Source organism: Ruegeria halocynthiae (assembly GCF_900106805.1).
Lineage (GTDB): Bacteria > Pseudomonadota > Alphaproteobacteria > Rhodobacterales > Rhodobacteraceae > Ruegeria > Ruegeria halocynthiae.
On record NZ_FNNP01000002.1, the window covers coordinates 57,116 to 287,801 of the forward strand.

A 230,686-nucleotide genomic window follows, 5' to 3' on the forward strand; every position below is an offset into this window, starting at 1 on the left:
CTGGTTGCGCTAGGTGTAGTTAACTCGCTTTCCATGGTGGTGCCGCAAGGCGGCGTTCGCCCGGTTTTTGGAACCAACCCGATGTCTTTTGCCTGCCCTCGACCAGGGGGTGAGCCAGTCGTATGGGATCAGGCTTCGTCGATGGTAGCACTGATGGATATCCGCTTGGCTGCCGCCGAAGGGCATGATCTGCCACGTCCTGCCGGGCTCGACCCGGACGGGCAGCCGACCCAAGACCCCAATGCCATTTTGGAATCCCGCAGCCTGCTGCCATTTGGCGAACACAAAGGCGCTGCGATCGCCTTTCTGATCGAAGTTCTGGGGGCGGCTCTGGCAGGCGGAACCCTGTCCGTCGATAACGCCAACCGCGAAGCGTATGGAGCGCTGAACATTAAGGGTGGGCACACCTTGATCGCAATTGATCCGGCACGTTTTGGCAACGAAACTTTCGGAGTTTATGTTCAACGCATCTGTGCCGAGATTGAAGGCAACGGAGATGCGCGCGTCCCTGGAGATGGCAGGTTAAAAAATCGCGCCGCTGTCAAGGCGGATGGGGTCCGTGTCACTGCCGATTTGATGGCGCAACTGCGCGAACTGCAATAAAGGTTTCCGGAATGGCACAGGTGGTTGTGATCGGTGGCGGTGTCGTTGGAATATCCTGCGCCCTGACACTGCAATCGCAAGGACACGATGTCACGGTTGTGGAACCGGGCCCGGTGGGCGAGGGCGCAAGCTGGGCCTCATGCGGATGTATCGCGGTGGGCGAGATTGTGCCTTTGTCGCAGCCAGGGATGCTGATGAAGGTGCCGGGCTGGTTGCTGGATTCTGAGGCTCCGCTTGCCTTGCGCCCAGCCTCGGCATTGAAGTTGCTGCCCTGGTTTGCGCGGTTCACGGCCAATGCGCGCCGTTCGAAGATGCGGGCGATTGCGGCCGATCTGGCGCGGCTCACCTTTGCTGCCACCGATGATTTCAAAGCGCAGCTCACAGATGTTGGTCACCCGGAACATTTGGTTGAGCGACCGGTGATCAAGCTGTTCGATGATGACAATGACCTGGCAACCATGCGTACAGCCTTTGACCTGGCGCGTGAGTTTGGGTGCACGATTGACGAAGTTACGGGCCATGAAGCGCATGAGATGGATCCCGCGATTGCACCTGATTTCAAACATGCTGCTTTGCTACGGGACTGGAGCTTTGTGACTGATCCAAAGCTGTTGGTTGAAACTCTGATGCAGAGTTTTATTGGCCGGGGTGGGGTGGTTGTCTCGGATGCGGCGGTCGATTTTGCACGAGATGGTCGACATATCCACGGCGTGCACATCGGCGATGGGCGCACGCTTAGCGCAGATGAGTTTGTAATTGCTGCTGGTACGCATTCGCGCGTCTTGGCGAAGGAACTGGATGTTCCATTGCGCATGGAAGGAGTGATGGGATATTCAACCGCTTTGCATGACAGTGGGATCGATCTGCGTCACACAGTGTTTTATGCGAAGGGCGGGTTTGGCATCACGCCTTATCAGGATGCGCTGGCGGTGGCTGGCACTGCAGAGTTTGCGGGACTGAATGCAAAGCCCGATTGGAACCGGGCCGATGTACTGGTCAAACGTGCGCACCGTGTATTGCCTGGCTTGAAGGTCAAGAAATCTGAGCGCCGCATGGGCCGTCGCCCCTTTACTCCGGACACGCGCCCGATCATTGGCCGCAGCAGGCGTCTGGCAAATGTTACCTTCGCCACAGGCCACGGTCAGCTTGGTTTGACATTGGGGGCAACAACGGCGCGGCTCGTTGCGGATGTGATTGCGGGAAAGGCACCGGGCATTGATATTCAGGCTTTCAGCCCGGATCGGTTCTCGGCCTGAGCCAAAGCCCGCCCAATTCCTTTTGGGCAACGTAAGATGCCACCAGAAGCCCGATCATCCAACCGGTGATCACGGCACAGGCGGTTCCGAACCAGACGCCAATCTCGTTGAAACCAAGCACGCCGATGAATATCCAGACAAAGAAAACAACGCCAAATCCCTGGCGATAGAGGCTGATCCATACGGTCCAGATTGGGCGTTTCAGGGCTTGCAGCAGCGAGTTGATCGAAAACAGCATCATGTAGAATGGAAGGATCAGGCTATCGACACGCAGATAGCTGAGTCCAACGCGGGTGACTTCGGGGTCATCGGTGAAGAGACCCAGCAGAAAGCGACCGAAAATCCACAGTATAGGTGCTGCAATAGCGGTCATAACGAGCCCTACTTTCCAGCAATAGAACAGAGCTTCGCGCACCCTTTCATAATTTCGAGCCCCAAAATTCTGAGATGCGATGGGAAGCAGCGCGCCGGTAACCCCGAGTACTGGTAAAAGCAGAATCTGCTCAAGCCGAACGGCTACTCCGAAACCTGCGATCGCGTGCTCTCCATAGATTTTCAGAGCGAATTGGATCACGAAACCTGACAGTAACATCACGACGAACGAAGTGGCGGTGGGCAGAACCTGCACCGAAATTTCCCTGAACCGGTACAGCCGGGGAATGAAGTTTCGGGATCGCATTCGCCTCATCCTGCGGCGTCTGAGAACCTGTCGGATCAAGAACGCCATCACGCCGGTCTGGCTGATCACCGTCGATACGGCGAGGCCATCGAAACCGATGCCGGGGATCAGGCCCGGAATGCCATAGATCAACAGTGGATTCAGGCCGATATTGGCAAAAAATGCAACGATGAGAGCGCGTTGCATTGAAACCGCATCCCCATGGGCCTGAAGGATTCCATTACACCCAAAGGCCAGAAGGAACCCAGGCAGGGCCAGCAACAGCCAGTAGAAATAACGCAACCCCGCATCACGATATAGCCCTGGTTCTGAAACCAAATGTATCAGAGCAGGACCATACCAAAGCCCTGCCAGTGCCAGAACACAGGCCGCGATGAAGCCATAGATTATCCCTTGTGCCGCAAACCGCCGGGCTGCGCGCGTGTCGCCGGCCCCCAGCGCGTTGCCGACAAGCGCGCTCATCGCGGCGCCTAATCCAACACCTACCGAGATAGCGATAAAAAAGGCCTGAAAACCCAGCGCCAAACCAGCCTGAGCGCTGGTCGAGAGGAGCCCGGCGAAGAACATATCAACGACGTTGTAAAGCGTATTGAACAACATTCCGATCGCAGCGGGAATGGCCAAGGTTCTGAAATGAGTTGGGATAGGTCCTCGGGTCAGATCAATTTCGGTAGGGTCGGCCATATCTCTATGGACGCTCGGCCTGAACGGTCAGGAAAACGAACTCGGGCGTCAAAACCTCTTCGAAGCCGTGGTTCAGTTCCGCATCAACGCTGATGCTGTCCCCCGCTGACAGGTTGAACCGGGCCTCGCCGTAGCGATAGACCGCCTGTCCTTCGAGAACCTGAACAAAAACAACGCCGTGGCCGACATATGTGGGTGGCTGCCCCTCATCCCGCAGCAATGTGACGCGGCGGGCCTGAAAGCGCAGGTCTTTCCGGGCGTGCATTGACAGGTTGACGTACTCGTGTGAATGCCCACCTGCCAGCCGGGTGGATTTCAATCCCTGCCCATGACGCACCAGCGTAAAATCGGTGTGATTCGTCCGTGCTTCCCTAAATAGTGAAACGATAGGAACTTCGAGAGCTTCGGCCAATGCTGCCAGCGTATCGATTGACGGAGACACCAGCCCATTTTCGATACGGCTGACCATAGCCGCCGATATGCCCGATTGTTCGGCCAGTCGGCGGGCGGACTGTTTCCGGCTTTGGCGCAGCTCTCTCAGCGAAGCGCCAATGGCACGGTCAATCCGTCTTCCGGGTGTGTCATCCTGCATGAAACATTCTGTCAGTCTTCGGCGTAATAGCCTACGACATCTCCTTCTGTTGTGACCCCCAAACCATTCAGCAATCGGTTGGCATAGTTGAAATATCCCACGATCTGGTTGATTTCGAGGATTTCACCATCTTCCCATCCTGCATCTCTCAGCGCGCTCACATCGGTCTTAGCCATCGCGCCCGGTGACCGCGTGAGCTTTCCCGTGTATGTCAGCGCAGCCAGATGCGCGCCGTCAAACGCATCTTGCGGGCGATGTGCTTTGAGCGCGGCCTCAACGGTGTCGGCGCGCGTGTCATCACCAATCAGATGACGGGCATTGGCCCAGTGGTTGGCATAGGAATAGGGACAGGCGTTCAGCGTTGAGACGTAAGAACTGATCACTTCCTGAAACCACATAGGCACTGAATTGGCGTCATCGTGTAGACAAGCCCGGTACAAAACGACGTGGCCTTTCATGGTGTTGGGGCGCAGCGAATGTACGCGCATCACATTGTCGACGGTCCCGTGCGGTGTACGTGCCAGATCCAGAGTGGCCCTCAGGTTCTCGTCGGCATCTTCGTCAGATATCATCCGAATCCAGGCGGACATTCACGTTCCCTTCCACGTTTTCTGTTCGAGTTTTGGCGGCGTGATGCAGCCCAGTGAGTTTTTTATTGACGAGAATTGCACATTAAGCAACCATATTGAATAGTGCGCAACAGGTTTGACATGACCCAGCTGAACCCAATGATCGAAGTGACCAATCTGGATAAGTTCTATGGCACATTCCATGCGCTCAAGAACATTGATCTGACCGTTCGACAGGGTGAAAAAGTGGTGATCTGCGGTCCGTCCGGATCTGGGAAATCCACGCTCATCCGCTGTTTCAACGGGCTGGAGTGGCACAATTCCGGGCGCCTCGTGATCGACGGGATCGAAGTCTACGAAGGGGCTAAGGAAATCCGTGAATTGCGTCAGGAGGTCGGCATGGTCTTCCAGCAATTCAATCTGTTCCCGCATCTGACCGTGCTTGAAAATCTGATGATAGGGCCGATGAAAGTGCGCAAGATTTCCAAAGCCCAGGCTGAAGAAACCGCGCGAAACTATCTGGATCGCGTTCATATTCCCGAACAGGCCGACAAGTACCCGGCGCAATTGTCGGGGGGTCAGCAACAACGCGTCGCCATCGCGCGGTCCTTGTGCATGGAAACCCGGATCATGCTGTTTGATGAGCCGACCTCCGCGCTGGATCCCGAAATGATCAACGAAGTGCTGGATGTGATGGTTGAATTGGCTGACACGGGAATGACCATGGTCGTTGTGACGCATGAGATGGGATTTGCCCGCAAAGTCGCCGACACCATGGTGTTTATGGAGGCCGGGCAGATTGTAGAAATCTCGCCCCCCGAACAGTTCTTTACCAACCCGTCCAGCGAGCGCTGTCGCCTGTTCCTGAACCAGATATTGGAACATTGACATGACTGATCTGGGTATATCGCGGGGGACAGGACAGCCGCTGCCGAAACCGCCCTATTACAAGCGGTTCTTTGGTTCGTCGCTTGTTTCGGTCGTGATCTATGCGGTTATTGTCGGACTAATCGCCTATGGCTCATACTCTGGCGCGCAGGGTATGGGGTATAATTGGCAATGGTACCGGGTGCCCCAGTTCCTTTACCGCAATACCGAGATCGGGTTCGAGTGGGGCGAAATTCCCATTGGGTTGGTCGCCACGATCAATCTGTCCGTCATTTCCTTTTTGTTGGCCACCGCTATCGGATTGCTAGTCGCATTGCTGCGTCTGTCCGGCTTGGTGGTTGGTACGTCGGTCGCAGTGGCGTTCCTTGAACTGATCCGAAATATCCCGCTACTGGTTCTGCTTTATCTGTTTTACTATGTACTGGGGCCGATCTTCGGTTTTAACCGATATACCGCCAGTATTCTGACCTTGGCGGTGTTTCATTCGGCACTGATATCCGAAATCCTGCGGGCCGGGATCAATGCTGTCCCGACTGGTCAGTGGGAGGCGGCCAAATCCATCGGGATGACCCCCTATCAGACCTATAAGTATATAGTCTTACCTCAATCCGTTCGGTTTATGCTGCCACCAATGACGGGTGAGGTGGTTCACCTGATCAAGTCTTCGGCCATCGTCAGCGTCATTGCCGTGGCCGAACTGACCACATTTGGGCGTAACATCATTTCGGATACCTACATGAGTTTTGAAATCTGGTTCACCATCGCACTGGTCTATCTGGTGGTGACCCTGATCCTGTCGATCGGCGTCAGCTATCTGGAGAAGAAATATGCAGTCGATCAGTAACCACAAGAATTCAACCGGACAACAAGGAGAACCAAGATGAAGCTATCTCGCAGAATGCTCGGGGCAGCCCTGGGCGCGGTCGTGGCAACAGGCATGGCGACCTCAGGCTGGGCTCAAAGCGCGACCCAGGATCTGTCCCGTGAAAGTGTGATCGAAACGATCAAACAGGATGGGGTAGTCCGGGTTGGCCTGTCGTTGTTCGTACCATGGTCGATGCGCGACAAGAACGGTGATCTGATCGGGTTCGAACTGGATGTCGGGCGCAAACTTGCCGAAGACATGGGCGTCGAGGTCGAATTTGTCCCAACCGCCTGGGATGGGATCATCCCTGCGCTTGTATCCGGTAATTTCGACGTAATCATCTCGGGGATGTCGGTGACTGCGCAGCGGAATCTGACAATCAACTTCACCGATCCTTACGCGTATTCGGGTATGGCTATCTATGGCAACAAAGAACTAATCGAGGGGATGACAGCCGAAGATCTAAATTCACCGGATGTGACATTTGCGGCGCGTCGCGGAGCTACCCCGGCAACGGTCATCGCTAAGGCTTTTCCCGATGCAACCTTGCTTCTGTTTGATGAAGATGGCGCTTCTCGTCAGGAAGTTCTGAATGGCAACGCACATGCGACTATGGCGTCACAGCCAACTCCAAACCGGGACGTCGCACAGTATCCGGATGTCCTCCGACTGTTCGATGGCGAACTGTTCGATCCACGTGGCGAGGCGTTTGGATTGCGCAAAGGTGATCCGGACGCGATGAACTTCTTCAACAACTGGATTGCACAGAACTGGCGGTCCGGCTGGCTGAAAGAACGTCATGATTACTGGTTTGCCACCGAAGAGTGGGCAGACCAGGTTGCCCAATAACCACTCTGACCGGGGGCGGGTCAACCGCCCCCGGTCCTGATGCGGAGCGCATTGGTGCAGCATTTTCTTAAGAAACTCAGATGGCCAGATTACCTGATCGTTGCGGTCTTGATCGCGTTCTTCGGGTATGTCTGGCTATCGATCGAAGGCACACTGAATTACAAGTGGCGTTGGGAGTTGATCCCCAGCTATATCGTTGGCTGGCATTCCACGCGTGAAGAGTATTTTGCAAACCTGCTGTTGCAGGGTTTGGCAGCCACTATTCGCATCAGCATTTATTCTGGGATTCTGGCGCTCATTCTCGGTACAATTCTGGGAGTTGCACGCTGTTCAGCCAATCTGACAATACGGATGCTGGCACGTACTTATCTCGAGTTTCTGCGCAATGTGCCGCCTGTCGTCGTCGTCTTCATTTTTTTCTTTTTCTTATCTCAACAATTGATCGACGCATTGAACCTTGAACGCTGGGCGCGCGGTATTGCACGACAGGAAAATAATCAGATTTGGACCTTTTTCTTCGGCGAAATGCGGCGCTTTCCCTCATTGGTTTCAGGTGTCATCGTTCTGGCGCTGTTTGAAAGCGCCTTTGTAGGAGAGATCGTTCGCGCCGGGATTCAGTCAATCCCGAAGGGTCAGCGCGAGGCTGCGCGTTCGATCGGGATGAGTCGCCTTCAGGAAATGCACAATGTGGTGCTGCCGCAGGCTATGAAAAAGGTTGTGCCACCGCTGGCAAACCAATTCATTTCGTTGATCAAGGACAGTTCGATCCTGTCACTGATCTCGGTGCAGGAGCTGACCTACAAAACCGTCGAACTGGTCGCCTCGTCCCGGATGATATTTGAGGCTTGGATCACAACGGCGGCATTCTATTTTATTGTCTGCTTCGGTCTCAGCCGCATCTTCGCGCGCCTCGAGAAACGATCCGACAAGCGTTAGGTTCAGGTCACATTCGGACCTGAACCATCCCGTCCTGAACCCGTGTTTCAAACACCCGCATGGCCCGGGTCGCCGGGGCTGAAACCGGCTTGCCGTCGCGGACATCGAACGCACCCTGATGCAACGGGCATTCGATCACATGACCGTCGAAGTAGCCATCGCACAGATCGGCCCCGCCATGATTGCACAATGCCAACGAGGCGTAGACACCACTGGGCGTATCGTACACAGCTATCAAACGCGGCCCGATTGCGACCCGCGTAACCCAGTTCTCTTCCAGCTTTGATACTTCAACCACATCACGCCACGGTTTTTCCGCTCTCATCTCTCACGCCTCCACTTTGCGCTGCATGATTTGACGCAGAATGTCGCGATGTGCGGCAAGATATCCGCCCTTTTCAACGAATATGTGGTCCTTCAACTTCTCGTGCAGACGGGGCAAAGCGTGGAACGGAACCGAGGCGACATAGTGATGCTCGGCATGATAGTTCATGTTCCAGCACAAAAAGGACACCGGTTTTGAAACCAGATTGGTGCGTGTGTTTTCCGACATCTGTGCCACAGTGGGCCGTCCGACATGTTCGGTCATGCGCACAAAGCGCATCACCGGTTCACCCAGAAATAGGGGTATGATCCAATACCAGATCAATCCCCACCACCCGGTGATTGCCATGGCTAGAATGATCGCGGCGTAAATGGCCAGCATGCGGCGCGCGTCCCAATAGGCCGATTGATGCTCTTCTTTAGGAATGAAGCGCAGCTCAGCTTCACTTAGGTTTCCAAAGGCATGCCGAAACAGCTCGGTAAACTTACCACGCCAATAGGGTAGTGCAGACAGATACAGAAGATATTCGCCAAGCGTTTTGGGCAACGGGATCAGTTCGGGGTCTTCGCCGGTCAGTTGGGTGTAGGTGTGATGGTCGCAATGTTCGTAGCGAAAGAACCGGTGCGGCAGTATGATGATCAGCCCGCAAATCTGCCCAACCAGATCGTTCAGCCAGCGGGTGCGAAACACCGTATAGTGGACGCATTCATGTTGTAGCGAGAAATGGTGTGCCAGAACGACGCCCTGCAGAAACATCGCTGGCCAGATCAGCCAGCTGTTCCAGGACAAGGTGATCAGTGTTGTTGTGCAAGCCAGAACCAAAATCCAAATCGCGAGATGGCGCAATCCGGGTTTGTTCGAACGTTGCATGAAGCCTTTAAGTTCTTCGCGCGTCAGTTTTCCTTCGGCCAGAGCCTGAGTCAGCGGCGTGACGATAGCTTGTGACATGTGAGTTCCATGATTTTTGCCGGAGCGGGGGTATAACCCTCTGCGCATGTTCCGGCACCGGAGACGGGAGTGCTCCGCACCATAGGGCCATCTCGGACTGGTCCTATTAACATCAGATTATTTCGACAGGCTGCGATTCGATCAAGCCGGGATTGATCATCCTACCGCACGCAATCCGATATCCGGATCAGGATTGGCAAACAACGATGCCGCGCAGGGGTGTCGATCCAGTATGCGTGCCCCACCGGGCAACCGTTCGGCGTGGAAGACACCATTTTCCCAGTAAGTCATCCCATCAATCAAGATGGTCGGGTCAATGACGTTCCAGCTGATTTCACCGGGCGCATATGCGCCACAGGTATGGAAGTGCAGGATGCGGGGATTGCCAAAAGCAGATCCGCCCCAACGCTCGTAGTTGTCGCGCATATCCCATGGATAGCCGCAACCCGGGTGAATGCCCGCGTGCCATGAATGCACGAAGTTGCGGTCGATATCCAGTTTTGCGGCAACCCTGTCATAATGTGCCTCAGCCTTTGCAGCGTTGGCGGGATCACCTTCAAACCGGGTCAACCGACCGCTTTCCATCATCGCAAAAACGGGTTGATCAAACTCGATCGTATAGTCGTCATAGTACTTTGATCCTGTTCCGGTCAGGAAACTGATGGCCACGCGACCGGAAAAACTGTGCGCCGGGACCGGTGTGAAAACCGACATCGGAAAGCGTAGGATCGAGGTATCACCCGAAGGTTGCAGGTCCATCACTGGCCGACCGCGAATATCGGTGCCCAAGGGGCAAGTGATCCGCACGTCCTCGGCCACGTCCAACACTGCGTTGATATCAGCCTTAAGCTCCATAAATGCGTCGTGATGCCCGTTGGAAAAGCCCGATCCAAGCAACTCTTTGGTCAGGGCAAAGCTGACGATGATCTTTTTGCCCGGCGGCATGTCTGAAAAACGCAGCTGGTCGCCAAGTCGGGCCAGGAAAAGAATGATGTCAGCAGCCTCGAACCGGGCGAGAAGTTCGGGCTGCAAATGCGGGTTGTCGGGGTTGAAGCCCACGTCGACCGTATCGACGCCAAGCCCAAGTTGGCGGGCGGCACGGCTGACTATGTCCACGCTATCTGAATCGAAATAACCAAATTCCGGAGATTCGTAAGCGATCAACAGCCTGTCACCTGCTGCTGCGCGGGCACAATTAACCAACAGATTGTAGGCGCCTCGCTCTGGCGTCATGTCGGACATCGACATCTCCCGATTGCTTGGTGCTTCAAATTTACGGCGCGGGCCTATGGTCAATCCATTTGAAAGTGATAATGGCTGACATTAGGGTGGCTAATATGATCTTGAATTTACCTTACTCGGCACTTCGGGCCTTTGAGGCGGTCGTGCGTCATTCCGGCTTTTCACCCGCAGCCGAGGAGCTGGGGGTCAGCCAAAGTGCAGTCAGTCAGCACGTAAGAACACTTGAGGAATGGCTTGGGCGGGACCTGCTGGTGCGGGGCGCGCGGCAATCCCGACCAACCCGGGATGGTGAGCAGTTAGCGCTGGCCATCACTGAGGGGTTGGGGCGTATTTCGGATGTGTGTGCTCAGCTGCGCGACCGAACGCGAACTGACCGAACGATCGTGATCTCTTGCCTCCCGGGTTTCGCGTTCAACTGGTTGTTTCCAAGACTTTTGCATTTTGATCTGGCCCATCCAGACCTTTCGATCTCAATTGCAACGGATACAGGGCGTTATCCGTTCTCAGGGACGGATTCCGACATCGGAATTAGATATGGCATCGGAGAGTATCAGGGTTTTCAGGTGGATTTGCTCATGGGAGAAAGGTTGTTTCCCGTATGCGCACCCGCGCTTTTGCCGAAACTGACCTGTATTGAGGATCTGTCGCAACACACACTGCTGGTTGATGAGAATCTGCACCATGGTGCATCCAGTCCGACATGGGAATTCTGGGCCCGACAAACCGAGCTGACCTTACCATCTACAGTCCGCACACGCCGCCTGGGTCAGTCGAACATGGTCGTGCAGGCTGCAATAGAAGGGCTGGGCGTTGCACTGGGGCGCGAGTCGTTGGTTATCGATGCGCTATGCGACGGGCGATTGGTGCGACCGTTCCCATATCTGACGCAATCGCCGCTTTCGTACTGGTTGGTGCGGCGCCCTGAGACGCAAGACAGCCCTAAAGTTGGTGAGTTCCTGAAATGGATCAAATCCGAAGCCAATTCGCAGCCTGACCTACCGCCGCTGGCATCGCAATCAAATTAGCCTGCCTTATATATATCATAACCAATCCGGCATGGCGTATAGTCTTGGCCCTGTCATAATGCCTTCAGCCACCTGATCACAAAGGAGAGCAGAAGATGTACCTCAGGAATTGCTGGTATGTTGCCGCCTGGAGCAAGGATATCGGGCGCGAACTGAAAGCAGAGACTTATCTTGGCGAGAATGTTGTGCTGTATCGCCAACAGGACGGAACGCCGGTCGCTCTCGAGGATGCCTGTCCACATCGTAAGCTTCCGCTTTCCAAAGGCAATCTGAAGGGGAATCTGGTTGAATGCGGCTATCACGGGCTGACGTTCGATTGCACGGGTCAGTGTACCGACAGCCCAACTCAGCGTGGGATGACCCCGCGACGTGCAGTGGTAAGATCCTATCCCGTCGTGGATCGCTATCGCCTGCTCTGGATCTGGATGGGAGATCCCGCACTTGCCGATCCGGACATGATTTTCCCGATCGAGAAATTTGATGACGTCAGCTGGGGCCTGACCGATGGCGGGGTGATGGACATTGATTGTCATTACCTTTGGGTTTGCGACAACCTGCTTGATCCCAGCCACGTGGCATGGGTGCACGTCTCTTCTTTTGCCGGGGCAGGCACGGATGAAGAGCCGCTGAATGTTGAAAAGACGGATCGTGGCGTGATTGTTTCGCGCTGGATTGCGAACAAACCCCCATCGCCCTATTACGCTAATCTCGTCGCGTTCGAAGGTGATTGCGACCGTTTGCAGCACTACGAGATGTGCTTGCCCGCAATCGGATTGAACAAGTCGATTTATACGCCGGTCGGCACCGGCGGTTATGATAAGGAACCGGTTGCCGAGACCTTCATAAACATTTCCTACAATTTCATGACTCCGATCAACGAAGATCAGACCAGATATTTCTGGTTCCAGCATCGCAACTCTGCCCCGAACAGCGCTGAGGTTTCGAAATTCATGAATGATGGCGCCCGAATGGCATTTCTTGAGGACAAGACTGTGCTGGAAGAGGTGCACAAGGGTATGAAACACGCGCGAACCCCGCATATCGATCTGGGGCTGGACGCTGGCGCCAAGTTGTTCCGGCGTGTATTGGATCGGGTGATCGAAGCCGAGACATCATCGTCGGAAAGCGCTTTGCAACAAGCCTGATTTTTGAACCAGAGAGCCATGCCTCACGGCATTGGAGATCTTGCGGCCATTCTCCTAGCGTATTCCGCCGACTTCCAACTGGCGTTGGGCGCGTGGGCAAGAGTGGTTTCAAATCAAGGCGACACCATTGTAGCTTTCTAACCGCTGCTTCTGAAGCATACAGAGAAACTGATTTCATCTCACCCTCCGCGGCGGCGTGTCCTAGTTGAATAATCTGACTGTTTTTGTCATGATATTGTCGGCTCAGTCAGATTGCGAAGAATCACGCCCGGCCTTTCTTAGAAACAGCTTCAACCGACCCGGTGTTTGACACCGGGTTCTGCTTAGCAAGGGCCACAAATTATGAAATCAATCGTGAGCACGCTGCTTTCCATAGACAATGTGGCGAGTCCTTTCGGATGCAGGCTGAAACCCGCGCTGCGCACTGCCGTCGAGGCAGATCATCGATTTCCCGCTCATGCGGCCTCACCGCGCCCACTGGAAGGCCACATGCAAGGCAAACTGCCTGAGAATGTCGTGCGGCTGCCTGCGAACCTGCCCGTAAATCAGAGGTCATCGGCATGAATGTCGAATATCTGGGCGATCTCGATGACTCGACGCAAACCATCGACAGTTTTGCATTTGACAGCTTTGAAAAAGGCATTCTGATCGTTGCTCGCCATCATCTGGATGCGCTGCGATGCCCGGAATCACAGGCCTGGCATCTGGCTTACTCCATCGCCGCAGAACGATGGGGTGACAGGATTGGGTTTCCTGCTGCACATTTGCTGGCGAGGTTCCTTAAACATGTCTCGCTTTGTCGTGACGGGGTATTGGGCCATATCGATCCGTTTTGTGAGCACAGCAGGGATCTAATCGCGCTGGATGAGGTGGAACTGTTGTACGTGGTTCACTTTATGCGTCGCGACAATACCTCTGCGGCCCGAAACGCGGTCGAAGATTTGACCCGTGGCCGAATGGACCCTGACGTGATCCGCAGCGGCCTGACTTTTGCCAACCGCTTTCCTGCCGGAGCGGAGCCACAGGAACGTCAGGTATTGGGGGCTAAGCTGCGCGTCGTATCCTGAACACAGTCGTCCATCCTGCGTAACGTGCGAACCGTCAATTCATACAATACCTATGAATAACCGCCGCAGACATCCTGCGGCGGTTCGCGTTTCATCCAGGCGCAGGCCTAGAATGTGGTGGTAACGAACAGGCTCACGCTGCGCCCTGAGGCAGGGATCTGATCGCTGGCGCGATAGGACTTGTCGAGTATGTTGTCCAATTCGAGCGTCAGACGTGCATTCTCATTCAGATCAACACTGCCGCGGAAATTGAGGGTGGTCCATCCAGAGGTCGGGTTGAGGCCAGTGGGGGTTCCGCTATCCACGATGTCTCCGTTCTCGTCTTCCAGGCTCGAAGAGCTTTCACCGCGCAGGAAAACATCCCAGGTGCCGCCGAAGTTTGCTGCTTGCCAGTTGGATCGCAGACCAATCGTACCGGTCCATTCTGGTGTCCCGCTATTTTTGGTTTTTTTACCATTTCCGTAGTCAAACTCACGGGTCACGTTAGAGAGCACCGCATAGGGACGTACGCCGCCCCAACCCGGATCGAATTCAGCGGCAATTTCGAACCCCCAACTCTTTACCCTGTCTATATTGCCATAGGTTGATTGGGTTGGCGTAACTGGGTCGGGCACGATCGCGATATAGTCTTTCGACCGTGTATAGAAAATAGCTGCGTCCAGGGTCAGGTTTCCACGATCAATTCGACCACCAATCTCATAGTTAGTTGCTGTTTCAGGCTGCAAATCTGAGTTGCCGGTCACACGTTGGCCGTTGACCTGTGTGTCGATATACAGTTCCGCCAGCGATGGATAAGTGTACCCCTGGGAGATATTGGCACGAAGAATGGTGCCATTTGAAAGATTGTAGACCAACCCTGCAGAGCCGAGCCAGCGATCATCTTTGTTGCTCTCATTCGGGATGTTGGCGCCATTCACCTCACGTTTGTTGATTTGACTTTTGACGCTGTAATAGCGCGCGCCCAGAGTTGCCGTCAGAGCGCCAAACGTCATTTCGTGTTGACCGAAGACGCTTGTCGTTTTGGTTTCGGCGTCGGTGAAAGATGGGATTGTAACCTCGATAGGAGGGCCAAATGGCGGCGTTATGTTGATCCCGGTGCTCTTGTTTGTTTCAAGGCGATCATCTTCATATTCAAGCCCGAGAACAGAACGATGCCCCGGAGCAAACTCGAAGTTGGCAGTCGCGAGGAACCCTTTGGTGGTCTGCTCGTCATCTGAGGTTGCGGTTACATTGTCCGGATCAAAGGGTGCCACTGGCACCAGATCAAATGAGCTTTCGAACCTCCGCTCAACTTTTTGCTGATAAATGCTGAATCTCAGCATCGACATCCATGGTGTCAGGTCTTCCCCCTCGTAGAATGCACTGTATTTACGCAGATCCCGTTTGGGCAGATTGATCCGCGTGTCCGGATCGCCAGTGAACACTTCGGTCGAGGCGTCGTAGTCCTGGGCGCGGAAGCCGACATAGCTTTGCCCGAAATCATAACCCAAATATCCAAGCAACCCGCGATCATCGCTGCCCGAGGGCACCAGATCACCATCGGGAGTGCTGCGGTCGCCAAGATCTGATTCCGAGTAGGACAGGCGGTAGTCGAAGTTATCGATGGTTCCAGCGGCACTAACTGCAGCGCGGTAGCCGTTATTGGCGCCGATGTAGCCCACGGTGCCCGACACTTCGAGGGGTTTGTCGGCGCCCCGTTTGGTGATGATGTTGACGACCCCGCCGATGGCGCGGTTGCCCGACACGACCGAGGATGGCCCACGGACGATTTCGATCCGTTCGATCTCGGTAGGTGAGATCAGCAGTGGCGTTCCATAACGGTTGTGGTCCGACAGGCGCTGGCCATCTAGCAGGATGGCGACACGTTGAGAGTCTTCGCCGCGGATACGGATGCGGTCCAGATCGTTTTCAGACACCTGAATGCCTGGGACATCCGACAACAAGTTGGCAACCGAGGTCGGAGGAATCTCGCTGATCTCATCCGAGTCAACTACGGTCACCGAACCTGGGCTCTTGAAGACTTCGGTTGGGATGCCTGTTCCGGTGACGATGATGTCGTCTAGAACGATCACCTCGTCATCGGCCTCCTGCGCCACCAATGGCGATGCAGTGATAACCGAGCCAAGCAAGGCGGCTGCAGCGGTTGAAAGCTTGAGCGTTGATTTCATTGAAACCCCCAGAGTTTCTAAAGGTGCAGTGAGCACTGCACTAGCCCGTCAAGGGCGACAGATATCCACTACCTTGCAGTCTGCTGGGTGTTCCTGATGGCCACTGCGCGCAGGCTTTCTGCGCACGGCCTTCGAAAAAGGTCCTTATTGGATTGGCTCCAAAAATACCATAGTATTTTTGTCGGAAAATGGATGCATGGTCTTGAAGCCACAGGTTCAAGGTTGTAGTTCCGATGCACTTGCAAATGTAATACGTGCATAGCCCGGTCTCTTGACTCCAGCCATCAGCGCACTCAGCAGATCGATTGAGAGACCCTATGGCACATCCGACCCCATCCGAAATCCGTGCGGCCCGGCTGGAAAATCCAAATATGCGCCCCCGCGATCTGGCCGATCAGCTTGGCATATCCGAAGCGCAGCTTGTTGCAGCGGATACCGGGCGAGATGTTGTAAGGATCACAGCCGATATGGATCAGTTGATGCCGCTGGTAAACAGGCTGGGTGAGGTCATGGCCTTGACCCGGAACGAAAGCTGCGTGATCGAAAAGGCCGGCATATACGACGATTATCGCGGCGGTCCTCACGCAGCTCTTGTAGTTAATCATGAAATTGATCTGCGGATGTTCCCGAAACACTGGGTTCATGGTTTTGCGGTTTCAAAAACGCTGGAGGACGGTAGCGAGCGTTTGTCGATCCAGATTTTTGATGCTGCAGGTGACTCGGTTCACAAGATATTCCTACGCGACAACTCGGTGGTTGAAGAATGGGACTCGATGATCGAGGTACTGAAACTGCCGGGTCAGTCCGACACACTTACTGTTGAGCCTCGGGCTGATGTCGAACCGGCCAGAACCGACCTTGCAAAGACAGACCAGCTGCGCGACAGCTGGGATGAAATCACCGATACCCATCAGTTTCTGCAAATGGTGCGCAAACTCAAGCTTAACAGGCTGGGTGCTTATCGTATGGCCGGCGCGCCGTATGTGCGCCCGTTGCCGAATTCTGCGGTGGGTACAGTTCTGCACCGGGCGGCTGAAACCGGTCTGCCTATCATGGTGTTTGTGGGTAATATGGGGTGCATCGAAATCCACACGGGCCCGATCAATGAGGTCAGGCAGATAGGCCACTGGCTGAACGTGCTTGATCCCGGTTTCAACCTGCACCTGCGCTCGGATCACATCGCCGAGGTCTGGCAGGCGAAAAAGGCCACGCGCCGCGGTGATGCAATCTCGGTCGAGGCCTTTGATGCGCACGGTGCTTTGATCCTGCAGATCTTCGGCGTTCTGGCCGATCCGAAAGCGGCGGAATCCTGGAACAAGCTGGTGCTGTCGCTTGACGAACATTCACAGGAGATTCCGGCATGATGCGGCCTTACATCTACGCTCTTGGTTTTGTGTTCCTGGCCTCTGGCGCGCTGAGCGCAGAGCCTGCGCAGCGGATTGTTTCAGCTGGTGGTTCCATCACCGAGATCATCTATGCGCTGGGGCAGGAACACCGGTTGGTGGCTCGCGACAGTACCTCAAACCATCCCGCTGAGGTGAGCGAACTGCCCAGTGTGGGTTACGTTCGCCGCTTGTCTGCCGAGGGGCTGTTATCGGTCAATCCCGATTTGATTCTAACCGAAGAAGGGGCCGGGCCGCCAGAGACGCTTGAGGTTCTGGCCGAAACCCAGATTCCGTTGGTCAGTGTTCCCATGGGTCATGACCGTGAGGCGGTAATAACCAAGATTCGTACCGTCGCCATAGCGCTCGACATGCCGGAAGAAGGCGAAGAACTGGCCGCTCGGATCGGAGCCGCAATTGACGCAGCTTCAGAACAGAGCGATCTGGCCGAAAAACGAGTGTTGTTTGTGTTGTCCATACAAGGGGCGCGCGTGTTGGCAGGCGGCAGCAATACTGCATCTCAGGGCATCATTGAGATGGCCGGAGCGATCAATGCGGTTGAAGGCTTTGAAGGCTATAAGCCCCTCGGGGATGAGGCCATCATTACCGCCGCCCCTGATGTCATCTTGATGATGGATGCGGGTACTGCGATGTATGTTACGGATGAAGAGGTACTATCCCATCCCGCCATAGCTGCAACACCTGCCGGTCAGAACAAACGGGTGCTGCGCATGGATGGAATGCTGTTGCTGGGGTTCTCGGTTCGCACAGGACAAGCCATCATCGATTTGGCCGCCGGATTGCGCGGCGCCAATGGTTGACAATACAGGCGGCGCTGTACGGCTGGACGGAGACCGAAGCGTAACGGCCCGCCGCTTAAGCTGGCTATTGGCTTTTCTTCTTTTTGCGTCGGTGATTGCTGGGCTTGCAACGGGCGCGGCTGGAACTTCTCTGTGGCAGGCGATGGCCGACCTTGTAAACGGGCGCTCGCTCGCTCTGCGAGACCGTGTGGTTCTATGGGAGATACGTGCCCCTCGGGTACTGATGGGGTGCCTTGTCGGCGCCGCTCTGGCGGTGTCGGGGGCAGCTTTACAAGGCCTGTTCCGCAACCCTCTGGCTGACCCCGGTATCGTGGGTGTCAGCGCCGGGGCAAGTCTTGGAGCGGTCAGCGCGATTGTGCTAGGCGGTGCGTTGGCTTTCAATGCCGGGTTTGCCGCCTGGCTAGTTCCAATTAGCGCGTTCATCGGGGCCTGGGTAACAACGATTCTGCTGTATCGTATTGCCACCCGCCGTGGGCGAACTTCGGTTGCCACGATGCTGTTAGCAGGTATAGCACTGACCGCTATGGCGATGTCGTTGACCGGTATCCTTGTCTACATGGCAGACGATGCGCAATTGCGCGATTTTACATTCTGGTCGATGGGGTCGCTGGCGGGTAGCAACTGGAGCAAGATGGCGGTGGCCGCGCCGATCATCGTGTTTCCCTTGTTGCTGACGCCCTTGCTCGCGACCGGTCTGAACGGGCTCTCGTTGGGTGAGGCTGCGGCCGGGCATATCGGCATCCGGGTGCAGCAGCTAAAGGCCGGCGCCGTGCTGATCGTTGCCGCCTCAACCGGAGCGGCGGTCGCAGTTAGCGGAGGGATTGGTTTTGTCGGGATCGTCGTGCCGCATCTGTTAAGATTGGTTTCGGGTCCAGATCACAGGTATCTTATTGTCAATTCGGCACTTTTAGGCGCCACACTTCTGGTCTCAGCCGACCTGATCAGCCGGGTCATTATCGCACCTTCGGAACTGCCGATCGGGATCATAACCGCCGTAATAGGTGCGCCCTTTTTCCTTTGGATCTTGCTGCGTCAGCGCGGCGTCGTGGATTTGTAAGGTGATGCTGATCGCCAATCAGGTTTCAGTTCGTCTGGGCCGCCGCACGATCTTGCTCGACTTGTCTTTCAATGCGCTGGCGGGACAGGTCACGGCCGTTGTCGGCCCGTCAGGGGCAGGCAAATCCACGCTGTTGGCCGCGCTGACTGGTGATATCGAATATGCTGGAACAGTGACCCTCTGCCAACGCGATCTGGCGCAGGCGAGCGTTGCCGAACTAGCTGAAATGCGAGCGGTTCTGCCGCAGGCCACACCGATAAGCTTTCCGTTCACCGTATTGGAAGTGGTTCGGATGGGTCGTTTGCGCCGGGCGAGTGATGATCGGGCTGCGTCCGAGGCGTTATCCCAAGTTGGGTTGCGCGGGTTCGAAGGCCGCTATTATCAGGAGCTGTCCGGCGGCGAACAACAACGCGTTCAGTTGGCCCGAGTTCTTGTTCAGGTGTGGGAACCTGTCGGACCCGTGGGGCCGCGCTGGTTGTTTCTGGATGAGCCTGTTTCGAGCCTCGATATTGGGCATCAGTTACAGGTCATGCGGATCATTCAGAATTTCGCAGGGGCAGGGGGTGGCGTGATGATGGTCATGCATGATCTGAACCTGACTGCGATGTGTGCCGATAGTGTTATCCTGATGGCTGACGGCGCATTGGTACATCAGGGGACTCCGCAGGAAACGCTGCGGGATCAGTTGCTCAGCACGGCCTATGGATGCCGGATCGCTGTCAACCGGGCACCGAATACTGGGGTCTTCCTACTGCCGCAGGTAGCTACAGTATTGGATTGACGCACCAAAGTGCCCGCAAAGTCTCATGATGAGTTTAAAAATCATGTTTCTTCTGCAAAGAGAGCTTGACTTCCAATCAAAATAGACGAGTAAAAGGATCAGATTAATAATTCCGATTATTTTAATCGGATATAAGAGGAGTCCTCATGCTGAAATCCAACTTCAAACTCACCACAACTGTTGTTGTTGCTTCCCTGCTCAGCAGTGCGGCCATCGCCGACCAAGCCTATGGCCCGTTCCCGGTTACCGTCAAAGGTTACGAGGGCGACAAAACCAACTCGGTTTCTTATTCCGGTCAGATCGCGCGCCACGTGCTACACGACAGCCTGAAGAAGGCTGCGGGCAAGGGCGACGGCGGCAACAATGCCGCTGAGGTCGAAGCGTTGATGCTGGCGTATTTCAATGGGTCCGAAGATGATCTGACCATCATCGCTCCGGCTTCGAAAGACGGCTTCCCCGTCAAGCAGTCGACCGTGAACGAGATTTCCAAAGGCAAGAACATTTCGGGCAAGTTCTACAACGGTGCGATGTCTGCATGGCCGGGCAATCAGTCGGGCGTCGACGTTGCACTGCAAATGATCAAAATGGCTGCTGCCTCGAACCAGGGCTATGACCCGGTGAATGGAATGGATTGGGGTCAGCTGATCTCGAAATTCACGCTGGGTGCAATGGCGTATAATCAGGCAGTCGACAACTATCTCGACGAGAAACTGGAAGCCGACAACAAGCCCAATGACCAGCCTTACAAAGATGGTGCGCATTACACAGGCAAAGAACACAGCTGGGACGAGGCCTTTGGCTACTTTGGGGCCGCCGCGCATTCGGTCAGCCTGTCTCCTGAGCAGAACTATGCCGTGTCTAAGCAGAAAGATCTGGCTGCAGCGGATGCCAATGGCGACGGCGTGATCGACCTGAAAACCGAGTTTGTCTTTGGTCCCGCTTACTATGCGGCCGGAGCTGACAAAGGTGGCAACAAGAACACCCAGTACATGACCACGATCTTCAACGCCTTCCGCGATGGGCGTGCGCTGATTGCCTCGGCCAACGGTGAGGCGCTGACTGATGATCAGCGCGCTGAGCTGAAGAACTATGCCGGCATCATCGAATCCAACTGGGAAAAAACGCTGGCGGAAGCCACGTTCAAATATGCCGGTTCGGTCTACGAGGATATCGACAAGATTAAATCGGGTGAGGACTCGGGCGAGGCGCTGCGCAACTATGCCAAGCATTGGGGAGAACTGAAGGGCTTCTCGATGGCTCTGCAGTCGGGAAAGAACAACCTCGGCGCAACAGCGATCGACATGAACTGGCTGATCGGTTTTGGCCCGGCTATGCCTGATGGGCTGATGGTTTCAGAGATCGACGCGGATGGGAACTTTGTGCGTGGTCGTGAGATGACGTTGGATGATTATCAGGTCAACATGCTGAAAGTGCAGAAACTGTTGATTGACACATTCGGCATCGAGTCGCGCGCCAATGATGCGACCGCTGATCTGGCGGCACTGGCTGAAAAGCTGGGTGAAGGCGCCTCGGCTGAAAACGACTAAGTATCTCGTGATCCACACCCGGCGGCCTCGTCGCCGCCGGGTCTTTACCCGAAAGACGACCTTTGGAATTTTTTGACCAGCTCGGCTCGATCCTTTCAGATTTTTCCAACCCCCGAAAACGTGTTTTTGTCGGGTATCTATTTGTGACTGTCCTGATCGCTTTGGTCTGGCTGGTCGCCGTACGCAGATCGTCGGTCAAATCCGCGTTTAAGGACGTGTTCGACCGCCGAATATTGTTCTCTCGCTCGGCTTTGGCGGATTATCAGATTTTCCTGATCAACCGCGCGTTTACTTTGTTCATTTCGCCCTTGCTGGTGTCTCAACTGGCTATTGCAACTCTACTTTACTACGCGCTTCATGATGTGGATTTCCTGCAGCGGGGGCTGTTCAACGATACCCCAACCGGCGTGATTGTCGCGTTGTTCACGATCACGATATTCATAGTAGACGATTGCACCAGATACCTTGTGCATCGCTGGATGCATCGGTGGCCATTGCTATGGGCCATACACAAAACGCACCATTCTGCTGAAACGATGACGCCGATCACCGTATACCGGACCCACCCGCTGGAAGGCATCCTGTACAGCCTTCGCGGAGCGATTGCGCAAGGGTTCACAATGGCGGTGTTTTTGTTTTTCTTCGGAAATGCGGTCGACCTTTATACGGTTTTGGGGGTCAACGTCCTCTCATTCGTATTTCACGTAACTGGATCAAATCTGCGCCACTCGCATATCTCGATCCGGTACTGGCCGTGGCTGGAACATATTCTGATGTCACCGGCACAGCATCAGGTGCATCACTCGATCGCACGCGAGCATCACGATAAGAATTTCGGCGTTGCTTTTGCGGTTTGGGACTGGCTGTTCGGCTCGCTGCACCTGTCCGAGCCTGGCCGAGAACTGACATTTGGCCTGCCCGCCTCCGAGGCACACCCGTCGCGTCTGCTCGACATTTATTTTCGCCCGTTTGCGGACATGGGTCGCTATGTGCGGCGCAGAGCCAAAACTCTGTGCATCCCGACATTCGGTGCGCGTATCAAATCAGATCAGGATGGTGACAATACCGGTTATTCGAAACAAAGCCTTTAAAGGCGCCGTAAGCATCGAATTGCCGTTGGATCGAAAGGTTGGACAGTGTGCTTCGAATTCGACAGAATGCAATCTGCTCTAATTTTCAAGCGTCAGCGTCACCCTATCTCCGACAAACCAGGTTCGGCCAAATTCGACTGGCAACCGCTGTTCATCCACATTTACGCCCGATGATCTGAGAAGCGGGTCACCTTCAGCAACTTGTAGATGTAATGCTTGGGTGGCGGTGGCGTGGGTAGCTGTCAGTCGGGTTGAGGCGCGGGTATAATCGCTGACGCCTGACTTGATCAGCGCCGCGGTGACGCTGCTGTTCTCTTGCAGCGCGGCGGTAATGCCCGGCAGGCGTTTTAAGGGAAACATGCTTTCGAAAACTGCGATGGGAAGGCCATCGGCAAACGAGAGTCCGTGATAGCTGCAAATCTGATCGCCGGGTGCAAGGGCCAATGCGCCCGCCTCGCCGGCCGTTGCGGCGCGTTCTTCAATATCAAGCACTCTCTTTTCAGGTCTGCGACCTGCGGCAATCAGGTTTTCGTGGAAGCGAACGCGTGTGCCGATGGGGTAATCGGTGGGCGTGGCGGCAACAAACGCTCCTGCGCCCCGGCGCGTACGGATCAGACCCTCGTCCACAAGGGCAGAGATCCCGTGGCGCACGGTATGGCGGTTCACACCAAACCGTTCTGCCAGCGCGGCCTCGGTCGGCAGCCTGTCACCGGGGCCATAGCGCCCTTCGGCCAGATCAGAGCGCAAGGCGTCCGCGATTGCCTTCCAGATCGGTGTTTTGGTTGGTGCGTTACGCAAGTTTCACAAATTTCCTCTGTTTCGAAGCGGCAAATGTGGTATGATGTGTATAGTTGTATAGTATATGGAAAAGTTGTCGAGATGAAAAACGGTTTCGACGAGAATGCAGACCGGAAAGCTTGGATGGGTCTGCTGGCCAAAGCCCCGGCAGGACGAGTTGCCACCCTGTTGGATGCGGCCATGACCCGCCCGGGTTTTACCTGGTTGCGTACGCCTGAAATTGGCAGCGCAATGGTTCGCGCCCGAGCGGGTGCGACCGGTGCACCGTTCAATCTGGGTGAAATGACGGTGACCCGTTGTACACTGAAACTGGAATCCGGCGAGGTCGGGCACGCCTATATTCAGGGACGACGCAAAAGCGATGCTGAGGCTGCCGCCGTGGTGGATGCACTTATGCAGACGGGCATCGCTGACAGATTGCGCGCTCAACTCCTGGAACCTCTGCACGATGAGCTGTCGGCAGCAAAAGCGACGCGTGCCGCCAAGGCAGCCGCGACCAAGGTCGATTTCTTCACCCTGGCACGAGGAGAGGGTTGATGCAGCCCCAAGCCCTTACCGGCGGCTTTACCGATCCCGCAGTTCAGTCCGCCCATGCCTTTCGCAGTGTGATGGAAGCGATGGCCCGCCCCGGTACGCTGCGCGAAATTTCCGGTGCTGAACCTCCCGCCCCTATGTCTCGGGCGGCAGGTGCGGTGTTGTTGACGCTTTGCGATTCTGACACGCCCATCTATCTGGCGGGCGCGGTGGATTGCCCCGCAGTGCGCAACTGGCTTTCATTCCACACTGGTGCACCGCTGGTGGGTCCAGCTGAATGCATGTTTGCCGTTGGTAGCTGGTCGGATCTCGGACCCTTGTCGATCTACCCGATCGGGACGTCCGAATATCCTGATCGTTCAGCCACACTTGTTGTGGAATGCCCGCAGCTTACAGCGTCAGGGGCCATCCTGACGGGACCGGGGATCAAAGAAACTGCCGCGCTTTCGCTACCTGAACTGGCGGCGTTTCAAGACAATCGAACACTCTATCCGCTGGGGCTCGACTTCATTTTTACCAGCGGTGTGCGAGTTGCGGCCGTGCCAAGAACAACTGAGGTATCCTGATGTATGTGGCCGTAAAAGGTGGCGAGCGCGCGATCGAAAACGCCCATGCCTGGCTCGCCGAAGAGCGCCGTGGGGATACCGAGATTGCTGAACTGAGCGTCGCGCAAATCCGTGAACAGTTGAGCCTGGCGGTCCATCGGGTGTCGGCCGAAGGATCACTGTTCGACCCGGATTTGGCTGCGCTGGCGATCAAGCAGGCGAGGGGGGATCTAATCGAAGCGATTTTTCTGATCCGCGCCTATCGCACCACATTGCCCCGTTTTGGTTTTTCTAAGCCCGTCGATACCGGGGTCATGACTTGTGATCGCCGTATATCAGCTTCGTTCAAGGACTTGCCGGGCGGGCAGGTGCTGGGTCCGACATTTGATTATTCGCACCGATTGCTGGACTTCAAATTGGCCGCTGAAGGCGAAGTGCCCGAGGCCCCGTCACAGGAAGCAGAAGCGGGCGATGTGCCCCATGTCACCGATTTCCTCAACCGCGAAGGTTTGATTGAGGAACCGCCGCATGGCGATACTCCGCCCCCAGACCTGACCCGCGAGCCGCTTGAGATGCCCGCCGATCGCGCCTTGCGCCTGCAGGCGCTGACCCGTGCGGATGAGGGCTTTGCCCTCGGGCTCGCGTATTCGACGCAACGTGGTTATGCGCGCAACCACGCTTTTGTTGGCGAGCTACGGATCGGGTCTGTGCCGGTCGAGATGGAAATCCCCGAGCTGGGTTTTGCCATCGAAATCGGAGAAGTGGTTTTGACCGAATGCGAAACGGTCAATCAGTTCAAGGGCTCAAAGGCTGAGCCACCGCAATTCACCCGTGGCTATGGGCTGGTGTTCGGACAATCCGAACGCAAAGCGATCTCGATGGCGCTGGTTGATCGCGCGCTGCGATGGGAAGAACTGGGTGAAGATAATATCGGCGCACCTGCTCAGGATGCGGAGTTTGTCCTATACCACGCTGACAATATTCAGGCGACCGGGTTTCTGGAACATATCAAGCTGCCGCATTACGTCGATTTCCAGTCTGAACTGGAACTGGTGCGTAAATTGCGCCGCGAGGCGGGCACGGATCAGGTGCAGGAGGCTGCGGAATGAGCGCTTATAACTTCGCATATCTGGACGAACAGACCAAGCGGATGATCCGCCGCGCGATCCTGAAAGGACTTGCGATACCGGGGTATCAGGTTCCATTCGCCTCGCGTGAGATGCCTATGCCTTATGGCTGGGGCACGGGCGGTGTTCAGGTCTCGGCCGCGGTACTGATCCCGGATGACACCTTCAAGGTAATTGATCAGGGCTCGGACGACACTACAAACGCGGTATCGATACGCACGTTTTTTGAACGCACGGCGGGTGTTGAGACGACCACGGTGACCCGCGACGCGTCGGTCATCCAGACCCGTCACCGTATCCCCGAGGAGCGTCTGCACGAAGGCCAAATCCTCGTCTATCAGGTTCCGATCCCCGAGCCGTTACGTTTTCTGGAACCACGAGAAAGCGAAACGCGCAAAATGCACGGCCTTGAGGAATACGGTCTGATGCACGTCAAGCTGTACGAAGACATCAGCCGCCACGGACATATCGCGACCTCCTACGCCTATCCCGTGAAGGTAGAAGGCCGTTATGTGATGGACCCGTCACCCATCCCCAAATTTGATAACCCGAAGCTTGGCGATATGGCCGCGATCCAGCTATTCGGCGCGGGTCGTGAACAGCGGATTTACGCGCTGCCGCCCTACACTCAGGTCGTTTCTTTGGATTTTGAAGATCACCCGTTCGAGGCGACCAAAGCCGATCATGCCTGCAGTTTATGCGGGTCCGAGGACAGCTATCAGGATGAGGTGATCATCGATGATGCGGGAAGGCGGATGTTTGTCTGCTCGGACGCCGACTATTGCAAGGCGCGCCAGGCGGCGGGCCACCATGGAAAGGACGCAGCATGACGCCCTTGCTGTCTGTTCGGGGGATCACTAAGCGCTATGGCACGCATATCGGCTGTGCAGATGTTTCGTTCGACCTCTATCCCGGTGAAGTCATGGGAATTGTTGGTGAAAGCGGGTCGGGTAAATCGACGCTTCTTAACTGCATGGCCGGGCAACTGGTCCCCGATGCCGGCGAGGTCGTGTTCGACACCCGCGCCAACGGTCCACAAAACACGGTAACCATGTCCGAGCCTGAGCGCCGGATGCTGAGTCGCACCGACTGGGCGTTTGTCCATCAACACGCTTGTGACGGTTTGCGCATGGGCATCAGTGCAGGTGGTAATGTAGGTGAACGGTTGATGGCTGTGGGTGAACGGCACTATGGCGACATCCGCGGCGATGCCAAAGACTGGCTTCAACGGGTCGAGATTGATGCTGCCCGCGTGGATGATCGACCCACGACCTTTTCGGGGGGAATGCAGCAACGTCTGCAGATTGCGCGTAATCTGGTGACCGGACCTCGGCTCGTGTTCATGGATGAACCCACCGGCGGGTTGGACGTGTCTGTTCAAGCAAGGCTTCTCGACCTGCTGCGCGGCTTGGTGCGCGACATGAATCTGTCAGCCATCATCGTTACCCACGATCTGGCCGTGGTGCGCCTGCTTGCGGATCGGTTGATGGTGATGAAGTCGGGCCGCGTGGTCGAAGCAGGCCTGACAGACCAGATTCTGGATGACCCACAACATGCCTACAGCCAGCTTCTTGTCAGCTCCGTTTTGCAGGTATGAGCTATGATTGAGCTTAACAACATTTCCAAAACTTTCACCCTTCACAATCAGGGCGCGGCAGTGATTGAGGTGTTGAGCGATGTATCGTTCTCGGTCGAACCGGGTGAATGCGTGGCACTGACGGGTGCGTCGGGCGCGGGCAAGTCTACCTTGATGCGGATGATCTATGGAAACTATCTGGCCCGGAGCGGAGAAATTCGCATCGGCGACGTGGATATCGTGCGGTCTGAACCTCGCACCATCATTGCCCTGCGCCGTGAGGTTCTGGGGTATGTCAGCCAGTTCCTGCGCGTCGTACCCCGCGTACCCACCGTCAATGTGGTTTCCGAACCACTGCGGGCCGTGGGCGTTTCCGCCACGGATGCGAAAGCACGGGCAGAAGCTCTGCTGCTGCAGCTGAATATCCCCGAGCGTCTGTGGGCTCTTTCACCGACCACGTTTTCCGGCGGGGAACAGCAGCGCGTCAACATCGCACGCAGCTTTGCCCATACTTACCCCGCGATGCTGCTGGATGAGCCCACTGCCAGTCTGGATGCAACCAATCGTGAGGTTGTTCTGCAGCTTATCGAAGAGGCAAAAGCCCGTGGAACGGCGATCATCGGTATATTTCACGATAAAGCTGCGCGGGCGCGCGTCTGTGATCGTGAAATCGACGTAAGCCAATTCTCACCGGAGGTCGCGGCATGACCCAAGGGCGTCTCATCGCGGTGGTCGGACCGTCGGGCGCTGGAAAAGACAGCGTGATGCTTGGTTTGTGTGGTGCGCTGCCCGATCTGCATCTGGTGCGCCGTGTTATCACGCGAGCACCGGAATTGGGTGGAGAGAACTACGAGGCTATATCATTCGCCGAATTCGAGGACTTGGCGACACATGGTGCCTTTGCCGTGCATTGGAGCGCCCACGGGCTGCAATACGGGATTCCGTGCTCTGTCAATGACCAGTTAAAAAGGGGCCGCGATTGCCTGGTCAATCTCTCTCGTAAGGTTCTGCCTGGCGCTGCGGAAAAGTTTCCGCGCTTTGTGGTGCTGAATATCACCGCAAAGCCAGAGACTCTCTTGCGACGTTTGACCGCGCGAGGGCGTGAAAACAGAAGCGAAATTGCAGAACGACTGGCTCAAGCCGAAAAGCCGCTGCCCGAGGGGCTGAAGGTTGCCACCATTTCCAACGATGGCCCGTTGACGGAAACGGTCGCGCGCGCGGCATCGGCGCTTCAACCAGTGAGCGTAAATCGATGAAGCAGTTCAAACCGCCCATCCTCGCGCTCACCGCACAATGCGATCTGGTCGATGATGAAGGGTTCCGTCAGGCTTGGCATATGGGTTTGCAGCACCTCGATCCATGCCGGGATATCGTTTTTCGGCAGCCGCCCTGTCAGTGTCATATGGAACCGGAATTCATCCATCACATAGGGGTATCCCCACTCTGTCAGCAGCGCCTCCTGACGCGGGCTCAGCCGTGCGTTTCGGCGGCGCGCCAGTTCTGCCTCACCTGGCGGCGCGCGAAACATATCGAGTTCCCGCACGCAAGCCGCTGCGATGCGCCGCAATCCATCGATATCGCCCCTAGGGGTCAAAGCCAGAAACCGGCCCAGCGTCGTCAGGCACAGCCCATCGCAGCTGGCCGGGGCAAGACCTGCGGCCAATTTGGCCGCCGCGGCCTTCACGTCATCAAACGTCAAACCTTCGGCCAGATTAAAGGGTGGTTTCAGCGTACCATGAAAACCGTATTTGCGCGGTGCCATCGTGACATCATGCAACTCAGGCAGATCGGGTTGATCCACTTTGCAGCCCTGTACAATATCCCAGCCCAACCAGCGCGCGCCGAACCTTTCCAAAGAGCCTTCGGGCGGCACATAAAAAATTGCAAATCGAGAATATGACATGAATTCCTCTTTTCTCGCGTCCTCTTTGGCAAAGGCTTGTGACAGCGACATATCCGGTGATTTGTGCCTTGCAAATGCCCGGCTTGTGCTGCCCGACCGGGTAGTAACCGGTTCGGTGACAATCGAACAGGGCGTTATTACCGAGATTGCGGAAGGAGATCGCGTTCTGGTCGGCGCCGATGATTGCACTGGTGACTTTGTTCTTCCCGGGTTGGTCGAACTGCATACGGATAACATCGAACGCCATATCGAACCCCGCCCCGAGGTTGATTGGCCTCATCTACCGGCCCTGATTGCCCATGATGCAGAACTGGCTTCAACCGGCATCACAACCGTGTTCGACGCGATGCGAGTGGGTTCCATTCATGGTGGCAAGGGGCGATATATCGACTATGCCCGCAAACTTGCGGACGAACTGCTGTCAGCGCAGGCCGAAGGCTTTTTCAAGATCAGCCATTTTCTGCACTTGCGGGCTGAGATTTGTTCCGAGACTTTGCTGCAAGAGTTGGCCTGTTTTGGGCCGGAAGATCGGGTCGGTATTGTCAGTCTGATGGATCACACTCCGGGTCAGCGCCAGTTCCGGAACCTCAGCAGATTGAAAACCTATGTGTCGAAGAAGCGCGGCATGAATGACGCCGAGTTTGCAGCACATGTCGAAAACCTGCATGGTCTGCAAAAGCGTTTCGGTAGGAAGCACGAGGCAGGCGCAGTGACCGAAGCTGCTCGTCTTGGCGCAACATTGGCAAGCCATGATGATACCACTGCGCAGCACGTTGACACATCGTCTGAGAATGGCGCGGCATTTGCTGAGTTTCCAACCACTTTCGAAGCGGCAGCGGCCTGCCGTACCAAGAATATCGCCGTCATGATGGGGGCCCCGAACCTGATCCGGGGCGGTTCGCATTCCGGCAATGTCGCAGCCAAAGATCTGGCGATGGCTGATCTGCTGGATATCGTTTCATCTGACTATGTGCCCTCGGCACTGTTGTTATCTGCCTTTCATCTGGCCGAGCTCTGGGATGATCTGCCCCGTGCGGTTGCTACGGTCACACGCAATCCGGCCAAGGCAGTCGGCCTTGACGACCGCGGCGCCTTGAGAGTCGGATGGCGTGGCGATGTCCTGCGTGTACGCCGCATGGCACACACACCAATTTTGCGCGGCGTTTGGAGCCGGGGCAACAAGGTTAGTTAATGGTCATACGGGTCGATTTTGAACAGGTGCGGTTTTTGGTGTTCCAGTTGTTTTAGGCGGGGCATCAACTGGCCCAGATGAGCGTGCATAGCGTCGCTTGCGCGCTGTTCATCCCGGGCCGAGATCGCGTCAAATATTGCCCTATGCTCTGCCAACGTTTCCGCAATTCGTCCCGGGGTTGGCAACAGCAGTATACGGGCGCGGCTGACCTGCAGGGAAACCGTTTGGGCAAAGTCCGCAAGTCGGCGATAGCCTGTAAACTCCATCAATAAACCATGGAATTCTTCATCCGCCTGATAGAAGCCGGGACCGTCTTGGTCTTCAAGCAGTAATTCTTGCAGGCGCATGTTCCGGCTAAGTCGCTTGTGTTGCGCGACGGTGATATCACAGGCCACCTTGGCGACCGTCGCAAGTTCCAATGCTTCACGCAAGAAAACGCCTTCACGGATTTGCTCCATAGAAAGGTAAGACACCCGTGTGCCCGACTGTGGCACGACATCCACCAACCCTTCTGCGGCGAGCCGCGCAATCGCTTCGGCAACAGGCGCGCGTGAAACGCCAAGCCGTTCACACACGGATGCCTTTCGCACATTCGCGCCGGGTGGGAAAATCAGTGTCAGAATTGCCTGCTTCAGGGATTGATGAACTTGTTGGGTCAACGACCCCTCAGCCCTTGTAATCTTGGGCAACAAATTGGTGTCGATATCTTGGCGCGTGTTCATGCAATGTGATATAGCAGACTAACATGTTAGTTACCAAGAATCGATATTCCTCCTGACAGCAATGGCCAGGCAGGCAAGAAAGTGATGCAAGCACAGATGGGCGCAAACAGATTGAAAGCATCAACACGCGATGCCGTGAAGCTCAACCCACACGATAATATCGTGATTGCACTGCGTGATTTGGAGGCCGGTGAGAAACCCACACTTGTTCCCGAACCTCTAGCAGCATGTGTTCCGCGCGGTCACAAAATTGCTGTGGCGTCAATCCGGGCTGGCGAAAACATCATCCGCTATGGGCAGATCATTGGCCAGGCTAAATCAGATATCGCGCAGGGCGAGCATGTTCATGTACACAACCTTGGAATGGGTGCACATCAGCAGGATTATGCACATGCCAGTGCAAACACTCCATTGCCATCTCTGATCGAGGGCCGGACATTCGACGGCTATCATCGCTGCGACGGCAGCGTCGGCACACGCAACTATATCGGCATTCTGACCACCGTGAACTGTTCGGGATCGGTGGCGCGTTTCATCGCCGAGGCGGCAGAAAAATCTGGTCTTTTGGACAGCTTTCCTAATGTCGATGGCGTGGTTCCGATCGTGCACGGCACTGGCTGTGGGATGTCCGGCAAGGATGAAGGTTATGCCACTCTGTTCCGCACGTTGGCCGGATATGCACAGCATCCGAATTTCGGGGGCATTCTACTGATCGGGCTGGGATGTGAAGTCATGCAGATTGCAGACCTTGTTGATGGCCGCCCGATCCGCGCCGATGGCGTCCTGCGCTATATGACCATTCAGACCGAAGGCGGAACCCGCCGCACAATCGAGCGGGGGCTGGATGAGCTGCGGGGCATTGCGGAACTGGCCAATCAGGCAGAACGCGCCCCGGCCCCGGTCAGTGCCATCACGGTTGGCATGCAATGCGGGGGGTCGGACGGGTATTCTGGGATCACCGCGAACCCGGCTCTGGGATATGCCTCGGATCTGCTGGTGCGCCACGGTGGTACGACCATCTTGTCGGAAACCTCAGAGGTCTATGGGGCAGAGCACCTGCTGACCCGCCGAGCCGAGACAGTTGATGTTGGTGAAAAGCTGATCGAGCGCATCCATTGGTGGGAGGATTACACCGCCCGCAATGGCGGTGAGATGGATAACAACCCCAGCCCCGGAAACAAGCGGGGCGGATTGACTACCATTTTGGAAAAATCGCTGGGTGCTGTTGCCAAGGGCGGCACTGCGCCGCTTCGGGATGTCTACAAGTTTGGTCAGAAGATTGATAAGCAAGGCTTTGTCTTCATGGACAGTCCGGGGTTTGATCCGTGTTCGGTCACGGGGCAGGTGGCTTCAGGGGCGAACCTGATCGTCTTCACCACTGGCCGGGGCTCGGTTTCGGGCTATCAGCCGACGCCTTGTATCAAACTTGCCACCAATTCCGAGATGTATGCACGCATGGCCGAGGACATGGACCTGAATTGCGGCGACGTCGTTACCGCCGGGACCAGCATCGAAGCCAAAGGCGAGGAGTTGTTCGAGATGTTGATCCGTGTCGCCTCGGGAGAAAAGACAAAAAGCGAGGAACTGGGCTTTGGTGGCGTCGAGTTCGTGCCATGGCAGATCGGCGCGGTGATGTAGCCAGCACGTCGATCATGGGGTCATTGCCGACAGGAAGAATGATGAAGTAAGCTCCCGGGCTTGGATGTAACCGATGTTAGGTTCTGGCCCTTCTTCTACCTTCGGCCCTGAGGCGAACCGTTGCTGTCGTCAGGCACTCCAATAGGCTGCAATGTAAGCGTTTGCCGGATCGCCATCATTGTTTTTGAACGCAGCGCGGAGCTTTTGCACCTCAACTTTCTCACAGGCAAACCACATGAAATGATCGGGGAATTCCTGATGCGCGGAATCGGCAAGCTGAGACAGTGATTGCGTGTTCTCGGATTTCATCCACGTGATGGATACGCCCTCAGGGGCGCTCAGCGAATAGGCGCACAAAGCACCTTGAGCGGCCTGAATGGCCACGTGGCCCTGCGCATCATGGGGAAGCGATTCAAGAATGCGCGCTGCTGCGGGTAGGGCAGTTTCGTCTGCATAAATCAGGATGCGTTTTGTGTTGGGCAGGCCACCTCCGCCCGGGCCGACGACGGCAACCAGGTCACCTGGTTGTGCGCCTGTCGCCCAGCCCGTTGTACGCCCGCCTTCATGCAAGAAAACGTCAAAATCCATAAGGCCCTGAGAGTGGTCAATCCAGCGGGTGGTGTAGACTGGCCTATGCAGAGCTTTCTCGCCCTTTGGCCAGATTGTTGATCCGTTTTCCGAGACACTTGGCCACTCAATGTCTTCCAGCCCGGCAGGTGGAAGAACCAGTCGGAAATGGATTGCATCGTCCTGGAACGAAGACAGATTGCGCGCCTTGATACGAACGCGGAGAAAACATGTACCGACCGGCTTTACAGAAATCACCGTGGCAAAATGAAAATTGGGAGGCAGCGCACCAGTCTTTGGCCCGTCCGACCAGCGCACTCCTTCAACAATATGAGGGAGGAAATGGGCCAGATGTTCAACAAAACTCTCTTGCAGCATGAACAGCCAGTCAGGTTTCGTAGCATAGATACGAGCCAACACACCCTCGGGCGCCGTTTGAAAACAGTAGCTGCCAAAGGGTGTCTCTGTGATAACCCGCGTCTCGGTGTTTTCGATGATTGCTAGATCGTGCTCCTGCGCCTCGTGCAGGATCACTTGTTTCAGCGCGGAAAAATCAATGCCGGGCAGTATTGTTTCGCTTTGCAGTGGAAAGCTGGAGAGTACGGTCATCAAGACCTCCTGTCAGGCCGGAATAACGTGCGGAGTTCCGTGGATCGGATCGGCGATGACCGAACAGGGCAGGGAGAAAACTTCACCCAGTGTCTTTTCAGTGATCACCTCGGTCGGAGAACCCTCGCAATGCACCCGACCGTTTTTTAGTGCCACGACATGATCCGCGAAGCGCGCGGCCAGATTGATGTCGTGCAACACCATTGCGACGGTACGGCCAGTTTCACGGTTCAGATTTTGCACCAGGGTGAGCAGTTCGATCTGGTGTGGAAGATCCAGATAGGTCGTCGGCTCATCCAGCAACAGAATGTCCGTATTCTGTGCCAGAGCCATGGCAATCCATGCGCGCTGACGTTGGCCACCGGATAGCGCCTCGAGAGGGCGGCAGGCATTCTGGGTCATCCCGGTTTGCTCCAACGCAAGGGCTACGGCCTTCGCATCGTCTTTTGACCACTGGCGTAGGGCGGATTGATGCGGTGTGCGGCCCCGGATCACCAGATCGCGAACCGAAAGCCCTTCGGGCGCGGTCGGCATCTGCGGCAGGATCGCAAGACGGCGGGCGACCGAACGACTGTTTTGCTTGTGAATGGATTTACCATCCAGAATAACCTGCCCCGTGCCGACGGGCTGCAGCCGCGCCAATGCCCGCAGTAATGTTGATTTTCCGCAGGCATTTGGTCCGACGATTACGGTAAGCTTTCCATCAGGAATGCAGACAAAAAGCTCATCCAGCACCGCGGGTTTTGCAAATGCGACCGAAATATCCTTGGCCATGAGGCGGGTAGCGCGGGTCATGTCAAAGAGTCCCTTTCCTGAATTGCACCAGAAGCAGCCACATCAGAACGGGCGCGCCGATGATTGCGGTGAAAACACCTGCTGGGAGTTGAGCGATTGGAACCGAGCGCGCCGCAATATCGGCCAACAAAGTTACGATGGCGCCAACCACCGCCGAATGCAGAACCGCAGGGCTGCCACCGCGCACCAATCGTCGTGCAATCGGTCCTGAAACGAAGGCTACAAACGGCAGTGGCCCTGCCACGCTGACCGCCAGTGCAACCAATGCCACGGCGGTTGCGGTGATCAACATGCGCATCGGCGACAATGTAAGGCCCAATCCAGTGGCAATATCATCGGCCATGCATATCCGGCTCAGTGGAAACTGCAGCCATATCACCAAGGGCGTAAGCAGCGCCAACCCGGTCCAAACCAAAAAGACATCATCCCAATCTCTCGTATTCAAAGTGCCGACCAACCATTTTGCCATTTCAGCAGCAGTGAGCGCGTCGAGTTTTGTCATCAGGACGTCGGCGCAAGCCATCAGCGTCAGGCTCGCGCCGATCCCGATCAGGATCAGGCGATAAGGGTGCAGGCCGTTGTTCCACGCCAACGCAGACACGGCGATCGCGGTGATGATGCCTCCGGTCATCGCACCCGGCAGAACAAAGTCACCGGTCAGGGCCATTGCCAGCAAAGCGCCGCAACTGGCGCCAGCATTGAAGCCGATGACATCGGGTGATGCCAGTGGATTACGCAGCATGGTCTGGAACATGGATCCGGCCATCCCGAACGCTGCCCCGGCCCCGATCGCCGTCAGGATACGGGGCAAACGATGTTCAATCACGATCATCCGCTGAACGCCCTCCGAGTTTCCGGAGAAAGTTGACCATGTCTGTTGCAGACTTAGCGGGAAGGCTCCTAACTGAACAGAAGCTACGAAAGCGATCAACAGCGCCAGAAACAGGCCGCTTCCAACCGAGGCTGCCCGTTGTGAGAAGTGCAGTGAAAGAAAAGGAAGACGCAGGATCATAACTTGCTGACTCCGTTGCGGCGCACAAGCCAGATCAGAACCGGGCCGCCGATCAGGGCAGCCATGACACCAGCCTGCATGTTCCCTCCAAACAGCGGCAGACGACCCAAGAGATCCGCTGCAACCATCAGCAGCGCCCCTATGCCTGCCGAAAAGAAAAGCATCCACCGCATGTCTGACCCGCCAATTCTGCGCGCGAGATGCGGCACGATGAGGCCAACAAAAGCTATCGGACCTGCCATCGAAACCGTGGCGCCGCACAGGATGACGATGGCCAGTCCAATGAGCCCCTGAGCCAGCCCCACCCGGACCCCAAGCCCCCGGGCCATGTCCTCGCCCAACATCAACGCGTTCAGGACCAGACTGCCAGGTATTGCAAGCGCCAGCCCGAAGGCAATAAAGGGCAAGAGGGTCAGAATGGTGCTGAATTCAATGCCGTCAAAACCGCCCAGCACCCAAAAGCGATAGACATCAAGCGTCTGTTGACTGACCAGCAACAGGGATCGGCTGAGTGCCAGAAACAGTGCTGATACCGCCGCGCCGGCAAGGATCAACCGCGCGGGGTTGGCCTGATTTCCACCACCCAGTAGATACACCAGCAATGCAGCAACCAAGCCCCCGCCCAGGGCAATCCAGACAAAGTCCGCCGGATCGGTCATGCCAAAAATCAGAATGCAGACCACAACGCCCATGGACGCACCGGCATTGACCCCCAACAATCCTGGGTCGGCCAGCGGGTTGCGGGTCATGCCCTGCATCAAGGCCCCTGCCATACCGAGGGAGGAACCCGCCAGGATCGCACCGATCAGCCTTGGCAGACGGATTTCACGGATGACAATGTGTTCGGGGTTGAGAGGCTGGAACGCTGTGAATGCAGACCAGATCTGCCCCCAGCCCGTCGGGCGCACTCCGAACCGCAGCGCGAACATGGACAAAACAATAAGCCCCAGCACCGATGCACCGAGCCAACGGCCCCTCGCATCAGTGCCGGGATGTTCCGAGGGAACGGAAGCTGTGTGTGCTGTCATACTATTGCCTCTCTGGCAGGATGCCTGCATCGCGCGAAGATGGGACAACTGTTCCAGGATTACCGTCCATTGCCGCCTCGATCAGCGGAACAATTCGGTCCAGGGCGTAGTCCAGGCTCAGCGGACTGGAATGTGACAACGCGGCGGATAGCATCGGATCAGCATAGACTTCGCGTCCTTCTGCAAAAGCGCGCAGGGTGGGCCGCAAGTGCATACGGTTCAGCACTGGCGCAGAGCCGCCCGCGTCAATCCAAACCAATGCGTCGACGTCTATGGGCGACAAATCCTCGGCAGAGATCAGCACATAAAAGTTATCCAGTGTCCCGCGTTCGTTGATGGACTCGGGAATTCTAAATCCCAAGTCCTCAAGAAACCGCCCGCGAATGTCGCGATCTGTATACGCGCCAGTTTGGCCGGCCCAAACCATAACCGAGGTCGCCCCCTGCCAGTCCGGATGCGCATTTCGGATGGTTTCGAACCGGGTCTCGATCCGATCAATAAGGGCCTCAGCTTCGGCAGATTTTCCGGTGGCCAGACCTACTGTCCGCTGCATTTCCTGCCAAGGCGTACCGTAGTCGCCAAATTCCACCCTTGGCGCGATGGTTGGCGCAATCTGCGAAAGCAACGCGTAGTCACGGGCCCTCATGCCGGACCATTGACCCAGAATAAGGTCCGGCTCCATCGCGGCGATCTGTTCGATATTGATCTCGCCTTGCATGACAATGGGTTGTGCGTCCCCAAGCGCGTCGTGGCCCCATTCCCACACGCCGTAAGGGTCGGTGCCATACCATTTGCGCAGCGCGTATGGCTTGACGCCCAAAGCAAGCAGAAAGTCGTGGCCGATAAAGCTGAGCGAGACGGTTTTTTTCGGTGCGCTTGCGATGCGAGCGGTGCCGAACCGATGCTGGATTTCGACCGGGAATGAATCAGCACCCGCCCCAGCGGGGCAAAGTGTCAATGCAATACAGGTCAGTATTATACGCAACATTACAGTACCTTGGAGCTTAGCGCCCGGACAGAGAAAACCGCCCGGGCAGTACATGGGTCAGAAACGTCGACTCAACGTCAATTCAATCGATCGGGCAGCGCCATAGGCGCAACCGCCCGCTTCTGCGGCGTTGATGAACGGGAACAGGTCAACGATGCCGGTATTGTCGATCTGGCAATAGCTCACATACTCGTTGTCCGCGAGGTTCCGGGCCGCAAGCGTTGTGACCCATCCGTTTCGTTCGTAAGTGACGGAGGCGTCGAAGACAGTGACGTCGCTCACTTCGAATTCGGCCGAGTTTGCGTTGTCCGAGAAGCGCTCGCCAATATAGCGCGCGCCCGCGCCCACACGCAGACCGGGAACCTGGGCTACATCATAGGCCAGCCACAAGGATGCGGAATGTTCAGGGATGCGCGCCAGGCGGTTGCCCTGATTTGACGCGTTCTTTGTGATCTTGGCGTCGATGTAGTTGTAGGCACCGAGCACCGACAGGCCATTTGCGAACGCATAGTTTACGCCCACTTCGATACCTTTTGAACGAACCTCACCCACTTGTTCAAACGCACCGGGACGGCCTGCTATAGCTTGCGGCGTATCCTTCTTGGCGATGTCATAATATGCAATCGACAGGAGTGAGTTCGTGCCCAACGGGCGAAATTTTGCGCCAACTTCCCAAGATTGCGAATGTTCAACGTTCAGTTGCGCGCCCGACGCGTCCACACCGCTTGGCGGCAAGTTGAATGAGCGCGCAAGGGCTCCGTAAACGCTTATACCGTTGTTGAAGTTGTACGAGGCGCCCAGATTACCGCTGGTGAAGTTCTGTTTGTTGTCCAGATCAGTCGATGTGCTGGGCAGCAACGGCGTGGCCGATATCGTGGCAGCCTCACCACTGATGTCCAGCCAGTCATGGCGCAGGCCTGCGTCGATGATCAGATTGCTGCCAATCTCGAAGTTGCCAAGCAGGTACAGGCCGGTTTGCTTGATCTCCTGTGAGATCGTGTTTGTGACCAGTGGATCATTCGAAACGCCCGGCAGGCCAAAAATATTTCCGGCTCCGTATTCCCGAATCCCACCAAATGCATAGGATTGCGATCCGTCATAATCGCTATGGTAATAGTCCAGACCGGCAATCACGGTTGCATGGACATTCCCAAACGAAAGCTCTTTGGAAATAGCGTTGTCGAAGGTTGCTTGCTTGGCACTGTTGTCCACGTCAAAGTTGACCAGGGCACCTGCATTGATCGAACCCGGGATGCTTGGTTGCGGGAGGAACGGCAGGGTCGAAGTCGAGAAAAACGCTGCCGCGTAGCCGGTCTTGTTCGTCCAGTCATTGTCGGCATAGCGCGCGCGCGAGCGGAAGGTAAAACCATCGCCGAACTCGTGATCCAACTCATATCCGACATAGCTTTGCGTGGTTTCGATGTCGTTTCGGCTGGGATTGTTGGTATAGAACTCGTTGTCGTAGCTCATTCCCGGATTGGGTAATTGTGATCCATATTGGGGGACTAGAACATACGAATCCGGAACTTCATCGCGCTGGTATTGCGCAAAGACGGATAGATTGGTCGCGTCGGTGGGGCTCCAGGTAACAGACGGCGCAAAATACACCCGGCCCTGATCGGTTTCATCATACTGGGTTCCGGTTTCGCCACCGAGAAAAACCAGACGATACGCCAATTCATCGGACACGACTGTATTGATGTCTACACCAAGATCCAGCCCACCATATCCTGAAGCGCGGGCGTAGAGTTCAGTGCTGTCTACAAATTTCGGACGTTTGGTGATCGAGTTCACCAGACCGCCGGGCTGTGCCGCGCCATACAGGCTGGAAGTCGGGCCACGCAGTACCTCGATGCGTTCAAGACCGAAGGTCTCAGTGCGCCAGCCGGCAAAACCATAGAGGCGCATTGGCATACCATCCCGATAGCTGTTCGAGTTCTGAACTTCGAAGCCACGGATGGCGAACTGGTCATAGCGTCCGTCCAGACCAAAGGTCTGTGCTGTCACACCCGGTGTGTACGAGATCGCCTCTTCCACAGTTGTCGCGCCCTGATCGTCAAACTGTTGAGAAGTGATAACACTGACTGACCGGGGCGTTGTGGCCACGTCTGCCGGAAGACCGCGTGTTCCTGTAATAGCCGCTTCTGCTGCGTAGCCTTCAACATTGTCAGTCAGGTTTCCTTCGTTGCCCTCTACGACAATCGTGTCGAGGACAACTTCGTTCGGTTCAGCCGACGTTTGCGCATACGCTGAAAACCCGGTCGATATCATCAACGGCCCTGCCATCAGAACCCTGTTTCTTGTCGACATACTACTTCTCCGTACGTCAACGGATCACGTTGACGTATTATGTTTTGAAACACGAAAGCACGTTGTCTGAAGGCGGTTTTTCGCTCCGCTATCAGAGTGTGCTGTCCCTCAATGTCTGGCTTGACGTCTGGCCGGTGATATCGGCGAATTGGCCTTGCTGAACCACGTGAAAACACGTTCGCGACGGGTGTTAGATATTCCGAGTATTATTGTCAAGTTATCGTGAAGCAAAATTGTTTCAATAGGATAGAAGTTCTCGCTGCGTCATCATGGTTGGTCTGTGCAATTGTATTTTCGGGCGATCGCGCCGAATATACTGACACGGCGTTGTTTAGCCTTTCGTGAGGTTTTGACGTGAGCCGGGACATCGCGCCACAGGGCTAAGCCTTGAAAGTATTTTCGATTTAGTATACCGCCGCATACAAACGGGATTGACCGGCGTTCAGCGTATCACCGAACCCCAGCAATCGAGCCACAATTACCGGAATGAGCCATGAGCCTGTATACTGAATATCTCGATGAAATTGAAACACGCAAAGTACAAGGTTTGCATCCCAAGCCGATTGATGACGGCGCGCTTGTCAAAGAACTCGTTGAGCAGATCAAGGACAACGATCATGCACATCGGGCGGATTCGCTGAATCACTTCATCTACAATACGCTGCCAGGTACGACCAGCGCCGCCGGTGAAAAGGCCAGCTTTTTGAAAGAGATCATTCTGGGGGATGTCTCGGTCGAAGAGATATCGGTGCCATTTGCCTTTGAACTTCTGTCGCACATGAAAGGTGGCCCTTCGGTCGAAGTTCTTCTTGATCTGGCCCTGGGTGATTATCCCGGCATCGCCGAGCAGGCGGCCGAGGTTCTGAAAACTCAGGTCTTTCTGTACGAGGCCGATACCGATCGCCTGAAAGAGGCTTTTGCGGCCGGAGACCCAATGGCACGCGATATCCTTGAAAGCTATGCCCGGGCCGAATTCTTCACTAAGCTTCCCGATATCGAGGAAGAGTTCAAAGTCGTGACCTATGTCGCCGCCGAAGGGGACATTTCGACCGATCTTCTGTCACCGGGCAATCAGGCACACTCGCGGTCGGACCGCGAATTGCACGGCAAGTGCTTTATCTCGCAGCAGGCGCAAGATGAAATTCAGGAATTGCAGCGGCAGCACCCGGATAAACGCGTGATGTTGATTGCCGAAAAGGGAACAATGGGTGTTGGGTCGTCCCGGATGTCGGGCGTCAACAACGTGGCACTGTGGACAGGCAAGCAAGCAAGCCCTTATGTGCCCTTTGTCAACATTGCCCCAATCGTGGCTGGTACAAATGGCATCTCTCCTATTTTTCTGACCACAGTTGGCGTGACCGGCGGAATCGGGATCGACCTGAAGAACTGGGTCAAAAAGGTGGATTCCGAGGGCAAGCCGATCCTCAACAACGATGACAGTCCTATCCTTGAACAGAAATACTCGGTCGAAACCGGAACCGTGCTGACCATCAACACCAAGGACAAAAAGCTCTATGACGCAGCGGGCGACAAAGAGTTGGTTGAAATTGCCTCGTCGTTCACGCCGCAGAAGGTCGAGTTTATCAAGGCCGGTGGGTCTTATGCGATCGTGTTTGGTAAGAAGCTTCAAACTTTTGCGGCACAGACCTTAGGAATTGAACTGAAATCCGCTTTTGCCCCGGCCAAGGAAATCTCGCACGAGGGGCAGGGCCTGACCGCAGTTGAAAAGATCTTTAACCGAAATGCTGTTGGTGTGGCGGATGGGGCGGTGCTGCACGCTGGTTCTGATGTCCGGATCAAGGTGAACATTGTCGGATCGCAGGACACGACAGGTTTGATGACCTCTCAGGAACTGGAATCGATGGCGGCGACCGTGATTTCTCCGACCGTGGATGGCGCCTATCAGTCGGGCTGTCACACGGCTTCGGTCTGGGACAAGAAGGCGCAAGCCAACATCCCCAAGCTGATGACGTTCATGAACAATTTTGGCTTAATCACGGCGCGCGATCCCAAGGGCGTCTATCACTCGATGACGGATGTAATCCATAAGGTTCTGAACGACATTGCCGTGGATGATAGGGCTATCATCATCGGGGGCGACTCGCATACGCGCATGTCGAAGGGTGTCGCATTCGGTGCGGATTCGGGCACTGTTGCTTTGGCTCTGGCCACGGGTGAGGCGACCATGCCAGTCCCGGAATCGGTTAAGGTGACCTTCAAAGGTCAAATGGCTGATCACATGGATTTCCGCGACGTGGTTCATGCAACGCAGGCGCAGATGCTGCGGAAATTCGGCGATAACGTATTTCAGGGGCGTATTATCGAAGTGCATATCGGCACCCTTCTGGCGGATCAGGCGTTTACCTTTACGGATTGGACTGCCGAGATGAAGGCGAAGGCGTCGATCTGTATTTCCGAAGACGAGACTTTGATTGAATCGTTGGAAATCGCCAAAAGCCGTATACAGATCATGATAGACAAGGGCATGGATAACGAGGCGCAAACCCTCCAGGGTCTGATCGACAAAGCCGACAAGCGCATTGCCGAGATCAGGTCCGGCGCCGTGCCCGCGCTGAGGCCGGATGACAATGCCGAGTACTTTGCCGAACTGGTGGTCGATCTGGATGAGATTGACGAACCCATGATTGCCGACCCGGATGTGAACAATGCGGATGTCTCAAAGCGCTATACTCACGATACCATCCGGCCTGTTTCCTACTACAACGGGGAAAAGAAGGTGGATCTGGGTTTTGTAGGGTCGTGCATGGTTCACAAGGGCGATCTGATTATCGTGTCCCAGATGTTGAAAAACCTCGAAAAGAAAACCGGCAAAGTCGAATTCAAGGCACCTTTGGTTGTCGCCGCGCCAACCTACAACATCGTTGACGAGTTGAAGGAAGAGGGCGAGTGGAGCGTTCTGCAGGAGTATTCGGGTTTCGAATTCGACGATCTGTTCCCCAAAACATCGGCCCGCACCGAGTATGAGAACACCCTGTACCTCGAACGTCCGGGTTGTAACCTGTGCATGGGCAATCAGGAAAAGGCCGAAAAAGGGGATACCGTTCTGGCAACGTCCACCCGTCTGTTCCAGGGGCGTGTTGTCGAGGATTCGGAAGACAAGAAAGGGGAATCCCTGCTGGCATCGACGCCGGTCGTGGTGCTTTCTGCTATTCTCGGTCGAACACCCAATATGGAGGAGTACAAGGCCGCGGTTGAGGGGATTGACTTGACCCGGTTCGCGCCGGCCGTGACAAAGCCGGAAAACACCAACTCCATGCATTTCTAAAGTTATCGGGCCGGTCGCCTATCAGGCGCACCGGCCCGTACAACTGCTTCAGTCGGCGTGCCCTGTGGCTTCGCGCCGGTTCAGCAGGTGTAGCGCACCAAATGTGACAATTGCTCCGGACAGCAGGTACAGCCCTGCCGCCCATAGTCCCAATAGTGCTGTCAGGCCGATGCCAACCAAGGGTGCAAATGCTGCGCCGATGATCCATGACAGGTTGGTTGCCATTGCCGAGCCCGAATATCGATATCGCTTGGGAAATCGTTTCGGAACGACAGCGCCGGCCTGACCATAAGACAGCCCAAGGATCATGAAGCCAAACAAGATGAAGACATAAGGGTAATGCGCCAGTGTGCCTATCATCAGGCTCAGGATAACGATCAGCAGGGTGCTGAGGGCAATCACCGTGCGGCGATTGTAGAGATCAGCCAGAATGCCTGATGCGATCACGGTCAGAATCGCCAGCGCGCCACCAATCAGCTGAATTGTCAGAACCTCGGTGATCTCAAACCGCTCATAGATTGCGGCGAAGGCCAGTGGAAAGACTGTTACCATGTGGAACAGCGCGTAGCTGGCCAGAGGCAGACAGGCAGAGAGGAAGATGGTTTTACCCTCATTCCTGACCAGTTCGGGCAGGGGGGCCGAGGTGATGACCTCGGGATCAACACCCAGATCCGCATTCAGTAACCGAACACGGGCATAGAGCGAAACCACGTTCACGGCCATCACGGCGAAGAAGGCAAAACGCCAGCCCCATTTCAGAAACTCTTCATCTGTCAGGAAACCGTTCAGGACAAAGAAAATCGATGCGGCGACCACAAACCCGATGGGTCCACCCAGTTGAGGCACCATTGCATAGAGACCTTTGCGATGCTCAGGCGCCGCGTTTTGCAGTTGCAGCGTCAGCCCGTCCCAGGCACCGCCTAGACCCAGCCCCTGAAGGATTCGTAAAACCGCCAGAAATACGGGGGCAAGCCAGCCGATCTTTTCATATCCGGGCAGCAAACCGATGGCTACGGTGGATGTACCCAACAGCAAAAGGGCCAGTGTCACCTTGCCGACGCGGCCGATCTTGTACTGCAATGTCCGACCAGCAAGGCTAGCTACGGGCCTTGCCAAAAACGCCAGCGAGAATATTGCAAAGGATGCCAGCGTGCCGTTCAAGGGATCGAGCATCGGGAAGAACAGTCGCGGAAACACCAATGCAGACGCGATTGCATAGACAAAAAAACCAAAGAAATCAGTTACACGCGCCATAACGACCGTGGTTATAACTTCGTCAATTGTCGCTGTGTGTCGTTGTGGGTTGTCAACGCTGGACATGCTATACTCCTGTTTCGACCCATGGTTTCCGGAGCGTCACGCCAAAGGTATTTTCGTGGGTCATCTTTTGTCGCATTGCAGCACGGAAGAAAAACCCGCACAAGAGGCCGCGCACGCGGAGGTCTATAAATTGTCTCGCCAGCCTAGCAATCTTTCAGTCAAAAACCGAGCCAAGAGACGCAAAACATGAAGCGTTCAATGCCTGCAATAGTCCTGCTGTCGTTATTTGCCCTGTCCGGATGCGATATGGTCGTTCTAAATCCGTCAGGAGACGTCGCGACCCAACAGGCCGATCTGATTATCTATTCAACGGTCCTGATGCTTATCATCATTCTACCTGTCATGGCGCTGACCGTGTTCTTTGCCTGGAAGTATCGTGAATCGAACAAGAACGCGACGTATGAGCCCGACTGGGACCACTCTACCAGTCTCGAGATCATTATCTGGTCTGTGCCTCTTGCCATCATCATCTGCCTTGCTGGCCTGACTTTTGTCGCGACACACCGGCTGGACCCGTTTGAGCCGCTGCGCCGTCTTTCTGACGGGCAAGAGATTGATCCGAATGTTGAGCCCATGGTGATTCAGGTTTCGGCCATGGATTGGAAGTGGCTGTTTATTTACCCTGAACAAGGTATCGCCACGGTTAACGAGGTGGCGGCGGTTGTGGACCGTCCGATCAAGTTCGAAATCACCTCGACCACCGTTATGAACTCTTTCTTCGTACCCGCACTGGCCGGACAGATTTATGCGATGTCCGGAATGCAGACCGAATTAAACGCTATCATCAACGAGCCTGGTACCTACAAGGGGTTCTCGGCCAACTATAGCGGCGAGGGGTTCTCGCAGATGCATTTCAAATTCCACGGGAAATCGGAGGCAGACTTCGATGCCTGGATCCAACAGGTGCGCGCGCAGGGGACCATTCTGGATCGAGACACCATCGCACAGCTGAATCAACCCAGCATCGCGCATCCGGTGACGTATTATAACTCGGTCGAAGAGGGCCTCTGGGATAAGATTGTCAATCTTTGCATTGATGATAACTCACTGTGCGTCAACGACATGATGATGGTGGATGCGCTGGGTGGCGGCGGCCTTGAGGGACTGTGGAACCGTGAGTTGTTCCGCGGCATCTGTTCGGCAGATGATCCGGGTGCATTGATGGCGATGATCCGCCCCGAGATGCGCATCCGTCAGGATGAAATCATTACTGCAATGACGCTGGTGCCCCCGGCTGTGGCAAATTGATCTGAAACGAATAAGATACGGAAAGATAACGCGATGTCGCTATCTCATGAAGCTGCTGATGGAATTACCCACGTTTCGGGCGTCGATCCGATCTTTGGCAAGCTGTCCTGGGGGGTGTTCCCCTTTTACGAGCCGGTTATTTTCTACACTTTTATAGCCGTTGCTCTGGGTGGCATCGCTGTGGTTGGGGCGCTGACCTATTTCCGGCTCTGGGGGTATCTGTGGAAAGAATGGTTCACCAGCATCGACCACAAGAAGATCGGGATCATGTATATGGTTCTGGGTCTGATCATGCTGTTGCGCGGATTTGCCGATGCGCTGCTGATGCGGTTGCATCAGGCTATGGCCGCCAGCGGGGGTGAAGGCTATCTGAATGCGCACCACTATGACCAGATTTTTACCGCGCACGGCGTGATCATGATCTTTTTCGTGGCAATGCCTTTTGTCACCGGCTTTATGAACTATGTTATGCCGCTGCAGATCGGTGCACGTGATGTGGCGTTTCCGTTCCTGAACAATCTGAGTTTCTGGCTGACGGTCTCGGGCGCCGTGTTGATCATGATTTCGCTTTTTGTTGGCGAGTTTTCCACTGCAGGTTGGCTGGCCTATGCCCCATTCTCGGGGCTGGATTACAGCCCGAGTGTGGGGATGGACTATTACCTCTGGTCGCTGAACATCGCCGGGATCGGAACGACACTATCAGGAATCAACCTTGTGGTGACCATCGTCAAGATGCGCGCGCCAGGCATGACGCTGATGAAGATGCCGGTCTTTGTCTGGACAGCTTTGTGCACCAACATCCTGATTGTGGCGACCTTTCCTGTGCTGACAGCAACTTTGGCGTTGCTGACAGCGGATCGCTATCTGGGCACTCATTTCTTCACCAATGATCTCGGCGGCAATCCGATGATGTATGTAAACCTGATCTGGATCTGGGGCCACCCCGAGGTTTACATTCTGATTCTGCCCATATTTGGAATCTTCTCAGAGATCGTACCGACTTTCACAGGCAAGCGCCTGTTCGGTTATACCTCAATGGTCTATGCGACTTGTGTGATCATGGTGCTCAGCTACATCGTCTGGTTGCACCATTTCTTCACCATGGGCGCAGGGGCAAATGTGAACGCGTTCTTTGGCATCACCACGATGATCATTTCGATCCCGACGGGCGCCAAGATCTTCAACTGGCTGTTTACCATGTACAAAGGCCGCATCCGGTTCGAAACACCGATGTTGTGGGTCATGGGATTCATGTTGACCTTCGTTATCGGAGGCATGACAGGTGTTCTGCTGGCAGTGCCGCCTGCGGATTACGTCCTGCATAACTCGTTGTTCCTGATCGCGCATTTCCACAATGTGATCATCGGTGGTGTCGTCTTCGGCATCTTTGCCGGCATCATCTATTGGTGGCCTAAGGCGTTTGGCTTTCAGCTGGCGCCGTTCTGGGGCAAGGTCAGTTTCTGGTGCTGGCTGATCGGCTTTTATCTGGCCTTCATGCCGCTTTACGTCCTGGGCCTGATGGGGGTGACCCGCCGTATCAGCCAGTTCGAGGATACGTTCTATTCCGTATATTTTGTCCTCGCGCTGATCGGAGCGCTGTTCATCGCCGCCGGAATCGGTGCCTTCATCATCCAGATCATCGTTTCGATCCTGAAACGAGACGAATTGCGCGATGCCACGGGTGACCCATGGAACGGACGGACGCTGGAATGGTCGACCTCATCACCGCCGCCTTATTACAACTTCGCCTTTACCCCGCGTGTTCATGAGTTGGATGCCTTCACCCAGATGAAGCGTGAGGAGTTTGTTCGCCCTATCGACGGGTTCATACCGATCCATATGCCGCGCTATACGGCGACGGGGATCGTTATGGCCGGGTTCATGACCGTGATGGGCTTTGCATTGGTCTGGCATGTATGGTGGCTGGCAATCCTGAGTTTTGCGGCAACGTTGCTCTATGGCATCGGGCATACGTTCAACTACAACCGCGACTACTATGTCCCTGCGGACGAGGTGCGTGAAATTGAAAGCCAGCGGACTCAACAGCTGACAGGGGCTGCGGAATAATGAGCGATACAACAATCGAAACGCCAAAAGAGTTCTACGTGATTGAGGACTCGCATCACGATCATGCGGAACACCACGAAACCGGAACCATGCTTGGGTTCTGGATCTATCTGATGAGCGATTGCCTGATCTTCGGAATCCTGTTCGCCACATATGCGGTATTGGGCCAGAACTATGCGGCCGGTCCCGCTCCGGTGGACTTGTTCGAAGTTGACATGATCCTTGTGGCAACTTTTATGCTGCTGTTTTCGTCAATCACGTATGGGTTCGCAGTACTCCGCATGGATGTGAATGACCTGCGTGGTACGGTCTTGTGGCTGATCGTTACCGGGTTGTTCGGAGCAGCTTTCCTGTTTCTGGAACTGAAGGAATTCATCCACCTCTGGCATATCGGAGCAACCCCGATGGCCAGTGCATTTTTGTCATCGTTCTTCTTTCTGGTCGGCACACATGGTCTGCACGTATTGGGTGGAAGCATCTGGCTGGTCGTCCTGCTGACCCAACTTGGGCTACACGGGCTGACCCATGAAAACAAACGTAGGGTCATGTGCCTGAGCCTGTTCTGGCACTTCCTTGATCTGATCTGGATCGGTGTTTTCTCTTTGGTCTACCTGACGGGGGTTCTGCTATGAGCGATCACGCGCAAGGGGGCCACGGCACCTTCAAATCCTACATGATTGGCTTTCTTCTGTCGGTTGTCCTGACCCTGATCCCGTTCTGGATCGTGTTGGGTGACGTGATGGACAGTACGGGCTGGGCGGTAGCGATCATCTTCACGCTGGGCGCGATGCAGATGCTGGTTCACATCCACTATTTCCTGCATGTCTCGCTGAAGGTCGAGGCAGGCTGGCAGGCGATGTCGATGGGCCTGACGGTCCTGTTGTTGGTCATTGTGATGGCGGGGTCGATCTGGGTGATGTTCAACCTCGATGAAAACATGATGCCTGCGCATGAGCAGATAGAACGGGTCCGCAACCTACCATGAGCGCACAAACTGTGCCCCGGAGACCCCTTTGGGTCACGGTTGTGCTGCTGGTTCTGTCGGCAGCGCTAATTGTTGTCTTTGTACTGTTGGGCAATTGGCAAATGCGTCGGCTCGGGTGGAAACAGGACCTGATTGCCGTGGTTGGTGCCCGTGCATTCGGCGATCCGGCAGATATGCCCGCGCAGTTTGATCCTAATCTGCACGCCTATCTCCGTGTCTCGGTGGACGGCGAATTTCTGGATGCCGCTCCGATACTGATCAAGGCGGTCACCGAGATCGGGCCAGGGTATTGGGTGATGTCACCGATGCAGACCGAAGCAGGTATCCTCTGGGTGAACCGGGGTTTTGTTCCGCCCGATCGCAGAGACCCTGCGCAATGGGCAGCACCGTTGGCTCCGATTACTGGCTTGCTGAGACCCGATTCCCCCGGCGGCACTCTGATGGAGCGCAACAGGCCTGACGCAGATCGCTGGGTGTCACGGGATACGCAGGCCATGTCAGAGGCGCGCGGGTTTAGGAGCACTTTGCCTTATTTTCTTGATGCCGACCATCTGACCGGAACGGGCGATTGGCCGCGCGGAGGGCTGACGGTGGTCCGATTCAGCAACTCTCATCTATCATACGCGCTGACCTGGTACGCTATGGCTGTCCTGTTTGCCGCGGCACTGGTCTATGTTGTCAGATCCGGGCTGAAAGACACTGATTAACTTTATCTGCCTATCGTAAGATCCAAAATTGGATCAGCCGGATTATCAACTTAGGTTCGATCTTGATCCAATGTGCATTTCACTGCCGTCTGGCGAGTTTCATTGGGACTCTGAACCTGAAAGCATTACCTACAAGTTCTTTTGGCGCTTTGGGAAACCGTCTCGCGCGGGCCACAGCATCCATTGCCGCCTTGTCGAGTTCAGGCACACCTGAGGATTTTCTCAATCGATAGCTGATCAGTCGACCGTCACGCGAAACCTGCAGCTCGATCGTTACATCACCGCTGGTTTTCGATCTACGCGGATAGCGTTTGTTACGATCAATACGCGCCCGGATTTTAGCGCCCCACACAGCCTGCAACTTAGCCATTTTGCCCGGGTCGCCGGTTGTAACCTTGGCATTACCTGCCCCGGCCTGCGTCGATCCGCCAGACCCGGCTGCGATTTCCTTCCGCCGTCCCACCGAGGTCTGTTTGGCCTTCAAACCTTCATTAGATTGTTTCTGCTCAGGTCGGGGTTCGGGGCGCGTGTCGGCCCGGGGCTTAACCTCGACCTCGGGTTCCGGCGGTGGGGGTGGAGTAATGTTGACCTCAATTTTCTGTTCTATCTCGGGCTGCACAATTGCCGTGCGCACTGTCGCATTTGGCGCGGGAGCCAGCTCGATCTGCGGTACCATTGGTGTTTCAACTTTGATCGGCTGGGGTGCGGCAAGTTGATCTTGCAGGATTGGCATGGCCACAGGTGACCGCTCCCAGGCTTTGACCATATCGACCACAGTGGGGGCAGCGGCCTGGATCGAAACCATCGCATCTCCGTTGCTGCCAGCGGCTTGTTGACCGGATCGCGCGCCGTGCACGAACGCCAGAACGTGCAGGGTGATGGCAAGGATCACAAATATGCAAAGTTCGAGGCCGTGTTTCATCGTGCGGTCACACTCAATTCAACGCGTGACAGGCCTGCAGCCACAAGCTTTTGTAACAGCCCGGCCAGCACGCGTGCTTCTAGTTCTGCATCGGCGCGAACTTGAATGACCTGATTGGTGGCACTCAGGGCGCTGATAGCTGTCAACGCCGCCACCCCTTCGGCACCTTCAAATGATGTTTTGCCCGATTTATCGACATAGAGGACATGTTCAACTTCGGGTTCAGTGTCCGATGTTGCGGCGGGTGGAGTGACATCAAAGGGTTCGGGTCTGGCGAGGTTTGAAGTCATCAGGAAAAAGATGAGCAGCAGGAACACCACGTTGATCATCGGCACGATTGACTCGGTATGCGGACGGCGGGGCGGAGTTGAAAAATCCATCACTCTACTCCACCAGAACGGCCGAACTGTAACCGGCCTTTCGCAAATTCTCGGTCACAGTCACGATGCGCTGCAGGCTGGCGCCGTCCTGGCCGCGCAGGATCAGCATATCTGTCGGCGATTGTATCAACGGTGCCAGCGCTTGTGGCAGATCAGCCGTTTCGACCCCGTTCAGTGTCACCCTGTCCGGGTAGACATCGATCAGCCGCGGAGGGCCGGTGTATTCCCCACCTGTCGACGTCAGCGGAAATGGCAGCATGGCGTCTGCTCCGAACCGGGACGCCAGCATGAAGAATACCAACAGCAGAAACACCACGTCGATCATCGGGGTGAGGCTGGGCTTACGCTTTGGTCTGCCGGGCGGTGCGAACTGCATGGATCTATTCCGCAGCCAGTTTTAGGTCAATACGAGCTCCGGCCACGAACAAACGCGTAGCGCCATCTTCGACATCGCGGCGGATGCGCTCGATCACCGCTTCGAACCATGTCAGCGCCGCTGAGGCGGGAATGGCGACCGCCATACCGGCGGCTGTGGTCAGAAGAGCCTCCCAGATGCCACCGGCCAACAGCGCCGGATCGGCGCGATTTCCGGCCTGCTGAAGGGCCTGAAAAGCAGTAATCATGCCCAGAACCGTGCCAAGAAGACCCAGCAAGGGCGCAATGGTGGCAATCAGTTCCAGCGCCCGTAAACCAATCCCTGCCTGCGCGATCTCGCGCTTTGCAACACGGGCGGTTTCCTCACGTGCGCGGTCTTCTGGCAGGTAGTGGATCGCACGGATCGCGTTTGCGACAACCTTTGATCGGATACCTCTGCGATTGTCGACAATGGCCAGTGCCGCATTGATATCTCCGCGCTCGAACAGCTTTAATGCTTGTCCGGCCTTACCGCGGGACCAGGCACCGATCAGTGCCAACCGCCAGATCTTCCACAGGATCAGAGCTGCCGTAATCACCGACAGTGCCGCGATGACCCAGATCGAAGGCCCACCGTTTTGCAAAAAGGCAGTCGCCCGTTCCGAGGCATCCTGTGCGGTTTGCCAGACCTCTTGCTGCGGCGCGAGGGGTTCGGTTGGCGGAAGGAGAGTTGGTGTTTCACCAAGTCCGGCATCTGTTGCGTCGACGGGCAACGGCGCCGGGGCAATGGTCGGGGCGGCGACCTCTGCTTGCGACGGTATCGTATCCGCCAGAGCGGGGCTTTGCGTCGACACTTTGGGCTCGGTTTGCGTTATTTGCGCAGCAAGAGGGGCAGGGATGGTCACAAGGGTGGCCAGAAGAATCATTCGCAGGTTCATGAGCGGCTCCAATAGGCCAAGATATGGGATTGAGCGGGAACACTGCTGGTGTTTTTGAAGACCCCGCGCATCCGCAGAGCGTCACTTTTCTCGCAGGCGACCCAAAGGTAATGGTCGGGCGTTGTTAGGGCCCCGTTGATCGCAGGCGCTGCGAAGTCTGTACCCTCGGAATGATTGTGCCAGATTATCGAGACTCCGCCCGGCGCATGGATCGGATATGTCCAATCCGCACTTTCATCCGCCAGAAGGATAACTTGCCCGATGGTATCGGGTGCGGAATTCCCATGGGCCAAGACATCCTCGTTGGTTGGCGAGAATGAAAGCATACCCCTCTTGATCTGAACCGTTATCTCTGCATGGGTATCTGTTTGGTCCATCATATTACGGGTGGTTGCCTCATGCTTCAGGGCCATCCGGATGGCGTCGTATGTCAGACTTGGAATAGGTGTTTCCGAGCGTTGGGGAAATTCAGGATGTACTGTCATCACATTTGATTTCCAGCTGGTTCTGCAAGCGCCATTGAGCCATCCACCTCATATGCCGGCACAGTCTTGATGACCGCAGCGGATATTTTGATTGTTCATGAGAATTGGCTGGATCACGTAATAGGGAAATCAAACGCAATCTGGCTGACAAGCCAAGTGGCCAGTCATCGCCTCGCCCTATAATTCCCGTGTAAAATTGTCAATATTATCCGCCAAAGAGCTTTCAAGCGACTAAGCGTACCAAAACCGCGCTGTGGGTCAGTTGACAGAACCTAAACAGGTTTTTTGCGATTGCAGATACGTTAGTGACCAAGCCCGGCCAAACACTATAGTCGGTTATGGTTTCCAAGGCACTGAGGCTGCGCCAATGCCGCAATCGTGGCAAGAATTGAGGCGCCGCTAAGCAGTGCACCCTGCATACCGTACATGAATGGTTGGATTGTCCCCAACCAAGCTCGATTGAACAATCGGTTCGCGCTTATCCAAAAAGCTTCAAGATACTGCGCGCATCTCTATTTGACGATAACACCTTCTGTGACCCATTTGTCGAACTGTGCCAGAACGCTATCGCAGAACTCTGCATCGTTGATATGTGCATTGACCTCGGTCATCGAAACCCGACCCGGCATGACCTTTTGGGCTTCTTCCACCATGTCCGCCAAAGCTTGTGGATCATGCGCCTCTTCGCCTTCCTTGTCCCAGGCTTCGACGCCTTGAACCGGCAAGAAGAAATGAACAGGACCGGTTGCTGCCTCCAGCCGATTGGCAAGCTCGCGTATCCAGGCGCGACGCTCATCCCCATTGAAAACCGCGCTTTTGATCAGGCGGTTATGTTCATGGAATGGTCGATCAGCATATTGATCTGGAATATCCTGCCAACCCGCAAAATCCAGAAGGTCCAGCGCGCCCGGAGCGACCAACTGCGGAGTGCCCACACGTCCGGCATTGGTAACGCGATCTTCACCGCTGGAGACAACAGAGCCCGCCATAAGGTTGCCGAACTCCTGCATACAAAAATCCATCACGCAGGCAAATGTGCCTTCGCCAGCCAGTTTCTCGAATGCCATGCCGCCCATTCCAGTCGAATGAAAAACGGCGACCTCAAATCCGCGCTCTTCCAGTGCGGGTTTGAGTGTTTTCATATAGCGAAGGCAGGAAGAGCCCAGGCTGGTCATTCCAACCAATGGCTTGCTGCGATCCGACGTAATGGCGGCTTTGGCAGCACCGACAACAGCCCCGGCCGCCTGCATGAGCGAGGATTGGCAGATCGAATTCATACCGTACAGCCCCCCGGCCCAGAGGATCATCTGAATGTCGGGAGCCAACCGACGTGGCGGGATCAGCGGAGAGAAACTGACCGTTGAGACGATGTATTTCGGCACACCCATCGGCAACGCCTGCGCACAGTCGAGGGCCAGATCGGTACCCATGGTGCCACCGGTGGCCAGCATCCCATCAAAGCGGCCATCGGCATAGGCTTGTGCAACGGTTTTCGCCGCACCGGCGGACATCACGCGAAACGCTTTGTTTTCATCTCCTTGCGCAATGACCTCATCGATGCTCATCCCACCTGCGCGGGCAACGTCGTGCTTAGAGATGTCAGTCGGCTCCGAGGGATCACCCAATACCGAGACATCCATCGTCAATACATGTGCGCCCTGCGCTTTGATCGCCTCTTCGATGAACCGCATCTCGGGTTCCTTGGTATCGTAGGTCCCAATCAGCAGGATTGTCTTTGTGGTCATTGGTTCCTCCCATTTATGCGAGTTGTGTCGAGATATCGGGTCAACAGGTTCCGGGCGGTTTCGATGAACCGCGTGTTGCGCAGATCTGATCCATCTTCCTGAAGGCGGGATGATATCCATCCAACATATGTCGCAGCACGCAAAGCCATGAACAGATCAAGATGCTCGGTGCAGATTTGCCGTTCAGTCCGGTACCCGGTCAGCAAAGCCTCGCGCAGCAAGTCACAATCTGGTTCTTCAAGATTCTTGAGCAGGGTGGTCACTATGTCGAACAGGCGGAATCCAAATCCTGCATCATCGAAATCAATCAGCCATACCCGATCGCTATCAACCATGACGTTTTCGCGGACAAGATCGGCGTGGATCAGGCCATAATCCAGTTTACTTTCCAAATGCCGAAGCTTGTGATCTGCGACCTTGCGAAACTGCAGAAACAGCGCCTGATCCTCCGCAGTAAGTGTCGGATTTTCCCAGAAGCGATCCCAGAGAGGTGTTTTGCCCAGTAGTCCGGGTCGATCCCACGACCAGCGAGAAAATCCCGGCGGAGGTGACCAATCATCGCTGATTTTATGCAGTCGGGCCATTTCCCGGCCAATCGTATGAAAAACCCCAGTGCGGTCTTCGTGATCTATCCCCGATCCGGTCGCCCCTAAAGGACGCCCCGGCAACCAGCCTAGCATGTCGATCTGAATGCCTTGCAGAAGATGCAGATACAAACCTTCCGTGCTGAGTACAGGCGTTGGAACGCCGACGCCTTTTTCCCCGAGTGCGGCCATCCATTGCAGTTCTGAGCGAAGTTCTGCGTCAGAGCGCAGGCCCACGCGATGCAGACGCAAGGCATAGGCGGTCTGCCCCAGATCAATTCGATAGACGTGGTTCTCCCGAGCCGCCACAAGCGACCATTTGGCATCTCGCATTCCCCACAGGGCCAGAGCCTGTTCCACAATCTGTTTCATGAGATCAGTGGCGTTTCCGCCAGAACGCCATCCAAAGTATCGAACAGAAGATCAGCGTTTTCGACCGAGAACGGCATGGGCGGGCGGATCTTCAGCGTGTTTTTGTGACGCCCCAGCTTGGAGTGAATGATCCCACGATGACGCATCGCGTTGATGACGCGATCGGTAAATTCGCTGGCTGGCTCTTTGCTGGTGCGGTCCAGAACCATTTCTGCCCCGAATATGAGCCCCGAGCCGCGCACGTCGCCGATAAAATCGTATTTCTGCTGCAGCTTGTTCAACCGCGTGCGGGCGTGTGTCCCAACAGTTCGAGCGTTTGTGACCAGATCCCGGTCTTCAATTTCCTGCAACACCGCCATCGCAGCCGCGCAGGATACAGGGTTGCCACCGAAGGTGTTGAAGTAACGATACCCCTTTCGGAACGTTGCCAGAATCTCGCTGCGGGTTGCCACGCCGCCCACCGGATGGCCGTTTGCCATGGGTTTGCCCATGGTCATGATATCGGGCACCACGCCCATCTTCTGATGCGCCCACATGTGTGTCCCGGTGCGACCAAAACCAGATTGAACTTCGTCACAGATCAACAGACCACCTGCTTTGCGCACCACCTCGGCCACAGGTTTCAGCCAGCCATCCGGGTGATCGGGAAAGCCTTCGTTCAGAAAATATGGACAGACGATTAGCGCAGCAAAGCCCGTTCCAGCCTTTTCATGTTCGGCAATCTGTTCGGCGACGGCTTCGGCAAATCTTGTGCCATCCGGGTCGGGGTTGCGATAGCTGTCGGGCGCTTTCACAAATCGGAAATAGTGGTCCAATCCAAACCCGACGGTTGGAACATTGGATTGGCTCAACTGACTGACCAGCGCGGTATTGCCATGATAGGTCGCGTCGGTGGCAATGATGCCTCGTTTGCCGGTCATGCCTTCGGCCATGCGCAACGCGATGTCATTGGCTTCGGAGCCGGTGCAGGTCAGGATGGCCGTATCCAGCGAAGCATCCATCGTAGCGGTCAATTTTTCAACGTAGTCCAGAATGCCGTCATGCAGATACCGCGTGTGGGTGTTAAGGGTTGAAGCCTGACGGCAGATCGCCTCGACCACCCGAGGATTACAGTGGCCCACATGCGGTACATTGTTATAGCAATCCAGATACTTGCGCCCATCGGCATCCCACAGCCAGACGTCTTCGCCTTTCACAAAGTGCACAGGCTCATCATAAAAAGTCGAGACATTGGGCCCCAAGAATCTGGACCTGCGTTCGATGAGTTCGGCAGATTTCGCAGGAAGCGTCATACAGTCATCCCCTGATCAGAGTTTTATCCACGCGGTTTTCAGATCGAAGTATTTCTCCAACGCGTGCAGAGACTTGTCATGCCCGTTCCCGGACTGGCCCACGCCCCCCAGTGGAACAGTCAAATCCGAGCCGCCATAGGTGTTGACATGCATGACCCCGGTCCGCACTTCAGCTACCATGCGATGCGCCCGGCTGAGGTTCGAGGTCCAGACGCCTCCCGCCAAACCATAGACGGTGGCGTTGGCCAGACGGATCGCCTCATCCTCATCCTTGAATGGGGTCACGGCCAGAACCGGCCCGAAGACCTCGTTCTGGAATAGGTTATCTGTTTCCTTGACGCCCGCCATTACCGTTGGGGCCATGTAATAACCGCCGGTTTCGGCCAAGATACGCTCACCGCCGGTGCGCCGTTCGGCACCCTCGGCTTCGGCCTTTGTCACGAAATCCAGATTGGCCTCCAGTTCTCGCAGGCTGTGAACCGCACCAATCTGGCTGGTCAGGTCCAACGGGTCACCAACCCGGAAGTTCTTGGCATGGCGGGCGATCTCGGCGACGAATTCTTCATAGATGTCTTGCTGCACCAGCAGGCGAGATCCGGCGACGCAAACTTGCCCCGAATTGCGGAAAATTCCGGCTGCTGACACTTTGGCTGCCTCGGCCAGATCGGGGGCATCGGCAAAGACGATGTTCGGAGATTTGCCGCCCAGTTCCAGATAGCAGCGTTTCAGATTAGATCGCGCCGAATATTCCAACAGGCGCCGACCTGTCGCACCCGATCCGGTAAAGACCATGATGTCCACATCCATGGACAGAGCCAGCGCTTCCCCAACGACCGAACCGCGCCCGGTCACCACGTTGAACACGCCGTCAGGAACACCTGCTTCGGCCACCAGCTCAGCGATTTTCAACAGGCTGAGCGACGCGCTTTCTGCAGGTTTCAGGACTATGGAGTTCCCCGCCGCAAGGGCTGGCGCGATTTTCCAGCTTCCGATCATGAGCGGGAAGTTCCATGGAACAATTGCCCCAACAACGCCAACCGGGGCATGATGCACAAGACCCAGAATGTCGTGACTGGTTGGCGCGATCTGGCCGTATATCTTGTCGATGGCTTCAGCATAATACCGGAAGGTAGCGGCAGCCGAGAGTGCCTCGGCCTTATACGCCATGTTGATTTCGGTGCCATTGTCACGCACACCCAGAACCGCGATTTCAAGCGCGTGGGCTTCGATCAGGTCGGCCAGCTTCAGCAGAACCTTCTTGCGCCCTGCCGGGGGCATACGGGACCATCGACCATCATCAAACGCGGTCCGCGCGGCGTGAACGGCACTACTGACATCCGCAGGGCTGCCTTCGGCGATATGTGCCAGAGGCTGGCCATCGATGGGCGATAACACCTCGTGCAGAGCGCCAGTTTCTCCGGCATGGAATGTGCCGTTGATGAAGTGTCCGCGTGGGGCGATCTCCTGCACGCGCAAGGCATCGATGGAAGACTGATCCATGAAAGCTATCCTTGTTGGTTCGGGTGGTCGGAATCCACAGCGGGTACTTTGGGTTCGGGTCTGAGTTTGTTCTTGAACTCGAAGTACAGCGTGCGGAAATGAAGGATCAGGATCAGTATGATCAGACAGAACAGAATTGCCGCAATGGGCCGGTCAATGAAATCCAGCGGCGTTTTGACCCGCGCCATGGCGCTGCGCAGCTTGGTTTCCATGATGCCGCCCAGAACCATGCCGAGTATGATCGGTACGATCGGCAAATCTAGCCGTTTGAGGATCAGGCCGAAAACACCAAATCCCGCAGCAATGGCGCAATCGGTAATCGAATTGCGCAGACTATAGACGCCGACAAAAGCCAAAATCAGAATCATCACGCCCAGAAACCGTGTGGGAATCTGGATGATCTTGAGCAGCAAGTTTGTCGAAAACAGCAGGAATACCAGAACGATCACATTCAGGATGATCAACGCCATGTAAAGCGCCATAACAAAATCCATCTGATGTTCGAACAATTGCGGACCAGGAATCACGTTATGGACATAGAAAACCGACAACATCATTGCAGTCAGTGCTTCTCCGGGGATGCCCAGAGCAAGAAGGGGGATCATTGCCGCGCCCGGAACCGCGTTGTTTGCAGCTTCTGATGCGACGAGACCCTCGGGTGAGCCATCGCCGAATTTTTCGGGGTCTTTCGACGTTTTCTGAGCATAGGTGTAGGACAGGAACTGCGAGGTAAACTCACCCGTTCCCGGCACCATGCCCATAAGCACACCAATGCTTGAAGATACGGTTGCAACCCTTTTCAGGCCCAGCAATTCTTTCAAACCGGCAAAGATATTGCCGTTGACGTGGGTGTCCTGTGGTGCGTGGTTCTTTTCCAGAAGCAGCAGAAACGCCTGGCTCAGCGCAAACAGACCCAGAACGACAACAATCAGGTCAATGCCCGATGCCAGCCAGCTTTGATCAAAAGTGAAACGACGGGTGTATTTGACCGGTTCGAGGCCGACCGTGTTCAGGAAAACACCGAAAGCTGCCAGCATGCCCGCAGAAAAAATCTGACCGCGATGCGCAAGCACGACCAGAATAATGCCTAACAGTGCGGCCAGGAAAATCTCTCGGCTACCGAATTGTGGTGCAATCAACGCCAGCACTGGCGAGAGCACCATCAGGCAGATGATCGCAAAGACACCTCCGAAGAATGAGGCCGAATAGGCCAGCGACAGCGCCCTGTGGCCCTGACCACGTTTGGTCATGGGATAACCGTCATAGGTGGTGAGCGCATTGACAGCTGTGCCCGGCGTATTGATCAGAATGGCCGGGATCGCACCGCCATACATGGAGGACCCATAAATGCCCAGCAACAGGGTCAGGCCTACGATGGGTTCGAAAGAAAAGGTGGCGGGCAGCAGGATCGCGATGGCAACGGCTGCCCCTACTCCTGGCAGGGCGCCAATAATGACACCGCCAATTGAACCGATCAGCAGCGCGACAATGACCTGCCACTGCAGCAGGATCGAAACACCGGACAGAAGCGTTTCCATGATGGTCCCTTTACAGATAGGTCAGCGCAAAGGCGCGGACAGAGTCTGGCAAATATTCATAGACGGCGCCCGCAGGGATTTTCACTTGCAGAAACCCTCTGAACACGATGGTGACGACAAACCCGAACAATGCCGCGATGCCGATTGCACCCGATCCGCGAAACCCTGAGCGCATGGTCAGGAAGACCGCGAATAACATGGTGGATGGCAGATATCCCAACTTAGGCACCAGCAGCACATAGATCAGGAAATAGGCGACATATTCCAGCGACCTTACCCAGAACCCGACCTCGCTCCAGCGACCGTCGATCCGGTCGGAAATGGCCGAGCTGAGCCAATGCAGAAAGCTGAACAGGACCATGCACCATACAGCCACTGTGGGCCACAAACCTGGTTGCGCGAACCATTTGGTGCGCTTGACGACCTGCGTCTGTTCGCCAAGTTGAGATAGCAGAAACACCGAGAAGACCATGAATAGTACGGCAAACACAACGTCACCTGGTCGGCGATATCGCTTGAACATGTCCTGAAGCGTTTTTGCGATCATTTTTCCCTCCCATCCCAAAACAAAGGCGCGGGGATTTCTTCCCGCGCCCTGATCTGGGGGTTATTCGCCCAGAATTTCCGTGATCTTGCCGATCGTCTGCGTATCGGCCTCGATCTGCGCCTGCGATTCCTCGGCGTTCTGCCAATAGATCAGAACACCGGTTTCACCGATCAGGTTTTGTGCTTTGTCAGACTGCAGCGCCTTTTGGGCAGCAGCTGAAATCTTTTCGCGCGCATCTACCGGTACGTCCTTGTGAACAAACAAACCGTTCCACAGCGCCAGATTCAGCTCCGGGTGGATTTCTGCAACCGTGGGAGCATTGGGCGTCAGGCTGATCCGTTCATTGCCGATGGAAGCAAGGACGTTCACCTTGTCCATGCAGGGCAGGATCAGTTGTAGCGTGGTGTTGATGACGTCCACATCGCCCGAGGCCAGCGTATTGCAATCCAGCGCATCAAACGCGGCTTCGCTGGCAAAGTCGAACTCTGACTGGATCGCTGCCGAGAATGTCACCTGGGTGGGTGGCAGGAACGAGCCGAAGTGACCCAGCGCCACATCGTTTTCTTTGCCATAGGCGACCAGTTCATCCCAGTTCTGGAACGCGGCGTCCTTGCTGGCGGCAATGACGAACGGATAGGTCATGAAGATGCCGATCGGCTCGAACGGGTTCGGGCTGAGTTCCGGAATACCGATCTCGGGCCCGCCGATCGGAACGTCGGTGACGAAAGAGCCCACCGTATATCCATCTGCCGGGGCAGTCGCGACCTCGACCGCGCCGGGGAATGGGCCGCCGCCACCGCCGGGTTTGTTCACAACAGCGGCAGGAACACCATACATCGCTTGGAATTCATCGGCGATCATACGGGTCAGAACGTCCTCAAGATCGCCCGGAGGCCAAGGAACCACAAAGGATACGGGCTTCTCAGGATATTCCGCCATAGCGGCGGTTGCCGAGGCTGCCATCAAGGTTGCCGCAATAATTTTTTTCATTTGCTCCTCCCAGTAAAGGTTCATTATTTGAACCGTGTTAGCAATAATAATCTTGCTTTGTTAAGTTCATTCTGTCAAGTATAACCTCAGCTGGAGGAGGCAAAACACATGGGTACCGCGCTTAACGCGTTGAAAATGCTGGACCTGTTTTCAAGCTCGCTGGCCGAAATCGGCCTGAGTCAAATCGCGCGCCTGTCCGGATTGAACAAAGCGACAGCCCTGCGTCACCTGCGTGCGCTCGAAGAATTCGGACTGATCGAACAAAACCCGCAGTCGAAAACATACACCATCGGACCTGCAGCAGTGCGACTTGCAGCACTGCGTGAAATTGCCAGGCCTGGCCTCGAAGGCGCACGTCAGAAAATGCAGGCGGCGATGCTGGAGGTCGGTGAAAGCCTGCATCTTACTTTGCTGGAAAAGGATACTTTGCAGACCGCTGTGGTTGTTGAGACGACGCGGCACAGTGTCCGGGTCAGCCTGGACCCCAGCGAAGTTATTCCGATCAACGCAACCGCCGCGGGCCTGTGTATGCTTGGGTTTGGCCCGTCATACCTGCGAGACCATCTGGACATGGAAAAGCAGGAACGCTTCACCGCCACCACGCTGACAGATCCGGATCAGATCAGAGAAAAGGTGACGCTGATCCAGAGGGCGGGGTGGTCTAACAGCAATGGTAGTTATGAAGAAGGGGTGTTTGGATTTGCTGCACCAATCTTTGGCATCAGCCAAGTCGCCCTAGGGACAATCTCGATTGCCGTTCCAGAAATTCGGGCCACCAGCGATCGCTTGCCCGTGATTCTGAACTCGCTTCAATCTCTCTCGCGCGATCTGACCGCAAATTTTGGCGGCCAGATGCCCGAGACTTTCCCAACCGAGTTCCACCCCTGAGCAATGGTGGACAATTCCCCGGAGAATCGTGACATGAAAGACTCCAACTTCCTCAAGGAAAATAACGCCCGGTATTTCTGGCACCCGATGGCGCACCCGGCGGACAGCCGGAACAATCCGCCTACCATTCTGACGGGTGGTGAAGGGGTCAGCATCATCGATGTGGATGGTCACAAGGCCATCGACGCCGTGGGTGGTCTGTGGAACGTAAACTTGGGCTATTCCTGCGATCCGGTAAAACAGGCCATCACGGATCAGTTGATCACGTTGCCTTATTACTCGACCTTCCGCGGCACCAGCAACGACAAGGCCATCGAACTGTCATATGAACTGGCGCAGTTCTTTGCCCCGGATGGCCTGACGCGCGCTTTCTACACCTCGGGTGGGTCGGATTCCGTTGAGATCGCACTGAAACTGGCGCGTCAGTATCACAAACTGCGCGGCGAAGCAGGCCGCACCAAATTCATCAGCCTGAAGCAGGGGTATCACGGCACCCATTTCGCGGCCGCCTCGGTCAATGGAAACCAGAAGTTCCGTGCAGTTTACGAACCCATGATGCCCGGTTGTTTCCACGTGCCCGCCCCATGGACCTATCGCAACCCGTTCGACGAATCCGATCCTGCGCGTTTGGCACAGCTTTGCGTCAAGGCGCTTGAGGCTGAAATCGCATTTCAAGGCGCCAACACGATCGCCGCCTTCATAATGGAGCCGGTTCTAGGCGCTGGTGGGGTGATTCCGCCGCACAAAAGCTTTATGCCGATGGTGCGCGAGGTTTGTTCAAGACACGGAATTCTGCTGATCTCGGACGAGATCATCACTGCATTTGGCCGTACCGGAAGCGAAAGCGGTGCGCGGCATTGGGGTGTTCAACCCGATATCATGACTACGGCCAAAGCCATCACCAACGGCTATTTCCCGTTTGGCGCCGTGATGATTTCAGGTTCGGTCGCGGAAGTGTTCGAAAGTGATACCTCTGGCAAAGCGTCGATTGATCAGGGCTACACCTATTCCGGCCACCCCGTAGGTGCGGCAGCAGCACTTGCTGCGCTGTCAGAAATCAATCGTTTGAGAATCTGGGAAAATGCAGCTGCCCGTGGGGATGAGCTGTTTGAAGGACTTAGAAAACTGGCGGATAAGCACGACATTATTGGGGATGTGCGTGGTGGAGAGGGCCTGATGTGCGCACTGGAGCTGGTGTCGGATCGGGCAACCAAAGCACCGATTGCCAAACATCTGCCATTGCAGGTGCAAAAAGAGACCTATGAAGATGGTGTGATGGTCCGTGTATCCGGCAACAATATCATCCTGTCACCCCCGCTGATTGTTACATCGGACGATGTAGCAAAGATCCTGTCGGCACTGGACAGCGGGCTGGCTAGTCTTTGAGGGATTTTGAGACCCTGCCTTCCGAGGCGGGGTCAAACTTTGACGGCTTGCAGTTCTTCAAGCAGATCCAGCAGGTTATCCAGCTTTTCCCGACCCATCTGCGCCTCGATACTGTTGGAAATGGATAGAGACGTTGCAAGGTTTTCTTTCAGGATCTGACGGCCCACATCAGTGATCATCACCATAGTGCGCCGCTTGTCCCGATTATCCTGTCGGCGTGTGATCTGCTCATCAGCCTCCATTGTGCGCAGAATGCGTGTAAGGCTGGGCAGCAACAGGCAGGCCTCATTGGCGATGGCACTCTGCTCCACTTCGCCCATTTCATCTAAAACCCGCAGGATGCGCCACTTTTGCTCGGTCAGCTGAATGCCCTGCAGCATATCCCTGACGGGTGCCATGACGGTTTCTCGGGCGCGCAACAACGCAATCGGAAGGGATCTGGATGTGCTTTTGGTGTGGCTTTGTGTGTTCATGCTGCCTTCTATTGTGTCAATTATGGAATTGCAAAGATTAACAAAGCAAGCTCTTGACGGGGGTGACTTTTAATAGTAAACATGTTAACTATAAGGAGAGGAAACATGCCGCATTTTCATGTCGAGTATTCTGGCAATCTTGACGATTGTGTCGACATCGCTGGGCTATGCGAATGCATCCGAAAAACCGCAGCTGGGATCGAGACATTCCCGATGCCGGGCATTCGCGTCCGCGCAACACGTGTTGATCATTATGCGATTGCCGACGGCAATCCTGCGCATGGCTTCGTCGATATCTCGATCCGTCTGCGCGCGGGCCGACCCGACGACGTAAAGAAAGACGCGACACGCCGCATTTTCGAAGCGGTCCGAGCCTACCTGGATCCCGCCATGACACGACATTCCATCGCGCTGTCGCTCGAGATGCGCGACATCGACCCCGACCTTTCCCCTAAAACTGGAACGATCCGAGACCATCTGGAGGCACGATCATGAGTGATCTGAACAAGAACGTAGAAAAGCTTGCTAGCTTCCTCGCCCGCTTCAGGGAAACAGGTATCAAGAACCGGATCGCGGGTGAGGATCGGGATGGGTCGGCTGGTGTGTTCCAATCAATCTCTCCGGTGGATAAATCAGTGATTTGCGAGGTTGCCTATGGCACAGCGGGTGACGTTGATGCGGCAGCACAAGCCGCGCATGATGCCTTTGCTGATTGGCGTGACCTGCCTGCCACTGAACGCCGCCGCATCCTGTTGAATGTTGCGGATGCCATCGAGGCCAGAGCGGAAGAAATTGCCCTCTGTGAGTGCTGGGATACCGGTCAGACTCTGCGGTTTATGTCAAAGGCGGCACTGCGCGGCGCCGAAAACTTCCGTTATTTTGCTGATCAGGTGGTTCAGGCGCGGGATGGCCAGCACCTGAAATCGCCGACGCTGATGAACATCACCACCCGCGTTCCGATCGGCCCCGTTGGGGTGATCACCCCATGGAATACGCCGTTCATGTTGTCGACCTGGAAAATTGCTCCGGCACTGGCCGCTGGCTGCACAGTGGTCCACAAACCAGCGGAGGATTCACCGCTTTCTGCCCGTCTGCTGGTGGAAATTGCCGAAGAGGCAGGTCTGCCCAAAGGAGTGTTGAATACGGTGAACGGCTTTGGTCCGGATGTCGGCAAACGGTTGACCGAACATCCGCTGATCAAAGCCATCGCCTTTGTCGGTGAAAGCCGCACGGGTAGTATCATCACGAAACAGGGCGCCGATACTCTTAAGCGGATGCATCTGGAACTGGGCGGCAAGAACCCGGTCATCGTCTTTGACGATGCCGATCTGGATCGCGCGTTGGATGCAGTCATCTTCATGATCTACTCGATCAACGGTGAACGCTGCACATCTTCGTCACGCCTGCTGGTACAGGATACAATCAAGGCAGAGTTTGAGGCCAAACTGATTGAGAGAGTGAACAACATCAAGGTTGGTCACCCTCTGGATCCCGCGACCGAAATCGGCCCACTGGTGACAGAAGAGCACTACAACAAGGTGAGCTCTTATTTCGACATCGCCAAAGAGGACGGTGCTACCGTCGCCGCCGGAGGCGTGAAGATTGGCGACGAAGGCTACTTCGTGCGTCCCACCTTGTTTACCAATGCCAACAACCAGATGCGCATCGCGCGTGAAGAGATCTTTGGTCCTGTCCTGACTTCGATCCCGTTCTCGACCGAAGAAGAGGCCCTGCAGATCGCCAATGATACACAATACGGTCTTACCGGCTATGTCTGGACCAACGATCTGACCCGTGCCTTGCGATTCACCGACAGGCTTGAGGCCGGTATGATCTGGGTGAACTCGGAAAATGTGCGTCATCTACCCACGCCGTTTGGCGGGGTCAAAGCATCCGGTATCGGCCGCGACGGCGGTGAATGGAGCTTCGAGTTCTACATGGAGCAGAAGCATGTCGGCTTTGCCACCGGCCAGCACAGGATTATGCAGCTAGGCAAGTTGTAAGAACCAGCCCGACTAAAACGCGCGATAAACACCAACTCCAGGAGGAGAAAATGGGAGAAATTGTTCTCGCCGCCAAAATGACCCACGTGCCGACAATGCTCATGTCCGAGCAGGAAGGCCCAGTCAAAGGTAAGCGCCAGCCCGCCATTGACGGTCATAGGGAAATCGCGCGCCGCGCCAGAGAGCTTGGCGCTACTACTGTGATCATCTGCGACACCCACTGGGTGATCAATGCAGGGTTTCACATCAACGCCAATGCAAAATTCGAAGGTCTGTTCACCTCGAACGAATTCCCGCAGTTCATTCAGGATTTGCCTTACTCCTACACGGGCAATCCGGAAATGGGCGACGCGATTGCAAAGATCGCATCGGATAAAGGGGCCTATACACTGTCGCACCACCTTGACAGTCTCGAGTTGGAGTACGGCACATTAGTGCCGATGCGATTTATGAGCCGCGAGCATGACATGAAGGTTGTTTCGGTTGCGGCCTGGGCCACGGTGCACAGTCACGATGAAAGCAGCATCATCGGCGAGGCGATCCGCGAAGCGGTGGAGGCCAGTGACGAGAAAGTGCTGCTGGTTGCATCAGGTTCGCTGTCGCACAAGATCTGGGCGAATAAAGACTATGCCGCCAATAACGGCACCTTCACCATCAGCTCGGAATTCAACCGCCAGATGGACCTGCACGTGCTGGAAATGTGGAAGAACGGCGATCACGCAACGTTCCTGAAAATGCTGGGCGACTATGCCAGTTTCTGCTGCGGGGAAGGCTCGATGCATGACACATCGATGCTGTATGGCGCGCTGGGGTGGGATGCCTATGACAAGAAATGCGAAGTCGTGACCGAGTATTTCCCAAGCTCCGGCACAGGCCAAACCAACGTAATCTTCCCCGTGTAACAGGAGGCTTCCATGCCCGTACCAGCTCCTAACCTGTACCCTGATTTCAACACGATCCGGCTGAGCCACGTTTGCCTGAACGTAAGCGATCTGGCGGCTTCGCGTAAGTTCTACTCAGAAGTTCTGGGCCTGCAGGTCTCGGACGAAAGTGACAGTCATGTCTATCTGCGCGCGATGGAGGAACGTGGGCATCACTGCGTAATCCTGCAGAAATCTGATCAGCCGGGTACCGTGGAAGTCATGGGTTTCAAAACTTTTGACGAAGAGGACCTGGATCGGGCCGAGGCCTATTTTCAATCCAAAGGCCGCCCAACCGCCTGGGTTGACCGCCCATATCAGGGCCGAACTTTGCTGACCTCGGACAATATGGGCATTCCGCTAGAGTTTTATCACAAGATGGACCGATTGGGGCCGATCCATCAAAACTACGCGCTCTATCGTGGTGTAAAACCGTTGCGGATTGATCATTTCAACTGTTTTTCGACCAATGTTGACAACAGCGTTGCCTTCTACAGCGATTTTGGATTTCGTGTCACTGAGTACACAGAAGATGAAGACAGCAAGAAATTGTGGGCCGCCTGGATGCACCGCAAGGGTGGGGTGCATGACATGGCTTTCACCAATGGCAAAGGCCCACGAATGCACCACGTTGCCTTCTGGGTGCCCACCCCGCTGAATATCATTGATCTGCTCGATCTGATGTCCACCACTGGATATGTGGACAACATCGAACGCGGCCCGGGGCGGCACGGTATTTCGAATGCCTTCTTCCTGTATATCCTCGACCCCGATGGCCACCGGATTGAGATCTATTGTTCAGATTATCAGACCGTTGACCCTGATCTGGAACCGATCAAGTGGGATCTGAAGGACCCGCAGCGTCAGACGCTTTGGGGTGCACCGGCACCGCGCAGCTGGTTTGAACACGGTACGTCCTTTGTGGGTGTCGATGTAAACGAACCGGATCTGTCCGCATCCCCGATCATCGCACCGTAAGAAGAATAATATGATCGAACTGAGCGACCTCGGTCTGTTACGTGAGGCTACCCTTGTTGACGCAGGCTGGGTTGCGGCCGATGCCGAGACAGGAATTGCTGCAGCCGACCCGGCAAGCGGAGTGGTTATCGGTCATGTTCCCAATCTGGGCGCGCCCGAGACCACACGAGTCATAGAGACAGGTGGCGACGTACCTTCACCGTGCTCGACAATGATGAACTAGACGCCACGGTCGAGGGAGCGGTGTTGAGAAGTTTCGCACCAATGGACTAGATGATTTCATGGAACTCAAATATCTCTGCATGGGCGGGATTGATGCCGCCGAGGAGGCCTAATGCGCTTTGCAACTTACACCGCCAACGGAAAAACTCATTTTGGTGCGATCACCGATGAGGGCGCGATAGCGTTGAACAACGAATTTCCCGATCACAACAGTCTTTATGAAGTTGTCGCGGCAGGGGCATTCGATCAGTTGGCTGCCGCCGTCGAAGGAAAATCGGTCACACATACGGATTTCACCTATGAAATGGTGATGCCGGATGTACGACGTATCCTCTGCGTTGGCGTGAACTTTCCTGACCGCAACGCGGAATACAAGGATGGAAGTGCTCAACCCAAATACATGTCGCTGTTTCCGCGTTTCGCCAGCGGCTTTACCGGGCACGACTGCCCGCTGATCCGCCCACCAGAGAACCATACGCTGGATTACGAAGGCGAAGTGGCTATCGTGATCGGCAAGGCGGGCCGCCGGATTTCGCAGGATGACGCATATGACCACATCGCGGCCTTGACCCTATGCAACGAAGGCACGATCCGCGATTGGGTCCGCCACGCCAAGTTCAACGTTACTCAGGGCAAGAACTGGGACAACTCCGGCGCCATCGGTCCATGGCTGGTTCCCTTTTGCGACGCCGCCCAACTGGACGACGCTCGCATCCAGACCCATGTGAACGGAGAGTTGCGCCAGGACGATACGCTGAACCGCATGATGTTCCCGATCCGGCGCGAGATCGAATACATTTCGACCTTCATGACCCTGCGGCCCGGCGACATCATCGTCACCGGCACGCCGACCGGTGCGGGTGCGCGGTTTGATCCGCCGAAATACCTGGCGCCCGGTGATGTGGTCGAGGTGTCGGTCGAGGGTATCGGCATCTTGCGCAACTCCATCGAGGACGAATTGCTATGACCCCCGAGGATCACTCGCTTGCTGCTGCTGATTTGTTGAATGCCGAACGCACGCGTAAGCAGATCGGACTGTTGACGCTGCGCCATCCCGAAATGGGGATGGACGACGCCTATGAAGTGCAGAATGCCATCTATCGCGTCAAGCTGGCCGAAGGGCGCAAGGTTATCGGTTGGAAGATCGGCCTGACATCGAAGGCGATGCAGCATGCGTTGAACATCGACATCCCCGACAGCGGCATCCTGTTCGACAATATGGAGTTCGAAACTGGTGCGACCGTTCCCGCCGGACGTTTTATCCAGCCCCGGGTCGAAGCCGAAATTGCGTTTGTCATGAAGGACGCCATCGGAGGCGCCGATGTGACCCGAGCCAAGGTTTTACAGGCAACCGACTATGTTGCTCCGTCGATCGAGATCCTCGACACGCGCATTCAGCGTACCAACCCTGAGACCGGAAAGGCGCGCACCGTGTACGATACGATCAGCGATAACGCCGCCAATGCCGGCATTGTACTGGGCGCTGCGCACCATGCGGTGGATGCCTTCGACCTGCGCTGGGTTGGCGCTCTGACCTTCCGTGACGGCGAAATCGAGGAAACCGGCTTGGGCGCGGGTGTGCTGAACGATCCGGTCGAAAGCGTTGTCTGGCTGGCGCGGCGCATGGCGCAATACGGTCAGAGCATCGAACCCGGCCAGGTCATCCTGTCCGGAAGCTTCATCCGCCCTGTCGAGTGTCCGCCGGGCGCGGAAATCCACGCTGATTTCGGGTCTTTCGGGTCCGTCGATATCAATTTTGCATAAAGGAGCCGCGCTATGCCCGCCCCACAAAACGTGTTCAAGGCCGCGCTGAAAGCCGGAGAGCCTCAGATCGGATGTTGGATCGGTATGGCCGACGCCTATGCCGCAGAAATCGCCGCAACCGCCGGCTTTGACTGGTTGCTGGTCGATGGCGAACACGCGCCCAACGATCTGCGATCGATCCTAGAACAGGTGCGCGTGATCGAAGGTTCGGGCAGCGTGCCGGTTGCGCGTTTGCCAATTGGTGAAACCTGGATGATCAAGCAATACCTGGACGCGGGCGTTCAGAGTATCTTGGTGCCTATGGTCGAAAGCGCCGATCAGGCGCGCGCGCTGGTGCGGGCGGTACAGTATCCCCCGCGTGGCGTACGGGGCGTAGGCTCGTCTCTTGCACGGGCTTCGCAGTTTGCGGCGATCCCAGATTATCTCACAACGGCGGATGAGGAAATCTGTCTGTTAATTCAGGTTGAAAACAACGCAGGCATGGCCGCGCTGGATGAAATACTGACGGTGGAGGGCGTCGACGGAGTTTTCATCGGCCCGGCAGATCTGGCGGCCGATATGGGCCAGCTTGGCAACGCAGGTCATCCGGACGTTGAGCAGGCGGTTACAGACGGCCTGGCCCGAATTGTTGCATCCGGAAAGGCTGCGGGTATCCTTACCCTTGACCCGGCGATGCAACGCAATTGCCTTGATTTAGGCGTGACCTTTCTGGCAACCGAAATCGATGTAACGCTCTTCGCAAAAAGCATGAGAGCGAAAGCTCAGAGCGGGTTCGCCCTATTACCGCAGCAGATAGTAACGGGTCAGGCCGAGACCGGGAACGCCAGTAAATATCTGCAGCAATTGTGCAAACACTGGTCCCACAAGGGACAGGTCGAATTTGATGTCTACGCCGGGACCATTTCATTTGCCAGCGGCAACTCGGTAAAGCTGAAAGCAACTTCCGAAGCCTTGGAAATCGAAGCATCGGTAAGTCCACGCGGCGATCTGGACCGTTGGAAAATCGCAATCACCGACCACCTGAAACGTTTCGCCTTTCGCGAAGAGTTCGAACTGTACTGGAACAACTAACGGCCTACAATTGGAGGCACCCCGCTTTTTCGCAGACTTTATTCTGCCTCACAGACTCCAGCCGTTTGGCACAATGCTGAATGACCTTAATGCAAGATGCACATGGATTTTGCCTGGAAAAGCCAACATTGGCCACAATATGTATCACAACTCCATGAATCCCAATGTAGGTATTCCCAGGATTGTGCGGGCAAACGTCCCAATCCAGACAACAGTTAAAGACGGCACAAGTGTAGGTACGTAATACCATCGCTGAATTAAGTTCAGCGCGGGGTTCTTGCATCGCAAGTGCACGGCGGCAGGATTGAACCAGCGATCTCGACCACGTGATGCTGCCCTGACAGGGTTTACGCATTCACAGAATGATTGTGACCCTCACCCGGGGGATCCTTTATTTATAACAAGAATCTATGAGTCTGGTATTCATGTTCTTGGTTGTTGGTTTGGGCAAGCACGCCAGGCGCGGAGCCCGCACATTGCCCAAGCGTCTGGCGTGCTTCTACGAGCTTTTTCTGTTTGCAAGCATCGAGTGCGGCGTGACGATTGTTATAGTCGTAGTGCCAGAGCGCCAACCGGAATTAATTTTTGAAGCATTCGAAATTTCGTTGGCGATCTTCGAAAAAGGCGCGAGTGTAGTTTTGTACCCCGATGACTACAAACCCTGCTTCTCGAAAATCTCTCTTAGCACAAGTTCGAAAAACTTGCTCAGATAGTGGCTCTGAGATGAAAGAATCCTATATACCGATCTTGCGAAGTCGATATGCCAATCGACGATATAGAACTGGTGGCAACAGGTCTTTCAAAATTGCGTGCCGCGCTTCAATTTTGTCATGCTGGTCAGCTGTACCAGGGCGCGGCTTGAATAACGTGCTGTGCGACTTTCGGGTCTCATCCCACGTCGCTGTGTAATAGTAGAGCGCGATGGACATTCGTGGTTCACCGGTGGGGCTGTTAACTGTTTCCGGGTTGCCGTGCCAGCTTTCTGAAGACGTATTGAAACAAGCCATTCGGTTGAACAGCGGGACAAAGCTTTTGACCTTTCTGCTCATGTCTTTTTCCCAGACTTCGAACGATCCGCCCCAGTCCTGCTGCCAATCCTTGTTGAGATAGATGAGAATATTAAGCCGACGCTCCAAGTTCATCTTACCATGATGATTAAAATCAGCATGAATATCCAAATGACCGCCATTGGCGACGACATGAACGCCTGCTCCCATAAAATAGGGATCCGGGATAAGACCATCAATTCCCGTAAGTTCTTCAAGAAAAGCAAGAAACGGGCGCGAGTTCAACGCATAAAATAACTGCCGGGTATAGGGAGGCAGCCGCTCTGGTATGTAGCTTGTTTTCAACTTTTCCTGAACGCGATCGAAACTCGATTCCGCCTCGGGCAAAGATTCCAATTCTTCTTTTACACGTTCCAGAATTTCGGGGGGCAGGAAATCGTCATAAGAACCATGCGGGTAGGGTTGTTCATTTTGATAGGTTTCTGCGAAGGGTTCTGCTGCTTTTCTTGCTTCAGCAGAGGAAATTAGCAGAGTCTCGGGATTGAGAGGATAAACAACTTTGTTCATGATCTTAGATGCCTTCTTAAACATTGTGCATGGCTTAAACAGTTCAGCCAACCGGTAAGCTTCCAAGGGTTACCATGCATACTAATACTATCTCATCACGGTATAAATCTCGGTAGTTGCGGCAAAATGCTGCGTGTTGCTTCATTCAGCCTGTTCTCCGCTTGAATCATACCTTCATCATCATTGCTGGAAATGGGGGTAATCAAACGCACGATTGCGCTGTCATTCCGGCCGTATCGTACTTTGCCAGCCAATAGTAGAAGTTTAGCTTTTAGCCCTGAACTTGTGCGTTGGCTTTGTTGTTCAAACCAAAAATAGACAAGCATCCTGGTCGTACCCTTTTGGATAATGGCCCGGTTCAAGCTAAATGCCATTTCTGGCGAAACGGGTGCGTCAATCTTATTCAGTTGCGCAATTTCCCAACCTGCACCGGGCAAACATACCTCGGGAGAGTGAACGCCACCATCATTCTGATCCCTGTACCAAGCCATAAAGAGATCAACCGGAGCTTGATCGCCAAACTGCCGGATTTCTGCCGAGTAATAATCATCCGCGCCCAATACTTGCTCGATGACGGGATCAAGCGCACGTTGGTGGCCAGCTTGCCAGCCATCTATGTCAGATGGGAACAGAGCGAAAGGATCGCGTGAGATGGTATGTGTTTCGAGTTTAGGAATTGTAGGCCATAAAATTGTGAGACTCACGGCCAAGAGAGAGCAAAAGACCAACGCCGCCGATGGTGCAAGATATTGCAATCGCATGGCCTGAGCGCCAACACCGCTCGTTTCCAGATCCAGCGCATCCGTTAAACTTATTTTGTCACGGCGTAGCAAAACCAGTGTCCAAGCCAGCAAAAATAGAATGAATATGCAGGCGGCAAATATTACCCATCCTTCAAAGAAATGCGAGAAACCTTCAACATATTCAATGCCATAGTTGTTGACAATTACCCCAGCGATCGCAATTCGCACTGAGTTCATCAAAATCGTGATCGGCGCCGCAGCAATCAACAAGACCGCTTTGTGCCAAACTGGACCTTGGTACAAGACTGCGAAGATGTAAGAGAAACTGAGGATCGGGAACAGATATCGTAAACCCGAACACGCCTCTGCCACGTGCAGCTTGTAGACCCCAAGATCAATAATGTTGCCATCCAGAAAAACAGGAACATTCATCATTTGGAGGAAAAATACCCCCAATTCGGATGATACGCCCTGAAGGTATGTGGAAACTCCATAGTAGAGGCCGATTGGCAAGGGCAGCATATAGATCAAATGAAAAACGGGCGGCCAGAATTGCCGCCCCTGCTGCCAACCAAAACTAAGCAGAACAACCGCCCCGACCCAAAGTATCATGGCATAGGCGACGATGTCACCGATCTGCACAAGCTTTCCGATCAAGGCCAATGCAAAAGCAAAAACCAGTAATGCAACACCGGGTCTTCGGTCACACACAGATTGTGTATCGATCGGAACGGTCTTCAACTGACGTAGAAACAGAAACAACGACAGTACGGGAATAAGGGGGCCATGGCTATATTCTGGCAAGCGCCAGGCTGACAGAAGTTCGGAAAACCCATCTTCGAAGAAAAGAAATGATGCTAGTGTGATCACCAGCAACCAAAACATACCCCAAGTTGATAGTGCGGAAGCAGCACCCAACGTGGTTTGCGGACTCGATAATTTGTCCAACGACTTGATACCTCTGCCCATTAAAAAGGCGACACTATACACAACTGACGGTATATCATAGCTCAGCCACCGACAATAATCCACTCAACAATTTAACGTATGATCGCAGGTGTTTGAACGCCTGTCATACATCGTTCGAATATGTAGCGCGCGAATATGAGAACCTGGGAATTTATGCCTCCCGAATTTCAGGGTTTGCTACGCAATGGGCGAGGTCATCCAGCTAAACTTGACCGGAACTTGATTGATGGTAGCTTCTGACCGGGAGAGAGAACAACTGTTGGTGGGGGTTTTTAACCAACTGGGCCGGCTTTCGTATTGCCGCATTTGTAACATTAATCTTTGCAGGAGAATATTAACATGAGGTTTCCGGGCAGAAGAACAATTGGTGCGTACTCGATGAAAGCGCAGGCGTTTCTTTATCATGCTATGAAAATGTCGCGCGTGACGGAAGAAATGCGCCGTGTAAATTTGGCTGAGGCAATGGGGTTTGATGGACAGTGGGATGATCATCGTGAATTCCAAATGGCTTTCTTGCAAGAAAACGGATTGAATGAACAAACTCGCTTTCTCGAGATTGGCAGTGGCCCACTCACGCTAGGGATCCCTCTGATACAGTTACTAGATGCCGGAAATTACACGGGTGTTGACATCAGAGAGAACGTGTCGAATTTGGCTTATAATGAAATAGCACGCGCGGGTCTCGCACGGAAAAATCCCAGGTTAATTGTCTCTGACAATTTTGGTGCTTCTTCCTTGGGTGACGAAACCTTTGATGTAATATGGTCATTTTCGGTACTTTTTCATCTAAGCGATGATCTTGTTAACGCGCTGTTTTCCAATGTTAAAAAACGACTCTCGCCGAAGGGTCGTTATTGGGCAAACTACAATAACATATCAGAAGAGAGCCAGTGGCTAGAGTTCCCATTTGTGAACCGCACAGGCGATTTTTATGAGCGAATAGCAAAGAATAATGGCCTATCCTATAATGAGCTTGGCGCGATCCAACAGCTCGGCTTCAACGGGCGGGGGCAAGAAAAAAACAACGTAATGTTCGAGCTGGCACATGCCTGAACATTTTTTTCAACAAACTCTGCTCAATTCAGGAAGTTTGGTTTGGTTGTGTTACGAAGTTTCTTGCTGACCGATGAGATCACACTGAAATGGACAGAGGCCGGGCGTGAATTGCCGCGAGCGGATCAAGTGCGCAACCTTGATCATCCCGATTAACTGCGCCTCGATGAAGGGGTTCTTGCGCATTCGTCTGCTTCTTCGAGCTCGACATCACAACGATGGCGGCTTCGGGGCAGGTCAGGTCGCCTGATAAAACAATGAGTTTGCGTGTCAGAATTGGTGATCTGCCCTACTTTTGCGCCAGTTTCTTTGTAGAGTTGTGATCAATCCCATAGAGTGGAGACTTGAGGCCCTGGAATGAATTTTGTATCAAATTGCTGTGGAAAACCTGTCTGCTCGGTTTTGTCGACCACTGTCAGTAAGTATCTATGTTGTGTATTATCAAAGGTTTGCCCGTTGTGTTGATGCATCGATTTGATTGTTCGTATTTTATTCAAAAAACATACTATGCGTCGCAAGGCTTCGCGAATAAGTGGATAGGTGGAATTGTTTCTGACCATTTGGCGAAGCGAGAGTTGGCGTGAGTGCGCGTGCAGACACCGGCATTGTTGTAATTGGAAGAAATGAAGGCGACCGCCTGGTCAATTGTCTGAAATCGTTGACGAGCGAAGTTGAGCTGGTGGTTTATGTAGACAGTGGTTCAACCGACTCTTCTGTCGATCACGCTGAAGAACTGGGTGTAAAATGTGTTTGTTTGGGTGATGACCTACCATTCACTGCGGCGCGTGCGCGCAATGCAGGGTTTGAGTTTATTCTGAGTCAGCCAAATTCACCAAAGTTTGTCCAGTTTGTTGATGGCGATTGCCTACTAGAGAGCGGTTACATTGAAAAAGCCACAGCGACCCTTTCCGATGAGCCGGAGCTTGCGCTTGTTACGGGCTGGCGCGCTGAAATCAACCCAAAGGCTAGCATTTTTAACGAAATGTGCGACTACGAATGGCATCGACCTTCAGGCGACATAATGGCGTGTGGTGGTGATATGATGGTGCGTTCTTCGGCATTTGAAGAGGTGAGTGGCTTTAACCCTGCAGTTATTGCAGCGGAAGACGACGAATTTTGTGTGAGACTTCGCAAAGCTGGTTGGCGTCTGCGCCGCCTGCCAATTGCAATGACACTTCATGACGCCAACATGTTTGAGTTCAATCAATGGTGGAGCCGGGCAACCCGAACTGGACATGGATTTGAGCAAGTAAATAATATACACCCAGACTACTTTGTGCGGGAACGTAGAAGAACTTGGATCTATGGGGCTGTTTTACCCGCCTTGGGGATATTGGGTATTTTGATTTTTCTGCCTTTGTTCTTCTTGGTGGTTTTGATCTATGGTTATTCGTTTTTTCGAACAATGCGAGGGCTGACGATTTCAGGAGTGCCCAAAAGCCGTGCCATGCGCTATGCCTTTTTCTTTCTGTTGTCGAAATTCCCAAACCTCATTGGCGCTCTGACCTACAGGTGGCGCAAGCTTAAGGGCTCTGACATGTTGATTATTGAGTACAAGTGAATTTGCTGAGATGAAAAAACCAATTCGTGTCGGAATTATTGGGGCAGGCTATATCGCAAATTGGCACGCAGATGCGATATCTGCGACCGATAACGTTGAGCTTGCATGTGTGGTCGACGCTAACTCAAGCGCTGCAAAACTGTTTGGGTCTGCTCGAGGGATTGAATCATTTTCTTCGGTCGACAAGATGCTTGCCGATAATGCTGTTGATGCTGTCCATGTTTTAACACCGCCAAGTGTTCATCGAAAGGTTGCACTAGACTGCATCGCCGCCGGCGTGCCCGTGCTGATTGAGAAGCCCGTAGCTCTCACTTCTGCCGATGTCGAAGCTATCGACTCCGAAGCGACGAAACGCGGAGTACTGTGGGCGGCAGGGCACAATTTTCTTGCGCTGCCATCTTACGTGCGACTCAAGCAGAAACAGAAATCCGGATGTCTGGGGCGCATCTCATCTGCTGAGATCAACTGGGCTTTTCCTTTAGGAGCGCTTCGTTCTGGCCCATACAGCATCTGGCTTATGCGTGAAACGCGAAATCTGTTGCTGGAACTTGGGCCTCATCTGTTTGCTTTCGCAGTCGATCTGTTTGGGCCCCTCGAAATCCTCCATTTGCAAACCACAAACGAAATCGATTTACCCGGAGGTTTTAGCAGACCACAGATTTGGCGCATTCTGGCGCGCGCGGGTGGGGTCGACCTAACCATTAACCTGTCTCTTGTCGAAACCCACGATGACCGCTCGGTGGTTTTGCGTGGATCTTCGGCCGTGGCACGTCTTGACTATGCAAATGATACATTGGTTCTGGCCGAGGCCAACACTTCTGGTCTTGTGCTCAATCCTCTTCGCAATGCGACCGCACAAGGCATCAGCCTTTTGGGGCAAGGTTTAACAAACAGCGCAAGGCAACTTATTTCTCTCAATCAAAAGTCACCCTATGGCCTGAGCTTTCGCGGTATGTGCGCCGAGTTTTACCGTGCAATTGCCGAAAATCGTAAGGTTGATGCCCGGTTTTCGGGCTCTAACGCCCATGCGGTCATGAGTGCTATCGAGAAGACTCTGGCGTTCTTACCCGAAGACCCCAAACCTGCCAAACCGCGAAGTAAGCCAAACCCAACGGCACTTGTCATCGGAGGGACGGGGTTCATTGGGCGTGTGCTTACCAGAAAGCTGGTTGAAAAGGGTGTGGATGTGCGGGTCCTGTCGAGAGGCGAAACGCACTCTTTCGATGACATATCCAATAAGGTCGAGACCCGAAGTGTGTCGCTGCATGATGAAGCCGAAATCGTTGCGTCTATGGAAGGGATCACCACCGTATATCACCTCGGTAAATCTGAGGATCAAACTTGGGAGGCGGCGCTGAGAAACGATGTTGCTGTGACTGAGCGCATCGCCGAGGCAGCCTTGAACGCAAATGTGCGAAGATTTGTATATACCGGCACAATCGCTTCCTATGACATGTCCAATTCCGAAACAAACATCACCGAAAACACCGGTTTCGAAAGTAACATGCAAAACCGCAATATCTACGCTCGGTCCAAAGCAGAATGCGAGTCTCGCCTCATGGCGTTGTGTGAGCAAAAGGGTTTGGCGGTGAGTATCGCGCGCCCAGGCATTGTTGTGGGCTGTGGGGGGCCATTGCAACACTGGGGGATCGGCAGGTGGCATGGACCGGGGGCCATTAAGCTCTGGGGAAATGGGCGAAACACACTGCCGTTCGTTCTGGTCGATGATGTGGTCGAGGGGCTAATCCTGATGGCAGAAAAGGATGAGGCCATCGGCGAGAGTTTCAATCTCATCGGAGAACCGATGCTTTCAGCGCGTGACTATTTTGATGAAATTCACAGAGTCCTTGGCCCGCGCATTAAGGTGTCATCAGGGCCGCTGTGGTCATACTACGCATCAGATGTCGTAAAGTTTTTTCTAAAACACAAAGTGTTAGGCCGTCGTGGTTTGTCAAAACCAAATTTGCGCGATTGGAAGAGTCGCGCGCATCTATCCCAGTTTGACAACACGAAACCCAAATCGGTTCTTGGCTGGTCGCCGGAAGCTGATGTCGAGAAATTTGTGAGCTTGGCGATCAACAATACCAGTATGTTTGGCTTCTAATATCCAAGCCTTGGGCCGCTGTTCGATTTCTTGCCTGCCCCGCATGAGTGCGAAACGTCGGGTCATGAACTTTTTCCCGATGTGACGAGTAACAGAAGTCCTTAAGCCTCACGTAGCGGGAAGATGATCGGGTTATACAATGCCGGTCAATGCCACTTTGTTTGACCGACGAACTCGCGCGGCTGAACGCAGCAACAGGGTCCCTCATGTGCTGGCGCTGATCTATGCCTGAGTTTCTCGGCCTCACAGAGAGCTGGTGATGTGATTTGATACCTATACGTGACCAGATTGTTTACTGTATTCGCCTCGGACTCCCCAAATACAGTTGCTCTAGGAAAGGGCTAAGAGCTTTGTGGCGGGAAGTGATTGATAAGTCAGCGTCCGCGCGTCCACTCAGAAGTGCTCCAGCGTAAACGCGCAAGTAGGTTGATGCCGGAATAAATTATGAAATTCTTTGGATTGGCAAAAAGTAACCTTGCCAGACCCCGCAACCCCAAGGAATTTTTAACCTCGTTTCGAACAAGTTCAGGATAGTGCTTATACACTTCGGCGACCCCCGTATCCTGGCGGCGACGAACACGCACAAGGTTTCGAAATCCTTCAACCATCGGCCAATGATATAGTGCCGGAACTTCAATACGCTCTTCAGGCGCAAAGTGCAGTCGAACAAATGTGTCGTCAGAAATAATGTCTGGGAACGAGCCCCATCTTTCCCGCCCTGGGCGGTTCACCGAAAAAAGGCCTGCCCCCACAGCACCGCCGGTCACAAACGGTAATCTGACCCACATACCGGCATATGCGCGTGTGACCCAGGTCTGGGCGGACATCACGGCAAGTGTGCCCGTGGCATAAACTGGTTCTGGCGTAGTCAATGCACGCGCCAATTGCCCCAATAACGCCGGATCACAATGAACATCAGCGTCCAGATAAACCAATCCTGCCCCCCGCGCTTGGCCTTCAGCCGCATTGAGGGACCTAAGCTTACCACCTATTTGTAAGTCCAGCACAATCAAATCCCAACCACGCGCGGCAAACTCTGGCTCAAAACTTTTGGCAATTGCAACGGTCCGGTCGGTGCAGGCATTTGCAGCCACAATCACTTCAACCTGATCGACGGACTGATCCTGCGCCAGAAGTGAGAAAAGGCAACTTGCTATATAGTTTTCTTCGTTTCGAGCTGCGATAATAACACTGAGTGAACAATCGGAAGCCTTGTTATCGGTGACAAACACTGAGTTTTCCATGTTGGTTAACCTTGCAGGCACAGTCAGCTAAATATCATATAAATGTGCGTCAGCCTCAATCGCCCAAAATCTCAAGTAAATATAGACCGAACTCATAGGCAAATCCCATTTCCTCCGTGCAGGCATGGCGAAACTAGGAGCCAAAACAAAGTAACTGTAATGCGCAACTCCTAGCAAAACTGATGGCCTCTTGAAACTTCAGGCCCAAACCTAATTCCGTACTATATTGATCTGTGTTTCTTGTTCCAATGACCGTAAGTTTTTGGTTTGATTGTGACAACTCTACCCGTGTTATAGGAATAGTCGATTGAGAGGGCCAGATGAGCAATCAGTACTTTCACCGCAGAGACATATTGAAGACTGTCCTGAGCGCACCCGCGCTCATCCTCACAACGTCAGTTTCAAGGGCCAGTTCAGCTCCGACCAAACGTGACCCATTACCTGTATTTTCTCGACAGATTCATTCAGGGCACAGCCTGACCGACGCAGCTATCTGGATGGGAGAGGGATGGCCCGACAAGCATTATGCTAAACTTCTCAAAACTCTCGGGCGCGGCAAACCGAACATCGCCCGCTCGACGGTTCCCGGCTCGACCATGCTTTATCGTCAAGAGAACGAGCCCGAAGGCGGTTGGAATGATATTGCGGATTATGAAGCAATTATCATTACAGAACGAAACGATACCTATCCGTTTTCCGTATATGAAGATAAGTATAAATGGATTAATGAAATCAGAGCGGAACGTCGGCAAACCATGACGGATTGGTTCAAACGGTCCCAAAAGATCGGGAATAATGGCCAAGGAAGTGAATTCTTTTACTACACGCCTTGGCCAGGGCACTCGAACTATACCCGTCCCGACGAAAAGCACGTGTACATCCCAAAGAACTGGCGCGATCGTCTGTTACATGACGAAGTCGAACATCTGGATGTTGCGTCTGCAGCTGAAAGAAATGTCGGATCCGATGGCAAAATATGGATCGTACCCGGCAATGCGATGATGATGCGAATCTATGATGATGCCGAAGCAGGTAAAGTTCCGGGCATAGCGGATGGTGAAGCGTTTTTGACCAGTCCAGACTGGTGGGGGGATGATGTGCACCCAACTGGGTTTGGCAGTTTAGCGCTTGCGTATCTGCACATGTACGTCGTGCACCATGTCGATCCTCGTGGCAAAGTTTATGCCCGAATTGACCTGGACCCGGCGCCAAATTCGGAGCAGGCGACTTATATCCAGGAAATGATCTACGATCTGATCCAGAACTATCCTCGCGCCGGTGTCGTGTAAGTCAGGGTGACTGCAATAGTTGCGCACAGACTTATCATTGCAGCCTCCACCTCATTTTCCGATCTAAGCTTGGGTCTTTTGGGGAAATATCATCGGCAATGGTCAGCCTCCCGAGCTTGGGTCGCAATTATTTGACTTGCGGCCATTCCACTTCAGTGACTTCTCCAATCTTCGTCTGGACACGCCTATTACTTTCTCTAAACTTAACTTTTCCCAAATCTGCAATAAACGCTCTGTGGAGCGCGCGTCGAAAACTTACGTTGTAGTAACAGGTCTACATCACTGGTGCAGTGGGCTAGGGCAGCGTAGGCACTCAGTTATTTGCTCGTTCTTTGATCAAAGTTAAAGAATGTGAATTGAGACCAAAAAACTCATCATGAGAGAGGTTGGATTTGAGGCGGATAAACACCTGGATCAAATAGGAAAAATATATACTCAATAAGGTACGAATGTATATTATGATATAATATACCTCCGGCCCAGCCATTAGCTACCTTTATTAACTTTTTCTATAACTAAATAGCTGTAGATTTTACGGAGGATTCTAACAACAAAGAAAGAACATGTTCTATCGTAGTCAATAATTCTATCTCTCGCCGGAACTTGGGAGGCCTTTTTTATGATCTGGCCATCCGTTAGCGAATCCAGGTTCTTTTGCAAGAGTAGCCCGTAGCTGCAAATATCATTCAAAAAATCCTCAGGCTCATCTCGAAAATCTTCGTAAAATAAGTATTTGATATCAACACCAAGAAAGGTCAATCGAAGCGCAAACAACCGAAATCGAATAGCAACTGCGATTCTGCGAAACATTATTCCCAAAATTGAAGCAAGAGAAACGCGATGCATTGTTGTTTCTAAGTTTTTTCGGTAACTCGCTTGCTCTTGCTCTGACATATTTGCGTAGTCAAATTGCGCGTGGCCGTGGCCAGCAGCACCTTTCTTTGCGGTTTTGCTGATTGCCAAACTGGCAACGAGTTCCAAAAAATCACGGCGCGCCAAGATAAAGACTTGCACGTTGTTTTTCTTAAATATTTTGGCTATATCTTTTATGGGCCCATGAGGTCGCCATTTAAATCCGATGGACTCAACCGGCTGCCCGCGTTTATTTGATGAAATATAGTTTTGAAAACCCCAATCGTCACCGAGATCAAACGTATTAGAGGAAAAAATCTTATCCATAGTATTTAATAAGTTAAAATCTGGATTACTCTTGTAGAACTTATTAATCCAGAATCTATCAAGCTCTTCCAGTATGGGAACTGAAATGTCTTTATGCCGACTAAGTGCATCTACAATCGCGGTGCTGCCTTCCCGCGCATGGAAAAGAATGATGAAGTTTCTTGACATATTCGCTGCACTCAAACTCATAAGAAGGTAATACTTTTGCGACAATATTAATCATGCCTGGCGATTTGGTTCAACCTATAGGAACCAAACCTGACACTAAGCGATTAATGCGGATAGACATGACTGAACAGTGGGTTCGCGCAACCGTTGCGTCGTTTACCTGGCTGAATGATCCAAAGCTGTACAGCAGTTTTTGAGAATAGGCCGTCAGATGCGATAATTTTTCAAGCACCACCATTTGCAGTCAATTTGACCGTGATCCGCGTCGACTTCCCATACTTTAGATTTATTGAAGCAGTAATCTTCAACCACCCGTCTTCGCTGTTTGTGAGGGTCATGGAGTTTTCGATGAACTGCATTCATTGGGTCTATTGGGCTACCGTAGACTGATCGGTGCCGGAAAACCTCGCTCTAATGCACCAGATGTAGGCCATGCATTAAAAATCACTATCGACCACACAGGCGAAGCTGATGCGAATTGATCCCTGCTGATCACCATTGCCGTTGACACATAGAACTACACTCAAGGTTGGAAGCGGGCCCATTTTGTCAATAAAGCCCCACAAAACCCGTGGCGATTTTAGAGCAGGTATGACAAGGTTTTTGGACCATGGAGCAAATTGGATAGACGAAAAATATTGACAATGGATTTGGTACCGCTTGCAATTCAAGAAATCAAGTTGATCACGCCCAAGCGCTTTGGCGATCATCGCGGGTTCTTTTCTGAGACCTACAATCTGGACAGTTTTACCGCCTGCGGAATTGATACGGTCTTCGTGCAGGATAACCACTCGCTTTCCGGCACGTCCGGCACGATACGCGGCCTGCATTTCCAATCCCCTCCGAAGGCACAAGCGAAGTTGGTGCGCTGCGGGCATGGTAGGCTGTTTGACGTCGCTGTCGATATCCGCAAAGGTTCGCCCACTTTTGGCCGATGGGTTGGCGAGGAACTCAGTTTTGAGAATGGTCGAATGATGTTAGTACCCGCAGGTTTTGCACATGGTTTCATGACCTTGGAGCCTGATACTGAAATTATCTACAAGTGCTCGGAAGTCTACGCGCCTGAAACAGAAGGCGCCATTCGGTGGGATGATCCCGATATTGGAATTATTTGGCCGCTGGACATGGCTGAGCCGCAATTGTCAGATAAAGATAGTGTAGCCCCGTTTTTGCGCGAGATAGAGACCCCGTTTACGATTGAGGATAGTTAATGAAAATCATGGTCACGGGCGGTGCAGGTTTTATCGGTTCTGCTGTTATCCGCCGCGCGATTGCCCAGGGGCATTCGGTCGTGAATGTCGACGCTCTTACTTACGCCTCTTGCCTGGATAATGTCGCCTCGGTAGCGGATGCGTCAGGTTATGCGTTCAAAAAGGCCGACATCCGGGATGCGGGTGCAATGACGTCGATTTTGGAGCAGTACCAACCTGATGCGATCATGCATCTGGCGGCTGAAAGCCATGTGGATCGCTCGATCGATGGCCCTGCGGCCTTTATCGACACCAATATAACCGGGACATATGTGTTACTGGAAGCAGCCCGTGCATATTGGCTGAATTCCGACAAACCCGACAGCTTTCGCTTCCATCACATCTCGACCGATGAGGTTTTCGGGTCGTTGGGAGAAACCGGTTACTTCACGGAAGACAGTCCTTATCAGCCCAATTCTCCCTATTCTGCCTCGAAGGCGGGCTCAGACCACCTTGTACGGGCTTGGCGGGAAACGTATGGCCTGCCGGTGGTTGTGACCAATTGTTCGAACAACTACGGGCCTTTCCAGTTTCCGGAAAAGCTTGTACCGGTCGTGATCCTCAACGCGTTATCTGGAAAACCCATCCCAATCTACGGGGCAGGGGACAATATACGCGACTGGCTGCATGTCGAAGACCATGCCGAAGCGCTGCTACTTGTGTTGGAAAAGGGCAAGCTGGGCCGAAGCTACAACATAAGCGGCGAGAATGAGATGACCAATCTCGATCTGGTCAAAATGCTCTGTGCGATTTTGGATCGGTTGAAGCCGGGAACAACGCCATATGCCGATCTGATCACCTTCGTCACCGACCGCCCTGGCCACGATCGTCGCTATGCTATTGACCCGACCCGCATCCGGGAAGAACTGAATTGGCGACCTTCTTACACACCAGAAACGGGGCTTGAGCAATCGGTTCAGTGGTATCTGGACAATCGCGCGTGGCTAAGTGCGTTGCAGGCGCGTAGCGGAGTGGGTGAGAGGCTTGGAATAACAAAATGAAGGCACTGATGTTCGGTTATGACGGGCAGGTGGCCACTGAATTACGGCGGCAGGCGAAATTGCATGGTGTCGAAGTCGAGGCGCTGAAGCGTTCTCAGGCGGATTTGTCTGACCCGTCGGCCTGTGCTGCGATTGTCCGGAATACGGATGCCGATGTAATTATCAATGCCGCCGCTTACACAGCGGTCGACAAGGCTGAAAAGGAACAGAGGCTGGCTCAGCTGATCAATAGTGATGCGCCGGGTGCCATGGCAAGCGCGGCGGCCGATCGTGACCTGCCATTTTTGCATATCTCGACAGATTACGTTTTTGATGGGTCGGGTGATGTGCCTCGCACAACCGAAGACCAGCCCAACCCTCTGGGTGTGTATGGTCAGACCAAGCTGGACGGAGAGCGCCAAGTTGCTGAAGCAGGCGGATGGCACGCAATTCTGCGCACAAGCTGGGTTTTCTCGGCTCATGGGAACAACTTCGTAAAAACCATTCTCAGGCTCGCCGCAGCCCGAGACCAGTTGGCTATTGTCGCTGACCAGATCGGGGGGCCGACACCAGCTGCCGATATCGCCGGCACACTGATAACCATCGCCATGCGTGGCAAACAAGCAGACGGGGGCGTGTTTCACTATTCCGGCGCTCCCGAAGCCAGTTGGGCAGATTTCGCACGGGCGATTGTATTGCAGGCGGGCTTAGACGTTCAGATCGTGGATATTCCGACCGATAATTACCCAACCCCCGCACCCAGGCCGCTGAATTCACGCCTCGAGTGTTCGCGCCTCAAGGACACTTATGAAATCTTGCAACCTGACTGGAAAACCAGCCTGATCAATGTATTGGCCGAGCTGAAGACACAGGCGCCTGAACCCTGAGAGGACAAGTTATGCAGCGCAAAGGTATTATTCTTGCCGGTGGGTCCGGCACCCGGCTTTACCCGATCACCATGGCGGTTTCGAAGCAGTTGCTGCCGATCTACGACAAGCCAATGATCTTTTATCCCCTCAGTGTGCTCATGCTGTCCAACATCCGAGAGATCGCAATTATCACTACCCCGCAGGATCAGGATCAGTTCCAACGCCTACTGGGCGACGGCAGCCAATATGGGCTTTCGCTGACCTGGATCACACAGCCTTCTCCGGATGGTCTGGCACAGGCGTATTCGCTGGCCGAGGGTTTTCTTGCAGGTGCTCCGTCAGCGATGATTCTGGGTGACAATATCTTTTTCGGCCACGGCCTTCCGGATCTGTTGCTAGAGGCAAATGAGCAAATGCAAGGCGGGACAGTATTTGCTTATCGTGTAGCCGATCCCGAACGGTATGGAGTGGTTGATTTCGAGGGTAAGAAAGCACGGGGCATCGTTGAAAAACCCAAAGTTCCACCCTCGAATTACGCAGTAACCGGGCTTTATTTTCTTGATGGGGACGCACCGGCACGGGCGCGACAGGTCCAGCCTTCTGAGCGTGGTGAGTTAGAGATTACTTCGCTGCTCGAGATGTATCTTAAAGAAAGTCTGTTGAACGTTCAGACCATGGGTCGCGGCTTTGCTTGGCTGGATACGGGCACCCATGGGTCTTTGTTGGATGCCGGGAACTTTGTGCGCACACTCACTGATCGACAAGGCCTGCAAACCGGCAGCCTGGACGAGATTGCCTGGACCAATGGCTGGATTGACGATGCGGCGTTGGAAGAGCGCGCCCAATTGTTCGTCAAATCGACCTACGGTGCGTACCTAAAAAACCTGCTGAACTGAGCCAGGGGTGCGCCGCTCTATGGATTTGTATCGACGTGAAATGCCGACCTTTGAACCCCTATCTGCGCGCGATCCTGCCGGACAGATCGAGTAGAATTCAGTCTGATGCAACACCTGTCCTCGTATTTTTCTGGACGACATCCCAAACGGTTTCCTGCATCAATTGCGCAGCCTCTGAACCAAGATCATCCGCAATTGTACCGTCCGCCTTTGCCAACTTGTGCGGCAGGCCGACCGGAGATGTCTGATACAGTACCGCATAGTGTGTGAGTGCAACGAGATATAGACCGTAGTCACTAAGGTGAATGTTGTCCGAAAACAGATCACTGCGATTAGAAATGGGGCCGATACCCCCACGGTTTTCAACCTCTCGCACAAACTGCGCCATGACCTGACCGGCAGGTATGATATAGACTGGTTCTGGCTTATCCTCATATGTTGCGGCACGGCGGAGGATTTCCGTCTCCCAATAGCGCTCTAGATCATTGTCCAACCGTTCCAGCCAGTCTTCGGCGCCGTCCAACATGTGCCAGGTTTCGTACAGGTAAATGCGCATCTCTGGATTGGATTGTCTCCCGAGTTGCACCCATTCATGTAGGTATTTTGCACTGTCGAAGTATTTGATGGCGTCGCGTATTTCGACCATCTCGGTTAACACAAGTGTGTCGTAGTCTCCGGTCGCAATCGCCTCTCTGGCGTCCTGATGCCCCGAAGGCATGTTCCTTATCTCGAATCCGTTGATGGTTTCGTCCGGCTCCCAATGCGCCATCAATGGGGTGCCCCAACCCAACTGACTGCTGAAATTGTGCTCATTCCCGGCCAGTTGCTTTACCATCAACGGCATGTCAGGGCCAACTAGGCTATGGCCAAGGTGAAAGACATTTTGTGGGGTAGATGGCGCAGGGGCTGGCGTATCATACAGCGCATTGAAAGCTTCAGCGTCCATCGGCTTGCTCGTGCCAAGCCGCATGAAACCGGCGAATGCGGTCAATGCAAGCAAGGCGAATGCTGGAACATAGCGTTTAAGTCTGATCATAAAACTTGTGCCTGTGCGCTGTTGAGAACGGTATTTCGGCAAAACCTGCGTAGGTGAAAATAAAGTTCCTGATGGTGATCAGTCGGGTTTCGACCGACAGGGTCTCGGTCTGTTTATTCGCCTTCAGGACAAAACCTGTGCAGTTTTGAAATGGCAGCTCTAACTCTACCTCGTTAAACCCAATCACCTGCCCGGTCAGCGGATAGAGTGCTTTGTAAATACTCTCTTTCACACAAAAAATTTGTGTCGCCAGCCGTCGATGCTGAGCAGAGCCTTGGGTGTCCAGCCAGGCCCGTTCGGACGGGGTGCAGATAATCTCTTCGAATTCAGAACCCAGCGGCGCCTCTGGTTCAACATCGATGCCGATGCTGACTTTGTGATAGTCATGTGCCACGGCCGCAATACAGATGTCGTCACTGTGGGTGATGGAGCCCACAATTCCGGCAGGCCAGACCGGACTGCGATCCGCGGCCATTGGGATGGCGTAAGAGGGCAAGTTCAAGTCTTTCATCGCCTGGCGCGCAGCCGCACGGCCCGAAGCAAATTCCAGCCGTCGCTTGTTGAGGGCATTCGCCATGGCTGGTTCTTCTTCCGGCAACAAGGCCCCATTCAGCGCTTTGGGGTCCGTTACCCCAACGCCAATATCTGGGCCAAGTACATTCTGTAACTCGGCTCTTATCTGCTCAAGCCGGCTCACGCAGAGCGTCTGCGCGCCCGCATCTCGCGCCGCCGTGCCATTGCATCGCTGCGGCTGCTGGCTTTATCGGGTGATGGCTGGGCAGAGGCAGTTTCAGTTGACTTTACGCCCGTCTTCTTTTCAACCGTCTCGGCCAACGCCGATAGGGTCGGGAACCGGAAAACATCAGTAATGCTGAGGTTCGGCACATTCAGGTCTTTGCGAATTTCACGATGCGCCTGCACCGCCAGCAAGGAATGCCCGCCAAGATCGAAGAAGTTGTCCCGCCCGCTGATGTCAGAAACGCCCAATAATTGCGACCAGATCGCAGCAATCTTTTGTGCGACCGAACCGCCAGACACTGGTGCGGCCGCCCCAGGCGTGACCTGAGGTTTCTGATCCACAGGAGCAGGCAAGGCCTTGCGGTCCACTTTCCGGTTCGGAGTTAACGGAAAGCTGCCCAAGGTGACGAAATGCGTTGGCACCATGTATTCCGGTAGTTTAGAAGCCAGAGCCTGGCGCAATATCTTTTCATCGACAGGCTGATCGACAGTCATATAAGCCGCGAGTTGCACCAGATTGGGCGTATCTTCGCGCGCGATGACAACCGACTGACGTACACCGGATTGCGCGTCCAGCAGGCTTTCGATCTCGCCCAATTCGATACGGTAGCCACGCAGTTTGATCTGAAGATCGGCGCGGCCCAGGAAATCGAGCCGTCCGTCCGTCCGCCAGCGCACAAGGTCTCCGGTACGATAGAGCCGAGCGTTTGTTATCTCCGAGAACGGATCGGGGAGGAAACGCTCGGCGATCAGATCTTCGCGCTGCCAATAACCGCGGGTGACACCGGCACCGCCAATATACAACTCTCCGGCCATACCAATGGGGACGGGGTTCATGTCTTCGTCCAGCACATAGACCTGCGTATTGGCGATCGGAGTTCCGACATTGACCACGCCCTCTGCGGCCGTCGCGGTTTCCGTCGTGGACCAGATCGTCGTTTCCGTGGGTCCGTACATGTTTTCGATATGCGCCGGAGACAGCTTGTTGATCTGTTTGACGAGAGATCCGGGCAACGCCTCGCCGCCAATCATTATGTGTTTTACCTTGGAGAGGGCAAAGCGCGCCTCATCACTCATCAAGATCATCTGCGCCATGCTTGGAGTGCATTGCAGATGGCTGACCTTATGGCGAATGATCTGGGTAGCGATGGAATAATCATCCTCAGCCAGTTCTGTACCCTGATTTGACAGGCGCAGTACTTCGGCCAATGGCTTTAACCCCTCCATCACCTGAGCAACCGAGATTCCGTAGTCAATCAGGCAGGCAATCTCATCGACACCAATCCGTTTCAGTTCCTCGACGCGGTTCAGGCAATCTTCGAGGGTACCGAACAGACCGGAATCCTCGAAATAACGAAGGAAGGCGAAATCGAGGATGCCTTCCATTTCATCTTCGGAGAGACTACCCAAATCCAGTTGGAACGGGTTAGACACACCTTTGGGTTTCTTGAAGGCGGGGAAGGCCCAAGCATATTGCTTGATCAGCCCGGCAGCCGAACGCAAGTAGTCCTTCATCGGCTCGCGTGCGACTTCGCGCACCTCTTCGCGATCCTGCCCAACATAGGTGTGCAGCATCAGAGTGACCTTGTAATCGTCGGGATCATAACCCGCTTCGCGCAAGGCAGTGTGGTAGATGCCGATCTTGTCAGCGACCTCTTGCACGCTCTGACCCAGCAGGTGAGTCAGGACATTGGCCCCGATGGCCCCTGCCTCGCGCCAGGTATCCGGGTTTCCAGCGGTGGTAACCCAGACGGGTAACGTTTTTGAGACCGGGCGCGGTTGCGTAACCACACCATGCATGTCCCCGGACTTGGTGGGGAACTCTACCATTTCACCGGCCCAGAGCTGGCGTAGAGTGTTGATTGCTTCAAGCATCGCGGGTTTGTTTTCGGGCGGCGTATTCTCGGGTCGCAGAACGAAATCATCAGGCTGCCAACCCGAGGCGATGGCAAGGCCCGCGCGCCCATTGGTAAGATTGTCGATCACCGCCCATTCCTCGGAAATGCGCGCAGTATGGTGCAAGGGCGCAACGCAGCTGCCCGCGCGCACACCGATATTCTCGGTTACGGCTGCAACGGCTGCGCCAGTAACCGAGGGGTTAGGGTAGGGGCCTCCGAAAGCGTGGAAATGACGCTCGGGCGTCCAAACCGCGCAGAACCCGTTCTGGTCGCCGAACCTCGCGCCCTCAAGAAGCAGTTTGTATTTGTCACGCCCAACGCCATCGTCGTTGCCCCAATAGAACAGGCTGAACTCCATCCCTTTGCCGGTGATGGATTTGCCCGGGGCTGAATCCCCAGCCACCAAAGCACGGTTCTCGTCGTCGCTGAGGACGAGTTTGAACCCGCGCGCCAAGGTCCAGAACAATTCGAGCACCGAAATGTCGAAGGATAGGCTGGTCACCGCAAGCCAGACTCCGGCAGGGTCATAACTGATGCGATCATCCATGCCGGTGAAAAAATTCGACACGTTGCGGTGCTCGACCATTACCCCTTTGGGCCGCCCTGTCGAACCCGAGGTATAAATCAGATATGCGAGGTTGGAAGAGGTCACGCCGCTGTCGACATTGTCCGTCGGTGCGCTTCCCAACCGCTCATCCGTGTCCAGCAGCAGAGGTTGCGCGCCGTGGGCTGGTAAGCCGGATGCCAGCGCAGATTCCGTCAGAACGACCTTTGCTCCGCTATCCTCAAGATAAAGTGCCGTCCGGTCTGCTGGGTAGGCTGGATCCATGGGAACATATGCTCCACCTGCCTTCAAAATACCCAGTGCACCAATCAGCAAAAGCGGAGAGCGTTTGACATGTAAACCCACAAGCGTGTCAGGTCCCACGTCCAATTCGCGCAGGACATGTGCAACCTGATTGGCCAATGCATTCAATTCTGAGTAAGAAAAGCTGAGGTTTTCAAAGACCAACGCAGGAGCATCCGGCGTGCGTTCGACCTGTGCTTCGAAATGCTCGTGTACGCAGGTGGTCTCGTCATAGGCGATGGATGTGTTGTTCCAGTCCATCAGGATCTGGGTGCGTTCGGTTTCTGGAATAATGGGAAGTTCGGCAATCGGCTGATCCGCAGTGAGCGGATCAGACAGCGAGGCAAGAAGATTCTCCAATCGGGCGGCAAACAGATGCAGGGCCGCCTCTGAAACATGACCGCTGTCGGCGAACAACATGGCCTGCCCGTCGGATGTGGCGAGTGTCAGACTTGTGCCCGGTATGAGCCCAATTGATATCGCGTCTGCCAGTCCTATCACAGGCGTTTGCAACGGCGCCACGCCCGGCAACCGTGCCGGTAGATCGCAGGCAAACGGACCCAGTTCGCACGCTTGAATGATGCTTTGATCAAAGCGTTGTTGTGCGTCCGCGAATGTCTGTTCCGCGGTAAAGCGCACAGGAACCCAGCTGTTGAGATAAGGCGAGGCCGCTTTGTTCAAGCAAAGCGCCAGGTCGAAGGTTGAGGCATCCCCAAGGCGCGACATGAGAGTGGCCAGTGCAGCTTGAACCGCGCTCTCTGCAAGACCTGCAGGCACATGCAGAGCCTGCGATCGCGGAGCGCCCGACGGCAAAGCTGAATTGATCAGAGGAATGTCGACAGATTGCAGCGTTTCCAGCCGAGCGCGCCACTCCGGCTCGGCGGTCAGCGTATCTGTGATGACCTGATTGATTGAGACCGTCTGTTCGGCAGTCAGCGTGGGCAGGGCGCTGCCGCCGTTCAAAACGCCATCAGTCGGCACAGGCGTGCCCAGACCATTCTGCAAGTTGCCGATCTCGAGCGCCCCCTCACCGGTGGCGACGGTCAAGCTCTCGGCGCTGCTGGCAAGAATAGTGCCGGGCGCGGCGTCGGATTGCTGATGGTTTACTCTGGCCGAACCGATCAGCCAGATATGACCATCGCGCTCTACCTTCGGACGGCAAAGTGGGTTCCAGTAGTCTCCGTGATCCAGCGCACGGACCAGTGAGACCAGTTCACGCGCGGGCTTTGCAAAATCCAACCGGGCCGCTGCCTCGGGGCGATCGTTTTTGGCAAAATAGCTTCGTTGCGACAAATCCTGAGGGGCCGGAGCCTGACCCGTTTCCAGCGCTAGGATCACATCGCTAAAGCTTTCGATCGCGGCGCCATAGCATTTGGTGTTCAGCGTCAGAGCGGTTTCGTTGTCGCTGATATCGAACAGATTTTGAGCGACGATGCCACCCTCATCCACACCGCCCGAGATCATGTGCCAAGTAATCCCGTGCTGCGTTTCGCCATTCAGTATCGCCCAAACTGGCGCGTTCAGGCCCGCATAGCGTGGCAGCGGCCCGTCATGGAAATTTACAGCGCCCTTTTGAGCTTTGTCCAAAAGTGGCTGAGGCAGCAAATCAAGGTTGGCGATGCTGAACAACCAGTCAAACGGCGCCCCTTCGATGCGAACCAGCAAATCCGGGCCAGGCGTATAAAAGGGCAGCGAATGGGACTTTGCCCAATCCTCGACATCTGAATTGCGCGTGGCCACCCCCTGAATGCTGTGCCCCGCCTCCAGCAGCATTTCCCCGCATTGAATGACAAGGGATTCATGGCCGATAAGAAATGTGCTGAGCGACATCATTACTCTCCAATAACAGGCTTGGACAGGGTGTCCTGTTTGCCTTTGCGCATTAGTGCGCGGAAACAAGCGGACAGATCATGCCAGGCAAGGGTACGCAAAAAATAAGGTGGAACACCACTGCGCCTATTTGTGATTAAGCAACGCAGCCAATGCAGAAAGCCACCTGCCAAATGCACGCATGTGGCGCAAGCGGCATAAAATGCTCCGTGGTTCTTAACAAAATAATGCAGGCGGGAATCAAACCAGTAAGTCGGCACCCGGCTCCAGGTTTTCATGCCGGTTGAAACAGAACCGATGTGCATGACTTCACTGGGGCGCACGTAGTCGGTGCGATAACCCGCCTTCCTGGCCCGTCGACACAAGTCCGTTTCCTCGAAGTACAGGAAAAACCGTTCGTCAAAGAGGCCGATCTCATCCAGAACGCTCTGCCGCATCATCAGGCTGGCACCGGCCAACCAGTCAACCGGGCGGGTCTCAGACGGGATGGGAATAGGAACGATCCGGTTCTTGAACAGTCTGGTGACGGGCCCGAATTTGATAGCTGCCTCGAATTCGCCGGCAATTGTGGGGAACCGAAAGCTGGTCAGGTGCGGGTCATCGTCTTCGCCATAAATATAGCTGCCTGCAAAACCTGCTTCTGGCGTTGATTCCAGATGCGTTAGCAACAGGTCGATGGCGTTGGGGCTAGGGAAAGCATCGGAATTCAGGATGTAGACGTAATCGGGTCGTGAGCCATCGGACAAACCGGCCCGAATACCCACATTATTACCCGCGCCAAATCCGCCGTTGTGCCCAGATTGTATGACACGCACATGATTGTCCCGGTCCCAGCCCTGTTTCTGAATATGGGTCGAGATAGCCTCGAAAGAGCCATCCTTTGAATCATTGTCCACGACGATGATCTCTCCCGCGATCCCGGCCATCGCCTGCCGTGCAGCATTGATTGACCGCAGGGTCATGTCCGGTGTTTTGTAGTTCAGGATAACCGTCAGTAGTTTGGGGCCAGACATACTCATTCCGCCGCTTCCTGCAGGGTGGGGCGTGGGCGCATGACCTTACGTTCGGCATTTTCCAGACAGGTCTTCATCTGCGCTGCCAACACACGGACATTAGGTTCCAACACCATCGAGTCATGGTCGCCCGGAACCTCAAACACTTCGATTTGCGGTGCCCAGGATGTCCAGTCGTTGTCATGAGTGAGATAGTGCCGATCAGGATGTATCAACTGGTCTGGGCCCACTTCCCACTTCCCAACCAATGGTGGGCGGAACAGTGTCAGAGGGCCATCCCACGGGCGCAGCGGGTAAGTCGCCACACTTTCCAGAAAGGCGGCCTCGATTTCAGTGTCATGGAACTGCTGGCCTGTTTCGGTCGTCTCGTTTCTGGGTTGACGTTTTTCTATTTCCCAAGCGATCCGGTTCTTGGCCCATTCGATCGGGTAGCTTGCACCCTTGTCGCGCATCTCCAGCCACTGGATCATCAGGCGGTCTCGCTTGGTCAGAGGACGGCGCACGGGCAAGGGCGTATCCAGCATGATCATCGCGGCGATCTCTTCACCGGCCTCGGTCAACTGGCGCGCGATCTCATAGGCTGTAATGCCTCCACCCGAGAAGCCACCAAGCATATACGGGCCCTTTGGCTGTACCTGCCGCATCTCGGCGATATAATCGGTGGCGGCCTCACGCAGATCGCGATGGGGTTCCTCATCGCCATAAAGTCCGCGCGCCTGCAGGCCATAGAAGGGTCGGTCAGTGCCTACCAGATGCGCCAGATGGCGCAGGTTCAACACGTTGCCGAACATGCCCGCCACCAGAAAGAATGGTGTCTTTGGCCCACCTTCACCGGAATGCATCGGCACCAGATGGGTAAAGCGGCGTTCCGGCGTGGCTGGGGCTGCAGAAGGTGCGTCTCCCTCACCTCCGTCTTTCGGCACACCGCGGGCGGCGATCAGGTCGGCGCATTTACGGATGGTCGGCGCCTCGAACAGGACCGAGATTGGGAAGTCCACGTTATAGGCTTTACGAATCTGCGCGAACAGACGTACCGCGATTAGAGAGTGCCCGCCGAGATCGAAGAAACTGTCTTCGACACCGATCTCATCGACGCCCAACAGCTCTTGCCAGAACCCGGCCAAGCGCCGTTCGATGTCATTTTCTGGCGCGACATAATCTGAGTCCAACTCAGGCCGCTGAAACTTCTGATCAGTGCTTTCGGTGGATGCCCCACTGTCGGCAGCCTGCGCAATCAACCCGCTTAGATCAAGCGAGGACAGGATGATCTGCGACTGTCCGCTGGCGAGCGCCTTGAAGAACAGATTGGGCCCTTCGGCCGCAGGAATGCCCTGAGATAGGTTATGGCGCAGACGATCTTCGGCTGGGGACAAGGGGGCCGGGGTATCGACCTCAGAAGTGACCGCAGGGGCGCTTTCGGTGAAGGCGAAGTCCACCGCATCCTCCATCCGGTGGATCGAGAAGCCTTCAACTTCGATGCAGATCGTTCCATCCGGAGCGGCGATGGTGACATCGAAGCTGGCGGTTTCGCCCTCGGCCCGGTTGTCGCCCGCATTGCGGACCCAACTGACGATCTGCGCAGGCAGCGGGGCAAACACGCGCACGGATCGATAAGAGACCGGCACCCACAGGTGTGAGGCCTGATATCCCGCAATCAATTCCATCGCCCAGCCTGTGGCCAGATCCATCAGGGCAGGGTGCAGGTGATAGCCTGCCTCCATATCCGTCTGCAGGCCCTCGGGCAGTGCTAGATGAGCAAGACCTTCATCCTGCCCCAGCGCGGTCGAGGTCAGTACCCGCCAGCGCGGACCAAAATTCAGATGCGCCTCCTGTGGGGATCGCAGACGCCCTGCACCCTCGGCCTGATGGGCCGGGCCGCAGCGGGCCGCGATGGCCGCTACGTCTAACGGCGCAGGCGCGATCAGTGGTAGCAGCGACAGGCTGGCCTGTGCATTCAGTTCGAACGCGTCATTGGACCCGCTCTCGACCGTCAGATCATAGCCGACATCACTGCGGGGCAGGCGCAGTCGGACCTGTTGATCTTCGCTGTCCGACACCGCAAGCGGGCGCAGGAAATACAGGTCTCGAATTTCAAACGGGCCAGTTTCGCCCTGTACCTGCAGCGCTTCAGAGGCCAGCTCCAGATAACCGGTACCAGGCACCAGAGCGTGGCCAGCCTTGGTCCGGTGATCGTTCAGGAACCAACGGTCATGGGCGTTGTAGGTCGCAGTCAGCAGGCGATTGCCAGCGTCATCGAAACTCGCCTGATCCAGCATCGGAACATCCGCCGAGGTGATGGGTGCGGGTTCAATGGTCCCGGTCCGCACGTCCATCGCGTCGGCTGCCATGCCAACGTCGGCCCAGATGCCCCAGTTGATTGAAAGAACCTGCGTTCTCCCTCCTGCGCGGGCGCGGGCATAAGCGTTAAGATAGTCATTGGCGGCCACATAATCGACCTGACCCACCGGTGCTGTCGCCGTCGAGCTGGACGAGAACAGAACCAACCAGTCCAACGACCCATCAGGAAAGATCTGGTCGATGACCTGCGTGCCGTGAATCTTGGGGGTAAAGACATCCTCAATCTCCATCATGGTCTTGGTCATGATAGGAGCGTCATCGATCAACCCGGCGGCATGGATTACGCCGTTGATCTCGCCGAATTCCTGCATCGCGCTGGCAACACATTGGCGCATCTCTTCGACGTTGCTGACATCCACCGACATAGGCAACACTTTCCCGCCAACAGCTTCCAGCTTTTGGATGGCGCGAATACGGCGAGCGATCTTGTCCTGCGGGGCCGAGTTACTCACAACGTTTTCCCATTGGTCCCGTGGTGGCAGCTCGCCGCGCGCGAGCAGAACGATATTGGCATTCACCTTAGAAACAAGTGCTTCGGCGAGCGTCAGGCCAATGCCGCCAAAACCGCCGGTGATCAGATAGGTGCCACCGTCGCGCAGGGGCAGGTCGTCTAGAGAAGGTTCTGCCAGAGCCTGCGGGCGATAGCCCTGTTCAAAACGTTTGCCTGCGCGGATTGCCGCTGTGAACGACGCGGGCGGTGCCAGCAGATCTTCTAGCACCTGATCCGCCAGGCCTTCCGGCAGGGCAGGCGCGCGGCGTTTGCCAGCGCTTTGTGGCAGATCGATATCCAGCAATGCGCAGGTCAGGCCGGGGAATTCGCGCGGAATCACACGGGTCGGGCCAGTGACAGTCGCTTTTTCCGGGTAGGGCAGGGCCTCATCCCGAACCTGCAATGCGCCCGAGCTCAGCACATGGAGATGCAGAGGCATCGGCAGGTCTTCATCCCCGATCGCCTGCGCCAAGAAGAACAGGCTGTAAAAGCCCTGCTCAAGATTGCGGTGGAAGAAGCTGCCGCCGGGACGGAAGGTCTCGGCCTGTGTCAGCAGCCAGCCATGCACGATCCGGGTCGGAATGCGTTCTTGCGCGACCAGATCGCGGATCAGCGCATCGTAGCTTTCGCGCCCACGTTCCGGGGCAAGTTGATAGTGATCCTCATTGATCCGCGCAAAGGCATCTCCCGGTGTGACTGTGATCACCTTATGCCCGGCTTGTCTCAAACGCTCTGTCAAGGTGGTGCAGAGTCCGGCGTTATCTGCAAATATCAGCCAGCTTTCCTGCGCCGCATCTGACAGATCGTCCGTCACATCGACATCGCAAGCCGAATATTTTGGCGTCCAGGCAACGCGATAGCCCCAGTCGGCGCTATCTTCAGTGCGCATCAACCATTGGCTGGCCGTCTCCGCCTGCGTCTTGCCGGGTTCGATGAAATAGGGCGAACGCTGGAAGGCATAGGTCGGCAGAGGTACCCGGTTGCGGCGCGCCTCACCCCAGATCTGTTCCCAGTCGAACGTTCCGCCCAATGCCCAAACCCGGCCCAGCATGGCCAGAAAATAGGCATCGTCAGCCACATTATCATTTGGGTGGCGCAGGCTGCTGATCACCTGATTAGCGTCCACCTTGTCATGTTGCCCGGTCAGCGAGGCCAGCGCTTTTCCCGGCCCAACCTCGATATAGATGCGTTCGGGGTTTTCGGACAGTGTGGTGATGCAATCGGCGAAATGAACGGTGTTGCGCAGATGACCGACCCAGTATTCGGGGTCCGTGGCCTCAGCCTCGGTGATCCAATTACCGCTGCGGTTCGAGGGGAATGGGATCTGCGGCGCCTTCAGTTCAATCGAGCGCAGATAGTCGCCGAAATCCTGCAGGATCGGCTCCAGCATCCGCGAATGCGCCGCGATATCTATTGGGATGCGTTGACAGTCGACGCCCTGATTGTGCAGGCGTTCTTCCAGATCATCCAGCGCCGCCTGCGGTCCAGTTGCAACGCTCAGGCTTGGGGCGTTGACAGCACCCAAATCAAGGTCATTGCCCAATAACGGACTTAGATCGACGGCGGGCAAGGGGACGCTCAGCATCCCGCCGGCAGGAACCGTATCGAACAGACGCCCACGCAGGTGCACCAGACCGATGCAATCCTCGAACGACATAACACCGGACACGCAAGCGGCGGTGTTTTCTCCCATCGAATGGCCAACCAGCGCGGTGGGGGTCACACCCCATTCCATCCACAGTTTCGCCAGCGCATATTCGGTAATCATGATCAGCGGCAGCTGCACCGAGGGTGTTTTCAACCTCTCATCTGCCGCCTCTTCCTGACCCGGTTTGGGTAACCAAATTGTGCGAATATCGTAGTCGATCTTGGCCTGCAGAACATCCAGACCACGGTCCATCCAGTCGGCAAAGACCGGCTCGGTCTCATAGAGGTCCCGTGCCATGCCTGCATATTGCGCCCCTCCGCCGGGGAACATGAACACATGCTCGGGCGCGTCCGAGATCACCGTATGCGTGAACACCCGGCGCGGATCATTTTCCTCAAAGATCGCGGCGGCTTCCTCATGGGTTTCAGCGACAATCACACGCCGTTTCTCAAACCCGCGCCGCCCGTTTTTCAGAGTCCAAGCGATGTCCGCCAGGTCCTGATCGGGATTGGTGCGCAAGTGCTCGGCCAGTGCCGCGCTGTTGGCGTCCAGTGCCTTTTTGCCCCGCGCCGAAACCGTGAGGATTTGAAACGGCCAATCCGAAGGTTCGGACGCGGTGCGTTCGGGCGCTTCCTCCACAATGGCATGGGCGTTTGTTCCGCCAACACCCAGAGAATTTACCCCGGCACGACGCGGCCCCTTGTGCGAGATCCACTCAGTCAGGGTGTCATTCACCCGGAAGGGGCTGTTTTCAAAATCAATCGCCGGGTTGGGCGTTTCATACCCAAGGCTGGGGGGGATCTGCTTGTGATGCAGCGCCAGAGAGGTTTTGATCAGACTTGCCACACCAGCGGCTGTATCCAGATGACCAATATTGGTTTTGACCGAACCTAACCGACAGAACCCCGTTTCCTGCGTCGTCTCCGAGAACGCCTGTGTCAACGCAGCCACTTCGATCGGGTCGCCCAGATAGGTGCCTGTGCCGTGGCATTCGATGTAATCCACTGTGTCGGCAGTTACATCTGCCATTAAATGCGCCTCAGAGATCGCGGCGGCCTGGCCGTCGACGGAAGGCGCCAAATATCCGGCTTTGGCGGCCCCATCATTGTTGATTGCCGTGCCGCGGATCACGCCCCAGATATGATCGCCATCTTTGATGGCATCGGAAAGGCGTCGTAGAACGACAACGCCTGCGCCAGAACCAAATACGGTGCCTTGGGCGCGATGGTCGAAGGCATGGCAATGGCCGTCAGGCGACAGCACCTCTCCTTCTTTGTAGATATACCCTCTGTTTTGGGGGAATTCGATCGTAACTCCGCCTGCAATTGCCATATCGCATTCGCCAGTCAACAGGGCCTGCGCCGCATAATGCGTTGCTACCAGCGAGGTCGAACACGCGGTCTGCACGTTTACACTTGGCCCTTTGAGGTCGAGGATATGGCTCAGTCGAGTCGAAAGGAAATCCTTGTCGTTGCCGGTATGGCGCAACAGGAACATGCCCACATCGTCAACCAGATCTCGGTTTGAACAGACATTGAAATAGAAGTAACTGCCCATACCACAGCCAGCGAAGACGCCAATGGGCCCGGAAAAATTCTCTGGCGGATGCCCCGCGTTTTCCATCGCTTCCCATGCGACCTCCAGAAACTGGCGGTGCTGAGGGTCCATAATAGCTGCTTCTTTGGGGGAAAGACCAAAGAACTCGGCGTCAAATTCTTCAAACCGGTCCAGAGGTGCGGCAAACGGAACATAGTCAGGCCGTTCGAGAAGATGCGGAGATTCGCCATTAGCAAGAAGATGTTCCCTGCTGATCTGGCGGATAGATTCCGTTCCGTCGCGCAGGTTGAACCAATAGGCATCGATTGAAGACGCACCGGGCAAATGTGCAGCCATGCCAACGATTGCGATGTCGCCGTCCCTGGCAGAACTATTGACTATTGAACCATCCATTATTTAACCAATTCGAATATAATCTTTCTGGGCAAACTTCTGCAAACAGCGCTTGTGTCCGATAGCTGAGTTTTTCGACGACTTTCTTGCCAGCCTGTCGGGCGTTGTAGTTAGTCTAGTAAGGACATTTTTCTTTGGCAAATCAGTTCTGGCGAACCAAAATTCATGAAGAAGACTTGTTAGGTGGAAATTTAAACTTGCGGTCAATCCTGCTGTTATTCCGCTATTGTTGATCTTCCGGCGCTGTACCGGGCGACATTTCAAAAGCGAACGACAGAACCCATGTGATTCTGATTAAGGCCTCCATGCAAATTCTCGACCGATTGAAAAGAACGCAAGAGGGCTCGTCGCACGCCCCAAGCCATCTTCATCTCGGACGCGGTAGTTCAGGCCGGCGTTAACTACCCACTCGGATTCAAGTTCATAACTGTACACTGCATTTAGGTCCGTACGCTTAACCCGCGGGTCAACGGCGGTGTCGTCAGTAAGTACCTGTGTTGCCGACAAACCAAGTCGTGATGAGGGGCCCAGACCAAAGGTATAAACGATATCCAGAATGTACTCGTCGCGAAACACGTCATCGTCGGTAATCACGACATCGCGGTCGAAAAACACTCGAAGCTCGTTTTCGCCAAAGACCTGCTCATAGTTTAATGAGCCAATTGGTTCAGTTTTGCCACCATCGGTGTGCGCAACACCCAGACTTGCCGACAGGCTGCCGCCAAAGACTTCCCGGCTGCGGCCAACCCGCACACGATTTAGACGCCCGGCCGTTGCGAGTTCCGTCCCAAAGTCGAGTGTCGCAGTGCCGTTGGTCAAGTCATGTTCAATACCAAAGTCTCCGATCGGACCGGTAGTGACGGTATCTCCTGCGATATCACGCCGATCATCAATGTCGGTATACCCAAGCCCAAAATTAACGCGCGTGCGCGCCGAAAGTTCGTGAGATATTCCAACGATAATGTCTCGGGTTCTTCGATCCCTTTGATCTTCGTCATCTTCCTCAAAACGTTCGGCACTAAAATCGAGCGTAGCCGTCGTCACAGGAGACAGGACAAAACTCATGCCCGCTCCGGCACTGATAGTACTGCTATCAAAAAGTGTCGGGCTTGTTTGGTCAATATACTGGAGCTCCCGCGCATCCACCCGGAAATAGTATCCAATCAGATCCTGTCGTCCGAAATCCATCTGATAAGCAAGGTTGTATTCACGCCGAGTGCCATCACCCGTCAGATCGGGAAAATCAGACGGTATCTGCAGAACGCCTTCGTCATCGACAAAAGTCCTTAGCGAACGCGAAAATCCGATATCGTAACTTGAAAAGTTTGCTCCAAAATCGAGGCCGGCATTGGCGCCCTCACGGATATAATCAAGGTCGAATATTGAATCGCCAATATCGAACTCACTGCCTCTATCGGGTAAATCCGACCAGCGCAGCGCAGTAACCGCATCCAGGCTGAGGCTCTGAATCGGGGTTTCGCTGGACAATCCGAAGGACAAGATCGTGGACGCAATTGTTCCCTGGTCTTCTTCAGGGACATCGAGGGTGAGGTTTTCTCCGGATTCTATGCGTTGCGCAATGCCCAGCGACATCTGAGTGCCGCCAGGGTCCAGATCCACACCCTGAGCTTTGGCTGGATCGCTATTGATTACCACAAGACAAACAACGGCAAAAATCGTCGTTTGCAGAAGTGACTTTTGCTTCACTGCACCGCCCCTTTTAGGGGTTACTCGAACAAGCGCCGTTGCGGGATTACAATCACATCACCGTCGGCCAACTTAGTCGATCCCCCTGTACCCGTGCCGTCTAACATCGCATCATAGTTAAACTGGTACACTGTTTCTTTGCCTGACTTGTCCGTGCGGCGTAGCATTATTCGCTTTGTGGCCGCAAACCTGGAAAACCCACCCATTTCTCCGAAAAACTGCAGGATCGTTGTCCCGCGCACCGGGTTGTGCCGGCCCGGTGAACCGGCTTCCCCAATCACATATACATCTATTGTGCGCGCCGGCAGTGGCTCTCTTGGTACGTTGAGTGCGCCGAGCGACACAAACACATTTGGTTGAGAGGCAAAGTTCGGAGCGAGCAATCGCGCAAGATCACCGCTGATCTCTTCAACGCTTCGCCCTCCGGCACGTACAGATCCTGCCAACGGCACATTGATTCTTCCGTCGGGACGCACCAGAACCTCTCGATTCAGGCTTTCATCTTCCAGAACTTCAATACGCAGCGTGTCCCCGGATTGAATTCTGTAACCTTGTGCCATGACCGGCAAAGCAATAGAGCCAATGATGATTGAGACGAGCAACGCGACAATAGATTTCATATTCATACTCTTCCGTTTTGCCTTGAGCCCATTCCGACTTCTCGCCGGATGCTCGCAAACATTACACCGGCTCATTTTGGCTTTCTTTTTTTTGAAATGCCACGTTTTCTTCAAACAATCTCAAAGTTGGTCGATTCTTGATGCAGCTTGGCTACGATGCCATCTGCTTGTTTGGGGCAATGACATAATTGTGCCATATTTGCGCTTTTGCTTCGCCGCATTAACGCAAGAAAATAGCAGTTAATCAGTAGCGTTGAGGACTTCGTAAGAATGATTGTCGGACTAATCTTGATGGGAGTTATTGTTGGAGTTGCCTCCGGCGCCACAGCTCTGTTGATTGGATCATCTTTAGGTACGGCTTTATTCATCTATGTGTGTTCTGGTTGTGTGTTCGTCTTTGGAGTGGGTGCCGCACTGATAATCCGTCCAACAAAGACCTGCCCTTCTTACCCGGAACACGTGACAGCGCACTGACAGAGGCGAATGTGACGCCAGACGAACTCATTCGTCAGAAGGCAAAGAGCTCAATAGCTCGCGCGCTCTATCAGCCTGCGAAACTTGCTGATCACCGAACAACTCGACCGCTTTGGTTAACGCCTCTATTGCATTCTCATTGCGTCCTAGCGCTGCGTAGGTTTCCCCTAAATGGTAGTGAACCAAGGGGTTCCCTGGCAAATTGGATGCCGCAGAATTCAGGTAATCCAGCGCTTCCGTAAGGTTGCCTCTGCGAAAAGCAATCCAGCCGTAAGTGTCCTGATATGCAGGGACATCAGAACCACGCAACCGCCGCGCAACCGCGTAGGCTCTTGAAAGGCTCTCCTCATCATCACGATAAGTAGTGATCAGGCTGGCCAGATTGTTTGCAACGATCTGATTGCCCGAATTTTCGAGATAAAGTTCTTCATAAACTTCGATGGCACCCTCGTAATCACGCAGACGTTCCAGTTGTCCGGCCCGCAGATACTTGGGTAAGAAAGCATCCGGCTCAGCGGCCGCAGCGGTGTTTATAACGGCGGTCAATTCTTCTTCACGTCCTTGAGAAATCAGAATGCGGCTGAGTTGACGCAAAGCCCGCACATCGCTGGGGAAATCCGTCAGCAAGGCCCGGTAGGATTGTTCGGCCTTATCCACGTCGCCTTCAACAATTTGTAGGCCCGCTTGAATAAATCGCAGATTCGGGTTGTTGGGATCCTGCGTCAATCGTTCATTCAGTGTCGCGCGGGCTTCTTCCACTTGGTTGTCCTGAATGAGCGCATCAATCAGATTGGACAGAGCCACAATGTTGTTTCCGTCCGCTTCAACCAGCTCGCTCAGGAACGCGACGGCTTCGTTTGTTCGGCGCTGGCTCACCAGCAATGCGGCCTCGATTCGATCAGCGGCCGCATCACCATCTGGACTTCCTTGCGCCCGAAGCTGCCACACCACGCGCGTCACACGATCCCAGCTCTGTTGGCGCAGCAGAATTTCACCCATGGCGGCCAGCAGATCGATATCGAAGGGATTCACATTCAGCGCATCCGTAAGTACCGTTTCAGCGACATCCAGACGGTTCGACTTCAGCAGGAACTCTGCATAACGTAAGGATTCCCCGGATGCACGACCAGAGGCTTCGACCGCCAGCGCATAGCGTTCGCCAGCAAGTTCGCGGGCGCCGGTACGTTCATGGGCTTGTCCCATCAGCACCATGATACCGGGATCGCGGGGCGCACCCGCCTGAGCGGCACGAAGTGTTAGGATGGCATCCTCGGGACGATCATCTTCGATCTGCCAGGCCGCGCGCATTTTCAAAGCTTCGACATGGCCTTGCGATTCAGAAAGCACTTTATCAACCAGTGCTTTCGCACCGGGCGTATCACCGGTGCTGAACAGCATCCGCGCGAGGTTTACCTTTAGATTTGCCGTTTCTTCCGAAGCTTCTGCCCCGTCCAGCAGCTCTTGCATCGTAGCTATTGCCGCGTCTGAATTCCCTTCTTCGAAGTCCAGAGCTGCGCGGGTCGCAAGATATGTATTGTGTTCCGGGTTCTCGGCGATCAAGCGATCCAGCTCATTCCGAACGGAGTCGGAATCTTGGGTTTGACGCAGGAAATCAACGATCCGCAGATTTTCGATTGGGCCAGCTTCAGGCGCTTCTGCAAGCTTGCGCAAAAATGCTTCGGCTGCTGCCAGATCGTCCTGCTCCATATACCAAGCAAGCAGCATGTTCCGAGCGGGCAGATCTTCAGGAAAACGCTCTGTCATGGCCCGGAGTGCTTCACCGATCGCCAAATCTTCTCTTTGAGCGGTCAGGATATTCAACCTGATCACATAGAGGTCATATTCATCGGGCAGATGTGTAAGCGCTTCATCAATCCGTCGCAAAGCACGATCAAAATCTCCTGCTGTAACGTCATAGTTGACTAACAAACGCCATGCCAAACGGTCGGATGGATTCTCTGCAAGCACGGATTCTGCAATTGCCTTCGGCGCATCCAGAGCTGCAGTATCACCCGATTGTGTGGCTTCTCCAAAATCTAGAACCGCGTTCAGGAAAACAACATCACTGTTCTCTGGCGCCAGTTCGCGGGCGGCCCTGCCATGGCGAATAGATTCTTCCCAGGCGTTAAACTCCAAAAGCAAGCGGGTCAAAGGAATGCGGGCTTCGACATTATCGGGGTTCTGTTCAACAACGCGCAAGTACTGGCTTATCGCTTCCTGTTTCTCGCCCGTCTTTGCCAGCATACTGGCATAAAGGAGGCGTCCATCCTTGTGCTCAACATCAAATTTGATCACGTTGCGCAGCTCGACCAGAGCACGAACGACATCACCCTCTTCCAGCAGTTCAAGTGCAGATTGATAATGCCGTTCCGCGCGTTTTTTTGAGTCATCGCACCCAGTCAGAAACAACGCGGTAATTATCACGGCAAGTGGCAGAACAGACAGACGGTGCAACATCAGTAACTTTCCAGCAGGGCAATCCTGCCGACAGAATGCGGCTTTAAATTCACATTTTGAAGAGGCTTAGTAACCAGTGCCGCGCAGCACCACTCCGGCTGTAGCGAACAAGACACTCAGGTCCGTCCTAAATGACAGGCATTCGGAATAAGTCGCGTCAAAGTCAGCCCGGCTGGCAAAGCTGCCTTCATTTCGATCCGAAACCTGCCACAGACCGGTGATGCCCGGACGCAATGCATAATATGCTGTGCCGGGATAGAGCCCCTGCTGATCTGGCATCATGGGGCGCGGGCCGACAAGGCTCATATCCCCTGTCAGAACGTTGAACAGTTGCGGCAACTCATCCAGAGATGTTTTACGCAATACACGGCCAAGCGCAGTAATCCGTGGGTCGTTCTTGAGCTTCTGCGTCTCGTCCCACTCTTTGCGAGCAGCCGGATTGTCAGCAAGATAACGATCCAGCTGCGTGTAGGCGTTGGGTACCATGCTACGTAACTTCCACATCGTGAAGAGTTTGCCGTTTCGTCCTACGCGCTTTTGTCCATAGAATGGATTCGTGCCATCACAAGCAATAAGCGCCGCCATGCCAAGGATGAACGGAAGAACAATCGGCAGCGCGAGGACGACAAATACAAGATCAACAGCGCGTTTGAAAATCTGAGGATATGCTCCCGGCGATTCGGAAGACGCTGAGACGATGCCATTCGTCTGAGATGCGGAGCGGAGATAGCACGAGAAACTGGTATCTTGAACAGTCATAATCTATATTTCACTCTTTACCAAAGGCCTTACAAAACGGCCCAATTTACCCACACATGCCCTGAAAGTAGGGCTCTAAACAACTTCGGCTGCTAGTATGATTTATGTCAGAATTAAGTCTGCAGCCGTATTCACGCCATCATCTTAACACTATTTTAAGCAATAGCTCAAACCCACTAATGCAAAAAAGTAAAAACTTGGACTACATCAAGGCCAATCTGATGATCAGAGCCGAATTGTTTCCGTACTTTGATCAACCTATGGACCTGAGGGCTTAAAGGGGTGTTCGGCAATTGTGCGACAATACTGGCTTGTCCTTGTCCCAGGTTAACCTGGTCAGAGAGTCACATACTTCACAGTGCGAAGGCAACTGAGCTGTTATTGTCGTGAATGAGTTACGAGGTGAACCACTATTAGTATTATGAATTATATATATTTTTTACGAAGAGGTGCGCGCGGTGCAATTGTTGAATCGAACCTCGCAAAGGTAGTGTTGGTTGGTCGCTCGAAGACAATCGGACCTGATCGAACCATTGGCCGGGGTAACCGGCCGTGTACGCCGAAATGATCGCAAAACATGTTGAGAGGATCTTTGAGGCCAGTTGGAATTGCCTTATCTCAAGTGAGTTGGTACCCAAAGGCGTTTCGTGTAAAAGTAGAGAGGCCCACTCTGATCAAACTGAGGGCCTTGTTGGTTGCTGTGGATCGATGGCCTGCTTGTTTCTGGGCTGCTGATTCACCCTGATCAGGAGAAAGCAGAGATTCATGTCTCATCGAGTTCCTTCTGCAAAAGAACAAGAGTCGGCGCGGCTTTTTCTGCGACGCCGGTGGAGACGATCAAACAAGCATAAAATTTTGTCACAAACCCATGATTTCGGCATGGATTTGTCAGAAAATTCTAAGCAATCGGTTCAAATACCGTGCAATAATGATCTCGGACTACACAAACAGGCCCCGAATGCAAATGAGTACAAGGACTTGAGCATCAGCCCTGCCCATACGCCCAACGCGCCGGACAACGGCAGCTCGCTCGATATTTATACTGCCCATTTTGGGCTGAAGGAGCGGCCGTTCTCTCTGCTGCCCGATCCCGACTTTCTATTCTGGTCTCAAGCACATTTGCAGGCATATACGATGCTGGAATACGGCATACTTACACGCGCACCGATTACTTTGATTACAGGAGAAGTCGGCGCTGGCAAAACGACACTCCTGCATCAACTGCTGAAATCAGTTGGCAGCGATGTGAAAATTGGTTTGATCTCCAATGCTCATGGTGATCGAGGAGAGCTTTTGCGCTGGGTTCTGATGTCGCTGGATCAACCAGCGCCGGCAGATGCGACCTATGTCGATCTATTTGCCACCTTCCAAAAGCATCTGATTGATGAGTATGCACGGGGGCATAGGGTTATACTGATATTTGACGAAGCCCAAAATCTGAGCGCTGAATCGCTCGAAGAGCTCAGAATGTTTACGAACATCAACTCTAATAAGGATGAACTTTTACAACTGGTTCTGGTGGGTCAGCCTGAGTTGCAGGAAATCATCCGGCGCCCTGATATGCGCCAGTTTGCGCAGCGTGTTGCATCCAGTTTCCATCTACGTGCAATGGATGTGAAAACAGTAAGAAAATATGTCGGGCACAGGCTGGAAGTGGCTGGTGCCGAAAGAAATTTTTTCAGCCCTGCGGCAACGGACCTTATCTATGAGCTGACAGGCGGTGTTCCAAGGCTGGTAAATCAGCTCTGCGATCTGGCCTTGGTTTATGCATTTACGCGCGGACGAAAAGGCGTCGTGCGGCATACGGTAGAATTGGTTTTGGCCGACGGTGCTTTTTTTGCAGCCAGCCTGCCAAGTGAGGAAGGCGGGTTGGCGTCATGATGAATGATGTTCGATTTTATCTGTCGTTGTTTCTAAGGCGGTTGCCTCTCTTTGCTTTCGTGTTTCTGTTCTGCACGGCTGGCGGGCTGTTTCTCGCGGTAAGCCTTCCACCTGTTTATAAGGCAGAGGCTCAACTTGTCGTGGAATCCCCCCAAATTCCGGGAGAGCTTGCCTCATCGACAGTTCAGGCGAGCGTTGTAGAAATACTGGAAGTGACCCAGCAGCGCATTCTGACGCGGGCCAATCTGTTGGACCTCGCCCGGCGTTTTAGGATCTACGAAGACGTCCCCGACATAACGCCGGATGTAGTTGTGGACGATATGCGTTCCAGAATTGAGATTGAGCTGCCCTTCAACACGTTTAACCGCGCTTCCTTTGTGACCGTTTCTTTCGCTGCGCCAACTGGTGAAATGTCGGCGCAGGTCACTAATGAGCTGGTAACCCAGATTCTGCAGGAAAATGTCGCCATGCGGACAAATGTAACGGGTCAAACGTTGGACTTTTTTGTTCAGGAAGTGGCGCGACTGGACTCTGAGTTGGGTGATCAGGGTGCCAAAATTCTGAAATTCAAAGAAGCCCATAAAGACGCTTTGCCAGACAGTCTGGATTACCACCGAAACCGTCAATCATCGTTGCAGGAAAGGCTTCTTCAACTTGATCGGGAACTGTCCGGATTACGAGACCGGCGTGCGCGTCTGATTGATATCTATGAACGCACCGGACGGTCGGATTTGGCGGGCGAAAGCCTTACCCCAGAACAACGGCGCTTGCGACAGTTGCAAGATGAAAGAGCCTCGGCCCTTGTTATCTATTCTCCCGATCATCCGCGCATTAAGTCTCTGGACGGTCAGATAGCAGTACTTGAAGCCGCCAATATCAAACTTGGTCTAGGGACCGAGTCTGCCCCCAATTTCACCGCATTTGAGCTGCAGGTTTCTGACATAGATGGTCAGATAGAATTCATCGAAGAGCAGAAAACCATCATCAACAATGAGCTGGCGGTGCTTGCAAAATCCATTGAAACCACGCCGACAAACGCAATCGCGCTTGGGTCGCTGGAGCGCGACTACGAAAATCTGCGACTTCAATATGCCCAAGCGACAGCCAGCTTGGCTGAGGCCCGCACGGGGGATCAGATCGAGGCGCAATCTCGCGGCCAACGCATAACGGTTACTGAGCAGGCTGTGGTTCCCAACAGCCCATCAGAGCCCAATCGCAAAAAATTTGCGGCAGCCGGAGTGGCTGGGGGAATTGGCCTCTCGGCGGGATTGTTTTTACTTCTGGAGTTGCTCAACAACACTATTCGGCGCCCTATAGATGTCACGACACGGCTTGGCGCTCCAGTTTTTGGAACGGTTCCATATATTCAAACCGCCGGTGAGCGGCTGTTCCGACGCAGCGTGATTGCGGCAAGCTTTGTTGTCCCTATCGCCGCGGTTTGCATCGGATTGTATCTAGTCCATCAATACTACTTGCCGCTTGATCTTTTCTTAGAGAAAGTTTCCGAACGGCTTGGTGTCGATTCATTGCTTAATCGTTTCAATCTGGGTTAACGGAGAAAGACGCGATGGAACGTATTCAGGCAGCAATCCAGAAAGCCCGCGAATCCAGACAGGATCAGGATGAACCGGAGAAGGCAAAAGGGGGGACTTCTCCTGCGCTTGCCTTTGAACACGACCAGCAAGACCAAATTCTCCCGCATTCTTCTGCAGACCAGCTCTGGGCGGAATTGACCAAAATCCAATTGGACCCACGTCAACTGCATCGGGCGCGCATCATCGCCGATCAGGCAGGCGAAGACGCAGCCTCATTTGATGTTTTGCGCACCAGAATGATTCATCAGATGCAAAGCAACAATTGGCGTCGCGTTGCAATCACTTCGCCTGGATCGGCTTGTGGAAAAACCACTTTATGTCTGAATCTGGCTTTCAGTTTTGCGCGTCAGCGTGACATAAAAACGATGGTTATCGACCTAGATATGCGTCGCCCGTCCATTGACAAGCTTCTGAATCCTACAGGACAACGCAGCTTTGCAAATGCGCTTGAACGAGAAAGTGCGCCAGAAGAACATATGTTGTGCTTCGAACGTAAACTCGCCTTTGCCACCAACAGTATGCCTGCAAAAAATCCTGCCGAGCTTCTGCAGGACAAAGGTTCTGCGCATGTCATCGACCGCTTGGAAGAGCGCTACAAACCCGATGTGATGTTGTTCGACACGACGCCGATGTTAGCATGTGATGATACGTATGCGTTTCTGGACCAGATTGATTGCGTGCTTCTGGTTGCCGCCGCCGACAGTACAACTGCCGAAGAACTCGAGAAATGTGAAAGCGAAATAAGCGCCCGAACCAACCTTATGGGTGTTGTGCTGAACAAATGCCGTTATCTGAACAAAGCAGATAGTTATGGCTATTGAGCCTCAATCTCTTCCGCATTCTGCATTTCTAACACAGGTTGCCCGTTCGGTGATTTGATCATCTGATAGTCAACTGTTTTGTCCGATGACGAAGCACCATCGGCGGCAAAGTCGATTATGCTGCCATCCGCAGAGACCCGGCGCCATTGATTCAGCTGACCAGCATGATCGTAGTCGAACGTATCCTGCCACGCTGCGGACCAATGCAGTAGCGGATCGTAGGGTGCAGATCGTCCTTCCGCATCATAATCTATGGTGTGCAATCGCATCGCACCCGCTTCATCTAACTTGTACTCCCTAAGCTGGTGCGAAGGAAAGCTAACGGACAGAATTGCCGGTGCACTGAACTGAGCGCCGTTCCAGGCGATCACGCCGACATCTACCCGTGATGTCAGGCGAGGATGGCGAGGATTAATCGCAATCGGCTCGTGCCAGGCGATTTCTATGGTGGCCTGTTGGCCATCCTCTGTCGGGCTAAAGTGGATTTTCTCAGGGTCTCCACGCAGCGCGGTCCAAAAAAACTGCAAGTCACGCCCATTGGGGTCTTTTGTATCTTCCACCGAAAGGGTGATTTGTTTTTTGTATTCCGGTCCGCGCCAGATCCGTGCAATCGCGGATGGGGTTGTGAAATGCTGCTCGGTCAAACCCGCCAGATCGGCATCCGGTCCAAAATCTTCGGAAATAACCTTCATCCGGATCATTGATGGGATATCCTCTGGGGCGATCGAAGCCGCGAGCGAAACCATACGTTCTGGGGACAGGCTCTCAATTTCAAACACGGTGGGGTGTGCTGAACCGGACTTATACGCATCTGCACCATAAGACCCTTTTAACGAGCGCCGCAGGATCATTTGCAGAGTAGGGGCAATAAGTTTCTCTTCTTCCAGACGCATACGCGTTTCTGGCTGAAAAGCCGCGAGCGTCATGGCAAATGCACGTAAAAACGCTTGATCAGAGCCGGATGACCCTTGCGATATAACCATATATGGCCAATTTGCGGGGAACAGGTCGACTTCATCATGATCCCGGTGCTCGGGGTAGACATACAAATGATTGGTCGCATAACCCCGGAACTGCCTCGCAGGCGACATTGGAGTAGTCATCGCCAATCGCCCAAGACTGCGCGGAGCATCGCCACCTGTGACTGCGGTGGAAGAATTGCCAAGTGTGGGTAAGGGAAACAGTATTTCGCCGGCAAGCCCATAGTCCAAACTGGTGGCTTGCAATTCCTGAGCATAATCTAGGTGTGATATCTGAGGAAACAGGCCCATGGGCAAAGCTGAATGCGACCGGTCGCGATTATCATACAGTACGCCATTCAAGCCTGCTGCCTGATTGCGCACATCCAATCGCCGCAGAATATTGGCAGCTGTGCCTGGTTCATCGGAAGAAATCACCGGAATTGCAGATTCTGGTTCAGGAAGGTCCAATTTCGGAACTATCCAACCGAACGGGGCAACTTGTATGAGATCGGAAATCCCCAGTCGGGCTGTTTCGGCGCAGGCTGACCCAAACAGGCAGATGGCATAGAGTGTGCAGAAAAACCTTAAGGCCATACTCGATAAACTAATTGAGAAAACAAGCTGTTCATACCTAATTTCGCAGATACCTGAGCTTCAGTGCCTGCCAGAACAAACCCGGCAATATTAGAATGCAGCGACCATAGCGCGCTGCAAGCCTGCTGGGGTTTCCCAGCGCGCGCCAAAGCCATTCCAGCGCGAGCATTCTGACCCAGCGTGGGGCTCGGGACTGACGACCTGATATAAAATCAAGGCCCGCGCCGATTGACACAAAACCACATTCCGGAGCCAATTCCAGCCCACGAGCGGCAAGCAATTCCTGTTTCGGAGCGCCCAGAGCAAGAAAACAGAGCTTTGCGCCAGAAGCCCTTATTGTTCTTAACTGCGATGCGGCATCGTCCCCTGCCGGGTCAAACCCAAAAGGAGGTGCAATTCGGGCAACGACTCGTAATCCGGGGTAGGCCTGTTCCAGATGATCTGCAGCCAGATTCAAAGTCTCTTTGGTTGCACCTAATAGGGCAATCGGAACATTTTGTTCAGCTGCCAGCTTTGACAGGGGAAGAATCAAATCTGAACCCGGCATTAACTCGATAGGGCGCCCCGCAATTCGCGATAGCCATACGATTGGGTTCCCATCCGCAACGACATGAGTGTGCGCTTTATAAGCCTCGAAGAATTCTGGCATGTGGCGCATCTTGACTATGTGATCCAGATTCAGCGTCGCAAGTGCAAACCCCCGGCAGTTTTGCCAATAGTCTGACACGCTATCCAGAAGCTCGCCATGAGTGGTATAGCTGACTAAATCTAAGAATTCTGTCTCTGCATAAGTTCTGGATTCAGTCATTTTAAAATCACAAATCATCAAGAAAAATATTGGCTAGTCTCCGTTTTTGATGCCCCGTTTTTGTTTGGATGTCTATGAAATCTCGCAACTCATCTCAGTATTGGTGTTCAAGCACTACTTCCACATTGGTCGAAACTATGACTCTGAGCTTCGCCGCAAACGTTAAATGGTTGTGGTGATCTCGAAAAAAGCGCAATCAGCCTCGAAGTGTTTGTCGATGCCTCCAAAACCCTGCCCATCGTCATAATCTGCATCACTTCAGGGTTCGCCCAACACGCGCGGCTCATCAAAGGCAACACTCGCAAACAGAAATGGGGGGTCTTTGCAGATTCGGTATGATAAAATACTGCCCAAAATATATCATAATACATAGATAATCTTGCACATCTGTGCTGAGCTTTTTACGCTTTGATGTGAGGAGCGAAGCGATATTATTGCTGCGATGCGGATGGGAAAAACAGTGTTGGTATCGATTGTTGGTTGTTCAAAAGGACTAGTGACATGAATGCTTCCGCTGCCTCACCGGGATGTGAAACCAAACAGGGTCAGGGCACCACTCTTGCTGTAGATTTGGACGGTACGCTGATTGCTTCTGATATGCTTCACGAAACATTCTGGGCATCGATTTCTCAGAATTGGCGGGCAATGTTCGCTGCACCTGTCGCGTTGATAAAGGGCCGCGCTGCACTGAAATCGAAGCTGCAAGATCTGGGGCAGGTGAGCGTCGACGCCCTTCCTTATAACCAAGCGGTCATTGAATACATCAAAACTTGGCGCGAAAGTGGTAATCCGGCGGTCCTTGTCACAGCTTCGGATCAACGTATCGCAGACCAGATCGCTGCCCATGTCGGCGTATTCGACGCCGTTTATGGCTCTGACGGGAACATTAATCTGAAGGGCATAAATAAGGCCAAGTTCCTTGAACAGAAATATGGTGCAAATGGGTTCGCCTACGTGGGTGACAGCAACGCCGACCTCGCTGTCTGGGACAAAGCCAACAAAGCGATCACGGTCAACGCCTCGGGCGCTTTGCGCGATAAGGTGAATCACTTGGATTGTGAGGTTGAACATCTAACTACAGGTGGTGTCTCGCGCCGGGCATATCTCAGGGCGATGCGTCCGCATCAATGGGTGAAAAACGTATTGGTGTTTCTACCCATGATCGCGGCACATAGTTTTACAACTCATACGATGGTCAACAGCCTGTTCGCATTCATGTCATTCTGCCTGATTGCGTCGAGCGTTTATGTTGTGAACGATCTGCTGGACCTCAAAGCTGATCGCGAACATCCGCGCAAGCGGAACCGACCCTTCGCTTCGGGTGCAATTCCAGTTTCGCATGGCATTTGGATGGCTGGGGGCTTGTTATTTGCAGGGGGTATGCTCGCTGCGCTTACCAATCTGGCTTTCGCCGGAATCATAGTGATCTATTTCGGCCTCACCACTGCCTACTCCGTTGCACTCAAGCGCAAGCTTATCGTGGATGTCTGCACTCTTGCCGGTCTGTATACAATCCGGATCATTGCAGGCGGAGCCGCCACCGAAATCGGCTTGTCAGTATGGTTGCTCGCATTTTCGATCTTCCTGTTCTTTTCTCTGGCGGCGGTCAAACGGCAGGCCGAGTTGGTGGATAGTGCCAAACGCGGAACGCTGAAAACATCGGGGAGAGACTATCAAGTCGACGATCTTCCGGTGATGACGCAGATGGCTGTTGCGTCCGGGTACCTTTCGGTTCTGGTCTTGGCGCTCTACTTGAATTCCCCAGGCGTTGTCGCACTTTATGCCTGGCCTGTCGCGCTTTGGGGCATTTGTCCTATTTTGCTATATTGGATTAGCCGCGTCATCATGATTACCCACCGAGGCCATATGCACGACGATCCCATCGTTTTCGCAGCCCGAGATCGTGTAAGCCGGATTTGTTTTTTACTTGTAGCCGTCTTGGTTATTGGAGGCGCTGCCCTGTGAACCTGAAAACCCTCGTTCTACGTTATTCTTTCTTTGCCGCCCTCGCGACAGTAGCCAATATTGGGGCGCAACGGTTCGTTTTCGATGTTCTTGGCGACAACGCATTGATCCCGGCGATTTTGGTCGGAACGGCAGTCGGGTTGGTGCTAAAATACATTCTGGACAAGCGCTGGATCTTCTATGACCTTAACGGCGGAATATCGGATCACGGCAAAAAGTTTTCAGCTTATACCGCGATGGGGATCGTCACGACATTTATATTTTGGGGTATGGAAACCACGTTCTGGCTGATCTGGCGGACGGATATGATGCGTGAAGTGGGTGCGATCCTGGGCCTCGCCATCGGGTATGTCGTAAAGTTTCATTTGGATCGCAGATTTGTCTTTACCAACTCTATGCTATCGGTTGGCGCATCCAGATGAAACTGTCCGGATGGGGTAAATACCCGGTAGTTGATTGCCAGCTCAGCAAACCCCGCAGCGAAGAGGAGCTTTCGCAGTCGGTACTTAAATCAAACGCCATTGCCCGAGGCAATGGGCGGGCCTATGGCGACAGCGCGCTGAACCGGACCAACACGATCGATATGCGCAAGTTTAGCCACATGCTTTCGTTCGATCCCAAATCAGGTCAGTTGGTCGCCGAATCCGGGGTACTATTGTCCGACATTATCAAAGCCTTCCTGCCGCGTGGATGGTTTCCCATCGTCACACCAGGCACCCGGTTCGTGAGCCTTGGAGGCATGGTGGCAGCCGATGTCCATGGCAAGAACCACCACGTTGATGGATCGTTCGGGAATTGTATCGACTGGCTGGACGTTATGAGCGCCGATGGCAACGTAATGCGATGCTCGCGTACTGAGAATGCAGAATTGTTCAATTGGACGATCGGCGGGATGGGCCTTACAGGCGTAATCCTGCGCGTGGCGTTGCGTCTTCGATCAGTCAACACCGGTTGGATACGGCAAACCACTCATGTTGCACAAAACCTCGACACAGCAATCGACATGTTTGAGGATTCGCTTGACGCGACCTATTCGGTCGCCTGGATTGATTGCTTGAGCAGCGGCGACGCTCTGGGGCGATCCTTGGTTATGTTGGGGGAACACGCCACGCTGAGCGAATTGCCCAACAAGTGTCGCGCGAACCTTTTTCCGTCGGTGTCCAAGCCAAAATTGGCGGTGCCTTTCAGTCTGCCGAGATTTTGCCTGAACACGTACTCCGTTCGTGCCTTTAACGCGCTCTACTATTGGAATGGCAAACGCGGCGACGCAACCAGCTATGTTAACTGGAACAGTTATTTCTACCCGTTAGATTCCATCATGAATTGGAATAGGATTTATGGGCGCAAAGGTTTTGCGCAATTTCAATGCGTTCTGCCGCTGGGCAATGCGCGAACCAGCTTGAATGACATGTTAGAGGAAATAGCAGCGTCAGGGCGCGGATCATTTCTTGCGGTGCTCAAACGCTTCGGCAAACAGGAAAGCCGGTTTTCGTTCCCAATGGAAGGGTATACTCTGGCCCTGGATTTCCCGATCTCCAACGGCTCGGTTTCACTGATCCAAAAACTGGGTCAGATGACTGCGAAAGGAGGGGGGCGGATCTATCTCGCCAAAGACAGCATTATGAATGCTCAGTCCCTCCGCGCAACCGACGCTGCGCGCGTCGCCGAATTCGAAACGATGAGACAAACTAGCGGGGCGGCAGAGCGTTTTGCCTCGATGCAATCAGAAAGGCTGAAACTATGAGCAATGGTCCGGTTCTGATCCTTGGCGCGCGTTCCGACATCGCCCAAGCAACCGCGCACGAATACGCGGAACACGGGTATCCTATTCAATTGGCTGCCCGCAACTCTGAAACACTACAGATCATCAAACATGATTTCGAAACCAGATATCAAATTCAAGTTACTCTGCACGACTTTGATGTTCTTGATGTTGAGCGTCACGCAGAATTCGTCGACGGTCTACCCGAACTGCCCGAGATTGTCGTTTGCGCGGTCGGAGCACTGGGCAATCAAGAGGAAGATGAAAAAGACATACTGGGCGCAGCACAGATCATACGCTCCAATTTCGAAGGCCCAGCCAGTATTCTCGCAGTGTTGGCAAACAGGTTTGAGAAACGTGCATCAGGCTCATTGGTGGGGATCAGTTCGGTGGCGGGTGAACGCGGGCGGGCAACAAATTATATCTACGGATCAGCCAAGGCTGGGTTCTCCGCATATCTTTCAGGCTTACGCAATCGCCTGTCAAAAAAGGGTGTGCATGTCGTTACGGTTCTACCAGGCTTTGTAGACACTAAAATGACAGAGAGTCTGGATTTGCCTGAAAAACTCACGGCTCAACCTTCCGAAGTAGCATCAGCCATCGTCCGAGCGACAAAAAAGCGGAAGAATATCGTGTATTCCAAACCTGTTTGGGCCTTTATCATGACAGTAATACGCAGCATTCCAGAATTTTTGTTCAAGAAAATGCGTATATAGCACCAATTCAGCTGTCGACGCCGTAGGACCGGGACCCATTGAGTTTTTTGAGCGCGTGCATGCCTCCCCCTTCACAACGCCGATCAATCTGACGTCAGTACCTGCTGTACAGATATAGGGGTTTGAGTAACCGAGGATATCGGGCTCATCACAGCCAATACCGGGCAACCACATCGCACAAAACCGACCGAAGGTTCGGTGCTGGGGATCTGTGCATTGTGTCGACGCTCAGATCAGTTGCAACCTGATGTCGGAGCTGGTTGCACACAGCTGCACAGCTGATTTCAGAAAATACGACTCAACCCTCAGCAATTGACAACCCTATCCAATCTTGGATTCAAAACCGCAGAGTTACAGAAAAAGACTGCATGAATGGAAGCGTATGATGTGAGGTCTATCATGTTGCTCCAAATATCAGTCGCGCAAAGCTTGTTCTTTGATCTTGAGAACGGGTTGGATCAGGTAGTCCAGCACTGATTTTCGCCCTGATAAGATGTCGACTTCAGCAATCATCCCGGGGATGATCTCAACGGCGGCACCGCCTGCATCCAGCATGGTGTCTGATGTCTGAATCTCGACTACAAAGACTTCTTCTTCGCTCCGCTCAGTACGGGTGATAGTGTCAGCGCCAATTCGCACAATATCACCATCCAGGCTACCGTATCGCGAAAAGTCATAGGCTGTAATTTTGATTTTGACCTTTTGCCCAGCGTGCAGGAATGCAATGTCCTTGGGGCGAACGTAAGCTTCAACCAGTAAGCGGTCATCCAAAGGCACGATTTCGATCAATTCTTCGCCGCTTCGGGCCATCCCACCAATTGTTGTCCGGTGAATCCGGTTTACGATACCCCGAACAGGCGCACGGATTTGTGCGCGGGCTGCGCGGTCACGCAAAGAGGGAAGGGCAGGTTGCAACGCCGCCAGTTCTGCTGAAACCAATGCCAGATCTGTTAGTGCGGCGCTGCGGAACCGGCTGCGCGTGGCGCGAACCTTGTCATCTACTTCATCAAGTCCAACCTTCAATCGGCTGATTACCGCTTCGGCCCGCACTTTACGGCCTTTCCATTCAGCTTCGCTACGGCGTAGGGCCAGCAGGGTTGTTGCGGGCTCCATCCTTTGTTCAACCAAAGGCACCATCATTGCGCGTTCTTCAGCCAATACATCTAGTGTCTCTGCTGTCGTGACTTGATCAACCAGACCTTCTTCGTATTCGCGTTGCCGCTGTTCGCGTTGTCTGATTAGAATTGTGATCTCGGCTGCGAGTTCCGCTTGCCGTCCGTGGTAGAGCGCGGTTTCTGACCGAACCACATCCGGAGCGCCCGTCAGCAGGGCTTCGTCAAACGCAAGATCAGTTCCATCGATTTCGGCCTGCAACCGTTGGGCGCGAGCCATCAATCCGAAGGCGCGTTGCTGCTCCTGACTCAACTCTCTTTCGATCTGGTTGGTGTCGAGTTCCATAAGCAAAGTTTCCGCCTCAACCACCAGTCCTTCGTGCACATGCAGAGACTGCAACACACCCGGCTCGGTGGCTTCTATCACCTGGATATCGCCGGATGGAACAATACGACCATCCGCCTTTACGACATCGTCCAATTCGGTGAAATGGGCCCAGACCACAGCGCTGGTCAGACAACCTAGGATCAGCAGAAGCAATAGGGAGCCCCTTAGCGGGGCCTGCCCGCGCAACTCGCGCGCAAGGTGTTCCAGATCAGGATGCCGCGACATTCAGGTGCCTCCCGGTGTTCCGAACATGCTGTGTCAGGATGCTTTTGGCGCCGTCCATGGCAACTTTGCCATCCTCGATCACTATGACCCGATCAACAAGCTCCAACAGACTGGTCCGATGCGTGACGATCACCATCGTCGTGTCGGGTGTGGCCTCTTTCAGGCGCCCAATAACCTCGGCTTCGGATTTGACGTCCATCGCACTTGTCGGCTCATCCAGCAGCAACACCGGAGGACGACCGATCAACGCCCGAGCCAGTGCAATGGCCTGCCGCTGACCGCCAGACAGCCCCTCTCCGCGTTCGGCCAATTGCTGATCATATCCGCGTGGGTGCCGCGCAATGAAGTCTTCGACCCCGGCGATGCGCCCGGCGCGGATCAAGTCGTCATCGCGTGGGCGGACAGAGCCGCTGGAAATATTGTCGCGGACGGTACCAGAGAACAGCCAAACATCCTGTAAAACCGAGCCAATGTTGCGTCGCAGGTCGCCTGGATCGATCTGACGAATGTCCAGTCCGTCCAGCATCACCGATCCGACACGCGGTTGGTAAAGGCCCAGCAACAGTCGCGCGATTGTGCTTTTACCCGATCCGATTTGGCCGAGAATGGCCACTTTTTCACCAGGCTCAATGACAAATGAAACGCCATTCAAAGTGTCGTCGGATTGATCGGGATAGGCAAAATGAACATTGTTGAATGTAACGCGTCCGGAAAACTCGGACCGGCTGATCCATGATCGACCCTCGGGCCGCTCATTATCAGCCTTCATCAGAGCATCGAGATTACGAAACGCGCTGCGGGCCTGATTGACGCGCGTCAACGTCTGCGCCAGTTGCCCGAGCGGTGCCAGAGCACGCCCCGTCAACATCACGGACGCCACAAGCGCACCCATGCTTGTTTGACCGTCCGTGATCAGGAATACGCCATAAAACACAACAAGAATTTGCGCGGCTTGCTGCGTAAAACCTGTCAGATTCAGGGCGAACTGTGTGACGGCCCGACTGCGCGCCCCGTGGTTCGATTGGCGTTTCATGGCGCCCTCCCATCGGGTTCTCATCTGGCGCCCGGCGGCGGTCGTCTTGATGGTCTCCAGGCCTGTTACTGCCTCAACCAGTACCGATTGTTTGGATTGTCCGTCGGCAAAGCTCTTATCTGCAAGGCGTGACAAGATCGGTTGCACCGCAAGCCCGCTCAGCAAAACGATGGGCACCGCGAGCGCCGGAACAAGCGCCAGCGAACCGCCCACCATGTGGATCGTGAGAATAAACACCGCAATGAATGGCAAATCTACAACGGTGACAAGTGTGGCGGATGTGAAGAACTCGCGCAAGGTTTCGAATTCACGCACCGTGCTGACCATCGCACCGGTAGAGCCGGTGCGGGATGTCATGCGAATGTTCAGCACCTGATCAAAAACGCGGCGGCCCATAATCATATCAGCGTTCTGACCGGCACGATCAATGAACCCAGCACGTAGGAGCTTTAGCGCGAAGTCAAAAACCAGCGCCAGGCACACACCTATGGTCAAGGCGATAAGGGATTCGGTCGCTTCGTTGGGCAAAATCCGATCATAGACGATCATGATGAACACTGAGGTCGAAAGTCCCAGGACATTTGCCATCGCCGCGGCCAATGCCACTTGGGCATAAGACCAGCGATTCGCGGACAGAGCGGACCAGAACCAATGGCCGCTTTGACCTACTTCTTGTTGACGCGCCTCCTCATTGTGCATACGTCGAAATAACAGAGCGTAGCCTGTGTAGACTTCGATTAAACTGGTTTCGGGCACTACGCCAAGACCGTCATCCAAAGCCGGGTCATATAGCAGCAGATCGCCACTTTGCGATCGCCCGTGAAACACAACGGCTCGATCCCCTTCCAACAACAAGATCGCCGGCGCCAGTGCAGAATCAAAGGCCTCAAGACGTTGTGCACCAAACCCGACCTGCAGGCCCGCCTGCTGAGCGGCCGCCATCGCATCGCGCACAGTCAGATCACCCGTATCACCAGACAAAGCAGCATTCAGTGCCGCCACGGTCAGTGGGCGTTCCAGCGTGGAAGCGACATTCAACATGCAAGCTTCCAGTTCGGTCAGTGAAGTGCGGCTTTTCTTCATAGTGATCCGTCCCACGCGATCAACGTTACTCCCAACAAATCCAGAATGTCCCCGGTCAGGCTGAGGGCAGCATAGTTGGTCAGAAAATAGCTTTGCTCTGCGAGTATCAGCCGTTCCTGAGCATTTACGTAATCCTGTTGCGCATCCAGAATTTCGATCAGGCTGCGACGACCGATGGAGAATTGAGCCCGCGCTGCAGCGACGCTTTCGGCATTGGCCTGCGTCGCTATCCGTGCTTCACGTAGGCGCAGTGCCCCTGCCTTCTGATCAGAGCGGATGAAACCCAGTTCACGACCGATTTCACGGATCAGAACCTCCCGATCTGCCTCAGCCCGTTCGACCTGTGCAGCGGCAGCCGCAATCGCGGCACGACGCCGGCCCGTGCTGTCTAGTTCATAGTTTACGGACAAATCGACCCCAACATCTGCATCATCAAAATCATCCTGATCTGCAAATGCGGCAACGCGAACATCTGGTTGGCGACGGGCCTGGGCAGCTGCCCAATCCGCACGTGCGGCGATCACAGTGGCATCTGCACGCCGTATCTGTGGACTATCCAACACGATCTGCGAGTCGCTTCGTTTAAGATCCGGAGCCGGAATTGCAGGTGGCAACCTGCCCGGAGCTGCCCCAAAAACCTCTCGGAACCGTGCTTCAGCCCGATCTACCCGCGCCTGTGCATCCGCAAATCGGGTCCGCGCGTCCGCCACTCTGGATTGCGCCGTCAAGACGTCTGCATTGGATCCAAGCCCGCCTGACACCCGGTCGGTGATCTGCCGCTCGATACCCTCGTGAACCTGGACATTCTTGCGAGTGATTCCCAGCAACTCTCGCCGATCCAAAACCATAACGTAGGTTTCAATAGCTGCCAAAGCCGTGGCGGCTGCGGCCTGTAGTTGATCGCCCCGACTTTCCAGAACACGAGCGCGAGCGGCGGCCAAATCATTCGCCGCTGCGCCGCCATCATAGACCAATTGCGAAACACGCAGATAGGGTGACACATCTCCGTCATTGGAACCCGTCCGATGGGATCGTGCGTTCAGACCCAGCGAAACTTGGGGCAGAAACGCGCCGCTTGCAGCATTTCGGTTTGCTTGCGCGATACCCATTCCCGAATTGCTGCGTGCCACAGTCGGGCTGCTCTGTACTGCTGACCGTACACGCTGACCAAAAGTACTTTTGGTCAGACTGCTCGACGGTTCAATTGCGCCTGCTCCTGTGGTTCCGTTCGAAAATGATGTTTCGACAATGGACAGATCCGGTGTGGGCGCGCAGGCTGAGATCGACAGCACTCCCAACAAACTCAAAGCCCTGATTGCGCGCTTAACCCATTGCATGGATCACCTCCTGACGCGCCTGACCTTGGTATACGTCTTCGGCTATCGCGGCAATGAAGCCGTCCAATTTGCGACATGGCTCTGCGTCCTGAAAGGCACCCCTTTCCTGCGCGCGCAACAGCCAGGCGCAATGGGACAGCGAAACCTGATGGGCATGAATCAGCCGCAAGGTCCCGCTGGCGAGCAAAGTCAGGTTGTAGGCGTCTGGCAAGTGCTCCAGTCGTTGTGCATCAATACCCCAATACCCTTGTGGTAACGTAGTCTCTTCGTGCTGTTGTAGTGGCTCGAATAGATCCATTGCAGCGATTATCGAACACTGACGGTCCGTCTCGATTGCGGCTACCTGACGGTTTTGAAAAAAGTGCAGCACATCACTCAGGTTTTGTGACAACTGACCATCCTTGGTGAAAAACGGATTGTCCTGAGGATCACGTGTAACCAGGCCCGAACTTTCGTTTACAAGCAGACGCGACCGGGCGCCGCTTTCGCAAGCAGTTTCCGCTTGAAATGGAAAGCAACGCAACGCCGAGGGCACGTAAGGCGCAAGCCAACGCCCGCTCTGGCATACGAAGGGGGAAACGGTATCGGGAATGATCGAGAATAGAGCGACGGGTACGAAACTCTCCTTGATCAAGCGGAATACAATCGGAAATGATGTTGCAATCTGTGGAATCTCGGAGATGACAACCGGGCAGGCATCAATTTCCTCCGCAAAGCAATAGGAGGTGAAGCGACGCCAATATCGATTGCTGTGCCGATCGAGGCTGACTGGGAAAAGGCCGTTCTCTGCCATTTGTTCCTCTTGTTCTGGAGTGGCGGCCCGTGATCGCCGGATCGCCAAAGGCTGCGCTTGCCATTCAGGCGGAGGCGCCGGTTGGGTCGGTCATCAGGATGTTGTCTGAAGTCAGATCACTTAGATCGGAAAGCCCTTCGAACTGTGCGAGTGTCTCTATCGTAGCAGTGCTTGCATTCGAGTAATCGACCTTGACCAGAATGCTGTCCGTGCCATCGGTGGCAAGAAGAAACACTTCATCCCCTGCCTGTGCGCCATTCAGGCTTGCGGCAGCACTTGCGATGGTATCTGGGTTGAGGTCTGCAAGAGCGGTTTCCAGACCGACGAAGCCAGTGTTGCTACCGATGCTGCCTCCCGTGGTCAGGGATTCCACGTCGGTGCCGTCGCCACGCAATGATGCCGGGTCCAGCCCCTGGAACATCAACGCGTCTGCAATGTCGGTTGCTGGGCCCAATGAGAAACCATTGATACTGTCAACGCCGTTTGCGGAGGGATCAGCCTCAAAAACCACAACATCGCGACCAGCACCGGACAAATCGATGGTGTCGTCACCATCGCCGCCGCGGATCACGTCATCGACGTTTGATCCCGTCAGACTATCCGCGCCGCTGGTGCCAAGATGGAACTGTGACGGCCCGCCGTCGGACGTGGTCAGCGTCAAGACGATAGGCTGAGCCGCGTCCTCGATCGTCATCGTGAATGCAACGACAGGCTGCGACAAATCCCCATAACTGATGGCGGCACCCGAAAAGCTGATGGCTGAACCGCCACTCGGATTGGCCAGAAAGAGATCAAAATCAGAGTTCTCTGTCTCGGAACCAATGTCGTAGGTCGCGACTGATGGATCGAACCCCAATTCAGCGGTAAATGCCAATCCGCTTGAGATATCGCGATCCGTGTCTGCATAGATCTCGAAGGTCACAGTCGTTCCGCTGCGCCCGGCTTCTGTGATGACGTAGGCCGCAGGCACATGAGTAGTAACCTCTTCGGACACTGGAACAGGATCAGGGCCGCCCGAGACTGTCGCCTGTGCTTCGAAATCGAGGGTATCTCCGGCCTCGACAGCGGCAAAGCTTGATGCGGGAACGGACAGGCTCCAACTGCCATCCACCGTCACAGTAGCGCTCCCAAGCGAGACAGAGTTCAGTGTTACATCCACGGCCTGACCCATCGCCAATCCGGCAGAGCTGCCTGTTATCGTCAACCCGCTGCTTTGCGCATTGCTGAGCGACACCGCATCGTCAGTTCCCAGTTTGTTGATGTTCAGGATCGGCTGAAAGTCTGTTGTCAATGTTGTGGAAGCGTTGGGCGCAGGGTTTCCTGCCGCATCCTGGGCCGACGCTGTAATCGGAAAACTACCACCATCGCCCAACCCGATCAGGTCAATCGAAGGAATGCTTGTACTCCAAAGGCCGCCAGAAACCATGGCGGTATAGTTCTGACCATTGAAACTGACTGTAACGGTCTGCCCGTCCTCAGCAGTGGTTGTTCCCGACACACTGAGATCAGTATTTCGCTCTACGACATCCAGAACTGGGCCAACCGTCAGCGGATTTAAGGTGACAGTAGGTGCACTGAGATCGGTACTGAAGCTAGTGGTGGCACTGTTATTGTTACCTGCCACATCTGCAATTGAAGCGTTTACATCATATGTTTCTGCGTCCTGCAGTCCGCTCAAATCGGCGGCGGTAGCTGTATAGGTCCAGACGCCACCGCTGACGGTTGCGGTTCCGCCGACCAACACCGCGCCGCCGGATTGCACAATCTGTACCGAGACCTGTGTACCATTTGCCGCGTCCGATGTCCCCGATACGATCAAATCTGTTGCTTGCTCGGCCGCGTTTACCACCGCTCCATCGGATAGAGATGAAATCGTTAGTGTGGGCGCCGTGAAATCCGTATCGAAACTGCTGGACGCTTGTATAGCCGGATTGCCTGCCGCGTCAGAGATATCTGCGGTTGCCGTAATCGTTGACCCATCGGGTAGTGCTACCAGATCCGTTGCAGGGACAGTCACCGCCCATGCGCCACCCGAGGTCGCACCCGTATAGGTTTGACCATTCAGGGATACGGTAACGATTTGCCCATCCTCTGCTGTTGTAGTTCCAGATATGGTCAGGTCATTGCCGCGTTCTGACGCATTCATAACTGCGCCGTCAGAGAAGCCGTCAATGTTCAGCGTAGGGGTGGTAACGTCCTTGGACAGGCCAACACTGGCCTGGGGAGCCATGAGGCCATCGGCATCAGAAACATCCGCAGTAACGTTGAAATCACCGCCGTCAGCCAGCGCCACAAGATCTGCGGTTGGAACTGTCACACTCCAATTACCACCTGATACGGTGCCAGTATAGGTTTGCCCACCCAGCGTTACAGTTACCTGCTGCCCATCAGTTACGTTTCCTGTCGTACCATCGACAGTCAGGTCCGAACCGGTTTCTACGGCATTCAGGCTGGCACCCACTGACAAAGGCGTGATCGCGATTGATGGACCTGTCAAATCGACCGCAACGGTGATCGAAATCGGAGTAGCTGGATTGCCCGCTGCATCACTGACAGAAACCGCAACGGATGCAGGAACTCCGGTTGTCAAACCCGCCAGATCGGCATTCGGGATGGTCACCGACCAACCGCCGCCCATTGCGGAGCCCGAGTATTCCCGGTTCTCGAAATACACGGTGACCATCTCACCATCTTCGGCCGTAGTTGTACCAGTCAAAATAAGGTCGCCAACGACGTCGGCCAGATTAATGGATCCACCGCCCACTGGATTCAGCGTAAGGTCAGGCGCGTCGAGATCAGTGTCGAAGCTACCGCTTGCCTGAGTGGCTGGATTGCCTGCGCGATCCGCCACATCCGCCGCCACCGGTATGCTCGTACCATCTGGCAACGCGGCGAGGTCCGCTGCTGGCACAGTAACGCTCCAACCGCCACCCGAGACCGAGCCGGTATACGTCTGCCCACCAAGTGTTACAGTGACGGTTTGCCCATTTTCCGCATCCGTGGTGCCCGTAACGTCGAGATCCACCCCTTGTTCTGCGGCATTCATCACCGCACCGGCCGAGAAATCAGTGATTGCCAATACAGGTGGCACAGTATCGACGTCAAACCGAGCGGTTTCTGCCGACAGTTCCACCCCTTCGCCATCTAGATAGCGAACCGAAACATCTGAGATTCCTTGGGGCAACCCGGCAGCCTCGACCTGGGTCAGCGAAATGCTCCAGCTTCCATCACCTGCGGGAGTAATGGTTTTGGTTACCGATCCAATCGTAACCTCGACCGCGGCTGTTCCTTCCGGTGACGTTGTCTGGCTACTGATATTGTTGAGCGCATTTGCTTGTAGCTCGGCTAAATTCAGACTGGGCGGGCGCGGCGGGGCGGGTGCAACGGAGGGCTCATCGCCATCATCGTCATCACCACCGCCCCCGCCGCCGCCCCCTCCGGCAGCGGCTGCCGCACCGGCGACACCAAGTCCACCCAATGCCAGCCCCGAACCGCCGACACCGCCTGCGGCAGCTGTCGCTCCGGCAGCTTCTGCTGCCACACTGAACTGGGCAATCTCTCCAACGGCTTCATCCGCGACCATGATCGTGCCATTTTCCAGAACTTCCACGTTCTCAGCTGCAACAACGACCGTCCGGCCGTCCGCCAATTTCAACTGCACGTCGCCATTCGGAAGTAATGTCGCTGACCGGACGCCTGGAATCGCCTCGGCAAACTGATAGCTGGCGAGCTGTTCGTCAGTGGCCTGCGCAAGTGCGGGCAGCGCCATCAATGTCGAACCGAACGCGCCTGCAACACTGCGACCGACCCATCGCTGAAGCTTTTTGTCGATCCATTGGCGGATATGGCGATTGCGTTCTGCATCGGGCTGGGCGTCCGCGATCGATTTATTGGTCGAAACGGTATCTTTGGTCATTTTGCCCTCACATTAGATGGACACTGGGAGTTGGGTGACACGTTGTTCCCGGTCCGAATCTGTTCATCCGTATTGCGGTCTGGTTATCCATGCGGCCGGACCGGAAAGATTTTAGTTAAACTGAAACCGAAGTCCTTGTTTTCACCACATTCCTGCTCTGGTTTCGGTCTGGGCATCGTTTCATCCTGTTTTCATTGCCAGGGATGGCAGGGGGTAACGGGCGATGATGCTTCAGTTCGAAAGAGTGGTGGCAACGGGGACCGCAGCGCTCGATTCAGGTATCGGCGATACGGCTTTAAAAACGTTTAACGGAGAAACGTATCTCTACAGCACGACCGGACCGGGGGGCGGGATCGTGTCCTGGCGACTTGTGGAGAGCGGCAACCCAACGGAGCAGGATCAGCAGTACTTTGGTGCTTCGATTGCTCATCAGGTCGATCGAAGCGGAACCCCGATTCATCTGGCAGGCAGTGATCTGCTGGTTCTTGATGTCGATACCGCCACGGGCCTTGTTGGATATAGCCTTAACCCAGACGGCACCATCGGGGCGTTACAGGAATCCGCTGCACTGGCAGGCGGAGGGGATCTTGATGCAGCGGTTCAGCTGACGTTCGGCGCCACCAACCTGCTGGCACTGGCGCATGAAGACACTGGCCAAATCGGAACCTACCGCATCAACGGCGATGGGTCGCTTAGCCCGGCAGCCAGTATCACAGCATCAACAAGCACGCTGGAAACCCTGCAATCGGGGTCGAATCACTTTATCATCGCTGCAGACGCTGTGAGCAGCATGATTTCGACTTATACGGTCGATCAAAGTACCGGTGCGCTCTCAGCAGTGGCGGGCAACGAAGACATCCAAATGCTGGGGATCAACTCTCCAACCGCGGTCGAAACGGTTCAGGCCTATGGAAAATCCTGGGTCGTCGTTGCCGGGTCCGGCAGCAACTCGCTGAGTGTCATGGAACTGGGCAGCAACGGCCAATTGAAGCCAACGGATCAGGTGCTGGATACCCTTCACACCCGGTTTGGATCGGTGCAGGACCTTTCAATCGTTCAGGCCGATGGCAGGATCTTTGTTGTGGCGGGCGGTGGTGATGATGGGATCACGCTGTTCACGATGACCCCGGACGGGCAACTCATCCATATAGACAGTTTCGCAGATACGCTGGACAGCGGATTGCAGAATGTGCAGACGATCAGCGCTGCGCCCGTTGGTGATGAGTTACAGATATTTGCGGCCTCCCAACAGGATGCTGGCCTCACCCAGCTGAGTGTGTCGATTGCGGATCTTGGCTTTGTTGCCGAAGGCTATGGGACTGTAACGGGCACTGCGCAGGATGACATGCTGAGCGGCGGGATACTGGACACGACCCTGAACGGAGGGGCAGGGGACGATATTCTGATCACTGGCACGAGTGCCACGACCATGACAGGTGGTTCCGGAGCAGATATTTATGTGATCCGTCAAAGCAGCGGTCCGACCACGATCACCGATTTTCAGGCTGGTACCGACCGCCTTGATCTGACTGACTATCCATTTCTGCGAACACCAGCGCAGTTGGATTTCACGTCGACCGCCCAAGGGGCACGAATCGCATATCGAGGCGAAACGATCGAGCTTGTCTCGGATGCCGGAACCACTCTGACAAGCGCGCAGGTGTTCGGGGCGGGGTTCAGTGGGCCCGACCACATCCCTGTTGATCTTGGCAGCGGGCCGGACAACAACGCCTCGGATGGGGTTTCAGGCAGATTTACGTTGAACTCAGCCTCGTCAAATGCAGCGGCGGGGAATGCCGAAATTCGGTTCACCCCTGACGGGGGTTCTGCATTGGTGGCACAGGCCAACGCGCAGGGAGAATTTGAGCTGGATTTGCCCGACGGGACGTTTCCCGGCCAGTTGGACATCGTCAAATCCTATTCAACAGCCAGCAATGAAATTAACGCACTGGATGCCTTGCAGGTTCTGCGCATATCTGTTGGCCTCGACCCTACATTCGGTCCAGCAACTGCCGAAAACTTCATTGCGGCGGACATCACCCGAGACGGAACAATAAATGCGCTGGATGCACTGGCGATTCTTCAGATTTCGGTAGGTCAATCCACCTCGCATAATGCTGAATGGGTCTTTCTGGATGGCGACGCGGATCTGTCCGCGATTTCACGAAACAACGTGGTTTATGAAACCGGAGCAGAGGTTCCCGTCATTGATGGAGCTCTTGAGGTCGACATGAGCTCGATCCTGCTTGGCAATATCGAGGCTGTTTGAAGGTGGTCGCGCAGCCCGTGTCACTCTCGGAAGGCGCGATAGAAATAATCGGCCAACGGCTTGATCAGGTAAGACAATGGCGTACGCTCATCGGTTTTGATCATCGCTTCGACCGGCATACCAGGCAAAAGTTCCTGGCCATTCAGGCGTTCTAGTTGCCCTTCGTCGGGCACAACTTCGGCCCGATAGAAGGTAAACCCACTGGCTTCATCCGTGAAGGTATCCGCCGATACATTGATCACGTGACCGTTGAGTTCCGGCGTGTCGCGCTGGTTGAAAGCAGGGAAGCGCAAGGCGACCTCCTGACCACGATGCAGTTGGTCCACATGCAGCGCGTCAACACGTGCAGCGACCAGCAAAGGCGTATCTTGCGGCACAACATACATCATTGGTTCACCCGGCTGGATCACCGACTGGATTGCAAAAACCTGACTGTCATAAACAGTGCCCGCCACGGGAGCGCGAATATCGAGACGCGACAACCGCTCGGTCAGTGACAGGCGACGCTCGGCCAACTCAACAGCGCGGGACTGTACATCCCGAAGCTCGGTGATGGCTTCTTCGCGCCGGGTGGCCTGCAACTCAACAATCTGAATCTCCGTTGTCGCGATCTGTCCCGTCAGCCGTGCGATCGTTGATTCGAGGCTGCCGATCTGTCCCGTCAGGCTTGCCTCTTCCCTCTGCAGGGCCGAAACGCGGCTGGCTTGTGTCAGACCGCGTTCCAGTAGTCCTTGTTGATCTTCTAGCTCAGTCCTGATCAGCTTGACCTGAGTGTTCAGCGACGCCAATTGCGCCTGAGTACCCTCAATTTCGTTTTCGATCTGGGTTTTCTGTTTGCCCAACTGATCGATCTGCTGGCTTAGTGTATCCAGCCTGGCATTGAACAAGCGTTGTTGACCTTCCAACAGATCGTCACCAATCGATTCGCGGAGTTTCAATTCTTGCAGGTTTTGATCAAGCACATCTGCATCGTCGCCGTCCCGTTCAGCTTCTAACCGGGCCTTTCGCGCAAGCAACTCGAACAATTGAGAGTCCACGATGGTTTTTTCCGAGGCCAGAAACGTGTCATCGAGCCTCAACATCATATCTCCACGCGTGACAGGATCCCCATCACGCACGAATATCTCGCCTACAACGCCTCCATCAGGGTGTTCGATCACCTGCCGGTTGCTCTGCACCTCGATCACACCCTGAGAAATGATCGCACCAGCCAGTTCGGTACGGACGCTCCATACTCCCAGCCCCAAAATCAGGATTGCCAAAGCCAGCAGACCAACAAAAGCCGGAGCCTTGATGCTCCAGACGGGACGTGAATTCTTGTCTGGCATTATTCACCCACCTTGTTCAGGTGCCGTTTGATGACATTGGCGTTTTGCACCATTGTGTTCAGAACCTCATCGCGCCCGCCGGATTTGACGATCTGGCCTTTTTCGACGACCACTAGATCATCACATTCCGAAATCGCCTGAGGCCGGTGAGTCATGATGATCGTGGACTTTCCTGCAGTCTTGAGTTCTCGCACCGCGTTGTTAAGTGCGAGGGTGCCGTCTGCATCCAATGCCGAGTTCGGTTCGTCCAGAATCAACAACACCGGATTGCCGTAAAGCGCGCGCGCCAATGCGATCCGCTGTTTTTGCCCACCCGACAATTGACTGTCATTGCCTTCAAGAAAGGTATCGTAACCTTTCTCAAGACCCAGAATCAGCTCGTGAGCGTTGGCCGATTTTGCGGCAGCAACTACAGCTTCGGCATCCGGGGACTGTGACATCCGGGCGATGTTCTCTGCGACGGTTCCATTGAACAGCGTGACCTGTTGCGGCAGATACCCGATATGCTGTCCAAGGTCGTCGGGATCGTATTGGTCGAGCGTCGCCCCAGCCAGGCGAATTTCACCAGCAGCAGGAGACCACAGGCCCAGCAAGGCTTTGGCAAGTGTTGTCTTACCTGAACCGCTTTTGCCAATAACGCCAAGGGCTCTGCCTGGCTGCAGTTCCAGCGCGGCATTGCGTAGCGTCGGAGTTTTGGCACCCGGTGGGATCACGGTCAGGCCTTTTGCCACAAGATGTGCCTTGGGCACCGGCAGTTTGGTGCGCGTTTCTTCGGGCGGTGTAGAATCGAGAAACTTGTTCAAACTGATCCACGCCGTGCGGGCACGTTCGATCATCGCCCATTGGCCAACGGCCATTTCGACTGGCGCCAACGCGCGGCCCAACAGGATCGTACCTGCAATCATAGCGCCGGGGGTCATCTCGTTGCGCAGAACCAGCAACGCCCCAAGGGCAAGCATCGCAGACTGCAAGAACAGCCGTAACGACTTGGTCAATGAAGTGAAGCTACCCGTCCAGTCGCTGGCGGAGATGGACTGAGACAAGGCCTCGGTGCGCTGGCTCATCCAGCGTTTTGAGACATCCTCTTGCATACCCTGAGACCGGACGACTTCGGCCGCTTGCCGAGCATGTTCGGAGAACGCATTTGCCTTGGCTGAGGCAACCTGCGCATCAGCCACTTTGCGATGCGTCAATGCCTGGTTCAGCAAAGCTATTGCCACCAGAAGTGCTCCGCCAGCTATGGCGAGCCAGCCAAGCAACGGATGAAACAGAAAGATTGCCGCAAGAAAGACCGGCGTCCAGGGGATATCCATAACCGCAAGCAACACAGGCGAAGCACATAAGGAGCGGATCGATTCCAGATCGCGCAAGGCTGTTGCAGGCGCTGACCGGGCCTGCGGGAACAATGCGCGACGCATCGTTCCATCGAAAACACGCTCATCCAGTGACGTTTGAAAGCGAGCGCCAAAGCGCGCAACGATCCGACCACGGGCATAGTCCAGCATCGCCATAAGCGCATAGAGCAGCGCGACAAGCAGGAACAACGCCGACAAGGTCTCGACCGAACGTGATCCAAGCACCCGATCATAGACCTGCAACATGAATAGGGGGCCTGTCAGCATCAGGAGGTTGACGAAGACGCTGAACAGAAAGGCAAGAGCAAGGAAGTTGTTTCCCTGATTTTGCACCTTTCGCAGCTCATGACGCTGGGGTGGGGTATTCCGATTCTTCAAGCTCACGCGTTTGGCCCTTGATTGCTCACAAGTGGAACTCGTCAAACGCCATTCTTCCTGTACCCGAAGGTGGCTTGACATCTGGCGTGACTATATCTGCGTGATATGGCAGTAACAACGCGCGTTTCATTCGCACCGGCCCGTTTCGGCGAGGTTTGTAGCACGGAGTAGATGATAATGGCAGGAAAATGCCGACCGGAAGTGTCAGACCCATCAGTCTCGGAATGAACAGTCAGAGACCATTCAACTTAACGACGCAGCGCGGATACCGTAACTTCTTTTGGTTGAGGCGTACCTCCAAGCCGGTTGACACCCTGTTCTTTCAACGAGGCGATAAGTTCTTCAACATCGACCGCCTGGACCGCGCAGCCATCTCGCAGGGCGAGCGCCGCAGCTGTACCGGTGGCTTGTCCCATAGCCATGCATTGAGGCATACCGCGTGCCGAGGCAAAGGCGACTGGGTCAGCAGACAATATGCGGCCGGCAAACATCAAATTCGGGATGTGTTCAGGGATCAGCGCACGGAACGGAATGGTGTAATAATCCCCAGCTTTTAACGCCGCATCATGCGTCATCTCAGCATCCATGCGCATCACGTCGTCGACCGGATTATCACAGCTTACGATGCCATCTGCAAACTTGGTTCCCCGCACAAGATCGGCGCCTTTGATACGGTAGACCCCTTCCAGCTTTCTGGTTTCACGTACACCCGCTGAGGGCGATAGTTGGGCCATGTATGCGTTCTCGAATCCCGGTACGTCGGAACGTAGGAATCGAGCCAATTGATGACACCGCCGACGCCCTTCCAGGTTTGCACGGCTTATGGCATCTGGATTGGTTCCGTCGACATCCCTAATATGGACGGAATTGCAGAAAACTGATCCTTTGTGAAAGGCCTTCATCAGATAAAGCTTGGCAATATCCGGATGCAATCGGCCTTCGGCAATACCTTTGGTTGCATAGCATTGGAAATATGGATCTTGCTGGGCGAAGGCTGCGTCCCAATCAACGCCGATCATATGAAAGGACATCGTGACTGCCATCATATTCCCGCCACTGTCACCAAGCGAATAGGGCACGCCCGCCTTTGCCGAGATGCCGCCATCGCCCGAGCAATCGATTACAACCCGAGGCTTGATCGTGATCATCCCGTTTTGGTCACAGCACCTGACATCCTGAATCTCGGGCCCCATCATCCGGGGCTCGAAGGCTATGGTGTTCAATCTGACACCCACGCCTGCTTCTTCAAGCATCTCAAACATAGTCAAGGTTGCAATGTCATGATCATAGATGATCTCAGGCCCGAAGTTCTCAAGTGAACAGGGTCGTTTTTCCGCGGCCGGAAGGTCAAGCGATTGAAGCCGATTTGTCAGTTCTTCGATCATGCCGCCGATGATCTGATCTGCAGGGTATGCCCCACCCCAGGGCATTCCAGGGCAAAACGCCATCACGCCACCGACCTTGTTTGTGGCTTCTAACAGAGTCACCCGCAGGCCTTGCCGACCGGCAGCAACGGCCGCCCCAAAACCCGCAGATCCCCCACCGACGACCAAAACATCCGTATCTTCGAATCTGCCATTCATGAGTTTGCCTCCAACTCAATTAGAACAGATTGTACGGCACAGAACAGTACCAACACGCGCAACTCAGCGCATAGCCTAACGAACAGGGCAGACGTGTGAACCAGCCTGTTTTATTGGCACATCATGCTCGAACAATATGGTTCTCTGAGGTGCGGTACTTCCCACGAGTATCAATCAGAAGCTTGGCGTGTTTTTTGATCAGGTCGTAATCAAAAGCATCATGGTTGGTTGCCAGAACAACCGCATCCTGCTCGGCCAGAACTTCCGGTGTCAGAGCTACAGACGACAGTTCAAAGAAATGCTCCCGCATCGTGGGAAACTCAGGCACGTGTGGATCTGAATAGCAGAGTTCACCGCCATTATCCCGGATCAGCTCCATCAAAGTGACCGAAGGGCTTTCCCGCATGTCATCAACGTTCTTTTTATACGCGATACCAAGCACCATGATCTTGCTGCCGCGAACCGCCTTGCATCTCTCGTTAAGTGAAGTCGCAAGCTTGCCGAATACATACTCTGGCATGGCGGTATTGACCTCACCTGCCAATTCAATGAACCGTGTATTGATGCCGTATTCGCGCGCCTTCCAGGTCAGATAAAACGGATCGATCGGAATGCAGTGGCCGCCCAGACCAGGCCCCGGATAATAGGGTGTAAACCCGAAGGGTTTGGTAGCAGCAGCGTCAATGACCTCGAAAATATCGATTCCCATCCGGTCAGCAACAATCTTCATCTCGTTCACGAGGCCGATATTCACCGCACGGTGGATGTTCTCGAGAAGTTTGGTCATCTCGGCGGTTTCGGTGGAACTGACCGGTACAAGCGAGTCGATCGCATGTTCGTACAGCGCAATACCTGCTTTCAGGCAGGCATCAGTATGTCCTCCGACGACCTTCGGGATGGTATTTGTTGTGAATTCCGGATTGGCAGGGTCTTCTCGCTCGGGGGAATAAACAGCAAAGATATCCTCGCCAACCTTTAGGCCATTCCGTTCAAGGCGGGGCAATACCTCTTCCTTGGTCGTGCCTGGATAAGTTGTGCTCTCTAACGCCACAACCTGTCCTGAGCGCAAATGGTCTGCGATCTGGTCACACGTATCTGTGACAAAGCTCAGATCGGGTTCGCGATACTTGTTGAGTGGCGTAGGAACACACAACATGATGCCATCTGTCTCAGCTATACGCGAAAAGTCCGTGGTGGCTTCGAAACCATTCCGCCCGGCTTCGGCAATACGGGCATCGTCTATATGTTCGATCGAGCTATAGCCCGAGTTCAGCTCTTGCACCTTCTCAGCATCAAGGTCGAAGCCAATGACCCGGTAGCCAATTTCCGTATATCTCAGCGCGAGCGGCTGCCCAACATAACCCAGTCCAACAATCCCGATCACCGCCCGCTTTTCTGACAGTTTTTGAAGCAACTCGTCTAACGCGGAATGTGTTTTTGAATGATTAGTCATTTGAATTAGCGCCTGCCGTTTGAATGTCGATATCCGGACCATTAGTTGATCGCATAGCCAAGTTGCCCTCTCTAATAGTCACTTGGCAATAGAGGGCAATAGCGAGTATCGATTTGAGTAAGATTGGAGGGAATCTGGCAACTTCATTGACTTCTGATATGTTGAGGCCTTGCTCTGTCTTCAAAGACCGTCATACAATATCTCAAGCTTCTTGATTTGAGCTTCCCAGCTATAATCTTGCCAAAGGCGATTATAGGTTTCCGCAGTGGGCGTGAAGCGTTCAGGGTGGTCAAGAGCTTCCTGCAATGCGTTGGCAATTGACTGCGGATCTGTTTGGTCCATAGTTCTGCCCAACCTAAGGCCTTCCACGAAATCGCGCATATCTGGCAAGTTGGATATGCAGATTGGCAATCCAGCAAATGCCGCTTCGAAGAGCTTATTCGGCATTGCGAATCTATAACTCAGGGAAGCGTCCTGAATTGGACAGACTGCAACATTGGCTGAGCTGATAGCAAACGGGACATCGGCAGCCGCTATTGGTGGAAGAAGTTTGACTCGATCAGCTACACCTAGGTTGCCTGCCGTTTCCAGCAACCATTTGTCGTCCCGTTTGTGCCTTGGCCCCAATGCTACAAAATAAACGTCTGGCAGTAACACCAAAGCTTCAAGAACTTTGTCCAAACCCCGATGTTTAGTTTGAACCCCACCGGTGAAAACCACTATGGGCGTGTCTGCAGAGAGACCCGCGTTTGTGCGGACAGACAAATTTCCCTCGGAGTGTTCTTCGTAATCCACCAGAAAATCCGAGGCGACCTCCGGAGCGTTGAAAATGAGTGCAGGTTTGCTTTTGAAGCGATTGGAATACAGATTTGCGATCGAAGGAGAGACCGTGATCATCTGGTCAACGAACGAAAGGCAGTCGTCTTCTAGTTCTTCTGCAAAGCTTGATCCATTAGACGGGTTCTTTTTCGCACGCGCAGGTTCGTACTCATGTGCATCATAAACAAGCTTAGCATCGAATTGTTTTGCCAGAATCACGCCCGCCGGGAGGCAGTAGATATCATGTGCATGAATGACATCCGGGGTTTCATCAAAATTCAGATTGCGAAGGTTCTCAGCAAACACGAATGAATCCAGCTGATATAGATCGCGAAATCTCTCTCTGACCTCTCGAGTGTTGGAGCGGAGTGAACTCAATTTTTTCGAGGCGTTGCCAAAACCAAATCTGAAGGCAATTTTCCAAAGCAATCGTTTATGTGCAAATTTTCGCGCACGCCTTTCTCGGCCACTGTGGGTCTTGCTATAGCTCTTGTAGTACATTGGATCGAGCATTTGAATCTCTTCATCAGATAGAAATGCACCGAACCAAGATTTGAGCGTATTCAGTTGTGATGCGGCTTCGACGTAGGGTACAACGCGTCGCTCAACTTCACTGGATACTAGGTTGACAAAAAAGAAGTGCTTTAACGTATCTTCTGATATGTGCTCGGACGATTGCCAGTTAAAGCGGGTGACCCGGATACCATCTATGCTATCTTCCTGCGGCAACCCGCCCGGCCAGTCACAAAAGATGTGAACATTGTGGCCCGCCGAATGAAGCGCGCGCGCCTCTTTGAGCACCCGCGCATCCTCTGTTATTTCGTGGTAGGTTAGACAGAAAACGGTTTTTGAAGATTTGCTGGGGTTGTCTGGCATCCGTACTAAGACCAATCTAGCTTTAACAATTCCGAACCGCTCTAACAGAGGTTGATTTCGGTTTCCAGTGCGATTGGGAGCAATGGACAAGGGCCTCTTCTATTGACTTCCCGTAAAATTTCTTGGATGCGCAGAAGCACAATTTGAGCATTGGGGACGCATCGCATGAACAACTTTGCATTGATAGGTACTGCTGGATACATCGCGCCGCGACATATGAAAGCGATTACCGATACCGGAAACACATTGTTGGCGGCTCTGGATACCAGTGACTCAGTAGGTATTATCGACAGCCACTTCCCGGATGCGCATTTTTTTACTGAATTCGAACGGTTCGACCGCTACGTGGACATGCTGCGGCGCCGTGAAACCAGCAAGGTCGACTATGTTTCGATTTGCTCGCCCAACTATCTCCATGACAGCCACATGCGGTTTGCCCTGCGCTCTGGCGCGGATGCAATCTGCGAAAAACCGCTGGTATTGAATCCCGAAGACATCGATGGTCTGGAGATGATCGAACAGGCCACAGGGCAGAAGGTGAACACTATTCTGCAACTGCGCGTACACCCCTCGATCATTGCTTTGAGAGAAAAGATTCGAAACAGCTCCAGCGACACCAAATACGAAGTTGATCTAACCTATGTTACCTCCCGCGGACGTTGGTATCTGGAAAGCTGGAAGGGTGATGTGCGCAAATCAGGTGGGATCGCCACTAATATTGGTGTGCATTTCTTCGATATGCTGCACTTTCTTTTTGGGGACCTTCAGGAAAATCATGTTCACCTGAATGCTCCGACCAAAGCTGCAGGCTATCTTGAGTTTGAGCACGCACGGTGCCGTTGGTTCCTGTCGCTGGACGTAAATGATGTTCCGGCCGAGGCGCGAGAAACCGGAGCCAGGACATATCGCTCGATCACCATCAATGGGGAAGAAATTGAATTTTCCGGTGGTTTTGCCGACTTGCACACCCGAAGCTATGAGGAGATTCTCAAGGGAAACGGGTTTGGTCTAAACGAAAATCGCCCCGCGATTGAGATGGTCAGCCATATCCGCAACGCTCCGATTCAATCCAGCAGCGGTGAGCAGCATCCCAAGTTGAGAACCGGCGCCGATCAATGATCGTGATTTTCCCGTGTGCGGTTTTGCAGTTTCGCTCTCATTCTGGCTAAACGGGCAGCGGTGGGCGGCCGTGATCAAGTGTTGTTTTCATCAACGGCCCCGGCCGCTTGCGCTATTTACTTTCTAATGAGCACAGGTTTGATTGTTACAGGCTAACCGAACGGTTTGAAAATATGTAGTGAATGCGAATGTGGAACACCGCGTTCGATGTTTCCGGAATTGAATAGGGCATCTTAAGAGAAATGCAGTTTATTGACCTCGCGGAGCAGCAGAAGCGCATCAAAGATCAACTCGATGCGCGCATTGCAAAGGTGCTGGCACACGGAAAGTACATCCTGGGGCCCGAGGTCGCCGAACTGGAAGAAAAGCTGGCGGCGTTCACAGGTGCCAAATATTGCATCACCTGCGCCAACGGAACGGATGCATTGCAGATTGCCCTCATGGCACTTGAAATAGGTCCGGGCGATGAAGTCATTACCCCCGGATTTTCTTATATTGCGACCGCCGAAGCTGTCAGAGTGTTGGGTGCTAAACCAGTTTATGTCGATATTGACCCGGGCAGTTACAATCTTGATCCTAACAAGCTGAACGCTGCAATCACCGACCGGACAAAAGCAATTATTCCGGTGTCGCTTTATGGTCAGCCCGCCGATTTAACGCGTATAAATGAGGTCGCCTCTAACCATGATCTTCCAGTGATCGAAGATGCCGCGCAAAGCTTTGGGGGGTCGTTGCATGGAAAACGGTCGGGGAATTTGTCAACAATTTCATGCACCAGCTTTTTCCCATCGAAACCTCTGGGCTGCTATGGAGATGGTGGCGCAATTTTCACGTCGGATGAAGACCTTAGCGTCATTCTTCGTCAAATCGCCCGCCATGGGCAGGATCGGCGTTATCACCACATCAGGGTCGGAGTGAACAGCCGTCTGGACACATTGCAGGCTGCTATTCTGCTGAGCAAGCTCGATATATTTGAGGATGAGCTGGCCCTGCGAAACACAGTAGCGAACCAGTACAATGCCTTGCTGAAAGAAACCAATCTGGCGGCGCCAAATCTGATGGATGGGGCCACCAGCGCTTGGGCGCAATACACGATCCGCGTTGACAGGCGCGAGGACGTACAGAGCAGGCTCAAAGATGCCGGCATTCCGACTGCGGTGCACTATCCACTGCCTCTGAACAAGCAGCCTGCCGTCGCCGACCCGAATGCTGATCTGCCCGTTGGGGATCAGGCAGCGGCGAGTGTGATCAGCTTGCCAATGCACCCGTATCTGCAGCAATCCACACAAGAACAGATCATCGCTGCCCTGAAACAGGCCATCTGATCTTTCCGCTCACCTGAATATCTTCAAGCCCGATCGCGGACAGTGCGTCAATCTATCTGCGGCGGCACACATCTCGTTGCACCTTATTTTCCATAATAGGTGCGATACCAGTCTACAAAGGCCTGAATGCCGTCCTTGATATCGGTCTTGGGGCGGTAGCCGGTCAGACGGTGCAGCAAATCAGCATTGGCCCAAGTTGCAGGCACGTCACCCAACTGCATCTCCATATAGTTCCGGATGGCAGGTTTGCCGAGGCTCTCTTCGATTGCGTCGATGAAATCCAACAGACGTACCTTGTCCGAATTACCTATGTTCACAATGCGATACGGCGCAACAGGGCTTAAACTGTCACCCTCGGTGATGTCATCAGGGGTCTCCGGGCGAACCGGGGCGACGTCGATCAAAAGGGAAATTGCCCGCACTAGATCATCCACATAGGTGAAGTCGCGATACATGTCGCCGTGGTTGTAGATATCAATCGGGCGGTCTTCGAGGATTGCATCTGTGAACTTGAAGAACGCAAGGTCTGGTCGCCCCCACGGGCCATAGACCGTGAAGAATCGGAACATGGTTGTTGGCAGATTCCAGAGGTGCGCATAGGAATGCCCCATGGCCTCGTTTGCCTTTTTGGTCGCGGCGTACATGGTGAGTTGATGATCCGCCTTCTCACATTCGTCGAAGGGCATATCGGGATTTGCTCCGTAGATCGACGAGGTGGATGCCATCAGCAGGTGCCGCACTTTGTGCCGCCGGGCTGCCTCCATCACGTTGAATGTCCCAACTACATTGCTTTCAACATACGCGCGTGGGTTTTCCAAGCTGTAGCGGACGCCTGCCTGTGCCGCGAGGTGAATGATCACATCCGGTTCAAAAGCGTCAGCCATCGGATCAAACTTGGCTGTGTCTTCCAGCATTCCTTCATCACAGGAAAAGTTCGGATTTTCCAGCAACAAAGCATGACGGCTCTGCTTGAGGCTGACATCGTAGTAATCAGTCATGCCATCGTAGCCGTGAACCCGATTGCCGTTGGCGAGCAAAAGATTGGCAAGGTGAAAACCGATAAATCCGGCGGTGCCTGTGATCAGAACCTTTTGCATGAGGCAGTATCCTTGTGTGTCCGGGCTTTGCACGTGCGTCTCAGGGGACATATGACGCCTACAGCTCCATGGCTCAAGCGGTCATTTGTCCGTCGTGCTGACATATCGACAATGGACTTCGCTTGCTGTTCAGCTGGGCCACGGCAGCGAATAGGTTTTGACGTTCGTAAAGAATTTCATCGCCTCGATCACGCCTTCCTTGACGCCATTGCCCGAATCCTTGATCCCGCCAAAAGGGGACATTTCGAGGCGATATCCGGGTTGTTCCCAGATATTGCAGGTACCCACGTGCAATCCGTTGATATAGGCGATCGCACGGTTGAGGTCGTTGGTGCAAATGCCTGAGGACAGGCCATATTTGGTAGCGTTCGAGATGCGCATAACCTCATCATCATTATCTGGCACACGGATGATGGGGATGATGGGGCCAAAGGTCTCTTCCCTCACCAACTCACTATCAGGGGGCACTTTGTCGACCACGATGGGTGGCAGCAGCGCACCTTGGCGGCCGGGATGGTAGAGGATATCAGCCCCTTCTTTCTGGGCAATATAAACACGGTTTTCAAAGAGTTCCGCAGCTTTGTCATGGATGACGCAACCCAGTTCGGTCTTGGGGTCCTGCGGGTCGCCGAATTTGATCTTCTTCGCCTTTTCCAATGCCAGCGGTACGAAGGTGTCCGCAACGCTGTCCTGCACCAGAATGCGCTTGATTGCAGTGCATCGCTGGCCCGAGTTGCCAGTAGCACCTGCCACGGCAATGGTTGCCGCCCTGTCCAGATCGCCATAGGACAGGTCATTTAGCACGATCAAAGGATCGTTTCCGCCCAGCTCTAGCGCCTGACGTTTATAGGCCGCTTTCGTCGCAATCATCTTTCCCACTGGAACGCTGCCGGTAAAAGTGATGATGTCGATGTTTTCATTGGTGATCATTTCATCCCCAATGTCTTGCGGCCAGCCGGTGACAACCTGGAACATCTCAGGCGGCAGGCCTGCTTCATAGAGGATATCGGCAAGCGTCAAGCAGGTCAGCGGGGTCAGCTCGGTCGGCTTGCAAACCATGCAATTATTGGAGGCAATCGACGGCGCGACCTTGTGGCTAACCATGTTCAGCGGGTGGTTGAAGGGCGTGATCGCGCTAATTGCGTTCACCGGCTCGCGTGTGGTGAAAATCTTGCGGGCCTTGCCGTTATGCGTCAGGTCGCACGAAAATACCTTGCCATCATCTCTTAGTGCCTCGGCGGCGGCGAATTGAAAGACGTCTTGCGCGCGCCTGGTCTCGTAAATTGCGTGCTGATGGCAGATGCCCAGTTCTAGCACCAGCCATCTCGCCAGATACTCGTGACGTTCGCCAATCAGCTCTCCGGCTCGTTGCAGGATCTGGTTGCGTTCATAGCGCGTCAACCTGGATTTGTAGCTTGCTGCAATCTCAAACGCGCGGTGCGCGTGCTCGGCCTGACCCGCAGGCACATAACCTACAACCTCTTTGGTATAGGGGTAATGAACCGGAATAGCCTCATCGGTAAAGACAATCTCGCCACCGATCCGCATCCCTTCGTTTCTGATTCCGATGGCTGACATGGCGCGATTTTTTCCTGATTTACAGCACCGAGCGAGTAATCACGTTCGCTCTGTCTCTTGCTCTCTTACGCCGAAAATACATCGAAAGCTTTCAACGCCTTGGCGCTGTAGGCATAAGATGGACCGCCGCCCATATAGGTGGCCATCGCCAGTGCCTCGCACAGTTCATCGCGGGTCGCGCCCAACCGCACCAACGAGCGCACATGAAAGCCGATACAGCTGTCGCAACGCGTGGCGATGGCGATGCCGAGCGCTATGAATTCCTTGGTTTTCTCGCTCAGTGCTCCATCCGTCTTGGCGGCTTTACCCATGATGCCAAAGCCACGTACGGTTTCGGGCACTTCTTTTGAAAATGCGCCGATATTGGCCTCGGTCTCGGCCATGAAGTCTTTCCAATCCACTTGTTTTCTCCTTATCCGCGCTCATCCGCGCCCATGCGGCGCTCGAGCCAGCGCACGCCAGCGCTGATGATCAGGACCAGCACCAGATACTCGAGGATCAGCAATGTGTAGATTTCAAGCGGGCGATATTCCGTCACCACCAGTTCATTGGCACGGCGCGTCAATTCCTGCATCCCGATGACGCTGGCAAAAGCACTCATCTTCACAATGTATATGAACTGATTGGCCAATGGCGGCAGAATGCGCCGGATGGCCTGCGGCAGGATCACATAGCGCATGGTCTGAAAGTAGTTCAGTCCAATCGTTTGCGCGGCCTCACTTTGGCCTTTGGCGATGGATTGAATCCCGGCGCGGTAGATCTCGGCGGTAAAGGCACTGTCCGAAAGTGCAAGCGTGATGATCGCGCCCCAGAACGGATCGATAGGGACGTTCATACCCATGGACTGAAAGACGATCGGCAGCCCGTAGAACACCCAGAACAGCATCGGCAACAGGGGGATCGAACGAATGAGCTCGACATAAATCCGGTTTACAAGGCGCCATGCGCGTTTCTCGGACAGGCTGGGCAGAGCCACGAGCAACCCGATCGCAATCGATAATACCGCCGCAATCAGCGATATCTGAATTGTCGCGCCCATGCCCGAAATCAGAAACTTTACATTGGTCCAGCCCGTGGGCGTTGTCGGGTCGATGACATACCAACCCCAGATTTGAGACGACGAACAGCCTGAGGCCAGCAAGAACAATGACAGGAAGAGGATAATTTTATTCATCAGGCCCAACTCAATGCTGTAATATCTGGCTCAGGAACTTTTGGCACCGCTCAGACTTTGGATTGGTGAAAAAATGCTCTGGCTTGCCTTGTTCAACAATCTCACCTGCATCCATAAACACCATATTGTCGGCCACTTTTCGTGCAAATCCCATTTCATGGGTCACCACAACCATGGTCATGCCTTCCTCGGCCAATTCGACCATCACGTCGAGCACCTCAGAAATCATCTCAGGGTCCAGCGCCGAGGTCGGTTCGTCGAACAAAAGTACACGTGGCTCCATGCACAGAGAGCGGGCGATGGCCACACGCTGCTGTTGCCCGCCAGACAACTGTGTCGGGCGCTTGTCAGCCTGATCCGGGATATGCACGCGTTCAAGGTAGTGGCGCGCTTTCTCTTCGGCCACTTTCCGATTCAGGCCACGGGCTTTGATCGGGCCGAGGGTCAAATTCTCAAGCACTGTCAGATGCGGAAACAAGTTGAACTGCTGGAACACCATGCCAATCTCGGACCGGATCGTTGCCGCAGTTTTGGCATCACCGGTGAGTTCAACGCCGTCGACACGGATGGTGCCGTTCTGATGTTTTTCAAGCTGGTTGATACAGCGAACAACAGTTGATTTACCTGATCCGGACGGGCCGCAGATCACGACCTTTTCACCGCTTCCGACTGTCAGGTTGATGTCTTTGAGCACATGAAATGTGCCAAACCATTTGTTTACGTTGACAAGCTCAATCGCGGCGTCTTGCATCTGCTGGCCTGCCTTCATTCACTTACAGTTAATTATTTGCTTCAGGTTATCTTTGTCTTTACGCTTAGATCAAGAAATAATGTAGCTGCAAAACACCTAATGCCACCAACGGGAGAATTACATGAAACGTTTCATCAAAGTCGCGGCTGTTGCCACGCTTGGTCTTATGGTCAGCAGCGTGGCACAGGCACAATCGGCGTTGAACGAGATTCTGGATGCCGGTGTGATGAAAGTTGGCACAACAGGTGACTGGAACCCGATGTCTTTGCGCGACCCGGCCACAAACAGCTATAAAGGGTATGATATCGACATCATGAACGCGTTGGCCGCTGATTTGGGTGTTGAAGTCGAATACGTTCCGACAGACTGGAAAACTCTGGTGAATGGCGTGGTCGCGGGAAAATATCACATCACCGGTTCGGCTTCGATCTCGCCGCCGCGGATGAAGGTCGCGGGGTTCTCCGATAGCTATATCGCAGTAGAGATGTTTCCGTACACATCTAAAGACAAGGCCGACAAATTCGACGGGTACGATTCGATCAATCAGCCCGATGTGAAGGTTGCAACCACTTTGGGTACCACGTTTGAAAAACGCGTGCGCGAGTGGTTTCCAAATGCTGATATCAAAGTGGTCGAAGCCCCGGCTCGTGGTTTTCAGGAGGTTCTGGCGGGCCGCGCGGATGTCTTCATAACCTCGAACATTGAAGGCTCGACCCTTGAAGAAAAGTTTCAGGTCGTTCGCGTCAAAAACGCTGGACCTCGATCGCCGTCCCCGATTGCAATGCTGTTACCGCAGAACGATCAGGTCTGGATCAACTACGTAAACAACTGGATCGAAGTAAAAAAGGCTCAAGGCTTCTTTGATGAAAATCGGGAACGGTGGGGACTTTGATCTGAACCGCCACTGGTTAGTGCAGCCCCGGGCGTTTCCCCGAAAATGAAACTGGAGCACATGACATGGTACGAAGTTGACGCTCGTATCAATCAGGGTGCCGCCGTGTTGCTGCCGGTCGGCTCGACCGAGCAACACGGTCCAATGGGCCGCATTGGCACGGATACGATTTGTGCCGAGGCCGTCGCGCTTGCCGCTGCCGAGCAGTATAATGGTATCGTTGCGCCTGCACTGGCCTATACGCCAGCTCCTTTTAACTCCGGCTTCCCGGGCACGGTTTCCATTTCAGCCGATACGTTCCACGCAATTGCAAATGAAGTGATCCACGGGCTGTTGGAGCAGGGTTTCACGGGCGTATTTGTGGTAAACGGGCACGGGGCCAACCTTGAGCCGCTAAATCGGATCAAGGATGCGCTTCCCGATGGTCGAGTGCTGATCCGCAGTTGGTGGGAACCGGATGCCGTGAATACACTGAGGCAAAGGCTCTATGGCGAATGGGAAGGGATGCACGCGACCCCATCTGAAATTGCCATCACGCAGTCGTTGTTGGGGTCGTTGCCTGCCAATCAGGCCGCCGAACCGCCTCAGAAACTGAGCGCTGAATACATGCGTGCTCATTCTGGAGATCGCCACGGTCCACCGGCTGAACATCGCGCGGCGTTCCCGGATGGCCGGGTCGGGTCTCACTCAGCCCTGGCCAACCCAAAGGATGGTGAACGTCTATTATCTGCCGCAGCATCGGCTATCGCTTCGGAATTCCGAGCATTTGAACAAAACCAATAGTTTCAAGACAATCTATCCAAATGGTCGCGAATATGATCTGTCGCACATGGGGCATACGCCAACCGGGTGGCAAGTTTTGCCGAATGAAGATGACAAAATCTACGTTTCTTCCACCCCAAGCCCATCGGTCGACAGATCATCAAGTTTCGGCATCAACCGCAACAACTCTTGCGCGTATTCGGTCCTCGGAGCGGCGAACAGATCGCTGGTGCCCTGAACCTCGACGATTTGACCTTGCTTCATCACCGCGACCCGATCACACATTTGGCGCACCACTGGCAGATCGTGACTGATGAACAGCATGGTTAGGCCCAGATGTTCCTGCAGGTCCTTCAGAATGTTCAAAATCTGTGCCTGGATCGAGACATCCAGCGCGCTTGTTGGCTCGTCACAAATCAGGAACCGAGGTTGCGTCGCCAAGGCGCGCGCAATCGAGATGCGCTGGCGTTGCCCTCCCGAGAATTCATGCGGGTACTTCAATCCGGCCTCGGACCCCAGGCCCACCTGATCCAATAACTCATCCACACGGCGCTTGATGTCGGCACCCTGCATAAGACGATGATGGCGGATCGGTTCGGCCACGATCTCATCGACCCGCATCCGTGGATTGAGAGAAGAGTAGGGGTCCTGAAAGATCATCTGGATGTTCTTACGGTACTCGTCTTGAACCGCGCGGTTGTTCAGGTCGCTTACCAGTTGCCCGTCGAATGTGATGGATCCACCGTCCACCGCATAAAGCCCGGCAATCATCCGCGCGACGGTGGATTTGCCTGAACCGGATTCACCCACAACTCCGAATACCTCTCCAGCGCGAATGTCAAAGCTGACGTCATCAACGGCGGTAAAGTAGGTCCGGTCCCAGGGTAGCAGGCCCCGCTTTTGCAGAAACTTTTTGGTCAGGTTGCGAATTTCGAAGATCGGCTTGCTGGCGTCATTGTTCACCTTGGGCCAATGACGCGCCATATCTTCGATGGCAAAGCGTGTTTCCCGCCCGCCGTAACTGATCTGGGGGAAGCGATGTAGTTTCAACGTCGGACGCGGCACTGCCGCGATCAGAGATTTGGTGTACTCATGCTGCGGCTGACCCATCACCTGCGCCGTTGTTCCACTTTCAACAACCTTACCCGCATACATCACAGTTACCCGGTCCGTGGTATCGGCGATCACGCCCATATCGTGGGTAATGAGGATGACCCCGACCTGACGTTCTTGCGCCAATTCCTTGATCAGATCCAGAATCTGCGCCTGAACCGAGACGTCCAGAGCGGTTGTGGGCTCATCGGCGATGATCACATCCGGCTCGGTGCACAATGCCAGAGCGATGACCACGCGTTGCCGCATCCCGCCTGAGAACTGATGTGGGTACTGATCCAGCCGCGTGTCCGGATCAGGAATGCCCACTCGGTCGATCAAATCGCGAGCGCGTTTGCTTGCTTCAGAGTCCGAACCACCCAGATGGGTCTGGATTGTTTCGACCAATTGCTCGCGCACTGTGAACAGTGGATTCAGCGAGGTCAGAGGGTCCTGAAATATCATCGAGATCTTCTTGCCACGTAGCCCCCGCATTGCCTCAGCATCGATCCCGCTGATCTGATCGCCGCCCAACTTGATCTGGCCGCTTGCAATACGCCCCGGTCGTTCCAGCAGGCCCATGACGGCGGCGCCGATGGTGGATTTACCAGCACCGGATTCCCCCACGAGCCCGTGGATTTCGCCGGGTTCAACGGACAGGCTGGCGTGATCCACCGCCGTAAACAGCTGGCGGCGGGTCGGGAATTCGACGGTGAGATCTTGGATGGTCAGGAGGCTCATTGATTCACCGCAATTTAGGGTTCAGCGCATCGCGCAACCAGTCGCCCAGCAGGTTGACCGATAGGGCAAGGGCCAACAAAGTGCAGGCAGGGAAGAATAGAATCCACCACTCGCCCGAGAACAGGTAGCCCTGACCGATCCGAATGAGTGTGCCCAGTGACGGCTGGGTCGGGGGGGCGCCGACGCCCAGAAAGCTTAGCGTGGCTTCGGCGATGATGGCCAATGCCAGAGAGATGGTGGCAATGACCAGAACCGGGCTGAGAACATTCGGCAGGATATGGCGGAACATGATCGGGAACGATCCGCGCCCGATCAGGCGCGCGGCTTGCACATATTCCTTGTTCTTCTCAACCAAGGCCGCACCACGGACCACACGCGCAAATTGCACCCAATCCGACAGGGCAATCGCGATTATGAGAACGTAGATCGCCATCTCGTTGCGGTATTCCGGCGGGGTGATCCCCTTGGCGATCCCAAAAATCAACATCGCCACCAAAATGGCGGGGAATGTCAGCTGAACATCCGCGATGCGCATGATAAGAGTCTCGATCCAGCCACCAAAATAGGCCGCTATCAGCCCGAGAACCACTCCGATGATCAGCGCCAGAAGCACAGCAGAAGCACCAACGAACAGCGAAATACGCAACCCGTAGAGGATGGTTGAAAATACATCTCGCCCCTGATCGTCAGTGCCCAGCAAGAAGGACTCTTGCGTGAACGCATTGGGCGTACCCGGCGGTGTAAACCCGTTCATCAGATTCAAGGTAGCCGGATCAAACGGGTTATGCGGCGCGATAAGTGGGGCAAAGAGTGCCACCAAAACCAGCATGACCACGAACAGCGAGGCGATCACGGCCACCGGTGAATGCCGGAACGACCATGCGAAATCACTGTCCCAGAACTTGGCCATGCGCGACTTGGGCGCGGCTTTCGGGGTTTCCATCGTTTCGGTCATGTGGCCCTCGCGTCGACACGCAGACGCGGGTCAATGGCATAGTAAAGAAGATCGACAATCAGGTTGATCGTCACGAACATCACCGAGATCAACATCAGATAGGCGGCCATGACCGGGATATCGACGAACTGAATTGCATTGATGAACAGCAGGCCGACACCCGGCCATTGAAACACCGTTTCGGTGATGATGGCAAAGGCGATGATCGAGCCTAGTTGCAGGCCGGTGATGGTGATCACTGGTACCAGAGTGTTTTTCAGTGCATGACGAAAATTGATGACCCGGTCCGACAGCCCACGGGCACGGGCAAAGCGGACGTAATCGGCGCGCAGCACTTCCAGCATTTCGGATCGAACCAGCCGCATGATCAGCGTCATTTGATAGAGACCTAACGTGATTGCGGGCAGGATTAGCGCCTTCAAGCCGGAGGCCGTCAGGAACCCGGTGGACCAGCTACCAATCATAACTGTCTCGCCCCTCCCGAAACTGGGCAGGAGGTCAAGCTCGACCGAAAAGACATAGATCAGCAGGATACCTATAAGGAACGTGGGAAGTGAAACTCCGATCAACGAAACTGTCATGATCACATTCGCCGCAATTCCTTGTCGTCGGATCGCAGTGAAGACGCCTAGTGCAATGCCCATCGTGATCGCCAAGAAGCCGGACACAAAGGCCAGTTCCAACGTGGCCGGGGCGCGTTCAACCAGGATCGTCGAAACCGGTCGCCCCTGTCGGTAGGAGACACCGAAATTGCCCTGAACAGCGCCCTGCAGGAACTTGGCGTATTGCACCACAAAGGGCTGATCCAGCCCAAGCTCGGTCCGCAGGCGGTCGATATCAGCCTGCGTACGTTCCTGCCCCAGCATGTTGTCGATCGGATCGCCAACAAAACGAAACATCGAAAATGCCACCAATCCCACGACCAGAAGTACGATCACGGACTGGAACATCCTGCGGACGATATATGCGAACATTCGTTTCCCTCGTTGATCGGTCTCTCTAGGCCGTCATTGACCAGATGGTCAAGAGAGCGCCACCAGTCCGACGCGACCTATCTGGCTGCAGGCTAATTGACTGTCACCCATCTCAGCAGAAAGAAGTTATCAGGGCGCTGCGTTACCTCGACATTGCTTTGCGCGCCCCAAACCAGCGGCTGGACATACATCGGGACATAAACCTGTTCGTCCTGAATGATCGCGGCGACCTCATCCAGCATGGCCTGACGTTTAGCCTGATCCAGTTCCGACTGGATCGCAGGCAGCAGTTCATCCACGCGCGGATTGGAAAAACCGCCAAAGTTCCAGCTGCCTAACTTCTTTTCTTCGTTCAGCGTGGCAACAAGGAAGCGGACCGGATGTTCAGCATCGAACGTCCCCGGACTCCATCCCAGCAGATACATATCGTAGTTGTCCTCACGCAGCTCAGGCCAGTAGTTGCGCACCGGCATCGCGTCCAGCTCGGCGCTCACCCCGATCTGAGCCAACATACCAACGATAGCCTGACAGACGGCCTCGTCATTCAGATAGCGGTCGTTGGGGCATTTCAGACCAAACGAGAAGCCATCGGCATAACCTGCCTCGGCCAACAGCGCCTTCGCAGCTTCGACATCATAAGCCGGGCGTTCTGCGTTGGCTTTGGAATACCCGCTCATCGACGGGCTGACGAGTTGCGATGCAGCCTCGGCATTTCCACGCAATATTGTGGCCAGGATGGCATCTACATTAACTGCCTGCGCCACCGCCTTGCGCACGCGCGCATCGCGGAACGGGTTTGGTTTGCCTGCGTCATCGGTATATTTCAACACCTCAGCCTCGTGATCGAAGCCCAGCATGATCACACGTGCCTCGATGCCCTGGATCACGTCAACCTCGCCGCTCTGCTGCAGCCGCGCCACATCCTGAATCGGGACTGGGTTGATCATGTCCACGTCGCCCGACAACAAAGCTGCAACGGCGGTGGCCGGGTTTTGGATGGGGTTGAACTCCGCGCGGGTGATGTTGTGTTCGACCTCACCCCACCAGCCATCATGGGGTTCCAAAACGGATTTCAGGCCCGGCTCGCGTTCTGTCACCTTGAACGCTCCGGTGCCGTTGGTGTTGATCGTGGCGTAGTTGCCGACCTCTTTGTCCGGCACCACGGCATCGTTGGCCTCGGTCCAATCCTGATCCATGATCATCCAGTTGGCGATCGAAGACGGGAATAGAGGGTTGGGTGCGGTGGTCATGATATCAATCGTGTAGTCATCAACCACGACGACATCGCTGACGGGTGCGAACCAACTGCGCGTGTCTGCAGCCTCGCCCGAGGCGCGCTGGTAACTGAACAGCACGTCCCGTGCATCAAAGCCGCTGCCATCGTGGAACGTCACGTCCTCGCGCAGTTTAAAACGCCATCCGTCTCCTTCGCCGATTGGCTCCCAGCTGATGGCAAGCGCGGGCTCAACGCTCATATCCTTGCCGCGCCGAACCAGACCCTCATAGACATTGTTCAGAAACCCAAGCACCGGGGCCGAATTGACCGCGTGCGGGTCCATTGTCTGCGGATCTGTTGTCGAGGCCCATTTGAATTCGGCCGCCTGAGCGGTGCCAGCAAGCAACATGGCCAGGCCAACGGCACTGTTTCTGAGGATCATGGCGAAATCTCCGTGTTAGCGCTGAAACAATCCTGCTTTTTCGCCACCACGTAAAGGCGTTCTCGTATTGAGATCACGGGGCCGTTACTGGCGGCACAAACAAGAACAGGGCGCGAAGCCGCGCCCTGCATACAACCCCGAAGGATCGCTTAGTTCATCTCAAAGTACTTGATCTTCGGAGAATCTTCCGGCTCGACGATTGTGCCGACACCCGATTTCATGCCCCAGTTCAGCACTTGATGGTGGATCGGGATGTAAAGCTGCTCGTCCTGAACAACCTGCCAGATATCTCCGATCTGCTGATCACGCGCAGGCAGATCGGTTTCCGAAGCCAGTGCCACGATCTTGGAATCCAGCTCCGGGTTGGAATAGCGCGTACCGTTCCACGAGCCGTACTTCTCACCCTTGGAATGGACGAGGAAATTGAAAATGTATTCCGAGTCATACGTCGGAACACCCCAACCCAGCATATAGAAATCGGTTTCCAGATTGTTGATCAGCGGGAAGTGCTGTGCCTTGGGCTTGGCATCCAGATTCACTGTGATCCCGATCTGCGCCAGCATACCTACTGCCGCCTGACAGATCGCCTCGTCATTGATGTAGCGGTCATTCGGGCAGTTCAGCGTCAGCGAGAAACCGTCCGGATACCCTGCCTCGGCCATCAGGGCCTTGGCGCCTTCGATATCGGTCGAAGACGAGGCATCCATATCCGCGTCCCAGCCATTCACGAATGGCGGTGAGATCATGCCCGCAGGGGCCGATTGTCCGCGCATCACTACCTGCTGGATCGCATCGCGGTTGATGGCCTTGGACATCGCCTGACGTACACGCACATCCGCCAGCGGGTTCTTTCCGTCCACGCTGTCAGAGGTCAGATCGGCATCACCCATGTTCATACCGAAGAAGATTACCCGGTTCTGCGGCGCGGTGCGCACGTCCAGACCATCGGTTCCGGCTACACGCTCAAGGTCCTGCACCGGAACGTCCTGAATAAAATCTACCTCACCCGAAAGCAGCGCGGCTACACGGGTCGCGGCGTTCTGGATCGGAGTATAGACGATTTCGGTCACCTGAAGCGGGAACTCGTCCTTGCCCCAATAGGTTTCGTTGGCTGCCAGAACCGTTTTTACATCCGGCTCACGGCTGACCAGCTTATAAGGGCCGGTGCCATTTGCGTTCTTGGCTGCAAAGGTGTCCTCACCGCCTTCATAATCCTGAACCTTGACGGCGTTGTTTGCCTCGGCCCAGCCCTTGTCCATCATGAACATGTTGGTCAGGTTGTTGGGCATGATCGGGTTCGGCCCGTCGGTTTCAATCTCAACCGTGAACTTATCAGGCGCACGCACCTCTTTCACCGAGGCCAGCAATTCCTTGTAGTCGGAATCTGGCGTCATGGCGCGGTTCAGCGAGAACACAACGTCTTCGCTGTCAAACTCGGCCCCATCATGGAAGGTCACACCTTCACGCAGTTTGAACACCCAGACATTCGGGTTTTCTTCGGATGGCGCCCATTCGGTCGCCAGCGATGGAACCAGCGCACCGGAATGATCGCGCATCACGAGCGTTTCCATGATCTGGTGCGCCATGGCCGAGGTCGGGCCTTCGTTCTGCGCATGCGGATCCAGCGTCAATGCATCACCGGCGCGGGCCCATCGCAGCGTTTCAGCCGAAGCGCCCGCCGCGATCATTGCCGTCGCGCTGGCGGCAAGCATCAAAGTTTTGAATGACATAAGTCGTCTCCCCATTTTTTTGTTGTGACCGCAATTTCATGCGGTTGGCCGAATTTATAGGCCATCATGGCTGAGCATCATCCAGATCATTTTCCGAGTTGCAACACCTGAATGTCAGCGCCCTATCGTGATTTCACTCTGCTGAGGCGTCCAAGAACGGAAGGATGTATCGGTTTGTTGGCCGGCAGATTGCGCCTGAGCATCTTGGAATTTGAACCTTACGAAGTTGCCTATTGTTTGTTGAAGGCGTCTCTGAGCGCGTCGCCAAACGCACTGTTCTGATCGCTTTGCCCTTTGTGATCGCGCGCGCGGTCCTTTGACTTTGCTGGACGGGATGGTTTTCCGTTTCCTCGCATTGCTTTGTCTTCGCGGGCCGACGCTCCGCCATCTTTGCGCATCGTCAACCCGATGCGTTTACGCGGCACGTCAACCTCAACCACGCGTACTTTGACGACTTGCCCGGTCTTGACCACCTCATGCGGGTCTTTCACGAACCGGTCCGCCAGCTGGCTGACATGAACCAATCCATCCTGATGCACACCGATATCGACAAATGCACCGAAGGCCGCGACGTTGGTCACGGTTCCCTCAAGAACCATACCGGGTTTCAGGTCAGTGATCTCTTCGATCCCATCGGCAAACGATGCTGTTTTGAAACTGGGGCGCGGGTCTCGGCCCGGCTTTTCCAGTTCAGCAAAAATATCTCGAACCGTGGGCAGGCCAAAGGTATCATCAATAAACTGCTCGGCGCGCAGACCTTTCAGCGCCCCGTCATGCCCTATGATCTGACGGATATCGCGCCCACAGGCCGCAACCACGCGCCGCGCGACGTTGTAGGCCTCGGGGTGAACTGACGACGCATCCAGCGGTTCTGATCCATCACGAATACGCAGGAAACCAGCGCATTGCTCGAAGGCGCGCGGGCCAAGGCGGGCCACATTCAGCAGATCTTTGCGTGACCCGAAGGCTCCGTTGATATCACGATGGCTGACGATTGCCTCTGCCAGCCCCGGCCCAAGACCCGAAACATGCGAGAGCAGGGGGGCCGAAGCCATGTTCAGGTCAACACCCACCGCGTTCACCACGTCTTCGATCACCGATTCCAGCGATTGCGACAGGCGGTGCTGATCCACATCGTGCTGGTACTGGCCAACGCCAATGCTTTTGGGCTCGATCTTGACTAATTCTGCCAATGGGTCCTGCAAACGGCGGGCAATCGACACTGCGCCGCGCAGAGAAACATCAAGATCGGGAAACTCACGCGCCGCAAGTTCTGACGCGGAATAGACCGAAGCCCCGGCTTCGGACACAACGACTTTTGTCGGTGCTTTGACGGTCTTGGGCAGCAGTGAAAGCGTATCTGCCACCAGACGCTCCGTCTCGCGGCTGGCGGTGCCATTACCGATAGCGATAAGCTCGATCTTATGCTTGGCGACGAGATTCAGGATCGCCGCCTGCGCACCACGCTGATCATTCTTGGGTTGAAATGGATAGAGCGTTTCCGTTGCAACCACTTTGCCCGTCGAATCCACCGCAGCCGCTTTGACCCCGGTGCGAATACCAGGATCCAGTCCCAATGTTGGACGCGCACCCGCCGGGGCCGCAAACAGCAAGTCTTTGAGATTGCGCGAAAACACTTGAATGGCTTCTTCCTGCGCGCGGCTGCGCAGATCGGCCATCAGCTCTACCATCATCGACAGCGACAACTTAACCCGCCATGTCCAGCCCGCAACCTTGCGCAGCCATTTATCGCCTGGCGCATCGCTGCCTGTGTTCAGATGGGCCGCCACCATCGCCTCGGCACGCGTCGCACCAGTCTCGGGTTCTGGGGCGATGTCGAGCGTTACGACGCCTGCCTTTGATGCACGCAACATGGCCAGCGCCCGATGCGATGGCGTTTTGGACCATGGCTCTGAATGATCAAAGTAATCACTGAACTTGGCGCCTTCGTGTTCCTTGCCTTCGACAACTTTCGCGCTCAGCAGTGCCTCGCGTTGCATGAAGTTGCGCAACTCTCCCAATAGAGCGGCATTTTCGGTCAACCGCTCGGTGATGATATCGCGTGCGCCATTCAATGTGTCTTTGACCGTCGGAACAGCCTCGTTCAGATACCCCTCAGCCAGCGTTTCGGGTTCCACCGAGCGGCTCGCAAGAATGGCATCCGCAAGCGGTTCGAGCCCATTTTCGCGTGCAATCATCGCTTTAGTTCGGCGTTTGGGTTTGTAGGGCAGATAAATGTCTTCCAACTGCGCCTTGGTGTCGGCCCGGGTAATCGATTTCAACAGATCGTCCGTCAGTTTTCCCTGATCCTTGATCGAGGCCAGAATCGCCTCGCGCCGTGCCTCTAGTTCTCGCAGATAAGTCAGGCGGTCAGACAGGGTGCGCAATTGGGTATCGTCCAGGCCACCTGTCACCTCTTTCCGATAACGGGCAACAAAAGGCACCGTCGCGCCTTCGTCCAACAACTTGGCAGCGGCGCCAACCTGTTCGGGTCGCGCGTCAATCTCGGTGGCAATGGTACGGGCGATACGGTCCAAAGTGGCCTCCTGATCAGCGGTTGGAAAATCGTCTTAGCCATCGACAGGCGCAAGGGAAAGGGGCCTTGGGCCGAGAATGTCACCTCTGCACAAAAACTGCACGACAGTTGTGCGGTGATCTGCACCTGCGTGGGCTTCAAAAGGAGCCGTAATAACAAGGAGCAGTATTATGGGACAGTTCATCGTGCGCGGCGTACCCGCCTCGGTTTTACAGGACAGCTGGTGGCTGGATACGCCAGATAGAGATCAGAACAGGGAAGACGGCATAACGGGGCCGGGCAAACGCCACGCCGTGGCCGGATTGGCGATATTAGTCGCGCTGGCAGATGTTCTGTTTCTCGATCATTCACCCGGCGCCTCGCTCGCTGTCTTTGCCTTTGCAGTTGGTGCGGTCGTGTGGACGTTGCTGAGACGCCGTGCAGGCCTGACTGGGCCAGCGATCCTTTTGGTACTCAGCGTGCTGCCGGTGGTGGAGTATGTTCAAGTTCTGTCGATTGCTTTCCTGCTGGGTGGATCGACCGTTGCGCTGTGCTGGGCCGTCCTGGGACAACCAGATAGCCCCTCGGTCCGCCGTTTCCTGCGTCTGTTTCCAGTGCTGGGGGTCCAGCATGGGATTAAGGCTGCACGGCATAGTCATTCCGTTTCCCGGTCTGACGGAGCTGTGCTGCGTGTTTTGCGAGACTGGAGTTTCCCTGTTGGAGGCGCATTGGTTCTGGCCTCGCTGATGGTTTCCGCCAATCCGGTCTTGTTTGATTGGGTCGACCGCATCTGGCGCTTTGACATCAGACTTGACCGGATGCTGTTTTGGTTCGGTGCTGCAATCATGGTCTGGCCCATACTTGCTGTCTGTGTGCAACCCGAACTGCTTGCCCCTCGGTTTGGGCCTCACCGCAAACGTAGCCTGCCAGCCCTGGGATTGAACGGCAAATCCGTTGCAAATGCGCTAATCGTATTCAACCTGCTTCTGGCGGTGCAAACGGGGATGGACATGGCATTTCTCTGGGGGAACGCCGCGTTGCCGAAAGGGATGAGCTATGCTGAATACGCCCACCGCGGGGCCTATCCCCTACTGGCCACTGCCCTGCTGGCTGGCGTATTTGCGCTGGCCGCGCGACCCTATTTAAACGATCGGCAGGGCCTGACAAGATGGATGATGCTGTGGCTGGGACAGAACGTGTTGCTGGTGATCTCATCACTGACACGTCTGTCGCTGTATATCATGACCTATGGGCTGACCTATCTGCGCGTCCATGCCGCGATCTGGATGGCGTTGGTCGCGGTGGGGTTATGCCTGACGGGTTGGCAAACTCTTAAGGGCAAATCAAACCGATGGCTTCTGCTGCGATCTTCGGTTTTGGCGATAGGTGTGCTCTATGCGTGCTGTTTCGTGAATTTCGCAGCCTTGATCGCGCGCTGGAACCTAGCACATCCGACGCAGTTCGATGTTTACTACGCCTGCCAGCTCAACGAGATGGCGGCTGCCGAATTGAAGAAAGACAAGCGGCTCAGCAATTGCAGCATGAGTCCGGTCATCAACAATTGGCGGAATTGGGGCTTTCGCGCGGATCGGGTGATCCGTAGTCTGGCCGCCGAACCAATGCCGGAGATGGCCGATGAAAATCCTCGTCGTGGATGATGACCCGCGCTTGCGAGAGTTGGTCTCGATCACGCTGGAACGCGCGGGTTACCAAACCATCACAGCCCGCGACGGCCAGATGGCGCTGACCCATGCGCTTCGGGAAGCGCCTGATCTGGTCGTGCTGGATGTGGGCCTACCCGAACTCGACGGGCTGGAAGTCTGCCGCCGTTTGCGGGCGCGCTCAGACATTCCTATCCTTTTTCTGACTGCTCGGGACGATGAGATCGACCGGATTTTGGGCCTTGAACTGGGTGCAGACGATTATGTCACTAAACCCTTTAGCCCACGGGAACTCGTGGCGCGGATCAAGGCCATCCTGAAACGCAGCACCAACAGCGGTGCTACTGCGGTCCTGCGCCACGGTCCTGTCGAGCTGGATGTTTCGGGGCATTCCGTCCGGATTGATGGGACCATACTTACACTGACTGCAACCGAGCTGTCGATCCTGCGTCGCTTGATGCAAACCCCCGAGGCCATCGTCTCGCGCCCACAACTCATCGACGCGATCTACGGCGCAGGCAGTCCTGTCGCGGACCGGACGCTGGATAGCCACCTGCGGAATCTGCGGCGCAAATTGGGGGATCAGGGCTGGATCGGCGCCATCGAAACCGTGCACGGCATCGGGCTACGGATGGGCGCATGGCGGGGCTGAGGCGCAAGTGGCGCCCCTCATTGGGGTTTGTTCTGGGCGGCGGGCTTGTGGGCACGCTCGTTCTGTCTCTGCTAGGGCTGATCGCGCTGCGTTATCTTGGGCCCGAGATCGGGTTTCGTAATGCCGCGGGCCTGCTGGCGGTCCTGATCGGATGTGCAACCGCAGTGCTTGGATATCTTATGGTGCGGCTTTTGCTCCGCCCAATTTCGGCACTTGCCGCCTATTCAGGCGCAGTGGAGCTGGGGCATCCCGCTGAGCCGCCCGATCACTTCGGGACGCAGGAATTGTCGCGCCTCGCCGGCTCGGTGCTGAGCATGGCGGATACGTTGCAACGGCGCGAAGCGTCAATCCGTGTGTTTTCAGATCACGTCACGCATGAGCTGAAAACCCCGGTCACAGCGATCCGTGCGGCAGGCGAGTTGCTTGCCGAGGGTAATGCGCTTACGGATCAGGACTGCATGTTGCTGCAACAGATATTGGGCGCAAGCGATCAGATGCAAACGCAGCTTGGCACGCTTAACAGTGTCGCGAAAGCAAGGGTGCCGGAGCATCACGGGGCAGCCACACTCAACAATCTTACCGACGAGATGCGCGCCTCTTGCCCCAAACTTGATCTAATCATTGAAGGGGGCGATCAGACATTGCCTCTTGCGGCCTCGGGCCTCCGTATTGTCGTGCGCCAACTTCTTGACAACGCGCACCGGCACGGGGCAGGGCAGGTGGCACTAATCGCAAAGCCCGGGCGATTGGTTATACAAGACGATGGACCGGGTATATCTGACGGCAACCGTGATCGCGTCTTCAACCCGTTTTTTACGACGGCGCGTGAGGAGGGAGGTACCGGGATGGGCCTGACCATTGTTGCAAATCTGCTGAGCGCCCATGGAGGGCACATTGCGCTGATCCCATCCGATACAGGTGCGTGTTTTGAGATTGTCTTTCCAATGGGTTGAGCAGTTTCGTTCACTTGTACAGCTCCGTTAAAAATACTACCTTTAGTAGAAATTTCTAGATTTATAGGACCGTAGATGAAGGTTCGCATTGCCGCTCTGCTAACAATATGTGCAGCCGCGTTACTTTGGTTCACCGAACCACTCAAATCCAAGAATATTGAGAAGGTTTGCATCGACAAGACAGCCAATTTGGCAGACGTAGTTGACGCATGCACAACTATGCTCGAGGCTTGTGATCGACCTGCGGAACATGTTTATCTGTACTATGCCCGGCGTGCAGAGGCTCACTATTGTTTGGGTGAATACAGCAACGCAATTGACGACGCAGATAGGGCTTTGGACTATGCCCCATCTAGCGCTCGAATGTTAGTCTGGCGGGCATATGCAGCAAACGCGTTAGATGACCGCGCGACCTCTGATGCGGATTTTGAGCGTGCGTTGCAGTTCAACAATCAGGATGCGTACGTCCTTTATAACAGGGCAAAGCTGAATCGTAAGCGTGGCGAGATTGAAGCAGCAAAGCATGATTACCAAGCGGTACTGCAGATTGCACCAGATCATCAGGATGCAATGACGCAATTGATAGATCTGCTTCTCATTGAAGGCAATCATGACGAGGTCGAGAGATTACTGGATTATTCGCGTCTGACATGGCCGGAAGAGGAGTGGGTCTACACCAGTCAAATGTTCCATAGTCTTGAGCATTCGGGTGACATGAAACGCGCATTAGCCGCAGCTGAAACTTATGAAGATTTATTTCCTAACTCGCCAGATGGCACGTTTTATCTGGCCCTCGTGAGCTTTCGACTTGGTCGTGATGACAAAGGAATTACGTATGTCGAAAGGTATCTTGATCTTTTGGCCGAAGAAGAAACCACATTCCTCGGTTATACCAAGGGGATGTACGACAGGGCTCTTAGTTGGATTGTTCTCCGACAAGACGCAAGATGGCTGCAGCGCGTTTTCTTCTATGCAGGTATCGGAAAAACTGACCTCGCCAAAAATGAAGTCAAAGAATTTTTGAACGATACAGGGTCCAAGGGAAGAAAAATTCTTATAGGTCTGATCGAAAAAGAGGGGATCGCGATCACACACGAAGCGCGCAGAGGAGAGCCAGAGCATTTGGATAGCGCCATAGAAGCTTATGTTCTGCACAAAAAGGAACAATTCGGGTTAAGCCACTATGTCTCGCCCACAACACCGTGAGCGCAGCACCCCGTGTCAATTTGCGCCTCTGTATTCGATTGATCCCAAGCCAATCCTCATTTAATGGAGGCCCTGTCAAATCAGAGTCACCCGTGGGGCCGCTGTGTCCCCTCACGGCTCAGTGCCAATGTCACGTCGGCACATAGCTCTTGGATCGCACGCCCCTGAGAGGCTTAAAAAGGTAAGGGAATATGGCAGAAAAATCGAACTTCGACGTATTGTATACCATTGTAGACGAAGCGCCTGAATTGGCGAGCGCCTCGTTCCTGCCCATCATCCGCAAGTTTGCATCAGCCGCTGGAGTCAGCGTCGGCACCAAGGATATATCGCTGGCCGGACGCATTATTGCGACTTTCCCCGAGAACCTGACAGACGAACAGCGCATCACCGATGACCTGGCAGCACTGGGTGAGTTGGTGAAAACACCGGACGCAAACGTCATCAAACTGCCCAACATCTCGGCATCGGCACCGCAACTGGTAGCAGCCATCGAAGAGCTGCAGTCGCAGGGCTACAACATACCAAACTACCCCGAAGAGCCTTCGACTGATGAAGAAAAGGCGATCCGGGCACGTTATGACGCCATCAAGGGCTCGGCAGTGAACCCTGTGCTGCGTGAGGGCAATAGCGACCGTCGCGCCGCGCGTGCCGTGAAGAATTATGCACAAAATAACCCGCATTCGATGGGCGACTGGAGCACGGACAGTAAGACCAAAGTGTCATCAATGCCGGGCAATGACTTCTACGCCAACGAGAAATCGGCGACGATCACCACAGCGCAGGCTGGTAATGCAAAGATCGAATTTGTCGGCAAGGATGGCAGCGTCACCGTATTGAAAGACGCTTGGCCACTGGAAGAAGGCACCGTGGCTGACGCAACCTTCATGTCGGTCAAGGCTTTGTCGTCTTTCCTCGCGGACGCGATCGAAGACACCAGGAAAGACGGGACCATGTTCTCGCTTCACCTGAAGGCGACGATGATGAAAGTCAGTGACCCAATCATTTTTGGCTATGGGGTCAAAGCTTGGCTTGCCCCGGTGTTTGAGAAATTCGGCGCTGAAATGGATGCGTTGGGTGTTAACCCGAACTCGGGGCTTGGTGATCTGCTTGAGCGGGTTCAGGGCAATGCAGACATCATGGCCGCAGTCAACGCGATCAAAGGTGATCGCCCGTCAATGTACATGGTGGATTCGGATCGCGGTATCACCAACCTTCACGTCCCATCGGATGTGATCATCGACGCATCGATGCCCGCAGTGATCCGCGCTGGCGGTAAGGGCTGGGATCAGACGGGGGCTAAAGGTGATACAAACTGTGTTATCCCTGACCGTTGCTATGCATCTGTATATGACGAAGCCATTAACTTCTTCAAAGCCAATGGCGCGCTGAATCCAGCAACAGCCGGTGCCGTCGCCAACGTCGGGCTCATGGCGCAGAAGGCTGAGGAATACGGCTCTCACCCGACTACATTCCAGGCCCCGGCAAACGGCACCATTCGCATCGTATTGGCTAACGGTGACGTGCTGCATGAGCACGAAGTTGAATCTGGTGACATCTGGCGCGCATGCACCGTGAAGAAAGCTCCGATTGAGAACTGGATTCAACTGGCGATGGACCGTCAGCGCCTGACCGGTTCTGAGTCAATCTTCTGGTTGGATGCAAATCGTGCGCATGACGCAGAACTGATCCAACATGTCCAACCGGTGCTTGAGGCCGCGGGCGTAGCCGACAAGTTCCTGATTATGGCCCCGCGCGAAGCGACCCGCCAATCGCTTGAGACCATCACAGCCGGCAACGACAGCATAGCCATCACCGGGAACGTATTGCGGGACTACCTGACCGATCTGTTCCCGATCCTCGAATTGGGCACGTCAGCCAAGATGTTGTCGATCGTCAAACTGATGAATGGCGGCGGCCTTTTCGAAACGGGTGCGGGTGGCTCGGCCCCGAAACACGTCCAGCAATTGGTTGAAGAAAACCACCTGCGCTGGGACTCCATGGGTGAGTTCTGTGCCTTGGGTGAATCCCTGAGCTTTCTGGCCGATAGCAAGGGCAACGCCAAAGCTGGTGTGCTGGGTGCGGCAGCTGAGGCTGCGACGCAGGGCATCCTGGATAACAACAAGTCGCCCAGCCGTAAGGTTGGCCAACCAGACAACCGTGATAGCCACTACTGGTTTGCACGCTACTGGGCCGAAGCGCTGGCGGCACAATCTGATGATGCCGATCTTGCCGCCGAGTTTGCGCCACTCGCAACCGCGTTGGCAGACAAGGAAGAGCAGATTTTGGCAGAGTTGGCAGCGGCCCAGGGCAAGCCAGCGGATCTGGGCGGATACTTCCACACCGATCAGGCCAAAGCGGCAGCAGTGATGCGCCCCAGTGCGACGTTGAACGCACTTATAGGGTAAGTTTCAGATCGACCAAAATCCTTAGCGAGAAACCGGCCCTTAGCGGGCCGGTTTTTTTTCTCTGAATAAGAAAAGGGCCGACCCCCATAGCCAGCCCTTTTCTGAGTGAGTGGTGGGGCTGACGCCTCACCGGTGCAGTTGAGTTAATCCTACGCTTATTGCTCATCCTGAATATTGGGGGATTCCCGTAGAGGAGTGGTTTTTTTGACCGTTTAACAGCAATATTGGATATTATGTATGCTCTAAAGGACTGATACATTGTTTCCCCCTTCCGGCGACCTCAACAGACGATTCTGAACGACAAAAAAAGGGCCGGTCCTGAGACCGGCCCCAAAGATTGGTCGAATCGACCGAGGGATCAGTTGGATGCAGCGTTCAGCTTTTCATTCTGCTCACGCAGAGTGTCCGAAATAATCGCGTACCATTCACCCGATTCACGCATTTCAATCAAACCCTTGTTCATCATGGCGATGTATTCGCGCGCGAACGGGTTGGTGCGATGCGCAAGGAAGCTCATCGACGACAGAGTCGAGACATACGGATTCTCAACGATGTCAGCCGAAGTCAGGCCCATGTCCTTCATTGTCGATGCGAACAGGTCGACTTCGAATGCCGCTACATCAGCTGTACCGGTCAATACAGCATCAAGGCATTCGCGGGCCGAATTAGGCTGAACCACGGTTGTGTTGTTATGGTTCAGACCTTGTTCTTCCAGAACCACCATGCTCCAGCCGGACATACGGCAAATGGTCGATCCTTCGAGATCCGAGAAATCCGTCGCCTTTGCATAATCGCTTTCAGGCAAGGTGAAGAAACCTCCGACGATATCGTACACCGGAACCGAAGCGACAAATTGCGTGCAGCGGGCTTCGGTCGCCTCAGACCACTCATACGAGCGGTTGGTGCAATCAGGGACGGTCCAAGCGATCGAGATGTCAAACGCGCCAAGGGGCAGAAGCGTGTCCAGATGCGAGCTCCAGTCGTCCACAAAGCTGACCGAGTAGTCCCGGCTGTTGCCAGCCCGCTGAAGGCTGGTTGTCGCCAGACGAGTCATGATTCCGCCACCGTTCAACGACTCGGTGGTAAACGGTTCCCATCCGTTACCTGCCACCAACTTGATCGGTGGTGCATAAACATTCGAGCGTTTTACGCTTGCCGCGCGCTTTTCTTCCGCGGCAATCAGTTCCTGAGCACTTTGACCATTGGGCAGGCTGCCATCCTCACAGGGCAGAGCCAGCACGAGGCCCGGGGAAAGCGAACCGGGGTTGGTGATCGCATTCCGGTTGGCGTTAAAGATCGGCTGGTAGTTCGAGGTGCCATAGGCGGCGATGGCAATGGTCGCCAGCGTATCGCCGTCCTGAACGGTATAGTTGTTGCAGGCCTCTTGCGCGGCGGCGGCGCCGGCGCTCAGAGCGGTGAAGGCTGACGCCGACAGTACTGCTTTCTTCAGTTTCTTGTTAAACATGTCCACTTCCTCCAGTGTTTATTTAGTCAGGCCAATTGGGGGTTTAGCCATTTTCCATTTGATGGCGCAGCGCGGTTGAAACGATATCGCGCCATTCGCCGGATTGCTGCATGATCGCCAGACCCTGGTTGAGCGTCTCAAGGACCGCTTCCCCATCCGGATTGTCTTTGTGGGTCATTACGTTAAGCGACTTGATTGCCGCCAGGTTGGGGTTTTCGATGATCTGATGCTCATAGCCCAACCGCCCGATCACCTCGACGGCCAAATGGGCCTCGATCGCAACGATATCGGCGTTACCTTCCATAACTGCATGGAAGCAGTCATCCGGCGAGACCGGGCGCATCAGGGTAATGGCGGGTTCGTAGAGGCCGACCGCATCCATATGCGACAGCGACCACCCTTCGGGTCGGCAAATCGTTGTGCCCGCGAAATCCGCGTATGTCAGCGTCTGTTCGTACCCCGAGCCGTCCTTTGCAAAGAACGTGTCCACAACTTCGTAGAACGGGTTAGAGAAGTTATAGGTCTCGCAGCGCACCCGGTCTTTTTCCGACAGCGAGTCGACTGCCTCACAATTCGGACGCGACCACGGGAAGGTGGCATCAAAGGCGAGCGTCGGCATCAACAGATCCAGATGTGAAGACCAGTCATTGACGAACTGGATTTTGTAGGACTGTTCAGGCGCGGCCCGCAGCATCGCGGTCTCAACCAGATTGGTGTAGAGGCCACGATTTGGCAGCGCTTCATCGGTAAAGGGCGCGTAGTTACCCCCAGTGATCAGCAAGAGTTGGCGGTCACGAATTTCCGGGCGTTCACCGGCATCCGCATTGCGGATCAGCGCAGCCCCTTCGGCACGCGCAGCCTCGATTTCTTTCTTGGCCGCAGCTTTGGCATCAATCACCGCATCCTCGCTGGCCTTTTTGGCTTCGGCCTCTGCCGCAGCGACGCGGGCTTCGGCTGCGGCGATGGCCTTTTCGGCCCGCTCTTCGGCGGCTTTGACCAGTTCGGACGCCATTTCAGCGGCCATGCGACCAGCTTCGGTGTCCGGCACCTGTGCCGAGCGGCCGACATCTTCCAGACAGGGAAAGGTCAGTACATCGCCAACGCGGATGATGTTGGGGTTCGAACCAATGATATCCCGGTTTGCGTCATAGATAATCCGGTAGTCCTCGGTCGCGTAGACTGCGAGAGCCAGTTCCCGCAAACTGTCGCCACGCTGGATTTCGTAGGTCGAGCACGCCTCTTGCGCCGACGCCGCTCCTGTCGCGGCCGCAAGAGCCAGGCTAGATATGATAAGATGGTTTCTCATTTGGTCCTGTTTCACTGCCTTGTTTATGTCTGTGCCGGTTTGACGACGGCGATTGAAATATTGTCCTGGTTCGGGTCGGCCTTGGCGTGCAACGCCTGAAGAAGCGCGTCGGCAATATCGCGGGCCGGAGATTGAATATGCGTGCGCAGCAATGCTTCGATTTCGGCATTGCCGAGATACTGCAGCCCGTCGCTGCCGAGGATCAGAACATCCGCCGCCTTCAGCGCCAGAGGCTGTTCCGGACAATCAACCTTCGGGATCGCAGCGCCCATGATGACCGAAGTCAGCTGATTGCGGTCGGGGTGGGCCTGCGCCTCTTCTGTGCTTAGCAACCCTTGGGCCAACTGCGCGTCAATCAGCGGGGCCATCGAGTGATCCTCGTTGATCTGCGACAAGGCGCCGTCGCGAAACAGATACAGCGGGCTGTCACCGATCGAGATCCAGAAGACCCGGTGATCCAGCATCAGAATGCCCAGCAGGGTAGAGCCCAGATTGACCTTGTTTTCTTCACCATGGCTAGCCATCGCGGCGTTGGCCTGCATTGCGGCCAGCGGCAGAGCGTCGAGCAGAGCGCCCTCGGAAAGGTCGGGCCCGTCCAACTGGGCATCCATTGCATCATGCCACGCCGAAATGACCAGTTGCGATGCAACATCACCTGCCTCATGGCCGCCCATTCCGTCGGCAATGACAACGTATCCCGCATTTGCCGTGTCCGAGACCCGAGCGGCAATCGCGTCTTCCTGCGAGCCGCGCCGACCCTGGTCCAGGATCAGGGCAATATCATATGCAGGGGTCGCCAGCATTAATCGGCATCCCGCCAGTCAAAACCATCATCGCAGAATGCGGTAAAGCGAACCGAAGTTTCGCTGATACGGACAAGATCACCGCTAGACAGAGCAATGGTGCTGAGCACCGGCTTTCCATTCAAACGCACGAGATTAGCCTTACCACCATGACCCAGATAACACTTCCGGTCTTCCGGATCGTAGGCGATGACGGCGTGATTGCTCCGCGAGATTCCGGTATCGCCAAAATCCAGCTGAATGGCCTGATCGTCGTTGCGCCCGATCTGCATCAGCCCTTCGGTCAAGGTAACACAGGCACCCCGACCGGGGCCGGCGGTTATGACCAGCCAGCCAACAGGGAAAGTCTCTTGCGTTGAATCCGTTTTTGCAACGGGTTCAGCGGTTTCGATCAGTTCTTGAACATGCGTATCAGCCCTTTCAAAGCCCAAGAAGGTGGTCTTGACACGCGAGCGTCTGTCCTCGGCTGGGGCAGGGGCCTCAGCGGATTGCGGTGCTTCGTCAACCGGCATTGGGACAGGTTCTGATGCCGGTTCGGCGGCGAACTCTGGCTGATCAGGGGCCTCGGCTACGTCTTCGCTTTCCGAGCCCGCTAGTTCAGCGACTTCTGCCAACGGCTGCTCTTCTTCAGCGACGTCCTCCGTATTCAAGTGAAGCGTGACGATCTGCTCATCATCGCCTTCGACCTCCGGGGCCTCGGCTACTTCCTCTTCAACGGTCTGATCTTCGTCGAACTCCGGCATGGGTTCTTCCGGGATCAGTTCGTCTGTTTCCTCGTAACTGTCCGAGTTCACGTTGCCACCCGCAAGTGCTGCGCGAAGGGCGTTGAAATCCGCGATCGGCTCGGGTTTTTCAGTCTCTACAGCTTCTTCAACTGCTTCGATCTCTGCTGCATCTTCTTCTTTCGGTTTGCCGGCACCTTCGAGAAGCCGGCTAAGAGGGCTTTTATATTTGAACATGGTGTCGACACCTTCTTTGATTTCTGATGCGGATAATTTCCCGCGAGACTGCTGTTAACCGCTGCGCCAAAGGCGGAGGTCACTGATGAAGAGGGAACAGATAAACATTTACTTTGCGACGGGCCCAAATCCCGACGGGGTGACGTTTGAGGCGGCACCCCCAGTACACACGCTGGCGGCACCTATACGATTACTCCTGCGTCAACTGCATGATCGCAGTGATTTCGGTCCCGTTGCGCAGAACGCTCAGGCGGGCTTCGGGATTATTCTCGGACACCAGCCCGGCAAGGATGTCATCCAGACTCTCGGGCTCGCTGATCGCTACACCGCTTTGTACTTCGCGCAGCAGGACGTCACCTTGCTGCAATCCGCCTGCAGTTTCTTGCGGGATCGTTGCTACGACGGTCTGCCATCCGGCTTCACCGGTGTGATGCACATCGAATGTATACCCATTTTGCAAGCCAAAGCTGCGATGCGCGGGCAGGGCCAGCAATCCGTTCTGAGCTCGTGTCTGCCCCAGAGTACGATATCGGGCCGCCACACGAATATAGCCATCCGGATCAACTGAGAAATCATCCAGAACCTGAGCGGCAAGCGGCGCATCCGAGCGGATCGGTTCACTGTTCAGGGTAAAGATCGTAGCACCGCGCTCAACCCAATCCCCAATCACAGATTTATCCTGACCCGGATTGAGATTGTTGATCGCGATAACGTTGCCGGTTGAACTGCGACGCTTGGACATCGAGAAGGGGATTTCAACATCCCAATGCCCAAACGCCACCTGGTTTTCGGCCAGGTTTACTGGCGTCACCGGTGCGCTGGATGTGACCTCAACCACCTCGGGTTCTGGCTCGGCAACAATATCCGGTTGTGCGTCCGTGACGACGTCGGCTGCCTGTGTCTGCTCGACAGGTTGGTCCTGCGACGTTTCTGGTTCTGGTACCGAAGCAACCTCGGCCGGTTGCGGCTCTGTTACGGCTTCGGCAGTCTGCTCGACTGGTTCTGACGCTGCATCATCGGGTACCGGAGCGGCCGGAACCTGTGCAGTCGCCGTGGTTGCCTCGGGCGTTGGCTGATCGCCCGCCATTATGAAATATCCACCGGCTGCCAGCGCCGCAAACACAACCGCCACGCCCACGATCATCTTGCCACTGCCACCCGAGCCGCTTTTTACAATCGTGTCGACCGTAGCCATGGCCTCGTCCTGCGGCGCGAATTTGGCGCGGTCATCTTCCGACTTGTCCTCATTTCCAAGGGCCAGATCAGAGTTGCCGGCCAGCAGAGCAGTCACTACGGCCTCGGCGTTCTCGCTTTCTGCTTTGATCCGTTCCTTTTCCGCCTGCTCGTCCTTGCGATCCATGCCGACGATGACCGAAACTGGGCGATAGGCGAAACTGTCGAACATCACACCGGGCCCGCGGAACATGCGCAGCCAGTCAAGCGCTGTTTGCAACCGGTCAGTTGCGTGCACCTCCATCGCCTTGTCAATCGCTTTGAGGAACCCGTCCGGATACCCTTTGAAGCGTCCTGCCAGAGGCGTATAGGGATCAGATTGATCGTTGTTGAAAGCGTTCAGGCGCGTCTGACCGTCGATCGGACGCTCACCGCTGATGGCATGATAAAGCGTTGCCGCCAGCACATAGAGGTCACTGCTTGGCCCCTGATCCGCACCGCGCACATAGAACTCGTGTGGAGAGTAGCCGTCCTTGATCACCCGCAGCGTCAGCAGTGCTGCCGACTTGTTTGCCGCTTGTTCACGCGCCGCACCGAAATCAATCAGGATTGGCTCGCCATTCTCGTCAATCAAAATATTGTCGGGCGAGATATCGCGATGCAACATACCGCTTTGGTGAATGAAGGACACCGCAGACAGCATTTTTTCTGTGGCCTGAACAATAAAGTCCGGCCCGCTTTTGTTGTCGGGATTCTCGACGTAATCCAGCAGATCGCAACCCCGGATCAGATCCATCGCGATATAGGCGGTGTTATTGTCTTCGAACACCTGATGCACGTCGACGATATTCGGGTGGACCAGCCGCGCATGGTTGCGGGCTTCCTGAATGAACAGATCTATGATCGCGCGCAGGTCATCCTTATGGTCAGGATTGGCGGGCTCGACCAGATCACCATTCCGCTGGCAGAGCGCCCCTGGATAGCATTCCTTGATGACAACATCCCGATCCAGGCTATCCCGTGCAAGATAGGTAATTCCAAAGCCGCCGTTGCTAAGAAAGCGCAGGATCTCATACTGACCGCGCAGCAGCTTTGCGCCTGGCTGCAATCCTTCGATGTGAGGTTCGTCGTGCGTCGCGCCGACCGCCTGGTTGTGGCTCATTTCTTCCCGCCCATATTACTCGTTTTGCGGCATGGATAACTAGGGCTTCAGCCCGCGAACTCACAACCAAACACAACCGCAGGACACTTGAGACGGTTAGACGTTTCAAATTTGACATTATTGGGGCCGCCTCATGGCTTCACTATGGACCCGGAAAAAGAAAAACATAAATATGGTGTGAATGGGATAGTGTACCACCATATATGGTAATTTAGCGATGAACTATTTGGAGTCTATATCGTCGAGATGGAGGCTTGGTCCACGGATTCGAAACAATAGCGGTGTGATTCCGCATCCTTCGAATCGCTGCGATGCGGCTCAATTAAAGCGGGAAAACGACTAGGTACCAGTTCTTGAGGGTGCCGAGGCAACCGTACTACCGGCCCAGGCCAGATTGTCACTAAGCTGCGCGAGGATGCTTATTGCGTCCTTCAGCGGTGCATCGCCACTTTCAAATTGCAGCAACAACAGCAGATCGGTCGCCTTTTCGAATTCTGCCGGAATCCAGTCCCCCTTGGGGTCGATTTCGGCACCGGACTCCAGCCGCTCGGAAAAATCCTCAACGATTTCCTGACAGCTTTGGAGAAAAGCCGCAGGCTCGATATCCGAACTTTCGCGCAGGTCGTTGTATATGCTGGCGATAGCGGCCAGCCAGTCCTCGAGGATCGGATTGTCCAGAGGGGGCAGGGCGGTTTCAAGGCTTGCAAGAACGGTTTTGCCATCCGCTTCGGTGTCACTTTCCTGAGCAGCACCAGTGAGCTTTTCCATATATGGCAGGAATTCTTCGGCCAGATCTTTTCGCGCAGCTTCAAGATCGTGCCGCCGGTGATCCGACGCGACACGCAAAACTTGTTCAGCCAGGTTCTGGCCGCCGCATGTCTCCCACAAATCGAAATCCGGCTCGGGTTCCTGCTCCATGGCCCGAACAGCAACCGGGGTACCGATCGGAACAACTGCTCGGAACAGCTCGCCCTTTTCCTTGTTCAGACGGGAAACGACCCGATCCAGCGAATCACGAACCGGTGGCAGATCGGCATGAGTTACGGCCATCAAACTGTTATCACGCAGTTTTTGCGGAACCTGCGACCATAGGTGGCGCTCTGTCTCGCGCCATGCATTGGTGCCGTTGGTGCACCAGATTGCGCAATCCACATAATCCAGCAGCCCCAGTGTCTGCTTGTAGGTATCATCCAGCGCGCCCGCACCGGGCAGATCAAACAACGAGATCTCTTGCAGGGCAGGGGTGTTCAGCCCGACCGAGATGAAATCAGGGTCGTCCAAAGCTGCTTTTTCCAGCGCTACGCCAGCATAGACCTTGGGTTCCTTATTCCACCAGCCGACTGTCGTCTCTGGTGTTTCGGCATATGCCACGATGACCAGTGGCAGTTTCAGATGCTGCGGCCCGGTGGGCAGAATATCAGCACCCGCAAGCATGTTCGCGAGACTGGACTTTCCGGCACCAAACTCACCGGCGAAACCGATTGAAACCGCGTTCGAAAGCCTCTCGGCATAGGCCAGCGCACGGGTGCGCATGTCATCCAGCTCTGCCGAAGAGGGGGTGTTTTCAGTGGCGGTCAGGAAACGCTCCAGCTGGCGCACTTCCTTCTCGGTTCCGGGGAATTCAATCATTCTGCGGCCTCTGCCTGTCGAGTGTCCACGGGCGCGGCTCCATTCACCGCACCCAGTTCATCGCTGATGCGCCGCGCTTGGTCAACCGCACGTTGCGCATCTGTGCGCGCATTCGTGCCATCGGGTCCGGCGCGGTGTTCCAAATGCCCGGCCAGCAACGCCAAATAGTGATCCAGAACGGTCTTCATCCGCTCGATAAGGTCGCTACGGGCGGTATCGACCAGATCATCGCCGATCATCTCAAACTCCTGAACGATCATCTTTTCCGCGCGGTTCAGAACACTGCGGCGCGAAATCAGTCGCGACAGCCACGTTACACGCAGCTCAACCGTAATGCCCCGGGTCAACGCACTGGTATCCGGGCGGAACCAACGCACGGCGCTGGTATTCATCCGGCTGTCTACAGGCTCCTGCCAGCCGGGCAGGGCACGCAAGGCAGCGTTGCTTTGCATATCGATGGCATAAAGCTCGCTGAGCATACGCTGGCGCACCACTTGCGTTGCCCCCTGAACCAGTTCGCGCATCCGCTCACGCAGCGGTGTAAAGTTCAGTTCGGTATCACCATCTTTGGCTAGCAAGGGTGATTGCCCATCGGGTCCACGAACCACAATCGAAACGGCCTCGGTTACGGTGTCATCCATAACGCCCCGCAGATTGGCCAGCACATCGTCCATATCGTTAGTTATCGCTTCGGACTTTTCAGCGACCAGCGTGCGCAGCTCGGCAAGCGTTTTGTTGTTTTCCTCAACGTCGGCTGTGTCGGGCCCATCCTGCTCTTCGATCGCGCGCAACCGCGCCGCACTGCGCTCGAGTTCACCCTGAGCAAAGCTGTTGAGATGTTGCCACGCCATATTGAGATGCTCTTGGCGCGGCCCGTCCGTCAGCGCTTTAGTGACGTGACGACGCAGATCTGGCAGTCCTGATGCGATCATTGCTGCAAAGCGTAAAACGCCTTCTCGGCTGATGGGGCCGGGGCCATTCTTGATCTCTTCGACACCTTCCAGATACTGCTTCATTTGCTCGGGATGCGCCCGCAGCCATGCGAGAATCTGATCGTGATCAATCCCGCTTTCATCACCGGTCAGGGCATAATGCGCCCACTGAGCGCTGCCCATCAGCACATCAATGTCCGAATTGCCGAGCGCCTGTTCAAGCCCGTTCATCACGTCAGCACGCACTTTTGAGGCGTCCTCGGCACCGCCACCCAGCTCGTCCACGCGGTTGATGAAAACCACTATCTGACCAAGTTCCAGCGCCTGCATCAGGCGGAACAGCTTCAGGTCGGCGCGCGAAAGTGCCTGATGTGCCGACAGCACCACAACAAAGAAGTCAGATTCCTTGAGGTATTGGCGCGAGATTTCTTCGCGGATCAACAGCGGGTCATTGACGCCCGGAGTATCGGTTACAGTCACCGGATAGGGGAAATGGCCGATGTCAAAATAGACCTCGGCCTTGCGGGTGATATCACTGTAGAGCCCGCGATCCGAACCGGGGTCATACTGATCTTCGTCTGTCGGATCATCCCCCGCACAGACATAGCGTGCCAAATCGTCCGTGGTCAGTTCGTCCAGATCGTGATGCTGGCCCAGCAGGTGCTTGTAGCTTTCGCCCAGACGCAGCTTGGCGCGGGTTTTCATCGCCTCGACCTGCTCTTCGATCATTTCGCGCTTATAGCTGTCCTCTTCATCGGGGAACATGTTGCGCAGTTCTTCACCTTCGGCGATCAGCGCCTGCCATTGGCGGTTGTCGAAGAAGTGAAACTCGGCACCTGATGTCCGACCCGACGGGTGGCCGAAATGCATGTCAGTGATTACGGTCGTCCAGGGGTTCACATCCGAGGGAAGATATTCGGCCTGTCCGGTAAACCCATTAATCAGGCGCGATTTCCCGGCCTTGATCTGGCCGACGAAGGCGATCGAGGGCTTGAGGTTCGACAAGTCGTCAACGATGCGCGAGATGAAGTGACGTGTTTCGTCATTGCTAATCCCGTTCATGTCTTCTGCGATGCGAATAAGCTCGCGGCGGTTCATTTCACTCATAAGATTTACCCTGGTAACTCGTATTTTTGATTTAACATTTCAAATTGGACACTATTTGGCAGGAACGCGGTCATTCGGCGGCGTTTTTAAAGGCTTTCCATAGATTAACGACGGCGCCCAGCTTGCGGACATCATGCACGGCGGCGGCAGTTTCCCGTCCATCGCGCAGGATGGCGAGGCCAGCCCCCTGACCACCTGTCGGGCGCATAACAATCAGTTGTGGCTCGGACAATGCATCGGAACCGTCAGTTTGCCACCCGGCGAGATCACGTGCGAAGCGGGTCAGCAGATCTTTTTCCGGGTGCGCTGGCTGCCCAGGCGCACAAAGACCTTCGCACCGCGTTTCAGCATCTACCCCTCCGATAAGTATCCGACCCAATGCAAACCGTTCAGCACTCTCATAAAACTTGCGGGCGATCCCATCAGGTTCCTGCGGTTCCGCTTCTGGCTGAGCTTCTGGTTTAGGTACCTGGTCCGGAACGATGGTCATGCGCGGTTCTTCGGGTAGTGCAATCCGGGCACAGGCTGCGTAGACTTCTGAAAGAGTAATACCCACGTCATCAGCCTCAATCGTTACATCCGGGCGCAGGGAAACCAGTTCCAGTGGACCCGGTGCAGTCGCGATCTCTGATACTAGTTGGGCCAGACGTTCGGTCAGATTCTCACGCGCCTCGGTTTCAAAATCCGGTACCGAGCCCGATACACAGCGAAACACATCCGTTATCCGGGAACTGTTGACCTCAATCGCCAGTACCGCGCCGTCAGCAGCCGTGAATTCCAACCGCCGAGGCAGGATCGTACCACGAATTGCTCCCAGAACTTCGTCCCGGCGCACCTGAGCATTGTTACCGGACAGGTAGACCGCCGGAGATAATCGCGCGACCGAAGACCGCCCGATGTCTTCGAGCATATCCAGAATTTCACTATCCATCATGCCGTGACCCCCTCTGGTCCCGTCTAAACTGCAGCCGCTACTGGTTCGAGGCTGAGATGTGATTTTGTAAGCGCCAGTCCAACATTTGCACTGTCGCGGCAGATATAGCACACGACGTGATCAGGATACTCCCGCGTCCTGAGAAAGATGTGCAGACGATCATTCGAGAACACCGCGATTTCCCCAAATCCGGCGTGTTCCGCCTCATCAACATCAGCCGCGCGCAACAACTCTTCAAAGCCACGCATCCCGCGGCCCTGAAACAGGTTCACAACCGCTATTGCAAGATTTTCCAGCGCATCGGCGCTGTCCTTGTCGGATGCGTCGACGCCCAACAACATGCCTGTTTCCATATCAACATACCCGGCTGCGATGCAGTCGGGTATGGTCTTGATGGCCGAAGCCAAAGCGGATTCTATAGACATTCAGACACCCACCATCGGGACAAACCTAAACAGCATGCCATTCTGCCCCGCCGCTTTTTGTGGATTCAGGAACCCCGCGCAACGTGCCCTGGTTTCTTCGCGCATCATGTTCCATCGCGATCTGATCAAACTCGGACAGAAACGCCGCAAAGGCGCTTTTCAGACCCTTCGCATCATCGGGCAGGTTTTCACGCGCCACGATTTCACCCCACATCTCCAATGCGCTGAGCGGAGATGCAACAGATATATCCCTCGGAACTTCAGCCTGAGTGTGATCACCCTCGGCATCGATTTCATCTGGGGTGTTTTCGTTATTCATCGACACCACGCAGTTGGGTGCCAGAGAATTCGATTCCGGCTCGGGCTCGTATTCGTCTGCAGAGCTCTCTGACTGTTCGGCCAGCAGGGCCGTAATTGAGGAAACTGAGACTTCGATGTCCGAGGTATCCGCGACCTCTGCTGAAGCAGTCGGAGCGCTCTCCGTCACTTCGGCAGGATCTGATCCTTCATCAGGGCTGAGAACAATAAGTTCTGCGTCTTCCTGGTCCTCGTCTTCGTCGTCCATAAAGTCGAATTCATCAACGTCGGTTACCGGATTCGCAAGAGTGTTCAAATCCAGAGGTTCGTCCGACTGGTCCGAAAACAGCGCGCGCAGATCTTCTTCGACCGGCTCCGCTTCGGTCGTCATCTCAGCGCGCAAACGCTCAGCTTCCTCCGCATCGATCCGTGCGTGCCCGGTGTCTTCGGCCCGCCGTTCGACGCGGGCCGGGCGCACTGGGAAACTGGTGATGACATCACTTTCAGCTTCTGCGCCGTCCTCTTCCAACGGCGTCACAAGTTTTAGCGGTGCATCGCCAGAGTGTTTCTCGGGCCGCATAGGTTGAACCTTGGGCCCCTCAGATAGCGATTTGTCAATCTGGTACCGAGCCAGCATATCGGCGCGACTGTCCATGATCTGTTCGGTGATCTCAAGAAAGCTGTCGACCATCTTGCCACCACCGCTGCGCGACCACAGTTCAGTATCACCCGTTTTGTCACGCGCCATGATGGCATCGCGCGCCGAAAACAGAATGGTGCGATTGAACAAATGACCCGCCTCACGGTTCACGCGGCGCAAGACCTTTTGCCGGTCTTTCTGACCCAGCGCATCTGCGCGTGTGATCAACAGAAGCGACTTATGCTGCAGGCGTTCGGGCAGCGACACCCATGTTGCGCGCTCGGTTTCGCGCCAGGCCTGGGTCGAGTGGGTGCACCACAACACACCATTGGCCTGACCAACCGCGCGCTGCCAGACATCGGTTGAGATTTTAGGATCCGAAATTCCGGGCGTGTCGATCAGATCAACTGCCTCAAGGATATCAGCCTTCAGGAAGATACGTATGAACTGTGCGTCGTTGACACCAACCTGCTCAAGCTGATTCAATTCGATAGTCTGAGTGCTGCCATCATGTCGTTTGACATAGGCTGGTCGGCTGCCCCAACTGAACCAGATCGGCGGCAACTGAGTTGCAGTGACCTGCGTCGGCAAGGCCTGCTTGCGCAGCAGGAAATTCATCAATGTCGATTTACCGGCACTGAATTCCCCCATAAGCGCAAACACGGGTTTGCGGCGGGACCACTGCTCGATGCGGTTCCAGGCCTTGGGAGAGACGAAGCGGGTTTGTGAATCTTTTACCATAACTCTTCTTATGCTGCTTCGTTACTAAGATCTTTCAGGATGTCACCCAGAATATCATCACGTGATTTCCGCGGCTTCTCCTCGGTCAACTGCGCCGCTGCACGGTCAGGTGATTGTGAGATGCTGAGCAATGTATCTTTCTGCTCGGCCATGAAATCGGTCAGCGTGGCTCGAACATTTTCCAACACGGCAGCGATCTGGTTCTCTTCGATGTCCTTGGTGATCGAGTTCGCCTCGGATGCGATCAGACGAGTGTAATCTGCGGCATAGGCTTCGAATCCTTTGCGGCGTTGCCACCAGCGGCGCCACCAAGTGCTCTGTAGATCAAGCGCGATTGTGCGACCGATTCCCAACGGCGGAGGCACACGCGGCACGATCGGTGCTTCGATGTTGAACTCACCCAGATGGTTGCCCAGCAACTTTTGATAAAGCGCTTCGACATCTGCCGCTGCAGTCGAATAAAGCGCGCCCGCGTCCTTGCGCATTGAGCGCGCGAAACTGAAGTAAGCGGCCTTTTGTAACGTCCGCAGACCGGCTGGGTCGTATTGCCATGTGCCCTGCTCGCCACTCTGTTCCAGATGCGAGATCAGCGAATCTGTTGCGCGTTTGACAAAGTTCGCTTCTGCAGAAGCAAGTCGCTCTAACACCTTGTCGCGCAGTTTGGTGGTCAGTTCCGAAGCTTTCTTTTCGTACTCGGACGAAACCTTTGCAATCGCTTCTTCAGGTGACGCACCATCCAGATCCCGAACAATTCCGTCGGAATTCGACAGCGTCTTGGCCACGGCCGTCGCGCGAATCTGGCTGGCGATGTTACGAGCCCGATGACGAACGCGATCCAGCAAGCGCGTTCCTGCACCTTCTGCGATGCGTTCATTCATCGCAAGCAACAGATCAGGCAAGCCTGAAAGCGCCCAGATCTTATCCAACGATGCCGCCTGATCGCCAAACCCAGCAGCCAGATAGAACGTGTTCAGCGCCTCGCGCGATTCCTCACTCAATATGTCCGGATTTCCGGTCAGCGCGGCCTCGGCCCACAGGGCGCTGCCGAAAACGACGCTGGTGTTGGCATCAATGCTGTTCCGTTTCAATGTATCCAGTATTCGGTCACGGATCTCGGGCACCTGCGTGACCGGGTCCGACAACTCATCGATACGATTCACGAACAGGATGATCTGACGGTTTTCGAACTGAGCGATAATCCGCATCAGCGCCATATCCATCGTCGTCAGCGCCTGACTTGCGGCCAGTACAACAATACATACCTCTGATCCGCGCAGGCTGCGCAGCGTGATCTGTTCACGCACCATGAAAGTATCGTTCACACCGGGCGTATCGCATAGCTTGAGCGAGATCGGATATTGCGGGATATCCATGAACAGCTCAGCCGATTTCGTCACATCCGCAAAGCGGCCCGTCTTGGGATCAATATCCGGGTCGTCCTCATCCCCTAGACATACATAGCGCTGGATCAGCTCGTCATCAAAGTAATCATACTGGTGGCTTTGCCCGAGGATCAGGTCGAAATGCTTACCCAGCCGCTCTTCTGACTTGGCCTTCATCTCTCCGATCTGATGGCGGATATCATCCATCTCGTCATCGGCGCCCGCCCGATTGGCCAACTCGCCTAGCCGACCTCCACCAACCATAAGGTTGTCCCATTCTTCTTGCTCGAAGAAAGTGAATTTGGATTTGGTGCCACCCTCGGTGCGGGTGTTGATGTTCAGCGTTGTCACCACCGAGGTCCACGGGTTCACATCCGATGGCAACAGGTTTGGTCGCCCGGCCAGAATGTTCACAATTGAGGATTTTCCTGCCTTCACCTGCCCCACCATCGTGACGCTGGCAGTGAAGTTCTCCATTTTGGTCTTGAGCGCGGCCAATCGCGCGGACGAGCGCGCATCCGCCACCTCTGTCAATTGGTCGATCTGTGTCGTCAGCGAGGTCATTGCCTCTGTCACCTCGGACAGAGCCTCGTTTCCTACAGACAGAAGGTGGTCGTTACGCGCCATGGTCAGCCTCCGGTACCAGTTGCAGCGATTAGGTCCCCTGCCCCGTCGGGCAGACTTGCAAGAGTGTCGATCCGCGCAATCAGGTCTAGTGCATTGCCGAGAATCGCAGCCTCGGTGCGCGGTGAGATCGATTCATACGCAAAAGAATCAGCTAGAACTTCTATCGAACTGAAGCCCTCGCCATTTTCCAGACAAGCCACGCGGCGGCCGGTCGGAAACTCTTCTGATTTGTTGGCAGGCAGCGGCATCCGGGCATTGGCCAGCAGATAACGATTGCCTGAATGAGTTCTGAGAGCGACGCCGAAACCCGTGCCAGGATGCTGACGGTTCAGGGTTTTCAGTTCGCCAATAAAGTTTTCTCGGGCAAGACTGACGGCGTCTTGCTCGGAAGCAGTGGATTTGATCTGGTTGGTCACGACAGAGACCCTTGTACTGGAGTTGAGCAGAAACTCGCACGGTGCCAGAAGGCAAAAAGACTCATTAACTCCTGCGCCTAATCAATCACGATTACCGCGGTGTTATTTTGACGCGAATAGGATATTTTGGCGTTTGAAATGTGGCGCAATTATGGTGAAGCCTCATTTAAAAACATCAACCTATGGGAGTAGGTACAATCACAAACCGCAGATTGCGCCTATTCTTATAGCCATAATGCGCATAGCGGATAATCGACGCACTGACTACTACACCTGATTGAATCACACTTATTTATCAGCTTGAAATTTAATACTAAAAATCGTGATCACCTGAACGGAGCATCAGCCAAGAAAACTGCGTGCAGATCATACGCGATTCTCTCTGATGTTTTGGCGGGTGTGGTGATACACAAACTGGTTTCTGAATGATACAACTTAAACGAGTTCGTTTCGGCGACTCAATGAACGAATAATGTTCGGTATTTAGAAACAATAAATCGCGTAGACATCTCGCTTTCGTGCAAGCCATCAAGAGGGCACAGTGCCAGCCTAAATCGTGCATTCCTTGGCCAATAGTGTGGCCTGCGAACACAAAATTCATTGTGCGACGTCTCATCTTCGCACGCAATCATGGGCAGATGGTGACATGTTTGATTATCGATTGTAGCCAATATGGCGATAATATTCTTGTGCTTTGCCCAATTTTAGCTCTCGCCCTCGCTCAAAAGCTTTGCTATTGAGCGCTTCGTCGCGATGCTTCGGCGTCGGGTTGCGGGTGTGGCGAAATTGGTAGACGCACCAGATTTAGGTTCTGGCGCCGCAAGGCGTGGGGGTTCAAGTCCCTCCACCCGCACCATTCTAAGCTTTTGATATCAAAATAAAAGACCTTCAAGCAATGATCACTTAATGTTTGAAGATTGCGAATCGTGTTTCCCTTCGCTTGCTGTACTCATTCGTAATACCATTCGCGAATGTGCACAGTTCATTACCATCAAAGCTTTCTATGAAGAGTGTTGTGGCGGTTGGAGCGCACGCATGATCTTCACTTTCCCGTTCCAGTTAATGCACCAGGAGAAACCGCTAATGCTCAAACGCCGTAGCGGGCCATGAACATGTCTACCGCCTGTGTGGCAACCTCGTCGATCTCGCCCTGGCTAAAGCTGTTCTGGATGCCGAAAGCCGCACGGCCCCAGAGTCTGACTTTGCACAGCTCTGAAAACTGCTCAGCCGCGATGTTGACGTCCTCGACTGCCAACTCTCCTTTGGCGACCGCTTTGATCAGATATTCTGACATCTGACGCTGGCCATTCTGGGGGCCCGCTTCATAAAATGCCTTTCCAAGCTCTGGGAATCTGTCGCGCTCGGCCACGCAGATGCGAAAAACCTGTTGTGCAAAATCCGAAACAAGGAACGCGACGAGCTGCGTGGCGGCAACCATCAGCACCTCGCGCGCGGGTTTGGTCTCGTCGATCATCGACAAAATATTTTCGGACATCAGACGACACTCGTTCTGAGCGACCTCGGTAAACAACAGGCGCTTGTCAGGGAAATAGCTGTACAGCGTCGCCTTTGAAACCCCAGCCGCCCGCGCAATATCGTCGACGCTTGCGCCCTCAAAACCATCCGCCATAAACACCTCTCGAGCTCCGCGCAAAACCTGGTCGAATTTGCGGCCTGTACGCAGAATGGTGGCGGCTTGGGTCATGATGTCTCCTGAAAGCGATATCCTGCAACACTATAAACCGCTCGGTTCAGTTTCAACGCATTTCACTCGGATCGCGGTTTTGTCACAACGCTGCGACGTCAAGAATACATTCAGCCATGCGCCAACCTTGCGACTCCGACCATCCGTGCTAACACGTTGCCATGGTCGAGATTTTTCTGCGCACCCTGCCCTTTTTCGCAATCATCGGCCTTGGATTCTGGGCCGGGCGCAGTCACTTCTTCCCGCCCGAGGCGACAACTTATCTGACCAAATTCGTATTTTTCTTCGCCCTGTCGGCGATGCTATTCCGATTTGCAGCCACCCTGCCCTTTGCCGAAATCTTCAATGGTCGGCTTGTGATTGGCTATCTGATCGGTACTGCGGGCGTTTATGCCCTTGCAACAATTGTCGCCTATCTGCGCGGTCTGAATATCCCCACAGCAGCGGTCGAGGCGCAATGCGCCGCCATCGGCAATGTCGGATTTCTGGGCCTGCCCATGCTTGCGCTTTTGTTCACCGAGGCAGCCATTGGTCCCGTGATGCTGGTTTTGACTGTCGATCTGGTCGTGTTTTCTTCGCTGATTGTGATACTTATCAATGGCGGACGGGATGGCCGTCTTGGCGTCGCGACGGTACGTCTGATCGGGATCGGTCTGTTGAGAAACCCGATGATCCTGTCAATCTCGGGCGGGCTGATCTGGTCTGCCCTGGAGATTCCCGTTCCTTCCCCTCTGAACGATTTTCTGACAATTCTCGGCGGTGCTGCCACTCCTGGCGCGCTGTTTGCCATCGGCGCCTCGCTTGCCGACAAATCGGCCGAGCGCATTCAGATCGCGGGCTGGCTGAGCTTTTGCAAACTGGTTGTTCATCCACTGTTTGTGGCGCTTATGGTGATCTGGCTGATCCCCATCGCCACCTTCCCCGCGATGGTAGCGATTGCCGCAGCGTCTCTGCCCGTTGCAGGCAACGTCTATATGCTTGCCGCACATTACGGCGTGGCCCCGCAGCGTGCATCCGCAGCCATATTGTTGTCGACCATAGCTAGCATAATGACAGTACCGCTGATCATTGGTTGGGTCAGCGCCTTCTGACCATCACCTTCACAAAAAATACACCGGTCAGGAGCGCGTGCACTTTACGCCCAAGCCGCGGACCGTTAGCCATGGCCCCGAGACAACGCAAGGATATGCTCGATGGAAACCCTTTCGGAAAACACCTGTTTCGGTGGTGTGCAGGGCGTCTACAGCCACGCCTCTTCGACGTGCAAATGTGACATGACATTTGGCCTTTTTCTTCCAGCCGAAGCCAAGGACGGTCCCGTTCCGGTGCTGTGGTATCTGTCTGGCCTGACCTGCACTCATGAAAATGCCATGACGAAAGCTGGCGCACAGGGCTGGGCCGCCGAACAAGGTATTGCGCTGGTGTTCCCTGATACCTCGCCACGTGGCGCAAATGTCGCAGATCATGAAGATTACGATCTGGGTCAAGGCGCTGGGTTCTATGTCAACGCCACGCAAAAGCCCTGGGCACCTCATTTCAATATGTGGGACTATGTGGCGGAAGAACTGCCCGCGCTGCTGGCCGAGAACTTTGCGATCGATATGGAGCGGCAGGCAATCACCGGTCACTCGATGGGTGGGCATGGCGCATTGACGCTGGCGATGAACCTGCCGGGGCGGTACCGGTCGGTCTCGGCCTTCTCGCCGATCTCGAATCCGATGGGCGCGGATTGGGGGCGTAAGCAACTCAGCGCATATCTGGGTGATGATGAAGCAGCGTGGGCCAGGCATGATGCATCAGCGATGATGAAAGATTCCGGATTCGATGGTCCCGTTCTGATTGATACTGGTGCAAATGACCAGTTCATGGACCTGTTGCGCCCAGAGGCGTTGGCGCAGGCGATTGCCGAGCGCCGCCAACAGGCAACCTATCGCCTGCAACCGGGCTATGACCATTCCTACTATTTCGTGTCTACCTTCATGGAAGATCACATCACCTTCCACGCCGAAGCGTTGTACGGGGACTGAGGCATGAGCAAATATGACTATGACCTGATCATCATCGGCTCGGGCCCATCTGGGCGCGCAGCAGCAATTCAGGCCGGCAAGCTGCAACGCCGGGTGTTGGTGATCGACCGTAAAGACCGTTTGGGCGGCGTTTCGGTACATACCGGTACGATCCCGTCCAAAACCTTACGGGAGACCGTGCTGAACCTTTCAGGCTGGCGCGAACGCAGTTTTTACGGACGCTCATACCGAGTTAAAGATCAGATCAGCGCAGAAGATCTGAAGGCGCGGCTACACATGACACTCGATCACGAAGTCGACGTGCTGGAGCACCAGTTCAACCGAAACCATGTGGAAACGCTGAGTGGGCTTGCCAAGTTCACTGGCCCGCATGAGGTCGAGGTCGCAACGGACGCAGATGAAACAACCCGTCTGACGGCCGCCAAATTCCTGATTGCCACTGGCACCAAGACCTATCGGCCCGATTACGTGCCATTCAATGGCAAAACCGTTGTCGATGGGGATGACTTTCTTGAGATGGAAGAAATCCCGCGTTCGCTCTGCGTGATCGGGGCAGGCGTGATCGGTGTTGAGTATGCCACGATGTTCTCGGCGCTTGATGTACGGGTGACGCTGATCGAACCCCGTGAGACGTTTCTGGATTTCATCGACAAAACGCTCATCCACGACTTTACGCATCAGATCCGGGAGAACGGAGTTGATCTGCGGTTGGGGTCGGCGGTTGAAAAGATCGAAGACGCTGGCAGCCATGTCGAAGCCACTTTGGACAACGGGCGCCATGTCCGGGCAGAGATGCTTTTGTTTGCAGCAGGACGCATGGGCGCGACGTCGGCGCTGAATCTTGAGGCTGTTGGCATCGAAACAGACCACCGTAATCGAATTAGTGTGGACCGCAAGACCTATCAGACCTCAGTGTCGCATATCTATGCGACTGGGGATGTCATCGGGCATCCGTCGCTGGCTTCGACGTCTTTGCAGCAAGGGCGCGTCGCGGCCTGTCATGCGCTTGAGACACCGACCCTACCGGAAAGCCCCTGGTATCCCTATGGGATTTATTCAGTTCCCGAAATCTCGACCTGCGGCATGTCCGAGGAAGAGCTGCAGGAACGTGGTATCCCCTATGAGGTCGGTGTAGCCCGGTTCCGCGAAACTTCTCGCGGGCACATTATGGGGTTGGAGCATGGTATGCTGAAGATGCTGTTTTCGCTCAAAACCCGCCGGGTTCTGGGTGTGCAGATTGTTGGCGAAGGCGCCACCGAGCTAATCCATATCGCGCAGGCAGTTCTGAACCTGAAAGGGACCGTGGACTACTTCGTGCAGAACACATTCAACTACCCGACACTCGCCGAAGCTTACAAAATCGCGGGTCTGGATGCCTTTAATCGGATGCCCATTCCGCAGGAATTCAAGGTCCGCAAGCCGGTCCCTAAAACAAAGTCGGCACCCAAGGTGAAAGAGGCGTGACGACGCTCTACATTGACGGCGACGCCTGCCCGGTGAAGGCTGAAGCTGAACGAGTGGCGACCCGGCACAAGGTGCCGATGGTTTTGGTATCCAACGGCGGGCTGCGCCCATCGACCAACCCGCTGGTACAGGTGGTGATCGTTGCCGCCGGGGCGGATGAGGCGGATAAGTGGATCGCTGAACGCTGCAGTACGGGCGATATTGTCGTGACGTCTGACATTCCGCTCGCCGCAAAGTGTGTGGAGGCCGAAGCACGCGTACTGCGCCCCAATGGAGAGGCCTTCACCGCAGCAAATATCGGCCAACAACTAGCAATGCGTGACCTGATGGCTGATCTACGCGCAGCAAATCCACTCGGATCCGGTGGTGGAGGTAGGCCGTTTGGCAAAGCGGATCGGTCGCGCTTTCTGGATGCGCTTGAGCGCGAGATACGCGCCGCCCTGCGCGGGTAGTTCTCCCGCCAGTCAGAGACGCATCAAAGATGCGCCCCTTCCCGTTGGGCGTGGCAGCGCGTGCCGCGCTGCGGTTGGCGCTTGCATATCCGCGATGGGCTTGGTTCAGTCGGCTGTAATTGCATCTGACTGAACAGGATCACCACATGGCTATCGAAGCCGTTATATTTGACATCGGAAATGTACTAATCGAATGGCAGCCCGAACGCTACTATGATCGTGCAATCGGTGAGGATCGCCGCCGTGCCATGTTCGCCGAAGTCGATCTGCATGGGATGAATGATCTGGTCGATCAGGGTCATCATTTCACGGATACAATTTATCAGTGGGCGGATAAGTACCCTGAATGGCGCGATGAAATTCGCATGTGGCATGACAACTGGATCGAAATGGCCGCGCCTGAAATCCCGCATTCGGCGCGGCTGTTGCGGGCGCTGCGCGCCAGAAAGATCCCTGTTTTTGCGCTGACCAATTTCGGGGTGCAGAATTTCGACTATGCCACCACCGTTTATCCGTTTCTGAATGAGTTTGATCGTCAGTATGTCTCGGGCCGGATGAAAGCGGTGAAACCGCATATACCGATTTATGAGATGGTCGAGATCGACTGTGGCATTAAACCCTCGGCACTGTTGTTCGCGGATGACAGGATTGAAAACATCGAAACAGCCCGAGCGCGTGGATGGCAGACGCATCACTTTTCAGATCCGCAGGGTTGGGCGGATCGGTTGATTTCAGAAGGGCTGCTGACAAGGGAGGAAGCCGCTTAGTTCAGGCCGTCACGCTGACTTGTGCACGGTTTTCCCGGATGGGCAGGTGAATGATCGCGCTGAAGGCGCCTATGGCAACTCCGATCCACCAGACCATTGTGTAGTCCCCGTATTGATCATACATGCGCCCGCCCAGCCAAATTCCTAAGAAACTGCCAATCTGGTGGCTAAGGAAAACGATCCCATAAAGTGTACCCATGTAACGCAGCCCATAGAGATGTGCTACAAGCCCGGACGTCAGCGGTACTGTCGCCAGCCAAAGCGACCCCATCACCAGCGAGAACGCGACAACGGACAAGGGTGTGATCGGGAACACAATGAATGCGCCAGCCGCAAGCGTCCGGCCAGTATAAACCGCAGCAAGAAGGTACTTTTTCGGAAAGTGGTTTCCCGCCCATCCCGCCAGCAGGGTGCCCCCGATATTGGCCAAACCAATCAACGAAATCGCAATTGCGCCCAGGGCAGATGTAGTCGTGATGCCCATGGAGTACAGCATTCCACCGGGTTGGATCGGGCCGCACATTTCAGTGACGAAGGCCGGGAAATGGGCGGTGATAAAGCCTAGCTGATAACCACAGCTAAAAAACCCAATTGCAATCAGCGAATAGGACGGATCGCGGAACGCCTTGGTCAGGATTTGCCCCATGCTTTCTTCGAACTCGGTCCTGCTGACTGGCAAGGGTGCCCGCATGAAGGGCAAGGTCAAGATCAGCGCGAGGATCGCCACCGCAAAGACAACGAACACCTGCTGCCAGGGCAGAAACGTCAGCAACCATTCGGCCGTAGGTGCCCCGATCACTTGTCCGAAACTGCCTGCCGCTGTGACAATCGCCAATGACATCGAACGGTTCGCATCCGATGATGCCCGACCAACGACTGCGAGAACAACGCCAAACCCTGTTCCGGCGATGCCAAAACCCACGAGCCAGGCATACATTTGATGTTCAAAGGGTGTTACAGACCATGCAGTCAGCACCATACCAGCGGTGTAGATCAAGGCTCCCAATACAATGGCGCGCCGGTCACCAATCTTTTCCGCCAGGGCACCGAAGATGGGCTGCCCGATCCCCCAGGCCAAGTTTTGAATTGCGATTGCCATCGAAAAGTCTGAGCGCAGCCAGCCGAACTCATCCGCAATCGGAATCTGAAACACGCCGAAAGACGCGCGTACCGAAAAGCTGACGGTAATGACGATACAACCGACGATCAGGATTGGATTCAGCAGGCGGGTGGATTGCGGCATCGGGGCTCCGGAGATTGGCTTCAGGAAACGATAACGAGCCAACCTAACGCGTCAATTCACGAGTTTTGCGACGCCAGTTCAGCAAATTTGATGTGTCTGGAAAAAAGGTTTCTTTTCAATGTGTGAATCGGGCGGTATGGCTCAATCCATGACGGATTTGATTTCGCTTTATCAAAATCGCACCGATGATGGATTGCTGACGCGGGATGACGCGCAAGAGGCCGTGTTGCCCCGGTTTGATCGCATTCGCGCGACATTGGCCGAGCCTGTGAAACGTGGATTCTTTCGTAAGGCACCGCCTCCGCCCAAGGGATTGTACCTTTGGGGCGGCGTTGGGCGCGGCAAGTCGATGCTGATGGACATGTTCGTCGAAACTCTGGGCGATATCCCCGTTCGTCGTGTCCATTTCCACGCCTTCATGCAGGAGATTCACACCGGCTTACACAAAGCGCGCGAAGACGGTATTGAGGATGCGCTGTCTCCGGTTGCTGAGGCGGTGGTCAAGTCTGTGCGTGTACTCGCCTTCGACGAGATGCAGATCACCGACATCACCGATGCGATGATCGTTGGGCGGCTTTTTGATCTGCTTCACAAGGGTGGAGTCGTGGTTGTCACAACATCGAACCGGCATCCGGATGATCTGTACAAGGATGGGCTGAACCGGCAGCTGTTCCTGCCCTTCATCCAGCACATCAAAGAACAGCTGGAAGTGTGGGAGCTGGTTTCACCCACGGATTACCGGCAGAACCGGCTTGAAGGCTCGCCGGTTTATTTCACTCCAATCGGCCCTGAAGCGCGAGATAGGATTCGGGGTGTGTGGAATGATCTATCAGGCGGGCCTGCGGAGGAGCTGGCCCTTCAGGTAAAAGGTCGCGAAGTTGTTCTGCCTGCGTTTCGGAACGGTGTTGCGCGGGCATCGTTTTATGACCTTTGCGGACGGATGCTGGGGCCAGGTGATTATCTGGCCATTGCAGAGGCGTTGAAGGTGCTGGTGCTCGAAGATATCCCGCGTTTGTCGCGTAACAATTTCAACGAGGCCAAGCGGTTCGTCACCCTCATCGATGCGCTGTATGAGGCTAAGGTTCGGTTGATCTGTTCGGCTGCTGCCGAACCCGAGATGCTCTATGTCGAGGGTGAAGGAACATTCGAGTTTGAACGAACGGCATCTCGCCTGCGTGAGATGCAGGACAAGGATTGGGGGAAATAGTGAGCTATGCTCGGCCCGACCGTAAGAGGGTGGGTCTTCCTCAGACTACTTTTAACCAGGTTAAGTACTAGGCGTTTTCTCGGAGGATGTTTCCTGCGAGATAAAGCGATCCGCAGATCAGAACGCGTGCGCCGGGGGTTTTAGCGGTGATAGCCGTCAGAGCGGCTGCAACGCTGTCGGCTGTTGTTGCGGTCAGGTTCACCTTGGCGGCTGCAACTGCAGTGTCTTCGGCGCTGAGCGTATTCTGTTCACCGGGAATGGACACGGCCGTCAGGCTGTCAGCTTCTGCGGCCAAGGGTGCGAGATAGCCGGTGACATCCTTCGTATTCAACATGCCGCAAATCATATGCGTCGGTCTATCAGGCAATGTGGCCAGAACATCGGCCAGAGCGACGCCTGCGGCGGCGTTGTGGCCTCCATCGAGCCACAGTTCGGCTTCCGGGGCCTGCTCGACCAGGGGACCGGTTTTCAGCCGCTGCATCCGGGCGGGCCATTCGGCTTTGGCGACAGCAGTCTCGTAGGCGGCATCACCCATCTGAAGGTGGCGTAGCACAGCCACAGCTGCACCCGCATTCTGAATCTGATGTGCGCCCAGCAGGTTTGGCATCGGTAAATCACGCAAACCAATTTCATCCTGATAGATAAGGCGTCCGTTTTCTTTATACACGTGCCAGTGTTGGCCGTGCACAATCAGCGGGGCACCTAGGCGGGCAGCGGTGTATTCGATGACTTCCAGTGCCTCATCCTGCTGCGGGCCCACGATACAGGGAACGCCCGGCTTGATGATTCCGGCTTTTTCGGCGGCGATTTTACCCAAAGTATCACCAAGGAATTGTTCATGATCTATCGATATCGGCGTAATCACAGTCACTTCGGGTTGTTCGATCACATTCGTGGCGTCCAGCCGTCCACCCAGGCCGACTTCGAGCAACGTATAGTCGGCTTTCGCACGCGAAAACGCGAGCAGCGCAGCGCAGGTTGTGATTTCAAAATAAGTGATGTCTTCACCACCGTTGGCGGCGTAGCACTCATCCAATGCAGCGGTGAGGTCTGCCTCGGAAATCAGCTCACCGCTAATCCGGATTCGTTCATGAAAACGAGCCAGATGGGGTGAAGTATACGCATGAACCGAACGCCCTGCCCCTTCTAGGCCTGCGCGGATCATAGCCTGGGTCGAGCCTTTGCCATTGGTTCCGGCGATATGAATGACGGGCGGTAGCTTAGTCTGCGGATTGTCCAATGCCGCCAGTAAACGCCACATGCGATCCAAGGTCAGGTCGATGATCTTGGGATGCAACGCCATCATCCGATCGAGGATGACATCCGAGGTCCGGGCAGTCATTTTTCGACTGCTTCCTCGGCGGGTGTATCTTCGGTACCCTCTTTCGGTTCTGGCGCCGGCAAGTCGCCTTTGACCGCAGGTGGTTGGTTCATCAGCATCCGGGTGATGGTGATCAGCTCTTCCCGCATCTCGGTGCGTTTGGTCACCCGGTCGAGCATTCCGTGATCCAACAGATACTCTGCGCGTTGGAAGCCCTCAGGTAGTTTCTCACGGATGGTCTGTTCAATCACACGGGGTCCGGCGAAACAGATCAGGGCGTTGGGTTCGGAAATGTGTACATCTCCCAACATGGCGTATGATGCGGTAACGCCGCCGGTTGTTGGGTGGGTCAGGACAACAATATAAGGCAGGTTCGCTTCTTTGAGCATCTCAACCGCAACAGTGGTGCGGGGCATCTGCATCAGGCTAAGAATGCCTTCCTGCATACGCGCACCGCCAGCCGCCGAAAACAGGATCAACGGGCGATTGAGCTTAACCGCCTCTTGCGCTGCAGCGATGATGGCATTTCCTACATACATGCCCATCGATCCGCCCATAAAGGAAAAATCCTGTGCGGCAGCAACGATTGGGGTGCGACCAATTTCGCCAAGCGCGACCAGCATCGCCTCTTTCTCGCCGGTTTTTTTCTGCGCCGCTTTCATGCGGTCGGGATATTTCTTCTGATCGCGGAAATTCAGCGGATCATCCTTGGGGACCGGAACATCAACTTCCGAAAAAATGCCACCATCAAAAAGATGCTGGAACCGGTCGCGCGGTGTGATCGCCATGTGGTGGTCGCACTGGGTGCAAACATTCTGGTTTTCCGCCAACTCGCGATGGAACAGCATGGTTCCGCACTCATTGCACTTGTGCCACAGGTTTTCGGGCATTTCACGGCGTGAGAAGATCGAGTTGATCCGGGGGCGGACGTAGTTTGTGATCCAGTTCATGTCGGAACCTTGATAATGCGGCGTTGACGTCAAATAAGGTGCAACGCAGGGAAATGCAATCAGCGCCTGAGGACCAATCGTGCAGTAAGCCACCCCACAATCATCAGCGCGAAGTCAACAAGCAACCACGGCCTTATGGCATTGGCGTCCGACGACTCATAAGGAAGGTGAAACAAGGCCAGGCCATCAAGATTGTCGGGCAGGGAAATCACAAGCAAAGCCATTAAATTATTGCAGAAATGCAGGGCGGTTGCGGGCCCCAAAGTGCCTGCCCGTGCCGTCAGGTCAGCGGTCAGCAATCCAAAGGCAAGGGCCCAGATGGCAACCAACCCCGCATTATCGCCAACCGTGCCCGGGCTATAGTGACCTGCGGCAAACAAGAAGGACGGCAAGCCCATCCATATCAGCGGAGACCGAAACCGCGCCGCCAGACCTTGCTGCATATAGCCGCGAAACAGAATCTCTTCGGCGCTGGTCTGAATCAGAACTGCGATTGCCGAGAAGGGCAGCAGCAGCAGCCATTTTGATACGGGCAGGTTCGCAATCAATGGTGCGCCCAGATCGTAGGGGGGTAGCACCAGTATGATCACACTGAGCAGCAGTAGGGCGCACAGTACGCGCCAGAACTGCCATATAGCCACGGACGGCTTCCCCAGAAGCGAGGCGAGCGAGCGGTGCTGGAACAGACGTGCACCCAGCGCTACGCCGAGGGTTGCAAAAACAAAGCTGGACAGCACAATCAAAAGAGACAGGGGGGATGAACCGGTCAGAAACGTCGCCGCCCATTCCGATGCGCCGAGGTTGGTGACAATAGCGAACAAGATGGCATTGAACGTCAGTACAACAACCAACACCACGAAGAGACCGGCCAACAGGCGCCATACCTCAGGATATCTGCGGGCATCTCTCAGCAGATATTGATGGCTGTCGTAGGCGTTGTGGCGCCCCTCAGCCTTCATGGTCTTTCTCGAAATCTGAGGTGGCAGGATCACTCATGATCGAAGCGCTGGGATCGCGTAATCGCTCTGACACTTCATTCAGATAGCCGGCCACAGTTTCCAGCAACCGCACTGCAACACCTGCATCACTTTCGATGACTGCGCGCAGCTCTTCGGCGCCGATCCGCAGGAAGGCGCAATCGGTGCTGGCCACCAGATCCAGTTGCCGGGGTTCGTTGGTGATGATTGCAAGATCGCCGATCAGCCGTCCGGCCTCGACCGTCGAGATAGACCGCTTGTCGCCACGCTCATCGGTCCAATTCAAGTTGGCCTGACCCGAAATACACAAATAGGCGGCATCGGGCGCCTGACCGCGCGAGAAGATGGTCTGCCCGGCGGCAGCCTCATACCACTGGGCGGAGAACGCCAGCAGACGCTGGTTGCGCCCATCTACCCGCGAAAACAGCTCGGTCGAGGAAATAATCTTGAGTTTCCGGCTCAGATCATCGAACCCGCTGTCCTCGACCTCGGGGGACACGCGCGAGACACCATCAATGCGACCATCCTTGATCTCGACGAACAAATCGTAGGCTTCGGGATGGGCAAAGTGATCCTCCATGAAGATCATAATAGATTCGGGCAGCAATTCGCGCAGCTTAAGTCGCGTTCGCAGTCGGCTTTCGGAATCATGGCTGGCCAGAGCCTTGTCGAGGATTAGGATATCGGGGCGCTTGATCCCTGCCCGTGAAAAGGCGGCACGTTCCTGAAACACCGTCGGCAGATTGTTCCCACCCAGCCCGGACGGCAAATCATAGATGATCGCGGCGGCCCTGCGGCGCAGCCCGGCCTCGTTCAGAACCTCGGCCACCAGATCTTCGATCTCTTCTGCCTGAGCGCCAGCCATGATCGACACGCGACCATAGAGCGCATTTTCCATTGCCGTCAGGCGCGGAACGTAGATATCGGGCGATACCGGCACGAACATCTCGCCCATAGCGCCGCGCAGTTTTTCGGCCTGACTGTGGCGGATGGACAGAATCTTGTCCTTGTATTCTTCGGGGAAACTAGGACCGATCTGCTCAGCGGTCAGCAGGAATGGCACCGTCAGAAGCAGCGCCCGCTCATGATCGCCGATAGCCTCTTCACCCCTGGTCTTGCGACGCTCCTCGATATCAAGCAGGCGGTGATACATATCTTTGGAAATACCCAACCGCAAGAACAGTGGGTGATCGGCCCCGTCACGACCAAAAGTCTGGTTCAGCGTTTCCAGCACAGCCTGGGCAATACCAAGGGCATCATCATCCAGATCATGCGCCTTAAGCATCGACAAGAAGCGCCCTTCACCGGCTAAAATGTCTGGCGCGATATTCCGTGACGGAGACGCAAACAGCAGGTTACCTCCCAACGGGACCGCCGGATTGAATTGCTTGGGGTCGAACCGGTAGACGAACTTGTCCAATCCACGCCCTTGCAGACGATTGGCAACTGTATCGCGCAAATTGACAATCTCTTGCGCCAGTTGCGGATGCATCTTGGGATCGAACTGAGATCGCAGGGTGCGGCGAAACATGAACTCGTCAATGCCCATAGCCTCGACCAGTTGGAACCACCAGTCACGAATATCTTCGATATCATCAAGGCCCGCCAGGTTAGGATCAATCCATTCGTCGGACAGGGAATCCGGAGGGTTCCCGGCACGCACTGCTTCGATCTGACGGCGGGATGGGGCTCGCAACTTTTCCTTTTCGTGCTGGGGATGCGTACGCAGCGGCATCAAAAGGTTGTCCCCCAAGGTCCCGTCAAACAGGTAGGGTCGCGAATAGGCATAACCGATCCTCGCCGCGATCACCGCCTGATGCAGGTCGTTCAGATTGTGACCGGCCATCAGAACCTCCCCCTGAACGGGCAACACCTCTCGGGTCAGCAACTGTGCAAGCGCGCTGCGTTCGGACGCATGTTTTGACTGGATCGCAACCCGAGCACCTTTGGGTATGATCAGATCGATATCCTCGAGGATGGTCTTTCCGTCATCGTCGCGAACAGTCACATTGCGCAGTTCGATATCTCCGCTCAGATGCGGGATAGACTCGGGGACGCCTTCAAACAACCGTTCCGGGATCATGTTCGAGGGCGCAAACCGCTCGGTCACAATTTCCCAGCGCAGCGACATGTCCTGCACCTGATTATAATAGGTCAAAAGGTCCTTCCACGGGCCACTGAGGTCTTTGTACGCACCCAGCGCCGCCACCAGCGCACCTACCGTCACCTCGCCAGTGATCGCTAGATATCCACCCACAGAGTAGAACAGGAAGGGTGTCATCTGAGTGATCAGATTGTTGAGGAACTTCATGAAGAACTTCTTGTTGTAGATCTTGAAACGGATCTCGAACAAAGTTCCCAAACGGTGGCTGAATTGCGCAAGACGGTACCGCCAACCGCCGTTTGTGCGCAGGTCGCTGATCCCGGCGGCGCTTTCACCGATCTCAGAACTCAGCTGTCGGACCTCCTGAATACGTTCCTTATTCAGAAGGTTGATTTGGCGCTGCAGTTTGGGAATCAGCCAGGCCTGCAAAGGGATAAGGGCAATACTGGCGAGGCCGAACCACACGCTTTGCATGAAAAGAAATGTGACGATCGTCATCATCTGCCCAAATTGGAACACCGGCTGCGCGATGGCATCACCCATCAACCCACCCATCGGTTCCGCCTCGGATGTAATCATCGACACCAGCTCACCCTGGCTGGTGGTCGCAAAGTAGGATTTTGGAAACCGCATCGATCGGCTGATGAGCGTGAAACGCAGGCGGCGCAGCATCCGTTCAGCCAGAATCCCTTTCATGGTGTTAATGCGCATCTTCATCACGCCGCTGGCGATGACTGTGGCAAGAAAGGCGAAGCACAGAATCAATAGGTAGTGCACCTGTGTCACAGCGGTGCCAAACACCGTGACCGTATCCGCTGGTGCACCAATAGCATCGTTGATGATCTGCTTTGGAAGCTCCAACGAGGCGTACAGAAACGGAAAGGACAACACCGTCAGAAACAGCAGGGTCAGCTGTTGTTTTTTCGAATGTTTCCAGATGAATGCAAATAGAGTGGGTTCCATACCCTGCCTCGTGATGAAACTGTATGATCTGGGGCAACTGACGAATGGACACGCAGCCAGAACGCTGACGGTAAGCCGCAGGCCTCTCTATTGCAAGAATGGCTGGTGACTCACCAGTCGAATTCCAATCTGGCGCGCAGTCGCGTTTAGATTTCTGGAAGTTTTATTCGATAAAAGTTCAAGACTAGTTTGTCCCTTGCCCGGACTTTGACTAAAGAGGGGCAGTTTTGGATGATGGGGCGATGGGCAAGTTTCTGGATCGTTATATTCAGCGTAAGGCTCTGGGGCGTTGGCAGCGTGCTGTGCACGAGTTAGATCAGGCCGCCTTGCCGGAACTACGCCGCCAACGGGATGAAGCGCGCCGCTTGCGCGGTCAACTGGAACAGGTGATTCAAAAGGCAGACAGCCGTCTGGTCCAACCTTTGATCGGTGCGAACCAGTTTTCGAAACCCCTGGGAACCGACTGGTCATGGCGTCCAGACCTGTGGCGCACACCGCTTATTCGCAAAGGCATCGCATCAGCCTCGCGCAAGGCGCGGTTGGATGGGCAGGTGACGCTGTTTCACGATTGCAGCCAAACTGAGATCGGCATGCAACAGATTCGCAACCGCGGCGACAAGGATCTGGCGCCGTTCAGTCTGGCAATAGAAGTTTTTGATTTTCAGGGGTCTTTTCTGTCGCTTTCAGTCGAGTTGCCATCGGACGCTGCCATGAAACTGACCCGCCAACATCTAATACGCGTTGAAACCCTGGTCGAATGTGAGCGCTCTACTGTCGTCATTGCCCGCCTCAACATTCAACATGGCCCGAATGCCGAACAGGTTCTGCGTGAACTTGATCTGTCGGCGCCCGCAACTGCGGTCGATTTCGATCTGGCGCATCTCAAGCTGAACGAGCGTCGGCTCGAGAAGCTCTGGCTTGATCTGATCATCGACCAGCCCGCGATGAACCGCGTGGTTTTCCGTGACCTGACATTCTGTCGCTACCACCGCGCCGATCTGTAAAGGGCAGACAATGACACACACAACCCTGACTCCTATCCGCTTTGAAAACGCTCTGTGGGAAGGTCATGTGACCAGCGACTGCACACCGCAAATCGAGGTGTTGTATCTGGGTGAGCTTTTGCCGGATGTGGAATTAACACCTGACGCTGATGGCTGGACGTTGCGCATCCCAGTACCCTCTACAGCGCTGTCGGAAGGTGTCCACTGCGTTATAATCCGCGACGAAAGTACCGATCAGAAATTAGGGGAATTTACCATTGTTGCAGGCGCACCTGTTGAAGATGACCTGAAAGCAGAAGTTGCCTTGCTGCGTGCGGAACTTGACATGCTGAAACGCGCCTTTCGCCGCTCTCAGGCACCTCAAGGCTAGTTCTGACAGCGGCGTACGGAGCTTAGATAATAGATGACAGAGGCAGTTAAGCTGCGTTCTTCATTTCGATCAGCTGGATGAGATTGCCGCAGGTGTCATCAAAAAACAGCCATATTGACGACCCCTGCGTCCATCGGCTCGGTAATGAAATTCACACCCCGGTCGCTCAGCTTCTTCCACTCAGCATCAAGATCTTGCACCTGAAACGAGTGGGCAGCGATACCATCGGCAACAATTGCATCCCTGAAAGGTTGAGTGGTGGGATGATCGCTTGGTGCAAGCAGCAATTCCCCTCCGTCGGGATCTTCTTCGGATACCACAGTCAGCCAACGATTGGCGCCCAGTGAAATATTGTGCTTCACCTTGAACCCAAGGACTTCGGTGTAGAAATTCCCGGCCTTGTTCCAGTCATCAACAAACACGCTGGTTACGTATATCTTGATGTCTTGGTTCCTTTTGGATCGTATCTGTTGAGCCATGATGCGGTAGCAATATGGTCTTTGCTGATGCTTATCGAATGCGTCTTTGTGCACACATTCCACGCGATCTTGATCAAGCCAGCCTTCTCCAAAACAGCAAGATATTGTGAGACCGTCTGGCGAGACAAAGCAACACCATTTTCGGCAACCGGCGCAGCGCACACTTCGAACAACGACTGAGCGGTTTTTTTGCTCAGACGGTCTATGATGCGGCGGCGAGTACTGTCTGAGAGCGCCTTGAACATTAAGTCGAGTTGATCGTCTTTCATTTCGCCTTTGTGCAGTAATACTACTGCATATAAGGATAGGCTCAAAACCGACTATCTCGAGGATAATGCAATCGGCAGTGCCTTCCTGCGCCGTTGCAACCCCGTAAGTAGTACCTGCGCATAAGGCCAATATCTCTCGCAACGAATTGCCAGGTCAGTTCAGAATCTCCGCCACATCAGCCCAACCGCTGATGACACGCCGCAGCGTGTCGCTATCTTTTTGGGCCCATACGTGCATCATCGGACAGACCTATGGACCGCAACAGCATCATAAAGATCATCGCGCTGATGGTGACGGCCTTCGGGATCGGGATAGATTTTACCGGAGCCCTGATGTTGGTCCCTGCCATCGAAAACAGTTTTGACACGGATATAACCAGCACCCAATGGGTTCTGAATATCTATGCTTTGTTTTTTGCTATGACGATGGTGGCCGGGGGTCGCCTGGGTGATATGTATGGTCACCGCAAGATGATGATTATCGGCCTTTCAATTTTTCTATTCGCCTCAGTTTTATGTTTTGCGTCCCCCGGATTGGACTACCTGATTGGTGCCCGCGCGTTGCAAGGGATTGGAGCAGGTTGCGTCTGGCCCTGCACACTTGCGTTCGGAGCCACCAAAGTTTCGAAAGAAGAACACCGCGCGATGATTATGGGGCTGATCCTGGCCGGTGTTACCACAGGTAATGTCTTTGGCCCGATGATCAGCGGTGCTGCGGTTGATCTGGGTGACTGGAGGCTCTTTTTCCTCGCCAATGTCATATTCTCTTGCATTTCAATGGCGACCGCCATCCTTCTGATGGAGCGTGAGACAGAACATAAAAAAGGGGAACATATCGACTTTGCCGGCATAGGTATCCTGTCCTTTGCGGTACTGCTGCTGCTTTATGGGTTGGATGTTGGGGCTGATTGGGGGTGGGTCTCACTGCCGCTCTTGCTGCTGCTTTCTGTCAGCGCAGTGTTGTTCTTTCTGTTCCCGAAAGTCGAAAGAAGGGTCCGGGAACCCTTGCTGCTGCCTCAGCTGATGCAGAACCGCGAATTTCTGATCACTCTGGGCCTGAATATGTTCAACGTCTCGGCCGCTTTTGTAGGGCTGCTGTACTTTCCGCAATATATGCAAAAGGTTCTTGGTTGGTCCGTCTTTCAATCAGCGCTGGGGCTGGCGCCCCTGACCGTATTGCTGGCCGTTGGTTCAATTGTCTCGGGTACGCTGTACAATGATTTTGGACCTAAACGATTACTTCTTTGGGGTTATCTCTGCGCAACGGTTGGGGCGGCGAGCGTCGTCCTGATGCCAACCGGAACCGGGTACCTTCAAATCTTGCCGGGAATGGCCTTGATCGGATTAGGTGCAACACTGACCGTCGGCCCCTCGGGAACTGCAGCCGTCTGCGCGGTCACGCCGGAACGTGCAGGTCTGGTGGGCGGTCTGAGCTTCATGACCCATCTGGTTTACGGCGCTATCTCGGTCGCCTGCGCCACAGCGATCATGTATGCGTCAAGCCTGTCCAGTCTGAAAACCCGACTTGCAACTGCCGGCATCGACATGTCCGAGGCTGATCAGAAAGCGATCAATAGTGGAACGCTGACCACCGAGTCGTCCAAAGCTGTGCTACAAAAACTGAATGCAGGAGAGGCTGAGAAGGTTCGGACCGCCATTGCGGCTGCATTTGATACAGGTATGAACATGGCCTTTGTCTTTGCCACATTCTCGGTCGCCGCTGGGATCATACTTGCACTGATGCTGGACGAGAAAAAGTTGCACAAGGTCGAAGGCTGACGCCTACCGGGAAAAAGGGCCGCTCGTAGCGGCCCTAAATCGTTACTGCGAAGGTCCAGTCGGACTGAAGGCCGACAGACCTTTGAGGATATCAATGGCATAGGCCAGCTGATAATCCTCTTCCCGCAACTCAGCAGTGGCTTCTGCCTTGGCGCGGTCCTCTTCGATCTGACGAATCTCATCTTCGCTGAGGCTGTCATTATTCAGGCTGCCACGCAGATCGGCCTCGGACCGGGTGCGGGCGTTTGTCTCTTCTTCTTCCTCTTCATCCGGGCGATTGCGCGGTTGTTCCACGATGATGTCCGGGCTGACGCCAAGCGCCTGGATCGAACGGCCCGAGGGCGTGTAGTAGCGCGAGGTTGTTAGTCGCATCGCTCCGTCCCCCCGCAGTGGCATAACCGTCTGAACCGATCCCTTGCCGAAACTCTTGGTGCCAACCACGATCGCGCGATGGTGATCCTGCAAAGCACCCGCAACGATTTCCGAAGCCGAGGCTGAGCCACCGTTAATCAGCACAACGATGGGCTTGCCACCGGTCAGATCGCCTGGTGTTGCGTTGAACCGTTCACCATCTTCAGGATTTCTGCCTCGGGTCGAGACGATTTCACCCTCATTCAGGAATGCGTCCGAAACCTTAATGGCCTGCGTGAGCAGCCCGCCTGGATTGTTGCGCAGGTCCAGAACAACGCCATTGACGTTTTCAATACCCCCGGCCTCTTCGATTTGCTCTTCCAGCCCTTCCTTGAGGTTTGGATAGGTCTGATCATTGAACGTGGTGACACGCAGAACAACACTGGTGCCTTCGGTGCGGACGCGCACGGCGGTCAGCTTGATGGTGTCGCGGACTATGGTCACATCGAACGGCTCTTGTTCACCTTCGCGAACAACCGTGATCACAATTTCCGATCCCACCGGACCACGCATCAGATCGACGGCTTTATCCAGAGTCAGACCCAGAATGCTTTCACCATCCACATGGGTGATGAAATCGCCGGCCTCGATTCCGGCGGCGTCCGCGGGGGTGTCATCGATCGGTGAAACGACTTTGACAAAGCCCTCTTCCTGAGTGACTTCGATACCCAGCCCGCCAAACTCGCCCCGTGTCTGCACACGCATCTGCTCGGCATCATCGGGCGAAAGATAGCTGGAATGCGGGTCCAGTGAAGTCAGCATTCCATCAATCGCGGCCTCGATCAGCTCATCGGTTTCCACTTCTTCGACATATTGGGCGCGGATACGCTCGAAAATATCGCCGAACAGATCAAGCTGTTCATATACGCTTGCCTTGTTTTCGGCCTCTTGCGCCAGCAACGGACCCGCGATCTGTGTCGTTGCGATTATCCCTGCCACGGTGCCGGCCAAACCGGCCATCACAAATTTTTTCATACTCGTTTATCCATCCTTGTCCGTCCGGAACCATGATTCCGGGTCCACTGGGCTGTTATCCTGTCTTACCTCTATATAGAGCGTTTCTGATCGGTCAGTTCCAGTGCCATCACCGCTTGTTGACATAATTGCGCCGATTTGAGGGGTTTCACCCGGCATCAGGCCGACCGGGGCGCCTTCGGGGATCACTTCGCCTGTCTGTCCGTAAACTTCTTGCAGGCCCGAGAACACGAACAGTAATCCAGGCTGAGGTTCAAGGATCACAAGATTCCCGAGATCCAGCAAAGGCCCCCGGTAGCGGATCGTTGCAGCCGTTGGCGAGATGACCAAGGTACGGGGTCTTGTGCCCAGCACAAGACCGGGGCGCGTTACACCTGCCGCGTCGGTTTCACCGGCCCGGTGAAGCAGCACGCCCTGCGCAGGCAGGGCGATCTTGCCCTTTCGGCCCGAGATATCGGCGCTGGTGTCAGGAATCTCACCTTCGGAAATCTCGGACAATCCACTGGCAAATCCATCCAGCGTTTCTGTCGAAGAAATCAGAATCGCTGTGCGCACAGGGTCTTCCACGAAACGACGCGGCAGATCGGTGCGATCCGCGATAGCCTCACTCAGTTGCGTGCGGGCATCCTGCACACCCGTCAGACCTTTGGTCAACGTATTGGCTGCGCTTTGCTGGAGCTGGCGCAACGTCTGGACCTCTTGCAGGTCACCGGCAAGTGCCTGAGCCTGCGTGTTCAGGCCGGGTGTGACCTCAGCCAACATCATTCCGGTGCGCGCGGCCCCCAATGGCCCGGAAGGATGCAACATCAGCACCGGGGGGGCGGTGGTTTCAATGGTCTGCAAAACACCCAACAATTGCGCCACCTCACGCTCTCGCACCCGAAGTTCCGCGGTCAGCTGCGCCTCGCGCAGAGTGGCGCGACGCAAGCCGTCACGCATTGCGGTCAGACCGGCCTCATAGGCTTGTAATGTTTCCGTCAAAGCCCGAACCCGATTGCGCGCGCTGTCCGCTTCTGTCAGCGAAATCGATGCCTGCTCAAGCATCTCAGCCGCCTGCAGCGCTGCCTCTGACGGGCTGGTTTGAGCGGCGGCGGGCGCCGACCAAAACAACAACGCGGCAAGGGCTGATTGCACCCTCATGTCAGCAGACTTTCCCCGGTCATTTCATCAGGTATCGGCAATTCCATGAGTTGCAGAATGGTGGGCGCCAGATCCGCCAACCGCCCATTGTGCAGGCCCGCACCTTCGGGTCCGCCAACCAGCGCAACCGGGACCGGATTCAACGTGTGCGCCGTGTGCGGCCCCCCTGTTTCCGGGTCGACCATCATTTCGCAATTGCCGTGATCAGCGGTCACGATCATCGCGCCCCCAACCTGCCGCAGCGCTGCAACAACTTGCTCCAGACCCTGGTCAACGGCCTCGCAGGCCTTAATCGCGGCTTGCAGATCACCGGAGTGGCCGACCATATCGGGATTGGCATAATTGGTGACGATCAGATCGTACCCATCGTGAATCGCCTGAACAAAATTTTCGGTCACCTCAGCCGAAGACATTTCGGGCTGCAGATCATAGGTCGCCACCTTAGGCGATTTCGGCATAAAACGGTCTTCGCCACCTTCGGGCTGTTCCTTGCCACCGTTGAGGAAAAAGGTAACGTGCGGGTATTTCTCGGTTTCGGCCAGACGGAACTGGCGCAAGCCCTGTTTTGCGACCCATTCGCCCAAAGTGTTCACAATATTCCGTTTGGGAAACACCGTGGTCATATACCCGTTATGACCATCCGAATACGCAACCATTCCCAACAGCGCCGAAAGCTGCGGACGTGGGCCGGTGTCGAATTCGGCAAAGCCGGGCTCTCCGATTGCACGCAGGATTTCGCGTGCGCGGTCGGCCCGGAAGTTGAGGCAAAAGAAGCCGTCGCCATCCCTGATGCCGGCATAGTCGCCTAGAAAGGTCGGGGTGATAAATTCATCTGTTTCAGATTGGTTATACGCGTGATCCACTGCGAAATGGGCAGAGGTTTCCTCCCGGCCCTGCCCTTTGACAATGGCAGCATAGGCCTCGGCGACCCGTTCCCAGCGGTTGTCGCGATCCATAGCAAAGTAACGCCCGCAGACGGTGACAATACCGGCGCCCTCGGGCAATCGGTCCTGTAGCTCCTTAATGAAGGTAAATGCGGATTTCGGGGCCACATCACGACCGTCGGTGATGGCGTGCAACGCCACGGGTATGCCGGCCTCGGTGATGGCCTTGGCGGCCGCTACGATATGGTTCAGATGCCCATGCACACCGCCGTCTGAAATCAGCCCCATCAAATGCGCCGTACCGCCTGCAGCTTTCACCCTGGTGATGAAATCCTGCAGGGCATCGTTTCCGAAGAATGAACCGTCTTCGATAGCCAGATCGATCTGACCCAAATCCATCGCAACCACGCGCCCTGCACCGATATTGGTATGCCCAACCTCAGAGTTGCCCATCTGACCGCTGGGCAAACCCACATCCGGACCATGCGTAATCAGTTGCGCATGAGGGCCATTAGCCATGAGGGCATCGAAGGTCGGTGTATTCGCCAGATAGGGGGCGTTGGCCTCGGTATCGTCAGACATGCCCCAACCATCAAGGATGCACAGAACAACGGGTTTGGGGGCGGTCATGAATGTTCTCCGATTTCGGCGTCGCCATCTTCTACCCCCTGCCCGCGCAAGGTTGAACCGTCTTTTATGGCGACAAGGATAGAATTAATCCTGCTTGTAGTCGCCAAAGGGCCGCGCCTTGCGATTGCGGTACTTCACGGTCAACTCAAGCGGCATCTCGTTCTCGTCGTAGATACCGACCACCACACCCTTTCCACCGCTCGAGCCGCGCATGTTCAGCAACTGCTCTTCGGATCGGGTTGTGCGCTGTGATTGGCGCCGTGTCCAAGTGAACAAATGGTTATACATCTCGGCAATAACGTCCGCGTGTTCAACACTTTCGCCCAGATCGGCCAGCTCATCCGGATCATTTTCGAGATCAAACAAAAGCGGGTGATGGCCGCCCTCGCAATGGATCAGTTTCCATTTCTTGTTCGCAACCATGAACATGACTGCATCCCGAACCGAGGAATTCAGAATCTTGGCAATAGGCGATGCGGAGTAATCATATTCACAAATCGCCACATCACGCGGAGTGCAATCGGCTTGGCCATAAAGGATTGGCAGCAATGAATGCCCTTCGAGGATGTGGCCAGCAGGTTCACCGCCTGCCATCTCCAGAAACGTGGGGGCGAGATCTATGGATTCAACCAGCGCGTCGCAGGTGGTACCGCGCGTGGCATCAGCCTGGCGAGATGGGTCGTAGACGATCAAAGGCATTTTGGTTGAGGCGTCGTGGAAGAATGTTTTCTCTCCCATCCAGTGATCGCCCAGAAAATCCCCGTGATCCGAAGTAAGCACGATCATGGTGTCCTGCATCCGCCCGGTCTGCTCCATCCAGTCGAACAGTCGACCCATCTGATCATCGGCCTGTTTGATCAGGCCCATATAGGCTGGGATTACAGCCTCGCGCACTTCTTCACGAGAGAATGTCTGGCCGATTTTCGTATCCATGAATGCCTTGAGCACCGGATGCGCATTCTGCCGTTCGGCCTCGGACCGGACAACAGGCAGCACGTGCTCGGGACTGTACATCGAGGCATAGGGTTCTGGTACGATGTAGGGCCAATGTGGTTTGATATAGCTCAGATGACAGCACCATGGGCCCTCATGACTTTCCATGAATTCCATGCCACGGGTGGTCAGATACGGCGTCTCGCTGTCTTCCTCGGCGATGTTCGCAGCCTCAGACGAATTCTTCAGAAACCAACCCGAGAGCACATTGCCATCCGCATCCAGCCCTGAATTGGCAAAGTCATGCCAAGGGTTGTCGCTTTCGTAGCCTTTGTCTTTCAGGTATTCGTTGTACTTCTTGGCCCCGTCTGGGTCGTAGAAACCATCTGGCCCTTCGGGGCGCATCCCATCATCCCGTTCAAAGACATCGAAGCCACATTCAGCGACGCGGGCACCGATCAGACTGTCGGGCTCAAGCCCCAACCGGGCCATGCCTTCGGCATCGGCGCGCATATGGGTCTTACCGACCAGCCAGCAATCCATCCCCGCCTTGCGCAGGTGGTCACCCATGGTCATTTCACCGACTTTAAGCGGAATGCCGTTCCACGACGCGCCGTGTGAATGCACATAGCGCCCGGTATAGGTTGACATGCGGGAACTGCCGCAAATGGGCGATTGGATGTAGGCGCGCGTGAACCGCACCCCTTTCGAAGCCAATAGGTCGATATTCGGCGTGTGCAGATGCGGATGTCCGTAGCAGCTGAGATAATCCCAGCGCAGTTGATCGAACATGATAAAGAGGATGTTCTTAGCTTTGGTCATACCAAGGCTGGTACACTAGCCTTCCATCTCCTGCAGCATCTTTTTGGCACGCTTGCACTGCAGCTTGTCCCTCAGCGGGCTGTCTGGATCGACGTCTTTCTGGCAAACAACACACTTATCAGCGCCTGAGATCGCGTTCAGACCGCCGCAACTGCCTTTGATGGTTTTACCCATCAGCAACACGCCCAGAGACATTCCAACCATGATGATCAGCAACACTACAAATGCCAGAATAAAAGTGCTCATTACGGTTCCTACCGATCAGTTGGTCCCAAGCGCTTCCTTGAACGCGCTGCTTTGTACGGTGATATAAGCTTCTTCGCCGCTTGTCACATCCCGCGAGATGAAAAACACAGCAAGTTTATGTTCTTCGGCCAGCTCCAACCCCTTGTCCTGCCCCAACGCCAGCATCGCTGTCGCCCAGGCATCCGCCATCATCGCGCTTTCCGCCAGTACCGTGACCGAGGTTGTCTGATGGGTGATCGGGCGGCCCGTTATCGGATCGATGATATGCGAGTATCGCACGCCGTCCTGTTCGTAGAAGTTCTTGTAGTCGCCTGATGTCGCCATACCCAAATCGTCAAGCGGAACAATCAGTTGAATGGCCTGCGCTCCGGCTTCGGGCTTTTCGATACCAATCTGCCAGTTGTCGCCTTTGTCATTCTGCCCCATGGCCACCAGATCACCACCGATTTCGACCATGTAATCCTCGATACCGGCGTCACGCAGCCGCGCGGCAACCGCATCAATACCATATCCCTTGGCAATGGCTGACAGGTTAATCCCTACCCCTGCATCCGACTTGGCCAGAGTGCGCGCCGTATCGTCCAAGGTCAGCAGGCGCGCCTGCCCCACCTGCCCCAATGCTGCCTCGATGTCCGCATCGGCAGGAACCGGGTCGTCCGGCTTGCGCGGGCCAAAGCCCCACAGCTCAATCAGAGGGCCCAGAGTGACATCAAAGGTACCCCCAGATTTTTTGTGAACCTCGTTTGCGGCTTGTATCACAAAGGCCAATTCATCGGACACTGTTATCGGGTCCGTGCTAGCCGATGCCGAGAAGGCTGAAACCTCGGAATTCGGATCCCAGTTGGACATCTTTGCATTGACCTGCGCCAGCGTCTCCTGAACCGTGTTGCCAAGTGTGGCTTCGTCCAGATCATCGCCAATTGCGATGACGTTGAACGTAGTTCCCATCGTCTCGCCGGACAGGCGCACCACGTCGGGTTCTTTGTCAAGCAAACAGGCCGAAACAAACAGCAGCGAGGCCAGTGCAATCAGAGGGCGCATGGGGCAATCTCCTGGGCGTAGTCTTGCCCGGCATATGCCAGCGACCCCGTTCAGAGTCAAACCGACGTCAGACCTTGAGCGGCAGAAACGCCAGCACCAAAAGCCCGACAGAAGCTGGGACACCAAACACCCATGCGCGCTTTTGCCATCCTTGAGGTTGCTGTTTCCATGCCATGCGAAAGTTGTGGCCGCATACGACCACAACAAAGAAGATCAGCGCAGCCACAGGCGGGGTCAGATACAGGTTGCTCACAGGTTTGGAACTCCTTGTAATGTGGCCAAGTTACGCCGGTTTTCGAAATTGCACTCTATACAGGGCCGGTCCCTGCGGTAAGGTGGAATTTAAGGACATTACCGGTGAAAGAGGAGACCGCCCATGGCCCCAAGCTCTTACCAGCCCCCGACACGCGGCGACAAGGCCGGGTCGACAACCCGCAGCCAGTCGGTTGAAACCAATCTATCGCACACCCAAACAACGGTTGCGAAGCTGCTGGAAGGTAAAGGGGAAGCCGTTTTTTCGGTGCGGCCCAATGATACAATTCATTCGGTCGTGGATATATTGCGGGAAAAACGCATCGGCGCGGTAGTGGTAACCGATCAGAATGGTGCGCTGCAGGGTATTTTATCCGAACGCGACATCGTGCGCCGCATGGCTGAGACACCGGGGCAGACCCTACCGCAATCTGTGGCGGATCTGATGACGGCCGAGGTCAAGACCTGCACGCCCCAAGACTATCTGAACGACGTGCTGAAGACTATGACGGAAGGCCGGTTTCGCCACATGCCCGTGATAAGCGATGGCAATCTGCGGGGCGTTATTACCATCGGGGACGTGGTGCATTTCCGGTTGAAAGAACTGGAATATGAAGCGCTGAAAATGAAACAGATGATCGTCGGCTAGCCGCCTATACCGTAAACTTCGAAATGCCGGAGCGACCGGTCGAGATGAACCGAACACTGCCGGGTGAAATCTCGGCAGCCGTCAATTGGTTAGTGGCGAAGGCTCCTGTGTCGATCGAAATGACGTCGTGCTCAATCTTCGGTGCCGCGACAATTGTATGACCGTGCACGATCCACTGCCCATCCATTCGGAGTTTCTGAGGAAACTGCGGATGCCCCCAAAGGCAGGTCCTGGCGTGTTGTTTGTTAACCGGGTGCGATGGATCCAGCGCAGCATGAACAACAGTCACATTACCGCTTGTCCATGTCAGAGGCTGATAGAGCAGCCAGTCCAACAATTGTTGTCCCATGGCCTGTCGCAGTCGCGCCGCTACGACCTCCGGCTCGGACAGATCGATATCTGCGAGGCCAAATGAAGCTAAGGTCTGGGCACCGCCATTGTGTAGCCAAACGCGCTCCATTCTTCCCGGGTCATCAAGGAATCCGAGCAGCATATCTTCGTGATTACCTTTCAGGCAGACAGCCCTTTTATCCGGACCGGCGCTGAGATGACGCAAATGGCGCAATACCTGCGCACTATAGTCACCCCTGTCAACATAGTCGCCAACAAACACCAGCGGGCAATCATCATCCAGCGCAGTAAGAAGTGTCTGCAACAGGTCGAGCCTGCCGTGTATGTCTCCGATCGCGTAGAATTTTTCTGCGGGTGCCAGCATAGACAGGTCCACCGCCTGGTCAGACTGCGCTTTGGGCGCAACAAGTCTTTTGATCCATTCGGTTAACATATGTCCTGCTGCCTGAAGTGGCAAAACCAGTGCGGTGTTCGTTAAATGAAAAGCCCTGACACCGGTGATTCAACCGCAACAGAGTCTAAAAAATTGGTCGGCCCCAAGACTGAAGCCGACCAAATATGTCTATCCGCCAAAATCGTCCAACATGATGTCTTCGCGGTCAACGCCCAGATCCAACAGCATGTTAATGACCGATTGGTTCATGATTGGCGGTCCACACATGTAGTATTCGCAATCCTCGGGCGCGGGGTGGTTTTGGAGGTACTCTTCGAACAGAACGTTGTGAATAAAGCCAGTGTAGCCTTTCCAATCATCCTCGGGCTGCGCATCCGACAGCGCCACGTGCCATTCGAAATTGTTAAACTCTTCGGCCAAAGTGTCGAAATCTTCGACAAAGAACATCTCTTTTTTCGAGCGCGCACCATACCAAAAGCTGATCTTTCGGTTGCGGTTCTCAAGTCGCTTGAGTTGGTCAAAGATGTGGCTGCGCATTGGGGCCATACCGGCTCCACCGCCGATGAACACCATCTCTTTTCCCGTTTCCCGCGCAAAGAATTCGCCGAACGGGCCCGAGATCGTTACCTTGTCGCCGGGCTTGAGGTTGAAGATGTAGGATGACATCTGGCCCGGTGGGATACCTTCGGATCCTGGCGGCGGTGAGGCAACCCGAACATTCAGCATAATCATGCCCTTCTCGTCCGGGTAGTTAGCCATTGAATAGGCACGTTCAATTGGCTCAGCGACGGTAGATTTGTACTGCCAAAGATTGAACCGATCCCAATCCTCGCGGTATTCCTCTTCGACATCGAAATCGGTATAGGCCAACTGGTGCGACGGCGCTTCGATCTGGATGTAACCGCCGGCACGGAAATTGACGTCCTCGCCCTCGGGCAGATCCAGTGTCAGGGCTTTGATGAAGGTTGCTACGTTCTCGTTGGACCGGACGGTGCATTCCCACTTTTTGACGCCAAAGACCTCTTCGGGGACTTCGATATCCATATCCTGCTTGACCGCTACCTGACAGGACAGACGGTCACCACAGGAAGCTTCCCGCTTGGTGATATGGCTTTCCTCGGTCGGCAGGATCGAGCCACCGCCCGAATGTACCTTGACCCGGCATTGAGCACAGGTTCCGCCACCCCCGCAGGCAGAGGGAACAAACAACTTCTCTGCCGCCAGCGTTTGCAGCAGCTTGCCTCCGGCTGGGACCGAGATGGTTTTTTCGCCATTGATGGTGATGTTCACGTCACCGGTCGACACCAGCTTGGAGCGGGCCGCCATAATGATGGCCACAAGAGCCAGAACAATCAGGGTGAAAAGGATTACGCCGAGGCTAAAGGTTTCCATCGCGCCCTCCTTACAGTTTCACGCCCGAGAAGGACATGAAGGCCATTGCCATCAGTCCTGCGGTGATGAAGGTGATACCAAGACCCTGCAGGCCATCGGGAATATCCGAATACTTCAGCTTTTCGCGCACACCCGCCATTGCGGTAATTGCCAGCGCCCAACCGAAGCCTGACGAGACGCCATAAGTAGCTGCTTCGGCAAAGTTATAGTCGCGTTCCACCATGAACAGCGATCCACCCAGGATGGCACAGTTCACCGTGATCAGCGGCAGGAAAATACCAAGCGCGTTGTAAAGCGGCGGGAAGTACTTATCGAGCACCATTTCGAGGATTTGAACCATCGCCGCAATCACACCGATATACGAGATCAGGCCAAGGAAAGTCAGGTCCACATTCGGAAACCCGGCCCAGGCCAGAGCGCCGGGCTTTAGCAGATAGCTCAGCAACAGGTTGTTGGTGGGTACTGTGATCGCCTGCACGACCATCACCGAGATACCCAGCCCCAGCGCGGTTGAAATCTTCTTTGAAACGGCGATGAAGGTACACATCCCCAGAAAGAAGCTGAGCGCGAGGTTTTCGACAAAGACGGCCTTTACGGCCAGAGAGATAAGCCCTTCCATCAGTGCGCCTCTACCTGCTGGATTTTGTATTCACGTTCTTCCACCTGTTTTGGCTTCCATGTGCGGAAGGCCCAGATAAGCAAACCGATCACGAAGAAGGCTGATGGTGGCAGCAGCAGCAGGCCGTTGGGCACATACCAGCCGCCGTTATTGACGGTCTGCAGAATGGTTGCGCCGAACAGGCTGCCCGAGCCAAACAACTCGCGGATAAAGCCCACCAGCATCAGGATCAGGCCATAGCCCAGACCGTTGCCAATACCGTCGATGAACGAGGCCATCGGCGGGTTCTTCATCGCAAACGCTTCGGCCCGGCCCATGACGATGCAGTTGGTGATGATCAGGCCCACAAAAACCGACAGGGTTTTCGATATCTGAAAGGCATAGGCTTTCAGAATCTGATCCACCAGGATCACCAGCGACGCGATGATGACCATCTGTACAATGATCCGGATCGATCCCGGAATCTGGTTGCGCAGAATCGAGATGAACATCGATGAGAACGCTGTCACAAAAGTCACCGCCAGCGCCATGACAAAGGCTACTTGCAGGGATGATGTCACCGCCAGCGCTGAGCAGATGCCCAGCACTTGCAGTGTGATCGGGTTGTTGTCGACAAGCGGGTCGACCAACAGCTCTTTCTTTGTCTGTGACATCAGATCTCTCCTGCTTGCAGTTTGGTCAGGAAGGGACCGTAGCCCGCATCGCCCATCCAGAATTTCACCAGGTTATCGACACCCACCGACGTCAGCGTAGCACCCGCCAGCGCGTCGATATAAAAGTCCGGTCCGGCGGCGGGCTGGGATTTGGCGACGGTGATTTGCAGATCGCCAGCCTCATCCCGCAGCTTTTTGCCGTTCCACAGCGCCTTCCAGCGCGGATTGTCCACCTCGGCGCCGAGACCAGGGGTTTCACCATGCTGATAGAATTGCAGGCCGAAGATATCGTTGCCGTTGCTTTCCAGAGCGATAAAGCCATAGAGCGTTGACCACAGGCCATAGCCGTGCAGCGGCAGGACCACCTTATCCAACGCACCGGCCTCGTCCCGCAGCAGATAAATCACACGGTACTTGGATTTGCGACCAATGCCCGCCGGATCGTCGTCCAGCGCGACGCTCAGCTCGGGATTGCTGGCGGCGGCAATATCGTCAAAACTGGCTGGGTCGAACTGGTCATCGACAAATTCGCCGGTTGCGAGATCCAGCACATGCGGCTCGAACGCGGCGAAGGCTTCGGTCACGTTGATGCCGGGTTCATAGACACCCGCCACCTGTAGAACATTGACCTGCTTGTCCTTCAGCTTGTTCGCTTCCTGTACCGGTCGCAGGCTCACGGCGGCGGCTGACACGATCATCGAAGCGACAAGGCAGATGGCGACAGCCACAAAGATGGTTTTGCCAACTGAATCCGGCGACGCCGCCAGAAACTTGGCAATCGCGCCCTTTGGTTCCGGGGATTGCGTATCAGACATGGCGACGCGCCCTCCGTTTGATGTTTGCCTGCACGACGAAGTAATCGATCAGCGGGGCAAAGACGTTACCGAATAGGATGGCCAGCATCATACCTTCCGGAAAGGCCGGGTTGAGCACCCGGATCAAAACAACCATGACCCCAATCAGCGCACCATAGAGATAGCGACCGACATTGGTGTGACTGGCCGAAACCGGCTCGGTCACCATGAAGGCCAGGCCAAAAGCGTAACCGCCCAGCACCAGATGCCAGTACCACGGCATCGCGAACATCGGATTGGTGTCGGACCCGATCAGGTTTAGCAGCCAAGCAAAGGCAATCGTTCCGGCCAGGCATCCTATGATCAGGCGATAATTGGCAATCTTGGTCATCAGCAGGAAGGCCAGGCCAATCATGCAGGCCAGCGTCGAGGTCTCGCCAAAGCTGCCCTGGATGGTGCCGTAGAATGCATTCCACCAGGTGATGCCATCTGCGGCCAGGGCCTGATATCCATCCGCCGCAGAAACCGCCAGCGCCGTTGCACCTGAGAAGCCATCGACGGGCGTCCAGACCGAGTCTCCCGACATCTGTGCAGGATAGGCGAAATACAGGAACGCCCGGCCAACCAGCGCGGGGTTGAGGAAGTTCTTGCCGGTGCCGCCAAAGACTTCCTTGCCGATTACAACACCAAAGATGATACCAAGCGCCACCTGCCACAACGGTGTGGTCGCGGGCATAATTAACGTATAAAGCATTGAAGTAACAAGAAAACCTTCGTTTACTTCATGTCCGCGCACTGTTGCGAAGATGACTTCGAAGATACCGCCAGCGACCAGTGTCACGATGTAAATCGGCAGGAAATAGAGCATCCCGTGCATCACGTTGGCAATGATGCTGGTTGGGTCCAGCGAGATGCCGAACAGTTGCAACAGGGCGATCCGCCAGCCTGTGGCTGCGTCAGGACCCAGCGTCGCAATCGCCGAGTTCGCCTGATAGCCGGTGTTCCACATCCCCCAAAGAATACAGGGGATTGTCGCGATCACGACATAAGTCATGATCCGCTTCATATCCACATAGGATCGCGCATGGGGGGCGACGGCTGTTACGGTTTTCGGAGTGTATATGAAGCTCTCGACCATCTCGTAGATGGGGAATAACTTCTCGTACTTGCCGCCTTTGGTAAAGTTCGGCTCAATCCGGTCAAAGAAGCTGCGCAAACCCATTCAGCTCAGCCCTCCTTTTCAATCTTGCTGAGGCAGTCGCGCAGCGCCAGCCCATATTCATATTTCGCCGGGCAGGCAAAGCCCACAAGGCCCAGGTCTTCTTCGTCCAATTCCAGTGCACCCAGCGCCTGAGCGGTGTCGGTATCCATTACCAGCAGCGCGCGCAGCAACTGCGTGGGCAGGTAGTCCTGCGGCATCAATTCCTCGAACGTGCCTGTGGGTACCATGGCACGTCGTCCGCCGTTGAGGTTGGATGTGAGCGCATAGAGCTTCTTCGCAAAGGCCGAACCCAGAACCGGCTGAACCGCATACTTCGACGGCATCGGCCTGATCCAACCCATGGGAATCTGATCAGGATCTTCTCGGATGATGGTGATCTGCCGCGCAAAACGGCCCAGATAGGCATATGGTCCTTCGGCATGGCGCCCGGACAGGATCGACCCCGAGATAATCCGCGGTGTACCTTCGACATCTACTTCGTCACGGGTCAGGTCATCGGTTGAGGCACCCAGGACAGTACGGATCAGGCGCGGTTGTCGTGCAGCCGGGCCACTCAGAGCGATCACGACATTCGGGTCAAGATGTCCCGTTTGCAGTAAACGGCCAATGGCGATCACGTCCTGATATCCGATAGTCCAGACTTGTCTGTTTGCCGATATCGGTTCGAGAAAATGAATGTGGGTTCCAGCCAGCCCCGACGGGTGCGGGCCCGAGAACGCCGCAGCCTCAACACCGGGCAACTCAGCACCGGGCACGCTGTCGCCGTCTTGGTGGCACAGGTAGGTCTTGCCCTCGGTCAGTTGCGATATGGCGGTCAAGCCCAAGGCGAAGACATCTGGCGCGTCTGCGATCACCACGGCCGCGTCGGCGGCCAATGGGTCACTGTCCATCGCGGTAACAAAAATTGACACCGGTTTTGACCCCGGTTCGGGCATCTTCGAATAAGGTCTTGTTCGGAAAGCTGTCCACAGCCCGGCCGCACAAAGTTTGGCGGTGATACCTTCGGCGGTCTCACCATCACCAACATCCGAGAAATCGATGCCCGTATCATTGGCATCAGAGACCTCGATCACGACGCTTTGCAATAAACGGCGAGCGCCACGGTTGATTGCAACGATTTTCCCGCTCAACGGTGCGACCATCATCGCATCGGGCGCATCCTTGTGGCAGAACAACGGTGTGCCGCGCTGAACCTCGTCGCCTTCCTGCACCAACATGCGGGGTTTAAGGCCAAGGTAATCATTCCCCAAAACGCCAACGTTTGAAAACGCAGGCCCCGGTTGGATGTTCTGTTCAGGAGCACCGTCGACCGGCAAATCCAACCCTTTTTTTAGTTTGAAAGTTTGCATGTTGCTACGTTCTTCCAAGCCTCTGTCCTGCGCCTGCTGCTTGCCACCTTACATTGGTGTCAAGAAATAACACGAGTTTTCCGATCAGCCCGGTTGCAAAAGCGCCATAAACCGACGGGAATCCGCAAGCGTAATTCCGATCAGGGCTCCTTTACGCGGGGATGAGGTCAAACGCAAACCTGTTACTGCTCAATCCTTAGCGAGATTCTCACATTCTCATGATTCTACTAACTTTCGAAGCGTTTTTGCCGCTCAATTTGTATGTCGCGCCCGTCGCGCATCCGGTGTAAGCAGCCAGAATGGATGACCGCGATGACTTTGAAATATTTCTGATTGCCACCCCCGGCCTCGAAGCGCCTTTATGTGCTGAGGCGAAGGACCGCGAATTTATGGGCGCGCGAACGGTTGCGGGCGGTGTCCAATGCAGTGGTGGTTGGTCCGAAGTGTGGCGTGCCAATCTAGAGCTGCGCGGCGCGAACAAGGTTCTGGTTCGATTGGGCAGTTTTCCCGCCGTCCATCTCGCTCAGTTGGATAAACGGGCACGTAAATTCCCCTGGGCCGACTATCTAAGAGCCGATATTCCGATAAAAATCGAAGCAACCAGCCGCAAATCACGCATCTATCACGCAGGTGCCGCGCGGCAGCGGATCGAACGCGCCATATCAGAAACGCTAGGCGCCCCAATTTCACCGGACAGCAATTTGCGCGTATTGCTTCGAATCGAAAAAGACATTTGTACGCTCTCGATAGACAGTTCCGGCGAGCCTTTGCATAAACGCGGCCACAAGCCCGCCGTCGCCAAGGCCCCGATGCGCGAGACGATGGCCGCCATGTTCTTGCGTGAGTGCGGCTTTGATGGCTCCGAGCCTGTTCTTGACCCAATGTGCGGTTCCGGCACGTTCGTCATCGAAGCAGCGGAGATCGCCCTTGACCTGCTCCCCGGGCGATCGCGCCGCTTCGCGTTTGAAGACATTGTGGGGTTTGATAATGATCTTTGGCAGACAATGCGCAACCGGGTGCACCCGCGTGAGACGGCACAAAGCTTCTATGGCTCCGACCGCAATGAAGGAGCCATCAAGGCCTCAGCCTCGAATGCTGAGCACGCCAATGTCTATCAGATCACGCGGTTTCAACACCGCTCAATCAGTGACATCAAACCGCCCGAAGGACCAACGGGTCTGGTCATTGTGAATCCACCCTACGGTGCCCGTATCGGTGATGAAAAGCGCTTGCGGTCGCTTTATGGCAGCCTGGGAAAGGTACTGGCCAACCGGTTCAAGGGGTGGCGCGTCGGGATAATAACGACCACGCCCGGACTGGCCCGCGCGACACGATTACCTTTGCTTGCACCCGGCCCAATTGTCGATCATGGCGGGACAAAAATCCGGCTGTATCGGACAGATCCCTTGCAGTGAAACAGAGCTGATGCCTTGACCGTGCCATCGCGCATCATAGGTGTCTTGAGTATAGTGCTTAACACGTTGCCGGGCTCAAAATCCCTCTTGCACATCAAGATATCGAAGTATAATCACCCGCCACGGTCGGAGTGTAGCTCAGCCTGGTAGAGCACTGTCTTCGGGAGGCAGGGGTCGGAGGTTCGAATCCTCTCACTCCGACCAATAAAATCAATCAGTTAAATACAAATGAACTGCGCCGTTGCCGCAGCATACCCGGATTTTGTCCGGATTATTCTGTTTTCAGGGTCTGGTTTCCGCAGAAAAGTGAAAGAAAAACCGCTGAGGGGGCGGCCACCCACCTCAACGGCAATGCAAATTTATCTGCTCGAACAGATTACCAAATTGAAAGCCTGACCGCAATCGCGGGAGGCGCATATGTCTAAGCTCAATCGCTTTGAATGGCTCAAGAGTGTCTGCCGCGACCCTCTTGCGCGAAGCCTTGGGTCTGACGGAAGCACGTCGTCGCAAGCCTGCGCCTCGCGTCGACCCCGCTCTGGTCCTGGCACTAGGGCGCATTGGCGGTAACCTCAACCAGGTTGCGCGGGTTGTGAATCGGGCGCTTCTGATTGGTCGGGTTGACATGGATACGCTGGCCGTCGCCCTACAACTGGTTGTGATTGAACGCCAGCTTACCAAGATCATTGATGAGGCATGACAATGCTGATCAAGTTCTTTCCCAATGGCAAAGGCGCGGGTGCTGGTCCAGTTGGCTATCTCGTCACGCGTGAGGTCTTGGCCTATGACTCCAATCGCGATCTAATCCGCGATGCTGATGGCCAGCCCATGACGGTCATACGCGATCCTTTGCCTGAAGTGCTGCGCGGCGATCCCGCCCGCACCGAGGCCCTGATCGACGCCAGTCGCAATCAGTGGACCTACCGCGCGGGCGTCATCAGCTTTGCCAGCGAGGACGCACCCACCGAAGCCCAGCAGGTCGAAGTCATGAACGCCTTCGAGGCACTGGGATTCGCTGGTATGGACAGTGAGCAATTCGACTTGCTCTGGGTCCGGCACAGCCACGAAGACCGAGTTGAGCCGATTGGTTTCCTGCATCAGAGTGGAACCTCCATGCCGCCGTACTTCGATTTGTATTTGTAGAACGTGCCCTGGCTGAGACCGTGCTTGCGGCACACCTCCGCCGTCGGCATTCCGGCTTCCTGCTCTTTGATCATTCCGATGATTTGGGCTTCCGTGAAACGGCTCTTTCGCATTCGTTTGCTCCTTCAAAAGGTTAAGCAAACTCTACATTAATGTGAGGGAAGTTTCGGGGGGCAGGTCAAGACCGATGGCCCTCGATCGCCGTGCCACAGGCTACTTAGCAGGAAGGCCACCAAGCAGACCTTCGCTGCATAACCTTGGTATATTGCGAGCTGACTCATGCATGATAATTGACAGTATTGAAAACTAAAATTTACGAAAACTGCACAGTGCCAAACTTGATCCTTCCGGCAAGCAGAGGTTATTCGATGGTGCGAATAACTGCGGCAATCCGATGAGATCATGCTAGCGCCTCTCGTCTAATTGCCATTGAAGAAATTTTTGAGGCCCAAATGAATAATATTCACTCCGAAGAACCTTTGGACGGCAAGCATTGGGAGTGGAGGCAGGCATGCCAATGTGCCGAGGTCAGAGTTTGCTCAGACATTGCGCGAAATTACGGCCTCAGCTTGATAGCCGAAGGCCTCTTCCGCAGTATCGAAGAGGATATCTCCGACGACGTTCTAGAACACGCGTTGGAACATATAAAACAATCATTCAATACGGAGGCAATACACAAGGAGTGTCAGGACTTTCTGGAGAAAGAAAGGAAGGACGCTGAACATCTCTCCGCTCGTACAGCACGCTTACCTTCTAGTCATTCTCGAGCATGGAAGCGTGATGATACAAGGCATGTCTTAGGACATCACCGTTACCAACTACCTGTCGGTCAGGGTGGCTTCCACGTCGGCACTCTTCGGAACCTTGGACTCGATGAGGCTGTCTGGCGGTCGTCGCTTGGAGATGATGCGATACCTTTGGCAGACTTTATGTACGTCTATGACTGTGGCGCGATCCCGATCGCAGGTGCAGTTAAAGCTGTGCGATCAATCGTATGTCGGCGGGTATCGCGTCGGCTCGACATGCTTTTTGTGTCGCACTTCGATCGAGATCATATCTGCGGCATACCTCACCTTTTGCACCCAAAAAAAGGGCTTCAGGTCGATACTATCGTGATGCCCTACTTAGATGATATTGAGCGAATTATTGCATTCGGAAGAAGCGCCGCTACAAGCGCCGAGCCTCGTGCGGAACGTTTCTATAGAGATATAGTTGTTGATCCAATTGGAACAATGACCCAATTCGCTCCGCGGCAGATCGTGATGGTCGCTTCAGGAGAAGAGGGCGATACTGACCCGGGCTTTTTCGAATTGCCGCCGACGGAACCTCCTCGTTCCGACCCCGACGGGCCGCCGTGGAAGATTAATGGGGCTGGGAGCCCAAGAAGTGGGGTGCCTTCTGCCCGCCGGACGCCAGAGGGTGCCATCGTCGTCCAGAAAGTTGAATTCAACATTGCCGACGGGATCGAAGGCGGATGGCTGTTAAAGCCACATGTGAAAAAGGCACCTCTGCAAGACCGAGAAGCCTTCTGCGCTGCTGTTGAAGTGATGCTGAAATGGCCGAGGGGTAGCTTCCGTAAAAAAGCGCAAAGTAAGGAAGTGCGTCGGTTATTGGTAACGAAGCACCGGACCACCCTGTCTCGAGCTTATGCCTGGGCTTTCGGCGAAAAGAACGAAACTTCAATGTCCTTATACTCTGGCCCAACAAAGCCTGAGGAGGCCGGTGCCGTAGTATATAAATCCAAAGAACGCGATTGTGCCCGCGTTGGTTGGTTGGGAACCGGGGATGCTTGCTTACTCGATCCCCAAACGGTGCGGAAATACCAAGATCACTATAGTGAAGAGTTAGACTGGGTCACCACCTTCATGCTTCCTCATCACGGTTCCGCGCACAATTTTGATCCTGATCTGCCAGTAGTTGACGCAGAGCTCTGGGTAGCAGCGGCCCAACCGAAAAACTCAACCTGGAAGCATCCGGCACCGGGTATTGTAAAGGCGATCAAAGCAAGCGGCGCTAAATTCCGTAAGGTGGATTCCTCGCCTAATTCTCTTTTAGTGGAACGAATGGTTGTTTTCTGGCCTGGTTGAAATGGCCTAATTGCCAGAATAACGAGAGAATGGCTACTTTGATGGATCCCGGCGCAGCATCGGCAAGTCTTGGTCAATGGCAGGAATGGGCCGAGCACATCGCGGGCAGTTTAATAGGCGAAACGAGGAAAGAATTTCTGGGTTTGGGCGAGCTGACGCAAAGGCCCGGTGCAGATCAAAGATGAAGCGCGCATAAATCAGGACTTCTGAACAATTTTTGACGTGGTATGGAGGCTATGATGAGACTTGAGGATATCGCTCCGGACGTGCGCAGCCGAGCATTCGAATTCTTCTATTGGTTTTCGAGGTTTGAGTTCGCTCTCAAAGTGAATATGTTCTTGAAGAACTCGAGCCCAGGCTCACGCGCTGAACCTGGATGGGACCAGTTCATCGAGGCGCACGAAGCAGACTATGACCTATCCGCCGCGGGCTCTCATCTGGTTGACGAGGCCCCACAGCGTCAGATTGTTGGGCTACACGAGCTTGAGTTCGTTCCAGTCGGCTTTGACGATCAGCCATCTGAACTAGCGAGAGTTGTGCGGCTCCTCAAGACGGTTCGAAATAATCTCTTCCACGGAGGCAAGCACGGTGTCGAAAGCTGGGATGATCCAGAACGTACACTGCTTCTTATGAGCCTGTGTATCCGAATTCTCGACGAACTAGCTGAGCTCGCTGGGATAGACGCAGACTACAAGCGCTACTACTGACCGAAGGCGTCGGGCCTGAGGCACACAAGGAGCTTGAATATGGGGAACATGGGCGAACTGCACGGCAGGCTTCACGGCGGGTTGTGGCACACCACCCGTCCTGACCGCTTAATGTCAATCGTTGAAGCTCAGGCAATCTTAGTAGAACCGGATATCCATGATCGAGATAGGTCAAATACAGCCAATGGGCCGAAAAATTATCCAATTTCTCGAACGATTGGAGGCATAAGCCTATTTGACTTCGATGGGTTCCATCCAGAGAGCTATGAGAAGCAGTTTCCAGTGAGCTCCTGGCAATTCTTTGTTCCATATGTTCGGAGCTGGCAAGGTGCTGTGTGGCTTGAGATCGAACGCGACGTTGTGAGAGAGCAATTGCTGTCACCCGAAGCTCTACTCCAAAAGTGGAAGAAAGAAGGACTTCACGGTCATAATATCTTGCCGGGATTAGAGGCCGCGCACATTGGTGACCTACCGATTTTGACAATTAGATCTGCATTTCTAACGTGGGATGGTGGGCGAGAAATTCGCGAATTTTGTATCCGAGACTTTGACCACGAGTTCTATAATGAGAGGCTGAGAGAATGGCAGGAGGCTGTCGGAAAGCAATTAACTCGCGGGCTGTCATTTCGGCGACTGGGATAGGCACGCTGCCGAGCGAAGTAGCCTCCAACCAGTCATTGACCAACATATACTATTTTTGGAATTCGGTAGATGTCGTGACGGTCCAATGTCCGCTCTGTGGGCTGCAATTGCAGCATTGGTCGGCACTGGTCAAAGGCAAGTTACCGCAAGTTCGGCGAAAGATACAGGTTCCACAGAGCGGCTTGCGCGCACGGCACGTGATTGCAGCATGATCTAGTGCGGCCCAGTTGACGCTTATCGGGTCGGCACAGTCGACAAGCCAATGACAAGCTGCCTGCAACCATGGGTCGTGCCGAATGTCCGCCAAGCGCCTCGGTCGCAGGTACCTCTCCAGGAATCTTGCCATGTTGACGTCGACCAGTGGCTTGCGCCTGTCGTGCTGGAACAATTGAATGGCGTTTGCCATGTATTGACCAACGGCCGGCACCGCGGCCAATTCGCGTTCCAACAAGGGGAACTCCCCCCGGTAGTTGCTTGCGTAAACGCAAGAATACACACAACAACAAGCCCGGCTAGTATCCAAAGGTACGCGAATAGCCCTAGTAGATCTGGGCTGGTAACTTGAACGGCTATCGGAGGGGTGAGAAGAAGAATTGTAAGCATCAAACCTTTTTTCAACTTCTTCTGCTTCTGCAAAAAAATCCGTAGATATTTCATCAACCTCATGCTCCAGCCTACGCACCCAAGACAAGTACTCGTCTTCTAGTTGGCCACGTAAATAATGGCCGCAACGACAAAACTCTCTAGAAAGATACTCTACCCGATCAAGGGCAGGAAGCAGATACGACTATCTCAGCGCAAATCGTTCGGCTACAAACAACTTAGTGTTTGGCTAATTCTGGGACGGCACCGTTAAGTTATGTATTTTCCTGTTGGCCCTTATGAGAACCCAATAAAACATGCCTAACTTTCTAGCATATTTAGTATTTTTTTCTTGGCCATTAGTGGTTTACATCATTTTCAGCAACCGACCTCTGGTGCCCGCATTGGCTTGGTCGATGGTACTCGGGTATATTCTGTTGCCCGGGCGCGTAGCCATTGACCTACCTGCATTCCCCTCAATTGGCAGATATGAAATCACAACTCTTTCAACTGCGATCATGTGCTTGGTCAAGACCCGGCAGGAAACTCTTAGATGGAAGCCTCACCCTACTGGCCAGACCCTACAATCTCAGAGTTACCAGAATACGAGGTCTTCAAAAATAAACCAGTTCATCTGGTTCTTACTATTCACAACGATGATCTCACCTTTGTTCACTGTCTTGAACAATTCTGATTCTTTCTATTCAGGGCCTCAGTTTATACCGGGTCTGCGTATTTATGATGCTGTCTCGGTTATGGCGAGCACGTTCTTTTCTGTTTTACCATTTGTGATTGGAAAGCGTTATCTAACGACTACCGAAAGCCACCTGACATTGTTAAAAGTAATCTGCTTTGCCATGTTGGGGTATTCCATTCTGGCGCTCTGGGAAGTTCGCATGAGCCCCCAGCTCAACCGTACGATTTACGGTTATTTTCCACACTCATTTGGACAACACATCCGTGCTGATGGTTTTCGGCCGGTTGTGTTTTTTGACCACGGGCTGTCGCTAGGACTATTCCTATCAATGTCGCTGCTTTCAAGCATAACGGTTTGGCGATTTAAAAGGGAAAGCGATAGTAACGCTGCCCTTTGGATCGTGAGTGGAATTTGGCTTCTGCTAACTCTCATTCTCGCAAAGACTCTTGCGGTCTTGGTAGTCTCTCTCCTTCTGATGCCATTTGCGATATTGCTGGGAGTACGAGGTCAATTGGTGTTGGCTGCTGGATTGTCAGCAGTCGTATTACTCTACCCGATGTTACGTGGGGCCGGATATATTCCGACAGACAGTATATACCAAATAGCTGCCGACCATGACGAAGCTCGAGCACAATCATTGAAGTATAGGTTGGATAACGAGGACAATCTTTTGGAGCGAGCCAATCTGCGCCCAATCACTGGCTGGGGCTCCTGGGGTCGAAACCATATTTATGATGATACCACAGGCCGCCAAGTCAGTGTCACCGATGGCATGTGGATCATTATCATCGGGATGTTTGGCTGGGTAGGATATAGCGCGAGATTTGGGTTACTCACGATTCCCGTCATGATTTTGGCACTCAATAGAAAGAAACTGGATGTATCAATTGTCACATCGGGCTTGGCATTGGTACTTGCACTGAATCTCGTCGATCTTTTACCGAACGCTGCACTGACACCAATAACGTGGCTGTTGGCAGGAGCACTGGCAGGTCGCTGCGTGCATCAGAATGACCCCGTTTCGAGTAATCTGCGCGAGGATCGTACAAATCTACAGCGACAAGGAATCGATAAACTGAACCAAAGTGATAATGGAGATAGCTTGGCACCGGCCGAGTTGAGGCCAGTCAATCTAAAGCAACGACGAAAAAGGCAGTGACTACACGACACAAAGTGAAGCACTCAAGTAGTTGAAGTTAATATCGATAACGTAACCTCAATCGCCATGGCCCATTGAGCTGTTAGGTTCCATTGCAAACTTTCGGCACTTTATAATGATAGCATGTAAACGGCTCACTGATAATATAAGGTCGATATTTTGGTCATTCTTAATCACGAGAGCGACTAAACCTCTGAGGCAGTCTTCCGTTCACTGTGTTTGAAAATGGATCGCACAGAAACTTTCGAAGAAACGATGCAATTAGATGCTAGCTTCCTGAGAAAGTATTATATCTCGAAGGCGCTTAGCGTTATTTGACTGATTGTGTAACTTCAGCACTCTTTCACGACCGATCTGACCCATTGAACTGAGCTCATCAACATCTTTTGACAGCAATGACTTGAGGCATTCTACAAGGGATTCTTTATTGCCCGGATCTGCCAACCAACCACACGCTTCATCAACAAGTTCAGGAATTCCATTTATTCTCGTTGTAAGTACTGGTCTGCCCAACGCAAAGCTTTCCATAATGACAACAGGTAACCCCTCGGCAAGGCTAGGCAAAAGAAGCGCTCTCGCGCTTTTGATTGCGGCTAATACCTCCTGATTGGATCGCCAACCCGCTAATTCAACATTACGGCCCAGATTTAATCTCTTTATGGTTGATTCAACCAAATGGCGTTGGTCGCCGTCTCCAATTAGTATCAAATTAGCTTCAGGATTTTCAGCAACAATTTCACTGAAGGCCTCAACAAGAACGTGTTGGGCTTTGGCTTCACAGAGGCGCCCAACACAAACATATTCTTGTTGCGCCGGATAGTCGGGTGTGGCCGAAAACGCATCAGCATTGATGCCGCAGCGCACTAAGTAAATCTTGTTGGTGAACTTGCTTTCGGTGTGAGTATCGACAATCTGAAAACAATAATCTGTAATCACAGCTATGAATGAGGCATGAAGGGTTTTCAGACCTAAAGAATTTGCCCCCATATCGTACAATTCATCAGGCCCGTGAATAGTGACGCTATAAGATGGCCCGCCCATTAAATATGAAAGCAACGCCACGCTAGCTGAATTGGTGGAGAAGTGCACATGCAGATGCCCGATCTCTTGCGCCAGAGTAGTCTGTTTCAAGTAAACGGCCTCGAGCAGATAGGCTATTTGCTTCCACCTTTGATTGGTTGCGTTCCTGGCCATATGAACCATGCCTCGGATCGCCCGAAACAATCCAACGGGATTGGTCAGCATCTCCCGTAAAAAAGCCATCAAAAGTCTGCACACGCCCTGTTCCAGGATGTACGATGTGGATTGCTCTTCCTCTCTGTCCTTCGGATCGCTCAACTCTTGGTTCCAGCGGCGAATCGCAAAGCGCTTGACTTCAAAACCTGCCTCTTCATGGGCCGCTATCTCTCTACGGATGAACGTAGTGCTCGTCATAGGGTAGGTATTCATGAAGTAGGCAAATTTCATTTAAGCATCCAATGCACTGAGTACTGGTGTCGATTCCGCTTCAATATATTCACTTTGCTAACGTACGTAGGCGACTGTTCCGTCTCGGTTTTTATCAATTTGACCGGTAAACACTTAGAAGAACCAAGAGCAATGTGAAACACTTTAGTTGGGGTTTCAGTCGTAGCGCGCCGACTGCTGCACAGATCTCGATACCGGTTTGATCATGGCGCGTTTGTTTTTCCTTTGCTTAGCCAAACTTTATGCATCTGGCCGCAACCACTAAATCACTGATTTGTCGGTCATTTGAATCTGGTTTTCTCGAACATTAATGAAATCAAAGCTCTCACTTTGAAACTAAGCGGCCTTGGTGGAACGCTTTTTCGCTCTGTTTAACTTACAAAATTTAATCTTCATTAAGGTCTGTTCGGCGGAATTACGAACATTCTAGGCAATGTCTTGCCCAATAATTAGATGACGGGTTTATCAAGTTGCCGTCTTTCAATCACGTTAGTATTCCCAAAGGCAGGGATGGTTAGACTAGTTTCGTTGGTTAAGTGTATCCAGTTGAATGTTCGCGCAAAAATTGCTGTGGGCAAATTGAAATAGACCAAAACTATGCGATGGGCAGCATGATCCGGCCGAGAAAACTAGAGCTTACAGGAGCAGAGAGAGCGCCTCTTTTGCGCTGCACTGCAGCGCGAAGATGCCAAAGTTTCGCCACAGACTTGGCGCTTTGGCCAAATGGTGCCGCACTTCTGCCTTTCTGAACCACTAAACCGTAATCAGCATCACAACAATCGGAGCCAAACCAGGCTTTTGTTACCGATACCAAGGAACACGTCATGAGCAGTATTGATACTCGGAGTTATGGGATTCCGACGGAAGGGCTGGGCTTTATTGCTCAGTATTTTATTCTGCCCAATTGGGTTTCCAGTCTCAACGAAATCGATTTTGAGGCCACTCCTAACGCCGTTGAGGTTGTTGACAATCTTAATATTGTAAGCTCGTACGAGCCATTCTGGGAAAACGGAACTCGGGACTCTTTTGCTGCTCTTTATTCGGGTAAACTGGATGTAACTTCGCCCGGTAACTACACTTTCTATTTAACGTCCGATGACGGCTCGGCTCTTTATATTGATGGTGAATTGGTCATCAACAATGATGGTAACCATGCAAGCACGCTCATCCCGGTTTCACTCGACTTAACTGCGGGCACACATGATATTGAAATCCGCTATTTTGAAAGCGGTGGCGCGCAAACGCTCAAACTCGAATGGAATGGTCCGGACACGGGCGGAGATACACAACTGTTAGACGAGAGTGTCGTAGCATACGGCACTACGGATGATTCTGTAGCTTCAGAAGACGTTGTTGAGGATTCGACCGCCGGTGAAACCGATGAATCAAATGATCAGATCGAATCCGATCTTGGCCTGAAGGCGAAGTTTTTCCGTATTGATAAAGGCATCTCGGACCTGGACGGTGTCGACTTTGACGCACCCCCGATTGCCGAGGACATCCTGACCGAAGTTACCTATGAAAGAAGCAGGGACGCCTGGTGGGCAGACGGCCCTCGTAATAGGTTTGCTGCAGAAATCACTGGCCAGTTGAATGTCGAAACGGCAGGCACCTATACGATTTATCTGACATCTGACGACGGGTCGGAACTCTATATCGATGGTGAAAAAGTCATTGATAATGATGGTCTCCATGCAGCCAGACTCCTCACGGTTACATTGGATTTGTCCGAAGGCCCTCATGATATCGAACTAAGGTATTTTGAGAATCGTGGTGCTCAAACGCTTGTTTTGGAATGGGATGGCCCCGATACACTTGGTGTCAGACAGGCCATTAACGGCGAAAGCTTGACCCACGGCGTGCCCGTTTCGGACGATGGTGCCGACCACGGAAATCATGGCGATAGCGGGTCAGATGATACCGATACTGGCGACGGAACCGATCAAGGGGACCACGGCGATAGCGGCTCGGATGATACCGACACCGGCGGCGGGACCGATCATGGGGACCACGGTGATAGCGGATCAGATGATACCGATACCGGCGACGAAACCGATCATGGGGACCACGGTGATAGCGGATCAGATGATACCGATACCGGCGACGGACCCGATCATGGGGACCACGGTGATAGCGGATCAGATGATACCGATACCGGCGATGGAACCGATCATGGGGACCACGGTGATAGCGGATCAGATGATACCGACACCGGCGACGGACCCGATCATGGGGACCACGGTGATAGCGGATCAGATGATACCGATACCGGCGATGGAACCGATCATGGGGACCACGGTGATAGCGGATCAGATGATACCGACACCGGCGACGGACCCGATCATGGGGACCACGGTGATAGCGGATCAGATGATACCGATACCGGCGATGGAACCGATCATGGGGACCACGGTGATAGCGGATCAGATGATACCGACACCAGTGACGGGACCGATGATGGGGACATCGACGATAGTGGATCAGATGGAACCGACCACGGAGATCATGGCGATAGCGGGTCAGATGATCAAACGTCTAAACACTTTGGCTTAATGGCCCAATATTTCATTCTGCATCAGAGTGTTACGAGCTTGAACGAGATTGATTTCGACGCAGCCTCGGATTCTGTTGGTATGGTTTCTGAGCTCAACACTCAAACGTCATATGACCCATTTTGGGAAAATGGTGCACGGGACATGTTTGCCGCGCGCTATACAGGCAAACTGAACGTTGAAACCTCGGGCACCTATACGATCTATCTTACATCCGATGACGGCTCTGCCCTCTACCTGAATGGCGAGAGAGTGATTGACAATGATGGCGCTCATGCAGGCACAGTCGTTCCGGTAACGCTTGAGCTTGCAGCAGGTGAGCACGACATTGATCTACGTTATTTCGAGCTTTGGGGTGCGCAGACTTTGAAGTTGGAATGGAGTGGGCCGGATACGAACGGCATCACCCAACTCATCGACGGAGAGAGCCTGTCCCATAATATGTCATCAGATTCCGGTAATGATACTGATCACGGGGATCATGGTGACACAGGTTCCGGGGACGATACCGATCACGGGGACAACGGTGACACGGGTTCCGGAGACGATACCGATCACGGGGATCATGGTGACACAGGTTCCGGGGACGATACCGATCACGGGGACAACGGTGACACAGGCTCCGGAGACGATACCGATCACGGGGATCATGGCGACACAGGTTCCGGAGACGATACCGATCATGGGGATCATGGCGACACAGGCTCCGGAGACGACACCGATCATGGGGATCATGGCGACACAGGCTCCGGAGACGACACCGATCATGGGGATCATGGCGACACAGGCTCCGGAGACGACACCGATCACGGAAATCATGCTGGTCATGGCGGGTCAGACACTGTTGACCATGGTGGTGCCAATATGCCCGGTACAATCCCTGAGCCGACCAGCCCTGATGAAGTAGAGGCTTTTGTTGCAGCTGTGATGGCTGAATCAAACGCACATGCGCATGGCGACGATTCGGGCAAGGCCATCGAACATGGTCAGTTGCTGGATCTTGTGCCACGTTCCGAAGCTACCCATATTGCTGTCTCGGATGGCGATTGGTTCGATCCCGGAACTTGGTACGAAGGCCGAATTCCGGATGCAGGCGCCAATGTCCTGATTCCCAAGAACATCGCTGTCACCTATGACGGGGAGAGTGATGCTTCGCTGTTCAGCGTTCGCGTGGATGGTGAGCTGTCCTTTGCAACCAACACCGACACCAAGCTGGTCGTCGACACACTGGTTGTAGATACAACCGGACGTCTTGAGATCGGTACGGCTGATAATCCGATCGATGCGAATGTGAATGTCGACATTGTAATCGCCAACAACGGCGATATCGACGTGAACTGGGACCCTTCTCTGTTATCACGTGGTGTGGTTTCGCATGGTCAAATTGAGATCCATGGTGCCGAAAAAACTGCCTTCCTAAAGGTCGCCGACGCACCAATGACTGGTGACACGTCGATGACTCTTCAGGAAATTCCTGAAGGGTGGCAGGTCGGTGACAAACTGGTTATCACAGGCACTCATAAAACTGGCTGGACCGGCACTGCTGCGGGTCACATAGAAAGCCAGGATGAGGAAGTTACGATAACATCCATCAGCGGCAACCAGATAACGTTTGACCGCGCACTCGAGCATGATCACGACACACCACGGGATGATCTGTCTGCCTACGTGACCAACATGTCTCGTAATATTACGTTCTCGAGCGAAGACGGGGACGCCACGCAAACACATCACCGCGGTCATGTCATGTTCATGCACAATGACGATGTTGATGTTCGGTTTGCAGCATTCGAAGATCTGGGACGGACAGATAAGTCTGAGGCCGCATTTGACGCTGGTAGTCTGAGTTCGATCTCGGCGGACAGCAATGTCAAAGGCCGCTATTCATTCCACTTCCACAAAACCGGCGTACAGGATCAGGATAACCCTGCGATGGCGGTTGGCAATGTGGTCGACGGCTCTCCAGGATGGGGCTTCGTGCACCATTCCAGCAACGCCAACTTTACCGACAACGCTGCGTTTGACGTCTTCGGTGCGGCGTTTGCGGCAGAAAGTGGCGATGAAACAGGAGTTTGGCTGAGAAATATCGCAATCAAATCCGAAGGCGTAGGGTTTGGTGAATGGAACATCAAAACTGGTGACCGAGCTGCAAGGCAGGATTCGGGTCATACTGGCGATGGATTCTTCTTTGCTGGTCGCTTGGTAGAAGCGGCAGAGAACGTCGCTGCAAACACAACCAATGGATTTGTTTGGATGCACCGTGGTGCGTATGACGCCTATGCCGAAGGTCTGGATCACCCTGAAATTGCCTACGGCTCTGACACTGTGCCGACCAACCTGACGCCGATCCAAGGGTTCCGCGACAATGAAGCCTTTGGCACTCATACTGGTTTGGTGGTCATCAAGAGCAACCCGGCTCAACAGCAACACGAATTGCGCACTGTATTTGACGGTTTCCTGAACTGGGAGACCAATCAAGGTGCCGATATCAGCTATACCGCCCACTATACGTTGCTCGACTTTGACTTGATCAGCACTACCGATCTCACTGGTGCGCTGGCGAGCAAAGGTATCGAAATTGGCTCGATGAGCTATGACATAGTGATGAATGGCCTGAAAATCGAAGGCTTCAACACTGGTGTTGATCTTGAGCAGGACTTCTTCATTCCTATCGCGAACGAAGATGTTGGCCACGTTGTCATCGACTTGGAGGCAATCAACGTTGGTGAAAACTTCGCCGGGTTTGATCCGAACAAGCACCAGCTTCTGACGTCGGCTGATCTAGTGACGGGACGGTTGGAGTTCACTCACAACGGCGATACAAGTCTTGCCGAGGGAGAGGACTTTAACTTTGACGGGATCAAAACAGATTCCATCGGGACCATTGACCGCGCGTCGGCACAAGATCCTTTGTCCTTGGATTTCTATAAGCAAATCATCCACATCATATCGAAAGATGGCTACTACAAAACTCAAGATGGACAAAACGTCATCCTGATAGACGACTTCATTGTTGATCGGGCGACTGGTGACATCATGAAACTGACCCATGTGGTAACCTTGGAGATGACGGATCAGCAGCTTGCAAACAACTGGATGCTGAATAACTATGCAAACGGCGCCAAGTATAACGGCTTGATAGATCTGAGCGGAAGCGCGCCGGTTGCTCGCAACGACTCTTTCCGGACAAACACTAACGAAGGTAGGCTGGTCGACGTTCTAAACAATGATATCGATTTCGATGATGACGCATTGACAGTCGATGGATTCACCGACCCGGAACACGGCGACGTTTATCTGCAAGAGGACGGGCAATTGCTATATCAACCGGACATCAATTTCGAAGGAACGGACAGCTTTACATACTGGGCGGCCGACTCATCAGGGCAACTATCCGAAGCTGTCGTGGAAATACAAGTTTGGGATATGTGAATATCTTAGGGTTGCCCTTTTTGGCAGCCCTACCTCACGCTAAGAATCGGCGTTGTTTTCATAAGGTTATATATGTATTCATAACCTGCACGCTGCACACCAGTGACGAGTATCTGTAGGATCCACCAGTATTGTCACGCGTTGTAGGTTACTTATTCGTTTCGAGTTAAAGGGTTATGATCAAAAATTATAAGCAACTTCTTACCCTATTCGACCGGGCAGAACGCCTCCGGTTCTATTTTTTATTGGGGTTTATGGTTTTAGTTGCGTTGGCGGAAGTGATAGGTATTTCGTCAGTTCTCGTGCTTCTAAACGTACTATCTGAACCCGATCAAGTATTAGACAGAAAACTACTGTCTGCAATATATGAAAGTTTAGGGTTTTCATCCTTCTATTCATTCCAGGTTTTTTTGGCTGTTGCCGTATTCTTCATAGTCTTCTTAAGCCTGGCAATAAAAGCATATGGTGCGTACTTGGTAATCAAGTTTGCGACGATGCGTGGTTATTCGATTTCAAGTCGGCTATTGGAAAAATATCTGAATCAGCCCTACGAATGGTTTCTCAGACAAAACAGTTCAGACATTACCAAAAACGTATTGGGCCAGATTGATGTGCTGGTTGGTCAAGTGATAATTCCAATGTTGCGCCTCACAGCCGCGACAATCTCATCGTTCGCTATTGTGACCTTCCTATTAGCAGTGGACCCGTATGTTTCCATTTTCTCCGCATTGGTTTTAGGTATATCCTATACCGCGCTCTACTTGAAATTAAGGAGTTCTTTTCAAGGCTTTGGCAGAGATGTACTGCGTGCTGATGAAGCGAGATACCGCCTTGTTGGCGAGGCTCTTGGTGGCATCAAACAGATAAAGCTTTACGGTTTGGAAAGTAGTTATACCAATCAGTTCAAAGGCCCGGCGCAAAAACGAGCTATAAGTTTGGCTTTGAACTTAACTTTGGGTCAGCTCCCAAGATACGCTCTTGAGGCGATAACCTTTGGGTTGCTGCTCACCCTAATCCTAATTCTTCTATTGAGTAACAGTGGAGATTTGGCCGCGACCATTCCAACTTTGGGGATATTTGCTTTTGCAGTAATGCGCCTGCTTCCTGCTATTCAGCAGATCTATAATAGCTTGGTCACGATTAAAGGTGGGGAAGAACCACTCAATCATATTGTCGCGGCAAACCAGGAAACTCTCCCTGTGGCCGAGCTGACCAATTGCACCGCTGCATTTGAACAGCAACTTCCTGAATTACCATTGACGAAAAATCTGGTCTTGTCTGACCTATCATATTCTTACGAACTAGCCGATCGGCAAGCGCTCGAAAAAATCAACTTGCAAATCGAAGCCCGCAACACCATCGGAATAGTTGGGGGCACAGGTGCAGGAAAAACGACTCTTGTAGATATCATACTGGGCGTTTTACCTGTTCGGAACGGTAAATTGATCGTCGATGGTGTACCGATTACAGAGGCAAACATCGGTGCATGGCAGAGATCTATTGGTTATGTTCCTCAGGACATCTATTTGAGCGACGATACGATTGCTCGCAACATTGCATTTGGGATCCCGCCAGAGAAAATCGATCCACAGGCAGTTGAGCAAGCTGCCCGCGCTGCGGCGTTACATGACTTTGTGACAAACGAGTTACCGATGGGATATCAAACAAACGTCGGAGAGCGTGGCGTTCGCCTGTCCGGAGGGCAACGCCAACGAATTGGGATTGCCCGCGCACTATATCGAAACCCAAGTTTGTTGGTCATGGATGAAGCAACATCAGCTTTGGACACCATAACCGAGCGGGTCATAATGGAAGCCGTCCATAACATCAGAGCCGACAAAACTATCATACTGATCGCGCATAGGCTGAGCACAGTGAGAGAATGTGACCAGATTTTACTTATGCAAAATGGCAAGGTCAGTTCCAGTGGCACATACGACGACTTGGTTAGTAACAGCGCAATCTTCCGAGAAATGGCCAAGAGCACATAATTGTCCCTCGTTAGGTTACTGTGACCTGAGACAGTCTGCATAGGAGAGAGGCTGCGGATCTGGTAGTCACATTCCTGATCATCGGTTTGAACGGGCGCACCGGGTGCGGAGTCCGCAAATTTCTCAAGCGTCCGATGCGCATCTTCGAGGCAGG

186 protein-coding genes, 2 tRNA genes and 1 pseudogene (1 of these 189 only partly in view) are annotated in these 230,686 nt (G+C 54.6%); 86 read left to right on the forward strand and 103 right to left on the reverse strand.

Annotated features, from left to right (window positions below):
* Together BLU89_RS09460 and BLU89_RS09465 are read left to right on the forward strand one after the other, a co-directional pair.
* Positions 1-603: the 3' portion of an Ldh family oxidoreductase gene (locus tag BLU89_RS09460; RefSeq protein ID WP_083347730.1), read on the forward strand. The gene continues 411 nt to the left of window position 1, outside the view; only the last 603 of its 1,014 coding nucleotides appear in the window; its start codon lies beyond the left edge, outside the window; the stop codon is at positions 601-603.
* A gap of 11 nt (positions 604-614) precedes the next feature.
* Positions 615-1,859 carry an NAD(P)/FAD-dependent oxidoreductase gene (locus tag BLU89_RS09465; protein ID WP_074736595.1) on the forward strand — a complete coding sequence of 415 codons (1,245 nt, stop codon included), beginning with the start codon at positions 615-617 and terminating at the stop codon, positions 1,857-1,859.
* On the opposite strand, the gene BLU89_RS09470 is transcribed toward BLU89_RS09465, so the two are convergent.
* From BLU89_RS09470 to BLU89_RS09480, 3 genes are read right to left on the reverse strand one after another with little or no spacing between them, the layout of a single operon-like run.
* A complete protein-coding gene (locus tag BLU89_RS09470; RefSeq protein ID WP_074736596.1) occupies positions 1,834-3,222 on the reverse strand; it encodes an MATE family efflux transporter in 1,389 nt (462 codons plus the stop codon). The two genes, BLU89_RS09465 and BLU89_RS09470, sit on opposite strands and share 26 nt — an antisense overlap.
* Before the next feature lie 4 nt (positions 3,223-3,226).
* Positions 3,227-3,814, reverse strand: coding sequence for a helix-turn-helix domain-containing protein (locus BLU89_RS09475; RefSeq protein ID WP_074736597.1), 588 nt, complete (start codon positions 3,812-3,814; stop codon positions 3,227-3,229).
* 11 nt (positions 3,815-3,825) lie between these two features.
* Positions 3,826-4,404, reverse strand: coding sequence for a carboxymuconolactone decarboxylase family protein (locus BLU89_RS09480; protein ID WP_074736598.1), 579 nt, complete (start codon positions 4,402-4,404; stop codon positions 3,826-3,828).
* Between the two features lie 120 nt (positions 4,405-4,524).
* Between BLU89_RS09480 and BLU89_RS09485 the strand changes: the two genes are divergently transcribed.
* From BLU89_RS09485 to BLU89_RS09500, 4 genes are read left to right on the forward strand one after another with little or no spacing between them, the layout of a single operon-like run.
* Positions 4,525-5,271 carry an amino acid ABC transporter ATP-binding protein gene (locus BLU89_RS09485; RefSeq protein WP_074736599.1) on the forward strand — a complete coding sequence of 249 codons (747 nt, stop codon included), beginning with the start codon at positions 4,525-4,527 and terminating at the stop codon, positions 5,269-5,271.
* Between the two features lies 1 nt (position 5,272).
* On the forward strand, positions 5,273-6,115 hold the full coding sequence (locus BLU89_RS09490) for an amino acid ABC transporter permease (RefSeq protein WP_074736600.1): 843 nt from the start codon (positions 5,273-5,275) through the stop codon (positions 6,113-6,115).
* A 36-nt stretch (positions 6,116-6,151) separates the two neighbouring features.
* Positions 6,152-6,985: a transporter substrate-binding domain-containing protein gene (locus tag BLU89_RS09495; RefSeq protein ID WP_074736601.1), complete on the forward strand. Its 834-nt coding sequence runs from the start codon at positions 6,152-6,154 to the stop codon at positions 6,983-6,985.
* A 54-nt stretch (positions 6,986-7,039) separates the two neighbouring features.
* On the forward strand, positions 7,040-7,921 hold the full coding sequence (locus tag BLU89_RS09500; protein WP_083347731.1) for an amino acid ABC transporter permease: 882 nt from the start codon (positions 7,040-7,042) through the stop codon (positions 7,919-7,921).
* A 7-nt stretch (positions 7,922-7,928) separates the two neighbouring features.
* Here BLU89_RS09500 and BLU89_RS09505 read toward each other — a convergent pair whose 3' ends face one another.
* The 3 genes from BLU89_RS09505 to BLU89_RS09515 form a co-directional block, all read right to left on the reverse strand.
* Positions 7,929-8,246 carry a non-heme iron oxygenase ferredoxin subunit gene (locus tag BLU89_RS09505; protein ID WP_074736603.1) on the reverse strand — a complete coding sequence of 106 codons (318 nt, stop codon included), beginning with the start codon at positions 8,244-8,246 and terminating at the stop codon, positions 7,929-7,931.
* 3 nt (positions 8,247-8,249) lie between these two features.
* Positions 8,250-9,194: a fatty acid desaturase family protein gene (locus BLU89_RS09510; RefSeq protein ID WP_074736604.1), complete on the reverse strand. Its 945-nt coding sequence runs from the start codon at positions 9,192-9,194 to the stop codon at positions 8,250-8,252.
* Between the two features lie 156 nt (positions 9,195-9,350).
* Positions 9,351-10,436 carry a hypothetical protein gene (locus tag BLU89_RS09515; RefSeq protein ID WP_245709726.1) on the reverse strand — a complete coding sequence of 362 codons (1,086 nt, stop codon included), beginning with the start codon at positions 10,434-10,436 and terminating at the stop codon, positions 9,351-9,353.
* 95 nt (positions 10,437-10,531) lie between these two features.
* On the opposite strand from BLU89_RS09515, the gene BLU89_RS09520 reads away from it, so the two are divergent.
* From BLU89_RS09520 to BLU89_RS09535, 3 genes are all read left to right on the forward strand, one after another.
* On the forward strand, positions 10,532-11,461 hold the full coding sequence (locus tag BLU89_RS09520) for a LysR substrate-binding domain-containing protein (protein WP_074736606.1): 930 nt from the start codon (positions 10,532-10,534) through the stop codon (positions 11,459-11,461).
* Positions 11,462-11,556: 95 nt separating this feature from the next.
* Positions 11,557-12,606, forward strand: coding sequence for an aromatic ring-hydroxylating dioxygenase subunit alpha (locus BLU89_RS09525; RefSeq protein ID WP_074736607.1), 1,050 nt, complete (start codon positions 11,557-11,559; stop codon positions 12,604-12,606).
* A 560-nt stretch (positions 12,607-13,166) separates the two neighbouring features.
* The gene (locus BLU89_RS09535; protein ID WP_074736609.1) at positions 13,167-13,673 is read left to right on the forward strand and encodes a hypothetical protein; all 507 of its coding nucleotides are present in this window, start codon (positions 13,167-13,169) and stop codon (positions 13,671-13,673) included.
* A gap of 107 nt (positions 13,674-13,780) precedes the next feature.
* Here the strand turns inward: BLU89_RS09535 and BLU89_RS09540 are convergent, their stop codons facing one another.
* A complete protein-coding gene (locus BLU89_RS09540) occupies positions 13,781-15,841 on the reverse strand; it encodes a TonB-dependent receptor (RefSeq protein WP_074736610.1) in 2,061 nt (686 codons plus the stop codon).
* Positions 15,842-16,158: 317 nt separating this feature from the next.
* On the opposite strand from BLU89_RS09540, the gene BLU89_RS09545 reads away from it, so the two are divergent.
* The 6 genes from BLU89_RS09545 (at position 16,159) to BLU89_RS09570 (ending at position 22,520) form a co-directional block, all read left to right on the forward strand.
* Positions 16,159-17,205, forward strand: a complete 1,047-nt coding sequence (locus BLU89_RS09545; RefSeq protein ID WP_074736611.1) for a hemin-degrading factor — start codon at positions 16,159-16,161, stop codon at positions 17,203-17,205.
* Positions 17,202-18,044, forward strand: coding sequence for a heme/hemin ABC transporter substrate-binding protein (locus BLU89_RS09550; protein WP_074736612.1), 843 nt, complete (start codon positions 17,202-17,204; stop codon positions 18,042-18,044). The genes BLU89_RS09545 and BLU89_RS09550 overlap by 4 nt, the downstream gene beginning before the upstream one ends.
* Entirely contained in the window at positions 18,037-19,101 is a 1,065-nt protein-coding gene (locus BLU89_RS09555; protein WP_074736613.1) for a FecCD family ABC transporter permease, read from the forward strand. Before BLU89_RS09550 ends, BLU89_RS09555 begins: the two co-directional genes overlap by 8 nt.
* 4 nt (positions 19,102-19,105) lie before the next feature.
* Positions 19,106-19,882, forward strand: coding sequence for a heme ABC transporter ATP-binding protein (locus BLU89_RS09560; RefSeq protein ID WP_074736614.1), 777 nt, complete (start codon positions 19,106-19,108; stop codon positions 19,880-19,882).
* A 146-nt stretch (positions 19,883-20,028) separates the two neighbouring features.
* Positions 20,029-21,429 (forward strand): DUF4856 domain-containing protein, encoded by a 1,401-nt coding sequence (locus BLU89_RS09565; RefSeq protein WP_074736615.1) that lies wholly within the window; start codon positions 20,029-20,031, stop codon positions 21,427-21,429.
* Positions 21,430-21,491: 62 nt separating this feature from the next.
* Positions 21,492-22,520: a sterol desaturase family protein gene (locus tag BLU89_RS09570; RefSeq protein WP_083347718.1), complete on the forward strand. Its 1,029-nt coding sequence runs from the start codon at positions 21,492-21,494 to the stop codon at positions 22,518-22,520.
* 78 nt (positions 22,521-22,598) lie between these two features.
* Here BLU89_RS09570 and phnF read toward each other — a convergent pair whose 3' ends face one another.
* Complete coding sequence (phnF, locus tag BLU89_RS09575; protein WP_074736616.1) at positions 22,599-23,318, reverse strand: phosphonate metabolism transcriptional regulator PhnF; 720 nt, start codon at positions 23,316-23,318, stop codon at positions 22,599-22,601.
* Between the two features lie 81 nt (positions 23,319-23,399).
* Here phnF and phnG point away from each other — a divergent pair, with 81 nt between their 5' ends.
* From phnG to phnN, 7 genes are read left to right on the forward strand one after another with little or no spacing between them, the layout of a single operon-like run.
* A complete protein-coding gene (gene phnG / locus BLU89_RS09580; RefSeq protein ID WP_074736617.1) occupies positions 23,400-23,855 on the forward strand; it encodes a phosphonate C-P lyase system protein PhnG in 456 nt (151 codons plus the stop codon).
* Positions 23,855-24,418 carry a phosphonate C-P lyase system protein PhnH gene (gene phnH, locus BLU89_RS09585; protein ID WP_074736618.1) on the forward strand — a complete coding sequence of 188 codons (564 nt, stop codon included), beginning with the start codon at positions 23,855-23,857 and terminating at the stop codon, positions 24,416-24,418. Before phnG ends, phnH begins: the two co-directional genes overlap by 1 nt.
* A complete protein-coding gene (locus BLU89_RS09590) occupies positions 24,418-25,506 on the forward strand; it encodes a carbon-phosphorus lyase complex subunit (RefSeq protein WP_074736619.1) in 1,089 nt (362 codons plus the stop codon). The genes phnH and BLU89_RS09590 overlap by 1 nt, the downstream gene beginning before the upstream one ends.
* Entirely contained in the window at positions 25,503-26,354 is an 852-nt protein-coding gene (locus BLU89_RS09595) for an alpha-D-ribose 1-methylphosphonate 5-phosphate C-P-lyase PhnJ (protein WP_074736620.1), read from the forward strand. The genes BLU89_RS09590 and BLU89_RS09595 overlap by 4 nt, the downstream gene beginning before the upstream one ends.
* Positions 26,351-27,121, forward strand: coding sequence for a phosphonate C-P lyase system protein PhnK (gene phnK / locus BLU89_RS09600; RefSeq protein ID WP_074736621.1), 771 nt, complete (start codon positions 26,351-26,353; stop codon positions 27,119-27,121). Before BLU89_RS09595 ends, phnK begins: the two co-directional genes overlap by 4 nt.
* Before the next feature lie 3 nt (positions 27,122-27,124).
* The gene (gene phnL, locus BLU89_RS09605; RefSeq protein ID WP_074736622.1) at positions 27,125-27,808 is read left to right on the forward strand and encodes a phosphonate C-P lyase system protein PhnL; all 684 of its coding nucleotides are present in this window, start codon (positions 27,125-27,127) and stop codon (positions 27,806-27,808) included.
* On the forward strand, positions 27,805-28,356 hold the full coding sequence (phnN, locus tag BLU89_RS09610) for a phosphonate metabolism protein/1,5-bisphosphokinase (PRPP-forming) PhnN (protein ID WP_074736623.1): 552 nt from the start codon (positions 27,805-27,807) through the stop codon (positions 28,354-28,356). Before phnL ends, phnN begins: the two co-directional genes overlap by 4 nt.
* Here phnN and BLU89_RS09615 read toward each other — a convergent pair.
* Positions 28,332-29,003: a DUF1045 domain-containing protein gene (locus BLU89_RS09615; RefSeq protein ID WP_074736624.1), complete on the reverse strand. Its 672-nt coding sequence runs from the start codon at positions 29,001-29,003 to the stop codon at positions 28,332-28,334. The two genes, phnN and BLU89_RS09615, sit on opposite strands and share 25 nt — an antisense overlap.
* Between BLU89_RS09615 and BLU89_RS09620 the strand changes: the two genes are divergently transcribed.
* On the forward strand, positions 29,002-30,195 hold the full coding sequence (locus tag BLU89_RS09620) for an alpha-D-ribose 1-methylphosphonate 5-triphosphate diphosphatase (RefSeq protein ID WP_074736625.1): 1,194 nt from the start codon (positions 29,002-29,004) through the stop codon (positions 30,193-30,195). The genes BLU89_RS09615 and BLU89_RS09620 overlap by 2 nt on opposite strands.
* On the opposite strand, the gene BLU89_RS09625 is transcribed toward BLU89_RS09620, so the two are convergent.
* On the reverse strand, positions 30,192-30,854 hold the full coding sequence (locus BLU89_RS09625) for a GntR family transcriptional regulator (protein ID WP_245709727.1): 663 nt from the start codon (positions 30,852-30,854) through the stop codon (positions 30,192-30,194). The two genes, BLU89_RS09620 and BLU89_RS09625, sit on opposite strands and share 4 nt — an antisense overlap.
* Positions 30,855-31,028: 174 nt before the next feature.
* On the opposite strand from BLU89_RS09625, the gene BLU89_RS09630 reads away from it, so the two are divergent.
* Entirely contained in the window at positions 31,029-32,555 is a 1,527-nt protein-coding gene (locus tag BLU89_RS09630) for a UxaA family hydrolase (RefSeq protein WP_245709729.1), read from the forward strand.
* Positions 32,556-32,684: 129 nt separating this feature from the next.
* Here the strand turns inward: BLU89_RS09630 and BLU89_RS09635 are convergent, their stop codons facing one another.
* From BLU89_RS09635 to BLU89_RS09660, 6 genes are read right to left on the reverse strand one after another with little or no spacing between them, the layout of a single operon-like run.
* Positions 32,685-33,731 (reverse strand): siderophore-interacting protein, encoded by a 1,047-nt coding sequence (locus BLU89_RS09635; protein WP_074736628.1) that lies wholly within the window; start codon positions 33,729-33,731, stop codon positions 32,685-32,687.
* A gap of 12 nt (positions 33,732-33,743) precedes the next feature.
* Complete coding sequence (locus BLU89_RS09640; RefSeq protein WP_074736629.1) at positions 33,744-34,526, reverse strand: ABC transporter ATP-binding protein; 783 nt, start codon at positions 34,524-34,526, stop codon at positions 33,744-33,746.
* Between the two features lies 1 nt (position 34,527).
* Entirely contained in the window at positions 34,528-35,538 is a 1,011-nt protein-coding gene (locus tag BLU89_RS09645; protein WP_074736630.1) for a FecCD family ABC transporter permease, read from the reverse strand.
* Positions 35,535-36,566, reverse strand: coding sequence for a FecCD family ABC transporter permease (locus BLU89_RS09650; RefSeq protein WP_074736631.1), 1,032 nt, complete (start codon positions 36,564-36,566; stop codon positions 35,535-35,537). The genes BLU89_RS09645 and BLU89_RS09650 overlap by 4 nt, the downstream gene beginning before the upstream one ends.
* Before the next feature lies 1 nt (position 36,567).
* Complete coding sequence (locus BLU89_RS09655) at positions 36,568-37,554, reverse strand: iron-siderophore ABC transporter substrate-binding protein (protein WP_074736632.1); 987 nt, start codon at positions 37,552-37,554, stop codon at positions 36,568-36,570.
* A 57-nt stretch (positions 37,555-37,611) separates the two neighbouring features.
* The gene (locus BLU89_RS09660; protein WP_074736633.1) at positions 37,612-39,864 is read right to left on the reverse strand and encodes a TonB-dependent siderophore receptor; all 2,253 of its coding nucleotides are present in this window, start codon (positions 39,862-39,864) and stop codon (positions 37,612-37,614) included.
* Between the two features lie 493 nt (positions 39,865-40,357).
* On the opposite strand from BLU89_RS09660, the gene BLU89_RS09665 reads away from it, so the two are divergent.
* Entirely contained in the window at positions 40,358-43,150 is a 2,793-nt protein-coding gene (locus BLU89_RS09665) for a bifunctional aconitate hydratase 2/2-methylisocitrate dehydratase (RefSeq protein WP_074736634.1), read from the forward strand.
* Between the two features lie 48 nt (positions 43,151-43,198).
* On the opposite strand, the gene BLU89_RS09670 is transcribed toward BLU89_RS09665, so the two are convergent.
* On the reverse strand, positions 43,199-44,470 hold the full coding sequence (locus tag BLU89_RS09670; protein WP_074736635.1) for an MFS transporter: 1,272 nt from the start codon (positions 44,468-44,470) through the stop codon (positions 43,199-43,201).
* Between the two features lie 186 nt (positions 44,471-44,656).
* Between BLU89_RS09670 and cyoA the strand changes: the two genes are divergently transcribed.
* From cyoA to BLU89_RS09695, 5 genes are read left to right on the forward strand one after another with little or no spacing between them, the layout of a single operon-like run.
* Entirely contained in the window at positions 44,657-45,718 is a 1,062-nt protein-coding gene (gene cyoA, locus BLU89_RS09675; RefSeq protein WP_074736636.1) for a ubiquinol oxidase subunit II, read from the forward strand.
* Between the two features lie 33 nt (positions 45,719-45,751).
* On the forward strand, positions 45,752-47,785 hold the full coding sequence (gene cyoB / locus BLU89_RS09680; protein WP_074736637.1) for a cytochrome o ubiquinol oxidase subunit I: 2,034 nt from the start codon (positions 45,752-45,754) through the stop codon (positions 47,783-47,785).
* On the forward strand, positions 47,785-48,417 hold the full coding sequence (gene cyoC / locus BLU89_RS09685; protein ID WP_074736638.1) for a cytochrome o ubiquinol oxidase subunit III: 633 nt from the start codon (positions 47,785-47,787) through the stop codon (positions 48,415-48,417). The genes cyoB and cyoC overlap by 1 nt, the downstream gene beginning before the upstream one ends.
* Entirely contained in the window at positions 48,414-48,770 is a 357-nt protein-coding gene (gene cyoD, locus BLU89_RS09690; RefSeq protein ID WP_074736639.1) for a cytochrome o ubiquinol oxidase subunit IV, read from the forward strand. The genes cyoC and cyoD overlap by 4 nt, the downstream gene beginning before the upstream one ends.
* On the forward strand, positions 48,767-49,477 hold the full coding sequence (locus BLU89_RS09695) for an SURF1 family protein (protein ID WP_074736640.1): 711 nt from the start codon (positions 48,767-48,769) through the stop codon (positions 49,475-49,477). The genes cyoD and BLU89_RS09695 overlap by 4 nt, the downstream gene beginning before the upstream one ends.
* Positions 49,478-49,556: 79 nt before the next feature.
* On the opposite strand, the gene BLU89_RS09700 is transcribed toward BLU89_RS09695, so the two are convergent.
* The 12 genes from BLU89_RS09700 to BLU89_RS09755 all read right to left on the reverse strand — a co-directional run bounded on the left by BLU89_RS09700 (position 49,557) and on the right by BLU89_RS09755 (position 61,124).
* Positions 49,557-50,399 carry an energy transducer TonB gene (locus BLU89_RS09700; protein ID WP_074736641.1) on the reverse strand — a complete coding sequence of 281 codons (843 nt, stop codon included), beginning with the start codon at positions 50,397-50,399 and terminating at the stop codon, positions 49,557-49,559.
* Positions 50,396-50,779 carry an ExbD/TolR family protein gene (locus tag BLU89_RS09705; RefSeq protein ID WP_074736642.1) on the reverse strand — a complete coding sequence of 128 codons (384 nt, stop codon included), beginning with the start codon at positions 50,777-50,779 and terminating at the stop codon, positions 50,396-50,398. The genes BLU89_RS09700 and BLU89_RS09705 overlap by 4 nt, the downstream gene beginning before the upstream one ends.
* Positions 50,780-50,783: 4 nt before the next feature.
* Complete coding sequence (locus BLU89_RS09710; protein ID WP_074736643.1) at positions 50,784-51,155, reverse strand: ExbD/TolR family protein; 372 nt, start codon at positions 51,153-51,155, stop codon at positions 50,784-50,786.
* A 4-nt stretch (positions 51,156-51,159) separates the two neighbouring features.
* Positions 51,160-52,071: a MotA/TolQ/ExbB proton channel family protein gene (locus tag BLU89_RS09715; RefSeq protein WP_074736644.1), complete on the reverse strand. Its 912-nt coding sequence runs from the start codon at positions 52,069-52,071 to the stop codon at positions 51,160-51,162.
* Positions 52,068-52,556: an SIP domain-containing protein gene (locus BLU89_RS09720; RefSeq protein ID WP_143030552.1), complete on the reverse strand. Its 489-nt coding sequence runs from the start codon at positions 52,554-52,556 to the stop codon at positions 52,068-52,070. The genes BLU89_RS09715 and BLU89_RS09720 overlap by 4 nt, the downstream gene beginning before the upstream one ends.
* A 512-nt stretch (positions 52,557-53,068) precedes the next feature.
* Positions 53,069-54,301, reverse strand: coding sequence for a Tm-1-like ATP-binding domain-containing protein (locus tag BLU89_RS09725; RefSeq protein ID WP_074736646.1), 1,233 nt, complete (start codon positions 54,299-54,301; stop codon positions 53,069-53,071).
* Complete coding sequence (locus tag BLU89_RS09730; RefSeq protein ID WP_074736647.1) at positions 54,298-55,257, reverse strand: phosphotransferase enzyme family protein; 960 nt, start codon at positions 55,255-55,257, stop codon at positions 54,298-54,300. The genes BLU89_RS09725 and BLU89_RS09730 overlap by 4 nt, the downstream gene beginning before the upstream one ends.
* Positions 55,254-56,549 (reverse strand): aspartate aminotransferase family protein, encoded by a 1,296-nt coding sequence (locus BLU89_RS09735; protein WP_074736648.1) that lies wholly within the window; start codon positions 56,547-56,549, stop codon positions 55,254-55,256. The genes BLU89_RS09730 and BLU89_RS09735 overlap by 4 nt, the downstream gene beginning before the upstream one ends.
* Positions 56,550-56,564: 15 nt before the next feature.
* Positions 56,565-58,049: an aldehyde dehydrogenase gene (locus BLU89_RS09740; RefSeq protein ID WP_074736804.1), complete on the reverse strand. Its 1,485-nt coding sequence runs from the start codon at positions 58,047-58,049 to the stop codon at positions 56,565-56,567.
* 5 nt (positions 58,050-58,054) lie between these two features.
* The gene (locus BLU89_RS09745; protein WP_083347719.1) at positions 58,055-59,587 is read right to left on the reverse strand and encodes a tripartite tricarboxylate transporter permease; all 1,533 of its coding nucleotides are present in this window, start codon (positions 59,585-59,587) and stop codon (positions 58,055-58,057) included.
* A 10-nt stretch (positions 59,588-59,597) separates the two neighbouring features.
* Positions 59,598-60,134 carry a tripartite tricarboxylate transporter TctB family protein gene (locus tag BLU89_RS09750; RefSeq protein ID WP_074736649.1) on the reverse strand — a complete coding sequence of 179 codons (537 nt, stop codon included), beginning with the start codon at positions 60,132-60,134 and terminating at the stop codon, positions 59,598-59,600.
* A gap of 60 nt (positions 60,135-60,194) precedes the next feature.
* The gene (locus tag BLU89_RS09755) at positions 60,195-61,124 is read right to left on the reverse strand and encodes a tripartite tricarboxylate transporter substrate binding protein (RefSeq protein WP_074736650.1); all 930 of its coding nucleotides are present in this window, start codon (positions 61,122-61,124) and stop codon (positions 60,195-60,197) included.
* Between the two features lie 108 nt (positions 61,125-61,232).
* Here BLU89_RS09755 and BLU89_RS09760 point away from each other — a divergent pair, with 108 nt between their 5' ends.
* Together BLU89_RS09760 and BLU89_RS09765 are read left to right on the forward strand one after the other, a co-directional pair.
* Positions 61,233-62,012: an IclR family transcriptional regulator gene (locus tag BLU89_RS09760; protein ID WP_074736651.1), complete on the forward strand. Its 780-nt coding sequence runs from the start codon at positions 61,233-61,235 to the stop codon at positions 62,010-62,012.
* A gap of 33 nt (positions 62,013-62,045) precedes the next feature.
* The gene (locus tag BLU89_RS09765; RefSeq protein ID WP_074736652.1) at positions 62,046-63,398 is read left to right on the forward strand and encodes an aminotransferase class III-fold pyridoxal phosphate-dependent enzyme; all 1,353 of its coding nucleotides are present in this window, start codon (positions 62,046-62,048) and stop codon (positions 63,396-63,398) included.
* A gap of 32 nt (positions 63,399-63,430) precedes the next feature.
* Here BLU89_RS09765 and hpaR read toward each other — a convergent pair whose 3' ends face one another.
* A complete protein-coding gene (gene hpaR / locus BLU89_RS09770; RefSeq protein WP_074736653.1) occupies positions 63,431-63,871 on the reverse strand; it encodes a homoprotocatechuate degradation operon regulator HpaR in 441 nt (146 codons plus the stop codon).
* 105 nt (positions 63,872-63,976) lie between these two features.
* Here hpaR and BLU89_RS09775 point away from each other — a divergent pair, with 105 nt between their 5' ends.
* The 8 genes from BLU89_RS09775 to BLU89_RS09810 all read left to right on the forward strand — a co-directional run bounded on the left by BLU89_RS09775 (position 63,977) and on the right by BLU89_RS09810 (position 70,829).
* Positions 63,977-64,366 carry a 5-carboxymethyl-2-hydroxymuconate Delta-isomerase gene (locus BLU89_RS09775; RefSeq protein WP_074736654.1) on the forward strand — a complete coding sequence of 130 codons (390 nt, stop codon included), beginning with the start codon at positions 63,977-63,979 and terminating at the stop codon, positions 64,364-64,366.
* A complete protein-coding gene (hpaE, locus tag BLU89_RS09780) occupies positions 64,363-65,874 on the forward strand; it encodes a 5-carboxymethyl-2-hydroxymuconate semialdehyde dehydrogenase (protein WP_074736655.1) in 1,512 nt (503 codons plus the stop codon). Before BLU89_RS09775 ends, hpaE begins: the two co-directional genes overlap by 4 nt.
* Positions 65,875-65,924: 50 nt before the next feature.
* On the forward strand, positions 65,925-66,776 hold the full coding sequence (hpaD, locus tag BLU89_RS09785) for a 3,4-dihydroxyphenylacetate 2,3-dioxygenase (RefSeq protein ID WP_074736656.1): 852 nt from the start codon (positions 65,925-65,927) through the stop codon (positions 66,774-66,776).
* Between the two features lie 12 nt (positions 66,777-66,788).
* Positions 66,789-67,772 carry a 3,4-dihydroxyphenylacetate 2,3-dioxygenase gene (gene hpaD, locus BLU89_RS09790; protein WP_074736657.1) on the forward strand — a complete coding sequence of 328 codons (984 nt, stop codon included), beginning with the start codon at positions 66,789-66,791 and terminating at the stop codon, positions 67,770-67,772.
* A 10-nt stretch (positions 67,773-67,782) separates the two neighbouring features.
* On the forward strand, positions 67,783-67,995 hold the full coding sequence (locus BLU89_RS09795; protein ID WP_074736658.1) for a hypothetical protein: 213 nt from the start codon (positions 67,783-67,785) through the stop codon (positions 67,993-67,995).
* Between the two features lie 111 nt (positions 67,996-68,106).
* Positions 68,107-68,961 carry a fumarylacetoacetate hydrolase family protein gene (locus tag BLU89_RS09800; RefSeq protein ID WP_074736659.1) on the forward strand — a complete coding sequence of 285 codons (855 nt, stop codon included), beginning with the start codon at positions 68,107-68,109 and terminating at the stop codon, positions 68,959-68,961.
* Positions 68,958-69,758 (forward strand): 2-oxo-hept-4-ene-1,7-dioate hydratase, encoded by an 801-nt coding sequence (hpaH, locus tag BLU89_RS09805; protein WP_074736660.1) that lies wholly within the window; start codon positions 68,958-68,960, stop codon positions 69,756-69,758. The genes BLU89_RS09800 and hpaH overlap by 4 nt, the downstream gene beginning before the upstream one ends.
* Positions 69,759-69,770: 12 nt before the next feature.
* Entirely contained in the window at positions 69,771-70,829 is a 1,059-nt protein-coding gene (locus tag BLU89_RS09810) for an aldolase/citrate lyase family protein (RefSeq protein WP_074736661.1), read from the forward strand.
* Positions 70,830-71,563: 734 nt separating this feature from the next.
* Here the strand turns inward: BLU89_RS09810 and BLU89_RS09820 are convergent.
* Both BLU89_RS09820 and xrtD read right to left on the reverse strand, forming a co-directional pair.
* Complete coding sequence (locus BLU89_RS09820) at positions 71,564-72,403, reverse strand: 2OG-Fe(II) oxygenase (RefSeq protein ID WP_074736805.1); 840 nt, start codon at positions 72,401-72,403, stop codon at positions 71,564-71,566.
* A 95-nt stretch (positions 72,404-72,498) separates the two neighbouring features.
* Complete coding sequence (gene xrtD, locus BLU89_RS09825) at positions 72,499-74,094, reverse strand: VPLPA-CTERM-specific exosortase XrtD (protein WP_074736806.1); 1,596 nt, start codon at positions 74,092-74,094, stop codon at positions 72,499-72,501.
* Positions 74,095-74,454: 360 nt separating this feature from the next.
* Here xrtD and BLU89_RS09830 point away from each other — a divergent pair, with 360 nt between their 5' ends.
* The 3 genes from BLU89_RS09830 to BLU89_RS09840 all read left to right on the forward strand — a co-directional run bounded on the left by BLU89_RS09830 (position 74,455) and on the right by BLU89_RS09840 (position 78,833).
* The gene (locus BLU89_RS09830) at positions 74,455-75,168 is read left to right on the forward strand and encodes a class I SAM-dependent methyltransferase (RefSeq protein ID WP_074736663.1); all 714 of its coding nucleotides are present in this window, start codon (positions 74,455-74,457) and stop codon (positions 75,166-75,168) included.
* Positions 75,169-75,748: 580 nt separating this feature from the next.
* Entirely contained in the window at positions 75,749-76,729 is a 981-nt protein-coding gene (locus BLU89_RS09835) for a glycosyltransferase family 2 protein (RefSeq protein WP_074736664.1), read from the forward strand.
* A 10-nt stretch (positions 76,730-76,739) separates the two neighbouring features.
* Positions 76,740-78,833 carry an NAD-dependent epimerase/dehydratase family protein gene (locus tag BLU89_RS09840; protein ID WP_074736665.1) on the forward strand — a complete coding sequence of 698 codons (2,094 nt, stop codon included), beginning with the start codon at positions 76,740-76,742 and terminating at the stop codon, positions 78,831-78,833.
* Between the two features lie 374 nt (positions 78,834-79,207).
* On the opposite strand, the gene BLU89_RS09845 is transcribed toward BLU89_RS09840, so the two are convergent.
* Positions 79,208-80,077, reverse strand: a complete 870-nt coding sequence (locus tag BLU89_RS09845; protein ID WP_074736666.1) for a glycosyltransferase family 2 protein — start codon at positions 80,075-80,077, stop codon at positions 79,208-79,210.
* 320 nt (positions 80,078-80,397) lie between these two features.
* Between BLU89_RS09845 and BLU89_RS09850 the strand changes: the two genes are divergently transcribed.
* The gene (locus tag BLU89_RS09850; protein ID WP_143030553.1) at positions 80,398-81,366 is read left to right on the forward strand and encodes a hypothetical protein; all 969 of its coding nucleotides are present in this window, start codon (positions 80,398-80,400) and stop codon (positions 81,364-81,366) included.
* 486 nt (positions 81,367-81,852) lie between these two features.
* On the opposite strand, the gene BLU89_RS09855 is transcribed toward BLU89_RS09850, so the two are convergent.
* Complete coding sequence (locus BLU89_RS09855; protein ID WP_074736668.1) at positions 81,853-82,734, reverse strand: hypothetical protein; 882 nt, start codon at positions 82,732-82,734, stop codon at positions 81,853-81,855.
* A gap of 623 nt (positions 82,735-83,357) precedes the next feature.
* Here BLU89_RS09855 and rfbC point away from each other — a divergent pair.
* The 4 genes from rfbC to rfbA are packed head-to-tail and all read left to right on the forward strand — an operon-like array spanning position 83,358 to position 86,708.
* Complete coding sequence (rfbC, locus tag BLU89_RS09860) at positions 83,358-83,924, forward strand: dTDP-4-dehydrorhamnose 3,5-epimerase (RefSeq protein WP_074736669.1); 567 nt, start codon at positions 83,358-83,360, stop codon at positions 83,922-83,924.
* Entirely contained in the window at positions 83,924-84,964 is a 1,041-nt protein-coding gene (rfbB, locus tag BLU89_RS09865) for a dTDP-glucose 4,6-dehydratase (protein WP_074736670.1), read from the forward strand. The genes rfbC and rfbB overlap by 1 nt, the downstream gene beginning before the upstream one ends.
* On the forward strand, positions 84,961-85,830 hold the full coding sequence (gene rfbD, locus BLU89_RS09870; RefSeq protein ID WP_074736671.1) for a dTDP-4-dehydrorhamnose reductase: 870 nt from the start codon (positions 84,961-84,963) through the stop codon (positions 85,828-85,830). Before rfbB ends, rfbD begins: the two co-directional genes overlap by 4 nt.
* A gap of 11 nt (positions 85,831-85,841) precedes the next feature.
* On the forward strand, positions 85,842-86,708 hold the full coding sequence (gene rfbA, locus BLU89_RS09875; protein ID WP_074736672.1) for a glucose-1-phosphate thymidylyltransferase RfbA: 867 nt from the start codon (positions 85,842-85,844) through the stop codon (positions 86,706-86,708).
* 97 nt (positions 86,709-86,805) lie between these two features.
* Here rfbA and BLU89_RS09880 read toward each other — a convergent pair whose 3' ends face one another.
* From BLU89_RS09880 to BLU89_RS09920, 9 genes are all read right to left on the reverse strand, one after another.
* On the reverse strand, positions 86,806-87,744 hold the full coding sequence (locus BLU89_RS09880; RefSeq protein WP_074736673.1) for a hypothetical protein: 939 nt from the start codon (positions 87,742-87,744) through the stop codon (positions 86,806-86,808).
* A complete protein-coding gene (locus BLU89_RS09885; RefSeq protein WP_074736674.1) occupies positions 87,731-88,441 on the reverse strand; it encodes a 4'-phosphopantetheinyl transferase family protein in 711 nt (236 codons plus the stop codon). Before BLU89_RS09885 ends, BLU89_RS09880 begins: the two co-directional genes overlap by 14 nt.
* Positions 88,438-93,057: a MupA/Atu3671 family FMN-dependent luciferase-like monooxygenase gene (locus tag BLU89_RS09890; RefSeq protein WP_083347721.1), complete on the reverse strand. Its 4,620-nt coding sequence runs from the start codon at positions 93,055-93,057 to the stop codon at positions 88,438-88,440. The genes BLU89_RS09885 and BLU89_RS09890 overlap by 4 nt, the downstream gene beginning before the upstream one ends.
* 2 nt (positions 93,058-93,059) lie before the next feature.
* The gene (locus tag BLU89_RS09895) at positions 93,060-94,070 is read right to left on the reverse strand and encodes a glycosyltransferase family 2 protein (RefSeq protein WP_074736676.1); all 1,011 of its coding nucleotides are present in this window, start codon (positions 94,068-94,070) and stop codon (positions 93,060-93,062) included.
* Positions 94,071-94,072: 2 nt separating this feature from the next.
* Positions 94,073-100,516 (reverse strand): type I polyketide synthase, encoded by a 6,444-nt coding sequence (locus tag BLU89_RS09900; RefSeq protein WP_074736677.1) that lies wholly within the window; start codon positions 100,514-100,516, stop codon positions 94,073-94,075.
* Positions 100,517-100,810: 294 nt separating this feature from the next.
* Positions 100,811-102,223, reverse strand: coding sequence for a hypothetical protein (locus BLU89_RS09905; protein WP_074736678.1), 1,413 nt, complete (start codon positions 102,221-102,223; stop codon positions 100,811-100,813).
* A 20-nt stretch (positions 102,224-102,243) separates the two neighbouring features.
* A complete protein-coding gene (locus BLU89_RS09910) occupies positions 102,244-102,957 on the reverse strand; it encodes a polysaccharide biosynthesis/export family protein (RefSeq protein ID WP_245709730.1) in 714 nt (237 codons plus the stop codon).
* A gap of 387 nt (positions 102,958-103,344) precedes the next feature.
* Positions 103,345-105,774 carry a tetratricopeptide repeat protein gene (locus BLU89_RS09915; protein ID WP_074736679.1) on the reverse strand — a complete coding sequence of 810 codons (2,430 nt, stop codon included), beginning with the start codon at positions 105,772-105,774 and terminating at the stop codon, positions 103,345-103,347.
* Between the two features lie 66 nt (positions 105,775-105,840).
* A complete protein-coding gene (locus BLU89_RS09920) occupies positions 105,841-106,533 on the reverse strand; it encodes a sugar transferase (RefSeq protein ID WP_074736680.1) in 693 nt (230 codons plus the stop codon).
* Positions 106,534-107,298: 765 nt separating this feature from the next.
* Here BLU89_RS09920 and BLU89_RS09925 point away from each other — a divergent pair.
* Positions 107,299-108,414 (forward strand): ExeA family protein, encoded by a 1,116-nt coding sequence (locus BLU89_RS09925; RefSeq protein WP_245709732.1) that lies wholly within the window; start codon positions 107,299-107,301, stop codon positions 108,412-108,414.
* Positions 108,415-108,587: 173 nt separating this feature from the next.
* On the opposite strand, the gene BLU89_RS21695 is transcribed toward BLU89_RS09925, so the two are convergent.
* The gene (locus BLU89_RS21695; RefSeq protein WP_245709733.1) at positions 108,588-109,028 is read right to left on the reverse strand and encodes a hypothetical protein; all 441 of its coding nucleotides are present in this window, start codon (positions 109,026-109,028) and stop codon (positions 108,588-108,590) included.
* A 117-nt stretch (positions 109,029-109,145) separates the two neighbouring features.
* Here BLU89_RS21695 and BLU89_RS21700 point away from each other — a divergent pair, with 117 nt between their 5' ends.
* On the forward strand, positions 109,146-109,967 hold the full coding sequence (locus tag BLU89_RS21700; RefSeq protein ID WP_245709734.1) for a GumC domain-containing protein: 822 nt from the start codon (positions 109,146-109,148) through the stop codon (positions 109,965-109,967).
* 14 nt (positions 109,968-109,981) lie between these two features.
* Positions 109,982-110,830: a CpsD/CapB family tyrosine-protein kinase gene (locus tag BLU89_RS09935; RefSeq protein WP_074736682.1), complete on the forward strand. Its 849-nt coding sequence runs from the start codon at positions 109,982-109,984 to the stop codon at positions 110,828-110,830.
* On the opposite strand, the gene BLU89_RS21255 is transcribed toward BLU89_RS09935, so the two are convergent.
* Positions 110,824-111,723: a hypothetical protein gene (locus BLU89_RS21255; protein ID WP_143030554.1), complete on the reverse strand. Its 900-nt coding sequence runs from the start codon at positions 111,721-111,723 to the stop codon at positions 110,824-110,826. The two genes, BLU89_RS09935 and BLU89_RS21255, sit on opposite strands and share 7 nt — an antisense overlap.
* 700 nt (positions 111,724-112,423) lie before the next feature.
* Entirely contained in the window at positions 112,424-113,194 is a 771-nt protein-coding gene (locus tag BLU89_RS09945) for a WecB/TagA/CpsF family glycosyltransferase (RefSeq protein WP_083347735.1), read from the reverse strand.
* A gap of 501 nt (positions 113,195-113,695) precedes the next feature.
* Here BLU89_RS09945 and BLU89_RS09950 point away from each other — a divergent pair.
* The 4 genes from BLU89_RS09950 to BLU89_RS09965 are packed head-to-tail and all read left to right on the forward strand — an operon-like array spanning position 113,696 to position 117,637.
* Positions 113,696-115,159, forward strand: a complete 1,464-nt coding sequence (locus BLU89_RS09950; RefSeq protein ID WP_074736685.1) for a UbiA family prenyltransferase — start codon at positions 113,696-113,698, stop codon at positions 115,157-115,159.
* Positions 115,156-115,581, forward strand: coding sequence for a GtrA family protein (locus BLU89_RS09955; protein WP_074736686.1), 426 nt, complete (start codon positions 115,156-115,158; stop codon positions 115,579-115,581). Before BLU89_RS09950 ends, BLU89_RS09955 begins: the two co-directional genes overlap by 4 nt.
* Entirely contained in the window at positions 115,578-116,903 is a 1,326-nt protein-coding gene (locus BLU89_RS09960) for an FAD-binding oxidoreductase (RefSeq protein ID WP_074736687.1), read from the forward strand. Before BLU89_RS09955 ends, BLU89_RS09960 begins: the two co-directional genes overlap by 4 nt.
* On the forward strand, positions 116,900-117,637 hold the full coding sequence (locus BLU89_RS09965) for an SDR family oxidoreductase (protein ID WP_074736688.1): 738 nt from the start codon (positions 116,900-116,902) through the stop codon (positions 117,635-117,637). Before BLU89_RS09960 ends, BLU89_RS09965 begins: the two co-directional genes overlap by 4 nt.
* A 414-nt stretch (positions 117,638-118,051) precedes the next feature.
* On the opposite strand, the gene BLU89_RS09970 is transcribed toward BLU89_RS09965, so the two are convergent.
* The 5 genes from BLU89_RS09970 to BLU89_RS09990 form a co-directional block, all read right to left on the reverse strand.
* The gene (locus tag BLU89_RS09970; protein WP_074736689.1) at positions 118,052-119,362 is read right to left on the reverse strand and encodes an HlyD family type I secretion periplasmic adaptor subunit; all 1,311 of its coding nucleotides are present in this window, start codon (positions 119,360-119,362) and stop codon (positions 118,052-118,054) included.
* Positions 119,346-121,478 (reverse strand): type I secretion system permease/ATPase, encoded by a 2,133-nt coding sequence (locus BLU89_RS09975; protein WP_074736690.1) that lies wholly within the window; start codon positions 121,476-121,478, stop codon positions 119,346-119,348. The genes BLU89_RS09970 and BLU89_RS09975 overlap by 17 nt, the downstream gene beginning before the upstream one ends.
* Positions 121,475-122,815, reverse strand: coding sequence for a TolC family protein (locus tag BLU89_RS09980; RefSeq protein WP_074736691.1), 1,341 nt, complete (start codon positions 122,813-122,815; stop codon positions 121,475-121,477). Before BLU89_RS09980 ends, BLU89_RS09975 begins: the two co-directional genes overlap by 4 nt.
* A complete protein-coding gene (locus BLU89_RS09985; protein WP_074736692.1) occupies positions 122,802-123,608 on the reverse strand; it encodes a SapC family protein in 807 nt (268 codons plus the stop codon). The genes BLU89_RS09980 and BLU89_RS09985 overlap by 14 nt, the downstream gene beginning before the upstream one ends.
* 64 nt (positions 123,609-123,672) lie before the next feature.
* On the reverse strand, positions 123,673-127,524 hold the full coding sequence (locus BLU89_RS09990) for a beta strand repeat-containing protein (RefSeq protein WP_074736693.1): 3,852 nt from the start codon (positions 127,522-127,524) through the stop codon (positions 123,673-123,675).
* A gap of 223 nt (positions 127,525-127,747) precedes the next feature.
* On the opposite strand from BLU89_RS09990, the gene BLU89_RS09995 reads away from it, so the two are divergent.
* Positions 127,748-129,793, forward strand: coding sequence for a dockerin type I domain-containing protein (locus BLU89_RS09995; RefSeq protein WP_074736694.1), 2,046 nt, complete (start codon positions 127,748-127,750; stop codon positions 129,791-129,793).
* A 20-nt stretch (positions 129,794-129,813) separates the two neighbouring features.
* Here the strand turns inward: BLU89_RS09995 and BLU89_RS10000 are convergent, their stop codons facing one another.
* The 5 genes from BLU89_RS10000 to BLU89_RS10020 form a co-directional block, all read right to left on the reverse strand.
* On the reverse strand, positions 129,814-131,121 hold the full coding sequence (locus tag BLU89_RS10000) for an HlyD family type I secretion periplasmic adaptor subunit (protein ID WP_074736695.1): 1,308 nt from the start codon (positions 131,119-131,121) through the stop codon (positions 129,814-129,816).
* Positions 131,121-132,818, reverse strand: coding sequence for a type I secretion system permease/ATPase (locus tag BLU89_RS10005; protein WP_245709741.1), 1,698 nt, complete (start codon positions 132,816-132,818; stop codon positions 131,121-131,123). The genes BLU89_RS10000 and BLU89_RS10005 overlap by 1 nt, the downstream gene beginning before the upstream one ends.
* Positions 132,819-133,102: 284 nt before the next feature.
* The gene (locus tag BLU89_RS10010) at positions 133,103-134,437 is read right to left on the reverse strand and encodes an FAD-dependent oxidoreductase (protein WP_074736696.1); all 1,335 of its coding nucleotides are present in this window, start codon (positions 134,435-134,437) and stop codon (positions 133,103-133,105) included.
* A 121-nt stretch (positions 134,438-134,558) separates the two neighbouring features.
* Positions 134,559-135,890, reverse strand: a complete 1,332-nt coding sequence (locus BLU89_RS10015) for a nucleotide sugar dehydrogenase (RefSeq protein ID WP_074736810.1) — start codon at positions 135,888-135,890, stop codon at positions 134,559-134,561.
* A 180-nt stretch (positions 135,891-136,070) separates the two neighbouring features.
* Positions 136,071-137,675 (reverse strand): glycosyltransferase family 4 protein, encoded by a 1,605-nt coding sequence (locus tag BLU89_RS10020; protein WP_143030555.1) that lies wholly within the window; start codon positions 137,673-137,675, stop codon positions 136,071-136,073.
* 75 nt (positions 137,676-137,750) lie between these two features.
* On the opposite strand from BLU89_RS10020, the gene BLU89_RS10025 reads away from it, so the two are divergent.
* Positions 137,751-138,704: a Gfo/Idh/MocA family protein gene (locus BLU89_RS10025; RefSeq protein ID WP_074736698.1), complete on the forward strand. Its 954-nt coding sequence runs from the start codon at positions 137,751-137,753 to the stop codon at positions 138,702-138,704.
* Positions 138,705-138,946: 242 nt separating this feature from the next.
* The gene (locus BLU89_RS10030) at positions 138,947-140,029 is read left to right on the forward strand and encodes a DegT/DnrJ/EryC1/StrS family aminotransferase (RefSeq protein WP_074736699.1); all 1,083 of its coding nucleotides are present in this window, start codon (positions 138,947-138,949) and stop codon (positions 140,027-140,029) included.
* A gap of 83 nt (positions 140,030-140,112) precedes the next feature.
* On the opposite strand, the gene BLU89_RS10035 is transcribed toward BLU89_RS10030, so the two are convergent.
* The 5 genes from BLU89_RS10035 to BLU89_RS10055 all read right to left on the reverse strand — a co-directional run bounded on the left by BLU89_RS10035 (position 140,113) and on the right by BLU89_RS10055 (position 144,629).
* Complete coding sequence (locus BLU89_RS10035; RefSeq protein WP_074736700.1) at positions 140,113-141,126, reverse strand: NAD-dependent epimerase/dehydratase family protein; 1,014 nt, start codon at positions 141,124-141,126, stop codon at positions 140,113-140,115.
* Between the two features lie 129 nt (positions 141,127-141,255).
* Positions 141,256-142,704: a phosphonoacetaldehyde dehydrogenase gene (gene phnY / locus BLU89_RS10040; protein WP_074736701.1), complete on the reverse strand. Its 1,449-nt coding sequence runs from the start codon at positions 142,702-142,704 to the stop codon at positions 141,256-141,258.
* Positions 142,705-142,769: 65 nt separating this feature from the next.
* Positions 142,770-143,105, reverse strand: a complete 336-nt coding sequence (locus tag BLU89_RS10045) for a carboxymuconolactone decarboxylase family protein (protein WP_083347724.1) — start codon at positions 143,103-143,105, stop codon at positions 142,770-142,772.
* An 11-nt stretch (positions 143,106-143,116) separates the two neighbouring features.
* A complete protein-coding gene (locus BLU89_RS10050; protein WP_074736812.1) occupies positions 143,117-143,878 on the reverse strand; it encodes an amino acid ABC transporter permease in 762 nt (253 codons plus the stop codon).
* Between the two features lie 10 nt (positions 143,879-143,888).
* Positions 143,889-144,629 carry an amino acid ABC transporter ATP-binding protein gene (locus BLU89_RS10055; RefSeq protein WP_083347736.1) on the reverse strand — a complete coding sequence of 247 codons (741 nt, stop codon included), beginning with the start codon at positions 144,627-144,629 and terminating at the stop codon, positions 143,889-143,891.
* A gap of 121 nt (positions 144,630-144,750) precedes the next feature.
* Here BLU89_RS10055 and BLU89_RS10060 point away from each other — a divergent pair, with 121 nt between their 5' ends.
* Together BLU89_RS10060 and BLU89_RS10065 are read left to right on the forward strand one after the other, a co-directional pair.
* Positions 144,751-145,521, forward strand: a complete 771-nt coding sequence (locus BLU89_RS10060) for a transporter substrate-binding domain-containing protein (protein ID WP_074736703.1) — start codon at positions 144,751-144,753, stop codon at positions 145,519-145,521.
* A 45-nt stretch (positions 145,522-145,566) separates the two neighbouring features.
* Positions 145,567-146,304 carry a creatininase family protein gene (locus BLU89_RS10065; RefSeq protein WP_074736704.1) on the forward strand — a complete coding sequence of 246 codons (738 nt, stop codon included), beginning with the start codon at positions 145,567-145,569 and terminating at the stop codon, positions 146,302-146,304.
* 99 nt (positions 146,305-146,403) lie between these two features.
* Here BLU89_RS10065 and BLU89_RS10070 read toward each other — a convergent pair whose 3' ends face one another.
* The 6 genes from BLU89_RS10070 to BLU89_RS10095 form a co-directional block, all read right to left on the reverse strand.
* Complete coding sequence (locus BLU89_RS10070; protein ID WP_074736705.1) at positions 146,404-148,116, reverse strand: ABC transporter ATP-binding protein; 1,713 nt, start codon at positions 148,114-148,116, stop codon at positions 146,404-146,406.
* A gap of 4 nt (positions 148,117-148,120) precedes the next feature.
* The gene (locus tag BLU89_RS10075) at positions 148,121-149,071 is read right to left on the reverse strand and encodes an ABC transporter permease (RefSeq protein WP_074736706.1); all 951 of its coding nucleotides are present in this window, start codon (positions 149,069-149,071) and stop codon (positions 148,121-148,123) included.
* A complete protein-coding gene (locus BLU89_RS10080) occupies positions 149,068-150,045 on the reverse strand; it encodes an ABC transporter permease (RefSeq protein WP_074736707.1) in 978 nt (325 codons plus the stop codon). Before BLU89_RS10080 ends, BLU89_RS10075 begins: the two co-directional genes overlap by 4 nt.
* Before the next feature lie 92 nt (positions 150,046-150,137).
* Entirely contained in the window at positions 150,138-151,703 is a 1,566-nt protein-coding gene (locus BLU89_RS10085; RefSeq protein WP_074736708.1) for an ABC transporter substrate-binding protein, read from the reverse strand.
* 149 nt (positions 151,704-151,852) lie between these two features.
* Positions 151,853-153,433: an ABC transporter substrate-binding protein gene (locus BLU89_RS10090; RefSeq protein ID WP_074736709.1), complete on the reverse strand. Its 1,581-nt coding sequence runs from the start codon at positions 153,431-153,433 to the stop codon at positions 151,853-151,855.
* Positions 153,434-153,663: 230 nt separating this feature from the next.
* Positions 153,664-155,970, reverse strand: coding sequence for a Tex family protein (locus tag BLU89_RS10095; protein WP_074736710.1), 2,307 nt, complete (start codon positions 155,968-155,970; stop codon positions 153,664-153,666).
* Between the two features lie 169 nt (positions 155,971-156,139).
* Here BLU89_RS10095 and BLU89_RS10100 point away from each other — a divergent pair, with 169 nt between their 5' ends.
* The 5 genes from BLU89_RS10100 (at position 156,140) to BLU89_RS10120 (ending at position 162,825) form a co-directional block, all read left to right on the forward strand.
* On the forward strand, positions 156,140-157,606 hold the full coding sequence (locus tag BLU89_RS10100; protein ID WP_074736711.1) for a DUF4153 domain-containing protein: 1,467 nt from the start codon (positions 156,140-156,142) through the stop codon (positions 157,604-157,606).
* Positions 157,584-158,261, forward strand: coding sequence for a response regulator transcription factor (locus BLU89_RS10105; RefSeq protein ID WP_074736712.1), 678 nt, complete (start codon positions 157,584-157,586; stop codon positions 158,259-158,261). Before BLU89_RS10100 ends, BLU89_RS10105 begins: the two co-directional genes overlap by 23 nt.
* The gene (locus BLU89_RS10110; RefSeq protein WP_074736713.1) at positions 158,249-159,214 is read left to right on the forward strand and encodes a sensor histidine kinase; all 966 of its coding nucleotides are present in this window, start codon (positions 158,249-158,251) and stop codon (positions 159,212-159,214) included. Before BLU89_RS10105 ends, BLU89_RS10110 begins: the two co-directional genes overlap by 13 nt.
* Positions 159,215-159,289: 75 nt before the next feature.
* A complete protein-coding gene (locus BLU89_RS10115) occupies positions 159,290-160,420 on the forward strand; it encodes a tetratricopeptide repeat protein (protein ID WP_074736714.1) in 1,131 nt (376 codons plus the stop codon).
* A gap of 191 nt (positions 160,421-160,611) precedes the next feature.
* Positions 160,612-162,825: an NADP-dependent isocitrate dehydrogenase gene (locus BLU89_RS10120; protein ID WP_074736715.1), complete on the forward strand. Its 2,214-nt coding sequence runs from the start codon at positions 160,612-160,614 to the stop codon at positions 162,823-162,825.
* A 358-nt stretch (positions 162,826-163,183) separates the two neighbouring features.
* Here BLU89_RS10120 and BLU89_RS10125 read toward each other — a convergent pair whose 3' ends face one another.
* The 12 genes from BLU89_RS10125 to BLU89_RS10180 form a co-directional block, all read right to left on the reverse strand.
* The gene (locus BLU89_RS10125; RefSeq protein ID WP_074736716.1) at positions 163,184-164,290 is read right to left on the reverse strand and encodes a transporter substrate-binding domain-containing protein; all 1,107 of its coding nucleotides are present in this window, start codon (positions 164,288-164,290) and stop codon (positions 163,184-163,186) included.
* Between the two features lie 43 nt (positions 164,291-164,333).
* On the reverse strand, positions 164,334-165,596 hold the full coding sequence (locus tag BLU89_RS10130) for a transporter substrate-binding domain-containing protein (RefSeq protein WP_074736717.1): 1,263 nt from the start codon (positions 165,594-165,596) through the stop codon (positions 164,334-164,336).
* A 23-nt stretch (positions 165,597-165,619) separates the two neighbouring features.
* A complete protein-coding gene (locus tag BLU89_RS10135) occupies positions 165,620-166,399 on the reverse strand; it encodes a PP2C family protein-serine/threonine phosphatase (protein WP_074736718.1) in 780 nt (259 codons plus the stop codon).
* Positions 166,399-167,358: an FHA domain-containing protein gene (locus BLU89_RS10140; protein WP_074736719.1), complete on the reverse strand. Its 960-nt coding sequence runs from the start codon at positions 167,356-167,358 to the stop codon at positions 166,399-166,401. Before BLU89_RS10140 ends, BLU89_RS10135 begins: the two co-directional genes overlap by 1 nt.
* 190 nt (positions 167,359-167,548) lie before the next feature.
* Positions 167,549-169,693 (reverse strand): serine/threonine protein kinase, encoded by a 2,145-nt coding sequence (locus BLU89_RS10145; RefSeq protein WP_074736720.1) that lies wholly within the window; start codon positions 169,691-169,693, stop codon positions 167,549-167,551.
* Positions 169,694-170,032: 339 nt separating this feature from the next.
* The gene (locus BLU89_RS10150) at positions 170,033-171,322 is read right to left on the reverse strand and encodes a dynamin family protein (RefSeq protein WP_074736721.1); all 1,290 of its coding nucleotides are present in this window, start codon (positions 171,320-171,322) and stop codon (positions 170,033-170,035) included.
* Entirely contained in the window at positions 171,319-173,361 is a 2,043-nt protein-coding gene (locus tag BLU89_RS10155; RefSeq protein ID WP_074736722.1) for a dynamin family protein, read from the reverse strand. Before BLU89_RS10155 ends, BLU89_RS10150 begins: the two co-directional genes overlap by 4 nt.
* A gap of 70 nt (positions 173,362-173,431) precedes the next feature.
* Entirely contained in the window at positions 173,432-174,295 is an 864-nt protein-coding gene (locus BLU89_RS10160) for a hypothetical protein (RefSeq protein WP_074736723.1), read from the reverse strand.
* 23 nt (positions 174,296-174,318) lie between these two features.
* Positions 174,319-174,720 (reverse strand): hypothetical protein, encoded by a 402-nt coding sequence (locus tag BLU89_RS10165; RefSeq protein WP_074736724.1) that lies wholly within the window; start codon positions 174,718-174,720, stop codon positions 174,319-174,321.
* A 25-nt stretch (positions 174,721-174,745) separates the two neighbouring features.
* On the reverse strand, positions 174,746-176,398 hold the full coding sequence (locus BLU89_RS10170) for a dynamin family protein (protein ID WP_074736725.1): 1,653 nt from the start codon (positions 176,396-176,398) through the stop codon (positions 174,746-174,748).
* Between the two features lie 8 nt (positions 176,399-176,406).
* The gene (locus BLU89_RS10175) at positions 176,407-178,407 is read right to left on the reverse strand and encodes a dynamin family protein (RefSeq protein WP_074736726.1); all 2,001 of its coding nucleotides are present in this window, start codon (positions 178,405-178,407) and stop codon (positions 176,407-176,409) included.
* Positions 178,408-178,409: 2 nt separating this feature from the next.
* A complete protein-coding gene (locus BLU89_RS10180) occupies positions 178,410-178,823 on the reverse strand; it encodes a hypothetical protein (RefSeq protein WP_074736727.1) in 414 nt (137 codons plus the stop codon).
* A 771-nt stretch (positions 178,824-179,594) separates the two neighbouring features.
* On the opposite strand from BLU89_RS10180, the gene BLU89_RS10185 reads away from it, so the two are divergent.
* Positions 179,595-179,679: transfer RNA gene (locus tag BLU89_RS10185), tRNA-Leu, on the forward strand.
* Between the two features lie 231 nt (positions 179,680-179,910).
* Here BLU89_RS10185 and BLU89_RS10190 read toward each other — a convergent pair.
* Entirely contained in the window at positions 179,911-180,528 is a 618-nt protein-coding gene (locus tag BLU89_RS10190; RefSeq protein WP_074736728.1) for a TetR/AcrR family transcriptional regulator, read from the reverse strand.
* A gap of 161 nt (positions 180,529-180,689) precedes the next feature.
* On the opposite strand from BLU89_RS10190, the gene BLU89_RS10195 reads away from it, so the two are divergent.
* The 5 genes from BLU89_RS10195 to BLU89_RS10215 all read left to right on the forward strand — a co-directional run bounded on the left by BLU89_RS10195 (position 180,690) and on the right by BLU89_RS10215 (position 185,238).
* A complete protein-coding gene (locus tag BLU89_RS10195) occupies positions 180,690-181,619 on the forward strand; it encodes an AEC family transporter (RefSeq protein ID WP_074736729.1) in 930 nt (309 codons plus the stop codon).
* A gap of 102 nt (positions 181,620-181,721) precedes the next feature.
* Positions 181,722-182,555, forward strand: a complete 834-nt coding sequence (gene fghA, locus BLU89_RS10200) for an S-formylglutathione hydrolase (protein ID WP_074736730.1) — start codon at positions 181,722-181,724, stop codon at positions 182,553-182,555.
* 3 nt (positions 182,556-182,558) lie between these two features.
* Complete coding sequence (gene sthA, locus BLU89_RS10205; RefSeq protein WP_074736731.1) at positions 182,559-184,019, forward strand: Si-specific NAD(P)(+) transhydrogenase; 1,461 nt, start codon at positions 182,559-182,561, stop codon at positions 184,017-184,019.
* Positions 184,016-184,471: a YaiI/YqxD family protein gene (locus tag BLU89_RS10210; RefSeq protein WP_074736732.1), complete on the forward strand. Its 456-nt coding sequence runs from the start codon at positions 184,016-184,018 to the stop codon at positions 184,469-184,471. The genes sthA and BLU89_RS10210 overlap by 4 nt, the downstream gene beginning before the upstream one ends.
* Before the next feature lie 146 nt (positions 184,472-184,617).
* On the forward strand, positions 184,618-185,238 hold the full coding sequence (locus BLU89_RS10215) for an HAD-IA family hydrolase (protein WP_074736733.1): 621 nt from the start codon (positions 184,618-184,620) through the stop codon (positions 185,236-185,238).
* Between the two features lies 1 nt (position 185,239).
* Here BLU89_RS10215 and BLU89_RS10220 read toward each other — a convergent pair whose 3' ends face one another.
* On the reverse strand, positions 185,240-186,481 hold the full coding sequence (locus BLU89_RS10220; RefSeq protein WP_074736734.1) for an MFS transporter: 1,242 nt from the start codon (positions 186,479-186,481) through the stop codon (positions 185,240-185,242).
* 148 nt (positions 186,482-186,629) lie between these two features.
* On the opposite strand from BLU89_RS10220, the gene zapE reads away from it, so the two are divergent.
* Entirely contained in the window at positions 186,630-187,688 is a 1,059-nt protein-coding gene (zapE, locus tag BLU89_RS10225) for a cell division protein ZapE (RefSeq protein WP_074736813.1), read from the forward strand.
* A gap of 67 nt (positions 187,689-187,755) precedes the next feature.
* On the opposite strand, the gene BLU89_RS10230 is transcribed toward zapE, so the two are convergent.
* Genes BLU89_RS10230 through BLU89_RS10245 form a run of 4 tightly spaced genes read right to left on the reverse strand, consistent with a single transcriptional unit; the run spans position 187,756 to position 194,003 of the window.
* Complete coding sequence (locus tag BLU89_RS10230) at positions 187,756-189,030, reverse strand: bifunctional folylpolyglutamate synthase/dihydrofolate synthase (protein WP_074736735.1); 1,275 nt, start codon at positions 189,028-189,030, stop codon at positions 187,756-187,758.
* Positions 189,027-189,959: an acetyl-CoA carboxylase, carboxyltransferase subunit beta gene (gene accD, locus BLU89_RS10235; protein ID WP_074736736.1), complete on the reverse strand. Its 933-nt coding sequence runs from the start codon at positions 189,957-189,959 to the stop codon at positions 189,027-189,029. Before accD ends, BLU89_RS10230 begins: the two co-directional genes overlap by 4 nt.
* A gap of 59 nt (positions 189,960-190,018) precedes the next feature.
* Positions 190,019-190,918, reverse strand: coding sequence for a CPBP family intramembrane glutamic endopeptidase (locus BLU89_RS10240; RefSeq protein ID WP_083347725.1), 900 nt, complete (start codon positions 190,916-190,918; stop codon positions 190,019-190,021).
* On the reverse strand, positions 190,908-194,003 hold the full coding sequence (locus tag BLU89_RS10245) for an ABC transporter transmembrane domain-containing protein (RefSeq protein WP_074736737.1): 3,096 nt from the start codon (positions 194,001-194,003) through the stop codon (positions 190,908-190,910). Before BLU89_RS10245 ends, BLU89_RS10240 begins: the two co-directional genes overlap by 11 nt.
* Positions 194,004-194,245: 242 nt before the next feature.
* On the opposite strand from BLU89_RS10245, the gene BLU89_RS10250 reads away from it, so the two are divergent.
* Positions 194,246-195,007, forward strand: coding sequence for a DUF6478 family protein (locus tag BLU89_RS10250; RefSeq protein WP_074736738.1), 762 nt, complete (start codon positions 194,246-194,248; stop codon positions 195,005-195,007).
* Positions 195,008-195,017: 10 nt separating this feature from the next.
* A complete protein-coding gene (locus tag BLU89_RS10255; protein WP_074736739.1) occupies positions 195,018-195,377 on the forward strand; it encodes a hypothetical protein in 360 nt (119 codons plus the stop codon).
* A gap of 98 nt (positions 195,378-195,475) precedes the next feature.
* Here the strand turns inward: BLU89_RS10255 and BLU89_RS10260 are convergent, their stop codons facing one another.
* Both BLU89_RS10260 and BLU89_RS10265 read right to left on the reverse strand, forming a co-directional pair.
* The gene (locus BLU89_RS10260) at positions 195,476-195,799 is read right to left on the reverse strand and encodes a VOC family protein (protein WP_245709735.1); all 324 of its coding nucleotides are present in this window, start codon (positions 195,797-195,799) and stop codon (positions 195,476-195,478) included.
* Between the two features lie 5 nt (positions 195,800-195,804).
* Complete coding sequence (locus BLU89_RS10265; RefSeq protein ID WP_074736740.1) at positions 195,805-196,125, reverse strand: ArsR/SmtB family transcription factor; 321 nt, start codon at positions 196,123-196,125, stop codon at positions 195,805-195,807.
* Positions 196,126-196,377: 252 nt separating this feature from the next.
* On the opposite strand from BLU89_RS10265, the gene BLU89_RS10270 reads away from it, so the two are divergent.
* Positions 196,378-197,904, forward strand: a complete 1,527-nt coding sequence (locus tag BLU89_RS10270) for an MFS transporter (protein WP_074736741.1) — start codon at positions 196,378-196,380, stop codon at positions 197,902-197,904.
* Positions 197,905-197,946: 42 nt separating this feature from the next.
* On the opposite strand, the gene BLU89_RS10275 is transcribed toward BLU89_RS10270, so the two are convergent.
* From BLU89_RS10275 to BLU89_RS10305, 7 genes are all read right to left on the reverse strand, one after another.
* Positions 197,947-199,290: a S41 family peptidase gene (locus tag BLU89_RS10275; RefSeq protein ID WP_074736742.1), complete on the reverse strand. Its 1,344-nt coding sequence runs from the start codon at positions 199,288-199,290 to the stop codon at positions 197,947-197,949.
* A 6-nt stretch (positions 199,291-199,296) separates the two neighbouring features.
* Positions 199,297-200,430 (reverse strand): murein hydrolase activator EnvC family protein, encoded by a 1,134-nt coding sequence (locus BLU89_RS10280; protein WP_074736743.1) that lies wholly within the window; start codon positions 200,428-200,430, stop codon positions 199,297-199,299.
* Entirely contained in the window at positions 200,427-201,944 is a 1,518-nt protein-coding gene (gene gpmI / locus BLU89_RS10285; RefSeq protein ID WP_074736744.1) for a 2,3-bisphosphoglycerate-independent phosphoglycerate mutase, read from the reverse strand. The genes BLU89_RS10280 and gpmI overlap by 4 nt, the downstream gene beginning before the upstream one ends.
* 84 nt (positions 201,945-202,028) lie before the next feature.
* Positions 202,029-203,699 (reverse strand): sulfatase-like hydrolase/transferase, encoded by a 1,671-nt coding sequence (locus BLU89_RS10290; RefSeq protein WP_074736745.1) that lies wholly within the window; start codon positions 203,697-203,699, stop codon positions 202,029-202,031.
* A gap of 15 nt (positions 203,700-203,714) precedes the next feature.
* Complete coding sequence (gene nqrM / locus BLU89_RS10295; RefSeq protein WP_074736746.1) at positions 203,715-203,945, reverse strand: (Na+)-NQR maturation NqrM; 231 nt, start codon at positions 203,943-203,945, stop codon at positions 203,715-203,717.
* Between the two features lie 15 nt (positions 203,946-203,960).
* Positions 203,961-204,986 (reverse strand): FAD:protein FMN transferase, encoded by a 1,026-nt coding sequence (locus BLU89_RS10300; protein ID WP_074736747.1) that lies wholly within the window; start codon positions 204,984-204,986, stop codon positions 203,961-203,963.
* Between the two features lie 67 nt (positions 204,987-205,053).
* Positions 205,054-205,239, reverse strand: a complete 186-nt coding sequence (locus BLU89_RS10305; RefSeq protein ID WP_074736748.1) for a hypothetical protein — start codon at positions 205,237-205,239, stop codon at positions 205,054-205,056.
* Between the two features lie 123 nt (positions 205,240-205,362).
* Between BLU89_RS10305 and BLU89_RS10310 the strand changes: the two genes are divergently transcribed.
* The gene (locus BLU89_RS10310) at positions 205,363-205,887 is read left to right on the forward strand and encodes a CBS domain-containing protein (protein ID WP_074736749.1); all 525 of its coding nucleotides are present in this window, start codon (positions 205,363-205,365) and stop codon (positions 205,885-205,887) included.
* A gap of 4 nt (positions 205,888-205,891) precedes the next feature.
* Here the strand turns inward: BLU89_RS10310 and BLU89_RS10315 are convergent, their stop codons facing one another.
* The 7 genes from BLU89_RS10315 to BLU89_RS10345 all read right to left on the reverse strand — a co-directional run bounded on the left by BLU89_RS10315 (position 205,892) and on the right by BLU89_RS10345 (position 212,661).
* Positions 205,892-206,602, reverse strand: coding sequence for a metallophosphoesterase family protein (locus BLU89_RS10315; protein ID WP_245709736.1), 711 nt, complete (start codon positions 206,600-206,602; stop codon positions 205,892-205,894).
* A 198-nt stretch (positions 206,603-206,800) separates the two neighbouring features.
* Positions 206,801-208,024 (reverse strand): NADH:ubiquinone reductase (Na(+)-transporting) subunit F, encoded by a 1,224-nt coding sequence (nqrF, locus tag BLU89_RS10320; RefSeq protein WP_074736751.1) that lies wholly within the window; start codon positions 208,022-208,024, stop codon positions 206,801-206,803.
* Between the two features lie 10 nt (positions 208,025-208,034).
* Positions 208,035-208,643 (reverse strand): NADH:ubiquinone reductase (Na(+)-transporting) subunit E, encoded by a 609-nt coding sequence (nqrE, locus tag BLU89_RS10325; protein ID WP_074736752.1) that lies wholly within the window; start codon positions 208,641-208,643, stop codon positions 208,035-208,037.
* On the reverse strand, positions 208,643-209,296 hold the full coding sequence (locus BLU89_RS10330) for an NADH:ubiquinone reductase (Na(+)-transporting) subunit D (protein ID WP_074736753.1): 654 nt from the start codon (positions 209,294-209,296) through the stop codon (positions 208,643-208,645). The genes nqrE and BLU89_RS10330 overlap by 1 nt, the downstream gene beginning before the upstream one ends.
* Entirely contained in the window at positions 209,296-210,111 is an 816-nt protein-coding gene (locus tag BLU89_RS10335; protein ID WP_074736754.1) for a Na(+)-translocating NADH-quinone reductase subunit C, read from the reverse strand. Before BLU89_RS10335 ends, BLU89_RS10330 begins: the two co-directional genes overlap by 1 nt.
* On the reverse strand, positions 210,104-211,312 hold the full coding sequence (locus tag BLU89_RS10340; protein ID WP_074736755.1) for an NADH:ubiquinone reductase (Na(+)-transporting) subunit B: 1,209 nt from the start codon (positions 211,310-211,312) through the stop codon (positions 210,104-210,106). Before BLU89_RS10340 ends, BLU89_RS10335 begins: the two co-directional genes overlap by 8 nt.
* Positions 211,313-211,317: 5 nt before the next feature.
* Positions 211,318-212,661: a Na(+)-translocating NADH-quinone reductase subunit A gene (locus BLU89_RS10345; RefSeq protein ID WP_074736756.1), complete on the reverse strand. Its 1,344-nt coding sequence runs from the start codon at positions 212,659-212,661 to the stop codon at positions 211,318-211,320.
* Positions 212,662-212,960: 299 nt separating this feature from the next.
* Between BLU89_RS10345 and BLU89_RS10350 the strand changes: the two genes are divergently transcribed.
* The 4 genes from BLU89_RS10350 to BLU89_RS10365 all read left to right on the forward strand — a co-directional run bounded on the left by BLU89_RS10350 (position 212,961) and on the right by BLU89_RS10365 (position 215,216).
* Positions 212,961-214,076 carry a THUMP domain-containing class I SAM-dependent RNA methyltransferase gene (locus BLU89_RS10350; protein ID WP_074736757.1) on the forward strand — a complete coding sequence of 372 codons (1,116 nt, stop codon included), beginning with the start codon at positions 212,961-212,963 and terminating at the stop codon, positions 214,074-214,076.
* A gap of 127 nt (positions 214,077-214,203) precedes the next feature.
* Positions 214,204-214,280 (forward strand) — tRNA-Pro (locus tag BLU89_RS10355).
* Between the two features lie 247 nt (positions 214,281-214,527).
* On the forward strand, positions 214,528-214,773 hold the full coding sequence (gene mobC, locus BLU89_RS10360; RefSeq protein ID WP_245709737.1) for a plasmid mobilization relaxosome protein MobC: 246 nt from the start codon (positions 214,528-214,530) through the stop codon (positions 214,771-214,773).
* A complete protein-coding gene (locus BLU89_RS10365) occupies positions 214,770-215,216 on the forward strand; it encodes a hypothetical protein (RefSeq protein ID WP_176797689.1) in 447 nt (148 codons plus the stop codon). Before mobC ends, BLU89_RS10365 begins: the two co-directional genes overlap by 4 nt.
* Here BLU89_RS10365 and BLU89_RS10370 read toward each other — a convergent pair.
* Positions 215,180-215,329, reverse strand: a pseudogene (locus BLU89_RS10370) (transposase); the annotation flags it as partial. The gene BLU89_RS10365 and the pseudogene BLU89_RS10370 overlap by 37 nt on opposite strands.
* A gap of 339 nt (positions 215,330-215,668) precedes the next feature.
* On the opposite strand from BLU89_RS10370, the gene BLU89_RS10375 reads away from it, so the two are divergent.
* From BLU89_RS10375 to BLU89_RS10390, 4 genes are all read left to right on the forward strand, one after another.
* Entirely contained in the window at positions 215,669-217,303 is a 1,635-nt protein-coding gene (locus BLU89_RS10375) for an MBL fold metallo-hydrolase (RefSeq protein WP_074736759.1), read from the forward strand.
* A gap of 239 nt (positions 217,304-217,542) precedes the next feature.
* Complete coding sequence (locus BLU89_RS10380; protein ID WP_074736815.1) at positions 217,543-218,010, forward strand: hypothetical protein; 468 nt, start codon at positions 217,543-217,545, stop codon at positions 218,008-218,010.
* A 39-nt stretch (positions 218,011-218,049) separates the two neighbouring features.
* Entirely contained in the window at positions 218,050-218,652 is a 603-nt protein-coding gene (locus BLU89_RS10385; protein ID WP_074736760.1) for a hypothetical protein, read from the forward strand.
* A 1,337-nt stretch (positions 218,653-219,989) separates the two neighbouring features.
* Complete coding sequence (locus BLU89_RS10390) at positions 219,990-221,090, forward strand: hypothetical protein (protein WP_176797690.1); 1,101 nt, start codon at positions 219,990-219,992, stop codon at positions 221,088-221,090.
* A 261-nt stretch (positions 221,091-221,351) separates the two neighbouring features.
* On the opposite strand, the gene BLU89_RS10395 is transcribed toward BLU89_RS10390, so the two are convergent.
* The gene (locus BLU89_RS10395; protein ID WP_074736762.1) at positions 221,352-222,557 is read right to left on the reverse strand and encodes a glycosyltransferase; all 1,206 of its coding nucleotides are present in this window, start codon (positions 222,555-222,557) and stop codon (positions 221,352-221,354) included.
* An 824-nt stretch (positions 222,558-223,381) separates the two neighbouring features.
* Between BLU89_RS10395 and BLU89_RS21540 the strand changes: the two genes are divergently transcribed.
* The gene (locus tag BLU89_RS21540; protein WP_074736763.1) at positions 223,382-228,541 is read left to right on the forward strand and encodes a PA14 domain-containing protein; all 5,160 of its coding nucleotides are present in this window, start codon (positions 223,382-223,384) and stop codon (positions 228,539-228,541) included.
* A 176-nt stretch (positions 228,542-228,717) separates the two neighbouring features.
* The gene (locus BLU89_RS10405; protein ID WP_074736764.1) at positions 228,718-230,532 is read left to right on the forward strand and encodes an ABC transporter ATP-binding protein; all 1,815 of its coding nucleotides are present in this window, start codon (positions 228,718-228,720) and stop codon (positions 230,530-230,532) included.
* Positions 230,533-230,686 lie beyond the last annotated feature (154 nt).

Coding starts and splice junctions, on each gene's coding strand:
- cyoC (WP_074736638.1), top strand. CDS start 47,785: ATGAGCGATACAACAATCGAAACGCCAAAAGAGTTCTACGTGATTGAG.
- BLU89_RS09525 (WP_074736607.1), top strand. CDS start 11,557: ATGTACCTCAGGAATTGCTGGTATGTTGCCGCCTGGAGCAAGGATATC.
- BLU89_RS10170 (WP_074736725.1), bottom strand. CDS start 176,398: ATGGTAAAAGATTCACAAACCCGCTTCGTCTCTCCCAAGGCCTGGAAC.
- BLU89_RS10010 (WP_074736696.1), bottom strand. CDS start 134,437: ATGAATGGCAGATTCGAAGATACGGATGTTTTGGTCGTCGGTGGGGGA.
- BLU89_RS09655 (WP_074736632.1), bottom strand. CDS start 37,554: ATGTTGCGTATAATACTGACCTGTATTGCATTGACACTTTGCCCCGCT.
- BLU89_RS09700 (WP_074736641.1), bottom strand. CDS start 50,399: ATGAAACACGGCCTCGAACTTTGCATATTTGTGATCCTTGCCATCACC.
- cyoA (WP_074736636.1), top strand. CDS start 44,657: ATGAAGCGTTCAATGCCTGCAATAGTCCTGCTGTCGTTATTTGCCCTG.
- BLU89_RS09555 (WP_074736613.1), top strand. CDS start 18,037: ATGGTTGACAATACAGGCGGCGCTGTACGGCTGGACGGAGACCGAAGC.
- BLU89_RS21255 (WP_143030554.1), bottom strand. CDS start 111,723: ATGCGTCTGGAAGAAGAGAAACTTATTGCCCCTACTCTGCAAATGATC.
- sthA (WP_074736731.1), top strand. CDS start 182,559: ATGAGCAAATATGACTATGACCTGATCATCATCGGCTCGGGCCCATCT.
- cyoB (WP_074736637.1), top strand. CDS start 45,752: ATGTCGCTATCTCATGAAGCTGCTGATGGAATTACCCACGTTTCGGGC.
- BLU89_RS09505 (WP_074736603.1), bottom strand. CDS start 8,246: ATGAGAGCGGAAAAACCGTGGCGTGATGTGGTTGAAGTATCAAAGCTG.
- BLU89_RS09750 (WP_074736649.1), bottom strand. CDS start 60,134: ATGATCGCAAAAACGCTTCAGGACATGTTCAAGCGATATCGCCGACCA.
- nqrM (WP_074736746.1), bottom strand. CDS start 203,945: ATGAGCACTTTTATTCTGGCATTTGTAGTGTTGCTGATCATCATGGTT.
- BLU89_RS09550 (WP_074736612.1), top strand. CDS start 17,202: ATGATGCGGCCTTACATCTACGCTCTTGGTTTTGTGTTCCTGGCCTCT.
- BLU89_RS09755 (WP_074736650.1), bottom strand. CDS start 61,124: ATGAAAAAAATTATTGCGGCAACCTTGATGGCAGCCTCGGCAACCGCC.
- rfbA (WP_074736672.1), top strand. CDS start 85,842: ATGCAGCGCAAAGGTATTATTCTTGCCGGTGGGTCCGGCACCCGGCTT.
- BLU89_RS09855 (WP_074736668.1), bottom strand. CDS start 82,734: ATGAGTTTGAGTGCAGCGAATATGTCAAGAAACTTCATCATTCTTTTC.
- BLU89_RS09640 (WP_074736629.1), bottom strand. CDS start 34,526: ATGACCCGCGCTACCCGCCTCATGGCCAAGGATATTTCGGTCGCATTT.
- BLU89_RS09925 (WP_245709732.1), top strand. CDS start 107,299: ATGTCTCATCGAGTTCCTTCTGCAAAAGAACAAGAGTCGGCGCGGCTT.
- BLU89_RS09590 (WP_074736619.1), top strand. CDS start 24,418: ATGTATGTGGCCGTAAAAGGTGGCGAGCGCGCGATCGAAAACGCCCAT.
- BLU89_RS10120 (WP_074736715.1), top strand. CDS start 160,612: ATGGCAGAAAAATCGAACTTCGACGTATTGTATACCATTGTAGACGAA.
- BLU89_RS09660 (WP_074736633.1), bottom strand. CDS start 39,864: ATGTCGACAAGAAACAGGGTTCTGATGGCAGGGCCGTTGATGATATCG.
- BLU89_RS10350 (WP_074736757.1), top strand. CDS start 212,961: ATGGATGACCGCGATGACTTTGAAATATTTCTGATTGCCACCCCCGGC.
- BLU89_RS10255 (WP_074736739.1), top strand. CDS start 195,018: ATGACACACACAACCCTGACTCCTATCCGCTTTGAAAACGCTCTGTGG.
- BLU89_RS09495 (WP_074736601.1), top strand. CDS start 6,152: ATGAAGCTATCTCGCAGAATGCTCGGGGCAGCCCTGGGCGCGGTCGTG.
- BLU89_RS10050 (WP_074736812.1), bottom strand. CDS start 143,878: ATGAATAAAATTATCCTCTTCCTGTCATTGTTCTTGCTGGCCTCAGGC.
- BLU89_RS10270 (WP_074736741.1), top strand. CDS start 196,378: ATGGACCGCAACAGCATCATAAAGATCATCGCGCTGATGGTGACGGCC.
- BLU89_RS09740 (WP_074736804.1), bottom strand. CDS start 58,049: ATGGATCAGTCTTCCATCGATGCCTTGCGCGTGCAGGAGATCGCCCCA.
- BLU89_RS09715 (WP_074736644.1), bottom strand. CDS start 52,071: ATGAACCTGCGAATGATTCTTCTGGCCACCCTTGTGACCATCCCTGCC.
- BLU89_RS10075 (WP_074736706.1), bottom strand. CDS start 149,071: ATGACCGAAACGATGGAAACCCCGAAAGCCGCGCCCAAGTCGCGCATG.
- BLU89_RS10230 (WP_074736735.1), bottom strand. CDS start 189,030: ATGACTGCCCGGACCTCGGATGTCATCCTCGATCGGATGATGGCGTTG.
- BLU89_RS10300 (WP_074736747.1), bottom strand. CDS start 204,986: ATGCGCCCTCTGATTGCACTGGCCTCGCTGCTGTTTGTTTCGGCCTGT.
- BLU89_RS09895 (WP_074736676.1), bottom strand. CDS start 94,070: ATGTCTGGCCCCAAACTACTGACGGTTATCCTGAACTACAAAACACCG.
- BLU89_RS10340 (WP_074736755.1), bottom strand. CDS start 211,312: ATGGGTTTGCGCAGCTTCTTTGACCGGATTGAGCCGAACTTTACCAAA.
- BLU89_RS10065 (WP_074736704.1), top strand. CDS start 145,567: ATGAAACTGGAGCACATGACATGGTACGAAGTTGACGCTCGTATCAAT.
- BLU89_RS10085 (WP_074736708.1), bottom strand. CDS start 151,703: ATGATCCTCAGAAACAGTGCCGTTGGCCTGGCCATGTTGCTTGCTGGC.
- BLU89_RS09720 (WP_143030552.1), bottom strand. CDS start 52,556: ATGACAGTACATCCTGAATTTCCCCAACGCTCGGAAACACCTATTCCA.
- BLU89_RS10280 (WP_074736743.1), bottom strand. CDS start 200,430: ATGAGGGTGCAATCAGCCCTTGCCGCGTTGTTGTTTTGGTCGGCGCCC.
- BLU89_RS09810 (WP_074736661.1), top strand. CDS start 69,771: ATGCCCGCCCCACAAAACGTGTTCAAGGCCGCGCTGAAAGCCGGAGAG.
- BLU89_RS10100 (WP_074736711.1), top strand. CDS start 156,140: ATGGGACAGTTCATCGTGCGCGGCGTACCCGCCTCGGTTTTACAGGAC.
- BLU89_RS09985 (WP_074736692.1), bottom strand. CDS start 123,608: ATGGCAGAGAACGGCCTTTTCCCAGTCAGCCTCGATCGGCACAGCAAT.
- BLU89_RS09965 (WP_074736688.1), top strand. CDS start 116,900: ATGAGCAATGGTCCGGTTCTGATCCTTGGCGCGCGTTCCGACATCGCC.
- BLU89_RS09920 (WP_074736680.1), bottom strand. CDS start 106,533: ATGACTGTTCAAGATACCAGTTTCTCGTGCTATCTCCGCTCCGCATCT.
- gpmI (WP_074736744.1), bottom strand. CDS start 201,944: ATGACCGCCCCCAAACCCGTTGTTCTGTGCATCCTTGATGGTTGGGGC.
- BLU89_RS10165 (WP_074736724.1), bottom strand. CDS start 174,720: ATGTCTATAGAATCCGCTTTGGCTTCGGCCATCAAGACCATACCCGAC.
- BLU89_RS09975 (WP_074736690.1), bottom strand. CDS start 121,478: ATGAAGAAAAGCCGCACTTCACTGACCGAACTGGAAGCTTGCATGTTG.
- BLU89_RS10030 (WP_074736699.1), top strand. CDS start 138,947: ATGCAGTTTATTGACCTCGCGGAGCAGCAGAAGCGCATCAAAGATCAA.
- phnG (WP_074736617.1), top strand. CDS start 23,400: ATGAAAAACGGTTTCGACGAGAATGCAGACCGGAAAGCTTGGATGGGT.
- BLU89_RS09465 (WP_074736595.1), top strand. CDS start 615: ATGGCACAGGTGGTTGTGATCGGTGGCGGTGTCGTTGGAATATCCTGC.
- BLU89_RS10265 (WP_074736740.1), bottom strand. CDS start 196,125: ATGAAAGACGATCAACTCGACTTAATGTTCAAGGCGCTCTCAGACAGT.
- BLU89_RS10190 (WP_074736728.1), bottom strand. CDS start 180,528: ATGACCCAAGCCGCCACCATTCTGCGTACAGGCCGCAAATTCGACCAG.
- BLU89_RS09735 (WP_074736648.1), bottom strand. CDS start 56,549: ATGACGCTTCCTGCGAAATCTGCCGAACTCATCGAACGCAGGTCCAGA.
- BLU89_RS09560 (WP_074736614.1), top strand. CDS start 19,106: ATGCTGATCGCCAATCAGGTTTCAGTTCGTCTGGGCCGCCGCACGATC.
- hpaD (WP_074736657.1), top strand. CDS start 66,789: ATGCCCGTACCAGCTCCTAACCTGTACCCTGATTTCAACACGATCCGG.
- BLU89_RS09820 (WP_074736805.1), bottom strand. CDS start 72,403: ATGAACAAAGTTGTTTATCCTCTCAATCCCGAGACTCTGCTAATTTCC.
- BLU89_RS09510 (WP_074736604.1), bottom strand. CDS start 9,194: ATGTCACAAGCTATCGTCACGCCGCTGACTCAGGCTCTGGCCGAAGGA.
- cyoD (WP_074736639.1), top strand. CDS start 48,414: ATGAGCGATCACGCGCAAGGGGGCCACGGCACCTTCAAATCCTACATG.
- BLU89_RS09980 (WP_074736691.1), bottom strand. CDS start 122,815: ATGCAATGGGTTAAGCGCGCAATCAGGGCTTTGAGTTTGTTGGGAGTG.
- hpaE (WP_074736655.1), top strand. CDS start 64,363: ATGAGTGATCTGAACAAGAACGTAGAAAAGCTTGCTAGCTTCCTCGCC.
- BLU89_RS09645 (WP_074736630.1), bottom strand. CDS start 35,538: ATGATCCTGCGTCTTCCTTTTCTTTCACTGCACTTCTCACAACGGGCA.
- BLU89_RS10135 (WP_074736718.1), bottom strand. CDS start 166,399: ATGCTGGCGACCCCTGCATATGATATTGCCCTGATCCTGGACCAGGGT.
- phnN (WP_074736623.1), top strand. CDS start 27,805: ATGACCCAAGGGCGTCTCATCGCGGTGGTCGGACCGTCGGGCGCTGGA.
- BLU89_RS10080 (WP_074736707.1), bottom strand. CDS start 150,045: ATGTTCGCATATATCGTCCGCAGGATGTTCCAGTCCGTGATCGTACTT.
- BLU89_RS09620 (WP_074736625.1), top strand. CDS start 29,002: ATGAATTCCTCTTTTCTCGCGTCCTCTTTGGCAAAGGCTTGTGACAGC.
- BLU89_RS09480 (WP_074736598.1), bottom strand. CDS start 4,404: ATGTCCGCCTGGATTCGGATGATATCTGACGAAGATGCCGACGAGAAC.
- BLU89_RS10240 (WP_083347725.1), bottom strand. CDS start 190,918: ATGAAGGCTGAGGGGCGCCACAACGCCTACGACAGCCATCAATATCTG.
- BLU89_RS09490 (WP_074736600.1), top strand. CDS start 5,273: ATGACTGATCTGGGTATATCGCGGGGGACAGGACAGCCGCTGCCGAAA.
- phnL (WP_074736622.1), top strand. CDS start 27,125: ATGATTGAGCTTAACAACATTTCCAAAACTTTCACCCTTCACAATCAG.
- BLU89_RS10000 (WP_074736695.1), bottom strand. CDS start 131,121: ATGCCAGACAAGAATTCACGTCCCGTCTGGAGCATCAAGGCTCCGGCT.
- BLU89_RS09520 (WP_074736606.1), top strand. CDS start 10,532: ATGATCTTGAATTTACCTTACTCGGCACTTCGGGCCTTTGAGGCGGTC.
- BLU89_RS09705 (WP_074736642.1), bottom strand. CDS start 50,779: ATGGATTTTTCAACTCCGCCCCGCCGTCCGCATACCGAGTCAATCGTG.
- BLU89_RS10215 (WP_074736733.1), top strand. CDS start 184,618: ATGGCTATCGAAGCCGTTATATTTGACATCGGAAATGTACTAATCGAA.
- BLU89_RS10145 (WP_074736720.1), bottom strand. CDS start 169,693: ATGAGCCACAACCAGGCGGTCGGCGCGACGCACGACGAACCTCACATC.
- BLU89_RS09830 (WP_074736663.1), top strand. CDS start 74,455: ATGAGGTTTCCGGGCAGAAGAACAATTGGTGCGTACTCGATGAAAGCG.
- BLU89_RS09950 (WP_074736685.1), top strand. CDS start 113,696: ATGAATGCTTCCGCTGCCTCACCGGGATGTGAAACCAAACAGGGTCAG.
- hpaR (WP_074736653.1), bottom strand. CDS start 63,871: ATGAACACACAAAGCCACACCAAAAGCACATCCAGATCCCTTCCGATT.
- fghA (WP_074736730.1), top strand. CDS start 181,722: ATGGAAACCCTTTCGGAAAACACCTGTTTCGGTGGTGTGCAGGGCGTC.
- nqrE (WP_074736752.1), bottom strand. CDS start 208,643: ATGGAAGGGCTTATCTCTCTGGCCGTAAAGGCCGTCTTTGTCGAAAAC.
- nqrF (WP_074736751.1), bottom strand. CDS start 208,024: ATGGAAACCTTTAGCCTCGGCGTAATCCTTTTCACCCTGATTGTTCTG.
- BLU89_RS09695 (WP_074736640.1), top strand. CDS start 48,767: ATGAGCGCACAAACTGTGCCCCGGAGACCCCTTTGGGTCACGGTTGTG.
- BLU89_RS10405 (WP_074736764.1), top strand. CDS start 228,718: ATGATCAAAAATTATAAGCAACTTCTTACCCTATTCGACCGGGCAGAA.
- BLU89_RS10245 (WP_074736737.1), bottom strand. CDS start 194,003: ATGGAACCCACTCTATTTGCATTCATCTGGAAACATTCGAAAAAACAA.
- BLU89_RS09970 (WP_074736689.1), bottom strand. CDS start 119,362: ATGTCGCGGCATCCTGATCTGGAACACCTTGCGCGCGAGTTGCGCGGG.
- BLU89_RS09665 (WP_074736634.1), top strand. CDS start 40,358: ATGAGCCTGTATACTGAATATCTCGATGAAATTGAAACACGCAAAGTA.
- BLU89_RS09725 (WP_074736646.1), bottom strand. CDS start 54,301: ATGACCACAAAGACAATCCTGCTGATTGGGACCTACGATACCAAGGAA.
- BLU89_RS09545 (WP_074736611.1), top strand. CDS start 16,159: ATGGCACATCCGACCCCATCCGAAATCCGTGCGGCCCGGCTGGAAAAT.
- BLU89_RS09765 (WP_074736652.1), top strand. CDS start 62,046: ATGAAAGACTCCAACTTCCTCAAGGAAAATAACGCCCGGTATTTCTGG.
- BLU89_RS10070 (WP_074736705.1), bottom strand. CDS start 148,116: ATGAGCCTCCTGACCATCCAAGATCTCACCGTCGAATTCCCGACCCGC.
- BLU89_RS10345 (WP_074736756.1), bottom strand. CDS start 212,661: ATGCAAACTTTCAAACTAAAAAAAGGGTTGGATTTGCCGGTCGACGGT.
- BLU89_RS09795 (WP_074736658.1), top strand. CDS start 67,783: ATGATCGAACTGAGCGACCTCGGTCTGTTACGTGAGGCTACCCTTGTT.
- BLU89_RS10110 (WP_074736713.1), top strand. CDS start 158,249: ATGGCGGGGCTGAGGCGCAAGTGGCGCCCCTCATTGGGGTTTGTTCTG.
- accD (WP_074736736.1), bottom strand. CDS start 189,959: ATGAACTGGATCACAAACTACGTCCGCCCCCGGATCAACTCGATCTTC.
- BLU89_RS09960 (WP_074736687.1), top strand. CDS start 115,578: ATGAAACTGTCCGGATGGGGTAAATACCCGGTAGTTGATTGCCAGCTC.
- BLU89_RS09565 (WP_074736615.1), top strand. CDS start 20,029: ATGCTGAAATCCAACTTCAAACTCACCACAACTGTTGTTGTTGCTTCC.
- BLU89_RS10195 (WP_074736729.1), top strand. CDS start 180,690: ATGGTCGAGATTTTTCTGCGCACCCTGCCCTTTTTCGCAATCATCGGC.
- BLU89_RS10335 (WP_074736754.1), bottom strand. CDS start 210,111: ATGTCTGATACGCAATCCCCGGAACCAAAGGGCGCGATTGCCAAGTTT.
- BLU89_RS09800 (WP_074736659.1), top strand. CDS start 68,107: ATGCGCTTTGCAACTTACACCGCCAACGGAAAAACTCATTTTGGTGCG.
- BLU89_RS09890 (WP_083347721.1), bottom strand. CDS start 93,057: ATGTCGCTCAGCACATTTCTTATCGGCCATGAATCCCTTGTCATTCAA.
- BLU89_RS09650 (WP_074736631.1), bottom strand. CDS start 36,566: ATGACAGCACACACAGCTTCCGTTCCCTCGGAACATCCCGGCACTGAT.
- zapE (WP_074736813.1), top strand. CDS start 186,630: ATGACGGATTTGATTTCGCTTTATCAAAATCGCACCGATGATGGATTG.
- BLU89_RS10025 (WP_074736698.1), top strand. CDS start 137,751: ATGAACAACTTTGCATTGATAGGTACTGCTGGATACATCGCGCCGCGA.
- BLU89_RS10380 (WP_074736815.1), top strand. CDS start 217,543: ATGAGACTTGAGGATATCGCTCCGGACGTGCGCAGCCGAGCATTCGAA.
- BLU89_RS09470 (WP_074736596.1), bottom strand. CDS start 3,222: ATGGCCGACCCTACCGAAATTGATCTGACCCGAGGACCTATCCCAACT.
- BLU89_RS10055 (WP_083347736.1), bottom strand. CDS start 144,629: ATGCAAGACGCCGCGATTGAGCTTGTCAACGTAAACAAATGGTTTGGC.
- rfbC (WP_074736669.1), top strand. CDS start 83,358: ATGGATTTGGTACCGCTTGCAATTCAAGAAATCAAGTTGATCACGCCC.
- BLU89_RS09760 (WP_074736651.1), top strand. CDS start 61,233: ATGGGTACCGCGCTTAACGCGTTGAAAATGCTGGACCTGTTTTCAAGC.
- BLU89_RS09745 (WP_083347719.1), bottom strand. CDS start 59,587: ATGGAAACGCTTCTGTCCGGTGTTTCGATCCTGCTGCAGTGGCAGGTC.
- BLU89_RS10155 (WP_074736722.1), bottom strand. CDS start 173,361: ATGAGTGAAATGAACCGCCGCGAGCTTATTCGCATCGCAGAAGACATG.
- BLU89_RS10160 (WP_074736723.1), bottom strand. CDS start 174,295: ATGATGGATAGTGAAATTCTGGATATGCTCGAAGACATCGGGCGGTCT.
- phnY (WP_074736701.1), bottom strand. CDS start 142,704: ATGTCAGCCATCGGAATCAGAAACGAAGGGATGCGGATCGGTGGCGAG.
- BLU89_RS10375 (WP_074736759.1), top strand. CDS start 215,669: ATGAATAATATTCACTCCGAAGAACCTTTGGACGGCAAGCATTGGGAG.
- BLU89_RS10385 (WP_074736760.1), top strand. CDS start 218,050: ATGGGGAACATGGGCGAACTGCACGGCAGGCTTCACGGCGGGTTGTGG.
- BLU89_RS10140 (WP_074736719.1), bottom strand. CDS start 167,358: ATGTTCAAATATAAAAGCCCTCTTAGCCGGCTTCTCGAAGGTGCCGGC.
- hpaH (WP_074736660.1), top strand. CDS start 68,958: ATGACCCCCGAGGATCACTCGCTTGCTGCTGCTGATTTGTTGAATGCC.
- phnK (WP_074736621.1), top strand. CDS start 26,351: ATGACGCCCTTGCTGTCTGTTCGGGGGATCACTAAGCGCTATGGCACG.
- BLU89_RS10060 (WP_074736703.1), top strand. CDS start 144,751: ATGAAACGTTTCATCAAAGTCGCGGCTGTTGCCACGCTTGGTCTTATG.
- BLU89_RS09880 (WP_074736673.1), bottom strand. CDS start 87,744: ATGATCAGACTTAAACGCTATGTTCCAGCATTCGCCTTGCTTGCATTG.
- BLU89_RS10125 (WP_074736716.1), bottom strand. CDS start 164,290: ATGTTTAACAAGAAACTGAAGAAAGCAGTACTGTCGGCGTCAGCCTTC.
- BLU89_RS10130 (WP_074736717.1), bottom strand. CDS start 165,596: ATGAGAAACCATCTTATCATATCTAGCCTGGCTCTTGCGGCCGCGACA.
- BLU89_RS09635 (WP_074736628.1), bottom strand. CDS start 33,731: ATGACCGTACTCTCCAGCTTTCCACTGCAAAGCGAAACAATACTGCCC.
- BLU89_RS10365 (WP_176797689.1), top strand. CDS start 214,770: ATGACAATGCTGATCAAGTTCTTTCCCAATGGCAAAGGCGCGGGTGCT.
- BLU89_RS10395 (WP_074736762.1), bottom strand. CDS start 222,557: ATGAAATTTGCCTACTTCATGAATACCTACCCTATGACGAGCACTACG.
- rfbD (WP_074736671.1), top strand. CDS start 84,961: ATGAAGGCACTGATGTTCGGTTATGACGGGCAGGTGGCCACTGAATTA.
- phnH (WP_074736618.1), top strand. CDS start 23,855: ATGCAGCCCCAAGCCCTTACCGGCGGCTTTACCGATCCCGCAGTTCAG.
- BLU89_RS09475 (WP_074736597.1), bottom strand. CDS start 3,814: ATGCAGGATGACACACCCGGAAGACGGATTGACCGTGCCATTGGCGCT.
- BLU89_RS10015 (WP_074736810.1), bottom strand. CDS start 135,890: ATGACTAATCATTCAAAAACACATTCCGCGTTAGACGAGTTGCTTCAA.
- BLU89_RS09540 (WP_074736610.1), bottom strand. CDS start 15,841: ATGAAATCAACGCTCAAGCTTTCAACCGCTGCAGCCGCCTTGCTTGGC.
- BLU89_RS10090 (WP_074736709.1), bottom strand. CDS start 153,433: ATGTCATTCAAAACTTTGATGCTTGCCGCCAGCGCGACGGCAATGATC.
- BLU89_RS09990 (WP_074736693.1), bottom strand. CDS start 127,524: ATGACCAAAGATACCGTTTCGACCAATAAATCGATCGCGGACGCCCAG.
- rfbB (WP_074736670.1), top strand. CDS start 83,924: ATGAAAATCATGGTCACGGGCGGTGCAGGTTTTATCGGTTCTGCTGTT.
- BLU89_RS10330 (WP_074736753.1), bottom strand. CDS start 209,296: ATGTCACAGACAAAGAAAGAGCTGTTGGTCGACCCGCTTGTCGACAAC.
- BLU89_RS09900 (WP_074736677.1), bottom strand. CDS start 100,516: ATGGATGGTTCAATAGTCAATAGTTCTGCCAGGGACGGCGACATCGCA.
- BLU89_RS09935 (WP_074736682.1), top strand. CDS start 109,982: ATGGAACGTATTCAGGCAGCAATCCAGAAAGCCCGCGAATCCAGACAG.
- BLU89_RS21540 (WP_074736763.1), top strand. CDS start 223,382: ATGAGCAGTATTGATACTCGGAGTTATGGGATTCCGACGGAAGGGCTG.
- BLU89_RS09710 (WP_074736643.1), bottom strand. CDS start 51,155: ATGCAGTTCGCACCGCCCGGCAGACCAAAGCGTAAGCCCAGCCTCACC.
- BLU89_RS09485 (WP_074736599.1), top strand. CDS start 4,525: ATGACCCAGCTGAACCCAATGATCGAAGTGACCAATCTGGATAAGTTC.
- BLU89_RS09730 (WP_074736647.1), bottom strand. CDS start 55,257: ATGAAACAGATTGTGGAACAGGCTCTGGCCCTGTGGGGAATGCGAGAT.
- BLU89_RS10310 (WP_074736749.1), top strand. CDS start 205,363: ATGGCCCCAAGCTCTTACCAGCCCCCGACACGCGGCGACAAGGCCGGG.
- BLU89_RS10250 (WP_074736738.1), top strand. CDS start 194,246: ATGGGCAAGTTTCTGGATCGTTATATTCAGCGTAAGGCTCTGGGGCGT.
- BLU89_RS09615 (WP_074736624.1), bottom strand. CDS start 29,003: ATGTCATATTCTCGATTTGCAATTTTTTATGTGCCGCCCGAAGGCTCT.
- BLU89_RS09995 (WP_074736694.1), top strand. CDS start 127,748: ATGATGCTTCAGTTCGAAAGAGTGGTGGCAACGGGGACCGCAGCGCTC.
- BLU89_RS10315 (WP_245709736.1), bottom strand. CDS start 206,602: ATGCTGGCACCCGCAGAAAAATTCTACGCGATCGGAGACATACACGGC.
- BLU89_RS09595 (WP_074736620.1), top strand. CDS start 25,503: ATGAGCGCTTATAACTTCGCATATCTGGACGAACAGACCAAGCGGATG.
- BLU89_RS09535 (WP_074736609.1), top strand. CDS start 13,167: ATGAATGTCGAATATCTGGGCGATCTCGATGACTCGACGCAAACCATC.
- BLU89_RS09515 (WP_245709726.1), bottom strand. CDS start 10,436: ATGTCCGACATGACGCCAGAGCGAGGCGCCTACAATCTGTTGGTTAAT.
- BLU89_RS09850 (WP_143030553.1), top strand. CDS start 80,398: ATGAGCAATCAGTACTTTCACCGCAGAGACATATTGAAGACTGTCCTG.
- hpaD (WP_074736656.1), top strand. CDS start 65,925: ATGGGAGAAATTGTTCTCGCCGCCAAAATGACCCACGTGCCGACAATG.
- BLU89_RS10150 (WP_074736721.1), bottom strand. CDS start 171,322: ATGATTGAATTCCCCGGAACCGAGAAGGAAGTGCGCCAGCTGGAGCGT.
- BLU89_RS09840 (WP_074736665.1), top strand. CDS start 76,740: ATGAAAAAACCAATTCGTGTCGGAATTATTGGGGCAGGCTATATCGCA.
- BLU89_RS09915 (WP_074736679.1), bottom strand. CDS start 105,774: ATGTTGCACCGTCTGTCTGTTCTGCCACTTGCCGTGATAATTACCGCG.
- BLU89_RS09945 (WP_083347735.1), bottom strand. CDS start 113,194: ATGACTGAATCCAGAACTTATGCAGAGACAGAATTCTTAGATTTAGTC.
- BLU89_RS10275 (WP_074736742.1), bottom strand. CDS start 199,290: ATGAAAAAATTTGTGATGGCCGGTTTGGCCGGCACCGTGGCAGGGATA.
- BLU89_RS10390 (WP_176797690.1), top strand. CDS start 219,990: ATGGCGAGCACGTTCTTTTCTGTTTTACCATTTGTGATTGGAAAGCGT.
- BLU89_RS09845 (WP_074736666.1), bottom strand. CDS start 80,077: ATGGAAAACTCAGTGTTTGTCACCGATAACAAGGCTTCCGATTGTTCA.
- BLU89_RS10105 (WP_074736712.1), top strand. CDS start 157,584: ATGAAAATCCTCGTCGTGGATGATGACCCGCGCTTGCGAGAGTTGGTC.
- BLU89_RS10175 (WP_074736726.1), bottom strand. CDS start 178,407: ATGGCGCGTAACGACCACCTTCTGTCTGTAGGAAACGAGGCTCTGTCC.
- BLU89_RS09775 (WP_074736654.1), top strand. CDS start 63,977: ATGCCGCATTTTCATGTCGAGTATTCTGGCAATCTTGACGATTGTGTC.
- BLU89_RS10220 (WP_074736734.1), bottom strand. CDS start 186,481: ATGCCGCAATCCACCCGCCTGCTGAATCCAATCCTGATCGTCGGTTGT.
- BLU89_RS09670 (WP_074736635.1), bottom strand. CDS start 44,470: ATGTCCAGCGTTGACAACCCACAACGACACACAGCGACAATTGACGAA.
- BLU89_RS10290 (WP_074736745.1), bottom strand. CDS start 203,699: ATGACCAAAGCTAAGAACATCCTCTTTATCATGTTCGATCAACTGCGC.
- BLU89_RS10035 (WP_074736700.1), bottom strand. CDS start 141,126: ATGCAAAAGGTTCTGATCACAGGCACCGCCGGATTTATCGGTTTTCAC.
- BLU89_RS10115 (WP_074736714.1), top strand. CDS start 159,290: ATGAAGGTTCGCATTGCCGCTCTGCTAACAATATGTGCAGCCGCGTTA.